Origin of the sequence: Devosia sp. UYZn731 (genome assembly GCF_040546795.1) — a bacterium.
GTDB lineage: Bacteria > Pseudomonadota > Alphaproteobacteria > Rhizobiales > Devosiaceae > Devosia.
Map to the genome: position 1 here is coordinate 1 of NZ_JBEPOL010000010.1, position 218,589 is coordinate 218,589.

The 218,589-nt window shown below is 62.6% G+C and carries 213 protein-coding genes, 1 tRNA gene, 2 pseudogenes, 1 riboswitch and 1 other annotated feature; of the genes and pseudogenes, 89 read left to right on the plus strand and 127 right to left on the minus strand.

Going from position 1 to position 218,589, the window contains the following annotated elements; translation table 11 throughout:
* Positions 1 to 189 precede the first annotated feature (189 nt).
* The 8 genes from ABIB57_RS21940 to coxB all read right to left on the minus strand — a co-directional run bounded on the left by ABIB57_RS21940 (position 190) and on the right by coxB (position 6,673).
* Positions 190 to 963, minus strand: a complete 774-nt coding sequence (locus tag ABIB57_RS21940) for an SURF1 family protein (protein WP_354043381.1) — start codon at positions 961 to 963, stop codon at positions 190 to 192.
* Positions 963 to 1,334 carry a DUF983 domain-containing protein gene (locus tag ABIB57_RS21945; protein WP_354043382.1) on the minus strand — a complete coding sequence of 124 codons (372 nt, stop codon included), beginning with the start codon at positions 1,332 to 1,334 and terminating at the stop codon, positions 963 to 965. The genes ABIB57_RS21940 and ABIB57_RS21945 overlap by 1 nt, the downstream gene beginning before the upstream one ends.
* Before the next feature lie 66 nt (positions 1,335 to 1,400).
* Positions 1,401 to 2,243, minus strand: coding sequence for a cytochrome c oxidase subunit 3 (locus tag ABIB57_RS21950; RefSeq protein WP_354043383.1), 843 nt, complete (start codon positions 2,241 to 2,243; stop codon positions 1,401 to 1,403).
* A 4-nt stretch (positions 2,244 to 2,247) separates the two neighbouring features.
* Positions 2,248 to 2,811 carry a cytochrome c oxidase assembly protein gene (locus tag ABIB57_RS21955; protein WP_354043384.1) on the minus strand — a complete coding sequence of 188 codons (564 nt, stop codon included), beginning with the start codon at positions 2,809 to 2,811 and terminating at the stop codon, positions 2,248 to 2,250.
* On the minus strand, positions 2,811 to 2,993 hold the full coding sequence (locus tag ABIB57_RS21960) for a cytochrome c oxidase system small membrane protein (protein ID WP_299729457.1): 183 nt from the start codon (positions 2,991 to 2,993) through the stop codon (positions 2,811 to 2,813). Before ABIB57_RS21960 ends, ABIB57_RS21955 begins: the two co-directional genes overlap by 1 nt.
* Positions 2,990 to 3,925 (minus strand): heme o synthase, encoded by a 936-nt coding sequence (locus tag ABIB57_RS21965; protein WP_502914453.1) that lies wholly within the window; start codon positions 3,923 to 3,925, stop codon positions 2,990 to 2,992. The genes ABIB57_RS21960 and ABIB57_RS21965 overlap by 4 nt, the downstream gene beginning before the upstream one ends.
* Positions 3,926 to 3,975: 50 nt before the next feature.
* The gene (gene ctaD, locus ABIB57_RS21970) at positions 3,976 to 5,679 is read right to left on the minus strand and encodes a cytochrome c oxidase subunit I (protein ID WP_354043385.1); all 1,704 of its coding nucleotides are present in this window, start codon (positions 5,677 to 5,679) and stop codon (positions 3,976 to 3,978) included.
* Positions 5,680 to 5,704: 25 nt separating this feature from the next.
* The gene (coxB, locus tag ABIB57_RS21975; protein ID WP_354043386.1) at positions 5,705 to 6,673 is read right to left on the minus strand and encodes a cytochrome c oxidase subunit II; all 969 of its coding nucleotides are present in this window, start codon (positions 6,671 to 6,673) and stop codon (positions 5,705 to 5,707) included.
* A 299-nt stretch (positions 6,674 to 6,972) separates the two neighbouring features.
* Between coxB and ABIB57_RS21980 the strand changes: the two genes are divergently transcribed.
* Positions 6,973 to 7,482 carry an invasion associated locus B family protein gene (locus tag ABIB57_RS21980; RefSeq protein WP_354043387.1) on the plus strand — a complete coding sequence of 170 codons (510 nt, stop codon included), beginning with the start codon at positions 6,973 to 6,975 and terminating at the stop codon, positions 7,480 to 7,482.
* A gap of 15 nt (positions 7,483 to 7,497) precedes the next feature.
* Positions 7,498 to 7,743: a PilZ domain-containing protein gene (locus ABIB57_RS21985; protein ID WP_354043388.1), complete on the plus strand. Its 246-nt coding sequence runs from the start codon at positions 7,498 to 7,500 to the stop codon at positions 7,741 to 7,743.
* Here ABIB57_RS21985 and ABIB57_RS21990 read toward each other — a convergent pair.
* The 3 genes from ABIB57_RS21990 to ABIB57_RS22000 all read right to left on the minus strand — a co-directional run bounded on the left by ABIB57_RS21990 (position 7,736) and on the right by ABIB57_RS22000 (position 9,899).
* The gene (locus ABIB57_RS21990) at positions 7,736 to 8,389 is read right to left on the minus strand and encodes a glutathione S-transferase family protein (RefSeq protein WP_354043389.1); all 654 of its coding nucleotides are present in this window, start codon (positions 8,387 to 8,389) and stop codon (positions 7,736 to 7,738) included. The genes ABIB57_RS21985 and ABIB57_RS21990 overlap by 8 nt on opposite strands.
* Before the next feature lie 95 nt (positions 8,390 to 8,484).
* Positions 8,485 to 9,294, minus strand: a complete 810-nt coding sequence (locus ABIB57_RS21995) for a PIG-L deacetylase family protein (RefSeq protein WP_354043390.1) — start codon at positions 9,292 to 9,294, stop codon at positions 8,485 to 8,487.
* A gap of 344 nt (positions 9,295 to 9,638) precedes the next feature.
* Positions 9,639 to 9,899, minus strand: a complete 261-nt coding sequence (locus tag ABIB57_RS22000; protein WP_354043391.1) for a hypothetical protein — start codon at positions 9,897 to 9,899, stop codon at positions 9,639 to 9,641.
* A 151-nt stretch (positions 9,900 to 10,050) separates the two neighbouring features.
* Between ABIB57_RS22000 and ABIB57_RS22005 the strand changes: the two genes are divergently transcribed.
* Complete coding sequence (locus ABIB57_RS22005; RefSeq protein WP_354043392.1) at positions 10,051 to 10,941, plus strand: LysR family transcriptional regulator; 891 nt, start codon at positions 10,051 to 10,053, stop codon at positions 10,939 to 10,941.
* Between the two features lie 4 nt (positions 10,942 to 10,945).
* Here the strand turns inward: ABIB57_RS22005 and ABIB57_RS22010 are convergent, their stop codons facing one another.
* Entirely contained in the window at positions 10,946 to 11,458 is a 513-nt protein-coding gene (locus tag ABIB57_RS22010; RefSeq protein WP_354043580.1) for a MarR family winged helix-turn-helix transcriptional regulator, read from the minus strand.
* 227 nt (positions 11,459 to 11,685) lie between these two features.
* On the opposite strand from ABIB57_RS22010, the gene ABIB57_RS22015 reads away from it, so the two are divergent.
* Both ABIB57_RS22015 and ABIB57_RS22020 read left to right on the plus strand, forming a co-directional pair.
* Positions 11,686 to 12,633 (plus strand): ATP-binding cassette domain-containing protein, encoded by a 948-nt coding sequence (locus ABIB57_RS22015; RefSeq protein WP_354043393.1) that lies wholly within the window; start codon positions 11,686 to 11,688, stop codon positions 12,631 to 12,633.
* Between the two features lie 159 nt (positions 12,634 to 12,792).
* A complete protein-coding gene (locus ABIB57_RS22020) occupies positions 12,793 to 13,554 on the plus strand; it encodes an ABC transporter permease (protein ID WP_354043394.1) in 762 nt (253 codons plus the stop codon).
* A gap of 144 nt (positions 13,555 to 13,698) precedes the next feature.
* Here the strand turns inward: ABIB57_RS22020 and ABIB57_RS22025 are convergent, their stop codons facing one another.
* Positions 13,699 to 15,069 carry a glutamate--cysteine ligase gene (locus ABIB57_RS22025; protein WP_354043395.1) on the minus strand — a complete coding sequence of 457 codons (1,371 nt, stop codon included), beginning with the start codon at positions 15,067 to 15,069 and terminating at the stop codon, positions 13,699 to 13,701.
* A 72-nt stretch (positions 15,070 to 15,141) separates the two neighbouring features.
* Positions 15,142 to 15,891, minus strand: a complete 750-nt coding sequence (locus tag ABIB57_RS22030) for a 16S rRNA (uracil(1498)-N(3))-methyltransferase (RefSeq protein WP_354043396.1) — start codon at positions 15,889 to 15,891, stop codon at positions 15,142 to 15,144.
* Between the two features lie 70 nt (positions 15,892 to 15,961).
* On the opposite strand from ABIB57_RS22030, the gene ubiA reads away from it, so the two are divergent.
* Positions 15,962 to 16,900, plus strand: coding sequence for a 4-hydroxybenzoate octaprenyltransferase (gene ubiA, locus ABIB57_RS22035; RefSeq protein ID WP_354043581.1), 939 nt, complete (start codon positions 15,962 to 15,964; stop codon positions 16,898 to 16,900).
* Positions 16,901 to 17,176: 276 nt separating this feature from the next.
* Here ubiA and ABIB57_RS22040 read toward each other — a convergent pair whose 3' ends face one another.
* Positions 17,177 to 17,689: a DUF6101 family protein gene (locus ABIB57_RS22040; protein WP_354043397.1), complete on the minus strand. Its 513-nt coding sequence runs from the start codon at positions 17,687 to 17,689 to the stop codon at positions 17,177 to 17,179.
* Between the two features lie 321 nt (positions 17,690 to 18,010).
* On the opposite strand from ABIB57_RS22040, the gene ABIB57_RS22045 reads away from it, so the two are divergent.
* Together ABIB57_RS22045 and ABIB57_RS22050 are read left to right on the plus strand one after the other, a co-directional pair.
* Entirely contained in the window at positions 18,011 to 18,847 is an 837-nt protein-coding gene (locus ABIB57_RS22045) for a 3'(2'),5'-bisphosphate nucleotidase CysQ (RefSeq protein ID WP_354043398.1), read from the plus strand.
* A 14-nt stretch (positions 18,848 to 18,861) separates the two neighbouring features.
* Complete coding sequence (locus ABIB57_RS22050) at positions 18,862 to 19,101, plus strand: DUF4170 domain-containing protein (RefSeq protein ID WP_354043399.1); 240 nt, start codon at positions 18,862 to 18,864, stop codon at positions 19,099 to 19,101.
* A 197-nt stretch (positions 19,102 to 19,298) separates the two neighbouring features.
* Here ABIB57_RS22050 and ABIB57_RS22055 read toward each other — a convergent pair whose 3' ends face one another.
* Genes ABIB57_RS22055 through xseA form a run of 3 tightly spaced genes read right to left on the minus strand, consistent with a single transcriptional unit; the run spans position 19,299 to position 22,339 of the window.
* A complete protein-coding gene (locus ABIB57_RS22055) occupies positions 19,299 to 20,447 on the minus strand; it encodes a hypothetical protein (protein WP_354043400.1) in 1,149 nt (382 codons plus the stop codon).
* Positions 20,448 to 20,451: 4 nt separating this feature from the next.
* Entirely contained in the window at positions 20,452 to 20,673 is a 222-nt protein-coding gene (locus tag ABIB57_RS22060; protein WP_299723744.1) for a DUF2093 domain-containing protein, read from the minus strand.
* Positions 20,674 to 20,719: 46 nt separating this feature from the next.
* Complete coding sequence (gene xseA, locus ABIB57_RS22065) at positions 20,720 to 22,339, minus strand: exodeoxyribonuclease VII large subunit (protein WP_354043401.1); 1,620 nt, start codon at positions 22,337 to 22,339, stop codon at positions 20,720 to 20,722.
* Between the two features lie 208 nt (positions 22,340 to 22,547).
* Here xseA and purD point away from each other — a divergent pair, with 208 nt between their 5' ends.
* Together purD and ABIB57_RS22075 are read left to right on the plus strand one after the other, a co-directional pair.
* Positions 22,548 to 23,822, plus strand: a complete 1,275-nt coding sequence (gene purD, locus ABIB57_RS22070) for a phosphoribosylamine--glycine ligase (RefSeq protein ID WP_354043402.1) — start codon at positions 22,548 to 22,550, stop codon at positions 23,820 to 23,822.
* Positions 23,823 to 23,961: 139 nt separating this feature from the next.
* Positions 23,962 to 24,834, plus strand: coding sequence for a patatin-like phospholipase family protein (locus tag ABIB57_RS22075; protein ID WP_354043403.1), 873 nt, complete (start codon positions 23,962 to 23,964; stop codon positions 24,832 to 24,834).
* 63 nt (positions 24,835 to 24,897) lie between these two features.
* Here the strand turns inward: ABIB57_RS22075 and ABIB57_RS22080 are convergent, their stop codons facing one another.
* The 4 genes and pseudogenes from ABIB57_RS22080 to fabV all read right to left on the minus strand — a co-directional run bounded on the left by ABIB57_RS22080 (position 24,898) and on the right by fabV (position 27,786).
* Entirely contained in the window at positions 24,898 to 25,425 is a 528-nt protein-coding gene (locus ABIB57_RS22080; RefSeq protein WP_354043582.1) for a fasciclin domain-containing protein, read from the minus strand.
* Between the two features lie 30 nt (positions 25,426 to 25,455).
* A pseudogene (locus ABIB57_RS22085) lies at positions 25,456 to 25,992 on the minus strand (fasciclin domain-containing protein); the annotation flags it as partial.
* A gap of 146 nt (positions 25,993 to 26,138) precedes the next feature.
* On the minus strand, positions 26,139 to 26,603 hold the full coding sequence (locus ABIB57_RS22090) for a nucleoside deaminase (protein WP_354043404.1): 465 nt from the start codon (positions 26,601 to 26,603) through the stop codon (positions 26,139 to 26,141).
* Positions 26,604 to 26,610: 7 nt separating this feature from the next.
* On the minus strand, positions 26,611 to 27,786 hold the full coding sequence (fabV, locus tag ABIB57_RS22095) for an enoyl-ACP reductase FabV (RefSeq protein ID WP_354043405.1): 1,176 nt from the start codon (positions 27,784 to 27,786) through the stop codon (positions 26,611 to 26,613).
* A 524-nt stretch (positions 27,787 to 28,310) separates the two neighbouring features.
* Here fabV and mutL point away from each other — a divergent pair.
* Together mutL and ABIB57_RS22105 are read left to right on the plus strand one after the other, a co-directional pair.
* A complete protein-coding gene (gene mutL / locus ABIB57_RS22100) occupies positions 28,311 to 30,149 on the plus strand; it encodes a DNA mismatch repair endonuclease MutL (protein ID WP_354043406.1) in 1,839 nt (612 codons plus the stop codon).
* 60 nt (positions 30,150 to 30,209) lie between these two features.
* A complete protein-coding gene (locus ABIB57_RS22105; RefSeq protein WP_354043407.1) occupies positions 30,210 to 31,046 on the plus strand; it encodes a GGDEF domain-containing protein in 837 nt (278 codons plus the stop codon).
* A 45-nt stretch (positions 31,047 to 31,091) separates the two neighbouring features.
* On the opposite strand, the gene edd is transcribed toward ABIB57_RS22105, so the two are convergent.
* Genes edd through ABIB57_RS22125 form a run of 4 tightly spaced genes read right to left on the minus strand, consistent with a single transcriptional unit; the run spans position 31,092 to position 36,043 of the window.
* Positions 31,092 to 32,906, minus strand: a complete 1,815-nt coding sequence (gene edd, locus ABIB57_RS22110) for a phosphogluconate dehydratase (RefSeq protein WP_354043408.1) — start codon at positions 32,904 to 32,906, stop codon at positions 31,092 to 31,094.
* Positions 32,907 to 32,966: 60 nt separating this feature from the next.
* Entirely contained in the window at positions 32,967 to 33,662 is a 696-nt protein-coding gene (pgl, locus tag ABIB57_RS22115) for a 6-phosphogluconolactonase (protein WP_354043409.1), read from the minus strand.
* Entirely contained in the window at positions 33,662 to 35,143 is a 1,482-nt protein-coding gene (zwf, locus tag ABIB57_RS22120) for a glucose-6-phosphate dehydrogenase (RefSeq protein ID WP_354043410.1), read from the minus strand. The genes pgl and zwf overlap by 1 nt, the downstream gene beginning before the upstream one ends.
* Before the next feature lie 27 nt (positions 35,144 to 35,170).
* Positions 35,171 to 36,043 carry a glucosamine kinase nucleotide-binding domain-containing protein gene (locus tag ABIB57_RS22125; protein WP_354043411.1) on the minus strand — a complete coding sequence of 291 codons (873 nt, stop codon included), beginning with the start codon at positions 36,041 to 36,043 and terminating at the stop codon, positions 35,171 to 35,173.
* A 218-nt stretch (positions 36,044 to 36,261) separates the two neighbouring features.
* Here ABIB57_RS22125 and cobU point away from each other — a divergent pair, with 218 nt between their 5' ends.
* Positions 36,262 to 36,816: a bifunctional adenosylcobinamide kinase/adenosylcobinamide-phosphate guanylyltransferase gene (gene cobU / locus ABIB57_RS22130; RefSeq protein ID WP_354043412.1), complete on the plus strand. Its 555-nt coding sequence runs from the start codon at positions 36,262 to 36,264 to the stop codon at positions 36,814 to 36,816.
* A gap of 142 nt (positions 36,817 to 36,958) precedes the next feature.
* On the opposite strand, the gene cbiB is transcribed toward cobU, so the two are convergent.
* Genes cbiB through cobA form a run of 4 tightly spaced genes read right to left on the minus strand, consistent with a single transcriptional unit; the run spans position 36,959 to position 41,502 of the window.
* The gene (gene cbiB / locus ABIB57_RS22135; protein WP_354043413.1) at positions 36,959 to 37,927 is read right to left on the minus strand and encodes an adenosylcobinamide-phosphate synthase CbiB; all 969 of its coding nucleotides are present in this window, start codon (positions 37,925 to 37,927) and stop codon (positions 36,959 to 36,961) included.
* Positions 37,927 to 39,390 carry a cobyric acid synthase gene (locus ABIB57_RS22140; protein ID WP_354043414.1) on the minus strand — a complete coding sequence of 488 codons (1,464 nt, stop codon included), beginning with the start codon at positions 39,388 to 39,390 and terminating at the stop codon, positions 37,927 to 37,929. The genes cbiB and ABIB57_RS22140 overlap by 1 nt, the downstream gene beginning before the upstream one ends.
* Positions 39,387 to 40,676, minus strand: coding sequence for a cobyrinic acid a,c-diamide synthase CobB (locus ABIB57_RS22145; RefSeq protein WP_354043415.1), 1,290 nt, complete (start codon positions 40,674 to 40,676; stop codon positions 39,387 to 39,389). Before ABIB57_RS22145 ends, ABIB57_RS22140 begins: the two co-directional genes overlap by 4 nt.
* Positions 40,663 to 41,502: a uroporphyrinogen-III C-methyltransferase gene (gene cobA, locus ABIB57_RS22150; RefSeq protein ID WP_354043416.1), complete on the minus strand. Its 840-nt coding sequence runs from the start codon at positions 41,500 to 41,502 to the stop codon at positions 40,663 to 40,665. The genes ABIB57_RS22145 and cobA overlap by 14 nt, the downstream gene beginning before the upstream one ends.
* 77 nt (positions 41,503 to 41,579) lie before the next feature.
* Here cobA and ABIB57_RS22155 point away from each other — a divergent pair, with 77 nt between their 5' ends.
* Complete coding sequence (locus tag ABIB57_RS22155; protein WP_354043417.1) at positions 41,580 to 42,323, plus strand: cobalt-precorrin-6A reductase; 744 nt, start codon at positions 41,580 to 41,582, stop codon at positions 42,321 to 42,323.
* Here the strand turns inward: ABIB57_RS22155 and ABIB57_RS22160 are convergent.
* Positions 42,242 to 42,754 (minus strand): cobalamin biosynthesis protein, encoded by a 513-nt coding sequence (locus ABIB57_RS22160; protein WP_354043418.1) that lies wholly within the window; start codon positions 42,752 to 42,754, stop codon positions 42,242 to 42,244. The genes ABIB57_RS22155 and ABIB57_RS22160 overlap by 82 nt on opposite strands.
* 298 nt (positions 42,755 to 43,052) lie before the next feature.
* On the opposite strand from ABIB57_RS22160, the gene ABIB57_RS22165 reads away from it, so the two are divergent.
* Positions 43,053 to 43,955 carry a cation diffusion facilitator family transporter gene (locus ABIB57_RS22165; RefSeq protein ID WP_502914454.1) on the plus strand — a complete coding sequence of 301 codons (903 nt, stop codon included), beginning with the start codon at positions 43,053 to 43,055 and terminating at the stop codon, positions 43,953 to 43,955.
* Between the two features lie 49 nt (positions 43,956 to 44,004).
* A complete protein-coding gene (locus tag ABIB57_RS22170) occupies positions 44,005 to 44,484 on the plus strand; it encodes a hypothetical protein (protein ID WP_354043419.1) in 480 nt (159 codons plus the stop codon).
* On the opposite strand, the gene cobO is transcribed toward ABIB57_RS22170, so the two are convergent.
* The 6 genes from cobO to ABIB57_RS22200 all read right to left on the minus strand — a co-directional run bounded on the left by cobO (position 44,481) and on the right by ABIB57_RS22200 (position 52,183).
* Positions 44,481 to 45,089 (minus strand): cob(I)yrinic acid a,c-diamide adenosyltransferase, encoded by a 609-nt coding sequence (gene cobO / locus ABIB57_RS22175; protein ID WP_502914456.1) that lies wholly within the window; start codon positions 45,087 to 45,089, stop codon positions 44,481 to 44,483. The two genes, ABIB57_RS22170 and cobO, sit on opposite strands and share 4 nt — an antisense overlap.
* Before the next feature lie 29 nt (positions 45,090 to 45,118).
* Complete coding sequence (gene cobN / locus ABIB57_RS22180) at positions 45,119 to 49,033, minus strand: cobaltochelatase subunit CobN (protein WP_354043421.1); 3,915 nt, start codon at positions 49,031 to 49,033, stop codon at positions 45,119 to 45,121.
* 104 nt (positions 49,034 to 49,137) lie between these two features.
* Positions 49,138 to 50,193, minus strand: a complete 1,056-nt coding sequence (gene cobW, locus ABIB57_RS22185; protein ID WP_354043422.1) for a cobalamin biosynthesis protein CobW — start codon at positions 50,191 to 50,193, stop codon at positions 49,138 to 49,140.
* Positions 50,190 to 50,942: a CbtA family protein gene (locus tag ABIB57_RS22190; protein ID WP_354043423.1), complete on the minus strand. Its 753-nt coding sequence runs from the start codon at positions 50,940 to 50,942 to the stop codon at positions 50,190 to 50,192. The genes cobW and ABIB57_RS22190 overlap by 4 nt, the downstream gene beginning before the upstream one ends.
* A 33-nt stretch (positions 50,943 to 50,975) precedes the next feature.
* Positions 50,976 to 51,158, minus strand: a complete 183-nt coding sequence (locus ABIB57_RS22195; RefSeq protein WP_354043424.1) for a CbtB domain-containing protein — start codon at positions 51,156 to 51,158, stop codon at positions 50,976 to 50,978.
* A 40-nt stretch (positions 51,159 to 51,198) separates the two neighbouring features.
* Positions 51,199 to 51,469: riboswitch (cobalamin riboswitch) on the minus strand.
* A 99-nt stretch (positions 51,470 to 51,568) separates the two neighbouring features.
* The gene (locus ABIB57_RS22200) at positions 51,569 to 52,183 is read right to left on the minus strand and encodes a hypothetical protein (protein ID WP_354043425.1); all 615 of its coding nucleotides are present in this window, start codon (positions 52,181 to 52,183) and stop codon (positions 51,569 to 51,571) included.
* Positions 52,184 to 52,366: 183 nt separating this feature from the next.
* Between ABIB57_RS22200 and ABIB57_RS22205 the strand changes: the two genes are divergently transcribed.
* From ABIB57_RS22205 to ABIB57_RS22225, 5 genes are all read left to right on the plus strand, one after another.
* Positions 52,367 to 52,723: a DMT family protein gene (locus ABIB57_RS22205; RefSeq protein ID WP_354043426.1), complete on the plus strand. Its 357-nt coding sequence runs from the start codon at positions 52,367 to 52,369 to the stop codon at positions 52,721 to 52,723.
* 232 nt (positions 52,724 to 52,955) lie between these two features.
* Positions 52,956 to 53,723, plus strand: a complete 768-nt coding sequence (gene aztA / locus ABIB57_RS22210) for a zinc ABC transporter ATP-binding protein AztA (RefSeq protein WP_354043427.1) — start codon at positions 52,956 to 52,958, stop codon at positions 53,721 to 53,723.
* Complete coding sequence (gene aztB / locus ABIB57_RS22215; RefSeq protein ID WP_354043428.1) at positions 53,720 to 54,592, plus strand: zinc ABC transporter permease AztB; 873 nt, start codon at positions 53,720 to 53,722, stop codon at positions 54,590 to 54,592. The genes aztA and aztB overlap by 4 nt, the downstream gene beginning before the upstream one ends.
* Before the next feature lie 177 nt (positions 54,593 to 54,769).
* Entirely contained in the window at positions 54,770 to 55,651 is an 882-nt protein-coding gene (locus ABIB57_RS22220; protein WP_502914457.1) for a metal ABC transporter solute-binding protein, Zn/Mn family, read from the plus strand.
* Between the two features lie 52 nt (positions 55,652 to 55,703).
* A complete protein-coding gene (locus ABIB57_RS22225; protein WP_354043430.1) occupies positions 55,704 to 56,138 on the plus strand; it encodes a Fur family transcriptional regulator in 435 nt (144 codons plus the stop codon).
* 216 nt (positions 56,139 to 56,354) lie between these two features.
* Here ABIB57_RS22225 and rsmD read toward each other — a convergent pair whose 3' ends face one another.
* The 11 genes from rsmD to ABIB57_RS22280 all read right to left on the minus strand — a co-directional run bounded on the left by rsmD (position 56,355) and on the right by ABIB57_RS22280 (position 70,002).
* Complete coding sequence (gene rsmD / locus ABIB57_RS22230; RefSeq protein ID WP_354043431.1) at positions 56,355 to 56,918, minus strand: 16S rRNA (guanine(966)-N(2))-methyltransferase RsmD; 564 nt, start codon at positions 56,916 to 56,918, stop codon at positions 56,355 to 56,357.
* Between the two features lie 103 nt (positions 56,919 to 57,021).
* Positions 57,022 to 59,148 carry a pseudouridine synthase gene (locus tag ABIB57_RS22235; protein ID WP_354043432.1) on the minus strand — a complete coding sequence of 709 codons (2,127 nt, stop codon included), beginning with the start codon at positions 59,146 to 59,148 and terminating at the stop codon, positions 57,022 to 57,024.
* Between the two features lie 99 nt (positions 59,149 to 59,247).
* The gene (locus ABIB57_RS22240; RefSeq protein ID WP_354043433.1) at positions 59,248 to 59,934 is read right to left on the minus strand and encodes a hypothetical protein; all 687 of its coding nucleotides are present in this window, start codon (positions 59,932 to 59,934) and stop codon (positions 59,248 to 59,250) included.
* A 116-nt stretch (positions 59,935 to 60,050) separates the two neighbouring features.
* Positions 60,051 to 60,614, minus strand: coding sequence for a signal peptidase II (lspA, locus tag ABIB57_RS22245; protein ID WP_354043434.1), 564 nt, complete (start codon positions 60,612 to 60,614; stop codon positions 60,051 to 60,053).
* Between the two features lie 141 nt (positions 60,615 to 60,755).
* Complete coding sequence (ileS, locus tag ABIB57_RS22250) at positions 60,756 to 63,722, minus strand: isoleucine--tRNA ligase (protein WP_354043435.1); 2,967 nt, start codon at positions 63,720 to 63,722, stop codon at positions 60,756 to 60,758.
* A gap of 146 nt (positions 63,723 to 63,868) precedes the next feature.
* Positions 63,869 to 64,726: an SDR family oxidoreductase gene (locus ABIB57_RS22255; protein ID WP_354043436.1), complete on the minus strand. Its 858-nt coding sequence runs from the start codon at positions 64,724 to 64,726 to the stop codon at positions 63,869 to 63,871.
* A gap of 11 nt (positions 64,727 to 64,737) precedes the next feature.
* Positions 64,738 to 65,715, minus strand: a complete 978-nt coding sequence (locus ABIB57_RS22260) for a bifunctional riboflavin kinase/FAD synthetase (protein ID WP_354043437.1) — start codon at positions 65,713 to 65,715, stop codon at positions 64,738 to 64,740.
* Positions 65,716 to 65,835: 120 nt separating this feature from the next.
* Positions 65,836 to 66,702, minus strand: coding sequence for a TIGR01459 family HAD-type hydrolase (locus tag ABIB57_RS22265; RefSeq protein ID WP_354043438.1), 867 nt, complete (start codon positions 66,700 to 66,702; stop codon positions 65,836 to 65,838).
* A gap of 101 nt (positions 66,703 to 66,803) precedes the next feature.
* Positions 66,804 to 67,283, minus strand: a complete 480-nt coding sequence (locus tag ABIB57_RS22270; protein WP_354043439.1) for a DEAD/DEAH box helicase family protein — start codon at positions 67,281 to 67,283, stop codon at positions 66,804 to 66,806.
* A gap of 33 nt (positions 67,284 to 67,316) precedes the next feature.
* Complete coding sequence (locus ABIB57_RS22275) at positions 67,317 to 68,591, minus strand: EAL domain-containing protein (RefSeq protein WP_354043440.1); 1,275 nt, start codon at positions 68,589 to 68,591, stop codon at positions 67,317 to 67,319.
* A gap of 202 nt (positions 68,592 to 68,793) precedes the next feature.
* Positions 68,794 to 70,002, minus strand: a complete 1,209-nt coding sequence (locus tag ABIB57_RS22280) for an ROK family transcriptional regulator (protein WP_354043441.1) — start codon at positions 70,000 to 70,002, stop codon at positions 68,794 to 68,796.
* Between the two features lie 199 nt (positions 70,003 to 70,201).
* Here ABIB57_RS22280 and ABIB57_RS22285 point away from each other — a divergent pair, with 199 nt between their 5' ends.
* From ABIB57_RS22285 to ABIB57_RS22295, 3 genes are read left to right on the plus strand one after another with little or no spacing between them, the layout of a single operon-like run.
* Entirely contained in the window at positions 70,202 to 71,626 is a 1,425-nt protein-coding gene (locus ABIB57_RS22285) for a sigma-54-dependent transcriptional regulator (RefSeq protein WP_354043442.1), read from the plus strand.
* 52 nt (positions 71,627 to 71,678) lie between these two features.
* Positions 71,679 to 71,960, plus strand: coding sequence for a type II toxin-antitoxin system RelE/ParE family toxin (locus tag ABIB57_RS22290; protein ID WP_354043443.1), 282 nt, complete (start codon positions 71,679 to 71,681; stop codon positions 71,958 to 71,960).
* Between the two features lie 31 nt (positions 71,961 to 71,991).
* Positions 71,992 to 72,291: a HigA family addiction module antitoxin gene (locus ABIB57_RS22295; protein ID WP_354043444.1), complete on the plus strand. Its 300-nt coding sequence runs from the start codon at positions 71,992 to 71,994 to the stop codon at positions 72,289 to 72,291.
* A 4-nt stretch (positions 72,292 to 72,295) separates the two neighbouring features.
* Here the strand turns inward: ABIB57_RS22295 and ABIB57_RS22300 are convergent, their stop codons facing one another.
* From ABIB57_RS22300 to ABIB57_RS22310, 3 genes are all read right to left on the minus strand, one after another.
* The gene (locus ABIB57_RS22300) at positions 72,296 to 73,216 is read right to left on the minus strand and encodes a DMT family transporter (RefSeq protein WP_354043584.1); all 921 of its coding nucleotides are present in this window, start codon (positions 73,214 to 73,216) and stop codon (positions 72,296 to 72,298) included.
* Positions 73,217 to 73,353: 137 nt separating this feature from the next.
* Positions 73,354 to 73,557, minus strand: a complete 204-nt coding sequence (locus ABIB57_RS22305; RefSeq protein ID WP_354043445.1) for a hypothetical protein — start codon at positions 73,555 to 73,557, stop codon at positions 73,354 to 73,356.
* A 72-nt stretch (positions 73,558 to 73,629) separates the two neighbouring features.
* Positions 73,630 to 73,992, minus strand: coding sequence for a DUF427 domain-containing protein (locus ABIB57_RS22310; protein WP_354043446.1), 363 nt, complete (start codon positions 73,990 to 73,992; stop codon positions 73,630 to 73,632).
* A 183-nt stretch (positions 73,993 to 74,175) separates the two neighbouring features.
* Here ABIB57_RS22310 and ABIB57_RS22315 point away from each other — a divergent pair, with 183 nt between their 5' ends.
* From ABIB57_RS22315 to ABIB57_RS22340, 6 genes are all read left to right on the plus strand, one after another.
* The gene (locus tag ABIB57_RS22315) at positions 74,176 to 74,466 is read left to right on the plus strand and encodes a co-chaperone GroES (protein ID WP_299732411.1); all 291 of its coding nucleotides are present in this window, start codon (positions 74,176 to 74,178) and stop codon (positions 74,464 to 74,466) included.
* A gap of 55 nt (positions 74,467 to 74,521) precedes the next feature.
* Complete coding sequence (gene groL / locus ABIB57_RS22320) at positions 74,522 to 76,165, plus strand: chaperonin GroEL (protein WP_354043447.1); 1,644 nt, start codon at positions 74,522 to 74,524, stop codon at positions 76,163 to 76,165.
* A 145-nt stretch (positions 76,166 to 76,310) separates the two neighbouring features.
* The gene (locus ABIB57_RS22325) at positions 76,311 to 76,793 is read left to right on the plus strand and encodes a hypothetical protein (protein ID WP_354043448.1); all 483 of its coding nucleotides are present in this window, start codon (positions 76,311 to 76,313) and stop codon (positions 76,791 to 76,793) included.
* A gap of 38 nt (positions 76,794 to 76,831) precedes the next feature.
* Positions 76,832 to 77,089, plus strand: a complete 258-nt coding sequence (locus ABIB57_RS22330; RefSeq protein ID WP_354043449.1) for a BrnA antitoxin family protein — start codon at positions 76,832 to 76,834, stop codon at positions 77,087 to 77,089.
* 74 nt (positions 77,090 to 77,163) lie between these two features.
* Entirely contained in the window at positions 77,164 to 78,042 is an 879-nt protein-coding gene (locus ABIB57_RS22335) for a peptidoglycan-binding protein (RefSeq protein ID WP_354043450.1), read from the plus strand.
* Positions 78,043 to 78,168: 126 nt separating this feature from the next.
* A complete protein-coding gene (locus ABIB57_RS22340) occupies positions 78,169 to 78,900 on the plus strand; it encodes an EF-hand domain-containing protein (protein WP_354043451.1) in 732 nt (243 codons plus the stop codon).
* Between the two features lie 28 nt (positions 78,901 to 78,928).
* Here the strand turns inward: ABIB57_RS22340 and ABIB57_RS22345 are convergent, their stop codons facing one another.
* The 8 genes from ABIB57_RS22345 to ABIB57_RS22380 form a co-directional block, all read right to left on the minus strand.
* Positions 78,929 to 79,678: a TSUP family transporter gene (locus ABIB57_RS22345; RefSeq protein WP_354043452.1), complete on the minus strand. Its 750-nt coding sequence runs from the start codon at positions 79,676 to 79,678 to the stop codon at positions 78,929 to 78,931.
* A 4-nt stretch (positions 79,679 to 79,682) separates the two neighbouring features.
* On the minus strand, positions 79,683 to 80,867 hold the full coding sequence (locus ABIB57_RS22350; protein WP_354043453.1) for a glycosyltransferase family 2 protein: 1,185 nt from the start codon (positions 80,865 to 80,867) through the stop codon (positions 79,683 to 79,685).
* A 78-nt stretch (positions 80,868 to 80,945) separates the two neighbouring features.
* The gene (locus ABIB57_RS22355) at positions 80,946 to 81,275 is read right to left on the minus strand and encodes a hypothetical protein (protein ID WP_354043454.1); all 330 of its coding nucleotides are present in this window, start codon (positions 81,273 to 81,275) and stop codon (positions 80,946 to 80,948) included.
* 10 nt (positions 81,276 to 81,285) lie between these two features.
* The gene (gene hisG / locus ABIB57_RS22360) at positions 81,286 to 81,993 is read right to left on the minus strand and encodes an ATP phosphoribosyltransferase (protein ID WP_354043455.1); all 708 of its coding nucleotides are present in this window, start codon (positions 81,991 to 81,993) and stop codon (positions 81,286 to 81,288) included.
* Positions 81,993 to 83,057 carry an ATP phosphoribosyltransferase regulatory subunit gene (locus ABIB57_RS22365; RefSeq protein WP_354043456.1) on the minus strand — a complete coding sequence of 355 codons (1,065 nt, stop codon included), beginning with the start codon at positions 83,055 to 83,057 and terminating at the stop codon, positions 81,993 to 81,995. Before ABIB57_RS22365 ends, hisG begins: the two co-directional genes overlap by 1 nt.
* 172 nt (positions 83,058 to 83,229) lie before the next feature.
* A complete protein-coding gene (gene hisS, locus ABIB57_RS22370; protein WP_354043457.1) occupies positions 83,230 to 84,726 on the minus strand; it encodes a histidine--tRNA ligase in 1,497 nt (498 codons plus the stop codon).
* A gap of 88 nt (positions 84,727 to 84,814) precedes the next feature.
* On the minus strand, positions 84,815 to 85,084 hold the full coding sequence (locus tag ABIB57_RS22375) for a hypothetical protein (protein WP_354043458.1): 270 nt from the start codon (positions 85,082 to 85,084) through the stop codon (positions 84,815 to 84,817).
* A gap of 478 nt (positions 85,085 to 85,562) precedes the next feature.
* Positions 85,563 to 86,189 carry a DNA-3-methyladenine glycosylase I gene (locus ABIB57_RS22380; RefSeq protein ID WP_502914458.1) on the minus strand — a complete coding sequence of 209 codons (627 nt, stop codon included), beginning with the start codon at positions 86,187 to 86,189 and terminating at the stop codon, positions 85,563 to 85,565.
* A gap of 184 nt (positions 86,190 to 86,373) precedes the next feature.
* Here ABIB57_RS22380 and ABIB57_RS22385 point away from each other — a divergent pair, with 184 nt between their 5' ends.
* The 3 genes from ABIB57_RS22385 to ABIB57_RS22395 all read left to right on the plus strand — a co-directional run bounded on the left by ABIB57_RS22385 (position 86,374) and on the right by ABIB57_RS22395 (position 89,233).
* Complete coding sequence (locus ABIB57_RS22385) at positions 86,374 to 86,994, plus strand: L,D-transpeptidase (protein ID WP_354043459.1); 621 nt, start codon at positions 86,374 to 86,376, stop codon at positions 86,992 to 86,994.
* 63 nt (positions 86,995 to 87,057) lie between these two features.
* Positions 87,058 to 88,839, plus strand: coding sequence for a pilus assembly protein TadG-related protein (locus tag ABIB57_RS22390; protein ID WP_354043460.1), 1,782 nt, complete (start codon positions 87,058 to 87,060; stop codon positions 88,837 to 88,839).
* Between the two features lie 76 nt (positions 88,840 to 88,915).
* Positions 88,916 to 89,233: a hypothetical protein gene (locus ABIB57_RS22395; protein WP_354043461.1), complete on the plus strand. Its 318-nt coding sequence runs from the start codon at positions 88,916 to 88,918 to the stop codon at positions 89,231 to 89,233.
* A gap of 11 nt (positions 89,234 to 89,244) precedes the next feature.
* Here ABIB57_RS22395 and ABIB57_RS22400 read toward each other — a convergent pair whose 3' ends face one another.
* Together ABIB57_RS22400 and ABIB57_RS22405 are read right to left on the minus strand one after the other, a co-directional pair.
* On the minus strand, positions 89,245 to 89,442 hold the full coding sequence (locus ABIB57_RS22400) for a hypothetical protein (RefSeq protein WP_354043462.1): 198 nt from the start codon (positions 89,440 to 89,442) through the stop codon (positions 89,245 to 89,247).
* Between the two features lie 202 nt (positions 89,443 to 89,644).
* A tRNA-His gene (locus tag ABIB57_RS22405) sits at positions 89,645 to 89,721 on the minus strand.
* A 310-nt stretch (positions 89,722 to 90,031) separates the two neighbouring features.
* Between ABIB57_RS22405 and ABIB57_RS22410 the strand changes: the two genes are divergently transcribed.
* The 5 genes from ABIB57_RS22410 to ABIB57_RS22430 all read left to right on the plus strand — a co-directional run bounded on the left by ABIB57_RS22410 (position 90,032) and on the right by ABIB57_RS22430 (position 97,876).
* A complete protein-coding gene (locus tag ABIB57_RS22410; RefSeq protein WP_354043463.1) occupies positions 90,032 to 92,701 on the plus strand; it encodes a histidine kinase dimerization/phospho-acceptor domain-containing protein in 2,670 nt (889 codons plus the stop codon).
* 171 nt (positions 92,702 to 92,872) lie between these two features.
* Positions 92,873 to 94,354, plus strand: a complete 1,482-nt coding sequence (locus tag ABIB57_RS22415; RefSeq protein WP_354043464.1) for an ABC transporter substrate-binding protein — start codon at positions 92,873 to 92,875, stop codon at positions 94,352 to 94,354.
* A 174-nt stretch (positions 94,355 to 94,528) separates the two neighbouring features.
* Positions 94,529 to 95,482 (plus strand): ABC transporter permease, encoded by a 954-nt coding sequence (locus ABIB57_RS22420; RefSeq protein WP_354043465.1) that lies wholly within the window; start codon positions 94,529 to 94,531, stop codon positions 95,480 to 95,482.
* A complete protein-coding gene (locus ABIB57_RS22425; protein WP_354043466.1) occupies positions 95,479 to 96,333 on the plus strand; it encodes an ABC transporter permease in 855 nt (284 codons plus the stop codon). Before ABIB57_RS22420 ends, ABIB57_RS22425 begins: the two co-directional genes overlap by 4 nt.
* The gene (locus tag ABIB57_RS22430; RefSeq protein ID WP_354043467.1) at positions 96,323 to 97,876 is read left to right on the plus strand and encodes a dipeptide ABC transporter ATP-binding protein; all 1,554 of its coding nucleotides are present in this window, start codon (positions 96,323 to 96,325) and stop codon (positions 97,874 to 97,876) included. The genes ABIB57_RS22425 and ABIB57_RS22430 overlap by 11 nt, the downstream gene beginning before the upstream one ends.
* 1 nt (position 97,877) lies before the next feature.
* On the opposite strand, the gene bglA is transcribed toward ABIB57_RS22430, so the two are convergent.
* The 6 genes from bglA to ABIB57_RS22460 form a co-directional block, all read right to left on the minus strand.
* Positions 97,878 to 99,539, minus strand: a complete 1,662-nt coding sequence (gene bglA / locus ABIB57_RS22435; RefSeq protein WP_354043586.1) for a beta-galactosidase BglA — start codon at positions 99,537 to 99,539, stop codon at positions 97,878 to 97,880.
* A 94-nt stretch (positions 99,540 to 99,633) separates the two neighbouring features.
* On the minus strand, positions 99,634 to 100,956 hold the full coding sequence (locus ABIB57_RS22440) for a GH1 family beta-glucosidase (protein ID WP_354043468.1): 1,323 nt from the start codon (positions 100,954 to 100,956) through the stop codon (positions 99,634 to 99,636).
* 69 nt (positions 100,957 to 101,025) lie between these two features.
* Positions 101,026 to 101,157: a hypothetical protein gene (locus ABIB57_RS22445; protein WP_354043469.1), complete on the minus strand. Its 132-nt coding sequence runs from the start codon at positions 101,155 to 101,157 to the stop codon at positions 101,026 to 101,028.
* Complete coding sequence (locus tag ABIB57_RS22450; RefSeq protein ID WP_354043470.1) at positions 101,154 to 102,227, minus strand: Mrp/NBP35 family ATP-binding protein; 1,074 nt, start codon at positions 102,225 to 102,227, stop codon at positions 101,154 to 101,156. Before ABIB57_RS22450 ends, ABIB57_RS22445 begins: the two co-directional genes overlap by 4 nt.
* 189 nt (positions 102,228 to 102,416) lie before the next feature.
* The gene (fsa, locus tag ABIB57_RS22455; RefSeq protein ID WP_354043471.1) at positions 102,417 to 103,070 is read right to left on the minus strand and encodes a fructose-6-phosphate aldolase; all 654 of its coding nucleotides are present in this window, start codon (positions 103,068 to 103,070) and stop codon (positions 102,417 to 102,419) included.
* Positions 103,071 to 103,153: 83 nt separating this feature from the next.
* The gene (locus tag ABIB57_RS22460) at positions 103,154 to 104,338 is read right to left on the minus strand and encodes an amino acid aminotransferase (protein ID WP_354043472.1); all 1,185 of its coding nucleotides are present in this window, start codon (positions 104,336 to 104,338) and stop codon (positions 103,154 to 103,156) included.
* A 184-nt stretch (positions 104,339 to 104,522) separates the two neighbouring features.
* On the opposite strand from ABIB57_RS22460, the gene ABIB57_RS22465 reads away from it, so the two are divergent.
* Both ABIB57_RS22465 and ABIB57_RS22470 read left to right on the plus strand, forming a co-directional pair.
* Positions 104,523 to 105,695, plus strand: a complete 1,173-nt coding sequence (locus tag ABIB57_RS22465; RefSeq protein WP_354043473.1) for a M20 aminoacylase family protein — start codon at positions 104,523 to 104,525, stop codon at positions 105,693 to 105,695.
* A 45-nt stretch (positions 105,696 to 105,740) separates the two neighbouring features.
* Complete coding sequence (locus ABIB57_RS22470) at positions 105,741 to 106,049, plus strand: hypothetical protein (RefSeq protein ID WP_354043474.1); 309 nt, start codon at positions 105,741 to 105,743, stop codon at positions 106,047 to 106,049.
* A 203-nt stretch (positions 106,050 to 106,252) separates the two neighbouring features.
* On the opposite strand, the gene ABIB57_RS22475 is transcribed toward ABIB57_RS22470, so the two are convergent.
* A complete protein-coding gene (locus ABIB57_RS22475; RefSeq protein ID WP_354043475.1) occupies positions 106,253 to 107,905 on the minus strand; it encodes an alpha-glucosidase in 1,653 nt (550 codons plus the stop codon).
* 240 nt (positions 107,906 to 108,145) lie between these two features.
* Here ABIB57_RS22475 and ABIB57_RS22480 point away from each other — a divergent pair, with 240 nt between their 5' ends.
* Complete coding sequence (locus ABIB57_RS22480; RefSeq protein ID WP_354043476.1) at positions 108,146 to 108,682, plus strand: cytochrome b; 537 nt, start codon at positions 108,146 to 108,148, stop codon at positions 108,680 to 108,682.
* 38 nt (positions 108,683 to 108,720) lie between these two features.
* Here the strand turns inward: ABIB57_RS22480 and ABIB57_RS22485 are convergent, their stop codons facing one another.
* The gene (locus tag ABIB57_RS22485) at positions 108,721 to 109,650 is read right to left on the minus strand and encodes a 2-hydroxyacid dehydrogenase (RefSeq protein WP_354043477.1); all 930 of its coding nucleotides are present in this window, start codon (positions 109,648 to 109,650) and stop codon (positions 108,721 to 108,723) included.
* Between the two features lie 176 nt (positions 109,651 to 109,826).
* Here ABIB57_RS22485 and ABIB57_RS22490 point away from each other — a divergent pair, with 176 nt between their 5' ends.
* The 3 genes from ABIB57_RS22490 (at position 109,827) to ABIB57_RS22500 (ending at position 113,231) form a co-directional block, all read left to right on the plus strand.
* The gene (locus tag ABIB57_RS22490) at positions 109,827 to 111,248 is read left to right on the plus strand and encodes a circularly permuted type 2 ATP-grasp protein (RefSeq protein WP_354043478.1); all 1,422 of its coding nucleotides are present in this window, start codon (positions 109,827 to 109,829) and stop codon (positions 111,246 to 111,248) included.
* A 184-nt stretch (positions 111,249 to 111,432) separates the two neighbouring features.
* Positions 111,433 to 112,383, plus strand: coding sequence for an alpha-E domain-containing protein (locus ABIB57_RS22495; protein ID WP_354043479.1), 951 nt, complete (start codon positions 111,433 to 111,435; stop codon positions 112,381 to 112,383).
* 5 nt (positions 112,384 to 112,388) lie between these two features.
* The gene (locus ABIB57_RS22500) at positions 112,389 to 113,231 is read left to right on the plus strand and encodes a transglutaminase family protein (protein ID WP_354043480.1); all 843 of its coding nucleotides are present in this window, start codon (positions 112,389 to 112,391) and stop codon (positions 113,229 to 113,231) included.
* Here the strand turns inward: ABIB57_RS22500 and ABIB57_RS22505 are convergent.
* Both ABIB57_RS22505 and ABIB57_RS22510 read right to left on the minus strand, forming a co-directional pair.
* Complete coding sequence (locus ABIB57_RS22505) at positions 113,228 to 113,773, minus strand: shikimate kinase (RefSeq protein WP_354043587.1); 546 nt, start codon at positions 113,771 to 113,773, stop codon at positions 113,228 to 113,230. The genes ABIB57_RS22500 and ABIB57_RS22505 overlap by 4 nt on opposite strands.
* A 35-nt stretch (positions 113,774 to 113,808) precedes the next feature.
* A complete protein-coding gene (locus ABIB57_RS22510) occupies positions 113,809 to 114,744 on the minus strand; it encodes an AEC family transporter (protein ID WP_354043481.1) in 936 nt (311 codons plus the stop codon).
* 190 nt (positions 114,745 to 114,934) lie between these two features.
* On the opposite strand from ABIB57_RS22510, the gene glpD reads away from it, so the two are divergent.
* Together glpD and glpK are read left to right on the plus strand one after the other, a co-directional pair.
* On the plus strand, positions 114,935 to 116,440 hold the full coding sequence (gene glpD, locus ABIB57_RS22515) for a glycerol-3-phosphate dehydrogenase (RefSeq protein ID WP_354043482.1): 1,506 nt from the start codon (positions 114,935 to 114,937) through the stop codon (positions 116,438 to 116,440).
* Positions 116,441 to 116,645: 205 nt separating this feature from the next.
* Complete coding sequence (gene glpK, locus ABIB57_RS22520) at positions 116,646 to 118,133, plus strand: glycerol kinase GlpK (protein ID WP_354043483.1); 1,488 nt, start codon at positions 116,646 to 116,648, stop codon at positions 118,131 to 118,133.
* A 142-nt stretch (positions 118,134 to 118,275) separates the two neighbouring features.
* Here the strand turns inward: glpK and ABIB57_RS22525 are convergent, their stop codons facing one another.
* Both ABIB57_RS22525 and ABIB57_RS22530 read right to left on the minus strand, forming a co-directional pair.
* Positions 118,276 to 118,785: a CAP domain-containing protein gene (locus ABIB57_RS22525; RefSeq protein ID WP_354043484.1), complete on the minus strand. Its 510-nt coding sequence runs from the start codon at positions 118,783 to 118,785 to the stop codon at positions 118,276 to 118,278.
* 18 nt (positions 118,786 to 118,803) lie between these two features.
* Positions 118,804 to 119,655, minus strand: a complete 852-nt coding sequence (locus ABIB57_RS22530) for an aminoglycoside phosphotransferase family protein (RefSeq protein ID WP_354043485.1) — start codon at positions 119,653 to 119,655, stop codon at positions 118,804 to 118,806.
* 216 nt (positions 119,656 to 119,871) lie between these two features.
* Between ABIB57_RS22530 and ABIB57_RS22535 the strand changes: the two genes are divergently transcribed.
* Entirely contained in the window at positions 119,872 to 120,048 is a 177-nt protein-coding gene (locus tag ABIB57_RS22535; protein WP_354043486.1) for a hypothetical protein, read from the plus strand.
* 1 nt (position 120,049) lies between these two features.
* Here the strand turns inward: ABIB57_RS22535 and uxaC are convergent, their stop codons facing one another.
* Positions 120,050 to 121,465: a glucuronate isomerase gene (gene uxaC, locus ABIB57_RS22540; RefSeq protein ID WP_354043588.1), complete on the minus strand. Its 1,416-nt coding sequence runs from the start codon at positions 121,463 to 121,465 to the stop codon at positions 120,050 to 120,052.
* Positions 121,466 to 121,682: 217 nt separating this feature from the next.
* Between uxaC and ABIB57_RS22545 the strand changes: the two genes are divergently transcribed.
* Positions 121,683 to 121,835: a hypothetical protein gene (locus tag ABIB57_RS22545; protein ID WP_354043487.1), complete on the plus strand. Its 153-nt coding sequence runs from the start codon at positions 121,683 to 121,685 to the stop codon at positions 121,833 to 121,835.
* 186 nt (positions 121,836 to 122,021) lie between these two features.
* Here the strand turns inward: ABIB57_RS22545 and ABIB57_RS22550 are convergent, their stop codons facing one another.
* From ABIB57_RS22550 to ABIB57_RS22585, 8 genes are all read right to left on the minus strand, one after another.
* A complete protein-coding gene (locus ABIB57_RS22550) occupies positions 122,022 to 123,389 on the minus strand; it encodes an FAD/NAD(P)-binding protein (RefSeq protein ID WP_354043488.1) in 1,368 nt (455 codons plus the stop codon).
* 19 nt (positions 123,390 to 123,408) lie between these two features.
* Complete coding sequence (locus tag ABIB57_RS22555) at positions 123,409 to 123,636, minus strand: hypothetical protein (protein WP_354043489.1); 228 nt, start codon at positions 123,634 to 123,636, stop codon at positions 123,409 to 123,411.
* Positions 123,637 to 123,946: 310 nt separating this feature from the next.
* Positions 123,947 to 127,072: an efflux RND transporter permease subunit gene (locus ABIB57_RS22560; RefSeq protein WP_354043490.1), complete on the minus strand. Its 3,126-nt coding sequence runs from the start codon at positions 127,070 to 127,072 to the stop codon at positions 123,947 to 123,949.
* A 9-nt stretch (positions 127,073 to 127,081) separates the two neighbouring features.
* Entirely contained in the window at positions 127,082 to 128,338 is a 1,257-nt protein-coding gene (locus ABIB57_RS22565; RefSeq protein ID WP_354043491.1) for an efflux RND transporter periplasmic adaptor subunit, read from the minus strand.
* Positions 128,339 to 128,471: 133 nt separating this feature from the next.
* Positions 128,472 to 129,560: an ABC transporter ATP-binding protein gene (locus tag ABIB57_RS22570; RefSeq protein ID WP_354043492.1), complete on the minus strand. Its 1,089-nt coding sequence runs from the start codon at positions 129,558 to 129,560 to the stop codon at positions 128,472 to 128,474.
* Positions 129,557 to 131,092: an ABC transporter permease gene (locus tag ABIB57_RS22575; RefSeq protein WP_354043493.1), complete on the minus strand. Its 1,536-nt coding sequence runs from the start codon at positions 131,090 to 131,092 to the stop codon at positions 129,557 to 129,559. Before ABIB57_RS22575 ends, ABIB57_RS22570 begins: the two co-directional genes overlap by 4 nt.
* Before the next feature lie 105 nt (positions 131,093 to 131,197).
* Complete coding sequence (locus tag ABIB57_RS22580; protein ID WP_354043494.1) at positions 131,198 to 132,211, minus strand: iron ABC transporter substrate-binding protein; 1,014 nt, start codon at positions 132,209 to 132,211, stop codon at positions 131,198 to 131,200.
* Positions 132,212 to 132,341: 130 nt separating this feature from the next.
* Positions 132,342 to 133,805: a SulP family inorganic anion transporter gene (locus ABIB57_RS22585; RefSeq protein WP_502914455.1), complete on the minus strand. Its 1,464-nt coding sequence runs from the start codon at positions 133,803 to 133,805 to the stop codon at positions 132,342 to 132,344.
* Between the two features lie 51 nt (positions 133,806 to 133,856).
* Positions 133,857 to 133,912, minus strand: a sequence feature (sul1 is cis-regulatory element that is thought to sense ions involved in sulfur or methionine metabolism; They are found in Alphaproteobacteria).
* A 154-nt stretch (positions 133,913 to 134,066) separates the two neighbouring features.
* On the opposite strand from ABIB57_RS22585, the gene ABIB57_RS22590 reads away from it, so the two are divergent.
* From ABIB57_RS22590 to ABIB57_RS22600, 3 genes are all read left to right on the plus strand, one after another.
* Entirely contained in the window at positions 134,067 to 135,518 is a 1,452-nt protein-coding gene (locus ABIB57_RS22590; RefSeq protein ID WP_354043495.1) for a sensor histidine kinase, read from the plus strand.
* The gene (locus ABIB57_RS22595) at positions 135,515 to 136,204 is read left to right on the plus strand and encodes a response regulator transcription factor (protein ID WP_354043496.1); all 690 of its coding nucleotides are present in this window, start codon (positions 135,515 to 135,517) and stop codon (positions 136,202 to 136,204) included. Before ABIB57_RS22590 ends, ABIB57_RS22595 begins: the two co-directional genes overlap by 4 nt.
* 109 nt (positions 136,205 to 136,313) lie before the next feature.
* Positions 136,314 to 136,508 carry a hypothetical protein gene (locus ABIB57_RS22600; RefSeq protein ID WP_354043497.1) on the plus strand — a complete coding sequence of 65 codons (195 nt, stop codon included), beginning with the start codon at positions 136,314 to 136,316 and terminating at the stop codon, positions 136,506 to 136,508.
* On the opposite strand, the gene ABIB57_RS22605 is transcribed toward ABIB57_RS22600, so the two are convergent.
* The 8 genes from ABIB57_RS22605 to ABIB57_RS22640 all read right to left on the minus strand — a co-directional run bounded on the left by ABIB57_RS22605 (position 136,505) and on the right by ABIB57_RS22640 (position 143,699).
* Positions 136,505 to 137,359, minus strand: coding sequence for an ABC transporter ATP-binding protein (locus tag ABIB57_RS22605; RefSeq protein WP_354043498.1), 855 nt, complete (start codon positions 137,357 to 137,359; stop codon positions 136,505 to 136,507). The genes ABIB57_RS22600 and ABIB57_RS22605 overlap by 4 nt on opposite strands.
* Entirely contained in the window at positions 137,356 to 138,378 is a 1,023-nt protein-coding gene (locus ABIB57_RS22610; protein WP_354043499.1) for an ABC transporter substrate-binding protein, read from the minus strand. The genes ABIB57_RS22605 and ABIB57_RS22610 overlap by 4 nt, the downstream gene beginning before the upstream one ends.
* Positions 138,379 to 138,419: 41 nt before the next feature.
* Positions 138,420 to 139,160 (minus strand): ABC transporter permease, encoded by a 741-nt coding sequence (locus ABIB57_RS22615; RefSeq protein WP_354043500.1) that lies wholly within the window; start codon positions 139,158 to 139,160, stop codon positions 138,420 to 138,422.
* 79 nt (positions 139,161 to 139,239) lie between these two features.
* On the minus strand, positions 139,240 to 140,307 hold the full coding sequence (locus ABIB57_RS22620) for a LysR family transcriptional regulator (protein ID WP_354043501.1): 1,068 nt from the start codon (positions 140,305 to 140,307) through the stop codon (positions 139,240 to 139,242).
* Between the two features lie 10 nt (positions 140,308 to 140,317).
* Complete coding sequence (locus tag ABIB57_RS22625; protein WP_354043502.1) at positions 140,318 to 141,130, minus strand: lanthanide ABC transporter permease protein PedC; 813 nt, start codon at positions 141,128 to 141,130, stop codon at positions 140,318 to 140,320.
* Positions 141,121 to 142,290, minus strand: coding sequence for a type 1 periplasmic-binding domain-containing protein (locus ABIB57_RS22630; RefSeq protein WP_354043503.1), 1,170 nt, complete (start codon positions 142,288 to 142,290; stop codon positions 141,121 to 141,123). Before ABIB57_RS22630 ends, ABIB57_RS22625 begins: the two co-directional genes overlap by 10 nt.
* Positions 142,283 to 143,263, minus strand: coding sequence for a PQQ-dependent catabolism-associated beta-propeller protein (locus tag ABIB57_RS22635; protein WP_354043504.1), 981 nt, complete (start codon positions 143,261 to 143,263; stop codon positions 142,283 to 142,285). The genes ABIB57_RS22630 and ABIB57_RS22635 overlap by 8 nt, the downstream gene beginning before the upstream one ends.
* 10 nt (positions 143,264 to 143,273) lie before the next feature.
* Positions 143,274 to 143,699 (minus strand): cupredoxin domain-containing protein, encoded by a 426-nt coding sequence (locus ABIB57_RS22640; RefSeq protein ID WP_354043505.1) that lies wholly within the window; start codon positions 143,697 to 143,699, stop codon positions 143,274 to 143,276.
* A 158-nt stretch (positions 143,700 to 143,857) separates the two neighbouring features.
* Here ABIB57_RS22640 and ABIB57_RS22645 point away from each other — a divergent pair, with 158 nt between their 5' ends.
* Entirely contained in the window at positions 143,858 to 144,649 is a 792-nt protein-coding gene (locus ABIB57_RS22645; protein ID WP_354043506.1) for an ABC transporter ATP-binding protein, read from the plus strand.
* 152 nt (positions 144,650 to 144,801) lie between these two features.
* Here ABIB57_RS22645 and ABIB57_RS22650 read toward each other — a convergent pair whose 3' ends face one another.
* Complete coding sequence (locus tag ABIB57_RS22650; RefSeq protein ID WP_354043507.1) at positions 144,802 to 145,302, minus strand: thermonuclease family protein; 501 nt, start codon at positions 145,300 to 145,302, stop codon at positions 144,802 to 144,804.
* Positions 145,303 to 145,382: 80 nt separating this feature from the next.
* Between ABIB57_RS22650 and ABIB57_RS22655 the strand changes: the two genes are divergently transcribed.
* Complete coding sequence (locus tag ABIB57_RS22655) at positions 145,383 to 146,141, plus strand: pentapeptide repeat-containing protein (protein WP_354043508.1); 759 nt, start codon at positions 145,383 to 145,385, stop codon at positions 146,139 to 146,141.
* Between the two features lies 1 nt (position 146,142).
* On the opposite strand, the gene ABIB57_RS22660 is transcribed toward ABIB57_RS22655, so the two are convergent.
* The 4 genes from ABIB57_RS22660 to ABIB57_RS22675 all read right to left on the minus strand — a co-directional run bounded on the left by ABIB57_RS22660 (position 146,143) and on the right by ABIB57_RS22675 (position 150,457).
* Complete coding sequence (locus ABIB57_RS22660; RefSeq protein ID WP_354043509.1) at positions 146,143 to 146,898, minus strand: hypothetical protein; 756 nt, start codon at positions 146,896 to 146,898, stop codon at positions 146,143 to 146,145.
* Between the two features lie 6 nt (positions 146,899 to 146,904).
* Positions 146,905 to 147,537, minus strand: coding sequence for a c-type cytochrome (locus ABIB57_RS22665; RefSeq protein ID WP_354043510.1), 633 nt, complete (start codon positions 147,535 to 147,537; stop codon positions 146,905 to 146,907).
* 75 nt (positions 147,538 to 147,612) lie between these two features.
* A complete protein-coding gene (locus tag ABIB57_RS22670) occupies positions 147,613 to 149,367 on the minus strand; it encodes a pyrroloquinoline quinone-dependent dehydrogenase (protein ID WP_354043511.1) in 1,755 nt (584 codons plus the stop codon).
* A gap of 109 nt (positions 149,368 to 149,476) precedes the next feature.
* Positions 149,477 to 150,457, minus strand: coding sequence for a LysR family transcriptional regulator (locus ABIB57_RS22675; protein ID WP_354043512.1), 981 nt, complete (start codon positions 150,455 to 150,457; stop codon positions 149,477 to 149,479).
* Between the two features lie 399 nt (positions 150,458 to 150,856).
* Between ABIB57_RS22675 and ABIB57_RS22680 the strand changes: the two genes are divergently transcribed.
* The 3 genes from ABIB57_RS22680 to ABIB57_RS22690 are packed head-to-tail and all read left to right on the plus strand — an operon-like array spanning position 150,857 to position 152,869.
* Entirely contained in the window at positions 150,857 to 151,636 is a 780-nt protein-coding gene (locus ABIB57_RS22680) for a hypothetical protein (RefSeq protein ID WP_354043513.1), read from the plus strand.
* Positions 151,629 to 152,249, plus strand: coding sequence for a hypothetical protein (locus ABIB57_RS22685; protein WP_354043514.1), 621 nt, complete (start codon positions 151,629 to 151,631; stop codon positions 152,247 to 152,249). The genes ABIB57_RS22680 and ABIB57_RS22685 overlap by 8 nt, the downstream gene beginning before the upstream one ends.
* Positions 152,246 to 152,869 (plus strand): hypothetical protein, encoded by a 624-nt coding sequence (locus ABIB57_RS22690; protein ID WP_354043515.1) that lies wholly within the window; start codon positions 152,246 to 152,248, stop codon positions 152,867 to 152,869. Before ABIB57_RS22685 ends, ABIB57_RS22690 begins: the two co-directional genes overlap by 4 nt.
* Positions 152,870 to 152,909: 40 nt before the next feature.
* Here ABIB57_RS22690 and ABIB57_RS22695 read toward each other — a convergent pair whose 3' ends face one another.
* The 6 genes from ABIB57_RS22695 to ABIB57_RS22720 all read right to left on the minus strand — a co-directional run bounded on the left by ABIB57_RS22695 (position 152,910) and on the right by ABIB57_RS22720 (position 159,285).
* Positions 152,910 to 154,133 (minus strand): acyl-CoA dehydrogenase family protein, encoded by a 1,224-nt coding sequence (locus tag ABIB57_RS22695; protein ID WP_354043516.1) that lies wholly within the window; start codon positions 154,131 to 154,133, stop codon positions 152,910 to 152,912.
* 9 nt (positions 154,134 to 154,142) lie between these two features.
* Positions 154,143 to 154,793 carry an NAD(P)-dependent oxidoreductase gene (locus ABIB57_RS22700; RefSeq protein WP_354043517.1) on the minus strand — a complete coding sequence of 217 codons (651 nt, stop codon included), beginning with the start codon at positions 154,791 to 154,793 and terminating at the stop codon, positions 154,143 to 154,145.
* A 37-nt stretch (positions 154,794 to 154,830) separates the two neighbouring features.
* Positions 154,831 to 155,718 carry an SDR family oxidoreductase gene (locus tag ABIB57_RS22705; RefSeq protein WP_354043518.1) on the minus strand — a complete coding sequence of 296 codons (888 nt, stop codon included), beginning with the start codon at positions 155,716 to 155,718 and terminating at the stop codon, positions 154,831 to 154,833.
* Complete coding sequence (locus ABIB57_RS22710) at positions 155,715 to 156,749, minus strand: ABC transporter substrate-binding protein (protein WP_354043519.1); 1,035 nt, start codon at positions 156,747 to 156,749, stop codon at positions 155,715 to 155,717. Before ABIB57_RS22710 ends, ABIB57_RS22705 begins: the two co-directional genes overlap by 4 nt.
* A gap of 169 nt (positions 156,750 to 156,918) precedes the next feature.
* The gene (locus tag ABIB57_RS22715) at positions 156,919 to 158,415 is read right to left on the minus strand and encodes an FGGY family carbohydrate kinase (RefSeq protein WP_354043520.1); all 1,497 of its coding nucleotides are present in this window, start codon (positions 158,413 to 158,415) and stop codon (positions 156,919 to 156,921) included.
* A gap of 126 nt (positions 158,416 to 158,541) precedes the next feature.
* Positions 158,542 to 159,285 carry an SDR family oxidoreductase gene (locus ABIB57_RS22720; protein ID WP_354043521.1) on the minus strand — a complete coding sequence of 248 codons (744 nt, stop codon included), beginning with the start codon at positions 159,283 to 159,285 and terminating at the stop codon, positions 158,542 to 158,544.
* A 172-nt stretch (positions 159,286 to 159,457) separates the two neighbouring features.
* On the opposite strand from ABIB57_RS22720, the gene ABIB57_RS22725 reads away from it, so the two are divergent.
* A complete protein-coding gene (locus tag ABIB57_RS22725; protein WP_354043522.1) occupies positions 159,458 to 160,351 on the plus strand; it encodes an AraC family transcriptional regulator in 894 nt (297 codons plus the stop codon).
* Between the two features lie 105 nt (positions 160,352 to 160,456).
* A complete protein-coding gene (locus tag ABIB57_RS22730; RefSeq protein WP_354043523.1) occupies positions 160,457 to 161,479 on the plus strand; it encodes an LLM class flavin-dependent oxidoreductase in 1,023 nt (340 codons plus the stop codon).
* Between the two features lie 18 nt (positions 161,480 to 161,497).
* Here the strand turns inward: ABIB57_RS22730 and tdh are convergent, their stop codons facing one another.
* Positions 161,498 to 162,520 carry an L-threonine 3-dehydrogenase gene (gene tdh, locus ABIB57_RS22735; RefSeq protein WP_354043524.1) on the minus strand — a complete coding sequence of 341 codons (1,023 nt, stop codon included), beginning with the start codon at positions 162,518 to 162,520 and terminating at the stop codon, positions 161,498 to 161,500.
* A complete protein-coding gene (locus ABIB57_RS22740) occupies positions 162,520 to 163,713 on the minus strand; it encodes a glycine C-acetyltransferase (protein ID WP_354043525.1) in 1,194 nt (397 codons plus the stop codon). Before ABIB57_RS22740 ends, tdh begins: the two co-directional genes overlap by 1 nt.
* A gap of 129 nt (positions 163,714 to 163,842) precedes the next feature.
* Between ABIB57_RS22740 and ABIB57_RS22745 the strand changes: the two genes are divergently transcribed.
* Positions 163,843 to 164,433: a helix-turn-helix domain-containing protein gene (locus ABIB57_RS22745; RefSeq protein ID WP_354043526.1), complete on the plus strand. Its 591-nt coding sequence runs from the start codon at positions 163,843 to 163,845 to the stop codon at positions 164,431 to 164,433.
* 3 nt (positions 164,434 to 164,436) lie between these two features.
* Here the strand turns inward: ABIB57_RS22745 and ABIB57_RS22750 are convergent, their stop codons facing one another.
* The gene (locus tag ABIB57_RS22750) at positions 164,437 to 165,042 is read right to left on the minus strand and encodes a J domain-containing protein (RefSeq protein ID WP_354043527.1); all 606 of its coding nucleotides are present in this window, start codon (positions 165,040 to 165,042) and stop codon (positions 164,437 to 164,439) included.
* A gap of 172 nt (positions 165,043 to 165,214) precedes the next feature.
* On the opposite strand from ABIB57_RS22750, the gene ABIB57_RS22755 reads away from it, so the two are divergent.
* Positions 165,215 to 167,185, plus strand: coding sequence for a GTP-binding protein (locus ABIB57_RS22755; RefSeq protein WP_354043528.1), 1,971 nt, complete (start codon positions 165,215 to 165,217; stop codon positions 167,183 to 167,185).
* A gap of 2 nt (positions 167,186 to 167,187) precedes the next feature.
* Here the strand turns inward: ABIB57_RS22755 and ABIB57_RS22760 are convergent, their stop codons facing one another.
* Both ABIB57_RS22760 and ABIB57_RS22765 read right to left on the minus strand, forming a co-directional pair.
* On the minus strand, positions 167,188 to 167,817 hold the full coding sequence (locus ABIB57_RS22760) for a Vgb family protein (RefSeq protein WP_354043529.1): 630 nt from the start codon (positions 167,815 to 167,817) through the stop codon (positions 167,188 to 167,190).
* 42 nt (positions 167,818 to 167,859) lie between these two features.
* Positions 167,860 to 169,077, minus strand: coding sequence for a helix-turn-helix domain-containing protein (locus tag ABIB57_RS22765; protein WP_354043530.1), 1,218 nt, complete (start codon positions 169,075 to 169,077; stop codon positions 167,860 to 167,862).
* Positions 169,078 to 169,185: 108 nt separating this feature from the next.
* On the opposite strand from ABIB57_RS22765, the gene ABIB57_RS22770 reads away from it, so the two are divergent.
* Positions 169,186 to 169,632, plus strand: a complete 447-nt coding sequence (locus tag ABIB57_RS22770; protein WP_354043531.1) for an SRPBCC family protein — start codon at positions 169,186 to 169,188, stop codon at positions 169,630 to 169,632.
* A 212-nt stretch (positions 169,633 to 169,844) separates the two neighbouring features.
* On the opposite strand, the gene ABIB57_RS22775 is transcribed toward ABIB57_RS22770, so the two are convergent.
* Both ABIB57_RS22775 and ABIB57_RS22780 read right to left on the minus strand, forming a co-directional pair.
* The gene (locus ABIB57_RS22775) at positions 169,845 to 170,600 is read right to left on the minus strand and encodes a HugZ family pyridoxamine 5'-phosphate oxidase (protein WP_354043532.1); all 756 of its coding nucleotides are present in this window, start codon (positions 170,598 to 170,600) and stop codon (positions 169,845 to 169,847) included.
* A gap of 96 nt (positions 170,601 to 170,696) precedes the next feature.
* A complete protein-coding gene (locus tag ABIB57_RS22780) occupies positions 170,697 to 171,620 on the minus strand; it encodes an MYG1 family protein (RefSeq protein ID WP_354043533.1) in 924 nt (307 codons plus the stop codon).
* A 152-nt stretch (positions 171,621 to 171,772) separates the two neighbouring features.
* Between ABIB57_RS22780 and nudC the strand changes: the two genes are divergently transcribed.
* The 19 genes from nudC (at position 171,773) to ABIB57_RS22875 (ending at position 193,641) form a co-directional block, all read left to right on the plus strand.
* Positions 171,773 to 172,732 (plus strand): NAD(+) diphosphatase, encoded by a 960-nt coding sequence (gene nudC, locus ABIB57_RS22785; RefSeq protein WP_354043534.1) that lies wholly within the window; start codon positions 171,773 to 171,775, stop codon positions 172,730 to 172,732.
* A 65-nt stretch (positions 172,733 to 172,797) separates the two neighbouring features.
* The gene (gene fgd / locus ABIB57_RS22790; protein WP_354043535.1) at positions 172,798 to 173,805 is read left to right on the plus strand and encodes a glucose-6-phosphate dehydrogenase (coenzyme-F420); all 1,008 of its coding nucleotides are present in this window, start codon (positions 172,798 to 172,800) and stop codon (positions 173,803 to 173,805) included.
* A 2-nt stretch (positions 173,806 to 173,807) separates the two neighbouring features.
* Positions 173,808 to 174,641, plus strand: a complete 834-nt coding sequence (gene cofE / locus ABIB57_RS22795; protein WP_354043536.1) for a coenzyme F420-0:L-glutamate ligase — start codon at positions 173,808 to 173,810, stop codon at positions 174,639 to 174,641.
* 2 nt (positions 174,642 to 174,643) lie between these two features.
* Positions 174,644 to 175,585 (plus strand): putative F420-0 ABC transporter substrate-binding protein, encoded by a 942-nt coding sequence (locus ABIB57_RS22800; protein ID WP_354043537.1) that lies wholly within the window; start codon positions 174,644 to 174,646, stop codon positions 175,583 to 175,585.
* Positions 175,586 to 175,608: 23 nt separating this feature from the next.
* Entirely contained in the window at positions 175,609 to 176,601 is a 993-nt protein-coding gene (locus tag ABIB57_RS22805; protein WP_354043538.1) for an iron chelate uptake ABC transporter family permease subunit, read from the plus strand.
* Positions 176,598 to 177,389, plus strand: coding sequence for an ABC transporter ATP-binding protein (locus ABIB57_RS22810; RefSeq protein WP_354043539.1), 792 nt, complete (start codon positions 176,598 to 176,600; stop codon positions 177,387 to 177,389). The genes ABIB57_RS22805 and ABIB57_RS22810 overlap by 4 nt, the downstream gene beginning before the upstream one ends.
* Before the next feature lie 65 nt (positions 177,390 to 177,454).
* Positions 177,455 to 178,456 carry a TIGR03842 family LLM class F420-dependent oxidoreductase gene (locus ABIB57_RS22815; protein ID WP_354043540.1) on the plus strand — a complete coding sequence of 334 codons (1,002 nt, stop codon included), beginning with the start codon at positions 177,455 to 177,457 and terminating at the stop codon, positions 178,454 to 178,456.
* A gap of 198 nt (positions 178,457 to 178,654) precedes the next feature.
* Positions 178,655 to 179,599 carry a cellulose biosynthesis protein BcsN gene (bcsN, locus tag ABIB57_RS22820; RefSeq protein WP_354043541.1) on the plus strand — a complete coding sequence of 315 codons (945 nt, stop codon included), beginning with the start codon at positions 178,655 to 178,657 and terminating at the stop codon, positions 179,597 to 179,599.
* A 36-nt stretch (positions 179,600 to 179,635) separates the two neighbouring features.
* Complete coding sequence (gene bcsA, locus ABIB57_RS22825; RefSeq protein ID WP_354043542.1) at positions 179,636 to 181,816, plus strand: UDP-forming cellulose synthase catalytic subunit; 2,181 nt, start codon at positions 179,636 to 179,638, stop codon at positions 181,814 to 181,816.
* Positions 181,813 to 184,104 carry a cellulose biosynthesis cyclic di-GMP-binding regulatory protein BcsB gene (locus ABIB57_RS22830; RefSeq protein WP_354043543.1) on the plus strand — a complete coding sequence of 764 codons (2,292 nt, stop codon included), beginning with the start codon at positions 181,813 to 181,815 and terminating at the stop codon, positions 184,102 to 184,104. The genes bcsA and ABIB57_RS22830 overlap by 4 nt, the downstream gene beginning before the upstream one ends.
* Positions 184,101 to 185,153 (plus strand): family 8 glycosyl hydrolase, encoded by a 1,053-nt coding sequence (locus tag ABIB57_RS22835; protein WP_354043544.1) that lies wholly within the window; start codon positions 184,101 to 184,103, stop codon positions 185,151 to 185,153. Before ABIB57_RS22830 ends, ABIB57_RS22835 begins: the two co-directional genes overlap by 4 nt.
* Complete coding sequence (locus ABIB57_RS22840) at positions 185,150 to 187,195, plus strand: tetratricopeptide repeat protein (RefSeq protein WP_354043545.1); 2,046 nt, start codon at positions 185,150 to 185,152, stop codon at positions 187,193 to 187,195. The genes ABIB57_RS22835 and ABIB57_RS22840 overlap by 4 nt, the downstream gene beginning before the upstream one ends.
* 294 nt (positions 187,196 to 187,489) lie before the next feature.
* Entirely contained in the window at positions 187,490 to 188,752 is a 1,263-nt protein-coding gene (locus ABIB57_RS22845) for a site-specific integrase (protein ID WP_354043546.1), read from the plus strand.
* Positions 188,753 to 189,635: 883 nt separating this feature from the next.
* Positions 189,636 to 189,878 carry a helix-turn-helix transcriptional regulator gene (locus tag ABIB57_RS22850; RefSeq protein WP_354043547.1) on the plus strand — a complete coding sequence of 81 codons (243 nt, stop codon included), beginning with the start codon at positions 189,636 to 189,638 and terminating at the stop codon, positions 189,876 to 189,878.
* Entirely contained in the window at positions 189,868 to 190,707 is an 840-nt protein-coding gene (locus ABIB57_RS22855) for a hypothetical protein (protein WP_354043548.1), read from the plus strand. The genes ABIB57_RS22850 and ABIB57_RS22855 overlap by 11 nt, the downstream gene beginning before the upstream one ends.
* A gap of 251 nt (positions 190,708 to 190,958) precedes the next feature.
* Positions 190,959 to 191,897 carry a hypothetical protein gene (locus ABIB57_RS22860; protein WP_354043549.1) on the plus strand — a complete coding sequence of 313 codons (939 nt, stop codon included), beginning with the start codon at positions 190,959 to 190,961 and terminating at the stop codon, positions 191,895 to 191,897.
* Between the two features lie 212 nt (positions 191,898 to 192,109).
* Complete coding sequence (locus tag ABIB57_RS22865) at positions 192,110 to 192,397, plus strand: hypothetical protein (protein ID WP_354043550.1); 288 nt, start codon at positions 192,110 to 192,112, stop codon at positions 192,395 to 192,397.
* A 247-nt stretch (positions 192,398 to 192,644) separates the two neighbouring features.
* On the plus strand, positions 192,645 to 193,241 hold the full coding sequence (locus tag ABIB57_RS22870; RefSeq protein WP_354043551.1) for a hypothetical protein: 597 nt from the start codon (positions 192,645 to 192,647) through the stop codon (positions 193,239 to 193,241).
* Positions 193,242 to 193,299: 58 nt separating this feature from the next.
* A complete protein-coding gene (locus tag ABIB57_RS22875; protein WP_354043552.1) occupies positions 193,300 to 193,641 on the plus strand; it encodes a DUF3768 domain-containing protein in 342 nt (113 codons plus the stop codon).
* Positions 193,642 to 193,654: 13 nt separating this feature from the next.
* On the opposite strand, the gene ABIB57_RS22880 is transcribed toward ABIB57_RS22875, so the two are convergent.
* Positions 193,655 to 193,924: a helix-turn-helix domain-containing protein gene (locus ABIB57_RS22880; RefSeq protein ID WP_354043553.1), complete on the minus strand. Its 270-nt coding sequence runs from the start codon at positions 193,922 to 193,924 to the stop codon at positions 193,655 to 193,657.
* 100 nt (positions 193,925 to 194,024) lie between these two features.
* On the opposite strand from ABIB57_RS22880, the gene ABIB57_RS22885 reads away from it, so the two are divergent.
* Genes ABIB57_RS22885 through ABIB57_RS22895 form a run of 3 tightly spaced genes read left to right on the plus strand, consistent with a single transcriptional unit; the run spans position 194,025 to position 196,087 of the window.
* Positions 194,025 to 194,549, plus strand: coding sequence for a DUF805 domain-containing protein (locus tag ABIB57_RS22885; RefSeq protein ID WP_354043554.1), 525 nt, complete (start codon positions 194,025 to 194,027; stop codon positions 194,547 to 194,549).
* Positions 194,546 to 195,640, plus strand: coding sequence for a hypothetical protein (locus tag ABIB57_RS22890; protein ID WP_354043555.1), 1,095 nt, complete (start codon positions 194,546 to 194,548; stop codon positions 195,638 to 195,640). The genes ABIB57_RS22885 and ABIB57_RS22890 overlap by 4 nt, the downstream gene beginning before the upstream one ends.
* A 21-nt stretch (positions 195,641 to 195,661) precedes the next feature.
* Positions 195,662 to 196,087 (plus strand): superinfection immunity protein, encoded by a 426-nt coding sequence (locus tag ABIB57_RS22895; RefSeq protein WP_354043556.1) that lies wholly within the window; start codon positions 195,662 to 195,664, stop codon positions 196,085 to 196,087.
* An 85-nt stretch (positions 196,088 to 196,172) separates the two neighbouring features.
* Here ABIB57_RS22895 and ABIB57_RS22900 read toward each other — a convergent pair whose 3' ends face one another.
* Both ABIB57_RS22900 and ABIB57_RS22905 read right to left on the minus strand, forming a co-directional pair.
* Entirely contained in the window at positions 196,173 to 196,547 is a 375-nt protein-coding gene (locus tag ABIB57_RS22900) for a response regulator (protein WP_354043557.1), read from the minus strand.
* A 122-nt stretch (positions 196,548 to 196,669) separates the two neighbouring features.
* Positions 196,670 to 196,876, minus strand: a complete 207-nt coding sequence (locus ABIB57_RS22905) for a response regulator (RefSeq protein ID WP_354043558.1) — start codon at positions 196,874 to 196,876, stop codon at positions 196,670 to 196,672.
* Between the two features lie 213 nt (positions 196,877 to 197,089).
* Between ABIB57_RS22905 and ABIB57_RS22910 the strand changes: the two genes are divergently transcribed.
* Positions 197,090 to 197,425 (plus strand): response regulator transcription factor, encoded by a 336-nt coding sequence (locus ABIB57_RS22910; RefSeq protein ID WP_354043559.1) that lies wholly within the window; start codon positions 197,090 to 197,092, stop codon positions 197,423 to 197,425.
* Positions 197,426 to 197,535: 110 nt separating this feature from the next.
* Here ABIB57_RS22910 and ABIB57_RS22915 read toward each other — a convergent pair whose 3' ends face one another.
* The 3 genes from ABIB57_RS22915 to ABIB57_RS22925 form a co-directional block, all read right to left on the minus strand.
* Complete coding sequence (locus ABIB57_RS22915; protein WP_354043560.1) at positions 197,536 to 197,931, minus strand: hypothetical protein; 396 nt, start codon at positions 197,929 to 197,931, stop codon at positions 197,536 to 197,538.
* Positions 197,932 to 197,934: 3 nt separating this feature from the next.
* Entirely contained in the window at positions 197,935 to 198,204 is a 270-nt protein-coding gene (locus ABIB57_RS22920; protein WP_354043561.1) for a hypothetical protein, read from the minus strand.
* A gap of 937 nt (positions 198,205 to 199,141) precedes the next feature.
* Positions 199,142 to 199,579 (minus strand): hypothetical protein, encoded by a 438-nt coding sequence (locus ABIB57_RS22925; protein WP_354043562.1) that lies wholly within the window; start codon positions 199,577 to 199,579, stop codon positions 199,142 to 199,144.
* A gap of 316 nt (positions 199,580 to 199,895) precedes the next feature.
* Between ABIB57_RS22925 and ABIB57_RS22930 the strand changes: the two genes are divergently transcribed.
* A complete protein-coding gene (locus ABIB57_RS22930) occupies positions 199,896 to 200,444 on the plus strand; it encodes a hypothetical protein (RefSeq protein WP_354043563.1) in 549 nt (182 codons plus the stop codon).
* Positions 200,445 to 200,736: 292 nt separating this feature from the next.
* Positions 200,737 to 201,084 carry a hypothetical protein gene (locus ABIB57_RS22935; protein ID WP_354043564.1) on the plus strand — a complete coding sequence of 116 codons (348 nt, stop codon included), beginning with the start codon at positions 200,737 to 200,739 and terminating at the stop codon, positions 201,082 to 201,084.
* Between the two features lie 332 nt (positions 201,085 to 201,416).
* Here the strand turns inward: ABIB57_RS22935 and ABIB57_RS22940 are convergent, their stop codons facing one another.
* The 4 genes from ABIB57_RS22940 to ABIB57_RS22955 form a co-directional block, all read right to left on the minus strand.
* Entirely contained in the window at positions 201,417 to 201,929 is a 513-nt protein-coding gene (locus ABIB57_RS22940; RefSeq protein ID WP_354043565.1) for a hypothetical protein, read from the minus strand.
* 2,335 nt (positions 201,930 to 204,264) lie between these two features.
* Positions 204,265 to 204,897, minus strand: a complete 633-nt coding sequence (locus ABIB57_RS22945; protein WP_354043566.1) for a hypothetical protein — start codon at positions 204,895 to 204,897, stop codon at positions 204,265 to 204,267.
* 92 nt (positions 204,898 to 204,989) lie between these two features.
* The gene (locus ABIB57_RS22950) at positions 204,990 to 205,562 is read right to left on the minus strand and encodes a hypothetical protein (RefSeq protein ID WP_354043567.1); all 573 of its coding nucleotides are present in this window, start codon (positions 205,560 to 205,562) and stop codon (positions 204,990 to 204,992) included.
* Between the two features lie 264 nt (positions 205,563 to 205,826).
* On the minus strand, positions 205,827 to 206,384 hold the full coding sequence (locus tag ABIB57_RS22955; protein ID WP_354043568.1) for a recombinase family protein: 558 nt from the start codon (positions 206,382 to 206,384) through the stop codon (positions 205,827 to 205,829).
* Between the two features lie 142 nt (positions 206,385 to 206,526).
* Here ABIB57_RS22955 and ABIB57_RS22960 point away from each other — a divergent pair, with 142 nt between their 5' ends.
* A complete protein-coding gene (locus ABIB57_RS22960; protein ID WP_354043569.1) occupies positions 206,527 to 206,994 on the plus strand; it encodes a hypothetical protein in 468 nt (155 codons plus the stop codon).
* 580 nt (positions 206,995 to 207,574) lie between these two features.
* Here ABIB57_RS22960 and ABIB57_RS22965 read toward each other — a convergent pair.
* On the minus strand, positions 207,575 to 208,447 hold the full coding sequence (locus tag ABIB57_RS22965; protein ID WP_354043570.1) for an NmrA family NAD(P)-binding protein: 873 nt from the start codon (positions 208,445 to 208,447) through the stop codon (positions 207,575 to 207,577).
* Between the two features lie 43 nt (positions 208,448 to 208,490).
* Positions 208,491 to 208,874: a DoxX family protein gene (locus tag ABIB57_RS22970; RefSeq protein ID WP_502914459.1), complete on the minus strand. Its 384-nt coding sequence runs from the start codon at positions 208,872 to 208,874 to the stop codon at positions 208,491 to 208,493.
* 147 nt (positions 208,875 to 209,021) lie between these two features.
* On the opposite strand from ABIB57_RS22970, the gene ABIB57_RS22975 reads away from it, so the two are divergent.
* Together ABIB57_RS22975 and ABIB57_RS22980 are read left to right on the plus strand one after the other, a co-directional pair.
* A complete protein-coding gene (locus ABIB57_RS22975; protein WP_354043572.1) occupies positions 209,022 to 209,927 on the plus strand; it encodes a LysR family transcriptional regulator in 906 nt (301 codons plus the stop codon).
* Between the two features lie 166 nt (positions 209,928 to 210,093).
* Complete coding sequence (locus ABIB57_RS22980; RefSeq protein WP_354043573.1) at positions 210,094 to 210,870, plus strand: LysR substrate-binding domain-containing protein; 777 nt, start codon at positions 210,094 to 210,096, stop codon at positions 210,868 to 210,870.
* Positions 210,871 to 211,235: 365 nt separating this feature from the next.
* On the opposite strand, the gene ABIB57_RS22985 is transcribed toward ABIB57_RS22980, so the two are convergent.
* The 7 genes and pseudogenes from ABIB57_RS22985 to ABIB57_RS23015 form a co-directional block, all read right to left on the minus strand.
* Positions 211,236 to 213,494 carry a hypothetical protein gene (locus ABIB57_RS22985; RefSeq protein WP_354043590.1) on the minus strand — a complete coding sequence of 753 codons (2,259 nt, stop codon included), beginning with the start codon at positions 213,492 to 213,494 and terminating at the stop codon, positions 211,236 to 211,238.
* Between the two features lie 99 nt (positions 213,495 to 213,593).
* A pseudogene (locus tag ABIB57_RS22990) lies at positions 213,594 to 213,899 on the minus strand (GAP1-N1 domain-containing protein); the annotation flags it as partial.
* Entirely contained in the window at positions 213,892 to 214,821 is a 930-nt protein-coding gene (locus ABIB57_RS22995; protein ID WP_354043574.1) for a TRAFAC clade GTPase domain-containing protein, read from the minus strand. The gene ABIB57_RS22995 and the pseudogene ABIB57_RS22990, both read right to left, overlap by 8 nt.
* Positions 214,818 to 215,741, minus strand: a complete 924-nt coding sequence (locus ABIB57_RS23000; protein ID WP_354043575.1) for a TRAFAC clade GTPase domain-containing protein — start codon at positions 215,739 to 215,741, stop codon at positions 214,818 to 214,820. The genes ABIB57_RS22995 and ABIB57_RS23000 overlap by 4 nt, the downstream gene beginning before the upstream one ends.
* A 59-nt stretch (positions 215,742 to 215,800) precedes the next feature.
* Positions 215,801 to 216,814 (minus strand): GTPase-associated system all-helical protein GASH, encoded by a 1,014-nt coding sequence (locus tag ABIB57_RS23005; RefSeq protein WP_354043576.1) that lies wholly within the window; start codon positions 216,812 to 216,814, stop codon positions 215,801 to 215,803.
* A 15-nt stretch (positions 216,815 to 216,829) separates the two neighbouring features.
* The gene (locus ABIB57_RS23010) at positions 216,830 to 218,143 is read right to left on the minus strand and encodes a metallophosphoesterase (protein ID WP_354043577.1); all 1,314 of its coding nucleotides are present in this window, start codon (positions 218,141 to 218,143) and stop codon (positions 216,830 to 216,832) included.
* Positions 218,144 to 218,310: 167 nt separating this feature from the next.
* Positions 218,311 to 218,589 (minus strand): hypothetical protein (locus tag ABIB57_RS23015; protein ID WP_354043578.1); only part of this gene is annotated, 279 nt, incomplete at its 5' end.

Here is a 218,589-nt window from a genome sequence, read left to right on the forward strand (position 1 = left end):
GGGGGGGGGGGGGGGGGGGTGGCCGTAGCGGGCCCCCCCCCCCCCGGGGGGGGGGGGGGGGGGGGGCGCCGGGGGGGGGGGGGGGGGGGGCCCCTTTTCTGGATGAGGCGCGTGGGGAAGGCCCCCTCACCCGTCGCTGCGCGCCGACCTCTCCCCCGAAGGGAGAGGTGAGGAAGCGATATCTCCCTCCTACTCCTTCGGCGCTCTCACCCGCCGCTGCCGCCACAACCAAAACCCCAGCATAATGGGCGTGATGATGGCGAAGCCGAACCAGGTGTAGGCGTAGCCGAGGTGGTTGTTGGGGAACTCGACAACAGTCTCGCCGCCCTGCGGCAGCACGCCGGGGGCGGCGGCGGATTGGTCGATGTAGAATGGGGCGAAGGGCGCGAGAGCCGGATCGACCATGGCGGCGAGCCGAACGGGGTCGCGCACCCATTCGACGCGAGAGGAGGTGTTGGCCTCGGGGATGAACCAGCCGGCGGCCTCTGCGGGGCGGAGCAGGCCGGTGATGGTCACGAGGCCCTGTGGCGCGCCGGGATCGTTGAGGGCGGCTTCCTGCAGGTTTTCGGGGACGAAGCCGCGGTTGACGAACACGGTGCCGCCATCCTGCAGCACGAAGGGCGTCACCACCCAATAGCCGGGACCGGAGGCCGGACCCTTGCCGTCGACGAGGCTGGTGAACACGGTGACGGCCTGGTCATTCTTGAAGGTGCCGGTCAGCGACATCGGGGAGAAGTTCAGCTTCTCGAGGTCGAGCGTGGCCCATTGCGCCTGGGGCGGCAGCGGGGCGGGCGGCAGGTTGAGGCGTTCGGCGACGGCGGCGATCAGGGCTTCCTTTTCGGCCAGCCGCTCGATCTGCCAGACGCCGAGCCAGATGAAGACCACGGTCAGGACCGCCATCAGCGCGACGAAGGTCCAGCGCAGCATCGGGCTGAGACGTTTTGCTGAAACTGCTTCGGCCATCATTGATGCCCTTCATGTGCGTCGTGGCGATATTGCAGCGCGACCAAAGTCGCCTTGAACGGCGGCAACAAGGCAACCGAGAGAATGATGGTCGCGGGAATCCACAAGATCAGGTGCATGTAGGGCGGAATGCTGACCAGCGATCCGGTGATAAGCGTCAAGAGGATGATGATCGGGCTGACGAGGAAGATCACAAACACCGCGGGGCCGTCGCCGCTATCGGCGAATTTGAGATCGAGGCCGCAGACCGAGCAGGCCGGGGCGATCTTGAGATAACCGGAAAACAGTTTGCCCTTGCCGCAACGCGGGCAGCGACAGAGCAGACCCACCAGGAACGCCGATGGCTTGGGACTGGTGTCGGGCAATGTCACATTGGTGCCTTCAAAAAATTCGGGGCGCAGCTTGTGCTGCGCCCCGAGAAAATCAATTCCGCTGGATCAGCCGCCGTGGCCGACCGCGACGCCCCAGCTGCCCCAGACATAGATCGAGGCGAACAGGAACAGCCAGACCACGTCGACGAAGTGCCAGTACCAGGCGGCGAACTCGAAGCCGAGATGCTTTTCCGGGGTGAACTGGCCGCGCTCGGCGCGGATCAGGCAGACGATCAGGAATATGGTGCCGATGATGACATGGAAGCCATGGAAGCCGGTCGCCATGAAAAAGGTGGCGCCATACATGTTGCCGGCGAACGAGAACGCCGCCTCGCGATATTCGGTGAACTGCACGAAGGAGAACAGCAGGCCGAGAGCGATGGTGAGCACCAGACCCCAGCGCAGGCCCTTGCGGTCACCGGCGAGCAGGGCGTGGTGCGCCCAGGTGACGGTGGTGCCCGAAGTCAGCAGGATCAGCGTGTTGAACAGCGGCAGGTGGAAGGGGTCGAACAGCTCGATGCCGGTCGGCGGCCACTGCGAGCCGGTGGCGGCAACGCGGGCATATTGCTCGACATCGCTGTGGCGGAAAAAGCCATCGAAATAGGCCCAGAACCAGCCTACGAAGAACATCACTTCCGAGGCGATGAACAGCATCATGCCGTAGCGGTGATGCATCTGCACCACGGGCGTGTGCGCCTTGGTCTGGGTGGATTCCTTGATGACGTCGCTCCACCAGGCGTAGAAGGTGTAGAGCACGCCGGCCAGGCCGATGAAGAACACATAGGGTGTCCAGTGGTGCATCCAGAACACGCCGCCCATCGCCATGATGAGCGTCGCGACCGAGCCGACAAACGGCCACGGGCTCGGCTCTACCATGTGATAGTCGTGATTTACCTCAATCGCGGCCATTTGTTCAGCTTCCCTTTTTGACTGGGTAGAATGTGTAGGAGAGCGTCAGCTCTTTGAGCGTGTCGAGTTCCGCGTTCTTATCCAGATCGGGATCGACGAAAAAGACGATCGGCATCTGCACGGTTTCACCGGGCTGCAGCGTCTGCTCGGTAAAGCAGAAACATTCGATCTTGTTGAAGTAGTAGCCGGCGCGTTCGGGCGAGACGTTGAAAATCGCCTGGCCGGTGACCGCGTGGTCGGAATTGTTGGTGGCCACGAAATTGACGGTATCGACCTTGCCGATATCGTCGGTGATCGGCTTGGAGGGGGTGACCGTCCAGTTCAGCCCGCCATCGACATTGCTGTCGAAGCGCACGGTCATCGGCCGGGCGATGACGCCCTTCGGATTATCCGTGGCGTTCTGGGTCGTGCCGCCATAACCGGTGGCTTCGCAGAACATCTGGTAGAGGGGGACAGCCGCATAGGCGACGCCCACCATCGCGCCAACGACAGCCAGGCAGATGAAGCCGACGCGCTGGTTGCGGCGCATCTGCGGGGTCACCGGCGGAAGGGTCGTCGTTGTGGCCATCAGATTGCCCGGTCGAACACGGCCGGGCCCATCTTGATGATGGTCAGCACGTAAAAGGTGATGGCGAATAGGGCCAAAGCTGCGCCCAGCGCCAGCGACCGGCGACGGCGCACCTTGGCGCGCGCGGCCTCGATCTCGGGCGGATAAATGATGACTTCGCGAATTTCGTTTGGCGCGCTCATCCGATGACACTCCCAAAACGCGTTAGCAGATTGTCGGTCAGCAGCGCGAAAAAGACGATGAAGAGATAGCTCAGCGAGTAGGTGAACAGCGTGCGCGCGGCCTTGCGCATGGGCACGCCATCTTCGGCCCGGAACAGCTTCCAGGCCAGCCACAGGAACATGGCGCCGGTCAGCACAGCGACCACGGTATAGACGAGGCCGGAGAAGCCCAGGATGGTTGGCACCAGAGCCGAGGCGGCCAGCAGCACGGAATAGACCAGGATCTGCAGTTTGGTGGAGGCTTCGCCCTTGACGTTGGGCATCATTGGAATGCCGGCAGCGCCGTAATCGGACTGCTTGTAGAGCGCCAGCGCCCAGAAATGGGGCGGGGTCCACAGGAAGATGATCATGAACAGCGCCACGCTCTCGATGGGAATCGTGCCGGTGACAGCGGCCCATCCAACCATGGGGGGGAAGGCGCCGGCCGCGCCACCGATAACGATGTTCTGCGGCGTCGAGCGCTTGAGCCACATCGTATAGATGACGGCGTAAAAGACGATGGTGAAGGCGAGGAGCCCCCCCGCGACCCAATTGGTGGCAAGGCTGAGCAGGGCGACGGAGAACACCGACAGCACGAGGCCGAACACCAGCGCTTCTTCGCGTGTGATGCGGCCGGCCGGGATGGGGCGATTGGCGGTGCGGCTCATGATGGCGTCGATATCGCTATCGTACCACATGTTGAGCGCGCCAGAGGCCCCTGCCCCGATGGCGATGCAGACAATGGCAATGACGGCGATCACCGGGTTGATGGCGCCGGGCGCTACCAGCAGGCCCACAATTGCGGTGAACACCACGAGCGACATGACACTCGGCTTCAGCAGCGCGAGGTAGTCCTCTACCCGCGCCTCACCCGCCGGGACGGGAATGCTGTTGGAGTTGTCGATATATGCCACGCGCCTTGCCTTTGCTGGATGGGCCGCCAGCGTGGCGGCCCATATTTTCGTCAGTGAACGTTGGTCGAGTCGATCTTGGGCAGGGTCGAGAACTGGTGGAACGGCGGAGGCGAACTCAGCGTCCATTCCAGCGTCGTCGCGCCATCGCCCCACGGGCTATCACCGGCCGGACGCTTGGCCCGGAACGCTTCCCAGGTGGCGTAGAAGAAGATCAGCATGGAGACGAACGTGATGTAGTAGCCGATCGAGGAGACGCGGTTCCACATGCCGAAGGCATCGGGGTAATCGATGTAGCGGCGCGGCATGCCGGCAAGGCCGAGGAAATGCTGCGGGAAGAACACCAGGTTCACGCCGATGAACATGCTCCAGAAGTGAATCTTGCCCAGGGTTTCCTTGTACATGTAGCCGAACATTTTCGGGAACCAGTAGTACCAGCCCGCGAAGATCGAGAACACAGCGCCCAGCGACAGCACGTAGTGGAAGTGCGCCACCACATAATAGGTGTCGTGCAGCACGCGGTCGGCGCCGGCATTGGCGAGCACCACACCCGTCACACCACCGACGGTGAACAGGAAGATGAAGCCGATGGCCCAGAGCATGGGCGTCTTGAAGGTGATGGAGCCGCCCCACATGGTGGCGATCCACGAGAAGATCTTCACGCCCGTCGGCACCGCGATGACCATGGTGGCGGCCACGAAGTAGCGCTGCACGTCGAGGCTGAGGCCAGTGGTGTACATGTGGTGAGCCCACACCACGAAGCCCACGAAGCCGATCGCCACCATGGCATAGGCCATGGCGAGGTAGCCGAACACCGGCTTGCGGCTGAAGGTGGAGATGATGTGGCTGACGATGCCGAAGCCCGGCAAGATCATGATGTACACTTCAGGATGCCCGAAGAACCAGAACAGATGCTGGAACAGCACCGGATCGCCGCCCTGATCGGACTTGAAGAAGGCCGTGCCGAAATTTCGGTCGGTCAGCAGCATGGTGATGCCGCCGGCAAGCACTGGCAGGGCCAGCAGCAGCAGGAAGGCGGTGACCAGGATGGACCACACGAAGAGCGGCATCTTGTGGATGGTCATGCCCGGGGCACGCATGTTGAAGATGGTGGTGATCAGGTTGATCGCCCCCAGAATGGAGGAGATACCCGCCACGTGCAGCGCCAGGATCGCGAAATCCATGGCCGGGCCAGGCTGGCCGGTGGTCGACAGCGGGGGATAGATGGTCCAGCCGCCGCCGGTGCCGTTCATGTTGGCGCCATCGGGGCCAGCAAAGAAGAAGGACATCAACAGCAGGATGAAAGCGGGCGGCAACAGCCAGAAGGCGATGTTGTTGATGCGCGGGAACGCGGTATCGGGCGCACCGATCATCAACGGGGCAAAGTAGTTGCCGAAGCCGCCGACCGTCGCGGGCATGACCATGAAGAAGATCATGATCAGCGCGTGGGCGGTGGTGAACACATTGTACATGTGCTTGCCGGCGTCGATCGCGGCATCGCCGTTGATGCCGTAAACCATGGCTGCGAGGCCGTGGAAAATCTGGATGCCGGGCTCCTGCAGCTCCATGCGCATGAAGCCGGAGAGCAGACCACCGACAATGCCGGCGATCACGGCGAACCACAGATACATCACGCCGATGTCTTTGTGGTTGGTCGAATAAACGTAGCGGCGCCAGCCGGTTGGGGTGTGGTGATCATGCGAAGCCGCGCCATCGTGGCCGGTTGCATGTGCTTCTAGATGAGTGGTGTCGGCCATGGCTGAAGTCCCCTAACCCTTATTCTTATTTCACTGCTGCGAGGGTGGCATTGGCGGTCGCATAGTCGCCACTGCTCTCGAACGACGCCATGAACGCCGTAAATTGTTCCTTGGTCACGACCCGCACCGCGATGGGCATGAAGGCGTGATCCTTGCCGCAAAGCTCCGAGCACTGGCCGTAGAATATGCCGGTTTCGCGAGCATTGAACCAGGTTTCATTGAGGCGGCCCGGAACGGCGTCAATCTTGATGCCGAAGGAGGGCACCGCGAAGGCGTGGATCACGCCGCTCGGATCGGCGGTTACCTGGACACGCACAGTGGTGTCGACCGGCACAACCAGCTCATTGTCCACTGCCAGGAGGCGCGGCTGGCCGGGCTTCAGCGTGGGGCGATCAACGCCGTCCTTGCTGGTCTCGTTGAGGATATTGGACGAAAAGCTCTTGGCCTGATCGACATATTCATAATCCCAGTACCACTGGTTGCCCGTCGCCTTGACGGTCAGGCCGGGCGCGGGGACATCGACATCGCCGAACGAGAAAATGTCATGACCCAGATACTTGCGCTGCCCGTCAGGCGTCGTGAGCTGGTCGGACAAAACGCCGAACGATGGGATGGCAATGACGATCAGCACGATGATCGGCAGGACGGTCCAGAGGATTTCCACCAGAGTATTGTGGGTGGTCTTGGAGGGGATCGGGTTGGCCTTGGCATTGAAGCGGATCACCACGACGATGATGAGGCCCAGAACCAGAGCCACGATCAGGCCGCACATCCACAGCAGAATGCCGTTATGGAAAGCGACGATGGAGTCCATGATCGGCGTCACTGAACGCTGGAGCGCGTACTCGCCGGGCAATGGCTGACTGCCGCTCTCTACGGGGGCGGTTTCCTGCGCCCATGCCACGACTGGCACGAACGACAGCGCGGCGGCTGCCACGGCTCCCAAACGCTTCTTGAACTGTCCGGTCACCGAAAACCCCCTATAGACTGCCATTGGTGCGCGGCGCCAGGATTGAGGGGTAAAGTGCGGCATAGCAAACGCCGCCCCGACTCAACCTCGGAGCGCTAAACTCAACTCCGAGCTAAATCACATCGAAGGAGCCAAGTCCATTCTGCCGATACGCCATTCCCATGCGTCATAATGTGCCCTCCCCTTGAAAATGGCCTCACCCTCGCCGCACTTTGCGACCCATATCGCCCGAAAATCGGGCTTAGTTGACAGGGCATGGCACCTGTCGGAAACAGGCAATAGTCCTCGCGCTTGCGCGATTCGACGGGAGAATTGATCGAGTGATGGCGATTTTGAAGCGCAAGCTGGTCCTCGCAGGGCTGACCGCAACGGTTTTGGCGCTTGCCGGGGGCGCCGCTCTCGGCCAGGGCGTGGTCCGTGCCCAGTTCGGCGACTGGCAGATGAGCTGCGATACGCCGCCCGGCGCCAGCTTTGAGCAATGCGCCATCATCCAGAATGTGATGGCCGAGGACCAGCCCAATGTGGGGCTATCGGTGATCGTGCTGAAGACCGCCGACCAGCAGGCGCGCCTGCTGCGGGTGCTGGCTCCACTGGGCGTATTGTTGCCGAACGGGCTGGGCCTCAATGTCGACGGCAAGGATATGGGCCGCGTCGCCTTCGTGCGCTGCCTGCCCAATGGCTGCGTGGCCGAGGTCGTGCTCGACGACAAGATGATCGACACGCTCTCGACCGGCAAGGACGCTATTTTCGTGGTGTTCAAGACACCCGAGGAAGGCATCGGCATTCCGGTGTCGCTCAACGGCTTCAAGGACGGTTTCGCCCAACTGCCGTGATTGCGAGGCAACTCGATGGAAGAAGACCGCCGCGCCGTCATCCGCCATCGCACGCTCAAGGGCGCGCGGATCGTCGTCAATGACGGCTTTTCCACCTATCAATGCACGGTTCGCAATCTGTCCCCCGCTGGGGCGCAGCTTCGCGTCACCAGCATTATCGGCATTCCCGATACTTTTGAGTTGCTGCTGGACGACAAGCAGACCTTTGCCTGCACCGTGATCTGGCGGCGCGAGACGGAACTCGGCGTCAGCTTTAGCTGACCGGCGATTTGCCGGTAGCGACCGCGAGTTGCGCAGCGAAGGCGCGCTGGTAGGCCGGACGCGCTTCGGCGCGGGCGGTGTAGGCGGCCAGAGTCGGAAATTCCGCCAGCAGACCCGATGGACGCACCCTGAGCAGCACGTGCACCATCATCAAATCCCCCACGGTGAAGGCGCCATCGAGCCAATCGGCATGGCCCAGGCGAGCGGCAAGCTGCTTAAGCCGATCGCGGATACGATCGTTGACGAGCGGCAGGCGCTGCGCGAACCAGGGCTTGTCGCCCTCCCCGAATTTGAGGGTTTGCAGTTCCAGGATTGGCGGCTCCACGGTGCCGACGGCGGCAAACATCCAGGTGATGGCGCGCGCCCTTCCATTGGCATCGTCGGGCAGCAGGCCCGTATGGTGCTCGGCAATATGGAGCAGGATCGAACCCGTCTCGAACAGGGCGAGATCGCCATCCTCGTAGGTGGGGATCTGCCCGAACGGCTGGAGCGCCAGATGCGCCGGCTGCTTCATCGCCGCGAACGACACCAGGCGGACATTGTAGGGCTGGCCCACCTCTTCGAGCGCCCAGCGAACGCGCATGTCGCGCGCAAGTCCCTGGCCGCGATCGGGCGAGCTTTCAAAGGCGGTAATGGTTGGGGTCATCGGAGGCTCCTGGTTGCCGTGCTTTCCCATACGACGAGCGACGCAGACTCCTTCCGACATGCGGCGTGGATTTTTGCCAAGATGCCGCGTCGTGGCTAGGGGACGGCTTTCCAGAGGCGTTCGCCATAGGCGCCGGTCGGGCCGCCGAGGCGCATATAGTCGTCGAGGACCGAGCCAACCTCGATGCCGTTCGGGAAGATGTCCGCGATCTGGGATGCATAGGCGGCTATCGCATTCAATTTGCCCGCTAGGTCGACGGGGACAATTTGCGAGCCGGCCACCTGCCACAAGGTTCTTTTGAGTGCGGCGTCGACCGTGTCGGGCGCTGCGACGGGAAACACGCCCGTCGCATATGGCATGTCTTCATAGAGGGCGACGGTCATCGTCCGGACCTTGGCCAGGCGGCGCAGGGCATTGGTGGTCTGGATGTGATCGGCGTGGCGACCGACGCCAAGCGGGGTCAAGACCAGGTCGGGGGACACCTCGGCAATCCATTGATCGAGCAGGTGGGACAGGGCCTCACCGACATCGTCGTGGTCGGGCGGCTGCGAGAAGATCGACTGCCGCGTGGGATAGAGGAAGTTGCCATCGCGATCGGTCCGGTAGAGGGCGTCGAGCAACGGGCCGTGCAGGGTGCGCCCGCCGAGGGCGCCGACGGCAGCGATATCTTCGTTGCGCCGGTGTTCGAACGGGTTCGAGCCGAGGTTCCATAATTCGTGCAGTTCGATGGCAAGGGGGGAGATGGCCATGCCGGGTGGCGTATCGGCGGTGAAGGCGGTCGCCACGATTACGTCGGCACCGTTGGCGGCGGCCTTTTCGATGAGGCCACCGACGCTCAGCACCCCGTCGTCCAGATGTGGCGAGACCACGAGAATCGTTTTGTAACTGTTCAGATCAATCTGCATTTTGGTGCCCGCCTTGTGCGCGGGCGCAACCATACAGAGGGTGTGGCTTGCCGAATATCCTCGCGGGTGGCGTGCCAAACAAAAAAGCCGGACAAGCGCGAGGCGCCCATCCGGCAAGTCATCAGGATAGGCCGGTGGCAAAACCGGCCCGGGAGATGGCACGAGCAATCCGGATGGACAATTCATGCCAACGAGGTGGCACATGGCGAAAACCATGGGCAATTTCAAGCGCGACTGAAGCGGGGGGGCACTCCAGTCCGGATGTGGTGAGCGCCGGTTTCGTCAGAAACAAGGCGGCCATCACGCTGCGACACCAGATCGCAGCGATAGCTGGTGTTATTCGCTTAGAGGCGGGCTTTGACGGCGCGGGCGGCGGTCAGCTTGCGGCCGGCCGCAGTGCCGTTCAGGCGCATCGCGTCGACCACGTCCTGGCGATCGATGCCAAGATCGCCGAGGCGGGAATGGTCCAATTCCAGCAGGGCCGCCAGCGCAGTCCGACGGGTTCGTGCGGCTTGGGCTTTGGCAACCCAGCGAGCGAACACGGCGAAGGGACTGACGGGCATGGCGGCCACGGAGGGCCGCTCGCCGGGAAGCGAGAGAGCCATGGGAATTCTCCAGAAATGTTGTTTTGCCGAAGGGAGCCGGCGGATTCAGCGCCGTCTTGGCGCCAATGCGGATCAGATAACGCTCTGGACATCCATTCGTCTAACAAATAGATTTCATTCACTCGATCAATTTCAGTGATGAGATAATCCGATGACGGCCCCCCTCGATCTGGACCAGTTGCAGAGCTTTTGCGCGATTGCCGATTGCGGCAGTTTCACCGAGGCGGCGCGGCGCGTGAACAAGACCCAGTCGGCCGTCTCGATGCAGATCAAGCGGCTCGAGGAGCGTTTGGGCCACCCGCTTTTGACGCGCGATGGGCGCAGCGTGTCGCTGACCCAGCATGGCGAGGTGCTCTATGCGCGGGCGCGCAAAATGCTGCGCACCAATGCCGAGATTATGGATCATTTCTCCGAGGGGGATCTGGCAGGGTCGATCCGGTTCGGCGTGCCGGACGACTATGCGGTGCGGCTGCTGCCGGTGATTCTGTCGAGTTTCCAGCGCACCCATCCCAAGATTGCCGTCGATGTGGCCTGCATGGCATCCGAGCAATTGCTGGAGGGCATGAAGGCCGGCAAATACGATCTGGTCGTTTTCACCCAGGGGACCGACCAGAATTTCGGCGAACTGTTCCGCACCGAAAAGATGTTCTGGGTGGCCAGCCATGGCGGACGGGCGCTTTCGAGCGAGCCCATGCCGCTGGCCAGCGGATCGCAGACCTGCATCTGGCGCACCGAGGCCGTCGAGGCGCTCAACCGCGTCGGCAAGGATTACCGCATCGCCTATACGTCATCGAACGCCACGGCGATTTCGAGCGCGGTGCTGTCGGACCTGGCCGTGGGCTTCCTGCCGGAAAGCGCGCTGCAGCCGGGCATGCGAGTCCTGGGCGAAGAACAGGGCCTGCCGCGGCTCAGCGATGCGCAGATCGCGCTGATGCGCGGCAGCCACGCCTATGGGGGGATTTACGACGTGTTGGCGAACCACATCGTGCAGTCGATGGGCAATCTCGATACGCGGGTGCCGCTGGCAGAGGCGGCGGAGTAACGCTTCAGTCCTCCAGCTTTCGGCCATTTTCCATTGCAGCGACAATGGCCTTCATCTTCACGCCCGCATCGCGCTGAAAGGCGCGGGCGTTGATCATGCGCGTTTCGGCCGACAGCGTGCCGCGCTCGACATGCTGTTCGAGCAGGAATGACAGTTCGCGATTGATCTGACCGCCCACTTCGAGGAATTCGATAATGGCGGCGAGCTGATCGGGCGTGAACCGGGCCAGCATGGCCGGGCCGATCAGCTGGAAATGGCTGAACAGCCGATCCGACAAATCCCCGGCCAGTTGGGTGATTTTGATCCAGACCTTGCGGCGATCCGTGGGATCGCGCTCGCGCACGACATAGCCGATGGCTTCGAGCCGATCGATGACAACGGTCACCGCCCCGGTGGTGAGACCACTGTCGCTGGCCAGCTGGCCTGCGGTGACCCGGCCGTGGCGCTCGATAATGTCCATGCAGCGCGCGTCGGTGCGGTTGATGCCCATGAAGCGGGCAAGGCAATCATCGAACATGTCGCTGGCGGTCTGGTTGGCACGAACAGCCTGCTGCAGACGAGCCCCCTGCGGGGTCGCCCAGACGCCGAGATCCAAATTATCGCTTGACGTTTGGTTATCTTGATTCATAAGATAATTATAGATCAAGATAGTTCTCGGCGCAAGGCTGCTGACATGTTCTGCCTTGGGCAGGACCTAGGCAATTTGTCTGAGTGCACCGACGGGGAGTTCAAATGGATACGGCGATGATCAAAGCGCGGGGCCTCACGCGGACCTATAAGGCGAAGGGCAAATCCATCGAGGCGGTGCGCGGGGTCGATCTGTCGGTGCGGGCTGGAGAGATCGTCGGCTTTCTCGGACCCAATGGGGCCGGCAAGACGACGACGCTCAAAATGCTGTGCACGCTTCTGGAGCCAACCGGCGGCACAGCAGTGGTGGCGGGACATGACCTGCGTGGTGATCCGGTCGGGGTGCGGCGGGCGATTGGCTATGTGAGCCAGGCGGGATCGACAGCGCCCGAAGCGCGGGCCGGCGAGGAAATCGTCAGTCATGCTAGGCTCTATGGCATCGACCCCAGGATCGCCGAGGCGCGGGCGCGAAAACTGTTGGCCGATCTGGATCTGGCCGATGTGTGGGATCGCGCCTGCGGCTCGCTGTCGGGCGGGCAGCGGCGGCGGCTGGATATCGTGATGGGCTTGATCCATGAGCCGAAACTGGTGTTCCTCGACGAGCCCTCGACCGGGCTCGACCCGCAAAGCCGGGCGAACCTGTGGACCCACATCCGCAAGCTGCGCGACGAGATGGGGACCACGGTGTTCATCACCACTCACTACATGGACGAGGCCGATTCGCTGAGCGATCGCATCCTCATCATCGACCAGGGCAAAATCGTCGCCGAGGGCACGCCCGCGGAGCTGAAGAAGCGGGTGTCGGGCGATACGATCACACTGACGCTGCGGCGGGCGGAAGACGCGACCGAGGCGGCCGGTGTCGCCGGTATGTTGCCGGGAGCGGACGTGCCGGTGGCCGATGGGCATATCGTACGGTTTCATGTGCCCGATGGCGGATCGGCGCTGCCGGTGGTGTTGGCGGAATTCACCAAGGCGGGGATCGAGGCGATCGGCGTGGAGGTCAATCGGCCGACGCTGGACGATGTGTTTTTGACGCTGACGGGGCGGTCGCTCAGGGAATAGTCACAACCACCGAGCAGCTCCTCCCCCTCGAGGGGGAGGATGGGTGGGGGTGTTCGGAGCCACGATGTTTGGATCGAGGCTAAACGTCCCCCCTCCCTTGATCCCTCCCCGCAAGGGGGAGGTGTCGACTGAAACTTTTCGGTTCAAAAGGACCATGTCATGACGTTCTTCTCCGATACCTGGACTGTGTTTACCCGCGCCATGCGGCTGTCGTTGCGGCAGCCGATGTGGGTAGCGATCGGCGTGCTGCAGCCGATACTGTATCTGACGCTGTTCGGGCCATTGCTGGTGCCGCTGGCCAATGCGCCGGGGTTTCCGCCGGGCGATGCCTGGACGGTGTTTGTGCCGGGGCTGCTGGTGCAACTCGGCATTTTCGGCGGCGCCTTCGTGGGCTTTGGCATTATCGCCGAGTGGCGGTCGGGGGTGATCGACCGGGAACTGGTGTCGCCGGCCAGCCGCACGGCGCTGATCACCGGCCGGGTACTGCGCGATGTGGTGGTGCTGGTGGTCCAGGCGATCATCCTGATCGTCTGCGCGCTGTTTTTCGGCCTGCGCGTCCCGGTGGGTGCGGCGGTGCTGGGCATAATCATGATCGGCCTGCTTGGCGCGGCGTTCTCGTATTTCAGCTATTCGGCGGGGCTGGCGATGAAGAGCGAGGACGCGTTTGCGCCGCTGGTCAACATGGTGTCGCTGCCGATCCTGCTGCTGTCGGGGATTCTGCTGCCGATGAGCCTGGCGCCGCAATGGCTGCAATTGCTGTCGGACGTCAATCCGTTCAAGCACATCGTCAACGCGGTACGGGCGCTGTTCCGGGGGGAAGTCGGGACGTTCGAAGTGGGGCTGGGATTGGTGCTGGCGCTGATCTTGATTGCGCTGGGGGCTTGGGCGGGGAAAAGGGTCTTTGAGTTGCAGACGAAGTGAGGCTTCTTCACCTCTCCCTCTGGGGGAGAGGTCGGCGAGTAGCGACGGGTGAGGGGGCCTTTGGCAGACACCTCACCCAGTAAAGGCCCCCTCACCCGAACCAAGGGGGTCGACCTCTCCCCCGAAGGGAGAGGTGAAGGAAGATCAGATTTCTGCGGCCTTGAAAATCTTCGTCAGATCGCCATTCCATTCGCCGCGATAGAGGTCCAGCCAGCGTTCCGCCGGCGACTTCGCCAGGCGGATGGTTTCTTCGAGCGGCGCGAGGTGGATGGTTTCGTCCTTGCCATCGGCGTTGCGGATGCCGCGGCGGACGAGGCCGGCTTCGGCGATGCCAACGGCCTGGGCAGCGATGTCGTAGAGATTGGAGCGGTCGAACGGGGTGGCGAGCCCATGTTTGGGCACTTCGCGGCGCATTTCGTCGCGCTGCTCTTCGGTCCACGGCTTGATCATCTCATAGGCGGCTTCGAGCGAAATTTCATCGTAGAGCAGGCCGACCCAGAAGGCCGAGAGCGCCGTGACGGACTTTTCGTCGCCCATGTCGGCGCCGCGCATTTCGAGGAAGGTCTTGAGCCGCACTTCGGGGAAGATGGTGCCGAGGTGATAGTTCCAGTCGCGCTTGGTGGGCTTTTCGCCCGGCAATTGCGACAGCTTGCCCTCGAGAAAATCGCGAAAACTCTCGCCGGCGACGTTGATATAGTGGCCATCGCGGAGGACGAAATACATCGGCACATCAAGCGCGTAGTCGGCATATTGCTCGAAACCGAAGCCCTCTTCGAAGGCGAAGGGCAGCATGCCGGTGCGGTCATGGTCGGTATTGAGCCAGATATGGCTGCGGTAGCTCAGATAGCCGCTGTCCTTGCCATCGACAAAGGGCGAATTGGCGAACAGGGCCGTCGCTACGGGTTGAAGCGCGAGGGAAACGCGCAGCTTCTTGACCATGTCGGCTTCACTGGAGAAGTCGAGGTTGGTCTGCACGGTGCAGGAGCGGAACATCATCGATGTGCCGAGCGTGCCGACCTTGTCCATATAGGGCGCCATGATGCCGTAGCGCGATTTGGGCATGCGCTCGATTTCGGCGACCGACCAGAGCGGCGTCACGCCGAGGCCGAGGAAATGGATATCGAGGGGCGCGGCGACTTCCTTGGCGACGCGGATGTGCTCGGCGGTTTCGTGCGCGGTGGCATGCAGGTCGGGCTGGGGCGCGCCGGAGAGTTCGAACTGGCCACCGGGCTCGAGCGAAATGCCCCCCATAGTGTCCATGTCCCAAAGGCCGATGGGATTGCCCTCGTCGAGGAAGGGTTGCCAGCCGGTGGCCGCGGACATGCCATCGAGCAGGGCGCGGATACCGTTAGGCCCCTCATAGGCGACGGGGCGCAGCGGATCGGTGTGGAATACGTGCTTTTCGTGCTCGGTGCCGATGCGCCATTCGGAGGCGGGCTTGCTGCCCTTGGACATCGCCTCGATCAGGTCGGAACGCGATTCGATGGGGGGAGAAAAGCTATCGGCGCCGGCCATAAAGTCCTCTGAGGCTGAGGGATCAGGAGTGGGCGCGAACATAGCGTCCGCCCGGATGAAAGCAATCGCCTTTTATCGCCAATCGCCGATGATTGCCTGAATGACCGCCAGGGCGGCCACCGCGGCGGTATCGGCACGCAGGATTCGTGGGCCTAAACTGACAGGGACCACAAAGGGTTGCGCGCGCAATTGGGCGCGTTCTTCGTCGGAAAAGCCGCCTTCGGGGCCAATCAGCAGGCCGATGGGATGGCCGCGCAGCGCGGCGATGGCATCCACCGGGGAGGCGGAGGTGGCGCTTTCGTCGGCCACGATAAGCTTGCGGGGGCCCTGTGTGGTGGTCCAGCCGGCGAGAAGGGCGGCGAGAGTGATCTCGGCGGCGACGACCGGGACGCTCAGCACTTCGCATTGCTCGGCCGCCTCGATGGCATTGGCGACCAGCTTTTCGTGCTTCAGGCGGCTGACCTGGGTGAATTTGGTGAGTACGGGCGCGATAGTGCCGGCGCCCATTTCGGTGGCCTTCTGGATCACATAATCCAGCCGCTCGGTCTTGAGGGGCGCAAAGCCGTACCAGAGATCGGAGACCGGCGTTTGCGTCGCCACCTGCTCGATGGTTTCGAGGGTGACGGATTTTTTGGAATCGCTAGTGAGCCGGCTGAGCCAGGCGCCGTCGCGGCCATTGAACAGCACCACTTCGTCGCCGACGGTCTTGCGCAGCACCGCCGCCAGATAGAGCGATTGCTCCTTGCCCAGGGCGATCGAGGCCCCCTGCCCCAGATCAGGCTCGATATAGAGGCGCGGGAGGGAGGCGTGGGTGCGGGGCATGGAACTCGTTGTGTTGCGCGGGGTCGACGGCGCAGTTAGGACTGAAGGCCTCAAGGGTTCAAGGCAGACGATGAGCGATACCAATATTCCGCCGCCCGGCAAAGTTGCCGATGCACACAACACCAATTGGGTGGACCGCTACGCCCCCGATTGGCTGAAGCCCTATGCGCGGCTGGCCCGCTGGGACCGGCCGATCCCGCTTTTGCTGTTGTTCTGGCCCTGCGTCTTTGGGCTGTCGCTGGCGGCGATCGCCGATCCGTTACGCGGATTCGACTGGCGCGCGGCGATCCTGATGCTGATCGGCTCGGTGCTGATGCGCGGCGCCGGCTGCACTTTCAACGATGTGGTGGACCGCGATATCGACGAACAGGTCGCCCGCACACGGTCGCGGCCGATCCCCTCCGGCCAGGTGACGAGCCGGGAGGCTTTTGCCTTCCTCGCCGCCCAGGCGATTCTTGGCCTTTTCATCCTGCTGCAGTTCAACCGCTTCACGGTGATTCTGGGCGTTGCCTCGCTCCTGTTGATTGCGATCTATCCGTTCATGAAGCGCGTCACCTGGTGGCCGCAGGCGTTTCTGGGGCTGGCATTTTCGTATGGCGCGCTGGTGGGGTGCAGTTCGCAGACCGGTGGATTGTCGCTGGCGCCGATGTTTTTGTATTTCGGCTGCATTGCCTGGACCATCGGCTACGACACGATCTATGCGCTGCAGGATATCGAGGATGATGCGCTGATCGGCGTTAAATCCACCGCCCGCCTGTTCGGCAGCCAGACAAGGCTGCTGATCGGGGTGTTTTACGGCATCGCTTATGTGCTGTGGCTGGTGGCGGCAGTGCTGGCCGGGGCCGGGCTGGTTTTTGCCGTGCTGTCGCTGGTTGCAGCGGGGCTGCTGGCCTGGCAGGTGCAGACGTTCGACAAGGATGTGCCCGGCAATGTGCTGGCCAAGTTTTTGTCGAACAATCTGGTGGGCATTGCGCTGTCCCTGGCGCTGTTGGCGGAATGGGTTTGGTAGGGCGGGGAGCACTACTCCTCACCAAGCGCGGCTTTTTCCACAACGCACCCCCAACACCGCCCTGCCCGCGGGCTTGACCCGCGGGTCTCGTGTCGTCCGCCCAAAGCATGGGGGCGGGCTGGTAGTGGCCCGCGGGTCAAGCCCGCGGGAAGGACAGAGGTGGGGAAACACCGGAACATCACCCAAACGCCAAAAGCCGGCCCCGAGGGACCGGCTTTGGTGCTTTGGAGGCAAACCCTTTAGGAGCGATGCAGCGCTCGGTCGGGGCGGGGTAAACTAGTTGGCTTCCTGGCCGGGCTTGCGGCGGTTGAGGAAGCGGGGGCGCCGGTTGGCATCGGCGGCCATCTTGCGGCGCGAAGCGGACGCGCCGAGCGCCACGCCGTCGACCTGCTGGCTATAGGGCATGTAGGCACCGTCGCCGGCCTTGATGAACAGCGGCAGGCGCAGCTTGCGGCCCCAGTTCTGCCATTCGGCGACGACGTTGTGATTGCCGATTTCTTCGAACACGCGATAATTCAGTTCGCTATCGCCATGCACCAGTTCGATCGAGGAGGTCAGTACGCCCTCTTCCGAAATGGCGGTGGCCACCGCGACGCCGATGAACTCATCGACCGGGACCTTGATCTTGATGGCAACGCCGCTCTTTTCGAGCTGCTTGCGCACCGTCACGGTCTTGACCGGTTCCTTGGGTCCATTGTCATTGGCCGCCATGAAGCGCTTGTCGATCACTGCGGGCTTGCCAAAAGCCAGGACAACCGATGCGCCTTCCATTCCTACGCCATGAACCATTTTCGTCTGCCTTCCTGTCAACTTCGAGAGCTTGTCGGCGCTCTCTTTCGTGGGGTCACCATAGCGCGTCCCCTTACCTGCCCCCTTAATCGGTTCGGTTAAGTTTATGTTGTTTTCCGAGAGGGTTAGCAGGGTATAACCAGGTGTAGGAAGCAATTAACCGGGTCTTTTGCGGGGGCATTAACCAGCAAATTTTCGCCACGTTGAAGCTATCGTGCGCTATCTGTTTGAAGATACTGGACGCGGGCCAAACAGGGTGTTGATCGCCACGGTGCAGGCCGGCCTTGTCCAAAGCCCGGCCACCGCCTAAAAGCCACGGCGATGACCAAGCCGCCCACATCCGCAAAAGAAGATCTTGAACTGCTCCGCTCCTGCGCGGTGGCGGCCGGGATCATCGCCAGCAGCTATTTTCGGCGCGAACTCAAGACCTGGACCAAGGAAAACGCCTCGCCAGTGAGCGAAGCCGACATCGTGGTGGACCGCTATCTGGCTGCGGCGCTGCTTGCCGCGCGGCCCGATTATGGCTGGCTCAGCGAAGAGACTGCCGACAATCCATCGCGCCTGTCCTGCACCCGTGTGTTCGTGGTCGATCCGATCGACGGCACGCGCGGCTTCATCAATGGCGAGGATAGCTGGACGGTGTGCCTCGCCGTGGTGGAGAACGGCGTGCCGATTGCCGGGGTGGTGTTCGCGCCAGCCCGCAATGAAATGTACGACGCGGTCAAGGGCGGCGGCGCGCGCCTCAACGCCGAGCCGCTGGTGCGGCGGCGGCGGGCCGGATCGGCGCCGCTGATTCCGGCGCCGGGCGCAGTGCATCAGGAAATGCAGGCGGCGGGCCTGGATTATGTGCGCGGGCCCGCCTATCCGTCACTGGCCTATCGGCTGGTGCAGGTGGCGACCGGCAAGATCGATGCGGCGGTCTCGCGGCGCGGCTCGCAGGATTGGGATATCGCGGCGGCAGCGCTGATCCTGGATGAAGCCGGCATCAACTTTTCCGATGTGTGCACCGGGTTCCCCGTTTTTAACAAGCGTGATGTGCGCCACGGTGCGCTTGCGGCGCTCGGCGACATGAGCCTACAACCGCTGGTGCATGCGGCGCTGATCAAGGTCTATGGTTGCCCTTCGGAAACCCCGCTATCGCAGCCTATGGCAACTTAAGGACGGACGGCAGAATGGCCACTGATTCACCCAAACAATTGCTCCATCTCGTGATCGGCGGCGAGCTGTCGAGCATCGAGGGCGTGACCTTTACCGATCTCGCTGCTGTGGACATCGTCGGGCTGTACCCGAACTATGCCACCGCCTATACGGCCTGGAAGCAGAAGGCGCAGATGACCGTAGACAGCGCCCAGACGCGGTATTTTATCGTACACCTGCATCGGCTGCTGGAGCCGGAAACGCATAAGGAATAGGGGCGCATCCCCGCGCCCTTACCCTTTCTGCCCTTCGCGCCGACTTGATCCGCGGGCCTCTCGCCATTCGCGTGAGGTTGAGAGGGCCCACGGATCAAGTCCGCGGGAAGAAAGACAGTAGATGCGGTATGTGGGAAGGCCCCCTCACCCGGCGCTACGCGCCGACCTCTCCCCCGAAGGGAGAGGTGAAGGAGCGCCTAATCCGCCACCAGCGTTTCAATAATCGCGTTCACCGCACCCGGCTCGCCAATCCGCTCGCGGCCGAGGCGGCCGAGGCGCATGCGCTCCGACGGTTCAGACAGCAGCTTGCTCAGGGCATTGCCGACTGCATCGGCCTCGGCGGGCACCACGACGCGCGCATCTCCGAACAGCGTCTGTTCATCGCGAAACCGCGAGCGGCGGTCGCGGGGGTTGAGGAAGGTGATGGCCGGAATGCCCAGCCCGAGGGCTTGCACGGTCGCGGTGCCGGCCTGCGACATGACGAGATCGGACTGCGCCAGCAGGTTGCCCATCGCCCCGCCCCGCGCCATGTGGACGGTCAGCTTGCCATCGGACAGTTCGCCCAGATCGTCGGATTCGGCGCTGAGCGTGGAGGACCGGCGGAGGCCGGCGGCCTTGGCCAGGTCTTCGACCTTGACGCCCCCGGCGACAGCCAGGAATACGTCCGGGCACAGCGACATATCCAGCTTGCGTAGCGCTTCGATTTGCAGGGCGAAGCTTTCGGAGGTCAGCGCACGGCTGCCGGGCAGCAGGGTGACGGCGAAGGAGCGCTTGCGGCGCTGCGCAGCGTCGTAATTGCCATGGGGGATGGTGTCCATCATGACATTGCCGGCGCAGCGCGCGTTGACGCCGATAGCGGTCAGCGATGAGGCAAGATTGTCGGAGCGGCAGAACACGGCCTGGCAGCTCTGCTTGATGGCCCAGCGCTCAAGGCCCGAATAGAGCCGGGCCGCGCCGGTCTTGTAGACATCGAGATAGTAGAGATCGCGGTAGCCGGTGGCCCAACAAGCCAGCACGCCCACCATGTCTCCGATGACCACCACGCGGTCGTAGCTGCCCCGGACACGGCGCAGGAATTGCAGCGCTGGGGGTACGGTGCGCAGGCCGCCGGTCGCGATATCGCGCCGTAGCGAACCCTTGACGTTGCGCCAGCCTTCCGACGCCAGGGTGGCGCGGGGGCCAACCACCGGGCAGGCGCCCGTATAGGCATTGCCCGCGCCGATCATCGGATAGGCCTCGATGGACACGCTCTTGGGCATTTGGCGCACGATGGCGGCGGCGATTGCATCTTCGCCATGGCCGTTGGAAATGAACAAATATCTGAGACGGCTGGACGCTACAGCCACCGTCTCAGTTCCCGCGGCCGAAGCGTTCGAGAGCTTCGTTGGCCACCACCGCGTCGGCATAAGCCTCCTGGCGGTCCACGCTCCAATAGAACAGTTCGTCGAGCGGAATGGTCTTGCCGGTAATGGCGCAGCGCACGAACGTGCCCGGCTTGATCACCACATAGTCGCCATCCAGGTAGCGGATCACCGCTTCGGTGGGGCTAAACCCCTTGTCGAAAATGTTCATGGCACAAATCCTTGCTGCCATTGGATATAGCGCTCAAAGCCGCGCGTCAAAAGAGGCTTTCCTGCGGATCGTTATCAGTTGTCGTCCGGGGCTTTTTCCGGGGCGCGACATGGGCACCGGTGACGAGGACGGGCACGGTTTCGTCATTGGCGAAGCGGATAGTCAGGGGGTCGCCGGCCTCAAGGCCCTGCTTGGTGCGGACCAACTGCCCCTGCCCGTCGGTGACGATGGCAAAGCCGCGTGCCAAGACGCTTTCATAGCCCACCGACGCGAGCAGCTTGCCGGCCTGGTCGAGGGCGGACCGGCGTTGCGCGAGGCTGGCGCCGAAGCCGGCCAGCAGGCGTGCGGCCAAGGGTGCTAACTGGCTCTGGGAGTGGCGGAGTTCCGCCTTGAGGGCATTGGGCGAGAGCTTGGGGCCAATGGCCGCTAGCAGGCCCACCTTGCGCTCGACCAGCCTCCTGGCTGACGGCACCAGACGATCGGCGCGCGGATCGAAGGTCAGGCGCGCCCGATCGACGGTTTTGCGCAGGCCGGTTTCGGAGCGACCGGCGAGGTTTGTCAGCCGTTGCGCGAGATCCTGCCTGCGCTGGCGCAGCACTTGCGGGCCGAGGCGCGGCTCGATGCGGGAGAACTGCACGCGCTGGCGCTGCACCGAATGGCGCAGGCCGCTCAGCAGGTTGGTGGCGGCATGATCGAGCCGTTGGCGTTGGGTCGCGACAAGATCGCCTGGGCGCGGAAGGCCTGCGGCGGCGGCTCGCAACCGGTCGCGGGCGCTGCCGGAAACGCGCCGCGCCGCTTGCCGTTGGCGGGAGCCGAGATCGTCCACATAGGCAATGAGTTCGCTGCGCACCGGCACGGCGGCTTCGGCGGCCGCGGTGGGGGTCGGCGCGCGCATGTCGGCAGCGTAGTCGATCAGCGTGGTATCGGTTTCGTGGCCGACGGCCGAAATGATGGGAATGCCACTGGCGGCCACCGCGCGCACCACGGCTTCCTCGTTGAAGCCCCACAGGTCTTCGATGGAGCCACCCCCACGGGCGACGATCAGCAGGTCCGGGCGCGGAATGGGGCCGTTGGGGAGCAGCGCGTTAAAACCCTCGATGGCGTTGACCACTTCGGGCGCGCAGGTATCGCCTTGCACCCGCACCGGCCAGACCAGCACGTGGCTGGGGAAGCGGTCATCCAGGCGATGCAGGATATCGCGGATCACTGCGCCCGTTGGGGAGGTGATGACGCCGATGACGCGCGGCAGGTAGGGGATGTCGCGCTTGCGTTCGCGGTCGAACAGACCCTCGGCGAGCAGCTTCTTGCGGCGTTCTTCGAGCAGCGCCATCAGAGCGCCGGCGCCGGCAGGCTCGATATTGTCGATGACAATCTGGTATTTTGATGAGCGCGGGAACGTCGTCAGCCGGCCCGTGGCGATGACTTCGAGCCCTTCTTCGGGCTTGAAGGCCAGCCGCGCCCAATTGCCCTTCCACACGACCGCGTCCATCGACGCGTTTTCGTCCTTCAACGTGAAATAGGCGTGGCCGGACGAGTGCTGGCCGCGATATCCCGAGATTTCCCCGCGCACCCGCACATAGCCGAACTCTTCCTCGACCGTGCGTTTGACCGCCTGGGAGATTTCGGAAACGGTGTATTCGGTGGCGTTGGTGAGCGTTTCGGCCATGGTGTTCTGGTGCGCTATCGAGGCGGAGGCGTCAAGACTGGCCGGTTTTCAACGCACAGGGCTCTTGCTCCCCCTCTCCCCTTGTGGGACAGGGTGCCCGAAGGGCTGGTGAGGGTATCTTTTGACCATCGCACCCCCTCATCCGGCGCTGCGCGCCACCTTCTCCCACAAGGGGAGGAGGGTGATGACTGATAAAACGGAGCAATAGATGCGCGTTCTAGTGATTGGCTCCGGCGGCCGCGAACACGCCCTCGCCTGGAAAATCGCGCAGTCGCCGCTGTTGACCAAGCTGTTCATCGCACCCGGCAACGGCGGCACTGGCTCGGTGGCCGAAAACATCGTCATGGACATTACCGACCACAAGGCCGTGACGGATTTCTGCAAGCTGATGGCGATCGACTTCGTCGTCGTTGGACCCGATGCGCAGGTGGTCGCCGGTTTGGGCGATGATGTGCGCGCCGCAGGTTTCACCTGCTTCTGCCCGTCCAAGGCCGCCGGCCAGTTGGAAGGCTCAAAGGGTTTCACCAAGGCTTTGTGCGACGAGATGGGCATTCCCACCGCCGCCTATGGACGCTTCGACAACGAGGCTGCAGCCCTGGCCTACCTCTACGCCCACGGCGCTCCGATCGTGATCAAGGCCGATGGCCTGGCCGCCGGCAAGGGCGTGACGGTGGCGATGAGCGTCGAGGAGGCCGAGGAGGCGATCATCGACTGCTTCTCGGGCACCTTTGGGGCGGCCGGCGCGGAAGTCGTGATCGAGGAGTTCATGGAGGGCGAGGAGGTCAGCCTGTTCGTGCTGTGCGACGGCGAGAACATCCTGCCGCTGACCACCGCACAGGACCACAAGCGCGCCTTCGATGGCGATACCGGGCCCAATACCGGCGGCATGGGGGCGTATTCCCCTGCCCCGGTGATGACGCGCGAGATTTATGAGCAGACGCTGACCCGGGTCATCGAGCCCACCGTGCGGGGCCTCGCCGCGCGCGGCACGCCCTATCAGGGGGTGCTCTATGCCGGACTGATGCTCACCGCCGATGGTCCCAAGCTGGTGGAATACAATGCCCGGTTCGGCGATCCGGAAACCCAGGTCATGGTGATGCGGCTGCAATCGGACTTGCTGCAATTGTTGCTGTGGACGGCGACGGGCGATCTCAAGGGTCGCACGGTGGCATGGAAAGATCAGTTTGCGCTGACCGTTATCCTCGCCACCAGGGGTTATCCGGGGCCTTATGCCAACGGCTCGGAAATCAAAGGCGCCGAGGGCCTCGATAATTCCGAGGTGCAGGTGTTCCATGCCGGAACGCGGCGCGAGGGTGCGCGTTTACTTGGCTATGGCGGACGCGTGTTGAATGTCACCGCGTTAGGCGCCGATGTCCAGGAAGCGCAAAATCGTGCTTACGATGCCGTGGACAAAATCGACTGGCCACAGGGTTTTTGCCGCCGAGACATCGGCTGGCGCGAAATCGCCCGTAACGGCGTCTGAACCCTTCGTAAACCTCGCGGGCATACCCTATCGCGCAGCTGCCTTTGACCAGACATCGGACGAGCGCCTACCGACCCCGCTGCAACAGCGCGGACAGGTGCTGATCGACCGCCTCCGGTCCAAAGGCACGGAGCGGGACATGGCGAACACGGTTTCTGGCCCACGAATTGGCGTGGCTCTCGGCGGTGGCTCAGCGCGCGGGCTGACGCACATTCCCTATATCGAGGCGATGGACGAACTGGGCATCAAACCGAGCGTCATTTCAGGCACCTCGATCGGCGCGCTGATCGGCGCCGGGTGGGCCGCTGGCATGAGCGGGGCCGAGCTGCGCGAGCATTCCTACAATGTGCTGGGCACCATGCGCATCATCGCCGGCAAGCTATGGGCGACGCAATTGCGTGGGATCGGCGGCATCCTCAAGAACGGCATTTCGATGCAGCTCGATGCCACCAGCATTGTGGACGCCTTCACGCCCCCAGGATTTCCCAACGAATTCAAAGACCTGAAAATTCCGCTCTATGTGGTAGCGACCGATTATCAATCCTGGCACCAGGTCGTGTTCAGTTCGGGCCATCTGCGCCCCGCTATCGCCGGCTCGATCGCCATTCCCAGCCTGTTCAAGCCGGTGACCCACGCCAATCACATCCTGGTCGACGGTGGCGTGGTCAATCCGCTGCCGCTGGACCAAGCCGATATCGACACCGATTTCCTGATCGGCATCGACGTCAATGGCGATCCCTCTGAAGGCATTACCAAGACCGACCACAAGGCCATCGACATGTGGTTCGGCTCGGCCCAGATCATGATGCATTCGCTGACGGCGCACATGATGGCGGCCTATCCGCCCGACATGTATATCCGCCCCCATGTCGCCTCGTTCGGCGCCATGGAATTCTGGCGCGTCAAGGAAATCGTCGGTCACGCCGAAAAGGAAAAGGACCGCTTCAAGCGCATCCTCGATGCCAAGATCGAAGCCTGGATGGCCAAGCAGCAGAAGGTCAAGGTGGGCTAGCGAGCGTCCAATAAAAAAAGGCCCCGCCATTGGCGGAGCCCCGTCGCATTCAATTCGAATGGCTTATTTCGGCAGGAGCACGTCGTTGACGACGTGGATGACGCCATTGGACTGGTTGACGTCGGCGATGGTGATCTCGGCGGCGCCACCGGCTTCGTCGTAGATATAGATCTTGCCGCCGCGACGGGTCGCGGTCAGGGCGTCGCCGCTGACGGCGTTGAAGTTGTAGCGACCGCCATGGGCCTTGATCTTGGCCAGAAGGTCAGCCGAGGACAGCTTGCCGGCAACAACGTGGGCGGTCAGGATCTTGACCAACTGGTCCTTGTTTTCGGGCTTGAGCAGCGTGTCGACGGTGCCGGCCGGCAGCTTGGCGAAGGCTTCATTGGTCGGAGCGAACACGGTGAACGGTCCGGCGCCCTTGAGCGTATCGACCAGGCCTGCAGCCTTGACGGCGGCAACCAGCGTGGTGTGATCGGCAGAGTTGACCGCATTGTCGATGATGTCCTTGGTCGGATACATCGCTGCGCCGCCAACCAACGGGAAGTCACCGGCCATTGCGTCGGCAGGAGCCATTGCGTCGGCAGGAGCCATCGGCTTGGTTGCCATGGCCTGATCGGCGGCCTTGGGGGTCAGCACGGCATCGATCACATGGATCACGCCATTGGACTGGATCACATCGGGGATGGTCACGTTGGCAACGGTGCCATTTTCGTCGGTCACGGTGACCTTGCCGTCCTTGGCTTCCAGCGTCAGCTTGCAACCGCCGACGGTATTGACGACATGCTTGCCGCCGTCAGCCTTGACCATGGACATGATGTCGGTCGAGAGCGCCTTGGCGGGGATGACATGGCAGGCCAGGATCGTGGTCAGCATGGCCTTGTTTTCCGGCTTCAGCAGCGTTTCCACTGTGCCGGCCGGCAGGGCGTCAAAGGCTTCGTTGGTCGGAGCCAGCACCGTGAACGGGCCGGGGCCGGAGAGCGTTTCCACGAGGCCCGCAGCCTTGACGGCGGCAACGAGCGTGGTGTGATCCTTGGAGTTGATGGCGTTTTCGATGATGTTCTTGGTGGCGAACATCGCAGCGCCGCCAACCATCGGATTGTCTTGCGCGTAGGTCACAGGCATGGTGGACGACATGATCACAGCGGTCATCGCCGCCATCAAAACTTTACCGAAAGTGATTTTCATTTTGCTCCCCGATGCTGACTGCGGTTTTGCATTCAGTTGAGAGCAATTACGGGCGCAAACGCAGCGCAGTTTCACTTGCGACGTTAATTTTTTATTTGTTCGCCACGAAAGGCAATCCGCTAGCGCGGCTCGCCGCGCCGTAGCGCGCCGAAAAAGTCCTTCAATAGCGTTGCCGACCGCGTGGCGCCGAGGCCGCCGACGACTTCGGGGGCATGGTGGCAAGAGGGCTGCGCGAACAGCCTGATGCCGTTTTCCACCGCGCCGGCCTTGGTGTCCTCGGCGCCGAAATACAGCCGTCGCAGCCGGACATGGGCGATGGCGCCGGCGCACATGGCGCAGGGCTCGAGCGTCACATAAAGATCGCAGCCGTCGAGCCGCCCGCTGCCGCGCGTGGCGAGGGCGGCGCGGATGGCCAGCATTTCGGCATGGGCCGTGGGATCGCCGAGCGCCTTCATCCGGTTGCGCTCGGCGGCGAGTACCACGCCATTTTCCACCACCACCGCGCCCACCGGCGCCTCGCCATCGGCCGCCGCCTGTTCGGCGAGCGACAATGCGAGGTCCATCGGCGTGAGCGGCGTGGTCATGGCTGAATCAGGCGGCAGGGACGACCTGCGGGTCGACATCGGCGGCGTAATCGACCCCGCCCAGGCCAAAGCCAAACAGCTTGAGGAATTCCTCGCGGTATTTGGCCAGGTCAGCCAAAGCCGGCAGGTTTTCCGTGTTCAGCACTGCCCAGCGCTTCTTGAGTTCGGCCTGGACAGTGTCGGACAGTTCCCAATCGTCGACGCGGACGCGGGCGGCCTCGTCGAGCGCGATATCGCCCTGCAATTTGACGCGGAACAGGCGGTCGATCTGCTCGATAGTGCCCTCGCCAATGCCCATTTCATCCATGACCTTGATCAGCAGGGTGCCATAAAGCGGCACGACCGGAATGGCGGAGCTGGCCTGGGTCACCACGGCCTTGAGCGCCACCACATGGGCGGCCTGCTCGCCGAACTGGGCGCGGATGGCGGCAGCGGCGCGATCGAGATCGGCCTTGGCCTTGCCCAGCGTGCCCTTGTGATAGATCGGCCAGGTCAGTTCGCTGCCCAGATAGGTGTAATTGAGCGACTGGAAGCCATCGGCGAGAACGCCGGCTGCGGACAGCGCCGCAATCCAGAGTTCCCAGTCTTCGCCGCCCATGACCTTGACGGTTGCGGCCATCTCCTCTTCCGTCCCCGGCTCAACGGAGATTTCGGAGACTTCACCGGAGCCGGTATTGAGGGTCTTGGAGGTAACGGAGCCGCCATAGGGCTTGATGGCCGAGCGATAGGTGACGCCGTCCTTGGGATCGGTGCGGACCGGGGAGGCAACCGAATAGACGATCAGGTCGACCTGGCCGAGATTGGCCTTGATGGCATCGATGGCCTCGGCCTTGATGGCGTCGGAAAAGGCGTCGCCTTCCACGGTGACGGCCACGCGGGCGGCGGCTTTGGCGCGCTGTTCGAAGGCGCGGTTATTGTACCAGCCGGCGCTTGCCGTCTTGTTTTCGGCCGGCGCGCGCTCGAAGGACACGCCCACGGTATCGGCATCGCTGCCAAAGGTAGTGACGATGCGCGAGGCCAGCCCGTAACCCGTCGAGCAGCCGAGCACCAGCACGCGCTTGCGATCCGAGGGGATCGCGCCTTTGACGACCACATGGTCGATCTGGCGCTGGACATTGGTGGCGCAACCGACCGGGTGGGCGGTGGTGCAGATGAAACCGCGAATTTTGGGCTCGATGATCAAGGCAGGGCTCCCGCAACAGATTTGCGCCCGCACATAGCAGAGAGGAAGCGGCCTGTCACACCTGTCGAGCCCGCACCGCCCAAGCGGCCCCCTTCTCCTCCCCCTCCAGGGGGAGGCCGGGTGGGGGTGCGTTTGGCCCCGATCTGTCCATCTTACCTCTCTTACCCCCGCCCCCAATTCCCGCTCCATAATCCCCCCATTCCCACGCACCACTGCGCGGTCGCCACGAACGGTCGGCGTGGGAACAACCGGTGAGATTGGGGTCGCCCAGTCTCGGCGTGCGGAAAACTCGGCACGTGGGTCTGCCATAGTGGCCCACATGAACCGGACACGCCAAAAATCCCGGTGCATGCGGCGAGATGCTGTCTCGCTTACTAAAACAAACCATGAGGCACGTCTCGCCGCATGCCGCAGTCTATCCCATACCCGCCCGGTACCCCGCGCGGCAATTGGCGTTGGGCAATCGCGGAACCGGGTCGGAAACCGCGCCGGCATGGCCTATATTGGCCCAAGGAGAATCGCCCTTGCCCATCCGCCAATTGCCCGAAGACCTGATCAACCGCATCGCCGCCGGCGAGGTGGTGGAGCGCCCTGCCAGCGTGGTCAAGGAACTGGTCGAGAACGCCATCGATGCGGGGGCGTCCCGGATCGTCGTCACCACGGCCATGGGCGGCAAGGGGTTGATGCGCATCGAGGACGACGGGCATGGCATGGACCGCGCGGATTTGCTGCTGTCGGTGGAGCGGCACGCCACCTCCAAGCTGAGCGCCGACGATCTCGAGGATATCCGCACCCTCGGGTTCCGCGGCGAGGCGCTGGCCTCGATCGGCTCGGTGGCGGAACTGAGCATTGCCTCGCGCACCAGCGATGCCGAAAGCGGGTTGCGGATCGAGGTGCGCAGTGGGGTTCGGCATGGGCCGGTGCCACAGGCGATGAACCGGGGCACCATTGTGGAGGTGAGGAACCTCTTCGCCAATATCCCGGCGCGGCTCAAATTTCTCAAGACTGACCGGGCCGAGGCAGGCGCGATCACCGATGTGGTCAAGCGGCTGGCGATGGCCAATCCAGGCGTGCATTTCGTGCTCAATGGCAGCGATCGCAGCCCCGCCAATTGGCCGGCGGTCAGCGGCGCGGGCGCATTGGAAGCGCGGCTGTCGCAGGTGATCGGCGACGATTTCGCGCAGAATTCCGTGCAGTTGGCGACGGCGCGCCATGGCGTGGTCGTGGCGGGCCTCGCCGGATTGCCGACTTATACGCGGGCCAATTCGCTGTCGCAGTTCTATTTCGTCAATGGCCGCTCGGTGCGCGACAAAGTGCTGGTCGGCGCCGTGCGGGCGGCCTATGCGGATTATACGTTCCGCGACCGGTTTCCGGTGATCGCGCTCTATCTCGCGGTCGATCCGGGTGAGGTGGATGTGAACGTACACCCAGCCAAGGCGGAACTGCGCTTTCGCGATGCCGGGGCGGTGCGCGGCGCCGTGATCCGGGCGGTTGGGGAAGCCTTGGCGGCGGCGGGGTTCAAGGCTTCGACCAGCGTGGCCGACGATGTGCTGGGGGCGTTCACGGCACCCGAATATGCGGCTGCGCCTGCCGCGAGCAATCCGTCCACCGCCTATCGCTGGACCGGCTCGACGCCCTCCTCCGGTGGCTATGAGCGCGTCTCAGGAACCGGCAACGCTAACCCATTCTCCCCCAGCTATGGCGCCCAATCGGACTTGGCAGGCTTATCGGAACCCAGCGCCCGGGTCGAAATGCCCGACACGCGTCCAGAACTGATGGAATTTCCGCTCGGCACGGCACGTGCTCAGATGTTCGACAATTTCATCATCGCCCAGAATGGCGAGGGCCTGCTGCTGGTCGATCAGCACGCGGCCCATGAGCGGCTGGTCTATGAACGGTTCAAGGCACAGCTCGCCTCCGGTCCCGTCGCCAGCCAGGCGCAACTCATTCCGGTGATCATCGAGCTGCCTGAGGAGGACTGCGCCCGGCTCGAAGAGGCCGCGCCAGAGCTGGAGCGCTTCGGGCTTTATCTGGAGCGCTTCGGCCCCCGCGCCGTCGCGGTGCGCGAGACCCCTGCCCTCTTGGGCCAGACCGATATTTCGGGGCTCGTGCGCGACGTTGCCGATGGCCTGGCCGAATGGGAAACCAGCTCGGCGCTGCAAGACCGCATGGACGCCATCATCGGCCGCATGGCCTGCCACGGCTCGGTTCGGTCCGGCCGACGATTGCGGGTGGATGAGATGAATGCCCTGCTGCGCGACATGGAGAATACCCCCCATTCCGGGCAGTGCATCCATGGGCGACCGACTTATGTGGAGCTGAAGAAGCGCGATATCGAGCGGTTGTTCGGGCGGAGCCGGTAGGCGTGGGTTTGAAAGCCCGGGAGTGGTAATAGACGAATGCCGAATATGCCGGAAAGAGCGATGATGTATGTCGACGACGTGATGCTCGTCATCGGGGTGGGGTTGCTGGCCGCGGCGCTGCTCACGGTGCGTTCGATCATCCGCCTGCTCAGCGCGTCCAGCACGTTGCGCCGGCAGTGGATCGGGCTGAGCGCGCTGATCGTGTTCTTCATCGTGGGCTATGTGGGGCTGGTCTTTCTCTGGGAAGAACGGGCGCTGGTGGCCAATGAGCTTGTGGCGCTGATCCTGATGGTGGCGGGGGCCTTTACCCTGGTCGTCACCCGCCTGTCCTTTGTCACCACCAATGACGTGGTGCGGATCGCCAAGCTCGAACGCGACGCCATCGAGGACCCGCTGACCGGCACCTATAACCGCCGCTATCTCGACAGCAAGCTGATCGAGGAAGTAAGCCGGGCCACGAGGTTGAACCTGCCGTTATCGGCAGTCTTGATCGACCTGGACCATTTCAAGCACGTCAACGACACCTATGGGCACGATGTCGGCGACTTGGTGCTGCGGCACGTGTGTTCGCTGATTATTGCTTCGGTTCGGCCCAATGACACCGTCTTTCGCTATGGCGGCGAGGAATTTGTCGTTATCGCGCCCAATTGCGATATTGACGCTGCGGCCACTCTTGGAGAGCGGATGAGACTGCGCATTGCGGAGTCCGTCTTGAGCCTGCCCGGCGGCCAGGACTTGGCGGTCACAGCGAGCCTGGGGATTTCCTCGCTGTCCCTGACCGGCTCATCGGAGGCCATGCTGCGCGCCGCCGATCAAGCGCTGTACACGGCCAAAAGAGGCGGCCGAAACCGCACCTGTGCCGCACCGGCCGACATATCCGAGACACCTGCCGCCTGAGAAAAGACCGCCGGGCGATCCCGGCGGTCCGTTCGGACATCAGCCTTACTGAAACACGCTCGCGCCGCGATCCGCGACGCCCACGAGGCTCCTGAACCCCGCGAACAACTCGCGGCCCATGCCGTAGTGCTGGGGGCGCAAGTCTTCGGTGGCAGGGGTGCGGGAGAGGAGTTCCTTTTCGTCGCCGAGGAAGGTCAGGGTGCCTTCATTGGCGTCGAGGCGGATCATGTCGCCGTCGCGCAGTTTGGAGATGGGGCCGCCATCGACGGCTTCGGGGGTCATGTGAATGGCGGCGGGCACCTTGCCCGAGGCACCGGACATGCGACCGTCAGTCAGCAGCGCGACCTTGAAGCCGCGGTCCTGCAAGACGCCGAGTGCCGGGGTCAGCTTGTGCAGTTCGGGCATGCCGATGGCCCGGGGGCCGGAGAAACGGACCACGGCGATCATGTCGCCATTGAGTTCGCCGGCCTTGAACGCAGCCTGCAGGCCTTCCTGGCCGTGGAATACGCGGGCGGGGGCTTCGATGACGCGGTGTTCCGGCTTGACGGCGGAGACCTTGATCACCGAGCGGCCGAGATTGCCGGAGAGCAGCTTGAGGCCGCCCGAGGTCTGGAACGGCGTGGCCACGCCAGTCAGCACTTTTGGCAGCGCGGATTCCTTGGGCGAGGCTTCGAAGGTCAGCTTCTCCTCGATGAGCTTGGCTTCCACGGCATAGCCAGACAGGCCATTGCCCCAGACGGTCTTGACGTCTTCGTGCAGATGGCCGCTGGCGAGCAGTTCCTGGATCAGGAAGCCCATGCCACCGGCGGCATGGAAATGGTTCACGTCGGCGACGCCATTGGGATAGACGCGGGCCAGCAGCGGCGTCGCGTCGCTGAGGTCACTCATGTCGTCCCAGGTGACATGCAGGCCCGCAGCGGCCGCGATGGCGATCAAGTGCATAGTGTGGTTGGTCGAGCCGCCGGTGGCGTGCAGACCAACCAGGCCGTTGACGATCGACTTCTCATCGATGACGTGGCCGACGGGGGTGTAGTCATTGCCCTGCGCGGTCAGCGAGAGGGCGCGCTTGGTCGCCTCTTTCGTCAATGCATCGCGCAGCGGGGTGCCGGGATTTACGAAGCTGGCACCCGGCAGGTGCAGGCCCATGATTTCCATCAGCATCTGATTGGAATTGGCGGTGCCGTAGAAAGTACAGGTGCCGGCCGAATGATAGGACTTGCTCTCCGCTTCCAGCAGCTCGGCACGGCCGACCTTGCCTTCCATATAAAGCTGGCGGATCTTGCTCTTTTCGTCGTTCGGCATCCCCGAGGGCATGGGGCCGGCGGGCACGAAGACGGCGGGGAGATGACCAAAGGTCAGCGCACCGATCAACAGTCCGGGGACGATCTTGTCGCAGATGCCGAGATAGACGGCAGCGTCGAACATGTTGTGGCTGAGCGAAATCGCCGTTGCCATGGCGATGACGTCGCGGCTGAACAGCGACAGGTCCATGCCCGGCATGCCCTGGGTGACACCATCGCACATGGCGGGCACGCCGCCGGCAACCTGCGCCGTGGCGCCGATGGCGCGGGCGGCTTCCTTGATGATATCGGGATAGAACTGATACGGCTGATGGGCGCTCAGCATGTCGTTATAGGATGTGACAATACCCAGGTTCAGCGTCTTGCTGCCGGCCAACGCTGCCTTTTCGGATGGGGTGCAGGCGGCAAAAGCGTGGGCGAGATTGCCGCAGCTCAGGGTCGAGCGGTAGACGCCGGCTTCCTTGGCGGCGTCGAGGCGATTGAGGTAGTCGCGGCGGGTGTCGCGGCTGCGGGCGGCGATACGGTCGGTGACATCTTTGATCGATTGGCGAACAGACATTTTAGCTCCTTGGTGGAGCCTTAAGTGGCCGAAGCGGTCGATTGGGGACCGCGACGGGGACTACGGGCACCAGTAGACGGTTACAGTCTGGCCGGAGCGCAAGACGGCACGGATGGGCATGGCCTCTGTGGGGCCTTCACTCAATGCCGTGTCGAGAACGACGGCCTTTTCTTCCCCTTCGATGTGAAGGTAGAGCCCATCCGTGTTCAACAGATACGGAAGGGTAAGGGTGATGCGCGACTCGCCGGCGCCGGGGGCGTGGATGGCCAGTGCGGGACCGGGGGCGGACAGCGCTTCGGTAAGCGTATCGCCGCCGGGAAAGAACGAAGCGGTATGGCCGTCGCTGCCCATGCCGAGAATGACCGCCGCAAATGGGCGTGGCAGGTTGGCAAGCGAGGCATTGGTCTGGGCGACCCGTTCGGGGGTCGGCTCGTCGCCGCCCGAATAGAGCGGCAGGAACCGCGCGATTGCCGCCGGGCCCTGTAGCATGCGCTCATTGACCAGCAGGGCATTGGAGCGGTTGCTCATCTCGTCGACCCAGCGCTCATCGACCAGGGTGACGATGACCTTGGACCAGTCGATGTCCTTGGTCTTGCCCAAAGCCTGGAAGAACCGGCCGGGCGTGGAGCCGCCGCTGACGGCGATGGACGCCATGCCGCGCTCTGTGATGGCCGTCCGGATGCGGTCGGCAACCGACTCGGCCAATTCCTTGGCCAGGGTCGGCTTATCGGCAAAGCTGCGGCGTTCGATTGTCATCAGTTTTCGCCTTCATACCAGGTGCGGCCATCGCGCTCGATCAGGGCGATCGAGCCGGTTGGGCCCCAGGTGCCAGCCGTGTAGGACTGGGTCGGCTCGGACGAATTGTCCCAGGCCTCGCGGATCGGGTCGACCCATTTCCAGGCCGCCTCAAGCTCGTCGCGGCGCATGAACAAGGTCTGGTTGCCCCGGATCACGTCGAGCAGTAAGCGCTCATAGGCTTCGGGCGTGCGCTCGCTGAAGGTCTGGGCAAAGCTCAGGTTCAGCGGCACTTCGCGCAGGCGCATGCCGCCCGGACCCGGGTCCTTGATCATCATCATCATCTTGACGCCCTCGTCGGGCTGCAGACGGATGATCAGCTTGTTGGCCTTGGGCGCGCCCTCGGCGTGGTCGAAAATCGAATGCGGAATGGAGCGGAACTGGATGCAGATTTCCGAAACGCGGCTGGCCATGCGCTTGCCGGTGCGCAGGTAGAACGGCACGCCGGCCCAGCGCCAGTTTTCGATTTCGGCTTTGAGGGCAACGAAGGTTTCGGTGCGGCTGCCCTTCTTGGCTTCGGGCAACTCGTCCTGATAGCCGGCCACCGAGGTGGTCTCGGACTTCACGCCGCGATACTGGCCGCGCACGGTCATGCGGGCCACGTCGCCATTGACGATGGGCTTGAGAGATCGCAGCACTTTGAGCTTTTCGTCGCGCAGGGCGTTGGCGTCGTCGGACGCCGGCGGTTCCATGGCCACGAGGCACAGCAACTGCAGCATGTGGTTCTGGATCATGTCGCGCAGGGCGCCACTCTCGTCGTAATAGCCGCGCGTGCCGGCGCCGACCGACTCGGCCACGGTGAGCTGGACATGGTCGATATGGGCCGAATTCCAGATCGGCTCGAACAGCGTATTGGCGAAGCGCAGCGCCAGCAGGTTCTGCACCGTCTCTTTGCCGAGATAGTGGTCGATGCGATAGACCTGATCTTCCTTGAAGATTTTTGAGACGCCATCGTTGATTTCCATCGACGAGGCGAGGTCGTGGCCGAGCGGCTTTTCGATCACCACGCGGGCGTCGCGGCGGTAATATTTCTTCTTGGACAGATATTCGGCGATGGGCTCGAACAGGTCGGGCGCCACGGCCAGATAGAAGGCGCGAACGATCTTGGGATCGTCGCGCAGCGCCTTGCCCAAGTCGGTCCACTTCGCAGGGTCGCTGACATCGTTGGCGACGTAGGAGAATATCGTGACGAAGCGATCGATGATCGCTGAGTCCTGGTATTCCTTTTCCACGAATTCGGTGACCGCATCGCGGGCCAGCTTCTGAAATTCGGCGTCGCTCAGCTTGGAGCGCGAGACACCGATAATATGCGACTGCTCGTCGAACTGCCCATCCTTGAAGCGATGGTACAGCGCCGGGATAAGCTTGCGCTTGGTCAAGTCGCCAGTGGCGCCGAACACCACATAATCGAAAGGCTGGACCGGAATGATGCGACTGGACACGAGGCTAAGTCCTTCTGAAGGCAGTCTTTAAGCGAAATTCTGTTTGGCGAGGATGACCGCGCCATGCAGTGGTTCATAGAGCGGCAGGGCGACGAAATCGCCATAGCGCTGCTGCAATAGTGGGAACAGGCGCTGGCCGAAGCCGCCGACGATGGCCATGACCTTGGCGTCGCGGGCCTTGAACCAGTTGGCGTAGTTGTCGATGTAGCTGAATTGCAAATCCATCAACTGCCGAGCGATCGAGTCGCCCTTTTCGAAATAGTCGATGAACATCGGCATCAGGGCGCCATAGTCGGCGGGATTGCGCTCGTCCTTGAACGACCAATCCATGATGGCGTCATTGTCGCCCATCTGCGCGACAACGGCCTTGGTCAGATCGGAGCCGGGCACCAAGCCGTCTTCGGCCTCTACGGTAATCCGCACCAGTTCGCGGCCCAAAATGGCGCCGGACATCTGGTCGCCCACGGGAAAGCCCCAGCCACCGATCTGGTAGCGCTGGCCGCCCACAATGGCTAGGCCCGCCGAACCGGTGCCGACGATGATGACCGCGCCATCGCCGCCGCCCAAGGCGCCCGCATGGGCGATATCGATGTCGTCGTAGACCTTGACGGCGGCGAACGGCCAAGGCCGCGCCTCGAATTCATCGCGCGCCGAAATCAGGCGGGCACCGGCCATGCCGAAACACGCATAGGTACTGGCCATTTGTCCGGCATCGAGACCGGCTTGGGCGAACACTTCCTTGGTACCCATAGAGATCGCCTGATAGGCCGGATTGCCATCGTCGATCTGCAGGTTCGAGCGGCCGTTCCTGACCTCGGCAAGGGTGTTCAGGTTTTCGTCGGCAAGGCGGATGCGGCAATTTGTGCCGCCACCGTCAACGCCAAGATAGTATCTGGGCACGCGGGCGCCTCCGTCTCTATGCCAAGAGTGTATTGGGTCGGTTCGGCGCGGACCATAATGCGAAAGATGCTAAGACGAAAGTACAATAAGCTGCTGTTCCGCGCGACCGAAGCGACAGTTTCGCATAGCTTGTCTACGGGCAGCGGCGGGCAGACGCAACCGGCTGGCGGCTCACGCTTTTAATCATCGGGACCGTTGCGGGACGGAAGGGGTTGAGCATGACACGACATCTGCTGGTACTGGGCGGGGCAAGATCGGGCAAAACGGCTTTTGCCGAGCGTTTGGCGATGCATGAGGGACAAAAGCCGGCGTATCTGGCCACGGCTACGGCGCTGGACGGCGAAATGCGCGAACGAGTCGAAAGCCACCAGCGCGGCCGAGCCGGGCGATTCGCCACCATCGAAGAGCCGCTTGCGCTATCCGATGCCATCATCAGGGCGTCCAAGCAGCATGATGTGATTCTGGTCGACTGCCTGACGCTGTGGATCACCAATATGCTGATGGCGGGCGAAGAGGTGGCGGGGGCGGTCGAGCAATTGGCCGAGACGCTGGTGCAGGTTCAGCAGACCAAGATCGTGCTGGTCAGCAATGAGGTGGGCCTGGGGATCGTGCCGGACAATGCGATGGCGCGCACGTTCCGTGACCTGGCGGGATCGGCGCACCAGCGATTGGCCGAGATTTGCGACGATGTGTATTTCGTCGTTGCGGGCTTGCCGATGGTGCTCAAAGGCGAGGCGCCGAGCATGGACACTCCACGGATTTACGAGGCCTAGATAGTTTAGAGTGCTGCGGATGCGCTCATGTAGGCACAACCACCGCGGCGTCATTCCCGCGAAAGCGGGGAACCTATTCTTGGTTTGGAGCTAAGTAAGAATGGGTCCCCGCTTTCGCGGGAATGACGTTGTGGATTTTCTGCTAGTTCACACCCAGCCACAGCAATGCTGCAATCACTACGCTGACCACCAAGGTCACATTGAGGGTCGAGCGGTAGAGCTGCAAGGCGCGCAGGATGTCGCTGCCGACGAGGTCGCGCTTGCCGGTGCCGAAGGTGGGCAGATCGACCATTTCGCCGGCATAGCTGCGCGGACCGCCGAGGGTAAAATCCAGGGCGCCGGCAAAGGCTGCTTCCGGCCAGCCGGAATTGGGGGAAGCGTGCTTGCGGGCGTCGCGGCCGGCAGTGTTCCAGGCTTTGCTGGGGCTGGCATAGGGCGTGAAAAAGCAGGCCAGCGTGATCAGCACGGCGGTGAGGCGGGCGGGAATCCAGTTGACCACGTCATCGAGTTTGGCGGCCGCCCAGCCATAGTCCCGGTAGCGGTCGTTGCGGTGGCCGATCATCGAATCGGCGGTGTTGATCGCCTTGTAGAGTGCGATGCCGGGCAGGCCGAGCAGCACCAGCCAGAACAGCGGGGCGATGACGCCGTCCGACGTGCTTTCGGCCAAAGTCTCGATGGCGGCGCGGGAGACGCCGGTTTCGTCGAGTTCCTGTGGATCGCGTCCCACGATGTGGCTGACGGCCTCGCGGCCGGCGGCGAGCGAGGTGCGCATGGCTTCGGCGACGGCGTTGACGGCGCGGCCGAGTTCCTTTTGGGCAAGGAAGGGCGTCGCGAGGAGGATTTCGAAGATGAGGCCGCCTGGGATGGCGCGGAGGGCTTGTCGGATGAGGACCGACGCGGCGAGGGTGACGAGCAGCAGTATGGCGAGACTGATGATCCCCGCCGTGCGGCGTTCGCTTGCGGTCCGATACGTGCGGTTTGAGCGCTGTTCGAGATAATCGATCAGCCAGCCAAACCACATGACCGGGTGGCCGATGACGCCCGTCAATTGGGCCGGATAGCCGAAGATGCGTTCGACCAGCAGAGCGAGCGGGGGAATGAGAAATTGCATCAGGCGGTCCGGACCGGTTGGGCGAGCGCCAGGAGCGCATCGAGATCAAGATGGGATTCGAGGTGGGCGGCAAGGGCATCGAGCGTGGTGTCGATGCCGGCTTCGTAGTTGAGGCTGGCGGTGGCGGCGTTGCCGAGGAAGGCGCGGCGGAAGTCGTCGGCGGCGAAGAGGCCGTGCAGGTAGGTTCCGGCGACGCGGCCATCGGGGCTGACGGCGCCTTCGCGGGTGGCATCGACATAGGCGAAGGGATTGGCGCAGTCGGGGCCTTGGGTGACGCCCATATGCATGTGATAGCCGGCGATGGGCAGGCTCGTTGCGGCGTGGGTGGCGTGTTCGACGCGGAGCTGTTTGACGGGGGTGAGGACGGTGTCGAGATCGAGCAGGCCGAGGCCGGGGCTGGTGCCGGGAGGGCCCTCGATGCCGTCGGGATCGGCGATGGTTTTGCCCAGCATTTGGTAACCGCCGCAGATGCCCAGCACCCTGCCCCCGGCGCGGTGATGGGCGAGGATGTCGATATCCCAGCCATTGTGGCGCAGGGCCGCGAGGTCGGCGCGGGTGGCTTTGGATCCGGGGAGAATGATGAGGTCGGCGTTGCGCGGGAGAGCGTGACCGGGTTCGACCACGATGACCGAGACGCCGGGCTCGGCGCGCAGGGGATCGAGATCGTCGAAATTGGCGATGCGCGGCAGGCGGGGAACGGCGATGACGTATTGGCCCGTGCCGCTGCGCTGGGGGGCGTCGAGGGCCATGACGTCTTCGGCGGGGAGCTTATGGGCGTCGGCGAAATACGGGATCGGGCCGAGGCAGGGCACGCCGGTGCGAGTGGCGATGAAGGTTTTGCCGGCGTCGAACAGGGTTGTGTCACCCTGGAATTTGTTGATCAGGGTGGCGGCGATGAGGGCGGCGTCGGCGGGGTCGATGACGGCGAAGGTGCCGACGAGGGATGCAATGACCCCACCGCGCTGGATGTCGCCGATGACGATCACGGGGACGTTTGCGGCTTGAGCGAAGCCGAAATTGGCGATGTCGTTGGCGCGCAGATTGACCTCGGAGGCACTGCCGGCGCCTTCGACGAGGATCAGATCGGCATTGGTGGCGAGTTCATTGTAGGCGGCGAGGACTTCGGGCAGCAGGACGGCGCGTCGGGCGAAGTAATCGCGGGCCGACATAGAGGTGCGGCGTTGGCCGCGCACCACGAGCTGGGCACCGGTTTCCTGTTCGGGCTTGAGCAGGACGGGGTTCATCGCGGTCAGCGGCGGACGCTTGGCTGCGCGAGCTTGGAGGGCCTGGGCGCGGCCGATTTCGCCGCCATCCTCTGTCACCGCAGCATTATTGGACATGTTCTGCGGCTTGAACGGCGCCACGCGCAGGCCGCGGTTGGTGAAAGCACGGCAGAGCCCGGCGACCAGCAGGGACTTGCCGACATCGGAGCCGGTGCCCATGAACATGAGGGCGCGGGTCATGCCGCGTCTACCACATGTGCGTAGGAGCCCATGACCCGGCCAATGGCCGCGCCCATGGGTGGCAGGGCCGCGCCGGTGGCGTCGGTGGCCTCGAACAGCGGCGGCAGGCGCGATTGCTTGACGGAGGAATAGTGGAATTCGTGGCCGTTGAGACGGCCAGGCCAGGGCAAAGCCGATTGGGTCAGGCGGCGATAGCCGAGCGTGCGCTTGGGGCGGTCGATCTGGGTGATGAGCGGCAGCAGACCGGCCATTTCGTGCGGCATGCCGGATTTGTCGACCAGCACTTCGCCCAGCACCATGAAGCCACCGCACTCGCCGTAAATCAGCGTGTTGCGGTCGCGGGCAGCGAGCAGGCCAGCTTTGAAGGTTGCGGCGGCGGCGAGCGTGGCGCCATGCAATTCGGGATAGCCGCCGGGTAGGAAGATGGCATCGGCATCGGCTGCCGGGGCCTCGTTGGCGAGGGGCGAGAAGAAAGTGAGTTCAGCGCCCTGCCCGCGCCAGCCGTCGAGCACGTGGGGGTAGAGGAAGGCGAAGGCAGCGTCGTGGGCGATGGCGATGCGCTGGCCCAGCGGCGGGAGGGGCGCCGGATTGTCTTGGGTTTCGGCGATTGGCGTGGCGAGAGCCTGCAGACGATCGAGGTCGATATAGTCGCCAATCGCTTCAGCAGCAGCGGCGAGGAAGGGCTCGAAGGTGTCGATATCGCCGGGGAGTACCAGGCCGAGATGGCGTTCAGGAATGACCAGAGCGGGATCACGCGGGATGGCGCCGAGGCAGGGTATGCCGGTGGGCACTAAGGCATCGACCAGCATGCGCTCGTGTTTGGTGGAGGCCACGCGGTTGAGGATGACCCCGGCGACGCGGACGCCAACACGCCAATTGGCAAAGCCGGCCACCAGCGGCGCGACGGACTGGCTCTGCTTGTCCCCGTCGACCACGAGAATGACTGGCAGATCGAGCAATTCGGCGAGGTCGGCGGTGGAGCCGGTGCCATCTGCAGAGGCATCGAACAGCCCCATGACGCCTTCAACGATCAGAAGGGATTCGCCGGCCTGACGGGTGGCAAGATGTTTGAGCCGATGCGGCGACATCGACCAGGGGTCGAGATTGACCGCGTCGCGACCGGCGGCGCGGCCGAGAAAGGCCGGATCGATATAGTCGGGTCCGGTCTTGGCTGGTGCGACGGCGACGCCGCGCCGGCGCAGGGCGGCGAGCAGGCCGAGGGTGATGACGGTTTTGCCCGAGCCCGAGCGCGGCGCGGCGATAACGAGGCCTTTAGCCAAACCCATGCTCCCGCGCCTTGCCCACATACCAATCTAGTGAGGATCGATAGCGGCTCACGGGGCCGACGACAATGATGGCGGGGGTGGGAACGTCATGCAGGAGGTGCGCTTCGGCCAGGGTGGTCTCGATGACCGACTGTTGCGGCGTGGCGGCATTGGAGATGATTGCCAAGCTATCGGCGCCATCGCGGCCGGCGGCCAGCAGCTTGTCGGCGATGGACCCCAGGTGTTTGACCGCCATGAACATGACGACGACCGGCGCCGCCTTGGCAACGGCGGGCCAATCCACCGCCTGGGGAACGGCCCCGCTATCGTCGTGGCCGGTGAGGAACAGCACGGCCTGGTTGGTGTCGCGGTGGGTGATGGGAATGCCCGCATAGGCCAGCCCGCCGAGGCCCGAGGAAATGCCGGGCACGATGCGGAAGGGCACACCGGCGGCGGCCAGCGCACCGGCCTCCTCGCCACCCCGGCCGAACATGAACGGATCGCCGCCCTTGAGGCGGAGTACGCGCTTGCCGGCGCGGGCAAAATCGATGAGTTGCAGCGAGATATCGGCCTGTTTGGGCGAGGGCTTGCCGCCGCGCTTGCCGGCGAAGACGAGGCCCGCGCCGGGACGGGCCATGGTCAGGAGTGCCGGGGGCACCAACGCATCGTGGATGACCACGTCGGCCTGCCCCAAGGCGTAATATCCCAACAGCGTCATCAGCCCAGGGCCACCGGGCCCGGCGCCGACGAGCCATACCGTGCCCGGCGCGAAGGGTGGAAAATCGGCGCTGTCCAGCGCGGCGAAAGGGCCGGGACGGCGGCGGGGACGCTTGATCCAATCGAACATTATCGCACCAGGCAATCTTGCGAGGCGGCCCAAGCGCGGGCACAGTCGTGAGGTGGAGCGAGGAGCGCGGTCGGCCAATGAAAATCCTGATTCTGGGCGGTACGGCGGAAGCGCGCGAATTGGCGAACAGGCTCGTCGCCAAGGGCCACGACGTGATGTCGTCGTTGGCGGGCCGCACCAGCGATCCGAAGCTGCCGGGGGGCGATATTCGCATGGGCAAATTCGGTGGCATTCCGGGACTTTGCGCCTATATGCGCGCAGTGGGCACCGAGCGGCTGGTCGACGCTACCCATCCCTATGCGGGGCTGATTTCGGTCAATGCAGTGTCGGCTGCAAAAGCTACCGGCATTCCGCTGGTGCGGTTCATGCGCCCGGCCTGGGAGCAGCGCGAAGGTGACGATTGGCTGACGCTGCAAACCGTGGCCGAGGCCGCGGCGGCGCTGCCCGCCAATGCCGATGTGCTGCTGACCACCGGGCATATGGGACTGGAGGCGTTTGTCTCGCGCGACGATTGTCAATTCGTGGTGCGGCTGATCGAGCCGCCGGCGTTCGAGCTGCCCCGGCATGCCAGCCTGCTGCTGTCGCGACCGCCCTATGACGTCGTCGGCGAATTGCGGCTGATGGAGCGCGAGGGGATCACTCATCTGGTCACCAAGAATTCAGGCGGCGGGCAGACGGCTGCCAAGCTGGAGGCGGCACGGCGGCTGGGAGTAAAGGTGCTCATGATCGCCCGGCCCGCCTATGGCCCGGCAATGGAGGTCAGCGACCTCGATGCGGCAATGCTGGCAGTCGAAGCAGGCGCGTTGCCCGGCCCGGCCTGACCGAAGCTGGAAAGATCGAAATCCGGGCCAGTGGCGGACAGCGCGCAGGTGGCGCTGGCGGATTTCAGCTTAGAAGAAATGAGCGCGCCAGCGCGGCAGGCAGCGGCCTCGGCAACGCTGGAGGTGCCAACCAAAGCGTGGATTTTGCTGGACGCAACGATGCCCGACGCCGTCAATTGCGCAGCGTTGAAAGTTCTGAGAGGGATGCCGAAATAGGCGGCGGCGGCCAGCAGGCCGGGTTCAGCAGCCTTGCGGTCGAGCGAGGCGATGGCGATCAAGGTAGATGGCGACCGGTTGGCGGTGGCCAGGGCGTGTTCGACCAGAGTGATGATTTCGGCGGCCGTGACGCCCCGCCGGCAGCCGATGCCGGCGACGATGGAGTGGTTTGCTGCGACATCGAAAGGTGATGCCGAGGGGGCAGGCTTGGCCATGATCGCCTCTTTGAGCGCAAGAGGCAGGTTCGCAAAAGACCGGAGCAGCTCCGGACTTGGTCCCCGATTTGGGTCGACCGCACCGGACTCTGTTTCAGTTCCTTGAGGGAACGCTGCAATTGGTTTGGTTCTAAGCTGGGCAAACCGCGTGGTCAATCAAAGGCTTGGCCGGACGCGGCCAGTTCAGAATGCTTCTGAAAATGATTTGCAAATACAATGACTTGCACGAATGGACCGGGAGAGTTATGCCCCAACCGTAGCGGGTCACGTAAACTCGCCGAGGTTCAGGGGCAGTATTTTGGCAATTGCAGCGGCAAACAAGACGGTGACGATTGCCGCACTGAGCCTGTTGGTCGGGCTGGTGGTGCTCGGGCTTAAATTGCTGGCCTGGTGGACGACCGGTTCGGTTGCGCTGTATTCCGACGCGCTGGAATCGATCGTCAACGTGGTGACGGCCGTGGTGGCCTTGATCGCGGTGCGGTTGGCGCAGAAGCCGGCCGATGCCGCCCTGCCCTATGGCTACCACAAGGCCGAGTACTTCTCGGCGGTGATCGTGGGCGTCATGATCATCGTTGCGGCCATCCTGATCATCCGCGAGGCTGTGCTCGGCTTTTTTGCTCCGCATGTGCTGATGGCGCCCGCACAGGGCCTGGCAATCAGCCTGGGTGCGACGGCGATCAACGTGGTCTGGGCCTTCGTTTTAATCCGCTATGGCCGCCAGGTCCGCTCGCCGGCGCTGGAGGCGGACGGCAAGCATCTGCTGACCGACGTGATCTCGACCATCGGCGTGCTGATCGGCCTGGTGCTGGTGTTTCTGACCGGCTGGGCCGTGCTCGATCCTATCCTCGCAGGCCTAGTGGCACTGAACATTTTGTGGTCGGGCTGGGGCGTGATGCGCGACAGCGTTGGCGGGCTGATGGACGCCGCAACGCCGCCGGACCGGCTCAAGCGCATTCGCGAGGTCATTGCCGGCAACGCCGATGGCGCCATCGAGGCGCACGATATCCGCACGCGGCAGGCTGGATCGCTGACCTTCATCGATTTTCATCTGGTGGTGCCCGGCGCGATGAGCGTGGATGCGGCACATGCGATCTGCGACAATATCGAAGCCAAGCTGCATGAAGCAGTTGAGGACATTCAGATCACTATCCATGTCGAGCCCGAGAACAAGGCCAAGCATGCCGGAATCGTCGTGCTTTAGGTCAACATTTTGACTTGCCGGGTTTGGCCGACGCAGGCAAATTTGGCGTATGCGCACACTGATTTTCGCTCTGCTGATTGCCCTGATTGCGGCCCCTGCTTCGGCTCAGGATTGGGGCCATTACGACAACTCTCGCTATGGCTACAGCGTTGAGATACCGCCGGATTATCTGGGCCAGGGCGAAAGCGACAATGGCGATGGGCAGGAATTCCAGCGGGTTCGCGGCGCACAACGGCTGACGATCTGGGGCGGTCTGCTCGGCACCGTCAATGAAACCTTCGAGGCCGAGGTCAAATGGCGCATGGAGCAGGAAGAGGCAGGCACCTGGAACGTGACCTATCAAGCGGTGACGCCGGAATGGGCCAGCTTTTCCGCCATCAAGGGTTCTCGCATCCTCTACCAGCGCATGGTCTTGCTGTGTGACCGGCAGAGCTACGCGGCGTTCCGACTGGAATATTCAGTGCGGGATCTGGCCGCCATGAACGGCGTGGTGGACAAGCTGGCGGGCTCGCTGCGAGGCGTTTGCTAGAACTCGATACCGGCCTGGGCTTTCACGCCAGCACGGAAATGGTGTTTGATCTCGGTCATTTCGGTGACGAGGTCGGCGATTTCGATCAGTTCATCCTTGGCGTTGCGGCCGGTGACGATGACGTGGGTGTCGTGCGGCTTTTGGCTGAGGAAGGCGACGACTTCCTCGATCGGGAGATAATCGTAGCGCAGGCAGATATTGAGCTCATCGAGCAGGACGAGCTTGTAGCTGGGGTCCATGATCAGCGCCTTGGCCTGTTCCCAGGCGGCGCGGGCGGCGGTCAGGTCGCGCTGGCGATCCTGGGTTTCCCAGGTGAAGCCTTCGCCCATGGCGTTGATGGTGACCAGCTCGGGGAATTTCAGCAGCACGTCGCGCTCGCCGGTGTCCCAGGCGCCCTTGACGAACTGGACCACGCCGACCTTGAAGCCGTGGCCGATGGCGCGGAACACCATGCCGAAAGCAGCGGTCGATTTGCCCTTGCCCTTGCCAGTGTGGACAATCAGCAGGCCTTTTTCGTCGGTCTTGGTCGACAGGATTCTGTCCCGGGCGTCCTTCTTTTTGCGCATCTTCTCAGCGTGATAGGCGTCGCGCTCGGCTTCGCTCATCAGGTCGGTTTTCTTGGGTGCGCGGTCGATCATGGGGTCTCCTCCAGGTAAGCGTAGGCGGAATTAGAACGCGGGGTCCAGAGGCCGCGATTGCGGGCCTCGTTGAACTTGGCGATCAACTCATCATAGCCGAAGCGGTTGTTTTGTTTGATGAAATCACGGGTGGCACCGTCTTCGACGAAGGCTTCGAAGGCCAGGTCGAAATGGTGCGTCTTGACCGCACCGGTGGTGGCCGCGAAGGCGAACATGAAATCGAGCGTGGCGATGATTTCGAAGGCGCCCTTGTAGCCGTGCCGTTTGACGCCGTTGAGCCATTTCGGATTGACGACGCGGGAGCGCATGACGAAGGAGATCTCTTCCTCCAGCGTCTTGATGAGCGGGCGTTCGGGGCGGGAGTGGTCGTTGTGGTAGACCAAAGGCGTGTTTCCGCTCAGCATTTCGGAGGCGGCCGAAAGGCCACCTTCGAACTGGTAGTAGTTGTCACTGTCGAGCAGGTCGTGTTCGCGGTTGTCCTGATTGTGGATGACCGCGTCGATATCGCTGAGGCGCGCGGCGAAGCGGGCGCGTTCGGGCATGCCGGCGGCCTGGGCGCCATAGGCATATTGGCCCCAATCGAGGGACTGGTTGGCCAGGTCGGCTTTTGTTGTCCACGTGCCCGAGTCGATCAAGACGGAGAGGCCCGCGCCGTAAGTGCCTGGCTTTGAACCGAAAATTCGGTGGCCGGCGGCGAGGGCGGCATCGCGCTCGGAGTTACCCTCGGCCATCAGGCCCAGAGCGTCGGTGCGCATGCGGGCGGCGATGGGGTTGTCTTCGGTGGGTTCGTCCAAGGCGCCGACTGCGCGGATGGCGCGGTCGAACAGGGCGATCTGGGCGGGGAAGGCGTCGCGGAAAAAGCCGGAAATGCGGAGGGTAACGTCGACGCGGGGGCGGTCGAGTTTTGGCAGCGGGATGATTTCGTAGCCGGAGACGCGCAGGGACGATGGGTCCCAGGTGGGGCGAGCGCCAATCAGGGCCAGGGCCTGGGCGATATCGTCGCCGCCGGTGCGCATATTGGCGGTGCCCCAGACCGAGAGAGCGACGGATTTAAGGTACACGCCATGGTCCTGGAAGTGGCGGAGAACCAGGCTTTCGGCGGATTTTTTACCGAGTTCCCAAGCGGTTGGCGTCGGAATGGCGCGGTTGTCGACGGAGTAGAAATTGCGACCGGTGGGGAGGACATCGAGACGGCCGCGGGAGGGCGCGCCGGAGGGGCCGGGGGCGATGAACTTGCCATCGAGGCCATCAAGGAGCGCCTGCATTTCGGCCGGGCCCGAGGCGACGAGGCGGGGCCGGATGATGTCGGTGACGGTGGTGAGGACGGACTGGGTGGCGGTCCAGGATGGGTCCGGGGGCAGTCCCGAAACCAGGTCGGTGGCGATGGTTTCGAGGGCCTCGACGACGTCGCCAATGGTGCGCGGATGAACCAGCATGCTGGATTTCTTGCTGCTCAGGAGTGGGATTTGCGGACCGGTCCAAGGCTCGCCGAGTTTTGCGGTCAGGGGATCGAAGCCGAGCTTGAGGTCGTCGGCCAGCGCGCGGATCAGGGAGGCTTCCTTACCCCCGTTATCCCCGCGGGGGACGCGGGCGAGTGCGACGGTGAGGTCGCGTTCGAGATCGCCGGTCGGTGACTGTCCGAAGATGTGGAGGCCGTCGCGGATTTGGGCCTCCTTCAGATCGCAGAGAAAGTTGTCGATCTTGATCAGGGCGGCGGTTTCGTCCTCGGGCAGGCCGATATCGCGATCGAGGCGAGCGTCGCGGGTAAAATCGAGAATGCGGCGGCGCAGGTCGGCGAGGCGGCGGCGGTCCATGCCGGAGGCGGCATAATATTCGTCGAGCAGGGCTTCGAGGTCCTTGAGGGGACCATAGGTTTCGGCACGGGTCAGCGGGGGGACCAGGTGATCGATGATGACGGCGCCGGTGCGCCGCTTGGCCTGGGTGCCCTCGCCGGGGTCGTTGACGATGAACGGATAGAGGTGGGGGAGCTGGCCCCATAGTGCGTCGGAATAGCTGGCGTCGTCCAGCGCGGTCGCCTTGCCGGGGAGCCATTCGAGCGTGCCGTGCTTGCCGTTGTGGATCAGCGCATGGGCGCCGAAGTCGTGCCGCAGCCAGAGATAGGCGGCGAGGTAGGCGTGGGGCGGAACGAGGGCCGGGTCGTGATAGCTGGTGGTTTCGTCAAGCTGATAGCCGCGGGCAGGCTGGAGCAGGATGGCGACGTTGCCGAAGATCAGGGCGGGGAGGTGGAACACCTGCTTCGGGAGCAGGGGGGCGAGTGTCGAATCAGATCGAACGAAGGGATCGGTTGAGGGATCGCCCCAACGCCCCGTCACCTCTGTCTGGATTTTGAGCGGCAAGGTGGCGAAGAGCTCGGCGTAGCGGGCGAGGGTTAGGGTGGCGGGAGATGAGCCGCGGGCGGGGTTGGCGTTGGTGGGGCCGGATTGGAGGGCGGTGATGAGGGCGGCGGAGGATTGGGGGTATGCGGGACCCGCGACACCCCCACCCCTAACCCCTCCCCTCAAGGGGGAGGGGGATAGCAAGTAGCCGGCGGCATCCAACGCCTTCAGCATCTCGACCGTGGACTGCGGGGCGTCGTAGCCGACGCCGTTGGCGAGGCGGCCGTCGCGGAGGGGGTAGTTGGCTAGGACGAGGGCGATCCTGCGCTCGAGGCGCGGGGTGGCGCGGAGGCGGGACCAGTTGGCGGCGAGGGCAACGGCGCGAGTGATGCCGGAATGGTCGGGGGTGTAGGCGGTCAGGGGAACCTGGCAGCGCTCGTGCCAGACGGCGTCGGCCTTGTGGCCGACGATGAGGCCGCCCAGGCGACCATCGAGTTCGGGCATGACGAGGAACATAGCCATGTCCTTGGAGGACAGGCCTTGCGGGTCGGATGCCCATTGCGCGTGGGAGCGGCCGGATTGGATCAGCTGGATGATGGGGGCGTCGGTGGTGGAAAAGGGGTTGGACTTGGCGTCGAGGGTATCGAGGCCGAGGGCGAAGCCGGTGAGGTTGAAAATGGCGGAGGGGGGGAAGGCGGTCAGCACGTTCTGGACGAAGCGGACGCAGGGGGCTTCCTTGAGCGAGGAGACGAGGATGGGGACTGGGGCGAGGTGCTGGCGCTCCAGTTCGACGATGAGGGCGGTGATGGTGGCGGTGCCGGCTCCTTCGAGGGCGGCACGGTAGAAGAGGATGGGGATGAAGTTCGCTGGCGCTTGAGTGCTTGGCTCACCCCCACCCTTGATCCCTCCCCACAAGGGGGAGGGAGACGATGAAGCCGAGAGATGCGCGCGCAGGGAGGGCTCGTTGGTCATGCCGAGGGCGGGGTGCCAGAGACCGAAGCGGGCGAAGGGGGTGAGCGTTAAGGAAGCAAGCGAGGCCCCCTCACCCGACGGCTGCGCCGTCGACCTCGCCCCGGAGGGGCGAGGTGAGGAAGAGGCGGCGACGGTTCGAAACGCTCGCAGTAGGGTATCGGCGTTGTCGGGGCCGCCGGCGATGAGGAGGGCGTGCAGGCGCTGCCAGTCGTCGGGGTGGATGGTGGAGCGAGCTTGCAGGATGGGGTCGGGATTGGCGTCGCCGGGGAGGAGGACGAGGGGAATTCTGGCGTTGGCGCAGAGGGCGGTGAGTTCGTCGACGCCGTATTGGAAATAGGCGATGCCGCCGATGAGGCGGAGGACGACGAGGCGGGCGTGGGCGACAGTCTGGTCGAGCCAGAGATCGACGGAGAGATTGTGGCTGAGGCGCAGGGTATTGGCGAGGCGCAACTCGGTTTCGCCAGCACGGTCGGCGGCGGCGGCGAGCATGGCCAGTTCGCTATCGGCGGCGGAGGCAAAAATCAGCGCCCCGGGCGATTGAGCGAGATCGATGGCTTCGCCGTCTTGCTGGATGGCGCCGGCCTGGGCGGAGAGGAGGTGCATTTAGAAATCTCCGCCGTAAATCGCGTCGGCGGGTCCCCCCACCCCTGTCCCCTCCCCACGAGGGGGAGGGAGACGGCTCGTCTCGGCATTGTCGCGCAAGCTAATCAGGCGGCGACCTTGGTGGCCGCTTGCAGGCTGGCGGTGATGGCGGCGTGGTCGAGGGGGCTTTCGCCGATGACGACCAGGGCGGTTTCGCGCAGTTCGCCGTTGCGCCAAGGGCGGTCGAAATAGGTGGTGAGGCGGGGGCCGACGGCCTGGATGGCGAGGCGGGCGGAGGCGCCGGGGATGGCGGCGAAGCCTTTGAGGCGCAGGACGTCGTGGGAGCGGATGGTGGTTTCGATGGCGGCGAGGAGTTCGTCCTTGCCCAGGATCGAGGGGAAACGGAGCGAGAAGCTGTCGAAATCGTCGTGCTCATGGGCCTCGCCACCATGCTCTAGCTCATGGTGACTGGGGCGGTTGGCGATGTCGGACTCGGAGCCGAGCCCGAGGCCCAGGAGAGCGCCGATGTCGACATGGCCGTTATGGGCGTGGATCAGGCCGGTGCCGGGACGCATTTCGGCGCGGAGGCTAGCTTCGACCTTGGCAAGGGTTTCGGCATCGACGAGGTCGGTCTTGTTGAGGATGACCAGGTCGGCCGCCGAGAGCTGGTCCTCGAACAGTTCGCCGAGGGGCGTTTCGTGATCGAGCATGTCATCGGATTTGCGCAGGGCATCGATGGCGGCTTCGTCGGAGGCGAAACGGCCTTCGGCGAGCGCCGCCGCATCGGCGACGGTGACGATGGCATCCACGGTTACCTGCGCCTTGATCTCGGGCCAGTTGAAGGCGCGGATCAGCGGCTGGGGTAAAGCGAGGCCCGAGGTTTCGATGACGATGTGGTCGAACTTGTCGGGGCGGGCCAATAAAGCCTGCATGGTGGGGATGAAATCCTCGGCCACGGTGCAGCAGATGCAGCCATTGGACAGCTCGATCATATCCTCCTCGCGGCAGGTATCGTCGCCGCAGCCGGCGAGGATGTCCTTGTCGACCCCGATATCGCCGAACTCGTTGATGATCAGGGCGATGCGCTTGCCCTTGGGGGCGTGCGCCAGCAGGTGGCGCACGAGGGTGGTTTTCCCGGCACCGAGAAAGCCGGTGATGACGGTGGTGGGGATCTTGCTCATGCGGGAACACTCCGGGCGGCGGGCGCTTCGGCCCGCGACAGCAGTTCATTGAAGAAGCCGATCAAGGGGCCGACCAGCAGCCAGAACACGGCCGAGACGGTGAGCGCCGAGGCGGCAAACGATGTGGCCAGATGGGCGGGGACACTGCTGGCTTCCTCGGGCTGGGCGGGTGCGCCGATGATGTGGGGGACGAGAATTAATGCAGCCGCGATGGCGATGGCGGCTGAATTGCGCCATTTGGCCAGCAGCAGGAACGCCGCGGCGGTGGCAATGACAGTGCCCCACCACCAGGTTTGGCGGGCGACCAGATCGGCCGCCGGCATGCCGGGCAGTTCGGGCGGCAGGCCGAAAGCGGGGGCGAGATGGAAGGCGATCCAGCCGCAGAGGCCCCAGACGACGCCATTGGCGAGCGTGATTTCGATCTTGAAGATGACCGAGGCCGCAACAAGAACGAGGGCGAAGCCGAGGCAACCAAGGACATCGGCGAGGACCGTATAGGCAGTGCGCTCGAAACCATCCTGGGGCGCCCAGGCGTTTTCGTCGTGCTCGTGCGCTTCGGCGGCGACGGGCGCTGTTGCGGCGTCGGTGGTGGCGGCGTGCTCGTGCGCAGAAGCGGGCTCGGCGTTTTCGTAGACTTCGGCGGCCAGGATCAGGGGGGCGACTTTCCATTGCTGGAGCGCGGACATGACGAGGCCTGCTGCGAGCCCGGCTAGGACCGCAGCGAAAAAGATTCGCTGGAAGAGTTTCATTTGGTGTCTCTCAAGCCGCTGGGCGGCAAACGGTTAGTGGCAGGGGAAGCCCATGGAATGGCGGGTATCATGCGCGCCATTGTGCAGCCGCATGTCACTGGCGAAACCGACGCCGAACAGCAGCGTCATGCCAATGAGAAAGGCGAGGCCCCCGGCGATCAGCCGTTGAGAGATGGTCAGACCGGCAATGCCGGCAGTCTGGGTAGTAGTGGTCAAGGCAACACCCTCCGTGTGCATATGAAAGCGTGGGCGTTTTCCGCCCGGATATGTGTTGGCAGGTCTCCTGACTCGCGGTGGATACAGCTCCCCTCGCCTTCCCGGTGACTTTGAGCATCGGCCGGTCCGAAAACCGCGTGGCACTTTTCGGGCCGATGCTTGCCGCCAGTGGCATATGAGAGGAGCGCACCGCTTACAGTTGCGGGGGCAGTTCCGGTTTTGGCCCCTGATGGGTAATCCGCACCGTATTCCCTTTTAATCTTGATCCCGACAGCGCCTGGCCTGGTTCGGCCAACCATCGTCACGGTTCAAAATTTGAATCCCCTTGCCGCAGCGGGCGCGGGGAACCAACACAGGTTTGGTGTACGCCGCGGCGGCGGAGCGGTCAATCCGCCCCGCTGCCGATCGGCTCAATCGGCGGGGCCGGCATAGCTGACCGTGACTTCGCTGACGCGCACATCCAGCTTTTCGAGCAGGGGTTCGTCCGACGGAATGCTGACTTCGCCCGAGACCGCATCCACGTTGAGATCCTGGGGATATTCTTCGGACGGGGTAAAGCGCAGCGAGAGGAAGCAGCTCGCATCGTCGGCATTGGCGAGCGTGCCTTGATCGATCTGGCCATAGCCGCCGTAATCCCACCAGAAGCCCCCAATGGTGAAAGGCTTGCCATTGAGGGCGAGGACTTCTGCGACCGTCATGCCGACATGGACGCCGCCGGGGCCGTCCATCGTGGGTGGCAAGTCCACGAAGCCAAGGCCTTCGCGGGTGTCGTCGTTCATCCAGCCGAATTGCAGGGTCTTGTCCGGATCGTTGGGGAATACGGTGGTGGCGAGCATGTCCTGCCCCTCGGCGCCGGGCACCTGGCCGGTGACGACGTTTTCGGCACCGTAGGTCTGCTTCAGCAGGGCCTCGGAACTGTCAGGGCCGAAAACGCCGGTGCAGGAAAAGGCGGTTTTGTCCTTGGCCAAAGCCGGGGTGGCGACAAGGCAGGCGCAGAGCAAGGCGAGGGACAAGCGGGCGAGCATGAGGGGGTTTCCTTTGGGACAGAATTGCCTTGGCGGGGTCGTCTCATTATAGCCTAGTCGGCATATGAACGAGGGCTGAAAGTAACGTCGCCGATCAACTCATCGCGGCGAAAGAACTGGTGCTGGAACAGCCTGCCGATCGTTGGCGTTGTCGCGTCATCCCCCTACCCTGCTGGAGCCAAAATGGGCCTTAACTTCGCCACCCTCGCGCCGATCGGGCTGCTGATCGCGAGCAATGTATTCATGACCTTTGCCTGGTATGGGCATTTGAAGTTTCCAGCCATGGCGATGTGGGTGGCGGTGATGACCAGTTGGGGCATTGCGCTATTCGAATATTGGCTGGCAGTGCCGGCCAACCGGATCGGCTACGGCGCCTATACCGGGGCGGAGCTCAAGACCATCCAAGAGGTGATTTCGCTGAGCGTATTCGTGATTTTCGCGGTGACCATCCTGGGCGAACGGCTGACCTGGAACCATGCGGTGGGGTTTGCGCTGATTTTTGGTGGGGCGTTTTTTATTTTCAAGGGGCCGTTAAAGTAGGCTCCACTCGTGGGGATGGCTCCCCCCGACCTGGCCCTGCCCCAAGGGGGAGGGGATCAGATCGAGGGTGCGGTTGACTCTGGCGACGTTACTAAGTTACACGTAACTGTATTACATTACGTGGGTGACGCATGCGGAATTTTAGCCTGGCGCAGATGAGTGCGACGGCGCGGGTCGGCTTGGTGTTGGTGCCGGTTGCGCTGATCTGGGTGGCGATCTGGGCGCTGCTGGCATGAGTGCGGTCATTCGGCTGAACGATCTGACGCTGGGCTATGACGGTCATCCGGCGGTGCATCACCTCGATGGCGCGTTCGAGACGGGGTCGCTGACGGCGATCATGGGGCCGAACGGATCGGGGAAATCCACCTTGCTCAAGGGCATTACCGGGGCGCTGAAGCCGCTGGGCGGGCGGATCGAGCATGCCGGAATTTCCGTGCGCGAGATCGCCTATCTGCCGCAGATTGCCGAGATCGACCGCACGTTTCCGGCGGTGGTGGGCGATCTGGTATCGCTGGGGTTTTGGAAGAGCCGGGGACTGTTCGGCGCCATTCGCGGCGTAGATCGCGGGGCGCTGGACGAGGCGTTGCAGGCGGTAGGGCTGCGGGGATTTGAGCAAAGGCCGATCGATACGCTGTCGGGCGGGCAATTGCAGCGGGCGCTGTTTGCGCGGGTGCTGTTGCAGGATGCGCGGGTGATCCTGCTGGATGAGCCGTTTACGGCGATCGACGAGAGGACGGTGGGCGACCTGATCGCGCTGGTGCAGCACTGGCACAACGAAAAGCGGACGGTCATTGCGGTGTTGCATGACGTAGAGATGGTACGGCGGGTGTTTCCGCAGACGCTGTTGCTGGCGCGCGAGCCGATTGCGTGGGGGGCGACGGGCGAGACGCTCAAGGCCGAGAACCTGCTGGAAGCGCGGCGGATGACGGAGGCCTGGGACGAGCATGCGCCCTGGCATGACCACGCGGCAAAGCACCTTCATCATGGGGATGCGGCATGAACGCGTTCCAGGTTTTCATCGAGCCGTTCGCGCAATTCGGGTTCATGAACCGAGCGCTGGTGGGGGCCATCATCCTGTCGGTGAGCGCGGGGCCGGTGGGGGTGTTTTTGATGCTGCGGCGGATGAGCCTCACAGGCGACGCGATGGCGCATGCTATTTTGCCGGGCGCGGCGGCGGGGTTTCTGGTGTCGGGGCTGGCGATTTTGCCGATGACGCTAGGCGGGTTCGCGGCGGGGCTGGTGGTCGCGCTGCTGGCGGGGCTGGTGTCGCGGTTCACTATCCAGCGGGAAGATACGTCACTGGCAGCATTTTACCTGATTTCGCTGGCACTGGGGGTGATGCTGGTCAGCCTCAAGGGTTCCAATGTGGACCTGATGCATGTGCTGTTCGGCACGGTGCTGGCGCTCAATGACGATGCGCTGGTGATGATCGGGGCCATTGCGACGATCTCGCTGGTGGGGCTGGCGGTGATCTGGCGGCCGCTGTTTGCGGAGTGTCTCGACCCGACGTTTTTGCGCAGCGTGAGCAAGGCGGGGCATCCGGTGCACCTGATATTCCTCGCGTTGGTGGTGCTGAACCTGGTGGGCGGGTTCCAGGCTCTGGGGACGCTTTTGGCGGTGGGGCTGATGATGCTGCCGGCGGCGGCATCGCGGTTTTGGGTGCGGGGGCTCGAGGGGATGTGCGCGCTGGCGGTGGGGTTCGGGGTGGTGTCGAGCTATTTCGGGCTGCTGATCTCCTACTATCTAGGGGTGGCGTCGGGGCCGTCGATCATTCTCGTAGCGGGGGGGATTTATGTGGTTTCGCTGTTTTTCGGGCGGCGGGGGGTGATTTTTACGCGGGTTCAGGCGCCGCGGCATCGCGTGGCATAGGCGGCCTGCGCTCGGAAAATTCGTTGCTCCGCTTCGGTTTCGAGGCGGAGGCTGAGGCAGTGGGGATGCCAGCCACATCGTGGCTCTCGACACCCCCACCCTGCCTCCCCCTCAAGGGGGGAGGAGTTGGCCTGGTGGACCGGGCGGCTTCAGAGATTGAAGGAATGCGAGATGAAGATTTTGAAATCGACAGCGCTGGCTTTGCTGGTTTCGGCCCTGGCCGGGCCGGCGTTTGCGGCGGAGGTCAAGGCGGTGGCGACGTTCTCGATCCTGGGCGACATCGTTGCGCGGGTCGGTGGCGAGCGGGTGGCGGTGACGACGATTGTCGGGGCGAATGCCGATACCCACGTCTATGAGCCCAAGCCGAGCGATGCGGTGGCAGTGAGCCAGGCGGATGTGTTGTTCGTCAACGGGCTGGGGTTCGAAGGGTGGCTGGACCGGTTTGTTCAATCGACCAGTTTTGCCGGGCCGGTGATCGTGGCCAGCGCGGGCGTAAAAACCCACACCATGGATGAGGACGGCGAGGTCGTGACCGATCCGCATGCCTGGCAGAGCCTGAAGAACGGGCTGCTCTATGTGAAGAATGTGGCGGCGGGACTGTGCGCCGTGGATGCCGACGGTTGTGTAACCTATGAGGCCAACGCGGCGGCTTATTCGGCAGAGATTGCGGCGCTGGATGGGCAGCTTATCGCCGATATCGCGGCAGTGCCGGCTGCAAAGCGGCAGGTGATTACCACCCATGATGCCTTCGGGTATTTTGGCGATGAATATGGGGTGAAGTTCCTCGCGCCGGAGGGGATTTCGACCGATAGCGAGGCTTCGGCGGCGGACGTGGCCAAGTTGATCACACAGATAAAAAGCGATGGCGTCACGGCGCTGTTCATCGAGAATATGAGCGATGGGCGGCTGGTGCAGCAGATCGCTGACGAGACCGGCGTGACGGTGGGCGGCCAGCTTTATGCCGATGCGCTATCGGAACCCGATCAGGGCGCGGCCACCTATATTGATATGTTCAAGCACAATATCGGCCTGCTGGTGCCGGCGATGTTGGGCAAGTAGGATTGCAACGCCGCCGCGCCCCACGGGCGCGGCGGCCGGAAAGGCGGACGACATGGCGCATTCGGATGACAGTCACGCGGGCCACGACCATGTGTGGGCCAATGATTTGACCAGGAACCAGGGGCTGGTGCTGGGCGCGCTGGCGCATTCGGCCGGGCCGCTGAGCGCCTACGATATCCTGGACCGGCTGCGCGAGGATGGGCTCAAGGCGCCGTTGCAGGTGTATCGGGCGCTGGACAAGCTGGTGGAACGCGGGCTGGCGCATCGGCTGGAAAGCCTCAATGCGTTTGTGGCCTGTGCGGATGAGCATTGCCACCGCTCAGGGCTGATCGCGTTCGCGATCTGCGATGGCTGCGGCAAGGTGGACGAGTTCGCCGATGGGGTGATCGAGGAGCGGCTGGCGGAATGGGCGGAGGGGTCCGGATTTGTGGTGGAGCGGACGACCATGGAAATCAGGGGAAAATGCGGGGCGTGTGCGGGGGCGTGACTATCAGCGAGTGCGCGGAGATTGGTGCGATAAGCTCCAGCCTGTCGGCCCCAGTCACCCGAACGCGATCTTCCAGCGGGCTTGACCCGCGGGCCACGCCTGACAGGCACTGAATATGATGGGGTGGTGAGAGGCCCGCGGGTCAAGCCCGCGGGAAGGACAGTGGGTGGGGAAGCGTCACTCGCTGCGGAAGGGCCCAAGCTTCCGCGCGATATTCTACCCCTCTTTCCCAAACGTGAGGAAATGCACCGCTGCCGCCCCGTAGACCCGGCGATCGTCGAGGGTGAAGCCCGAAGGGAGTTCGATGGTGGCGTCGGCGCTTTCCTCGAATACCACGGTGGCGCCGGAGGCAAGCCAGCCTTGGGGCGCGAGGTTGGTGAGGGCGCGTTCACCCAGGCCGTGGCCATAGGGCGGGTCGAGGAAGAGCAGATCGAAGGGCTTGAGCGAGCCGGGGGTGCCAAGATCGGTGGCGTCGCGGCGCAGCAGCTTGGTGATGCCCCCTGCCCCGAAGGCTTCGATGTGATCGCGGATCAGGCCACGCGCTTCGGCACCCATTTCGACGAAGGTGACGTGGGCGGCGCCGCGCGAAAGGGCTTCAAGACCCAGCGCGCCGGTGCCGGCGAACAGATCCAACACGCGGACGCCATCGAAGATCGGGCCGAGGCGCGAGGCGAGGATGTTGAACATGCTCTCGCGGACGCGGTCGGCGGTGGGGCGGATGGAGTCGTCCGACGGGGACGTCAGGGTTTTACCGCGGAATTTGCCGGCGACGATGCGCATGGGTGGGGCCTTGGAGGGTTCCGAGTTTGCGGAGGCTTACCCCCACCCTGGATCCCTCCCCTCAAGGGGGAGGGAGATGACTGAGGGATCAGCGCAAACGTGATTAGGACTTGGGGCGACGGCCGGCGCCGCCGGCGGGACGACCACCGCCACCAGCGGGACGGCCACCGCCCGAAGGACGACCGGCACCACCCGCAGGACGACCGCCGCCAAAGGCGGGACGACCAGCACCGCCCGCAGGGCGGCCGGCACCACCGGCGGGGCGACCGCCGCCGAAGGCGGGCTTGCCGAAGCCGCCGGGCTTGGGGCCGCGGGCGGGGGCAGCGCCGTCGCGCTTGGGATAGGGCTTGCCATCAGGACGCGATTTGGGCTTGCCGTAGGTCTTGGATTCAAGGCCTAGGGCGTCACGACCGGGGCGGCTTGCTTTGTCGGAATAGCTGCGCGCCGGACGATCACCATCGGGACGCTCGGCGCGCTGCGGACGGCCACCATCGGGGCGGAACGACTTTGGCTTCTCCGAGAAATTGCGGCCGGGACGATTGGGGTTAGCGCGAGCGCCCTCGCCACGTTCGCTATCGGGACGGGTGCGCGGTGCGTAGTCACGGGCCGGGCGGTCATTGCCGCCGCGTTCGGCGTCTGCGCGGGTCCGGGGTGCATAGGCGCGCTTGGGGCCCTCGGCGCCGGGGCGTTCGTTATCCGGACGCGTGCGGGGCGCGTAATCGCGCGACGGGCGCTGGGCCTCGGCATCGCCGCGACGCGGACCGCGCGGCGTGCCGGTGAAGGCACGATCGGGACGGCCGGCAGCGCCGGTGGGACGAGCGCCGCGTGGCGCGTCAAAATCGCGCTTGGGACGATCGGCGAAGTCACCTTCGGGACGGGCGGCGCGGGGACGTTCACCGTAGGACTTGGAGGCAGCGACGCGGCCGGAGACGGCTTTGCTGGTCGGGCGCGCGGGACGATCGCCAAACTCGCGCTTGGGACCCTTGAAATCGCCGCGTGGCTTGCCGGCAGCATCGCGGCTCGGGCGCGCCGGACCATCGGAGCGGGCCGGACGCGACGCGCCTTCGGCGCGCGGAGCACGGGCGGGCTTGGCCGGGCGATCCGGGCGCTGGCCAAAAGTGCGCGCGGGCTGATCGTCGGGATCGCGCCAGGTTGTGCCTTTGCCGGAACGTTTCTGCACGAAGTCCTCCTCACGCCCATCATCGAAAATGATGCGGCGGGGCGGCGCCATTTCTTCCTCGGCACGATCGTCAAATTTCTTGGGCGCGGGGCGCTTGCTGTCGAAACGGCCGGGGCGATCCTGGCGCGGGCGCTCGGCCCGCGTCTCTTCCTCGGTCTTTTCGGCGTGGTCGGTAAAGCGGAAGCGCTGGCGGGCGATTTCCACGGTATTGGTGCCGCGGCCGGTCAGGCGGTCGCGCGTCGGCTTGCCGACCAGGGCATTGGCTTCGGGCATTTCGCTGTCGAAATCGACATCGGCGGCGTCGGCGAGCTTCTTGCCGAGCTGGTCGCGCAGGGTGGAGGCCTTGACGGTTTCGATGCCGCCCACGGGAATATCGCCCAATTGGAACGGGCCATAGGAGACGCGGATCAGGCGGTTCACTTCAAGGCCGAGGGCGCCAAGGACATTCTTGACCTCGCGGTTCTTGCCTTCGCGTAGGGCCATGATCAGCCAGACATTGGAGCCTTGGTCGCGCTCCAGCGTGGCTTCGATGGAGCCGTATTTGATGCCGTCGATCTCGATGCCGTCCTTGAGACGGTCGAGCGCGGCCTGGGTGACGCTGCCATGGGCGCGCACGCGGTAGCGGCGCAGCCAGCCGGTGGCGGGCAATTCGAGCACGCGCTTGAGACCGCCGTCATTGGTGAGCAGGATCAGGCCTTCGGTATTGATATCGAGGCGCCCGACGGTGACGACGCGCGGCAGGCCGTGGGTTTCGAGGGCCTCGAAAATGGTCTCGCGGCCTTCGGGGTCCTTCTCGGTAACCACGAGGCCGGCGGGCTTATGGTAGAGCCAGACGCGGGTGCCCTGGCGGGCGGCCAGCGGGGCGCCATCGACCATGATCTTGTCACGCGCGGTGACGTTGAAGGCGGGGGTGATGACCTTTTTGCCGTTGACCACGACGCGGCCCTCGGTGATCCAGGTTTCGGCATCGCGGCGGGAGCAGAGCCCGGAGCGGGCGATGACCTTGGCGAGGCGATCGCCGGTGTCTGGTACGGCGGACTGGTCAGTCATGGGGCAGCTTTCATGTCATGCGGGACCCGGATGGGCGGCGCGGAAAAGGAAATCGCCCCGCATGAGGCGGGGCGACTTAGTCGTGAATTATACAGGCAGCTAGTTGTTCGAGCTGCTCTTGTTATCGTCGAATTCGCCCAGCATGCCACCGCCGTCGGTCGTCGTGACGCCAGCGGCGGGACGCGACATGGCGGCCTTGATGGCCTTGCGCACGTCCTCGGGGCAAGCCGCATCGTTGAGCGCAACGATGGCACCATTGGGGGCGCGGCACACCAGATCGGCATTGCCGACGCGGGTGAAGTAATCGGCCGGAGGCATGTAGATCGGGCGCTTGGCGTTGCCGGTAATACCGACATTGGCGGCGCGCATGCGGGCGGTGAGCTGCTTGGCTTCGGTCTCGGTCAGCGGGCGGCCCGCAATGGTCTGCATATCGACGACGCGGGCATTGCGCAGGCGGGTCAGATCGGCCTGGCTCAGATTGGAGGCGTCGATCTGCACGGCGTTGCTATCGACCGGCAATTGATCGGCCATGGCGACCGTGGGGGTCGGCAACTGGCTCTCATCGCGTGGCAACACCAGCGGCGCGCGCGCCTGGGTCAGGTCGGCCTTGGGTGCTTCGCCGGGGACGAGGCCGACGCCGCGGGCGGTGGAGGTCATGACCTCACGCTCGAAAGTGCCGAAATCGGTCATCGCATTGGTGCCTTCGGCCGTCGTGCAGCCGGCAAGGCCTGCCATCAGCAAAAGGCCAAGGGAGAAAAGGCCCGCCCGGGTCAATCCAATATGCATGAAACGTCCTTCAAGAGCGGCGAGCCGCGGCGACTTCGGTTATTGGCGCGCTTATAGCGCATCACAGCAGCTAAGGCCAGATTCTGGCAGCAATGCGTTCACACTGGGTTAGCGGCTCAGGTTTTGGCGGCGCGAACCCGGCCAATGCCGAGCAAATCGAGGATCAGCAGGATGACGCCAAGGGTGATGGCCATGTCGGCGACGTTGAAAATATAGAAGGAATTTGCGCCGAGATGAAAGTGGAAGAAATCGGCGACGGCACCGTAGATCAGCCGATCGAGGCCGTTGGATAAAGCCCCGCCAATGCAGAAGGCCAGGCCTAGCCGGATCAGGGACGAGTCGGCGCGCACCCACCAGATGGCGAGCGCGACGACGGCGACCAGCATGATGGCGCCGAGGCCCCAACTGGGTAGGTCGGTCAGTAGGCCGTAGGAAATGCCGGTATTCCAGACCAGGACGTAATCGAAGAAGTCGGTGACGCGCACGACCTCGCCGCCGCGCCAATTGGACAGGGTGGCGGGTACGTAGGAGGTGAAGATATCGACGCAGGGAGCGGCGCCGATGGCGATGCAGTCGGCGGAGACCGCAAAGGCTTTCTGGGCGCGGTCGAGGCCAAAGGCGAGGATGGCCATGGTCAGCGACAAATACACCGCAGGGACAGAAGAACGCTGAATCGCCATAGTAGAGACCCCCACCTAACCTCCCCCTAGGAGGGGGAGGAACAGGATTGTGGCTGTGAAGAGATCGACGCACAACCACCGCGCCGCTCCTCCCCCTCATAGGGGGAGGCCGGGTGGGGGTTATGCAGCGGGCAGAACAAGCTAGAGCCCCGCCGCGGCGCGTTCGCGCAGCGCCTGGGCGTCGCGGGGGGTGACATCGGGGTATTGCGGGTCGGAGCCGACATCGGGCTGGATGCGCCAGGAGCGGGCGCAGCGGGTGCCTTCAGCGAGAGCCGAGACCACGGCGACGCCGGGGACGTCATCGAGGCGGAAGGCGGTGTCGGGGGCGTCGGCATTGCCGATTTCGATGGCCGAGGTGATGGCGATTTCGGCCAGATCCTCTCCCGCCAAAGCGGTCAGCAGGGCCTCGTCGGTGATGAAGACGCGTGGGGCGGCTTCAAGCGAAGAACCGATGCGCTTTTCGCGGCGCTCAACTTCCAGCGCGCCGGTGACGACACGGCGGACGGTGCGGATTTTCGCCCATTTGTCGGCCAGGCCCTCGTTCAGCCATTCGGCGGGAACCTCGGGAAACAGGCGCAAATGCACCGAGCTATCGGCGCCGGGGTGCCGTTCGAGCCAGACCTCCTCCATGGTGAAAACCAGGATGGGGGCGAGCCAGGCGGTGAGGCAATCGAACAGGTGATTGAGCACCGTCAGCGAGGCGCGGCGCTTTACCGAGGAGATCGGGTCGCAATAGAGAGCATCCTTGCGGATGTCGAAGTAGAAGGCCGAGAGCTCGATATTCATGAAATTGGTGAGCAGCGAGACGACGCGGCGGTAGTCGTATTCCTTATAGGCGCCACGGACCTGCTCATCGAGCTGGGCGAGACGGTGCAGCATCAACTGTTCAAGCTCGGGCATGGCGTCGAAGGTGACGACATCGGCGGGCTGATAATGGGCGAGATTGCCCAGCAGCCAGCGCAGGGTGTTGCGCAGCTTGCGATAGCTGTCGACCGTGGTCTGGATGATTTCCTTGCCGAGGCGCAGGTCCTCGGAATAATCCGACGAGGCCACCCAGAGGCGCAGGATATCGGCGCCGTATTGCTTGATGATGTCCTGCGGGGCGACGGTATTGCCCAGCGACTTGCTCATCTTCTTGCCCTCGCCATCCATGGTGAAGCCATGGGTGAGCACGCTCGAATAGGGCGCGAAACCATTGGTGGCGCAGGATTCGAGTAAGGAGGAATGGAACCAGCCCCGGTGCTGATCGGAGCCTTCGAGATACATCGAGGCCGGGAACTTCAGGTGCGGCCACTTCTGCTTGTTGCGCAGCACCCAGGAATGGGTGGTGCCGCTATCGAACCAGACGTCCAGGATGTCGGTGACCATCTCGTAGTCGGCCACGGCGTGCGAGGTGCCGAGGAAGCGTTCGGCGGCGCCAGCGGCGTACCAGGCATCGGCGCCCTCTTCCTCGAAGGCGTCGGCGATACGGTGGTTGACCGTCTCGTCCTTGAGGATTTCGCCCGTGGTCTTGTTGACGAAGACGGTGATCGGCACGCCCCAGGCGCGCTGGCGGCTCAGCACCCAATCGGGGCGATCGGCGATCATCGCGCGTAGGCGGTTCTGGCCGGCGGCGGGGTAGAATTTGGTGGCGTCGATGGCGTTGAGCGCGCGGGTACGCAGGGTATCGCCGGCAGCGCCCGCGATATCGCGGTCCATATAGACGAACCATTGCGGCGTGTTGCGGTAGATCACCGGCTTCTTGGAGCGCCAGGAATGGGGATAGGAATGCTTGACGCGGCCACGGGCGAGCATCGCGTGACGGTCGGCCAGAGCGGCGATGACGCGGTTGTTGGCGTCACCCTTTTTACCCGAGTCGTCGATGACGCGAGCGCCGTCGAAGCCGGGGGCGTCCTTGGTGTAGAAGCCGTCATCGCCCACCACGTAAGGGATGGTGGTGTCGATGCCGCGTTCGGCCAGCAGGCGGCCCGAATTCATCCAGATCTCGAAGTCGTCGAGGCCGTGGCCGGGGGCGGTGTGCACGAACCCGGTGCCGGCGTCATCGGTGACGTGTTCGCCATCCAGCAGCGGCACGTTGAACTCGTAGCCGCCATCGAGTCCGCGCAGCGGATGGGCGCAGGCAGTGATATCGGCAGGGTTCACGTCGCGCAGGCGAGCGAAGGCTTCAACCTTGCCCTTGGCGAGTACTTCGGCGGCGAGCTTGTCGGCCAAAACGTATTTTTCGCCGGTCGCAGCCCAATTGCCCTCTAGCGCTTGGGTGACCTCATAGAGGCCATAGGCGATTTTTGACGAGAAACTGATGGCGCGGTTGGCCGGGATGGTCCACGGCGTCGTGGTCCAGATGACGACGGAGGCATCGGCCAGGTCGCGGGTGAGCTGGGCGCTGCGGGCGAAGTCGCCGCCCTGCACTTCCGAGGAGGCGCCGAGGATGGGAAACTTCACCCAGATGGTGTCGCTCTCGTAATCGGCATATTCGATTTCCGCTTCGGCGAGAGCGGTGCGTTCAACCACGGACCACATCACGGGCTTACTGCCGCGATAGAGCTGGCCGGAGGTGGAGACCTTCATCAGCTCGCGCGCGATCTGGGCTTCGGCGTCGAAGCTCATGGTCAAATAGGGATTATCCCATTCGCCCAAGATGCCGAGGCGCTTGAATTCCTCGCGCTGCACATTGACCCACTGGGTGGCGAAGGCGCGGCATTCGGCGCGGAATTCGTTGATCGGGACTTCGTTCTTGTCGCGGCCCTTGGCGCGATACTGTTCCTCGATCTTCCATTCGATGGGCAGGCCGTGGCAATCCCAGCCCGGCACGTAGGCCGCGTTGAAGCCGAGCATCTGCATCGAGCGGGAGACGATGTCTTTCAGCGTCTTGTTGAGCGCGTGGCCGATATGGATGTTGCCGTTGGCGTATGGAGGGCCATCGTGGAGCGTGAACAGGGGACGATCCTGCGCCTGCTCGCGCTGGAGTTTGTAGATATCCATGTCTTCCCAGCGCTTAAGCCAGCCCGGCTCGCGATCCGGCAGCCCGGCGCGCATGGGAAATTGCGTCTCGGGCAGGAAGAGCGTCGACGAATAATCGGTTTCGGTCGCGGCAGTGGTTTCGGTCATTGCGGGCAATCAATAGATTGAATGGGATTTGCGCGCCTTGTAGCAAGGCCAGGGAGTTGGGGGAAGGCATTTGGCCATGGCGGGCCCCAGGCGGGGCTAGAGCCCTGCCCCCGGCGCCGTCAACGAGCTGGTCGGCACCAACCGGCTCAGCTCAGGAAGCGCTCGATAACGGCCGCCTGCTGCTTTTTACCGTCAGGGTCGGCGGCAGTCTTGAGCCGGGTGAAGTCTTCGGCCCAGGCGGAGGTGCGAATGCGCACTGGCGGCTCGGACGTTTGCACCACGTCAACGACGACGGCAGCGCACTCGTCGGCAGTTTGATAGGCGTTGGAAGCACCAGCCCGGCTGGCGGCGCCGCCCAAATATTTGTCGAGAATGGGCTTATATTCATCCTCGATCATGCCGCCGGTGCTGGAAACATGGGCCATGACATTGGCGATGAATTCGGTTCGAATCCCACCTGGCTCGACCACCGTGAAATTGATGCCGAAGCCGGGCGTGACGTAGCTGGCCAGGGACTCAGTATAGCCTTCGACGGCAAATTTGGCAGCGCAGTAGATTTCGTTGAACGGCTGGCCCACCAGGCCACCGACCGATGAGATGTTGACCACATGGCCGGCGCGGGCTGCGCGCATGAGGGGCAGCACGGCCTTGGTACAACGGATGACGCCCATCAGATTGAGATCGATCACATGGGCGATTTCGACTTCGCTGGCCTGCTCGGTGGACCGCACAAAGCCGGCGCCAGCATTGTTGATGAGCACGTCAATGCGCCCTTCGGCAGCGATCACCGCGGCGATGGCAGCTTCGACGCTGGCACTGTCCTGCACGTCGAGTGGCAGGACGTTGAGCACCACGCCGGCAGCCGTCGCGGCGGCATCGAGCGCGGCACGCTTGGCCAGATTGCGCATGGTGGCGTAGACCGTGTGGCCCTGGGCAGCCAACTGGACCGCAATGGCAATGCCGAGTCCGGTGGACGTGCCGGTGACGATGACAATCTTGCGCATAGACGTGACCTTCAGGATGGGAAGAAGCCGAGACGGGTATCGAGTTCGCTGAGGGGCTTTGCGGCAGCGAGGGCGGCGCGGGCCTTGTCGCTGTCGCGGTTCATGGCGGTGATGAGTTCGTCGAGGCCGGAGAAGACTTCCTGGCCGCGGATGTGGTCGACAAGGCAGACCACGATGGTCTGGCCGTAAATGTCCTCGGAAAAATCGAACAGGTGCGTCTCGAAGGGCGGGCGTTGGTTGTTGAACATGGGCTTGCCATAGGCGGCGACGCCATCGAACACCCGGTCGCCGAGGCGGGCGCGGACAGCGTAGACGCCCTGGGCGAGCTGGAAATTGTCATGGGTGACGGTGTTGGCGGTGGGATAGCCGAGTTCGCGGCCGCGCTGGTCGCCTTTGACGACGCAGCCTTCCATGAACCAATGATAGCCCAGCAAGCGATTGGCGGCGGCGATGTCGCCTTCTGAGAGCGCGGCGCGGATACGAGAGGAGGAAATGACTTCCGAACCCTCGTCGAGCAGGTCGATGACTTCGACGGCAAAGCCGTGGGCTTCTCCAGCGGCGGTGAGGAAGGTGGGGGTACCGCGGCGCTGGCGGCCGAAATGGAAATCAGCGCCGACGATGACGCCGGTGACGGCCAGCGCATCAACGAGAAAGCGGGAGACGAAATCCTCGGCTTCGATCTGGGAGAAAGCGCGGTCGAAATTGAGGATGACGATGCCGTCGAGGTCGAGCGCTTCGGCCAGGCGCGCCTTGGCGTTGCCGTCGGTGAGCCGGTACATGAAGGGGCTGGGTGCAAAGACATCGCGCGGATGCGGCTCGAAGGTGAGCAGGATCGCCGGCACCCCGGCCTCGGCGGCGCGGCGACGCAGCAGATCGAACACCGACTGGTGGCCGCGATGGAAGCCATCGAAATTGCCGATGGCCACATAGGCGCCGCGCAGGGATGCGGGGACAGTGTCTAGATTGGAGAGGCGGAGAAAGTCGGTCACGGTGTCATTGGATCCGTTTTTGAGTCGCGCGGGCAACTTCACTCTGGCGGACACTTACCCCCACCCTAGCCCTCCCCTCAAGGGGGAGGGGACCAGATCGCGCGCGTGGCAGGGCTGCAGCTACCAGCTCAGGCGCGGCAGGAAGCCGGCCATGTTGGCGCGGCTGGGGGCGACGAGATCGGCAATGGCCTGCGGGCTGGGTTTGCCGAAGGCGTCGAGTTCGGCGGCGTGGATGGAGCCGGTGACGAAGAGCAGGTCGATGCCGAACTGGGCGGCGCCGGTTGCATCGGTGCGCACGCTGTCGCCGATGGCGAGGGTGCGGGATTTGTCGAGCGGACGGCCGACGGCGATTTCTGCGAGGCGGAAGGCCTCCTCGTAGATCGGCTGATAGGGCTTGCCGGCCATCAGCACCATGCCGCCCATAGCCGCGTAGAGATCGCCCAAAGCGCCGCCGCAATAGATGATCTTGTCGCCGTGTTCGACCACCCGGTCGGGATTGGCGCAGATCATCGGCAGCTTGCGCGATAACCAGAACTTGGCGCGTTCGCGGTACATTTCGGGGGTGTCGTCATCGGTATCGAGATCGGTGACGACGACAACATCGGCTTCCTCGGCGGTGGTGCGGCGCACGTTGAGGCCTTCGTAGAGCGCGTCGTCCTCGGTGGGCGGGCCGACATGATGGATCGGGCGGCCGGAGTATTTGGCAATCATGACGCGGGTGGCGTCGCCCGACGAAACGATGGCGTCGTAGGCGTCGTGCACGACACCGAGGCGATCGAGCATGTCGATCAGCGGGGCGGAAGGGCGCGGCGCATTGGTGATGAAGACCACCTTGCCGCCGGCCTTGCGGTACTCGACGAGCGCGTCGACGGCGGAGGGGAAAGCGGCGACGCCGTTGTGGACGACGCCCCACACATCGCTCAGAACCGCATCATAGCGGCCGGCGAGATCGGCTAGGCCAGAAATGGGAGGTAGGGGCGCGGTCATCGGGAGGCTCCGGAAGCGGGATTGCCTTGGCGTTCTATGGTGCAGGTGGCCGCCCGGATCAAGGGCGGAAGCAGCAATAGCGACGGCCGCTATTGCATGGCTCATAGTCGAGCAATGCGACGGGCGAGCATGGTGGCGGTTTGCTGGGGCGTGGCCGGGTTGGTGACGATGATGTCGCTGAAGGCCCGCGCGGGATAGCCTTCTACGTACATTTCGTGGATGCGGGCACGTTCGCCGTCGTCGAGTTCGCGGGTGCCGCGGTTGGTGAGCGCGACGGCGAGCGGTGGGGCCAGGGTGGCGACGAAAAGGCGAGCGTGGCGGGCGGCGCAGGCGGCTTGAAGCATGGCGAAATCGCTATCGCGCATGGGATAGGCGATGACAAGGAAAGGTTCGGTCGCGGCGGTGATCTGGCCGGCGACCCAGAGCACGGCGCGGTCGATCATCTGCTGGAACGGCACGGATTTTGGAATACCGTGGTCGTCACCATCGATGAAGCGGGCGCCGGGCAAAATCGCCGCCAGCGCGCGGCCGGTTGTGGTCTTGCCGGAATTGATGGAGCCGTTGAGGACGATGACGATCATGGCATCCGTGGTCAGCCTCAGCGCGATTGGCGATCAGGCTATGCCTTCGGCCCGACGCAGAACCGGCGCGGCGGTCTTGGGACGCTCCAGCATCAGGTCGGGACGGACCGGGCCGGGCGCGGCAATGTGCGGACCCTGGATCTGGGCGATGCCGATATCGAGCAGTTCGAGAATCTGGCGCTCGCTGGCGACGCCGGTAGCCATCATGCTGACGCCAAAACGGTTGAGGTAGTTGGCGATATCGGAGGCGTGGAAATCGGTGAAGGCTTCGGGCGCATCGATGAAGCGGGTGGCATCGACGCGCAGCGAACGAACCCCCTGCCCGGCCAGTTCGGCGACATCGACGCGCAACGACTTGACCTCGGACAGCGAGAAACCGGCGCCCTTCTTGACCAGACCGTCGACAATGGCGCGTTCGCCGGCCGCCAGCATCTGCCATTCGGCTTCGGTAACGACGAAAACCATGCTGGACGCAATGGCGCGGTTGGCTTCGAGCGAGACGATGAGCTGTTCAGAGGCGACCCATTCGCCCAGGGTGGCGCGCGAGAGCGGAATGAACAGATTGATCGGCTGATCGGCGCTGCGCGAGCGGCGGCCGATGGCGATGGCCTCGATCAGGCCCAGGCCCTCGATGTGACGCAGCAGGTCCTCATTGCCCTGGCGGGGCATGAAGGCGGCGCGGTCGGCCAGCTCGCCATTATCCAGCATCAGGCGCGGCACCAGGTCGTAGCCATGCGGGCGGCGCTGCGGCAGCGTGATGATGGGCTGCACATGATAGATGAGGCGGTTGTCGGCGAGCGCCTGACGCAGGGTTTCGATCGGGATCAGGGGCGGCTCGGGCTCGCGTTGTACCGGGACCACGACGGGTTGGGGCGTTTGTGTGACGATGGCGGGAACGGCAGCCAGGGACGTCGGCCCTGCGCCAGGCTGCGGCCTGCTGGCGCGCTCCTCGATATCGGAGACGGCCTCGGCGATCTGGCGGATTACGGTGCCCAGCACGGACACGTCGGCTTCGACGCCTTCCAGGCGCCGGCCGGCATTGAGATCGGCCAGGGCGTTGACGCGTTGACCCAGCGTGGTGCCGACCTGGCCCTCGGCGGCCAGCAACTGCGCGAGATCCTCGATCGCCTTTTCCAGGCGATTCTCGGCGCGCTGGCGCAAACTGCGCTCCATCAAGACCACCGCGACGGCAGAAAAGCTCAGGGCAGCCATGATGGCCTCGGCAGGCGTGAACGTCAGCCCGAAATAGGCCGTGCAGCCGACGCCAAGCGCCGCCAACGCTATGAATGTGTAAACCAATACCTGCACGAGCGGTCCGCAATCGCTTGAGTGGGCCGGGATTCGGCACAGCTCTCATAGCATTGACAGCGAGCGCACAAAAGCTGTGACCCGCCAGTATTCCGTGGGTAATTTTTTGAGGGAGATCAGGCAGCTAGTGAAGCCGACGACGCTCGGGGTCGGCGCGGCGGCGCAGTGTCGCAGGGGTGAACCCCTGCAGGGCAAGTCCATGTCAGGCCCCGAAGTGACTCCAGGCGCTCGAAAAATAGCGTTTGTACACAGGCAGGAGCGCTGCGCCCTTGGCGGCAGCGAACGCGCCGAGATGGCCGATGGCCACCACCGGGCGACCGCTGCGCAGCACCGGCAGCAGCGCCAGATGGTGCTGCACGCGCTGCAGCAGGCGCTCGACGACAGGACGCGGCATGGAGCCATCAATGCTGGCCTTATCGAGTTCGACCATGGCCTGCGTGGTCATGGCAGCCTGCGCCAGCGCGCGCCCGGCATCGTCGAGCCAGGCGGTGGCATGGGGCTCAAGCGTGTCCCAATCCCAATCCTGGGGGCTGCAAGGCGGCGGGGTTGCACCCACTTCGCGCAGCCAGCGCTCGAAAGCGGTGATCGAGGCGACCCGGTGCACGAAGCTGGGCGCGCCGTGGCGATCGGACACCATGATGGCGCCCAGATTGGCCGCATTGCCGGTGGGACCTTCCCACAGGCGGCCATCGGCGATGATCCCCGCCCCGATATAAGCGCCGACATGGAAATAGGCGAAACCGGTGGGGCGCGGGTCAGGCAGCGCGATAATTTCGGCCCAGCAGGCGGCGCTGCCATCGTTGAACCATTCGGTGGGCAGGCCGGTATCGGCGGCAATGCGGGCGGCGATATCGATCGCCTCCCAAAGCTGCTGCTGCTCGGGATGGGTCAAGAACATTTCGACGTTCCGCCCCATCGCGGTGGGAGAGGCGACGCCGACGCCAACGAGACGGGCCCGCTGTTGCGGCGTCAGCCCAGCGACGAGGTCGGCGATCCTCGTGGCGATTTCGGCAAACAGCGTCGTTGCATCGGGATAGGCATAAGCGCGGCGCTCATGGGACAGCACCTTGCCGGTCAGGTTGACCAGCGTCACCTGAACGTGGCGCCAGCCGATCTCGACACCGATGGAATAAGCACCGTCAGGATTGAGGAACAAGGGCGTCGCCGGCTGGCCGCGACGGCCACGCAGCACCTGGCCGCGCACGATAAGGCCACGATCCTCCAGATCGGAAATGATTCGCGAGGTCGTTTGGGGCCCCAGGCCCGAGCGACGCGCCAGATCGGCGTTGGAGGATCCCGGCATAATCGCAATCAGGCTCAATACCGCCCGTTCATTGGCAATACGCACGCCAGCTTGGGGCACGCCGCGCCCCACTGGACTCAACTCATCAGGATCATCCGTCTTGCTCATGGCGGCAGACTTAATCGGGAGTTCGGGCTGTGATCAAGAGCCATGGAAATGCGTATTTGGCCTAATTGCTGCCAAACCGGAACGGAAAATTTACCCTGTTCGCGAACAATCGACTGCAACACCGCCTGTTCGCGTGGCTGCAGAGAGCGTTTTGCTGCCCGCGCCGAAAAGGTGAAAAGAAACAACGAGGACGCGCTGCATGCATAGTGGACGCCAGTGCGACGCCAATGGACGCCTGCTGCTGATCGACCGGGATGTGGCCTCATCACGCCTCGTGGTCGAGGGGCTGGGCGCGGCCCTGGCGGGCGCACCGGAAATCGCGGCGGCGGAAACCGGGCGGCAGGCTGTCGAGGCCTTGCGGCAGGCGCGATTCGACATCGTGCTGATGGACCTGTCGAGCCTGGGCGATTTGAGCGAGCGCAGCGAAGACGCGGTGACGCGGCTGGTCAAGCTGGCCGAAGGCGCGCTGGTGATCGCCATTTCGGATGGCAGCTCGGTATCGGCGGCGGTCGCCGCAATGCGGGCGGGCGCGCACGACTATGTGGTCAAGCCGCTGAACGGCCCGGCCATCGCTGCGCGCATCGATGAACTGGCGCAGCGACATGGCAAGACGCGTACACTGGGCATCGAGGCTCGGCCGAGCGCCGGCGTCGCCGATTTCGGCGGCTTTATCGGCGCGTCCAGCGCCATGCAATTCGTCTATGAGCAGATCGCGCGGATCGCGCCATCGGCCGCCCCGGTGTTCATCACCGGCGAGAGCGGCACCGGCAAGGACGTTTGCGCCGAGGCATTGCATGCCAAGGGTCCGCGTGTCGGCAAGCCATTGGTGGCGATCAACTGCGCGGCGATCCCACGCGACCTGATGGAAAGCGAATTGTTCGGAGTGGCGCGCGGCGCCTTCACGGGTGCACACGAAGACCGCAAGGGCGCCGCCGAACTGGCCGATGGCGGCACGTTGTTTCTCGACGAAATCGGCGAGATGGACCTGTCACTGCAATCCAAGCTGCTGCGGTTTTTGCAGACGGGCACGTTGAGCCGGGTCGGCGAAGCCGGAGTGCGCAAGGTGGATGTGCGGGTGATCTGCGCCACCAACCGCAATCCGATGACGCTGATTTCAGAAAAGAAATTCCGCGAAGACCTGTTCTACCGCCTGCATGTGCTGCCCATCCACCTGCCGCCGTTGCGGCAGCGGCCGAGCGATATCATGGTGCTGGCACGCCATTTCCTCGCGCGATATGCCAGTGAAGAACACAAGGCGTTCAGCGGCTTTTCGGGCGAATGCGCGCAGGCGCTGATGGCCGCCGAATGGAAGGGCAATGTGCGCCAGTTGCAGAACCTGGTGCGGCGTTTGGTGGTGATGTTCGATGGCGGGGAAATCAGCGGCGCGATGATCGCTGCCGCCGATATCGAATCGCGTGGTACCGCCGAAATGATCGGCACCAGTGTGCCGCAGCAGCGGGCGCAGGCGATCTTGCCGATGTGGCAGCAGGAACAGCGCATTATCGAGGACGCGATCGCCAGCTTCGGCGGCAATGTTTCGCTGGCCGCGGCAGCGTTGGAAATCAGCCCATCGACGATTTACCGCAAGCGGCAGAGCTGGGCCGATGGGGTGGCTGTCGCTTAGGGCGATTTATTTGCCTTATGTATCGTGACGTGATACATCTTTTGGATCGCCGATGATTGCGTCGTTCAAAGGGAAGTTCGCCGAAAAAGTTGCCGCTGGGGTCGCTCCGAAAGGCTTTCCCGCAGACTTGTTGCGGTCGGCGCAGCGGAAGCTGTTCATGGTGGAGCATGCTGTCGAATTGAAGGACCTTATGTCGCCTCCCGGCAACCGCCTTGAAGCTCTGAAAGGCAACCGGACTGGGCAACATTCGATCCGCATCAATGAGCAGTGGCGCATTTGCCTGCGGTGGGAAGGCGGCGGCGCCCATGAGGTTGAAATCGTCGACTATCACTGACGCGCAGCTGTGGGCCAGCCAGGAGAATTGAATGCACGCGCCAATTATCGCAGCGATCCATCCGGGCGAAATCCTGCACGAGGAATATCTGGCTCCGCTGGGATTGTCGGCCTATGCGTTGGCAAAAAAACTACGCGTTCCACGAACCCGTATCGAGCGCCTTGTGGCCGAAAACGCACCCGTCACCACCAATACCGCGTTGCGTCTTGCCAAGTTCTTCGACACGACGCCGCAATTCTGGATGAACATGCAGACCGCGTTCGACCTGAGCCAGGAGGCGATGGCAATCGCGGAAGACCTGGAGAAAATTCAGGCGATGCAAGCGGCCTAGCGTCCTACGGCGTGTTGGCCTCGCGGGATTTGACGCGGTCGAGGCCGAGGCGGTGTTCGCGCAGGATGACGACGATGCCCGAGGCGATGACGATGGCGGCGCCGATCAGCATGGGTATGGTGGGGACTTCGGCGAAGGCGAAATAGCCGACCAAGAGGCCCAGCAGGAGCGACGTGTATTCGAACGGTGCGATGACCGACATGTCGGCGTGGCGATAGCTCGCCGTCATCATGATCTGGGCGATGCCGCCGGCAAAGCCGGCGAGAATCAGGAACACGACATGTTCGGGCGAGGGCCAGACCCAGCCGAATGGAATGGTGACCAGCGAGATGGTGCTGGCGCTGATGAAGAAATAGAGCACGATGGTTTCGGTGCGTTCGGTCTGGACCAGGCGGCGCACCTGCATCATGGCGAAGGCGGCGCAGACGGCGCCACCAAGGGCCGCGATGGCGCCGACGGTTTCGCCCCAACCCATGGCACTTTGGCCGGAAAATACCGTCAAGCGGGGCCACAGCATGATGCCGACGCCAACGAGGCCGATCAGCACCGCCGACCAGCGGATGAAATGGACTTGCTCCTTCAGCATGATGGCGCTGAACACGACGATCAGGAGCGGCGAGGCGTAGCCGATGGCAATGGCCTCGGGCAGCGGCAACTTAGTGAGCGCGTAAAAGCTCAGGCCCATCGAGATAACGCCGATCAGGCCGCGCAGGAAATGGCCCCACGGATTGGCGGTCTTGAAGCCGACCCGTAACTGGCGCTGCCAGGCGAGGTAGACCAGCACCGGCACGATCGCGAACAGGCAGCGGTAGAATACCAATTGGCCGGCCGGTACGTTGCCGGTGGCCTTGAGCAGCGCCGACATGACGACGAAGATGCAGACCGAGCCGACCTTGAGCATGATGCCGCGCATCGGCCCGTCCATGATCCCCGTTGGGGTGGCGGGAACAGGTGGTGCGGGCGGGATGGTCACGGGACGCTCAAGGTTGGTGAGAAGGCAAGGAGGCAGACTGTGCTTGACGGCCACGGCGCGCGCCATGGTCCGCCAAGAACTAAGGCAATCTAGCGGGGTTTGGCCTCGGCCTTGACCAGCTTGGCCTTGGCCTGGGTAGCGGTAGCGAAGGCCTTGTGCTCAGGACCGCTGATGGTGCCGGATTTCACCACGCTGCCCTGGGCATCGACAAGCTCCCACAGCCAGTTGGAATTGGGGCCGCTGCCGCCCTTGAGGCGGAGACGGATCGTCAGGTTTTCGATTTTTTCGGTCATGTTCCCTTATGCAACAGCAATCGTTATGGCGAAAGGGCGAAAGGGGCAGTTTCCGGAAGCCGCCCGTCGCGCTTAAACCTCGCTGGTACGGTATTCGATCTTGTCGCCCCAGAAAGCCAGGTGATCGCGGATCGGTTCGACCAGGGGGCACGGGTCGGGGTAGTACCAGACGCCGTCCTCGCCGGTCGCGGTCAGGGTCTTGATGGTGTAGTAGGACGCGTCGCCCTTATAGGGACAATGCGTGTGGGTTTCGGATGCTTCCAGGATATCGGGGCGCACGTCCTCGCGTGGAATATAGATCCGCAACGGGGCGCCGGGTTCATCGAGTTGAAGGGCGTTAAGGGACGAGGCGATTTCGGCGTCATCGAAGATCACATGCACGCGCCCCTTGGCCGGAGTGATCTTGATATCCTTGTCTAGACACTGTCCCGTCATGATTGGCTGCCATCTGTTGGTTGTCGGTAAGCTGTTAACGCATGAGCGACGAAGTCGGTTCAAGCGTTCTTGACTCGGTTCACCCTCCTCCCTATATCCCCGACAGCCTGTTAGCACTCTAAGATTGTGAGTGCTAATTTCGGCGCGCAAATTGCATTCCAGTTCGATGCCATAGGAGCAAACATGAGCTTCCGTCCCCTGCACGACCGCGTGGTCGTCCGCCGTCTCGACAGCGAAGAAAAGACCAAAGGCGGGATCATCATCCCCGACACCGCTAAGGAAAAGCCCTCCGAGGGCGTCGTCGTGGCCGTCGGCCCCGGCGCTCGTGACGAGCAGGGCGTGCGCGTCCTCCCCGACGTTTCGGCCGGCGACCGCATCCTGTTCGGCAAGTGGAGCGGCACCGAAGTCAAGGTCGACGGCGAAGACCTGCTGATCATGAAAGAATCCGACATCATGGGCATCATCGAAGGCTAAGGCTCACGCCCTGCCCTTTCGGTCTGCCCTTTTCCGTTTTTAAGGAGCGCCTCACATGGCTGCTAAAGAAGTCAAATTCTCCACCGAAGCCCGCGACAAGATGCTGCGCGGCGTCAACATCCTGGCCAATGCCGTCAAGGTAACTCTCGGCCCCAAGGGTCGTAACGTCGTTATCGAAAAGTCGTTCGGCGCGCCGCGCATCACCAAGGACGGCGTCACCGTCGCCAAGGAAATCGAACTGGAAGACAAGTTCGAGAACCTGGGCGCACAGCTGCTGCGTTCGGTTGCGTCCAAGACCAACGACATTGCCGGTGACGGCACCACCACCGCGACCGTGCTCGGTCAGGCCATCGTGGTCGAAGGCGTCAAGGCCGTCGCCGCTGGCTTCAATCCGATGGATCTGAAGCGCGGTATCGACCTGGCCGTCGAAGAAGTTGTTGCCTCGCTGCAGGCTGCTTCCAAGAAGATCACCTCGACCGCCGAGATCGCCCAGGTTGGCACCATCTCCGCCAATGGCGAAAGCTTCATCGGCGAAGAAATCGCCAAGGCCATGGAAAAGGTCGGCAATTCGGGCGTCATCACGGTCGAAGAATCCAAGACGGCTGAAACCACCGTCGACATCGTCGAAGGCATGCAGTTCGATCGCGGCTACCTGTCGCCTTACTTCGTGACCAATGCCGAGAAGATGACGGCCGTGCTCGACGAGCCCCTGATCCTGCTGCACGAGAAGAAGCTCTCCAACCTGCAGGCTATCCTGCCGATCCTGGAAGCCGTCGTTCAGAGCCAGCGCCCGCTGCTCATCATCGCCGAAGACATCGAAGGTGAGGCTCTCGCGACCCTGGTCGTCAACCGTCTGCGTGGCGGCCTCAAGGTTGCGGCCGTCAAGGCTCCCGGCTTCGGCGATCGCCGCAAGGCAATGCTCGAAGACATCGCCATCCTGACCGGTGGCCAGGTGATTTCCGAAGATCTCGGCATCAAGCTCGAGAACGTGACCCTCGACATGCTCGGCACTGCCAAGCGCGTTGAAATCACCAAGGAAAACACCACGATCGTCGACGGTGCCGGCACCAAGGACGACATCGAAGGCCGCGTTGGCCAGATCAAGGCGCAGATCGAAGAAACCACTTCGGACTACGACAAGGAAAAGCTGCAGGAACGCCTGGCAAAGCTCGCCGGTGGCGTTGCGGTCATCAAGGTTGGCGGCTCGACGGAAGTTGAAGTCAAGGAACGCAAGGACCGCGTTGATGACGCGCTCAACGCGACCCGCGCTGCCGTTGAAGAAGGCATCGTTGCCGGCGGTGGCGTCGCGCTGCTGCGTGCTTCGAATGCCATCACCGTCAAGGGCGCCAACGCCGATCAGGCCGCTGGTATCAATATCGTTCGCCGCGCTCTGCAGGAGCCAGTGCGCACGATCGCCAACAATGCTGGTGCCGAAGGCTCCGTCGTCGTCGGCAAGATCCTCGAGAACAGCTCGATCACCTTCGGCTACAATGCCGCAACCGGTGAATATGGCGATCTGATCACCATGGGCGTCATCGACCCGGTCAAGGTGGTTCGCACCGCCCTGCAGGATGCGGCTTCGGTCGCTTCGCTGCTGATCACCACCGAAGCCCTTATCGTCGATGCTCCCAAGGACTCCGCGCCCCAGATGGGCGGCGGTGGCGGCGGCATGGGCGGCATGGGTGGCATGGACTTCTAGTCCACGCTTCCCCCAAAGAGCTACAAGGTCTCGTAACTTCCCAGTCACGGACTTTGCAGAAGGCGCGGTGGAAACACCGCGCCTTTTTCGTTGCCGCAAATCCGCCGTGACGGCACCGCAGGGTGGATGCGTTCGGGAGGATTGGATGCGTAAAATAGCGATCGCGGTTCTGCTGCTGGGTAGCTTCGCAATGCCGGCGATGGCGGATGACTCGTCTTACGTGGATGACCGGTCGACAGCCAAGACGGTGATCGAGTCGTTCTACAATGCGATCAACCGTAGCGAATATGCGCGGGCTTATTCGTATTTTGGTGAGAGCGCCGACAATCAGCCGTTCGCGGAGTTTCAGGCGGGCTATGCGGATACGGCGAGCGTGACGCTGAAAACCGGGGACGAGACGTCCGAAGGGGCGGCGGGGAGTACGTATTATACGCTGCCCGTGGCGATCGACGCCGAGGCAACGGACGGCACGCATAAGGTGTTCGCGGGATGCTACCAGTTGCGGCTGGTGCAGCCGGCCTTGCAGGAACAGCCGCCGTTCGCCCCGCTGCATATCGAAAAAGGCACGTTGAAACCGGTCAATGAGCCGTTTGAAAAAGTCACCATGACCACCTGCCCGGAATCATAGACAATCCCCCTACCCTTCCCTATTGCGTGACCTCACCCATGAAAACACCGACGACGCGCCGCCCCACCAGTGCCATCGATCGCGCGGAGGCAGTTTTCAAGGCTGTCACCGCCAAGCCCGAAGTCGCCGCAAAGCCGGCGACGCCTCCGGCCGGCAAGGAGATGGTGTCGCTGCGGCTGGACCGGGATGTGCTGGAGCATTTCCAGGACGACGGCCCGGGCTGGCAGGAGCGGATCAACGCCGCACTGCGGGCAGCGGCGGGATTGGAGCCTTATGGCGATCAAGGTTTAGTCTAGCCCCCTTGGCTATTTGACAGCTCCGCGCTGACGTTTCATTTTGCCCCACGCGCTGACGTTGGGGGATGAATGCGATGCTGATGCGGGGACTGATGATGGTTGCGGCGGTGCTGGCGCTGAGCGCGGGCGGTGCCGATAGTGCCTGGGCGCAAAAAACCAAGACCAAGGGTTCGGCGCCGATACAGCAGACCATTACCGAGCCGGTGAGCACGCTCGATCCCAATGCCCCCGACGAGCTGAAGCAGATCATCGACGCGGCGGATGCGGCCTATTTCGTGGATGAGGGCAAGACGCCCGACTACGAATATGCCTTCAAGATGTATAGCCTCGCCTCCGAGGCCAGTGACGCCTATTCGATCAACCGCATGGGGCTGATGTACGATCGGGGTGAGTTCGTCGCGCAGGATTTCGACAAGGCGTTCGCGGCCTACAAGCAGGCGGCGGATCTGGGGCTGGCGGCGGCGATGAACAATGTCGCCAATATGTACCAAGCCGGCGATAGCGTAGAGCAGGATTATCGCGAGGCGCTGCGCTGGTACCAGAAGGCCGCAGACGGGGGCTACGGTTATTCGATGTATGTGCTGGGCGATATGTACCTGGCTGGCGACGGCGTGGCCGAGAACCACAAGGAGGCCGTCGCCTGGTACCAGAAGGCGGTCGATGCCGATGAGCCCAACGCCTTCTGGGCGCTGTCGCTGCGCTATCTTTATGGCGATGGCGTCGGCAAGGATGAACTGCAGGCGGCGCAACTGGCCTACAAGGCACTGACGCATGGCGTGCAGGTGGCGCTGGACGAATTCAAGGCAATCGAGAATGCCGACACCACGCCAAGCTATCGGCGCGAAGTGCAGCAATTGCTCAAGCGCGACGGGTTTTACAGCGGCGGGATCGACGGAGATTTTGGCGCATCTACGACTGCGGCTTTGGACGCCGCGTTCGGCTCAGCGCTGTAGCCAACATTACCGAATGATTAAATCTGCTGTTCCGACTGTCCCAAAGCCGGACTTTAACGTGCGGTTAACCATGTCGGCTCTTGCTGCTCGGGCGCGGAACTCCCGCGCGGGTCAATAGAGAGCACGATGTCGACAAGCACTATCGGAGGGTCGAACGCCGCGCAGATTATGCGCCCAGCGACGAAGCCACCGTCGTTCAACACGCTAGACCAGAATGCGGACGGCAAGGTAACGCTGGACGAACTTATCGCCGGCGCGCCCGGGGGCGCAACGGATGCCAAAGCCAGCAAACGCGCAGAAGCGTTGTTCAAGGCCATGGACCAGGATGGTGACGGTAGCGTCACCAGCACGGAAAAAGACAGTTTCGACGGCAAGATGGCCGCCCAGCGGCAATCGATGCAATTCATGACGCAGATGATGGCCGGTGGCCAGCAACCGATCGACAATAGCAGCCTGTTCGACCAGACCGACAGCGATGGCAATGGCTCGGTGAGCCTGGCCGAACTGGGCGATGACGCGGGCGCCAAGGCCATCGGCAGCGATGGATTGCAGAAGCTGTTCGCCATGATCGATGCCGATGGGGATGGCGCGATCAGCAAGACCGAAAGCTCAGACTTTCTCAATACGGTGAAGTCGGCAGTGCTGGATATCGCCAGCGGCGGCGGGAAGACGGACGATGCCGCAGGCGGAATACCCAATGGTATGTCGTTGGCTCAGGCGCTTAGCGATGACGGCGAAGACGACGACCAAGACAAGCCGTTCGACCTGATGAGCCTGGCGCAGAATGCCTATTCGGGCCAAGGCAAGGGCACCGACCTGCTGAGCCAGTTGAAGGCGATCTTCGACAGCGCGGCATAACACTAGGCGGCGGGGCGACCCGCCGCCTTCACGGGAAGAACAGCAGCTTCAGCGCCAGGGCGATGGAGACGACGACGACGAGGGGCCGGATCAGCCTGGCGCCGTAACGAATGCCGGTGCGAGCGCCGATATAGCCGCCGGCGAGCTGGCCAATGGCCATGGCGATGGCGGCGGGCCAAAGCACATCACCGGACGGGATGAACACCAAGAGCGCCGCGATATTGGACGTCAGGTTGAGCAACTTGGTGTGGCCGGTGGCGCGGGTGAGGCCGAGCCCGAACAGGGTGACGAAGCCGATGGTCATGAACGAGCCGGTGCCGGGGCCGAAAATGCCGTCGTAAAAGCCGAGGCAGAATCCCAGCAGCGGCACGAAGCGCGCGAATGGCAGGCGGGCGTGCTTGTCGGTGTCGGACAGGTTCGGCGCGACCAGGAAATAAAGCGCGATGGCAATCAGAGCGATCGGCACCAGCGTGGTAAGGATCGACACATCCAGCCGCTTGACAACCAGGGCGCCAATGACGCTGCCACAGAGGGTGAACAGGGCCGAGAGCGCCAGCGCGCGGATATCGACGAAGCCGCGGTGCCAATAGGTGACGACGGCCATGGCCGTGCCGCAGGCGCCCTGCACCTTGTTGGTGGCAAGCGCCGCGACGGGCGGCAGGCCCACGAACAGCAGGGCCGGAATGCCGATCAGGCCGCCGCCGCCGGCCACCGCATCGACGAAGCCCGCGAGCAGTCCGACGCCGGTCAGGGATAGAAGGATCAGTGGATCGAGCATGGGATCACGAGTTTGACTGGCCGCCGACGCGGCCTTCGGAGAACGGAATATTGATCATCGACGACATGAAGCCGCTCATCATCAGTTGAAAGCCGCAGACCAGGGTGGTCAAGGCGAGAATGGCGGCACGCATGGTGGTGCGCGGATCAAGATCGCCAAAGCCGCGTTGGGCCCATTCGCTCAATCCCCAGCCAAGCGCGACGACGCCAGTCAGCATGAGAGTGGCCGAGAGCAGCAGGATGCGTTCGAGTGTGATCGCTTCTAGAATACGATCATAGGTATCGGATGGTGGGATGAAGCCATAGCGCGAGGCGAAGCGGCGGCCGATAATGGCGAAGGCAATCGACTGCACGCCGACGATGACGCAGAGCGCGGCGACAAGGAAGGTGTGGATGCCCAGCACCACCCCGCCAATACGCATGGGGCCCGGCAGCAGAGCCGCGCCGCCGACAAGGCCGATCAACAGCAACACCATGCCGGGATAAAGAAACAGCCAGCGCGGCGAGAACAGCAGCAGGAAGCGCAGGTGGCGCCAGCCATCGCGGAAAGACCGCAGATGGGGCGCTCGGGAGCGGCCATCCTTGGACAGCGTGGTTGGCACCTCGCGCACGTCGAGATTGGCCAGCGTTGCCTTGACCACCATTTCGGAGGCGAATTCCATGCCGGTGGTGCGCAAATTGAGCGCCAGAATCGCAGCGCGGGAAAAGCCGCGCAAGCCGCAGTGGAAATCATTGACCGGCGTGTGAAAAAACAGGCGGCCGACAAAGGACAAGGCCGGATTGCCGATCTGCCGGTGATGCCAAGGCATGGCTCCGGGAGCAATGCCCCCGGCGAAGCGATTGCCCATCACCAGATCGGCCCCGTCGCGCAAGGCGGCGACGAACAGGTCCAGATTAGCGAAATCATAGCTGTCATCGGCGTCGGCCATGATGACGAACCGGCCCTTGGCGGCATCGATGCCGCCCGCGAGGGCCGCGCCATAGCCTTTTTCGGGAACGGCGACGAGGCGCGCGCCATTGGCAGTGGCGATGGCCTGGGAGCCATCGGTGGAGCCGTTGTCGGCGACGACGATTTCACCGGCGATGCCGGCACGGGTGAGAAAGGACCGGGCCTTGGCGATGCAGGTGGCCAGGGTTTCGGCCTCGTTGAGGCACGGCATCAGGATAGTCAGTTCGAGCGCTTCGCTCATGGGCGCCCTCCCCGGTTTCGTGCGCTGGGAAGGGCTTGTGCCGTGAAACGGGCTGACTGGCAATGGCGCCAGCGGCGATCAGTCGCCGCCACCGCCACCGCCGCCATCGCCCCCGCCGGACGAGCCACTGTCGCTGCCGGACGAGCTGCCGCTATCGCTGGCGCCAGAACCGCTGTCGCTGGAACTCGAATGGGGGCTGCTATCGTATCCGGGGTGGGTGCTGGTGTCGGTGTTGGAGGCAGAAAAACTGCTGTCGGTACTGTCGCTGGAGCCGGCAGGAGCCCGATGGATTGGGCGGCGGTGGGTGGTCACCTTGATGTTGAAGATCGAATTGAGAATGAGGAACACTATGAACGCCACGAGAGTGGCGGGGATCAGCAGAAACCAGAGGTCCCAAAGGTCTCCCATCGTGCGCCGCTCAGAGTTCGATCGGCGCGTCGAGCCGGCCCAGAACGGCATCGAGTAGCGCGCGGCGCTCGGGGGTCCAAGTGGCGGTGCGCGAGACCAGCAGGCACGCTTCGCTTTGCAGCAGCGTGCCGTCTTCGAGGACGCGCAGGGCATTGGCGGTCAGCGTCGAGCCGGTGGTGGTAATATCGACGATGATGTCGGCCACGCCGGAGGCCGGGGCGGCTTCGGTGGCGCCGAGACTTTCCACGATGCGGTATTCGGCAATGCCGGCCTTGGCGAAATGCTGGCGGGTGATGGTGATGTACTTCGTGGCGATGCGCAGCCAGCGGCCATGGCGCGAGCGGAAATCGGAGGCGACATCGGCCAGGTCGTGCATGTGGGTGACATCGATCCATGCATCGGGCACGGCGACGACGACATCGGCCGAGCCGAAGCCGAGTGGCTTGGCGAAGACGACCGAGGCGGGGCCGGTCTCGCTGGTCTCGTGGATCAGGTCGCGCCCGGTGACGCCGAAATCGATGGTGCCGCGGATGAGTTCGCGGGCGATTTCGGAGGCAGGGAAGAAGCGCACGGTGACGTCCGGCAGGCCTTCGATGGCGCCGAGATAGGAACGCGCGCCGCCGGGGCGCGTGATGGTGAGGCCATTATCGGCGAACCATTCGCGGGTGAGTTCTTCGAGGCGGCCCTTGCTGGGGACGGCGAGAGTGATACCGGCCATTATGCGGCCTCCGCTTCGAGACGATCGACCCAGACGGAACAGCCCGAGGCGGCGATGGGGGCCACCGCGCCGAGGCGTTCGAGCAGGCGATCGTATTGGCCACCAGAGGCGAGGATTTCGCCACGCGGGCCGGTCATTTCGAAGACGATGCCGGTGTAATAATCGAGGCGCGGCGAGAAGCTAGCGTTGAAGCTGACGCTGGCCTCACCAAGGTTATCGAGGTGATGGCGGATGGATTTGAGGGCCGGCGCCAGATCGATGCGGGCGGCGCGGGCGAGGGTTTCGATGCGAGTCAAGGACTGCAAAGCTGGGCCGGAAATGGCGAGGTAGTCGCGCAGCAGCTTGAGCGTCGCCGGCGGAATTTGCGCGGCGTCGAGGGCTTGCTGTTCGAGGTAACGGTCGGCGATTTCGGTGGGTGTGCGGCCTTCCGAGAGGCTGAGGCCGGCGGCGACCATTTGCTCGGTGATGTCCTCGACCATGGCGTCGCGGCTGGGCTGCTCGGCGCGAGGCGATTCCGGCGCGGATTCGAGTCGGGTCAGCAGGCGGTCGAGCGCTTCGGTATGGCCGAAGCGCTGGCGAATGCGCGAGCGCCAGGGGGCGGGCATGTCTGCTTGCGCGAGGAGAGACTCGAAGAGGCCGACGCCGCCGAGGTGAATGGTGGGAGATACGCCGAACAGGTCGAGCGCGGCGCGGGCGAAGGTCAGCACCTGATCGAGCGCGACATCGCCATTTGGCTGGGCGAGGAGTTCGATGCCGGCCTGATCGAATTCGGCAGGCCCGGTTTCGCGCTGACGGAAGATGGGGCCCAGATAGGAGAAGGCGGCGGGCTTGCCGACACCGTCCTCGATATAGGCCTTGACGATCGGCAGGGTGAAATCGGGGCGCAGGCAGTATTCGGCGCCGGTGGTGGCGGTGGTCAGCAGCAGGCGGCGGCCGAATTCCTCCCCGGCGAGATCGAAGTATGGATCGGCCGGGAGCAGCAAGGGCGGCGTGGCGCGGGTGGCGCCTTGGGCTTCCACCAGGTCTTCGAGCGCCGTGCGGCGCTGGGCGGCGGCGGCGGTCATTGCTCCTCACCTCTCCCTTTGGGGGAGAGGTCGGCGCGCAGCGCCGGGTGAGGGGGCCTTCCCCAAACATTGCACCCGGTAAAGGCCCCCTCACCCGACCCAAGTGGGTCGACCTCTCCCCCAGAGGGAGAGGTGAAGGAGGCGCGCGGCAAGGTTGATGCTTTCAGCGAGATCATTGCTCGGCCAACAGCTTCAGAATGGCACTCACCAACTCGTCGCGTTTCACCTCGAACTGGCCCGGCCTTGCGGCTTTCCATTCGGCGTTGTCGGTGATGGCGGCGGCGGCTTGCTTGCCGGCGATCAGGTCCTTGATCTGCACGATCCCCTGCTCGCGCTCCTGGCTGCCTTCGATGATGACGGCGGGGGCGTTGCGCTTGTCGGCATAGGCGACCTGCTTGCCGAAATTCTTGGAATTGCCGAGGAACATTTCGGCGCGGATGCCGGCCTTGCGCAGGTCCGACACCATGGCCTGGTAGCCGGCGGTCTGGTCCTTGTCCATGACGAGGACGACGACGGGGCCGGTGGGCTCGGCGGTGGTGACATTGCCGGTCAGCTTGAGCGCATTGAACAGGCGCGACACGCCGATGGAGAAGCCGGTGGCGGGCACCGGCTCGCGGCGGAAGCGCGAGACGAGGCCGTCGTAACGACCACCGCCGCCGACGGAGCCGAAGACGACCGGCTGGCCTTTTTCATTGGTGACCTGGAAGGTCAATTCGATTTCGAAAACCGGGCCGGTATAGTATTCGAGGCCTCGGACGACAGAGGGGTCGAGAATGACGCGACCACCGAAGCCGGCGGCGCTGACTAGGCCGAAAATGCTGGCCAGTTCCTGCACGCCCGCAAGGCCGGTTTCCGAGCCGCCGACGAGGCCGGCGAGCGTATTGATGACGGCGATGACGTGGGTATTGCTGCCCTTTTCGACACCCTCGGCCGGGGTGCCGCTTTCGATATAGGCAACGATGGTCTCGATCTGGTCGGCGGTGAGGCCTGCGCCCTTGGTGAAGTCGCCGCTCTCGTCCTTGCGGCCGGCGCCGAGCAGGAGCTTGACGCCGGTGGTGCCGAACTTGTCGAGCTTGTCGATGGCGCGGAGAACAATGAGCTTCTGTTCGTCGGTGGCGACGCCGGCCGTGGCGAGGACGCCGTCGAGGACTTTGCGGTTGTTGACGCGCACGACGTATTTGCCGCCGAGGCCGAGTTCGTCCATGACGTCGGCCATCATCATGCACATTTCGGCGTCAGCCTCGGGGCTGCCTGCCCCGACCGTATCGGCATCGAACTGCATGAACTGGCGGAAGCGGCCCGGGCCCGGGCGCTCATTGCGGAACACATAGCCTTGGCGGTAGGAGCGGTAGGGTTTTGGGAGGGTTTCGAAATTTTCGGCGAAGTGGCGGGCGAGCGGCGCGGTGAGGTCGTAGCGCAGGCTCATCCACTGCTCGTCATCGTCCTGCAAGGAGAAGACGCCGGCATTGGGCCGGTCGGTATCGGGCAGGAACTTGCCGAGGGTCTCGGTATATTCGAACAGCGGGGTTTCGACCGGATCGAAGCCATAGCGTTCGTAGACGCCTTTGATCTTGTCGATCATCGCGCCGACAGCGGCGATTTCGCCGGGGGTGCGATCCTCGAATCCGCGCGGCAGGCGCGGCGTGATCAGCTTGGTTTTCTCGGTCATATCAGGAGTCCTGCTCGGTCGGCGTGTTCGTAGCGGATCGGGGATGGGGTGACAACAGGGGCCGATGCAGTGCACCGGCCCCCTGCCCTCACATACCGGGCCTGCGGAGCGGGTCCGGGGAGGCGACACTGTGGGGGTTGATGGGAATATCCATCCAGTAAACGGCATGTTCTTCCGCCGGCAGGCCGACATCGACCCGCAAATAAGCGGGCAGATTGGGCGGCAGGCGGGGGCGGCTCCACCAGGCGCGGATAGCCGTAATCAGGACGGGCAGCAGCCCGCGCTGCGCGACGGCATCAGCGATGGAGAATTCAAGGCGCAGCGTAACGCTGCGCGGATCGAGCGCTTCATAGGTCATGGGATTTCCGGACGCGAATGAACGCGGGCCGGCCTCTGTTGAGTGTGATGGATGGGCGGGAATCGGAGTCGAAAAGACCCTGTTTCAGCGCATCACGGTTTTAGACGTTGGGGTGTCCACGGGTCGAGACGACCGGTGGCATTGGCGGGAGGACTAGCCTCGTACGCAATGCAGCTGATGTGGCCCCTGGCGGAGATTGGTCATGGCATTCATGCGGCGCTCCCTCAGGTTGGCGTTTGTGGACGGTCTGCTGGTAACTCACGGCGGCGTGAGTTGGCAAGAGGGGGTGTGGCGGGGTGACGCAGGCGGAGGTGTTGTGTTGCGGGAAAGGCACAGCGGTGATGTTGGCCCGATACATCGCGTCATTCCCGCGAACGCGGGAAACCACGCCTGGTGTAGCGGGGGACGGAAGAATGGGTTCCCGCGTTCGCGGGAATGACGCCGTGTTGATGTAACGGCGCGCCGCAAACGAATGCAGCTATTGCGGCCGCTTCAAGGCGTCGCGTTCGGCTTCGACTTCACTGCGACAGAAGCAGGTTTCGAGGTGGTCGTTGACCAGACCCATCGCTTGCATGAAGGCGTAGCAGGTGGTGGGACCGACGAAGTTGAAACCGCGTTTGCGCAGGTCCTTGGAGAGCGCGCGGGAGGCATCGGTCTGAGCGAGGAGGCGCAGGGCGTCGAGGGTCATCTCGGTGGGACGATGCTCGGGCTTAGTCTCAAAACGCCAGAAATAGGCGGCGAGCGAGCCGAACTCTTTTTGCACTTCGAGCGCGCGCTTGGCGTTGTTGATGGTGGCGGTGATCTTGCCACGATGGCGGATGATGCCGGCATCCTGCAGCAGGACTTCGATATCGGCGTCGGTCATCGCTGCAACCTTGGCGATGTTGAAGCCGTGGAAGACTTCGCGGAAGCGGTCGCGCTTGCGCAGGATGGTGATCCAGGCGAGGCCGGACTGGAAGCCTTCGAGGCAGATCTTTTCGAACAGGCGCTCGTCGGAGGTGACGGGGCGACCCCATTCCCGGTCATGGTAGCGACGATACAGCAGATCGTCGCCGGCGCCCCAGGGGCAGCGCGGCAGCGTGGGGTCGAGTTCTGGGGAATCGATCAAGGCAGGCTCCGCCGTAGTGCACGAGACTGTCTAAACCCTGGGCCTGCTGACAGTCCATGGCAGGAGGCCCGTTGACGCTTCGCTAACCAAGCCGATCCGCACGCGCTTAACCATGCGGCTTCACGGCAAATTGGCCAATTTGGGCGACAGTGCAGGCAATCGTCGAACCGGATAAAATGCCATGTCGCTGCTGCGTGTCGCTGCCAAGAGCCTGCTGGTGTTGCTGCTATCGGCACCACTGATTGCGCCGAGCTTTGCCGAGCAGCGGGCGTGGCTCTATCCGCCACCGCCGGGCATCACCATCGGCAATGGCGCGCCGCGTCACGCGCTGATGATGCAGGCCAATACGCAGGTCAATCCGATCTATCTGCGGCAGGTGGTGCGGTACGACACCCAAGAGCGCAGCGGCACGCTGGTGGTCGATACGCGCAGCCATTTCCTTTATTTCGTACTCGGGGGCGGGCGAGCCCTGCGCTACGGCATCGGGGTCGCCAAATCGGGCTTCGAATGGCGCGGCACGCACCAGATCACCAATAAGCGCGAATGGCCGGACTGGACGCCGCCGGCCGAAATGCTGCAGCGCCGTCCGGAATTGCCGCGCCACATGGCGGGTGGCGTCGATAATCCGCTGGGCGCGCGGGCCATGTATATCGGATCGACGCTCTATCGCATTCACGGCACGACCGAGCCGTGGAGCATTGGCCAGGATGTATCGTCGGGCTGCATCCGCATGACGAACGCGGATGTGATAGACCTTTACGATCGGGTAAAACTTTATACGAAGGTGGTTGTGCTTTCCTAAGGATTTTCCAGCACATTGAAGGCTGCCCTGATCCGGGGCGAAATGCCTTTGGATGCCAGCGTCATGGGTCGCCTCGTTAATCTGCTCAAGCAATTCCGCAGCGATGAACGCGGCGTGTTCGGCGTGATCTTTGCGCTCACGGCCATCGTTCTGATCGCACTGAGCGGTGCAGTCGTCGATTTCGTCAGTGTGGAACAGGCGCGCAATCGGGCCCAGGTGGCGCTCGATGCAGCCGCGCTGGCGCTGCAGAAGGACATTTTCCTGACGCCGCTGAATGCGGCCGCGATCCAGAGCAAGGCGCAGGCGCTGGTCACCGATCAGATCGGCGACGCTCGAATCACGGCGACGCTGAATGCACCGGTCATCAGCGTGAACAATGGCTCGCTCTATCTATCGGCCCATCTGAGCGTCCCCACGATATTCGTGGCGCTGGTTGGGGTGAACCAGATGGAGGCCAATATCATCTCCGAGGCGCGGCGCAAGAAGACCGCGCTCGAAGTGGTGATGGTGCTGGACAATTCGGGTTCGATGGGCACCGTAGGCAGTGGCGGCGTAACGCGCATGGCCGCTTTGAAATCGGCCGCGAACTGCGCCACCTATATCCTGTTTTACGGCGCGGTCAGCGATTCAAACTGCACTCCCGTGAGCACGGCGAAAGTCACTGAAAACGTGTCGATCGGCATCGTGCCGTTTACGGTCATGGTCAATATCGGCACACAATATAAGGATGCCGCCTGGCTGGACTGGAGCGGCAAGTCATCGGTGTCGCGGATCAATTTCGACATTGATGACGATGAAACGACGCCATTTCTCGGGCCGGTCGATCGCAAGGCGCTATTCACCCAGACCAAGACAACCTGGGCTGGCTGTGTTGAGGCGCGCAAGGCCCCTTATGACACCACCGACGAAGCGGCAACGGCGGCCAATCCCGATACGCTGTTCGTGCCGATGTTCACACCCGACGCAAGCGACGCGTATGGCGACAAATCGCATCTCCCGATCCTCGCCGCAGGGATGTACAATAATTATGCCTCGGACACCGGCGGCACCTGCCCGATCAGGACTTGCGAAGTCACCACAGTCAGCGGCAAGACGACGTATAAGAAGACTGACGGCAGCGACGTGACCACGCCCGGCACATCCTGCGTGCGCAGCGACAGCGTCTATATGAGCAAGAGCGGTAATACCGAGAAATATAGCCTGCTCAGCCGGATCGAATTGCAGAACCGCCTGTGCAAGTACTCGGGCTTTACAGCGACCAATGCCCAGACCAATTACGGCTGCCCGAGCGTGCCGGTGCTACCGATGACGCAAACGCCTCTATCCGTTACGAACCGGATCAAGGATATGGTGGCCGCCGGATCGACCAATATCCAGCAGGGCGCAGTCTGGGGCATGCATGCTTTGACGGCTGCAGAACCGATGACGGAAGGCAGCGCCAAGAGCGAAATCGACGTCCGCAAGGCGCTCATCATCATGACCGACGGCGAAAATGACCCCCCATTCGAGCCGGGCGATGTCAATGGCGGCGCCTATTTCTCGTGGGGGTTCCCCTTCGATGGGCGACTGGCGCAATACGTTAACCAAGTGGACACGGAAACCAAGGTCCGTGCCATTCAGGACGCCAAGACCCTTGCGGTCTGCGACTATGCCAAGGATCCAAAGCGGGGTGGAGGCATAGAGATTTACACGATCGGCCTGTCGTCGCCGGCCGGGGTCAAGGCCATGCTGACGACCTGCTCGTCGGGAACGGGATATAACTTCTTCCCCAACGATCCGAAGGACCTGATCGCCACGTTCCGCGCCATCGCCAACCAATTGGCACCTTTGACCATCGCACAGTGATCGGACGCAGGCGGGCTTTCGCTCGCCGGAAATAAGTCGCTAGGCAGCGCAGCGGCCCACGGGGTATGTATCGGCCATGGCTGATACATATCGAGCATGGCTGCGCGGCGACGCGAAGTGGCAGGACATTTCCGTCATCGACCTGCGGACGCTGGACGGCACCGGCAAGCGGCTGCAAACGGCTGGCCTCAAGACGCTGGGCGAGATCGATCCGATGACCGGCCCGGAGCTGCTCAAGCTGCCCGGGCTCGGCGTCGGCGTCATCAAGAGCGTCCGCGCCATCATCAAGACCTGCAAGAGCACCGACCGGCGCCGCAAGCGGACCGGTTATGCAACACGCGCGGAGCCGGTATCGCCCAGCCCGCTGCCGTCCGAACTGATCAAGGACAGCTAAGCGGCTGCGGTTTACTCCCCTTCAGGCTCGCCTTCGTCCTCGTCATCGTCTTCAAAACATTGCCAGAAGAAGCTGTTGAGCTTCGTATCGACCTCGGCCTGGCCGATATTGGCGGCCAGCAGTTCAGCTTTCAGGCGCGCATAGGCCTGGCGATCGGCCGGCGAAATATTCTGCGCGGTGCTGTCATGGCGGCGGAAGCTGGCGGGCATGGGCTAAGTCCTTGAGAGCGCGCAATTGGGGGATGATGTTGCCAAGCGCGGCCGATGCAACGGCGGGACCGCGCATAAGCGGTAACACTTTGTACCAGGATGGCTGCGCTAGATAGACCATCGAGGTGTCCACTCATGCCGGCCCATCGCGCACAGCGTTGCCGAGCGAGACAAAGACGCCATCAATTTCAACGGGGTGGAATGGTACCACCTCTCGGGATCGAACCGAGGACCTCTAGATCCACAATCTAGCGCTCTAACCAACTGAGCTAAGGCGGCACGTCTATTCGGCGGCGGCCTTGGCAAGCCCCCGAAATCGCGCGGAACATAGGTCGAGTTTCCCGAGATGACAAGCACCGATTTCAGCACGTCCACAGGCTGGTCTGAAACGCGTCGGCAATGACGATTGGTAAGGTTTGTCGTTTAACCATCCCAATGTTTGGCGGCCCGGAAGGCCCCGGCACCTATGGACCGGCCAGTGGGCACACTATATTGAGAAAACGTGAAGTTTTGTGAGGAGTTGTGCCACGCTGGCACACAATTGCGCTGCCAATGGTAACGCGATGCGCCGAATCGGGTTTTTGACTTTATGAATGCTGACTGGACCACATCGCCAAGCGCCCGCCGCGTGCTGCAGCACGACGCGGACTCGCGCCCGGCATGGCTGTGGTCGCAGGATGGGCAGACGCTGATCTGGCAGAATGCTGCCGCAGAGCTGTTCCTGGCCAAGATGAAAAAGCACGGCCTGAAGTTGGCGCTGCCGGCCATCCCTATAAAAGGGCAGATCGCGCGCAATATTCGCCTGGGTTCGAACGGCCGAACGAGCCTGGCGCGCATCCAGTTCCTCGCCGGCGAGAAGCCGACATCGAGCACCTGCGCGACGACCCCGCTGCTGTGGGAAGACGATCAGCCGGTCTTGCTGATCGTTGGCGTCGATCCGATCGATGCCGAAATCCTGGCCGCCGCGGAGGTTGCGCGCGATAGTGGCGACGGCGGGGCGCCGAGCGCAGCGCCTGTCCAGGCAGTTGCAGACGAACCGCAGGCGGCGGCAACGGACCCGATAGCGACGATCATCGTTTCGGACGATCATGCCTATGAGCGCGAGTTGGAAAGCTGGCGTGCGGTCGATCAGGACCGGGCCTATGAGCCGGTTGTGCTCGAAGAGCAGGCCGCCCAGGAAATCACCGCCATCGAGGCGGTCGACGCGACGGCGGCGCAAGATGGTGGTGCAGCTGACGAGTGGAACGACGAAGAAGCGCAGTATGAGGCTCCGCTCGCCGCCCAGACGGCCCCGGAACTGGAATTGCCGTCAGAAACTCTTGATGATGAGGCTGAACCACCGACGGCGCGGGGCCCCAGCCGGCTGTCGAACCTTGTCGACCGGTTGGCGGTGGATGAGCATTTGTATACGCCCCTGACCGACGCGGACGATGTCATGCTGGCCAACTCAGAGCCCGAGCCCGACCTTGTGCCGGACGAGGCAGCGCCGCAATTGTTCACGATAACGGGGCGCGGTTTTACCCCGCTTGCGCCGGTAGAGCCGCAAGCAGAGCAGACTGACGCCGACGCTGACCTGGGGGATCTGGAACGGCTGGACGATGCGTTCACGCCCGAGGAGACGGTTCCCGAGGAACTCAAGCCGAGTGACGGGGCGCCCAATGCGGTCGAACTGGCGGCGGTGCAGGAAGCATTGTCCGCGCTTGGTCCCGCGACGGCGCCCGACACCGAAACCGTCGAGCGGGTATCGCGCTATAATTTCGATGAGCTCTCGCGCATCCTCAACGACCGCGTCGGGGAGACCGCGCCGCAGCCGAGCAGCCTGACGCCGATCGAGGCGCCAGCAACCACTGGGGCGCTGGTCAATCTGGGCGGGGAAACGCTGGTGCTGAACCGGCTGCCCCTGGGCATTCTGGTGTTCCGCGACCAGCAAATCCTGTTCGCCAACCGGGCCATCACCGAAATGGTGGGCTATGGCTCGGTCGAGACCCTGCGCAATGCCGGGCTGGCCTCGGTGTTTCCGGCCGCCGGCACCGAGGGGCAGCAGGCGGGTCCGGTGAACCACCTGGTGCAGCGCGATGGCACGCTGGTGCCGGTGACGGCACGGCTGCAGTCGATTTCCTGGCAGGGGCGCCCTGCCCTGATGCTATCGGCCAGCGCCACCGAAGTGCGCACCGGCCACGAGGCGGCGGTGCGGGCCTTTGCCGAAAGCTTTGCCGATACGCGGGGCGACGGGTTTTTCGAGACCAACCGCGCCGGCGTGATCGCGGCCATCAATGGCAAGGCGGCGATGCTGCTGGGTCAGGATGCCCCGACGCTGATGGGCAAGGCGCTGAGCGCGGTGATCGCGCCGCAGGACCTGTCGATGCTGCAGGAATTCCTGGAACGCCCGGCGCGGTTTGCCGAGACGGCGCGGCCTTGCGTCAGCCTGCGCGGCGCGAGCAACGGCGCCGAAATCCTGGTGTTCGCGCAGGGACAGGCGGGGACAGTCACCGGCTATTTCGGCTTCGTTCATCCAAGCGAGCGGCAGGCGCCAGTGCAAATTTCCGGCCCCGCCGAGGTCGATCCGGCGCTGCTGGCGCGCATCAGCCGCGGGGTACGGCGGCCGCTCAATACGATCATCGGATTTTCCGACCTGATCCGGTCGGAGGCGTTCGGCGCCCTGGCCAATGAGCGCTACGAGGGCTATGCCGACGACATTGCCAAGGCGGGGCACGAGATCGCGGCGCTGGTGGATGAGCTGGATGATTTCACCCGGTTGCGCGACGGGCGCTATCTGCCGCAGCGGGCGAGTATCGATCTGACCGGGCTGCTGGAAAGCTGCGTCGTGCGCATCCGCAGCCAGGCGAGCAATTCGCGCGTCATCGTGCGCAATGCGATATCCGAAACGCTGCCCAAGGTGACGGCGGACCGCGCATCCCTGGCGCAGGCGGTGTTGAACCTGTTGGCCAGCGCCATCGATCAGACGCCGACCGGCGGCGCGGTGGTGATTTCAGCCCAGCACGAGGATGATGGCGGCATCTCCATCCATGTGCGCGACAGCTCGACCAATGCGGTGGACCTGGCCGAGCGCTTCGTGGTGTTCCGCGATGGCACCGGGCGCGATGGACAGGTGCTAGCGCCAGTACGATCGAGCGTGGGGCTGGCGCTGACGCGTTCGCTGTTGGCGGTCAATGCGTTCTCATTGTCGGTCGATCCGGCGGGCTCGCAAGGACTGCTGTTTTCACTGCTGATCCCGGCCGATCTGGTTGCACAATCCTGATCCGATCGCGCTGGCGCAGATTCTTGCTCCCCCGGGCGCGGTTGGTAGGAAAGTATAACGTCTGGGCCTGCTGCCATGTTAGTGGCGATCTCCTATACCATCTGCCGATGAACGGCATCACACGCCGGCCAGTTAGCAGCGCACAGCGCTGCAACGTTTGGGAGCGACCTAATGGGCAAATTGATTCGCGGCTTGGGCTTGGCCCTGGCGCTGGTGACAGCGCTGGCGGGAACGGCAAGCGCCGCGCCGACCGAAATCCGCATCGGCGTGGCTCTGGAGCCACCGACCCTGGATCCGACGGCGGGGGCCGCCGAGGCCATCGATATCGTGGTCTACCAGAACGTGTTCGAAGGCCTGACGCGCATCGACGAGAACGGTGCGGTGCAGCCAGGTCTTGCGACGTCGTGGACGATTTCGGACGACAACCTGACCTATACGTTCAAGCTGGCCGATGGCGTTACCTTCCATGACGGCACCAGCTTTGACGCCAATGACGTCAAGTTCAGCTTCGACCGCATCGGTGCGCCCGACAGCCTTAATGCCCACAAGGAATTCTATTCGGTCATCCAGAGCGTTACGGTAATCGATCCGCTGACGGTGCAGTTCAAGTTGAGCAAGGCCGTGGGCCGCTTCCTGTTCGATATCGGCCGCGGCGACGCGGTAATCGTGGCGCCGGAAAGCGCCGCCACCAATGCCACCAACCCGATCGGCACCGGGCCATTCAGCTTCGTGCAGTGGGACAAGGGCAGTCGCGTAGTGCTGGAGCGGTATGACCCCTATTGGGGCAAGCCGGTGGCGCTGACCAAGGCCAGTTTCGTGTTCATCAGCGACACCGCGACCGTGACCAATGCGCTGCTGGCCGAGGATATCGACGGCACCAACAATTTCGCCGCCGAAGCGCTGGCGGTGTTTGAGAACGACCCGCGCTTTCATGTGCTGATCGGCACCACCGAGGGCGAGACGATCCTGGGCACCAACAACAAAAAGGCGCCCTTTGACAATCTCAAGGTGCGCCAGGCCATGGCCTATGCGCTGGATCGCAAGGCGATCATCGACGGGGCGACCTATGGCACCGGCACTCCGATCGGCAGCGCCTTCGCGCCCCACAATCCCTACTATGTCGACCTGACCGGCACCTATCCGTACGATCCGGAAAAAGCCAAGGCCCTGCTGGCCGAGGCCGGCTATCCCGATGGCTTCAGCGCCACGCTGAAACTGCCGCCGGTAGCCTACGCGCGGCTCAGCGGGCAGATCATCGCTAGCCAGTTCGCCAAGGTCGGCATCAAGCTCGAACTGATCAATATCGAGTTCGCGCAGTGGCTGGAGGATGTCTATACCAACCACGATTTCGACCTGACCATCATCAGTCATGTCGAGCCGTTCGATATTGGTAATTACGCCAATCCCAACTACTACTGGGGCTACGACAATCCCAAGTTCCAGGCCCTGAACGAGACGCTGAATGGTACGACCGACGAGGCCAAGCGCAAGGAACTCGCCATCGAGCTGCAGAAGATCATCGCCGATGACGCGGTCAATGGCTACCTGTTCGAGCTGGCGCAGACCGGGGTTTGGAACGCCAAGCTCACCGGCATGTGGAAGAACTCGCCAATCGAGGGACTGGTGTTGCGCGATATTCATTGGGTGGATTGAGGGCCGTAGCTCCGAACTCGTGAAGACCCCCACCCTTAATCCCTCCCCACAAGGGGGAGGGAGACGATGGGCTCACCTTCGGTCGCACAGTCGGGCCGTTGCACTGAACAGGCCTCCCTCCCCCTTGTGGGGAGGGAATGAGGGTGGGGGTTCCGCGCCCTCGACTCAGCCTGCATGACCTTCTTCATCCTCAAACGCCTGCTCGGCTTTGCCGTGACCCTGCTAGTCGCGGCGGCGGTGATTTTTTATCTGCTCGATCTGCTGCCCGGCGATTCGGCGCAGTTCATCCTCGGCATCAATGCCAGCCCTGAGGCCGTGGCGAAGTTGCGGGTGCAACTCGGGCTGGATGCGCCGGCCTTCGAGCGGTTGCTCGGCTGGATTTGGGGCATGCTGCATGGGGATTTCGGGATTTCCTATACGCAGAGCGCGCCGGTGGCGCAGTTGATCGCCGAGCGGCTCTGGGTCACGCTGCCGCTGGCCGTGTTTGCCATGATCATTTCGATGGCAATCGGTCTGCCGTTGGGGATACTCGCGGCACGGATGCGTGGGCGGGCGCCCGATACTGGCATCATGGTGCTGGCGCAGATGGGCATCGCCATCCCCAATTTCTGGTTCGGCATGCTGCTGGTGCTGGTGTTTGCCGTGAGCCTGCGCTGGCTGCCGCCGGGTGGGTTTACCCCCTGGAACGAAGATGGCTGGAAGGCGCTGCGCGGGCTGATCCTGCCCAGCCTGGCGCTGGCGCTGCCGCAGGCATCGATCCTGGCGCGGGTGATGCGAACGGCGCTGGTGGACGTGCAGGGGCAGGATTTCATTCGTACGGCACGAGCCAAGGGCATGACCATGGGCGAGGCGGTGTGGCGGCATGGCGTGCGCAATGCACTGCTGCCGGTGCTGACGGTGCTGGGGTTGCAGTTTGCGTTTCTGGTGGCGGGCACGATCATCGTCGAGAACGTGTTTTACTTGCCGGGCCTGGGGAAGCTGATTGCCACCGCGATCTCGGAACGTGACCTGATCCTGGTGCGGGGCGCTGTAATCGTCTTGATCGTGGCGGTGACGGCGGTGATGCTGGCGGTAGACCTGCTCTATGCAGTGGTCGATCCACGGCTGCGGCAGGGGGGCGGGCGATGAGCGCGGCAACGGCACGCCGGTTCGTGTTCACCCATCCCAGCCTGTGGCTGGGGCTGGCGGCGACACTGGCGTTTACCCTGCTGGCCTTGGTCTCGCTGGTGTGGACGCCCTACCCGATTGCCAATATCGAAATCGGCGACCGGTTCCTGGGGCCGAGCGCGGCCCATTGGCTTGGCACCGACAATCTGGGGCGCGACATGGCCTCGCTGGTAATGTCGGGGACGCTGACCAGTTTTGTGGTGGCGTCGCTGTCGGTGCTGATCGGCGCCGGCATCGGCGTGCCGCTGGGCTTGGCGGCGGCGGCCTGGGGCGGTGCGCTGGAATGGCTGGTGTTGCGGCTGAGCGACTTCATCTTCGCCTTTCCCGCGATCATCGTGGCGATCCTCATCACCTCGCTCTACGGGCCGGGCGCGACCAACGCCATCATCGCCATTGGGATTTTCAACATTCCGATCTTTGCGCGGGTGGCGCGTGGCGGCGCTATGAGCCTCAAAACATTGGACTATGTAGCGGCGGCGCGGCTTGCCGGGCTGGGCAATGGCGCCATCGCCTACCGGCACCTGCTGCCCAATATCTTGAGCCTCATCATCGTGCAGGGGACGATCCAACTGTCGCTGGGCATCCTGTCGGAGGCAGGGTTGAGCTATATCGGGCTGGGCACGCAGCCGCCGTCTACGAGCCTGGGGCTGATGCTGAAGGACGCGCAGGGGCTGTTCCTGATCCATCCCTGGCTGACGCTGGTGCCGGGGCTGTGCATCGTATTGATCGTGCTTGCGCTGAACCTGGCTGGAGACGGTTTGCGCGACGCCATCGATCCGCGGCTCAAGGGAGTGCAGCAGAATGCTGCTTGAGGTTGCGGGATTGACGGTGAAGTTCGGTGCCGTCGAGGCATTGAGCGACATGAGCCTGACGCTTGAGCGCGGCGAGCGCTTCGGCATTGTCGGCGAGAGCGGATCGGGCAAGACGCTGACGGCTTTGGCGATCACCGGACTGTTGCCGGAGGGCGCGCGGGTCAGCGGGTCGATCAAGATCGATGGGGAGCCCCTGCCCCGCTCGGAACGCGAGATGGCGCGGCTGCGGGGCAAGCGCATCGGCATGGTGTTTCAGGAGCCAATGACTGCGCTGAACCCGCTGATGCGGGTCAGCGACCAGATTGAGGAGGCCATCCGGATCAACACGGTCGCCAGCGCGCCGCGGATCGAAGTGCCCAACCTGCTCAAGGAGGTGGGGCTGGAGTTGCGGCACGGCGACCGGTTTGCGCACCAGCTTTCGGGTGGGCAGCGGCAGCGGGTGATGATCGCCATGGCGCTGGCGGGCCAGCCGGACATTCTGATTGCCGACGAGCCGACCTCGGCGCTGGACCTGATCACGCAGCGGCTTGTGCTGGACCTGATCGCCGAAATCTGCACGCGGCGGCATATGGCGTTGCTGTTCATCAGCCATGATTTGAAGGCTGTCGCCTGGCTATGCAGCCGGGTGGCGGTGCTGCATCGCGGCAAGCTGGTGGAGACGGGGTCTGTGCAGGATGTGTTGGGTGCGCCCACACAAGCCTATACGCAAAAGCTGGTGGCGGCATCGCGGTTTGATGTGCGGCCATTGGCGCGGCCGCCGATCGGCAAGACGCTGCTGGAGGTGCGCGGCGTCAGCCGGGACTACAAGCAAGGCGGGCCGTGGCCATTTGGTGGCAAGCCGTTGCGGGCGGTAGACGATGTGAGCCTGACTGTCGACGCGGCTGAATGCGTGGCGATCGTTGGGCCTTCGGGTTGTGGCAAGACCACTCTGGCCAGGATCATCGTGGGGCTGGATCGGGCGACGCGTGGCGAGATCAGTTTTGCCGGCGAGCTGTATCATGGCAGCGACCTGCCAAAGGCGCGGCGGCGCGATATCTCGCTGGTGTTCCAGGACCCGTTCGGCAGTTTCGATCCGCGGCTGACCATCGAGCAATCGCTGGGCGAGCCGTTGCGGCTGGAGAAGCTGGATGCGAGCACGCATGTGGACCGGTTGATCGAGGCGGTGGAGGCCGTGGGGCTGGGCCAGGAGATGCTGCGGCGCTATCCGCACGAATTTTCCGGCGGGCAGCGGCAGCGGCTGGCGATCGCGCGAGCGCTGGTGACAAGGCCGAAGCTGCTGGTGCTGGACGAGCCGGTTTCGGCGCTCGACGTCTCGGTGCGGGGGGAAGTGCTGGCGCTGCTGGCCCGGTTGCAGGCGGATTTCGGGCTGACCTATCTCGTCATCAGCCATGACCTAGGCATGGTGCGCGCCATTGCCGACCGGGTGATGGTGATGGAGGCCGGACGGATTGTCGAGGAGGGCAAGCCGCACGAGATTTTCGCGCGGCCGCAGCATAAGTTGACACAGGACCTGATGGCGGCCCGTCTGCCGGAAGTCGGCTAAACTATTCCAGCCGGCCGATGTAGCTCCCAAACGGCTCCAGGTCGATCTCGCCATCCATCGGCGCGGCGGTGACGCCGGGGCAGTCGAGGCCATGGGGCGTCATGTCGGCGGGGATGACGAACTCTTCGGACTCGGCACTCATGTTGAACACGCACAGCACGCGCTCATTGCCAAAATTGCGGGTGAAGGCGAGGACGTTGTCGGCCGACTCAAGAATGGTGATTTCGCCCTTGGCCAAGGCCGTGTTCGCCTGGCGGAACTTGAGCATGGCGCGGTAGAATTCGAGCACCGAGCCTTCGACGCCGTCCTGGGTATCGACGGCATGGGTCAGGTGTTCGGCGGGTACGGGCAACCAGGTGCGTTCGGCGGTAGAAAAGGCGCCGTTGCGGACGTGAGTTTGCCAGACCATGGGCGTGCGGCAACCGTCGCGGCCTTTGAATTCGGGCCAGAATTCGATGCCATAGGGATCGACCAGATCGGCGAAGGACAGCTCGGCCTCCTTCAACCCAAGCTCCTCGCCCTGATAAAGGCAGACCGACCCGCGCATGGACAGGATCAGTGTCACCGCAAGGCGGGTGAAGGCGGCTTCCTGCCCGTGGGCGGCCCAGCGGCTGACATGGCGCACCACGTCATGGTTGGAGAAGGCCAGGCAAATCCAGCCATCGGGGGCCTTGGATTCGGTGGCGAGAATGGCGTCGCGAAAATGCTTGGCGGAGAATTCGCCGCCGAGATAATCGAAGGTATAGGCCATGTGCAGGTGATCATCGCCCGAGGTGTATTGGGCCATGATTTCAAGCTGGTGCTGACTGTCGCCGATTTCCCCGACCGTGGTTTTGCCGGGATATTCGTCCATCAGGGCGCGCAGGCGCTTAAGGAAACCCAGGTTTTCCGGGCGTGACTTGTCGTAGACGTGCTCCTGGAAATTGTAGGGATTCACCGCCGGGGCGGTTGAGGCGTTAAAGTCCTCGGCGCGCACGACCGGGTTGTTCTCGAAGCCAAGCGAGCAGAAGTAGAAATTGACGGTATCGAGGCGGAAGCCATCGACGCCGCGTTCCAGCCAGAAGCGCATTTCGCCGAGCAAGGCATCCTGCACGTCGAGGTTATGGAAGTTCAGGTCGGGCTGGCTGACCAGGAAATTGTGCTGGTAATATTGCATGCGCCGGCTGTCCCAGGCCCAGGCCGAGCCGCCGAAAATGGAAAGCCAGTTATTGGGCGGGGTGCCATCGGGCTTGGGATCGGCCCAGACATACCAGTCGGACCGCGCATTGGTGCGCGAGGAGCGGCTTTCCGAAAACCAGGCGTGCTTGTCGGACGAGTGGGAAATCACCTGATCGATGATGACCTTGAGGCCCAGCGAATGCGCCTTTTGCACCAAGCGGTCGAAGTCTTCGAGGGTGCCGAAGCTGGGGTCGATGTCGCGATAGTTGGAGACGTCGTAGCCAAAATCCTTCATCGGCGAGGTGAAGACCGGCGACAGCCAGATGGCATCGACGCCCAAATCCTTGACGTAGTCGAGCCGGCTGGTAATGCCGACCAGATCGCCGACACCGTCGCCATTTTGATCCTGGAAGGAGCGCGGATAGATCTGATAGATCACCGCGCCGCGCCACCAATCGGCATCGACCTCGGGCTCAAGTTCGCTCTTGGGCTCGGTCATGGTCATCGACATCGGCGCGCTCCGGAAATTGTTTGTGCCTGAATAGCATCAGGCTCAAACGCCGCCAAAGCCAATTCGATGCCGGATCGCGCGAACGGGCCTACTTGGTGTTGTGCAGCAGTCCCTGGAAGGCGCGGAAGCTAGCCTTGGGGGTGCGGGCTTGCGTGGCGTAATCGACATGGACCAGGCCGAAGCGCTTGTTGTAACCCTCGGCCCATTCGTAATTGTCGAGCAGCGACCAGGCGAAATAGCCGCGCACATCGGCGCCGGCTGCGCGGGCGTTGAGCACGGCCTTGAGGTGGGCCTCGTAATAGTCGACGCGGCGCGGATCGCTGTCGCCCTCGACTTCGGCCATGCCGTTCTCGGTGACGTAGAGCGGAATCTTGGTGTAGTCGTTGGAGACGCGGACCAGCAGATCAGTGAGGCCCTGCGGATAGATTTCCCAGCCCATTTCGGTGGTTTCGAGATCACCCTTGGCCTGGGCAATCGGGAAGCCGAGCTGCTCGGGGGCCGATTTGTAGAGGCCGCGGGTATAATAGTTGATGCCCAGCCAATCGAGCGGACGGGACACTACGTCCATGTCCTTTTCGTAGCCGGCGGGCAGGTGCTGGGCGAAGAAATCATTGCCGGTCAGCGCCTCGGGATATTCGCCCTTGAGCACGCCGTCGAGATACCAGCGGTTGAACAGCGCGTCGCCGATATCGGTGGCGGCGACGTCCTCGGGGCTTTGAGTGGCCGGCTCGGATTTTTCCAGATTGAGGACGATGCCGAGATTTTTGACGCCTTCGGCACGCAGCGCGTCGATGGCGGTGCCGTGGGCGAGCAGGACATGGTGCATGGCGCGGGCGGCGGCGCGGATATCGCGGTAGCCGGGGGCGTGAATGCCGAGGAAATGGCTGAGGAAGGCCACGCACCACGGCTCGTTGATGGTGGCGGTGGCGTGTAGGCGATCGCCGAACTTTTGGCCGATGAGCGAGGCGTAATCACCGAGCCAGAAGGCGATATCGCGGTTCATCCAGCCGCCCTTGTCCTGCAGGGCCGAGGGGAGGTCCCAGTGGTAGAGGGTGGCATAAGGCTTGATGCCGCGGGCCAGCATGCCGTCGATCAGGCGATCGTAGAAATCGAGGCCGGCCTGGTTGATGGCGCCGGTGCCTTCGGGAATCAGGCGCGGCCAGGCGAAGGAAAAGCGATAGGCATCAAAGCCCCCGTCGCGGATCAGGTCGAGGTCGGCGGGCCAGCGGTTGTAGTGGTCGCAGGCATCGCGGCCGGTATCGCCATTCTGAACATTGCCCGGGGTGGCCGAAAAGCTGTCCCAGATCGAGGGGCCGCGACCATCGGTCTGGCCGCCCTCGATCTGATAGGCCGCTGTGGCGGCGCCGAAGGTGAAATCGGGACCGAAATCCGAACGGGAAATGGAAAACATGGACGCTCCTCCTCGAGTTGCGGAGAGGAGGTAGCGCAGGATTGCGGGTTATGCAATCGATTGCAGGACCTAAAGGTCGCGGTAAGCGTGATGATCAGCGTCGCTGTCCCACTCGGCAAACGTGCTGAAGACGTCGGCCTTCGCCGCCGTATCGCGTTCACGTCGCAACCACGAGATAAAGACCATCAAGACCTGGATCATGGTCGCAATCCCGGCGTGTCCGCCAGAATCTTCCGCGCAATCGTCCGGAACGCGGCAGCCTCCGCCCCGTTAGCGTCGCACGCCACGACCGGTCGGCCGGCGTCGGAGGTTTGCCGGATGGACATGACCAGGGGCACGGCGCCGAGGAAAGGCATGTCGAGTTTTTTTGCCGCGGCTTCGGCGCCGCCGGTGCCGAAAATGTCGTAGCGGGCGCCAGTGTCGGGGGCGATGAAATAGCTCATGTTTTCGACGAGGCCGAGCAGTGGCACGTTGAGGCGGCGCAGCATGTCGATGGCTTTTTTGGCATCGATCAGCGCCAGTTCCTGGGGGGTGGAGACGATGACGACGCCATCGACTTCGGCCTGCTGGAACAGTGAAATGTGGATATCGCCGGTGCCGGGCGGCAGGTCGACGACGAGGATATCGAGGCCGCCCCAATCGGTTTCACGGAGCAGTTGGCGGAGGGCCGAGGTAGCCATCGGGCCGCGCCAGACGACGGCCTGGTCGGGATTGAGCATGGAGCCGATCGACATAGCCTTGATGCCAAAGGCCTCGTGCGGGGTGAAGATACCGTCTTCGCGGATGGCGGGCCGGCCTTCGAGGCCAAGGAGTTTGGGCAGCGAGGGGCCGTAGAGATCGGCGTCGAGCATGCCAACGCGGAGACCCTCGGCGTGGAGCGCAAGGGCGAGGTTGACGGCAACCGTGGATTTGCCGACGCCGCCCTTGCCGGAGCCGACGGCGATGATGCGCTTGATGCCGGGGACTTGTGTCTTGCCGGCCGGGACGGGCTTGCCGTGGGAGAAGGTGGGGCCGGCGGGGGGCTTGCCGCCGGTCAGCGACACCAGAACCTTGCGGGCGCCGGCGACTCTTTGTGTGGCGGCAACGGCTTCTTCGCGGGCGGGGCCGAAGGCGGCTTCCATGCCGGGTGCGACGGCGATGGCGAAGGCGACAGCGCCGGGGGTGACGATGATTTCCGAGAGGCCGCCATAGCCAGCTAGATCGCCACCACCGGGGATTTCAACGGCGGCAAGCGCGGCTTTGATGGCGGCGGAAAGGTCGGGATCGGCCATGGGCGGCTTTCGGTTGGCGCCGTTGGCACGGTCTTCCCTCTCCCCTTGCGGGAGAGGGTGGATCGGCCGAAGGCCGAGACGGGTGAGGGGTTTGTCAGGCCGAGTATCGACTCAAGATCGCTACCCCTCATCCGCCCTTCGGGCACCTTCTCCCGCAAGGGGAGAAGGGGAGCCAGTGAGTGGCGTAACTTACAGAATCGACTGACCGGTTGCCTTCCAGTCCTTCAAGAAGCCTTCGATGCCCGCATTGGTCAGCGGGTGTTCGGCAAGCTTGCGAATGACGGCAGGCGGGATGGTGGCGACGTCGGACCCGGCCAGTGCGACCTGGGTAATATGGTTGGCAGTGCGGATCGAGGCCGAAAGGATCTGGGTGTCGAAAGCGTAGTTGTCGTAGATCTGGCGGATGTTCTCGATCAGCTCGACACCGTCGAGATTGATATCATCGAGGCGGCCGAGGAAGGGCGAGATATAGGTCGCGCCGACCTTGGCGGCGAGCAGCGCCTGATTGGCCGAAAAGCATAAGGTGACGTTGGTCTTGATGCCCTTATCCGAGAAATACTTCGTCGCCTTGAGCCCGTTCATGGTCAGCGGCAGCTTGATGACGACGTTGTCGGCGATCTTGGCGAGGCGTTCGCCTTCAGCGACCATGCCGTCATATTCGAGCGAGGCGACTTCGGCGGACACCGGGCCGGGCACGAGCGCGCAAATCTCGGCGATGACTTCCTTGAAATCACGGCCCGACTTGGCGATCAGCGACGGATTGGTGGTCACGCCATCGAGGAGACCCGTCTCGTAAAGTTCCTTGATGTCCTTGATTTCTGCGGTATCGACGAAGAACTTCATGGTTTCCTCCTAGAATGCGTGTTCTGCTCGTTGGACCAAAGATGTAGCACGAGGTGCTCGCGCCGCAACCCGTCGGACGAACGTTATTTGATGGCTGCAAGCAAGGCGTCGGCCAGATCGCCAACGCGGTCTTCGGGGATGCCGGCGACATTGATGCGGCTGTCACCAATCATATAGACACCATTGGTGGCTTTTAAATGCTCGACCACGCTATTGGGCAGTCCCAGCAGCGAAAACATGCCGCGATGGGCGGCGATGAAGTCGAAATCCTTGGAGTTCGACCGCTGGCGGATGGCATCGCTGAGCTTGGCACGCAGGCCAATCATGCGGGCGCGCATGGCGTTCAACTCGGTTTCCCACTCGGCACGCAGCTCCTTGTCCTCAAGGATGACGCGGATGATTTCGGCGCCATGATCGGGCGGCTGCGAATAGGACGAGCGGATGACGTTGAGCATCTGCGAATTGACGATATCGGCCTGGGCCTCGTCACGAGCGATGACGATGGCGGCGCCGATACGCTCGCGATAAAGGCCGAAATTCTTCGAGCCGGAGAAGGCGATCAGCGCTTCGGGGACCGATGCGATAACCTTGCGGGTGCCGTAGGAATCTTCGAGCAGGCCATCGCCGAAGCCGAGATAGGCCAGGTCGATCAGCGGCAAGGCGCCAGTGCGGGCGAGGCTGGTGGCGACCTGGTCCCATTGTGCATTGGTGAGGTTGGCGCCGGTGGGGTTGTGGCAGCAGCCGTGCAGCAGCACCACATCGTCCTTGCCGAGCTTGTCGAGCGCAGCCAGCATTTCGGCGAATTTGACGCCGCGGGTTTCGGTATCGAAATAAGGATAGACCGCAACCTTGAGGCCGGCGTTTTCAGCGATCGGGTTGTGGTTCGGCCAGGTCGGGTCGGACAGCCAGATCGTCGCGCCGGGGCGGGCGCGATTGACCAGTTGCATCAGCACCCAAAGCGAGCCGGTGCCCCCGGGGGCCTGGGCAATGCGCACTCTGCTGCGATCCACCGCATCGGCAATGGCCAGGTCGAGCACGGCGGCGCCGTAGCCCTTGTTGCCGGCGATACCCAGATAGGTCTTGGTCTTGCCGGCTGCCAGAATACGCTGCTCGGCTTTTTTGACCGAGGACATGATCGGGGTCGTGCCCTGCTCGTCCTTATAGACGCCGACACCGAGGTCGATCTTGTCGGAGCGGGAATCGGCGGCGTATTCGCCCATGAGGGCCAGGATCTTGTCGCCGGGAGCCTTGGTCAGGGTATCGAACATGGATGGACTTACGCGGTTGGGAGCGGGACGGAAATCGCCGCCTTTATAGGCGGGCCGGGCGGAAAGTCCATCGGCCTTTCGCCGCATTCCGATCGTCACCGCAATGGTCAGCGCGCTGTGCTATAGTTGACGGAAGCGATTGGGACAGCGACACTGACCCAGCCCAAGCCAGTTCGAGTGATTTATGCCTGTTTTGAACCGTATTGCCGAATTCCAAGCCGAAATCGCCGGGTGGCGACACGACTTTCATACGCATCCCGAAATCCTGTTCGACGTGCAACGCACTGCCGGAAAAGTGGAAGCGCTGCTGGCAGAATTCGGCTGCGACGAGATCGTCACCGGCATGGGGCGCACCGGCGTCGTGGGAATCATCAAGGGCCGCACCAACAAGAGCGGCCGCACGATCGGCTTGCGGGCGGATATGGACGCGCTTCCGATCACTGAGAAGACCGGCGCTCCCTATGCCAGCGAGACACCGGGCAAGATGCACGCCTGCGGGCATGACGGGCACACCGCCATGCTGCTGGGCGCGGCGAAATATCTGGCGGAAACGCGCAATTTCGACGGTCAGATCGCGGTCATCTTCCAGCCGGCCGAAGAGGGCGGTGGCGGCGGACGCGAAATGGTGGCCGACGGGCTGATGGACCGGTTCGGCATCGACGAAGTTTATGGCATGCACAATTGGCCGGGCATGCCGGTGGGGCAATTTGGTATCCGCGAGGGCGGCATCATGGCCGCGACGGACCGGTTCAGCATCGATATCGAGGGCCTCGGCGGTCATGCGGCGCGCCCACATACGACGGTGGATCCGGTGATCATCGCCGCGCAATTGATCGGCGCGCTGCAGACCATCGTGTCGCGCAATGTCGATCCGCTCAAAAGCGCGGTCGTTTCGGTAACGGTGATGGAGGCCGGCGAGGCGGACAATGTGATTGCCCGAACCGCGCGGCTCAAGGGCACGGTGCGCACGCTGGACAGCGACGTGCAGGACTTTATCGAGAACAAGCTGAACACCTTCGTGCCCCAGTTTGCCGAGACATTTGGCGCCAAGGCGAGCGTCAATTATCTGCGCGGCTATCCGGTGACTGTGAACACCCCGCGCGAGACCCAATTTGCCGCTACAATTGCCGGCGAAATCGCGGGCGTCGACCGGGTGGATACCGATGTTGCCCCATCAATGGGCGGCGAGGATTTTTCCTTCATGCTGGAGCAGAGACCGGGGGCCTATATTTTCCTCGGCAATGGCGACAGTTCGGAACTGCATACGGACAATTACGATTTCAATGACGACGCCATACCACTCGGAACAAGCTATTGGGTAAGACTGGCGGAACGGGCCCTCCCGTTGAGCGCTTAAGTTGCCACAATCGAGCGCGAGGGTGGCGCAAAAGGAGATTCTGCCATGAAACTGCTACCGATTTTGGGGACGCTGGTCGTCGTCGGGATGACCAGCACACCGGCGTTTGCGCTGTTCTGCACCGACGAGGGCCCGAGCGCCGGCATCGACTATGAATTTAACTCAGGCGGCGGCTTCCGGATCGATGATTCTGATTTCCAGAAAGATTTCGACATCTCGCGGCTGCGCGACATCGGCGTTTATGCCAAATCGGTCGAGCGCTGGAACGGTTGCATCCGCGCCTTCGTCGATAATGGCAATGGCGGGCAGACCATGGAATTCTACGATCCCGCGACCCTGCGCCGCTTGCAGTAGGCTGGTTTAGGATAAGCCGCAGCCTCATTCGGCTCGCCCCGTACCCTTCCTTGCTCCTCTCCCTTCCTTCCCTCGGACTTGATCCGAGGGCCACTGGCCGCTTGTGCAATGCTGGTAGGGGACCCCCGGATCAAGTCCGGGGGAAGAAAGAGGTAGTTATGCGGATAGGGCTCCGAGCTGGACCAACCCGAACCGCCCCCTCCCTAGCGCCCGCCATTCTTGACCCGAATAACCGGAGCATCGGCCGGTAATGCCAGGAAGGCGAAGCCGTTGGCGCCCAGGTTCAGGGTTTTGCGCGTGAGCGTGGCGTTGTGCGACATTGGATCGAGCGGCGCGTTATCCGGCAGGCCGGTGAGCGCCACGGTCCGAGATTCAGCGGATAAGTTGAACACGCAGGTCATGGTGCCGGCGCTGCTGAAGCGACGGAAGGCGAGGACCGGTTCGGCGACACGGAAGAATTCGATGTCGCCATCATAGAGCACGTCGTGGGTGCGGCGCCAGGCGAGGATGCGGCGGTAGAAGGCCAGCGTCGAATCGGGATCGGCGTTCTGGGACGCGACATTGAGCGCCGATTGGGCAGGCTTGACCGGGAGCCAGGGCCTGCCGCTGGTGAAGCCGTTCGGCGCCTCGCCCTGCTCCCACGGAATCGGCGTGCGGCAACCGTCGCGGCCCTTGTCTTCGGGCCAGAAGCGAATGCCGCGCGGGTCGGTCAGTTCCTCGAACAGCAGGTCCGTTTCGGGCAGGCCCAATTCCTCGCCCTGATAGAGGCAGACCGAGCCCTTAAGGGAAAGCACCAGTGCGGCGGCCTGGCGGCCGAGATCGGCCGCATTGAGGCTGTGCGGCGCCCAGCGGGTGATGTGGCGCGGCACGTCGTGGTTGGAAAAGCTCCAGCACGGCCAGCCATCGGGGCCAGCCTTGAAGAATTGTTCGATACGACTGCGAAAGTGGGCGGCGGTGAATTCGTGGCCGAGGAAATCGAACGAATAGCACATGTGGAGCTTATCGCCGCCCGAAGTGTATTCGGCCATCAGCGGCACTGATTTGTGGCTATCACCGACCTCGCCGACCGTGGTGGTGCCGGGGAAAGTGTCCAGTAGCGCGCGGACGCGCTTGAGGAAATCGACGTTCTCCGGCTGGCTCTTGGAGTATTTGTGCTCCTGCATGTCATAGGGATTGACCGCATAGGGCAGATGTTCGTCGCGCTTCCGATTGGGGGGATTGGAGCGCAGCTTCTTGTCGTGGAAGTAGTAATTGACGGTGTCGAGGCGGAAGCCGTCGATGCCGCGCTCCAGCCAGAAGCGCATGATGTCGAGCATCTGGTCCTGCACTTCGACATTGTGGAAGTTCATGTCCGGCTGGCTGGCGAGGAAATTGTGCAGGTAATATTGCCCGCGCGTGGGGTTCCACTCCCAGGCGCGGCCGCCGAATACGGCAGGCCAGTTATTGGGCGGGGAGCCGTCGGGCAGCGGATCGGCCCAGACATACCAATCGGCGCGGCGATTGGTGCGGCTGAGGCGCGATTCCTGGAACCAGGGGTGCTGGTCGGAGGAATGGCTGATCACCTGGTCCATGATGACCTTGATGCCGCGTGCATGGGCCCGCGCGATCAGGCTGTCGAAATCGTTGAGCGAGCCGAAGATGCGGTCGACCTCGGTATAGTCGGACACGTCATAGCCCATGTCGGCCTGTGGGCTCTGGGTGATGGGCGACAGCCAGATGCAATCGACGCCGAGGCTGGCAATGTGATCGAGCCGGTTCATGATGCCCGCCAGATCGCCGATGCCGTCGCCCGTGCTGTCCTGAAACGAGCGCGGATAGACCTGATAAATTACCGCGCCACGCCACCATTCCCGCATCAACTGCTCCTGCATCCCACTGATTTGCTTGACGATAGAGTGGCGGGCGGGTGGGAATAAGGCAAATGCCAAGTTTGGATGTGACGAGGCGCCGCGCGGAGTACCAAGGCGGTCGAAGGATAGAGCATGGAGTCTAGGCATGGCGGGTCGAGCGAAACGCCTCTTGGTCCAGACAATTCGGCATATTTTACAAATGTGTAATGATCACGATCCGAACTTATTGCCGGACTTAATCATCCAATGCGCAGGAAAAAGGCGCGGCAAGAGGGCAATAGGATGGGTCAGAAATCAGCTTCCGGTTATAACATCGCGCAAATCGTGCTGCACTGGATCATCGCAGCGCTGGTCGTGTTCCAGTTGGTGTTTGCAGGCAGCATGACGGCGACCGTCGATGCTGCCGAGGAAGGCAGCACGCCATCCCCGGCCGATCAGGCGCTTGGCGCCTCGCACTACTGGATCGGCATTGCCATCCTTGCCCTGGTACTGGCACGGTTGGGCGTTCGGTTGAGATCTGGTGCACGCGCGCCTGCCGGCAGCGCGCCCAATATCATGCAGATTGCGGCGAGAATCTCCCATTTCGCATTCTACGTTGTGTTGGTTGCAACACCAATCCTGGGGTTGCTCGCCTTTTATTTCGGCGATCCCTATGGCCCAATCCATATGCTGAACAGGCCAATCTTCATCGTTCTAATCGCCGTGCACGCCGCTGCCGCGCTGTTTCATCAGTTTTGGCTAAAAGACGGAACACTGACGAAAATGGTCCGCCCAGTGCAGTAAAATAGCGCTGATAACAGGTCAGCCCGAACTCACTACCCTCACACCACGGGGCTGATCAGCGGATTGCCGGCGAAATGCGCGTCTAGGTTGGCAACCAGAGTTGCGCCCATGGCGTCGCGGGTTTGATGCGTGGCGCTGCCCTGGTGGGGGGCGAGGACGACGTTGTCGAGGGTGAACAGGGCTTCGGGGACCTGGGGCTCCTTTTCGAAGACGTCGAGCGCCGCGCCGCCGAGGCCGCCATTGACGAGGAGATCGACTAGAGCGGGCTCATCCACCAGCGTGCCGCGCGCCATATTGACCAGCATGCCCTGGGGGCCGAGCGCTTCAAGCACTTCGCGCGAAACGATGCGATCGGTACTCTTGCCGCCGGGGGCGATCAGCACCAGCCAATCGACGTCGCGAGCCATTTCGACCAGTTTGTCGTAGTAGATGTAGGGCTGGTTTTCCTGGCGATTGCGGCCGTGATAGACGACGCGCATCTTCATGGCCTGGGCGCGGGTAGCAATCTCCTTGCCGATGCGGCCGAGGCCCAGAATGCCCACCGTCTTGCCGGTGAGTTCGGAAAACAGGCCCATATTGCCCTTGAGCCATTTGCCGTCACGCACGAAGCGATCGCCCTGGGGAATGCGGCGCGCGAGCGAAATCATCATGCCGATCGTGAGTTCGGCCACCGCGTCGTTGAGCACGTCGGGGGTATTGGTCACGCGCACGCCGGCGGCCTTGGCGGCGGCGAGATCGATGCTATCGGTGCCGACGCCGAAACCGGCGATGATTTCGAGCCTGGGCAGTTTGGCGATGAGATCGGCCCCTACGCCGCTGCCCGCATGGGCGCGAATGCGGGGGGCGACTTCGGCCAAAAACGCGTCCCTGTCGGTCGCCTCATGCAGCTTGTGGACGGTATAGCGTTCGGCGAGGGCTGCCTCGCAACTGGCGTGGAGTTTTCCGGTCTGCAGGATGTCGATGGGCATGGGGACTCGCGGGCATTGGAAGGCGGCGGGGCCAAAGAAATAGCCTGCGCTACCATTCAAGTCGACCCGTTTGCGGAAAAAGCCGGGCTTTTGCGTGCGGGAGGCGCTGGACGCCGCTCTACAAATGTGTAGCAATGTGAAGGCGATGGGATGAGCCGTATTACCTTCGGAGCATAATGGGCGATACAACGCCGTTTGACGAAATGCACAATGCGGACGGTTCGGTCCGTGAACCTTATCGGGCCCTGGCCCAATGGCTCGACGAGCAGCCCGACAAGGCGCTGACGCTGATGCAATCGGACGCGGAAGCGATTTTCCGCAAGCTGGGCATCACTTTCGCAGTCTATGGATCGGAGGAAGGCACCGAGAAAGTCATCCCCTTCGACGTGATCCCGAGGATCATTTCGGCCATGGAATGGCGCAAGCTCTCCAAGGGGATCGAGCAGCGGGTACGGGCACTCAACGCCTTCCTCTATGACATCTATCACCGCCAGGAAATTCTCAAGGCCGGGCGGATTCCGGAAAAGCTGATCCTGCAGAATTCGGCGTTCTGCCCCGAAATGATGGGGCTGGAGCCGGCGCGCGGGGTTTATGCCCACATTATTGGCACCGATATCGTGCGGGTGGGGCCGGACGAATTCTATGTGCTGGAAGACAATCTGCGCACGCCGTCGGGGGTCAGCTATATGCTGGAGGACCGCGAGGCGATGATGCAGCTGGCGCCCGACCTGTTCTCGCGCATCAAGGTGGCACCGGTCGAGAATTATCCGGAAAACCTGCGACGGACGCTGGAAAGCGTCGCGCCTGCCAGTGTGAGCGGCACGCCCAATATCGCGGTGCTGACGCCGGGAATTTATAACTCGGCCTATTTCGAGCATTCGTTCCTGGCGGACCAGATGGGCGCCCAACTGTGCGAAGGCCCCGACCTGTTTGTCGATGGCGGCAAGGTTTACATGCGCACGACGACCGGGCCGGAGCGGGTCGACGTGATCTATCGCCGGATCGACGACGATTATATCGATCCGCTGACGTTCAGGCCCGATTCGATGCTGGGCGTGCCGGGGCTGTTCGATGCCTATCGGGCGGGGAACGTGACGCTGGTCAATGCGCCGGGCACCGGGATTGCCGACGACAAGGCAGTTTACACCTACGTTCCCGAGATCATCGAATTCTATCTCGGCGAGAAGGCGCTACTCAACAATGTGCCGACCTACAATTGCGTCGACGAGGAAGAGCGCAATTGGGTTTTGGCCAATATCGCCGACCTCGTGGTCAAGGAAGTGCACGGCTCGGGCGGCTACGGCATGATGGTGGGGCCGACCTCGACCAAGGCACAGCACGCCGAATTCAAGCGCAAGATCGAGGCGCGGCCGGATAATTATATCGTCCAGCCGACCTTAGCTCTCTCCACCTGCCCCACCTACGTGAATGCCGGGATCGCGCCACGACACGTGGATTTGCGGCCCTATGTGCTGATGGGCGAGGAAGTGCGGATCACCCCCGGCGGGTTGACCCGCGTGGCGCTGAAGAAAGGCTCGCTGGTGGTCAATTCAAGCCAGGGCGGCGGCACGAAAGATACGTGGGTGCTGGAAGATTGATGGCCATGCATTTCCAGCTTCGAACTGAGATCACCTCACACTCGATCCGTCCCCTCCCCCTTGAGGGGAGGGCTAGGGTGGGGGTGTCGCGGTCACCACATCATCGGACGCAGGGGTGGTTCGACACCCCCACCCCCAACCCCTCCCCTCCAGGGGGAGGGGAGCCAACGCTCCGGGTTCAGCCATGAGCATGCTCGGACGGACAGCACAAAATCTGTTCTGGCTCAGCCGCTATGTGGAGCGGGCCGAGAACATGGCGCGGCTGCTCGAAGTCGGCTATCGGATGAGCCTAACCTCGCGCCGTGAAGGCGGGGCAAGCGAGCATCTGGTCTCCATGATGCGCGCGGCGGAGGTCGACGAGGCCTTCGAAGCCACCGGGCGGCAGGCCGATCTCGACACGGTCGCCCATTACATGATGTTCGATCCCGGCAATGCCTCATCGGTCTATTCGTGCCTCCTGGCCGCTCGGACCAATGCGCGCTCCGTGCGCACGGCGATCACCATCGACATGTGGGAAAGCCTCAATGCCGGGTGGCTGGAGTTTTCGCAGATCAAACCGCGCGATGTGCGGGGGGCGAAGCTCTTGGGGCTATTGAGCTGGGTCAAGCAACTCAGCCACGAATTCCGCGGCGCGCTGCTCGGGACCATCCTGCGCGATGATGGCTTTGCGTTCTCGCAGGCCGGCAATTTTGTCGAGCGGGCAGACAACACGGCGCGCATTCTCGACGTGAAATATTACGTGCTGCTGCCGCGTGCCAAGATGGTGGGCGGGGATCTGGACATCCAGCAATGGACGCTGATCCTGCGGGCGGCGTCGGCGCATCGGTCCTATCGGCATGTCTACCACGACCGCTACAAGGCCCATAACATCGCCGATTTCCTGATGTTGCGGCCCGAAATGCCGCGCTCGCTGATCTTTTGCGCGCGCTATATCGAGGAAACGCTGGATAGCCTGGCGGACATCTATGGCAAGCGCGAAAGCTGTCATGAGGCGGCGGCAAAATTGCGCACCATGGTGGAGGGGACCAATATGGAGACCATCTTCGCGCATGGCCTGCATGAATTCCTCACCGAATTCATCGCGCGCAACAATGCGGTCTCCGAAAGCCTCTCGGCCAGCTACAACTTTTATTGAGACCCATGCGCATTTCAATCCGCCACCAATTGAGCACCACGCCCCCTGCGGGCAGCCCCAATGCGGTACTGCACCTGCTGCTGACCCCGCAAAGCGGGCCGACGCAGACGGTGGAAAGCTGGAGCGTGCAGATGGACGGGATCGACAAGGCCGGCCGCTTCACCGATGCCTACGGCAATGGCGTGCACCTGGTAAACCAGCGGCCGCCAGAGGGCCAGTTGGTGGTTACGGTGGAGGGTGTGGTCAGCACGGTCGACCGACATGGGGTGTTTGGCAAGATGGGACCGGGTCCGGTGCCGGCATTGTTCAAGCGGGTGACGCCACTGACCAAGGCGCCAGTATCGCTGTACGGCAGATTTCGCGGGTCCAAGGACAGCCGGCTCGATGTGTTGCATGCGCTGATGGCGCGGGTGGGCGAGGTGCTGGGTAGCCCGGCGGCAGTGCAAAGTCAGACCCAGTCGCAAGGCGGGCAATCGCAGAGCCAGTCCCAGGGCGGGCCAACCGCCGCCGAAGGCGACGAAATAGTCCCAGAACTGCCACGGCCACCGGCGACCGACTACGCCCACGCCTTTATCGGGGCGGCGCGAGCGCTGGACATCCCGGCGCGTTATGTCACCGGCTACATCACCGGCGACGAGGATGATGCGGCGGCGTTCCACGCCTGGGCCGAGGCCTATGACGAAGCGCTGGGCTGGGTCGGGTTCGATGCCATGCTCGGCCTGTGCCCGACCGATCGGCATGTGCGGCTGGCCGTGGGGCTGGATGGGCTATCGGCGCAACCGCTGCGCGCGGTTCCGGCGGGGGATGGACCGCAGGAGATCAGCGTCAGCGTCGAGGTGGTTGGCTAGTCTAGCCCCGGGATGGCAAGCTGGTGGGCCAGCACTGCGGCCATCTCTGACGCAGGCGCAGTGCCGATCAGCAGCGCATCCCCCTCGTTTTGATAAATCGCAAAGCGAGCGCGAAATTTTGGCTCTTCGCTGGCACGGACAAAGCCAAATCCGCGTGTGAGCTGCCGGGCAACGACAATGTCGGTCGCCTCCTCCAGGTCAAGCGACGGCAGCACGGTGACAGCGTAGCCGGTGGCGATGAGCGCCTTGGCGCTCTGGTAATCGCTCGACTGCCGTTCGGCGGCAAGAAATCCGGATGAGGTGACGAAAATGACGGGCCGGGATGCAGAGGCGAGCAAACGTTCGGCCAGTCGCAGGTTTTGCGCGCGGTAGCGTTCATAGCCATGGCGAGCGATGAGGGGGCCGGTGATGTCGATCTGCTCGCAAAACACCAGGTCCAGGTCTATCAGCGGCCAGTGCAGATGTGCTGCGAGTGCCGTGCCGAGCGTTGATTTTCCGACACCGCCGGGGCCGAGCGGAACAGCACCGACGCGTCCGGCCAGTCACGATTTCAGTGAAGCTGCATGCCAGTTCCTCCTCAAAGACTGAGGATATAGAGCCATCCCGTAATAGTGACCGCCGATGCTATCGTGGCAATGAGGATGGTGTTGGCGGCGACGCTTTCTCCGCGTTGGTAGTAGGTGGCGAACACATAGACGTTGACGCCGGCCGGCATGGCCGACAGCAGGATGCCGTAGCGGGCGATCTCCATGGGGACGTGCAGCACCCAGATCATCAGGATGTAGGCCAAAGCCGGGTGCAGGATCAACTTGATCACCGAGGCGACCAGCGCCTGCTTCCAGTTTTCCGACAGGCGGTAGGCATTGAGCGCGCCACCGATACCGAACAGGGCGGCGGGGACCACGGCCTGACTCATCATGGTGAGGAAGGCTTCGGCCGGCTCGATCAGTTGCAGGTTGATCGCCGAAGCCAGAAAGCCGGCGGCAATGCCCCAGATCAGCGGATTGGACAGCACCCGGCGGGCGGCGACGATCAGCGTCTTGCCCAATGACTGGCCATCGCGGCGCACCAGTTCCATGGTCACCATACCGACGGTGAGCAGGATGGCGCCATGGAGGCCAATGATGGAGAGCGTCACCGGCAGGGCATCGACGCCATAGGCGCGCTGGATGATCGGCAGGCCGACCAGCACCGTATTGGTGAAGGTGCCGGAAAAACCCACCGAAACGCCCTCGCCCGGCCGATTGCCGAATAGTTTGATGGCGATGACGATGCCGACGGCAAAGCAGGTCAGCGCGCCGAGATAGAACGGGCCGATGATGGACGGATTGAACGCCGAGCGGAAATCGCTGGTGAGGATGGAGTGGAACAGCAGGCAAGGCGTCGCAAAGTTGTTCACGAAAGCGATTAGGCTTTTGATGCCTTCGGCGGGGAACAGATTGAAGCGCACTGCGCCAAAGCCAAATGCCATCAGCGCAAAAATTGGTGCAATAACGCTGAGAATGGTGAGCATGGCCGGGACCCGGGGCCGAAAGACGCCCTGCCCTAACCCCCTCGGACAATTGGGTCAATGGCTCTAGTATGGAAGATGCCTCGTTGCCGGTGCAGAGATCGGGCGAGGTTGAATAGCGAAACTAAAATCTTTCGGATTTGGCGCAATTCGCGTATAAAACGAAACCTTGATAACGCGGAGACGAATGACAATGGCCGGTGAGAAAACCTTCGATATTTTCGTCATCGGCGGGGGCATCAACGGCACGAGCGTGGCGCGCGACGCGGTGGGCCGAGGCTATTCGGTGATGCTGGCGGAGATGAACGATCTCGCCTCGGGCACCTCGTCGGCGGCGACCAAGCTGGTGCATGGCGGGCTGCGCTATCTGGAGCATTACGAATTCCGCCTGGTGCATGAAGCCTTGGCGGAGCGCGAAGTGCTGTGGGCCAATGCACCGCACATCATTCGCGCGCTACGGTTCGTGCTGCCGCACCACAAGGGGCTGCGGCCGGCGGTGGTGCTGCGGGCCGGGCTGGCGATGTATGACTATATGGGCGGGCGCCGTCTATTGCCGCCGACCAAGACGCTGGATTTGCGCACGCACGAGACCGGCAAGCCGCTCAAGGGCGACTATCGCACCGGGTTCGAATATTCCGATTGCTGGGTGGACGATGCACGCTTCGTGGCTTTGAACGCACGCGACGCGGCGGACCGGGGGGCAGAGGTGCGGGTGCGCACCAAGGTGACCAGCGTGCGCCGGGATGGCGGACAATGGGAAATCGAGATGCGCGCCGCGGACGGCGCAGTGAGCAAGGTGCGCGCCAGCCTGATCGTCAACGCGGCCGGGCCGTGGGTGGATGGCGTCATCAATGGCGTGATGGGCAAGAATGGCGGGCACAATGTGCGGCTGGTCAAGGGCAGCCACATAGTCGTCAACAAGCTTTATGATCACGACCGCTGCTATATTTTCCAGAATGCCGATGGCCGGATCATTTTCGCCATCCCCTACGAGCAGGATTTCACCCTGATCGGCACCACCGACCTCGACTACAAGGACGATCCGAAGGACGTCAAAATCAGCGATGCCGAGATCGATTACCTGTGCTCGGCAGCCAGCGAATATTTCACCAAGCCGGTGACGCGCGAAGAGATCGTGTGGACCTATTCGGGCGTTCGCCCACTATTCGACGACGGCGCCAGCGCGGCCCAGGAAGCGACGCGCGATTATGTGCTCAAGGTGGATGGGACAAAGGCCGAGGGCGCGGCGATCAACGTGTTCGGCGGCAAGCTGACGACGTCGCGGCGGCTGGCGGAGTCGGTGCTGGAAAAGATCGAGGACGTGCTGGGCAAGAAGGGTCCGGCATGGACAAAGGTGGCGAAGTTCCCCGGCGGCGATTTCGAGCCGCTGGCCTTCGACGCCGAAGTTCGACGGTTGGCCAAGGATTATGGCTGCCTTCCGCCGAAGCTGGCGTGGCGATTGACGCGGCTCTATGGGACGCGGGCGCGGATGATTTTGGGGGATGCCGGGTCGCTGGAGGAATTGGGCCCGCATTTTGGGGCGGACCTTTATGGGCGTGAGGTGGATTACCTGGTGGCCAATGAATGGGCGCGGACGGCGCAGGACGTGCTGTGGCGGCGCACCAAGGTCGGGCTGCGGGTGGGGCCGGAGGATGTGGAGCGGCTGGAATTGTATTTGGCGAAGGGTTTGAGCCACTAAGGGATTGCCGAATATCTCCAGTCGACACCCTCCCCCTTGTGGGGAGGGATCAAGGGTGGGGGTTCTCCGAACACCAAACATGCGGCGAGATACCCCCCACCCTGCTCGATTGAACGGACTTAGCTGAAGCTAAGTCCTATCTCGCTTCCCTCCCCACAAGGGGGAGGGTGAAGAAAGAGGGCCCGGAACAGGGTCGGGAGGAACAATGACCAAATATATTCTGGCGATCGATCAGGGCACGACCTCAAGCCGGGCCATCGTGTTTTCTCCCGACCGGACCATTGCCGGGAGCGGGCAGAAGGAATTTACCCAGTATTTTCCGCAGGATGGCTGGGTGGAGCATGATCCGGAGGAAATCTGGGACTCGGTGGTCTGGGCGGTGAAAACCGCGCTCAAGAACGCCAAGCTCGAGGCCAAGGATATCGCGGCGATCGGCATCACCAACCAGCGCGAAACGACGCTGATCTGGGACCGGGCGACGGGCAAGGCCATTCATAATGCCATCGTGTGGCAGGATCGGCGGACGGCGGGGCTATGCGCGAAACTGCGCAAGGCCGGGCACGAGAAGATCGTGAGCAAGAAGACGGGGCTGCTGCTTGACCCGTATTTTTCGGGCACCAAGGTCAAGTGGCTGCTGGACAATGTGAAGGGCGCGCGCAGGCGGGCGGAACAGGGCGAGCTTGCCTTCGGCACCGTCGACAGCTTTCTCATCTGGCGGCTCACCGGCGGCAAGGTGCATGCGACGGACGCCACCAATGCGAGCCGGACGCTGCTGTTCAACATCGAGAGCAATGCGTGGGACAAGGCATTGCTCAAGCTACTGGACGTGCCGGCGGTGCTGCTGCCCGAGGTCAAGGATTGCGCCGATGACTTTGGGGTGACGGAGGCGGGGTTGTTCGGCGCGGCGATCCCGATTTTGGGCGTGGCGGGCGACCAGCACGCAGCGACCATCGGACAGGCATGCTTTGCGCCGGGGATGATGAAATCGACTTACGGCACGGGGTGCTTTGCGGTCCTTAATACCGGGGCCGACCTCGTGCGGGGCAAGAACCGGCTGCTGACGACCATCGCCTATCGGCTGGATGGCGAGACGACTTACGCGTTGGAAGGCTCGATCTTCATCGCCGGGGCGGCGGTGCAGTGGATTCGCGATGGGCTGAAACTGGTGAAGGAAGCCAAGGAAACCGGGCCGCTGGCGCTGACCGCCGACCCGAGCCAGAACGTCTATATGGTGCCGGCCTTTGTGGGTCTCGGCGCGCCGTGGTGGGACGCCGAGGCGCGCGGGGCGATTTATGGGCTGACGCGCAATTCGGGGCCGGCGGAAATCGCCAAGGCAGCGCTGGAGGCGGTTTGCTACCAGACGCGCGACCTGCTGGAGGCCATGCGCAAGGACTGGAAGGCCGGTGGCGAGACGGTATTGCGGGTGGATGGCGGCATGGTGGCGTCGGACTGGACCATGCAGTTTTTGGCCGACATTCTGGATGCGCCGGTGGATCGGCCGGTGATTTTGGAGACGACGGCGCTGGGGGCGGCGTGGTTGGCGGGGTACCGCGCCGGGGTGTGGCCGGATGCGAAGGCGTTTGCGGCGAGCTGGGCAAAAGATGAGCGGTTCGAGCCAAAAATGGATGTGGCGGAGCGCAAGCGGAAGGTGAAGGGCTGGGATCTGGCGGTGCGGCGGACGTTGTTGCAATAGCGCATCCGGGCACCCAATCCACGCGGCCTCCCCTGGAAGGGGAGGAGCTCGCTCCGCCCTGGGGGCACGATCCAGTTTTAATCACTGATCTGCTCCTCCCCTTGAGGGGGAGGCCGGGTGGGGGTGCCGGCTCAGCCGCCCCCTACTGATACACCCGCCACGCATCAAAACTGCCACCGGCGATCATGGCCCAGTAGCGTTTGCCGCTCGACGAGGTCGTGGTGGCGAGGCCGAATTCTACGAACTTCGATGACAGCAACGTCTTGCGGTGGCCGGGGGAATTCATCCAGCCTTCGATGACGTCCTGCAGGCTGGCATAACCCTTGCCGACATTTTCGCCCACGGCGCCCATATAGCCGGCGGTGGTGACGCGCTCGCGCAGGGTGACACCGAGATTGTGGCTCATGGTGTTTTTCGAGGCCATCAGGCGCGCCTGCGAGCGGGCGGCGTCTTCCAGCTGCGAATTGTAACTCCAGGCGGGAGCGCCATTGGCGGCACGCACCGCATTGATGGCCGCAATGATCTGCTCGCGCGTGAGTTCAGCGGGGTGCGCACTGGCGGACGCTGGCAGCGAGGGCATGGTGGAGGCGCAGGCGCTGAGTGCGGTGGCTGCACCGAGGACGAGGAAACTGCGGCGGGTCAAATCGAGCATGGGGGCATCCGGTTGGGACTAGGCTTGATCGTAGGCACTAAGCAGTAGCGGCAAGACGGCGAGTTCGTGAGTGATCGGCAGACTATCCGCCAGGTTCCAGCAGGCACTAAGGCCCGAATGCGCGGCGGCGAAGCCCAGAACGCGCTTGCGGTCAAAGCCAAGGCGGGCGCTGAATATATCGGCCAGCGCATTGATGCGGCGCGGGTTGGCCGACAGTTCGGTGGCCCCGAAAGGGTTGAGGAAGACGTTGGCGACGTCGTAGGTCGGATCGCCTAGCAGCCCTTCGGGATCGATCGCCAGCCAGCCCCGGTCCGAGCTCAGGATGTTGTCGTGATGCAGGTCGCCATGCAGGGGGATTGCCGCCGTCGGCTTGTCGAACAGCTTGTAGGCGATGCCGCTGGCGCGGGCGTAGAGGTCGCGCGCCGTGTGGGGCCAGATGCGGATATCGGTGGTGAACAGCGCGTCGAAGCGTTCGCGCAGCGGCAAAAGACCATCCGGAGCAGCGTCGGTCCTGGGGCGATGCAGGTTGGCGACAACGGTGCAGATGGCGATGCTCGCCTCGTCGTCATGGCCGTTTCGCGCGGCGTCACCTAGGGTGCCGCCATCGAGCCATTCCATGAAGATGGTATCGCCATGCATATCGAAAATGGTGGCCGCGCCATCGCCACCATACCAGCTCATCAGTTTGGCGCCGCGCCCCTCCTCGACCGCAACCCTGGGCTTGAGGATTTTCAGCACGGCGAAATTGCGCCCGTTCTGCTCGACACGAAAAATCCAGCTGCGTGGGGTTTCGGCAATCGGGGTCGACTTGGTCAGCGACCAGCGGATCATGGCGCGGTTCAGGGCGGTTTCGATGGGCGACTGATTCATCATGCCGCCATTAAAGCAAAATGCCGCCTCCCGTCGACCTTTGCCGGCAATATCACGCAAAACTTGATCGGGCTGCGGCTTGTTTGCACTTGGGTAAGGATAGCTTTTCGCAAGATGGCAACCTTAACGGCAGGAAGCTGGAAACGGCAAAATGCCGGTTAACCTGACGGGTCTAGCCTGTACTGACGCAAGACAGAGCCCAGGGAGGGACTGATCATGATGCAGCAGACAGCAAACGAGCAAGGCGCCAAACGCGGCTACCAGGATATCCTCGCGGCAGACGAAGTGCACCGCTCGTTCGGGCGGCAAGTGGCCACCAGCGCCGGCGGATTGCTAGCGTTGCTGGGGATTGGCATTGTGGTGCTGATCGTCGTGCTGTGGAAGGCGCGCTGAATTACTTGATCCGATAGGCGTCCTTGGCGGCCTGATAGCTCAGGTGCTTGGCGATGTCTTCGGCCGATGACCGCGTCAGGCGATGATCGGCGACCCAATTGGCCAGAAAGCCGCAGATTTCGCGGCGCCAGACATCGTGGCGGGCGGGGATCGACAGCAGGGCGCGCGTGTCATCGTTGAAGCCGGCGAGATTGTAGAAGCCGGCGGTTTCCACCACCTGATCCAGATAGCGGCGAATGCCCTGCGGGCTATCGTGGAACCACCAGGGTGGGCCGATCATCAGTGACGGCCAGTAACCAGCCATCGGCGCCAGTTCGCGCGCGTAGGTGGTTTCGTCGAGCACGAACATGATCAAGCGCAGGTTGGGTTCATTGCCGGCGCGGCCGAGCAGCGCGCGCAGGCCATTGACGTAGTCGGTGGTGCCAGGGATATCGGCACCCAGATCGGTGCCGCGTTCACTCATCAGCAGCGGATCGGTATTGCGGCGCGAGCCGGCATGCATCTGCATGACCATGCCGTCCTCGACCGATAGCAGCGCCATTTCAGTCATCATCTGGGCGCGGAACAGTTCGGCATCGGCGGCGTCGTGGCGACCGGACAGAACCTTATCGAGCAGCGCCTGCTTTTCCACCAGCGGCAGGTCGGCAGTCATGGCGGTGGGTACGCCGTGGTCGGTAGCGACGGCGCCGAAGCGGCGGAAATATTCGCGGCGATTGCGGTGGGCGTTGATCAGGCCGGCCCAGGTGGCGATGTTCTCGCCGGTGATTTCGCCAAAACGCTGCAGGTTTTCCACGATGGCGGCGCGGCCGGGATCGGTCACGTCATCGGGGCGATAGGTGGTGCGAACGCGCCCGATATAGCCATCGGCCAGCATGGACTGGTGATGCTTGAGCGGATCGAGCGCGAATTCGGTAGTGGCGATGACCTCGACGTTGGCACGCTCGAGAATCGCGCGCGGCAACAGGTCCGGATCGGCCAGGCGAGCGCCGATGGTGTCGAAAATGGCGTCTGCGGTGGCGGGGGTCAGTTCGGTATCGACGCCGAAGGCGAATTGAAGCGAATGATCGATCCACAGCTTGGACGGGGTCGCGGCGAACAGGTGATAATTGGCGGCGAACAGGCGCCAGGCGGCGCGACCATCGGCAACGGCTTTGCCGTCCTTGCGGGGTACGCCGAGATCGTCATAGCTCAGTCCGCGACTACGCAGCAGGCGCAGCACGTAGTGATCTGGTGTGAGGAACATGCTGGCGGCATCGGAAAATCGCTGGTTGTTGGCGAACCAGGCCGGATCGGTATGGCCATGCGGGCTGATCAGCGGCAGGTCCTTGACCGCGGGATAAAGCTCGCGGGCGATGGAGCGGGCGGGCTCGGCGGCGGGGAACAGGCGATCGGGATGCAGATGGGCTGGGAAGGTCATGGCAAAGGTGTGGCACGAACGGGCAAGCAGATCAACATCTACCATACAAGATTTGGATGGGTGGCATTTTATGTAAATTAACTGCGTTGCCGGGAAGTTATCCTCACCTCCCCAGGGCCGGACTACCTTGCCCTGGTAGGGTGAGAAACAGCCTTTCAAGGCGGCTACCCCATTCGATTGACGGGCGCATTTCGCGGCGGCACGAGGGGACAATCCGATGGCAGATATTGACGATGGTATTGCTGTGGTGCGCAGCAAGGCGCGCGTGGCCAGCCATGTGCAGCGGGCGCAGATGATGGTCATCGTCGCCGGGCTTGCGGCGTTCGGCATCGTTGCGGTGGCCGGCGCAATGATGATGACGGTGTTATAGGGGAGACTAAACGCGGACGCAGCGCCCCCTCACCCTGACATTTCTGCTGAACGCAGAAATGTTTGTCCCTCTCCCACAAGGGGAGAGGGTTGAAGACTGCGAAACTCCCGGCTCCTTCCCTTCTCCCTCGTGGGAGAAGGTGCCCGAAGAGCCTGCCCCCGCGAAGGCGGGGGGCGGATGAGGGGCCTACCCCAAGTCCTGCACTTTCGCCTCCAGCAGCCGCTTGGCAATCCGCGCGCATTGCAGGCGGATGTCGGGGATGGCTTCGATTTCAAAGAATTTGCCGCGCGTCAATGGGCCAGCGACCAGCAGGCGCGGCGAGGTTTTGCCGTCGGCATCGATGACGGCACAGTCGTCGGAGACGTCGAGCCCGATATGGAGCGTATCGGGGCGGGCATGGCCGGTGGCGACGAGGTCGCGGATGACCGGATTGGAGCTGGCGGCGACATCGACACTGACCCCGCCGCAGTCATAGACGCGGGCGACGTCGAGGGTTTGCAGTTCGGTGGTGCCCCGTCGGCGGATAGTGGCGCGGACGCCGGGGCCATGGCGCTCGATGCCGGTGAAATTGCCGGCGATCAATTGCACCTGGCCGGTGGCGACAGCGCGGGTCATGCGCTGGTGCAGATCGGGCGGCAGGCGATGGCGGTGAATATTCCACCAGGGGCGCAGATGGCGCAGGAACTGGCGCTTTGAGTGCAGCGACCAGCTTTGCCACAGCCGCTGGTTATAGGGGCGCAGACCATCGACGACCTGGCGCCAGTCACCGCCCTGCGCAATGGTGGTGGCGACGAGGTCGCGGAACCAGGCCAGCAGATAATTGATATTGGTGCCGAAGGGCACGTCGGCGGCGTCGATGCTGAGCGGGGGCACGTTCTTGTGGCCCTTGGGCAGGAAGCCGTTGCGCGAGACCACCAAAATGGGTCCGCGGTGCTCTGCCTGGGCCAGGGTCAGCCAGGCGTCGACCATGGACAGGCCCGAGCCCAGGATCATCACCTCGGCGTCGCGATCGAGCGGGGTATCGCGATCCGAGCCGACGGTGACAGCCAGACCACGGCCGCGCGCCGGCTGGGTTTCATGGCCGACGGCGAGGATAGCGTGGTGGCTGATGACGCTGGTGCCATTGGCGAGAACGGTTTCGACGCCGGATTTGGTTTGCTGAACCGACAGGACCTCCTCGGTGAGGACGATCAGGCGGCCGGCGTGGGACTGGCCGGCGGCGGCGAGGACATCGCCCAGATAGGCGCCATAGAGCCGACGTGGCGCGAAGACCCAGGGGCCTTGGGCTTGCGGAAAACCCTTGGTTTGCAGCCAGCGCCAGAAATGGTCGGGATCATCGGCAAAGGCGCTCATGCCGCTGGCGGGGACGTTGACCAGATGATCGCGCGAGCGGGCCGAATAGGCGACCCCCTGCCCGAACTGGCCGCGCCGCTCGATCAGCGTGACGCGGATATCGGTATCCGGGTCTCGCAGCAGATGGGCGGCCAGCAGCACGCCGCTGGCGCCGCCGCCGATAATGGTGACCGATGGACGGCCGTGTGGTGAGGCGCTCATGGTGCCCCAATAAGTGGTTTCAATGCGCGTGGAAAGCCAGCGAATAGGTGAAGCGGCGCTCTTCAGCCGAGTCTTCGGGCTGCTTGCCGGTCAGGATCAGGGCATCCTGCTCGGCGGGCGACAGCAGCTCGTGGCGCGTGCGCAGTTCATCCTCGCCGAAGCTGAAAAGGCTGGTCTTGTTGGGGGCTTCGGCATCGGTCACGCGACGGCGGTTACCAAGCTCAAGAATTCCGAGAAAGTGAATCACTGCGAGTTCCTCCACATTGATCGTTCCAGAGCGACGGGGACCGCCCTACATTTATTAAGTTTCCATTACTCTATCGATCCAGTCGAGTTACATTTGTGCGTAATACGGGCCGTTGTTGGAAGGACGTTCTAAAGGGAGGGCTTGGCTCCACTCTTGGGGAAAGTCCCCCCACCCTAGCCCTCCCCTCGAGGGGGAGGGATCAGACCGAGCCTTTGAGTAGTCCGGCGTTTCAACAAGCGCGATCGTATCCCCTCCCCCTTGAGGGGAGGCTAGGGTGGGGGGAACGTCGGCTAAACCGGGACCAGTCCGACTATTCCGCCGCCGCTGGCGCTTCCAACTGGCTCGCCGCATCGAGTTCGTTGGTGATCCGCTGCTGTTCCTCGATATGAGCCTTGGTGAACCGGGCCATCATCAAATACGCGACCGGCGTCAGATAGAGCGTCGAGATGGCGGCGATGGAGAGGCCGCCGACGATGACCCAGCCCAGGGCCTGGCGGGCTTCGGCCCCTGCCCCGCTCGCCAGCACCAGCGGCAGGCCGCCCAGGATGGTGGCGATCATGGTCATCAGCACCGGGCGCAGGCGGATATTGGCGGCTTCCTCGATCGCCTCGCGCACGCTGAAGCCGCGATCGCGCAGCTGGTTGGCGAATTCGACGATCAGGATGCCGTTCTTGGCCATGATGCCGACCACCAGCACCAGGCCGATCTCGCTATAGATATTGAGACTGCCGGCCGTGAGGAACAGCGCATAGATCGAGGCCGCGACGCCGAACGGCACGGTGACCATGACGATGATGCCGCTCCAGACGCTTTCGAACTGCGCCGCCAGAACCAGGAAGATGATGACGATGGCGAAGCCGAAGGTGATCAGAAGGCCATTATTGGCTTCGCCGATGGTCTTGGCCTCGGCCAGCGGGATGATGGCGGTGCCTTCGGGCAGCAACGGTTTGGCGAGTTCCACGGCCTGGGTATAGGCATCGCCAAGCGCCAGCCCATCGAGGCTGGCCGTGACCGTGACGGCGCGACGCTGGCCTTCGCGGCCCAAGTTGGGGGAAATCGGAGCCTCGACGAGGGAGGCAATGGTCGACATCGGCACGTAGCGGCCGTCGGCGGTCTTGACGAAAATGCTTTCGAGATCGTGCGGGTCGTTGATCGGGCTTTTGGTCGACACCATGCGTACGTCATAGCTGGTGTCGTTGATGAAGACATTGCCGACATCGGCGCCGTCGATCATCGCCTGCAGCGTGGTGGCCAGGCCATTGATGTCGATGCCCAAAGCCCCGGCGCGCTCACGGTCCACGGTCAGGGTGAGTTGGGGCTGGGTGGTGTCGTAGTTAACGGTCACATCGCCAAAGGCCGGATTTTCCTCCAGCTTGTCGGCCACGGTTTGGGCCGTGGTGGCCAGATCGGCGTAATTGTCGCCGACCACGGCGAATTGCAGGCCGTTGCCGCCGCCGCGAATGCCCAGGCTATTGCCCTGCTGCACCGAGGCGCGAATGCCCGGCACGAGGGGCAGGATCTTGTTTATGTCGGTGACGATCTCGGCCTGGCTGCGCGCACGCTGATCCCAGGGCGCCAGCCGCAGGCTGATGAAGCCGCCATTGCCGAAGCCGGAGAGCACGAAGATGGAGTTGATCTCGCCACTTTTGACGAAAGGCTGCAGCAGTCCCTCGAGCCGCTGCATCTGCGAGCGGACGAAGTCGAGGCTGACCGTGGACGGCGCGGAAATCCGCAGGTTGATCTGGGCGCGATCCTCGTTGGGCGTGATCTCCTGGCGCAACTGGGTGAAAATGCCATAGGAAGCAGCAGCGAAGATCGCGGCGATCAGCAGGATCACCATGGGATTGTTGAGCGCCAGGTGTAGCGTGCGGCGATAAAATCCGCCCAGCTTGCGGCCGATCGAGCCGAGCGGGCCGCCGGTGTGGTGCTTGGTATCTTCCCCCGATTTGAGCAGGCGCGAGGCCAGCATCGGCCCCAGCGTAAGGGCCACAACGGACGAGGCCAGCACCGCGATGGCCAGGGTAAAGCCGAATTCGCGGAATAGCCGACCGGTCTGGCCTTGCAGGAACGACAGCGGCACGAAGACGGCCACGAGTGTCAGCGTGGTGGCGATGACCGCGAAGAACACTTCCTGGGTGCCGAGCACAGCGGCGGCGCGGTTGCCTACGCCCATGGAACGTCGTCGGACGATGTTTTCGAGCACGACGATGGCGTCGTCGACCACGAGGCCTGTGGCGAGCACCAAGGCGAGCAGGGTCAGGATGTTGAGCGAGAAGCCCGCGAGATAGATGCCGGCGACGGCGCCCAAGAGGGCGATCGGCATGGAGAGCGCCGGGATCAGCGTGGCGCGCCAATCGAGCAGGAACAGGTAGATGATGCCGGTCACCACAATCAGCGCGACGCCGAGCGCCACTTCGACCTCGTGCAGCGCGCCTTCGATGAACACGGATTCGTCGCTGGAAATCTTGATATCGACGCCCGGGGGCAGGATTTCGTTCAGCGTGGCGACGGCAGCCTTGATGCCGTTGGAAATCTCGATCGAATTGGACTGGGCCTGCCGCACGATTCCCAGGCCAATGCCGGGCTTGCCATCCGAGCGCAGGCCCGAAGTGCTGGCCGCCGCGTCGAACACCACGGTGGCGACATCGCCCAGCCGCGTCTTGCCCTTGATGATGAGGTTTTCGAATTCGGCGGGCGTGTTGACGTCGGCGACGGCGCGCACGGAGATGTTCTGGTTGGCGCCATTGATCGAGCCGGCGGGGGAATCGAAGGCGATGGTGGACAGGGCGGTGTGGATATCGGCGACCGTCAGCCCGAGGCTGGCCAATTTATCCTGGTCGACATCGACTTCAAAGACAGTATCGCGGGTGCCGTTGACCTGCACGTCGGCAACGCCGGGGACAGCCGCGAGGCGCTCGGAGATGTCGTTTTCGACCAGCTTGCTGAGGTCGGCGATGCTCATCGTGTCGGAGGTCACCGCAAGCTGGATGGAAGCCTGGGCATTGCTGTCGGCCTTGACGATGGTGGGATCGTCCACGCTATCGGGCAGGTCGCGGGAGATGCGGCTGAGGGCATCGCGCACGTCCGAGGTCGCGGCATCCAGATTGGTGCCATCGTTGAATGCCAGCGTAACGCGGCTTTGGCCGGTCGACGAGGTCGAGGAAATCCCCGCCACGCCCTGAACGCGGGCGACCGCGCCCTCGACCACGGCGGTGATTTCGCGGTCGACGGTTTCGGCGGCGGCGCCGGTGAAGGTGGTGTTGATCGAGAGCACCGGCTGCTCGACGCTGGGCAGTTCGCGGATTTCGACGCCCAGAATAGCCGCGAGGCCGCCCACCATGATCAGTGCATTGATAACCAAAGCCAGGACCGGACGGCGCACGAACAGCGCCGCCAGCATGCCGCCGCGTTGGTTCTGCTGCTGCTGGATGGACATGAGCGCGGCCTAACTGTTGGGCTTGGCGGGAGCGGCGGCGGCTTCAACCGGCGCCTCGCGCCCCGGCCCGTCGAGCAGGGTGACGGCGGTGCCCTCGCTCAATTGCAGCACGCCCTCGGAAATGATGGCATCGCCGGGCTTGATGTCGCCGCGCACCAGCACGCCATCGCTATTGCGCTGCACGATCTCGGCCATGACTTTGTGGGCCTTGCCGTCCACATAGGCCCACACATAGGAGCCGTCGGCCGACCACTGGATCGACAGCGGATTGACGGCTGGGAACTGCTCCCCGGCAAATTGCAGCGCGATGGTGAAGGACATGCCGGGGCGCACCGCATTGTCCTCGTTGGGAATGCGGGCCTGGATCTGCAGGGTGCGGCTTTCCGGATCGATGCGGTTATCGACCGCGCTGACCACGCCAGCGAACGAGCGGCCAGGCAGGGCGATAGCCGAGGCGGTCACCGGCATGCCGACAACGACGGTCGTCGCATAGCGCTCGGGCACCCAGAAGGTGATGAGGATGGAGGAAGAATCCTCGATGGTGGTGACGGCGGTTTGCGCCGAAAGGTAATTGCCCGGCGTGACCTGCATCAGGCCGGCGGTGCCAGCGATGGGGCTGGTGATGGTGCGTTTCTGCAGCGCGACTTGCGCATTGCGCAGCTCGAGCCGCGCATTGTCGGCGGCGAGCTGGATGGTGGCGAGGGCCGAGTTGGCGACCACGTTGGATTGGGCGAGGCCCAGGTTCCGGGTCAGCGTGGCCTGGGCATCCGTATCGGCCAGGGTGGCCTTGTCGAAGGCGATCTGTTCGCTTTCGGCGTCGAGCCGACCGATGATCTGGCCGGCGGTGACGTGATCGCCCGGCTCGACCAGCAGCTCTTCCAACGTGCCGCCGGCGGGCGCCGCGACCGTGACCGAGCGCACGGCATTGCCCTGGCCGATGGCCGAGAGGCTATCGTTGATGGTGGCCATCACGACGGGGCTGGTGACGACAGAGGACGTGCGGGCACGGCCGCCAAATCCGCCACGGGCACCCTGCCCGCCTGGACGGGCGCCAGGCTGCGCGCCCGGTTGCTGGCCTGGAGCGCCCGGCGTCGCCCCTTGTGGCGCAACACTGGCGACCTGCGTATCGGCGCCTTGTGCCGGCGCCGAAATCGGCAGGGTGATGCCCATGCTGGCGAGCGTCTGCTCGGCGCCGGGGACAAACAGCACCCAGCCGGCAACGGCCAGCACCAGGATAACCAGACAGATCAGCAATTGACGGATCAACGCGGGGAAATCCTTATACCAATGGACATTGCGGCGCGCCGGGAGGGGGCCGCGACGCAATCATGCCTCAAGCGCCGGGCGCTGAACATTTAATTTGCGGTAACGTTAGGTCTCGCGGCGAACTTCGGCGTGATCAGGCCAGAATATGAGCCGTGCCAACGATTTGAATACCCACGGTCGCGCCGATCTCCAGCGGGGCCAGGCTGGGCGTTTCGATGGTGAAAATGCTCGAGGTCTCGAGCGCCAGGCTCGGAAAGCGCAGGCCAGCGCTGCTGGCGGGGAGATGCTCGATCAGCAGCCGCCACGTCGAGCCCCGGAAGGTACGCCCGACAATGCGGCCCAGGCTGGTGGTGGATGAGGGATCGGTCTGGCTGGCGGAGGTCAGCTCCAACTGCTCGGGGCGCAGCATGATGGTCGCGCTACCGCGACTGCTGAGCGTATCGGTGGGGACGCTGCCCAGAATGGTGTGAGCGAAGCCATCCTCGAGGCGGGCCTGCAGGATGATGGCATCCCCCAGGAAGCGCGCGGTCTGTGCGTCCTTGGGCCGCAGGTAGAGATCCTGGGGCGGGCCGGCCTGAACCACGACGCCGTCGCGCAGCACCGCCAGATGATCGGCGAAGGACAGCGCCTCGGCCTGGTCGTGGGTGACGAGGATTGTGGTGATGCCGGCGGTGCTGAGCACGTCGCCGACCATGTCGCGCATGGCTTCGCGGAGGCCCGCGTCTAGCGCCGAAAAGGGCTCATCCAGCAGCATCAGCTTGGGCTGGCGCGCCATGGCGCGAGCGAGGGCGACACGCTGCTGCTGACCGCCGGACAGCTGATGCGGACGGCGATCATGCATCGAGGGGGCAAGGCCCACCTGCTGCATCAGTTCGGCAATGCGGGCGTGGCGGTCGGGACTGTTGCGGGCAATGCCGAAGCCGATATTGGCGGCCAGGGTCAGATGCGGAAACAGCGCGCCTTCCTGGGCCACATAGCCGATGCCCCGGCGATGGGCGGGAACCGACATGGTGCCTTGGGCGAGCAGCGTATCGCCAAGCGCGATGCTGCCCTGGTCGGGGGATTCAAAGCCGGCGATCAGCCGCAACAGCGTGGTCTTGCCGGAGCCCGACGGACCTACGATGGCGGTGCGGCTGCCGGCGGGCACGGTGAGATTGAGGCCAATCACCGCCGCGGACTTGCCGTAGCGCTTGGTGACATTGTCCAGTTTGAGGAAACTCATGGCTTGGATTCTCGATCGGATTCCAGCCGGAGCAGCAGGACTAGCGGCAGGGACAGCACCACCATCAGCACCGCATAGGGCGCGGCGGCGGCAAAGTTGAGTTCGCTGGTATAGGACCAGAAGCGCATCGCCAAGGTTCTTGTGCCATTGGGCGCCAGCATCAGCGTGCCGGTCAGCTCATTGGCAATGCCGAGGGCCACGAGCGCCGCGCTGGCGGCAGCGCCGGGGGCCGCCAGGCGCAGGGTGGTTTTCCAGATGGCCACCAGCGGCGGCTTGCCGAGGCTGACGGCCGCTCGTTCCAGCTCGATAGGCGCCTGGGCGATGCTGGCGCGGAGGCCGACAAGCGCACGCGGCAGGAACATCAGGAGATAAGCGAGCAGCAGCGTCGCCATGGTCTGGTACAGCGGCAGGGCGACGCGGACGGTGATGGTGACGAGCGCCAGCGCGACGATGACGCCGGGCAGCGCGCCGACATAATAGTGGCAGGCTTCCAGCAACCTCTGCACGCGGCTGGGCGCGCGGATGGATAGCCAGGCGATGGGGAGCGCCGCGAGCGTAGTGATCAGTGCGCCGCCTAATGAAAGGCACGCGGTCTGCCACAATGCGGGTCCGATGCCATCGAGCCGCCAGACATCGGCGCCGCCGCTGATCAGCCAGCGCGCCAGGGTGAAAATGGGCACGCCGACGGCCAGCAGGGTCAGCGCGGCTGGCAGCAAGGCGGCAAGCCATGTGAGCGCGCCGAGACGCCATTTTGGCGCATGGCGCGCGGCACCGGAGCCAACGCGTGCATAGCGTTCGTCGCCGCGCGCAAAGACCTCGAGCCGCAACAGGACGAGGCACAGCAGCACCAGCACGCCACCGAGCAGATTGGCGGCCGGGCCGTTATAGACCGCCTGGAACTGGTCGACGATGGCGGTGGCGAAGGTATCGAAGCGCATCAGCACGAACAGGCCATATTCGGCCAGCAGATGTAGCCCGATCAGCAGCGCGCCGCCGCAAATGGCGAGGCGCAGTTGCGGCAGGATGACGGTGATGAAGATGGCAATGGGCGTATGGCCGAGCGAAGCGGCTGTCTCTTCCAGGGTCGGATCGAGCCGGCGCAATTGCGCGGCGATTGGCAGGTAGAGAAATGGAAAATAGGCCAGGGTGGACACCATCACCGCGCCGGGCAGCCCGTGCAACGTCGGCACGACGCTGGCCCACGCATAGCTGTGCACGAAGGCGGGGATGGCAAGCGGGGCCACCATCAGCCACGACCAGAGGCGCGCGAAGGGCAGATTGGTACGCTCGATCAACCAGGCGAGACTCACCGTCAGAGCGATGGAGATCGGCAGGGTCAGGGCGACCAGGATCAGCGTGTTGAATAGCAGTTCGGCGACCTTGGGCCGCAGCACCAGATCACGGACCGTATCCCAGCCGCTGGCAATGGCGATCCACACGATGAAGCCGAGCGGGATCAGGCTCAGCAGCGAGATGATGATGGCGGGGATGATCATCGGCAGATGGAGCGGCGCGTGCCGCTTCGTCTCCATCGTCTGCGCCGGTGATACTGCCAGGCTCAATGCCCCGCCTTTCAAAGACAGTGCCGCCGGGGGCCAAAACCACCGGCGGCGTAGAAACGTAAATTTCAGCCCGGCTTACAGCAAACCGGCCGCCGTCATCAACTCGGAGGCCTTGATATTGTCAAGCTGGGTGGGGTCGACATGGGGTGCGTCGAGATCGGCGAGCGGGGTCAGCGCGGCGTTGGACGCGGCATCGACACCGACGGCGTATTCGAACGAAGTGCCATCGCGCAGCACGGCCTGCCCGGCAGCACCGGTGACGAACTTGAGGAACTTCAGCGCATCTTCCTTATGCTTGCTGGAGGCCAACACGCCGCCGCCCGAGATCGAGACGAACGCGCCCGGGTCCTGGTGCTTGAAGTAGTGCAGCGCGACATTGGCGCTGCTTTCCTTGGTGCCGGCCTGATCGCCGAACCAGTAGTAATGATAGATCAGCGCGCCTTCGACTTCGCCATTATTGGCGGCCGCCATGGCGGCGCGGTTACCGCGCACGACGACAGTATTTTCCTTCATGCCCTTGAGCCAGGCGACGGTGGCTTCTTCGCCCTTGAGCGCATAATAGGCCGCGACGATGGCCTGGAAGTCAGCGCCCGACGGGGAGGAAGCCCAACGGCCCTTCCAGGCGGGATCGGCTAGCTCATCCATGGTCTTGGGCAGGGTGTCTTCGGTCAGCTTGCGCGTGTCATAGGCGAACACGGTGGAGCGGGCGGCGATGCCGGTCCAATGGCCGTTTTGCGGGCGATACTGGGCCGGGACCTGGTCGGTGATATCGGCCGGCAGCGGCTCGAACAGGCCGGCATTGTCGACCAGCACCATGGCGGGCGAATTTTCGGTGAGGAACACGTCAGCAGGCGAATTGGCGCCTTCCTGAATCAGCTGGTTGCCGACCTCGAGGTCGCTGCCCTGGCGGATAGTGACCGCAATGCCGGTTTGCTTGGTGAACGCATCGGCCCATTCCTGCGCCAGCGATTCATGCTGGGCATTGTAGACGGTGATGCCGGCATCCTGCGCGAAAGCCGAAACGGAGAGGGCGGCGAACGCCACGCCAACGGCCAGACGCTTGGCCAGTGCTGAGAATGTTGTTTTCAAAATTGCCTCCTGAGGCGCCCCGACGCAGGACGTTTGGGCAGGTATAAAATCATGATCCATCAAGTCAACTTATATCATCAGAACGTGAACCGGAAAATCATGTTTGACGTCGCAGAGTTTGGGCGACAAATCAGGGGGCGATCTTGTCGTGGGTGGCGAAGCGTTCGACCATGGTGGCGCTGGCGGCGTTGAGGCCGGTCACTTCCATGGTCTTGCCGCGGGCGCGACCCTTGAGCACGACGCGATCCAGTGCGCCGACTGCGGAAATATCCCAGAAATGGGCGGCGCCGACATCGATGACGATGCGCTCGACCGGCTCGATCAGGTCCACGGCTTCGGCGAAGGTGGCAGCCGAGGCGAAGAAGACCTGGCCCTCTACCGCATAAGTTCGCGTCAGGCCATCGGGAGACAGGGTGGATGTGACCCGGCTCAGCCGCGACACTTTGCCCGCAAAGAAAACCCCGGATAGCAACACACCGACCAGCACGCCCTTGGCGAGATCGGAGGTGACCACGACGGTGGCGACAGTCGCCAGCATGACGATGGAGGACTGCCACGGATTGACGCGCAGCTTGATCACCGACTGCCAGGAGAAGGTGTTGATCGACACCATGATCATCACCGCAGTCAGCGCGGCGACCGGCACGATGGCCAGCAGGCCTTGCAGCGATACAAGCAGGATCAGCAGGAACACCCCAGCCACCAGACTCGACAGTCGACCACGGCCGCCCGAGGTGACGTTGATGATCGACTGGCCGATCATGGCGCAGCCACCCATGCCGCCGAACACGGCCGAAGCCATATTGGCCACCCCCTGCCCCATGCTCTCGCGGTTCTTGTTGCTGGGCGTATCGGTCAGATCGTCCACGATCTGAGCCGTCAGCAGCGATTCGAGCAGGCCGACCGCCGCCAGGGTCAGCGATACGGGCAGAAGAATTTGTAGCGTTTCCAGGGTCCACGGCACATCCGGCAGGCCGAGACTGGGCAAGGTCGAGGGCAATTCGCCAAGATCGGCGACGGTGCGCACGTCGAAATGGAAGGCGAACGCAACCACGGTCAACACGGCGATGGCAACCAGTGGCGACGGGACGACCTTGGTAAAGCGCGGCAAAATGTAGATGATGGCCAGCCCAGCAGCGATCAGCCCGTAAGTCGCGGGTGGCACATTGAGCAATTGCGGTAACTGCGCGAGGAAAATCAGGATCGCCAGTGCATTGACGAAGCCCGTCATCACCGATTGCGACACGAACCGCATCAACCGGCCCAGCTTGAGCAGGCCGGCGATGATCTGGATGACCCCCATCAGGATGGTGGCGGCAAACAGATACTGAATGCCGTGGTCGCGCACGAGGCCCGTCATCAGCACGGCGGTCGATGCCGTTGCGGCCGAAATCATCGCCGGACGGCCGCCGGTAAAGGCGATGACGCAGGCAATGACCACGGAGGCATAGAGGCCGACCTTGGGATCGACACCGGCGATCACCGAAAAACCGATGGCTTCGGGAATGAGAGCCAGCGCAACGACGATGCCGGACAGCACATCGGCACGAATATTGCCGAACCAGTCGCGCCGGATGGAGGACATGTTGATCATGATGGAGAGAATTCCGCAGAGACCCGTCGCGCATTGGCAGTTCGGGCGATGCGTTGTCCGGCGGATTGGCGGCCGGAAGAGCCACCCGGAATTGCACCGGGTCCGAGGCGAATAAGTGTGTCTACCGTTCAACCCATTCGGGTGCAAGCTATCCAGCATGCTGGATGACAAGCGCCCATCCGCGGACTAGGTTGGCGCCAGCTAAACGGCTTCAAGCATTCAAGGAATGGGCATGTCAGAGCGAGCGACCGCGCAGTGGGCATGACGCTTCGCCAGCGCTCGCTGGTCCTGATGACTTTGCTGCTGCTCTGGCTGGTCTATTTCATCGGACTGGGGGTGATCGCCTTTGGGCAGGCGGGCCAAACGGTGCAGCGCATCGATAGCGTGCATCAGCGGCTGGAAAGCCTGATCGAGGTCGAAGGGCTGGCCGACGGTTATGCGGGCAAGGTGGCCGAGGTCCTGCTGTTCGGGCGCGCGGCAATGCCCGCCCTTCAGACGGCGCGGCTGGGGCTGGAGCGGGCTTTCGCGAAACTGGCCCAGATCACCCGCGACCAGGTGTCCTCGCTGGCTGGAATGGAGGCGATGGAGGACCAACTTTCGGAGGTCGAAGACACCAGGCGCATGCTGGAGCTTTATCACGCCATCGACCTGTCCGCCGCACGGGCCCTGGTGTCGCAGCGCGACGGCGGGGGTGCCGAGGCGTTAGCCTTGTTTCAACGCGACGTGCAGTTTCGCATCGACAATGAATTCGCGGCGCTGGTGCAAGGGGGCATGCAGGGTGAGCGCAATGAACTCGCCGCACTACTGGCGAATGCGGAACGAACACGCAGCATTTTGCTGTGGGTGGCATTGGTCAGCGCAGCGCTGGCGGTGGGCTCGGTGGGGTTTGGCGTAGCGTGGCTGCAAGGGGCCAGAGCGCGGCAATTGCGTTCCGCCCAGGCCTACGAGCAGCTCCAGACTGAGATGGAGGGACGCACGCGGCAGCTCCAGCAGGCCAATGAGCGGCTGCGCGACCTCGATCGGCGGCGCGCGCAATTTTTGGCCGACGTCAGCCATGAATTGCGCACGCCCCTGACAATCCTGCGCGGCGAGGCCGATGTGGCGCTGCGGGTAAAAGCCGATCCGGCGGATCAGCGCCAATCGCTCGAGCGCATCCAGGGACAGGCGGCCGAGCTGGGGCAATTGCTCGATGACCTGATCAGCTTCGCCCGCTCGGACGCCGAACCGCAGGAACTGGTGCTCGCCGAAACCCGGCTGGAGGACGTGATCGCCGCCGCCGCGCAGGAAGGGGAAACTCTGGCCGAGCCGCGCGAGGTTGCGATCCAACTCAAGCTTGCCGACACTGCCGCCCATATCGCGGCGGATTTCCGCCGGCTCAAGCAGGCGTTCATCATCGGCATCGACAACGCGATCAAGCATTCGCCGCCAGGGGAGAGCGTCTCTATCGTCTCCGGCCTCGATGGCGATCAGGTCCTGGTCCGCATCGTCGATCACGGCCCCGGCCTTGCGGAGGGGGATGCAGAGCAGGTGTTCGACCGATTTTACCGCGGCCGCAATGGCGGCGATCCGATCAGCGGGGGGCTGGGGATTGGCCTCTCCATCGCCAAGGATATTGTCGAGCGGCATGGCGGAAGCATCACCATCGGCAATGGAGCGGAGATCGGCGCGGTGCTGACCATCAGCCTGCCGCTGCTCGGGGCCACCAAACCATGAAAATCCTCGTCATCGAAGACGACCGCCGGATTGGTGGGTTTCTGGAGCGTGGGCTGGTGGCCGAGGGCTATCAGGTCACGCTGGAGCCGGACGGGCGCGATGGGCTCGACCGGCTGCGCAATGACGCCTTCGACCTGGTGATTCTCGACCGCATGCTGCCCTATATCGACGGGCTGGAAATCTGCCGGCTGATCCGCGAGGAGCGGTTTCCGGTGCTGATCCTGATGCTGACCGCCAAGGATAGCCTGCAGGACAAGATCGATGGCCTCAAGGGCGGCGCCGACGATTACCTGACCAAGCCGTTCGCCTTCGATGAACTGCTGGCGCGCATCATCGCCATGCGTCGCCGCGGGCCGGGCCAGGACGAGCGCAGCCTGTTGCGCGTTGGTACGCTAACGCTGGATTCGGAGTCGCGGCGGGTCACGCGCAATGGCGATCCGATCAGCCTGACGGTGCGCGAATTCGAGCTGCTGCGCTATCTGATGATCAATGCCGACCGCGTGGTCAGCCGCGAACGGCTGCTCAACGGGGTGTGGGAATATGGCTTCGATCCCGGTACCAAAATCGTCGATGTCTATGTGCGCTACCTGCGCCAGAAGATCGACAGTGCCGAAGGACCGTCGCTGATCCAGACCGTGCGCGGCATCGGCTACATGATCTCGGCGACGCCCGCCGCCGCAACCTAAATTTTCTATCCAAATTCTAACCAAGCGCTCAACGCCATCTAATGCGACGAGCCTAATCTGCCTGCTAACGCGGCCTCTCTGGGCGGCGCTTCCACGCAGGAGACGTGCAGTGACGGACGAATGGGCACCGATCAAAACCAAGCGCTTCGAAGGCGAGAGCTTGGATGCCTATCGGCGCCGTGCCGACAAGGTTGCCGAGATCATGAATGGGTTCCGCATGGGCCGCTATGACCGCGATCTGGGCGAAGTCATGGAGCGCAAGCTGACCGAGTTGCTGACCCCGGCGCTGGAACACAGCTATTAGGCGCCAGGCTGTGTCGGCGCATAGAAGTCCGACGACGGGTCGTTGAGCACGAGATCTTTGATTGCCGCCCATAAATAGCTGCGCAACTCGATAAAGCGCGGCGTGGCCCGGATGTCGTATTGCCAGCGCGGATGAGGCAGATCGACCTCGATTTCCTCGATCACCCGGCCCGGCCGGGGGCTCATCAGCACTACGCGATCGGCCAGCATGATGGCCTCGTCGACGCTATGCGTGACGAACAAGACAGTGGCGCGATGCTGCGCCCACAGCTTCATCAGCTCCACCTGCATCAGCTCGCGCGTCTGCGCGTCGATGCTGGCGAAGGGTTCGTCCATCAACAGTATTTCCGGCTCGCTGGCGAACGCGCGCGCCAAGGCCACGCGCTGCTTCATGCCGCCCGAAAGTTCGCCCGGATAGGACTGGGCGAAGCGTTGCAGCCCCACCAGCGCGATATAGCGCGAGGCCCGTTCGGCACGCTCATGCTTGTTGAGCCCGGTTGCGGTCAGGGCGAATTCGACATTGGCCTGCACGGTGGCCCAGGGAATGAGCCGGAAGGCCTGGAACACGAAGCCCATTTCGGGGCCAGGTCGTGGGGCTTGGCCAGAGACCCGCACGCTGCCGCTATCGGGCGGCACGAGGCCATCGACCAGCCGCAGGACCGTCGTCTTGCCACAGCCCGATGGCCCCAGAATCGAGACAAAATGGCCCTCGGGAACGCTCAGATCGAGATGCTGCAGCGCCATGGTGGGCGTGCCCGAATTGCGTCGCTCAAAGGCCTTGGACACGCCCGACAGAACGATCTTGGCGGAGGCGGCAGCCGCCGCCTCGCCGGAGGAATTCCCAGCTGTCATGGAGCATCCATGCTGGCATCGGTGCCCAGGGTCTTGAGGACATCGCCGACGAGGGTCAGATCGGCCCAGCTCGAGATTTCGACGGGCTTAAGGTCCTTGAAATCCTCGGTCTGGTAGAGCCAGTCGGTGGAATATTGCAGTTCCTTGGCACTCATGCCGCCATTGACGCTCCAGCTTTTGGCGAAGGAGGCGGCCAGCGTTTCGAGATCGGCGCGGCTGACATTGGGCTGGAACGGGGCGATGGCATCGACCCACTTGCTGGGGTCCTTGGCGAAATCGCGCGAGATCTTGACCAAAGCCGTGATCACCTTGACCACGTCGTCATGGCGCTCCTCGAGCGCTCTCTGGCTGACGATGTTGACCTTGTTGATCACCGGGGCGGCCGCGTAATAATCATCCTGCGAGACCAGGATATGCAGGCCCGTCTTGTCGGGCAAGGACTGCCAGACGCCAATCGACACCGTGGTCGCGTCAATCTGGCCGGCGGCCAGCGCCTGAATGCGGATATCGGGCTGGCCGATGGCGACGAAGTCGACCTTGGCGAGGTCAACGCCATCGGCGGTCAGCACACGGCTCGACAGCGAATGATCCAGGCTCCCCGGACGGCCGATGCCGAAGCTTTTGCCGGCCAGGTCGGCGGTGCTGGTGATGCTGTCCTTGGCGGCGATCAGGTAGGGCAGCGATTTGTTGGGCGACACCACCGCCTTGAGATCGGTGGTACCGGTGGCGACGAGCTGGATCAGCGCATCGAGCCCGATATTGGCCATCTCGCCTTCACCCGACTGGATGGCGGCGATGGCCGATGGAGTCTGCTGCACGCGCACCAGTTCCACATCGACGCCTTCGCGCTTGAAATAGCCAAGCTCGACGGCCAGGTCCATCACCGAATTGGGCACCAGCGGCGGCTCCAGATGGGTGACGATCAGGCGAAACGGATCGGCGTGAGCGGCAAGGCTCATCCCGGCTAGCAGCAGCGCGGCGGCCGCGGTGCGGAACAGGGCCTTGGTTGGGTTGTGCATGTTCGTTTCCTCCATTGCCCATTGGGGCTTATGCGTAAAATTCAGTCGCTGGTCTTCCAGCGCACCAGGCGTTTTTCGAGATGGCGCAGGCCTTCGGAGACCACGACGCCGATAATGGCGAGCACGATCACGATGACGAAATACTCGGCCATGCGGAACGTGTTGCCGTAGATGGCGAGGAGCCCGCCGAGGCCGCGCACGGCGGTATAAAGTTCGGCCACCACGGTATTGATCAACGCGATTGTGGCGCCTAGCCGCAGGCCGACAATGATGAACGGCACGGCGCTGGGCAGCACGATGCGAGCGAAAATCTGCATCCTGCCGGCGCGCACCGAGCGGGCCATTTCGATCAATTCCTGATCGACCGCCAGCACCCCGGCGTAGGTATTGATGAGGACCGGCATCACCGCGCCGAGGAAGACGATGAAAATCTTGGCGGGAAAACCGAGGCCCAGGAACACGATAATCAGCGGAATGAAGGCAACGCGCGGCATGGCGGCCAGCGCATAGACATAGATTTCGAGCGTTTTGCCGACCGGCAGGAACACGCCCATCACGAGGCCCACCGGGATGGCCACCAGAATGCCCAGCGCATAGCCGCCGGAAAAGGTGATCAGGCTATCGCCCAGCGCGACGATCAGCTTGCCATCGGCCAGCAGTTTTTGCGCTGCAAGCAGCGTTGCCCAGGGGCTGGGAATGAAATTGGCCCTGACGTTGAGCGAAATCACCCACCACAGGACAATCAGGAAAATGAGAAAAAGAAACCGGTAAAGCGCAATCATGTCAGGGCGAGTTGAACCGCGAAAAAGCCATCGCGTCCATCAATACCTTGCCAAGGATTTGTCTATCGGTGTCAGGCGTTTAGAGTTCGGCGAACGGCTCACGGTCGAGAAACGGTGGTGTCGGCAGAATGGTCGGCGGCGTCAGCGCGGCGCCGGTGGCCTGTAGCGCATCCAAAAGGCTCGCATAGGGTTGGACGTGGCGATATTGCGAGGGGACCAGAGCCACGATATCGCGCCGTCCGGCATTGACGCGATAAAGCCGCACGCCCTCGGGCGCGTTTATCCCAGCCACAGTGGACAGAGCCGGCGCGAGGCATACGCCCAGCCCTGCGCGCACCAGTCCCACCGCCACCTCGAAACTGCGGCATTGGGCGACGGTACGCGGTTGGGGCAGCGCCTTGGCGTACCAATCCTCGACCCGCTTGGCATGCTGCGTGCCGAAGGTGAACTGGATCGAGCGGTTGAGCAGTTCGAATTGGGCAGGCGCCAGATCGCGTTCTGGATTTTTGACCGCGCCGAGATCGAGCGCTTCGGGCACCACCAGCACGTAGGGGTCCTCGAAGAGTGGCACCTGCACGAAGCCGACGCCGGCCTGCGCCACGGAATTGGCTGCCAAGAGGCCAATGGTGATGCGCCGGGCATAGAGTAATTCGAGGATATCGGCAGGGGCGCTTTCCTGGATGTCGAAATCGGTCTGCGGATATTGCTGGTGCATGTGCCCAACGGCGTCGGGCAGCACGGTGCGCAGCACGGAATTGATCCCGGCGAGACGCAAGGTGACGCGCTTGCCTTCGCTGAAATGGACCAGCCCGTCGTCGAGTTCGCGCATGCTGCGCAAGATGTTTTCGGCCTTGGGCAGCAGGTAATTTCCGGCCTCGGTCAGCACCAGTTCGTTGGAGCGGCGATGGAACAGGCGGGCACCGACCGTGGCCTCCAATTTGGATAATTGCTGGGACAGCGAAGGCTGGGCCAGGCCCAATTGCTTGGCCGCCTTGGTCAAGGTGTCGGAACGGGCGATGGCCCAGAAGATGCGCAACTGATGCAGCGTGATTTCAGCCTTGGTCTGGCCTGGCCGATCCCAGAGCAAGGTTTCCACGCTGCGTTCCGCGTGGGGATCGATAGCAATCAGGCCGTTGTCGTCGTCCATGGCCGTCCGATCAGTTGCGCTTGAGCGTCTTGATGGCGCCTGCCTGCGGATCATAGCCATGCGCGGCCAATCCGAAAGCCACGAGGCCACATCCCGCTACTGCGGCCAGCGAAATCCAGTTCATCTCGCCATAGGCGGCGTAGCGGATCAACTCCACTGCGTGGGTAAACGGATTGGCCAGCGACAGGTAATACACCACATCGGCGCCCGCCTCGCGCAGCTTCCACAGAGGATAGAGCGCCGAGGACAGGAAGAACATGGGGAACACGACGAAGTTCATCATGCCGGCAAAGTTCTCGATCTGCGGGGTATAGACCGAAACCAGCAGCCCAATGGAGCCGAGCATGAGCCCGGCGCAGACCACCGCGGGGACAGCGTAAAGCGTGCCCCAGCCGGGGAATTGATAGCCGAAAATGCGGGCCAGCAGGAGAAAGGCAAAGACTTGCAGCAGCGACAGGATGGTAGCCCCGGCGATCTTGGCGAACAGCAGGTAGCTGCGCGGCAAGGGCGAAACCAGCATCACCCGCATCACGCCCGCCTCGCGGTCATAGACCATAGAGAGCGCCGACTGCATGCACTGGAACAGGATCACAATGCCCATCAGCCCCGGCAGGATATATTCCTGATAGGGCGTATAGGTCTTGTAGGGCTGCACGATGGAGACGCCCAGCAGGTCATGCAGGCCGGTGGCGAACACCAGCAGCCACAGCGATGGCCGCACGATCGCGGAGAGCAGCCGCTCGGTCTGGCGCAGGAATTTGGCGATCTCGCGCCAGGTTACGGCGTAAAGCCCCAACCACAGATGACCCAGGGTCAAAGGCATTTCTGCTCCGGCTCGTCGGTGCCCAGGGTATCCAGAGTATTGGTCTCGTGCAGGAACCCGTCGAGCGGGGCTTCGGCGATGACGGCATTATGGGTCGCAAGCACGATGGGCATCCGCATCTGGCCGTCCCAAGGCCGGAAATTGAGCTGCACGCCCTTGGAGCCATCCATGCGCAGCCGCGGGCCGCGGATATATTCGGCGATCTTCGCGTAGTCGTCCGAGCGGGCCTTGGCATAGGCGGTGACGATGGACTTGGCGGCAATCCAGGTCGCCCAATCCTGCCCCGTCATGCGGCGGCCCTTGGTCAATTCCTCGAACCGCACGGTGACCTGGGTCGAGCCGTCGCGATCCCATGACCATTGCCACTCGCTCGCCGCCAGCCCGGTCGAGCCGATGACCAGACGCGGCAATTGCGTGTCGTAAGGAAGATAGCGCGAAAACTCGCCCTGATTGTCGGCGACATAGACCACGTCATAGTCGGCATTGCCGGTGATCAGTTGCGAATTGTTGGATTCGCGATTGGCTGGGTCGGTGGCGAGGGTGAAAGTGCGGGTGTCGACGACGTTCAGGCGCAGCCGATCGGCGGAAGCACGGAAGGCGTCGGCCATGGCCGTGTCGCGTTCGAGCGGGCCGACCAGCATCAGCACCTTGGTCCAGTTGCGGGTGCGCAAATATTGCACCATCGCATCGGCGTTCATCCGGTCCGACGCCGCAGTGTGGAGCAGGTTGGGAAGGCAGAGGCTGCGCAGGCGATCTTCGGGCGCCGTGGCGTTGATCAGCGTGACGGGCAGGTCCTTAGTGGCCGTCGCGACTTGCTCGACCAGCTCAGCCGGCAGGTCGAGGATAATGAAATGCTCGCCCGCCGTGAGCATGGCCTGCACCTTGGCGGTGAGGCTCGCCGCATCGGCTGCTTCCTGATGGTCGAGTGCCACGGTCTGGCCAACTGCATCGGAAACCACCTTGAGGTCCTCGACACCCATGGTGGCCCCATCGATCGGATTGCCGCCGGGAGCGATTTCGATGCGGGTATAAACGATGTCCGGATGGTAGCGCGGATCGTCCTGCAGGCCGAGATAGCCGATTGTGACCGGCCCTTCGGCAAGCGCGACGCCGCCGAGCATGCAGAAAACCAGCATGCTGGTAGCCAATGGCCTAATCATCGATCATCACCGAGTGCGGAACGCGGCCGACGGGGATCGAAATCTCCGGCTTCATCGAGGCCATGTCGATGATGGTGATGTCGTCGGAGAGGCCATTGGCCACATAGGCCTTGGTCTCGTCTCTCGACAGATCAACCGACCAGGCCCGCTTGCCCACCAGAACATATTGCAGCACGTCATGGCTCTTGGCATCGATGATGGCGACATGGTTGGCGCGGCCGAGGCTGAGGAGAACCTTGGAGCCATCCTTGGTGATGGCCATGCCCACCGGCGTCACGTCTTCCTCGCGAAAGCCCGGCGGCACGAAGATCAGGCTGTCGCCCTTGATCTCGTTGGTCGCCGTATCGATGATGTAAATTTCGCTGGATAGCTCGCAACTCACCCAGAGTTCGGAGCCATCGGGGGTCAGGATGAAGCGGCGCGGCCGTGTGCCGACGAGGATGTTCTTGGTCACGGCGCCGGTAGCGGTATCGACCACATGCACCATGTCGGCGACCTCGGAGGTCACGTAGGCGGTCTTGCCATCGGCGCTGACGATCACGCCTTCGGGCTCGGCGCCAGTCGGAATGTCCTGCACCGACAGGCGGCTTTCCATGTCGATGACTTCGAGGCGGGAATCCTCTTCGTTGGACACCAGGATCTGCTTTTCGTCGGGCGAGAAGGCGAACACTTCGGGGCTCGGGCCCGTCGGAATATGATCGACCACTTCGAGCGTCGCCACGTCGATGACATCGATCACGTCATCGTCGCCGCAGGCAACGTAAAGCAGGCTCTTGTCGGCGTTGAAGTGCATGTCGCGCGGACGACGCGAGGTTTCGATCCGCTTGACGATGTTGTGGTCCTGGTCAAGCACCACGACCTCGTTGCCCTTTTCGGTCGACACGAAAATCATGCCGGTGCCTGCGGCCCAGGCCGGGAGCGCAGAAATGGCGGTGGCAAAAGCCGCGGCCGCCAGTATTGCCAGACGCTTCATCTCAGTCCCCTCACTTGACGATGAACGTGCCGGTCAGGCCACGGGTTTCGTAGCCGGGGACATAGATCTTGTATTCGCCCGGCCGTACCGGAACGAAGGAGATGTTGAAGGTGCCAGCGTCATCGAACTCGACGCTGTAGAGATCGGCCGCCTTCACTTCGAGATCGTTGACCACGATCTGGTTTATCCAGGAATTGCGCCACAGCTCGGGCGCCACCACGGCGATTTCCTCGCCGCCATCGCTGGTGATGTCGATCCGGTAATACTTGCCGGTTTCGAGTTGCCATTCGTTCTGCGAGAAGGTCAGGTTTTCGGTATCGATGCTGAGCGTCAGGTCGGTGCCATTGGCGGCCAGGTTGCCTTCGGCGACGGCCGGCTGGGCGAAAATGCCCATGGCGACGAAAAGAACGGACGCAGTCTTAAACAATGATTTCACGATTAAATCCCCCAGGTGCCTATGGCAATTATTGATTATGCCTATCGGCACCTTCTGCATGAGCACCATTTCAAGCAACCTTGCGCAGGCAATATTGAGTATAGGGATCGCCTATGTCCGCCGATGGTAGCCAAAGGCTAGTGAACTGGAATGGACATATGCGCAGCGCAACAGGCATGACGGCTCCAGTGTCCGAACCGGTTATCGCCTTCGTCGACGTCACCAAGTCGTATGGGGACATCAAGGCCCTCAACGCCATCGACTTTGCCATCGGGCCGGGCGAGATCGTCGGGCTGCTGGGGCCCAACGGGGCCGGCAAGTCCACCCTGTTCCAGATTGCCGCCGGCCTGTTCGCGCCTGATGCTGGCACGGTCTCGGTATTCGGGCTCGACTACAAGGCCAACGCGTCGCGCATCCTGGCCGATCTGGGCGTGGTGTTTCAGGCGCGCTCGGTCGATCTCGATATGTCGGTGAAGGCCAATCTGGTGTTTCACGGCCGCCTGTTCGGATTTTCCGGCAAGGACCTGGCCGAGCGTATTGCCCATGTCACCGAACTGCTGGAAATCGCCGACCTGCTGAAGCGGCAGGTCCGCACCCTGTCGGGTGGCAACCAGCGTCGCGTCGAGATCGCCCGCGCTTTGCTCAACCGGCCCAAATTGCTGTTGCTCGATGAGCCCTCGGTGGGGCTCGATGCGGTGACGCGGCGCAACATGATCGCGCATATGCAGAAGGTACGCGACCAGAGCGGCACCTCGATCCTGTGGGCAACCCATCTGGTGGAGGAGGTCGAGCAGGCTGATCGGATCATCCTGATCAACAAGGGCGATGTGCTGGAGAACGCCACACCCGCCGAGCTGATGGCACGGGCGGGCGTGAACAGTTTGACCGACGCCTATATCGCGCTGTCGCGCCTGGCGCCGGGGGCTGTGGTGCCTGGAATGCAGGGCTGAGCTTGGGCCTTCTTCACCTCTCCTTTGGGAGAGAGGTCGACCCTCTTGGGTCGGGTGTGGGGGGGCCTTTACTGGGTGAGGTGCCTGAGGAAGGCCCCCTCACCCGGCGCTGCGCGCCGACCTCTCCCCCAAGGGAGAGGTGAAGAACGCCCCTACCGAAACCCACCGGGATTGCGCTTGCGCCAGGCCCAGGGCGTATCGAACTTGGCGCCCGGCTGCCACAGGCCGACGGCGGCGGTGCGGGCCTCCTCTTCGACTGCGGAGTAATCGTCGGCCTGTTCGACAAAGGCCATGGCCATGCCGCTGCGGATCAATTCGGCGCCGACATCCTTGTCGCCGATCTTGCAGACGCCGTAGCGGCGGTGGAACGGATCGGGTTCACCAGACAGAGTGCAGCTCGCCTCGCCAGTCGACAGGATGCCGGTCAGCGTGTTCCTCGCCTCGTCCCAGCAGCCCCACTTCTTGGTGCCGACAGTGCAGAACTGGCTGCGTTCGGGCGCGTCGACGCCATAGAGGATGACCCGTTGCGTGCCCACCATGATGATATCGGCATCGATGGCGCGAGCCGGGCCGGTCACCACATCGGCGTCCTGCGCCATCGCCGGCGCTGCCAGCAGCATCAGGCATAAGAGCCAGGCAGATTTGCGAACCATCACTTCCTCCAATGTTGTTGTTTACGACACCGCGCGCTGCTCCGGCCTATAATGGGATCGCAAAAGCCAGGAGAACGACGGTGAAACGTGTTGCCGCGATATTGATTGCTGCCCTTGCGGTGCTGCCGGGCGCGGCTCTTGCCGACCCCGTCGAAGACCTGCTCAGCGGCGCCCGCAAGGAATGCAAGGGGTGCGATCTGACCAATGCGCGGTTCAAAAAGGCCAACCTGTCCGGCGTCGATTTCACCGGCGCCACCCTGACCGGGGCGACGTTTCACCGAGCGATCCTCAAAGGGGCGATCTTCGACGGCGCCAAGGCAGATAGCGCCAATTTCAACCTGGCCGACCTGAGCGGGGCCAGCTTTATCGGCGCCGATGTGCATTTTGGGCTGTTCTACGAGGCGCAGTTGTCGGGCGCCAAATTCGACAATGCCAACTTGAGCGGCACCAGAATGCAGCATGCGCGCATGACCGGCGCCAGCCTCATGGGCGCGACGCTCGACGATGCGGTGCTCAAGGAAGCGCGGGTCAACAATGCCGACCTGACCGGGGCGTCGCTGCTGCGCACCAATTTCGAGCAAGCCAGCATCGGCCGCTCCAAATTCGTCGATACGCGGATCGACAACGCGCGTTTCATCAAGGTCAACGGCGCGGGCGTCAGCTTTGCGGGCTCCACCATAACGCTGACCGACTATTTCGACGCCGATATCCGCAATGCCGATTTTGCTGGCGCAACGGTTGCGGGCTCCCGCTTCACGCAGGCCAAGGTTGGCAACGAGGCGTTTGCCGGCGCCACCATGATGCACAATTTCATGCAGGACGGGCAGCAGCAGCAATAGCTCAGGCTGGCGGCTGGACGGGCTCATAGGGCGCCTCCACCACTTCCAGGCGCGTCTGGCTCTGGAAATAACCCTCATTGACCTTCTGGGTCTCGGTATTGATGGTTTCCTGGCCCTTCTTGCGCAGATAGCTGGATTCCAGCCGCATGCGCTGGCCGATATCGGTATTGTCGGCCGTGCACAATTCATGTTCGAACTGGTTGCCGACGCGGTTTTCGCCCGGCTGCAGGGGGATATTCTCGCAGGTCTGTTTCCAGCTGCCGTAGCGCCCCTTGAGGTTGCGCGCCAACGTCACCGCGACGCGCCGTTCGCGCAGGCTGGCCCGCTCGTCGGTCACCACGCGAATGCCGCGCACGATGCCGCCCTCGTCCACCAGCACCGAGACGATCACCGGATGCGCGTAGATCGAGGTGCCGCCTTGCAGCACCTTGTATTCGCTCTCCATGGCCTTGGCGATGTAGTCGATCTCGTCGTCATTGGCGAAATAGATTTCATGCAGTCCCGATGGCTCGGGGGCGCATTTGGCGAAATTGGCGAAGCTGCCGATCATCTGTGCCGGCGGGCCGCCATTGGTGCCGCAAGCGATGTCGACCACTTCCATATCGGGGATCTGGCTCACCGGTTGGCCAAGCTTGACGTCCCAGATGGAAAAAATGGGCACCAGCGCCGGATCGAACTGCGCCAGCACCGGCCCTGCACCCAGCAAAGCCAGCATGCATCCCGCGGCAAGCCAGTCCAAACCCGAACGCTGAACCATGCTCATCTACTCGAGGTTGGTGCAGGTCTTGCTGGCGCTGGCGCCGAAATAGTCCTGGCACTGCGCCAAGGTCGTCGCACCCTTCCCCTGGATATGGGTCTGGATATAGGCAACCAGATTGATGAGGTCGGCCGGGCGAATGCTCTTGCCCTTGCGTGGTGCGTCGGCGGGTTCAAAATCGGCCATCACTTGGCCAAAGCAGACGTCGGGCTTCTTGTACGCCTGGCTGTTATGGTAGGGCATCGGCGTGCCCGGAATGCCGCAACTGATGATATCGAGGAAGCTCTGGGTATCGAGCTGGCTCTCGCGCAGTTTGGCGGCCTCGCCTTCCGAGCGTGGGTTCTTGCCCATGCCGTCGCCGTTCCAGCCATGGCAGGACAGGCAAATCCCGACCCTGTTGAAGACCTCGTGCCCGCGCGTAACGTCAGCGCCCTGCAGCAGGGACACGTCCATGAATTCGGTCACCGGATAGCTGTCGAGCGCCGCCGGATCGCCGGTTGCCGTCCTGTCCGTGGCTGCGGCGGGTGCGGCCTTGGTGGTGGTCCCGGCTGGCGGCTGGAACGAAAATGCCGCGACGGGCGCTGCGACCACCAGAACGGCCGCGAGCAGAAATTTGGTGCGGGATGCGAAAGAGAGCATGACGAGCGGTCCTGGAGTTGAAATGGGTTTGCCGGGCGTTGCAACGCCCGGCATTTTTGAATGATACGGCTTCGCTTAGAGCGCGAAGACGTAGAGCATGTTCGAGGACGACTTGTTTTCCAGCTCGGGATGACCGAACGAGGCGCTACCCATGCCGCCGCCCGCAATGGCGATATACTGCTTGCCATTGATGGAGAAAGAGATCGGCGGGGCTTCGAAGGCGTTGCCGACATTGATGGACCATTTCTGCTCCAGCGTCTTGGCGTCATAGGCGCCGAACGTGCCGTCCAGTTCGCCCGTCCAGACCAGGCCCGGAGTGGCCAGCACACCGGCATAGTTCGGGTAAGGGCGATCGACCTTGATGGTCTGCTCGCCGGTGGCAACGTTGAAGCCGAAGATCGAGCCAGCCTGCACACCAGCACCAGCCGCCGCGCCGCCGGTGAAGATCGCGCCGCCCGAAACATCGGCCGGTGCAACCGGATCGTTGGTCACCTTGCTGCAACCTTCGATACCGGCGCCATAAGCGATGCCGGTGGTGCTGTCATAGGCGGTGGGCCAGAAGTTGATGCCGCCCTGGATGTTCGGGCAGGTTTCCATGCCCTCTCCGCCACGCCGGTTGGCGCCCGCCGCATATTCCTGCAGGGACTTGGTGCTGTCGTACTCCACCGGCTTGCCGGTCTTGGGATCGATACCCTTGGTCCAATTCAGCTTGGTGACATAATTGGTGGCATTGATGAACGAGCCATTGGTACGATCAAGCGTGTAGAAGATGCCGTTGCGGCCGAAATGGGCCAGAACCTTGCGGTCTTCGCCATCGACCTTGGTGTCGATCAGCAGTTGAACGCCGACTTCGTCATAGTCCATGTAGTCGCCGGGCGTGTACTGGAAGTGCCACTTGAGCGCGCCGGTATCGGCATCGAGCGCCAGCGACGAGTTCGAGTAGAGGTTGTCGCCCGGACGGTATTCGGGATCATACATCGGCACCGGGTTGCCCGTGCCCCAATAGATGGTGTTGGAGGCTTCGTCATAGGAGCCGGTGACCCAAGCGGCGGCGCCACCGGTCTTCCAGCAATCGGGGTTGCCGGTCTGGTCGCAGAGCCAGGTTTCGCTGCCGGGCTGGCCCGGCTCCGGAATGGTATAGAAGCGCCAGACTTCTTCGCCGGTTTTGGCGTCGAGCGAGGCGATCCAGCCGCGCGTGGCCCAGTCGCCATAGCTCTGGCCGACAAGGATCTTGTCCTTGACCACCAGCGGCGCATTGGTGAAGCCTTCACCCTGCTCGGTGGCGATCTGCTGATCCCACACCACGTCGCCGGTCTCGTCGTCAAAGGCCATGACGCGGCCGTCATTGAGCGCCACGATGACCAGGTTGTTCCATAGCGCCAGGCCACGGCTGGCCAGCAAGATGCCCCGGTTGGGGTCCTTGTCGATGCCGGTATCGCCGACCCAGACCACTTTACCCTGCGTGCCGGACGTTGCATCGATCTTGTAGGGCGTGCCCCAGGGATCGGTGATGTAGAGGAAGCCGTCCTTGGCCAGTGGCGTGGATTCAACCGCACCAATACCGAAACCGGCTGGCTCAAGCCCGCCCAGCGGCACGGCGAAGGCCAGTTTCAGCCCGGAGACGTTGTCGGTGGTGATATCGGTGAGCGGCGAGAAGCGGTTGGCATCGTAGGTGCGATGCACCATCAGCCAGTTACCGGCCTCTGCCTCAGAGCCGGCCGCGGCCAGGCGCGCGGGTGTGGCGTCTTCGGCGTAGCTCGATACCGCAGGCACAGCCGATAGCAGTGCTGCAACGGCCAAGCCGCGCAACAGATTTTTGCCTCTTAACATTGGTCTCCCCCCTTAGGAGCGTTTTTTGTAGAGACCTGCATGTGACACTGTGGCTGCTCAAATTTCGCCTATCTTCGTCATAGGAGAAATCGAGGACGCCCGGTCGGCGTTACCCGACCATGGAGAATGCGTGCGCTTCCTGGGGCACCATTTCCTTGAGGTATTCGGTCTTGCAGAAATGCTCGATGCCGCGGAAAATCTCGGCGTAAGGGCGCAGGCTCATCAGGTGCTTGGGCATGGCCAGCACGATGCTGCGGCTGAAATTGGGAATCGGCAATATCTGCAGGGCTTCGAGCACATCGGTCGGCAGGTTTGGCAGCAGCGACAGCGGGCAATGCGTGGTCGCCAGTCCCTCGGCGACAATGTCGACGGCCGCCGTATAGGTCATGGCGGAAAAGGTCGGCGTTGCGCCGGGCAGGTTATGGCGGAACCAATCGTCCGATTTGGTGCGCAGCGACACATTGCCATCAATATTGACGAAGTAGTTGAGCGGCCCGTTCAACTGCTGCGGGCGCTGGCGACTCATGGCGTTCTTGATATCCGCGAGCGGCACCGAGGCTGGAACCAGCCAGGCCACCGGATCGTCAAACAGCTTGGCGATGGCGAAGGAGCTGCGGTCGTCGGTGATGGCATCTTCGCTGACGATGGCACAATTGAGCTGATGCAGCCGGAGTTGCTGCACCAGTTCGGTGCTGGTCACGGCGTATTTGATTTCGAATTTGACGAAGCCCGGCTGCTTGGCGGCGATGCGGGCTGCTGCGGCCACGAAGCGGCCGCGCAGTGTCGGGGTGACGCCCATTTGCCAGGTGACGGTGTTCAGGAGGAAGCGCCGGCGGTGCTCTTCCATCATCCCCTCGATACGACCGAGCAGATCGGTGCTGGCCTTGAACCAGTATTCGCCCGATGGCGTCAGGGTGATGGTGCCGGTCCGATTGCGCAGGATCAGTTGCGCATCGAGCTTTTCTTCAAGCTTTGCAAGCTGTTGGGAGATCGAGGGTTGCGACAGGCCGATGCGCCGGGAGGCCTTGGTGATGGAACCGGCAACGACAACCGCCTGAAAAATCTGCAACTGCTTTAGGGTGACATCCATGTTCAATAGTTCCACTGACATGTCAGTAGAACACATTGATGGACATAACCAAATCACACAAATGTATAATAGCGCCGCGACAAATTTGCCCACGGCGCTCCGACGGCAAGCGAAGGGCGCAATCGCTGATTCTGGCAACCGTGGCTGTCTGGGCGCCACGTTGTCCGCCCAAAAGGTCATCAGCGTCGGCTTTCGGATCGACGTCAGCCAGCGCTGACGCGACGCACGCGACACCCTAACCGTAGCCAGCCAATACCCTTTTGGAGGCGATAAAAAGCAATAGGAAGCATTGGAAGAGGCTATGAGCGCCCGGCAAGCTGGTCGTGCTAGGCAATTGGGACAAAACGGGCGGCCCGGCAAGCAACGGGAACCGCGGCCCCAATTGGCTAGGGAGAAAGCATGGCGAATGTGACCAGGGCCTTTATCGGCTCGGCCTCGGAGATTGAAGATTTCGGGCCTCTTCTTCGCTTCCTGCTGCTCAACGTGCTTATCGCGCTTGGCTTGTTTGTGCTGTGGTATTTCGGCCTGCTGCAACTGGTGCTGGCGACCGACCACACCCGCGTGTCGATCCTGATCTTCGCGATCTTCTGCCTGACAGGCCTGCATTGCCTCTATCAGACCGTGGTGATTTCGCGCGAACTGGTGCGCGCCCGCAAGGTGCGCGACATTGTCGTGGCCGAGAGCGGAAGCGGCCTGCGTATCGAGGGCGACCGCGTGATGACCGGCAATGGCATGGTGCTTGAACCGGGCATCATGACCAATCACATCATCAACATTATCCGCAAGCGGCGCCTGCAGTCGGAACGCCATGTCGACCAGACGCTGCTGCTGCGCTCTCTGGCCGACAAGCTGCGCGACCGCGAAAAGCTGGGGCTGTTCGTGTCCGAGGCGCTGTTGCGCCTGGCTTTGCTCGGCACCGCCATCGGCTTCATCCTGATGCTCATTCCGATCTCGGCGCTGACATCGTTCGAAAGCGACACCTTGCGGTCCGCGCTTGGTGGCATGACCGGCGGCATGGCGGTGGCGCTGAACGTCACGGTGGCGGGCATTGCCAGCGCACTGCTGCTCAAGCTCGAATATTACCTGCTCGACAATTCCATCGGCGAGCTGTTCGAGATGATCACCGAGACGACCGAAATCCACGTCGTGTCGGCGCTGGAGCAGCCCGCTCATGCATGAGACGAGCCTGTTCTCGGGGGGCAGCGAGGACGGCACTTTCGTGCCGTTCACCGATATCCTGTTCAACGCCCTGCTCGGCTTCGCGGTCATGCTGTTCATCGCCTTTGCGCTGATCCGCCCCGATGCCAAGGCAGGCGACGTCGAGGTCAAGGCTGAGATCCTGGTGACGGTCACCTGGCCGGACAACAATCCGGACGACATCGACACCTATGTGCAGGAGCCTGGCGGCGACGTCGTCTGGTATCACTCGATGCAGAAGGGCTTCGTGACGCTCGACCGTGACGATCGCGGCAATTATCTCGACAAGATCGAGGTCAATGGCGAGACGCTGGCTTTCCCGCTCAACCAGGAAACCGTGACGGTCCGCCGTATCGTGCCGGGCGAGTACATCATCAATGTCTACAAATATACCGACGAAACCGGCGCCCCCGTGCCGGTGACGGTCAAGGTGGAGAAGATCAATCCCAAGCTGTCGGTGGTCTATTACGACACGCTGACGCTGACGCGCAAAGGCGACGAACAGACCGCCGTGCGGTTTACCCTCGATGCCGACGGCGAGGTTTCGGATATCAATACCCGCCCCGCCTCGTTGATCCAGGCGGTCCGCAAATGATGATGACCGCGATCGCGGGCACGGTGGGTGCCTATGTGCTGCTGGCGGTGCTGCTGCTGAGCCTGAATATTGCCTCGCTGTGGCGCTGGTGGATCAAGGCGGGCGCGATCGTGCTGACGGCGCTGGTGTTCGTCGGCTCCTATATCGCCATTACTGGCGTGGTGGGTTGGGCCTCGACCAGCACCATGCCCACACGGTTCAGCCTGTTGGCGACGCGCATCGTCGAGCCGGACAAGTTGCGTGATACGCCCGGCCATATCTATCTGTGGGTCGAGGAGATCGACGACAACCAGATCGTCATCAGCCCGCCGCGGGCCTATGAGGTGCCGTACGATGTCGACATGGCCACCGAAGTGGCCTCCGCACAAAGCCAGCTCGAAGGCGGCAGCGACATCATGGGGCAATTTGAGGCCAGTGGCACGCAGACGGGCGAGAAGCAGTCCAATCCGAATGAAGACGGCTCGGAAGTCACCATGTCGGCGGGCAACGAGCAGGCCAACACCGCCGGCGGTCCCACTGGCGTCGTCGACAATGTCCCCGCCGGCGCCACGCTGAGCTTTTCGGACATGCCGGCTGTCGGCCTGCCCGACAAGGGGCCGGTGGTGATGGTCGGCAACTAGTCAAGGGGGCTTGGCGCCCTGCCCGACGCGCATGAAAGCCTCAGGAACTGCCCACGGCGACGAGCCGTGGCGGATGGGTGGCGCGCACCGGGACCGGCTCGATGGTCTCGGTGGGTGTGGCGGCGTAACGGGCCAGGACGGACTTGGCGAGGATAGTGCGGACCAGGTTGTTCTGCGGCGCGTGAGCCTTGCCGGAGAGCGCGTCGCGGTGGTGGCGCTCCAGCGGATTGTCGCGGCTGATGCCGGGATTGCCGCCTAGGTCGAGGGCCAGTGTCGTGGCGAGGATGGCGTTTTCGATCACCACATGCTTGACGGCGGCCGCATCGGGGCCGAAGGGGCGGCCGTTGTCGAAATCTTCGGCGATCGAGCGCAGCAGGCGGCGATTGGTGGTGAGGTAGACCTCAATCTGGCCGAGGCCATCCTGAATGCGTGGCACGGTCGAAAGCGGCGCGCCGAGGCTGGCTGGGGCACGGGTGGTGGTGAACTCGATCAGCCAATCCTTGGCGCCGCGGGCCGCGCCGTCATAGATCGAGGGCACGAGGGCAAAATACCAGGCACCGAGCCGCTCATCGCGCTGCAGGCCCTTGGTGGCCGGGGCGAGTTCGAGCGTGTCTTCGAGCGGAATTGCCACGTCGTCGAGGATCAGGTCGTCGCTATTGGTGGCGCGCATGCCGGTGGCATTCCAGGTCTTTTCCACCCGCAGGCCGGCGCTGTCTGCCGGCACAAGGAACGAGCCCAGGCGCGGTTCGGCCTCGTCGGTCACCGCCAGCACGGCAATCCATTTCAGCAGCGGAATGCCGGTCGCATAGGTCTTGTGGCCGGTGATACGCCACTCGTTGCCAACACGACGTGCAATGGTTTCGGGCAGCGAGCCGTGCGAGGGCGAACCGACGCGCGGCTCCACCTGGGCGGCATTGAGAAGGGCAACACCTTCGCGATTGGCCTTGGTAACCCGCGCCACGAGATGGGCGGGCCAGGTGTCCGAAACGCGGATCGAATAATGTTGGCTATAGTGCATGGCGAGGACCAGAGCGGTGGACGGTTCGCCCCGCGCAATGGCCGAAATGACCGCGAGGGCTTCGGTCAAGCCGCCGCCTAGCCCGCCATGTTCCGGCGCCGTGACCAGTCCCAAAAGACCCGCTTCGAACAGGGCATCGAAATTGGCGAAGGGGAAATCGCCGGTCTGGTCATAATGCCTGGCGGTCAGCGCGAAGCGGCGGCCCAGCGCCTCGGCGCGTTCGATATAGGGCGCAAAATCGGTCATCGGTGAACCTCAGTAGGCGGCGGTAAAGCGCTGGCGTTTGAACGTGCCCTGATCGAGGGCGTCGAGGATGGCGATGGCGAAATCGGCCTCGGAAATACGGCTGTCGCCGTTCTGGTCGCGCAGGAGTTGATCCTGCCCGAGGCGGAATTGTCCGGTGCGCTCGCCGGCCTTGATCTCCAATGGCGGGGAGACATAGGTCCAGTCCAGATCATGCTCGCCGCGCTTGAGGCTGCGCAGAATTTCGCGGTTGCGCAGCGTATGGGCGCGGTGGCCGGCGGGGTAGAAATCGCTGTCGACCACGTCGACGCCGGGGCTGGCCTCAAGGCTACCGACGCCGCCAACGATGATGAGGCGCTTGACGTCGGCCTGCTTGACGGCCGCAAACAGGGATTGGTGGGCCTTTTCGATCAGTGCAGCGGCGTCCTCGGCCGAGTAATTGCGCAGGCCGGGGCTATAGGCCGAGATCACCGCATCATGGCCGGCGACGATCTTGGCGACGTCATCGGCATTGGCGATATCGGCGTTGAGCGGCGTCAGGTTCTCGGTTGGATCGAGTCTGGTGTTCTTGGTGACGGCGGTGACGCGATGGCCGCGGCTGAGCGCTTCCTTGCGGATGTTGCTGCCGATATTGCCTGAGGCGCCGAAGATGACGATGGACATGGATGACCTTCTAATCGGAAATTATTTGGGGGCTTGCTCAGTTACGAGCGCCGGTGCGCGGCTCGGCGAAGCAGGCGGCGGTGAGGTGCTCAGTGAGGAATTGCTCCACCGAGCGCGGGGCCCGGCCGAGGATGCTGCTGACCGCCTCGGTGGAATAGGCGGCGCGCCCAGCGGCAATCAGCCCCTTGAACTGCGCCACCGCGCGATGTTCGAAGCTGGCATCGGTGGCGATGATGGCGGGCACCGCAGCATCGGCGACGGCAACCGGGCGATGCAGCAAACGGGCGAGGATGCCGGCAATCGCCCGCAGGTCCACAATCGCCGGGCCGGTCAGGATTGCGGGCTTGCTGACGATATCGCGGGCCAATAATTGGTGCACCGCCACATCGGCGATGTCGCGCTCATCGATGAAGGCGATCCCGGCGCCGCAATAGCCGGCCGACAGCATCTGCCCGGCCTCGGCCTGGCGGATCAAATTGGGCAGCGATACCTGCATCCAGGCATTGGGGCGCAGCGACACATGCTCGATCGGCAGGCCGCGCAGCCGCCATTCGACGGCAGCATGGGCGTCCCCCGAGATGGACAGGCCCGGCGGATCGATGGTCCAGTCCGAGCCCGAAATCTTGACGATGCGGGTGGCGCCGGCCGCTGTTGCAGCTTCCGCCACGCCGATCTGGTCGATGCTCAAAGTGCCGCTGAGCGGCGACAACAGCAGCAAGCGACCAACCCCGCGAACGGCCGCGCGGACGCTGACGGGATCGGCAAAGTCACCGGCAGCGACCTCGACGCTGGTGCCGAACAGGGCCCGCGCGTGACCGGGGCGGCGGGTGAGTACGCGCACGTGCTGGTTCTTGCTGACGAGGCGGGCGACGATCAACTGGCCGAGCCGCCCGGTCGCTCCAGTGACGAGGACGGGCGCGCTCATGCCGCGTGTCGGCGCAGGGCCGCCTCCAGCGGGCGGGCATCGACCCAGCCAGCCACGTCGAAATCGGCGGATAGGAAGCCCCATTCCAGGAGGAAATCCTTGAAATGGGCAATGGCGGCGATCTGCTCGTCATCTAGGGTCAGCGCCAGGTGCTTGTGAACATCAGGTCCATTGGCGGCCCAGATGGCATCTTCGGCAACCCCCAGTTCACGGGCGATATAGCGCACCGCGTCATTCGGATTGGCGCGCGCCCAGCCATCGATGCGCTGCACGGCCCCGATCAGTTCGGCCACCAGGTCCGGCCGCTCATCGGCGAATTTGGCATCGACCGTGAGCGGGCGTGGAGTGCCGTTGTTGATGCGGATCTTGGCGTCGGGATGGAAGCCGAATTCGGCGACGATGACGGCGCCGATCTGGTTGGCCAGCACCAAGCCTTCGGCGCCTTTGACGAAGAACGCATCGATCTGCCCCCGCGCCAGCGTCAGCACTTCATCGCCATAGGGGTAACGGCGCGCGAGGCCTTGGAAGGCTGCATTGCCGATCTCCAGCAGCAGTGGCTCGGCACTGTCGAGATAGACCAGTTCGACGTCTTTGGCGGTCAGCCCCTCCAGCGTCAGCGCTGAAACAATGCCCTTGAGCGCGGTGGCGCGCTGCACGTCGATAATGCCCTCGGCCTGGCGCGGCACGCCGAGTTTGCGATCCTTGAGATCGCGCGCCGTGGTGATGCCGGTGCCCGGCAAGGTGATGACGGCCTGGAATTCATCGGTGGTGGTCAGGCCCACCAACCGGGTCTGCCGGCCCGTCGAGCGAGCCCAGATCGGCGGGATATTGCCGCCCTGGCGGAACGACCAATCGAGGCTGTGGTCGAAATGGCTCTGCCGGATTGCCTTGTCCTTGCTATCGCGGATCGAGGCTACGGCGACGCCGCGCGTCTTGAAGGTTTCCTCAACCCAACCGAGTTGAGCGGCAATGGACAACGGCGTTGGCGCCGGGCAGCGGGTATACCAGACTGAAGTGGGCGCAGCGGTCATCTCGGTCTCCTGCATGGCGCGGTTCGGCGCGGGTCATGCAGTTTAGTCTATAAAACCAGTAGACATTGTCGATTGCGAACTTTTGCCGCTTTCCAGATCGGCTTTGCGGATTTGGCTGGATGAACGCGGTGTTTTTTGCGCGGCCTCAAAAGCCGACCGCGGTTACAGGTCAATCGGCGGTTTCCGGCAGCGTGCGCTGGACGGCGTCGCGCCAGCCGTCGAGCTTGTTGCGCCGCAGTTCGGGCTCCATGCGGGGATGGAATTCCCGGTCGCTGGCGCGTCGCGCCGCAAAACCCGCCGCGTCCGGCCAGACCCCGGCCTTCCAGCCCGCGAGCCAAGCGACGCCCAAGGGCGTCATGTCGGCCAAAGGCGCGCGATCCACGGTGGCCTCGGTGATGTCAGCGAGAAATTGCAGCGTCCAGTCGGAGGCAATCATATTGCCATCGGCACGAATGACGATGTCGCCGCCATGCCCCCAATCCTTGCGCATGGTCTCGATCAGGTCATGCGACTGGTAGCCGACGGCTTCGAGCGCTGCCCGCACCAGATCGTGGGGCCTGGCGCCACGGCTGAGGCCGAACAACGCGCCCCGTGCGTCGGTCTCGCGCCAGTCGGACCCGGCCCCCACAAAGGCGGGAACCAGATAGATCGGCAAAGACAGATCGGAGGCTGCCGCCAGTTTCTCCACCTGATCCCAGTGGTCGAAGATTTCCAGATCGTCATGCAGCCATTGCAGCGATCCGCCCACCGAAACGATCGCGCCTTCCAGCGCATAGGTCGATTTTCCGTCCAGCCGATAGGCGATGGTGGACAGCAGGCGATGGGTGGAGCGGACGATGTCGTCGCCCGTATTGAGCAGCACAAAGCAGTGCTCGTCATAGGTCGATTTGAGCATGCCAGGCAAGAAGCAGGCCTGGCCGATCAGCGCGGCTTGCTGGTTGCCCACGACGCCCAGGATGGGTACGGCCGCGCCCAGCACGCCCGGATCGGTCAGGCCAAAATCGTCGGCGCTGTCGAGCACGCGCGGCAGGATATTGGCCGGCACGTCGAACAGATCCAGCAGTTCGGGGTCCCAAATATTGGTCTCGATATCGAACAATATGGTCTGGCTGGCATTGGTGGCGTCGGTGGCGTGCACCCTGCCCCCGGTCAGCCGATAAATCAGAAAGCTGTCGACTGTGCCAAAAGCCAGCTCGCCTTTGGCCGCCCGGGCGCGGGCACCCTCGACATTATCCAGCAGCCATTTGACCTTGGAAGCGGAGAAATAGGGATGGATCAACAGCCCGGTGCGGTGCGCGACCATGGGCTCATGGCCAGCGTCCTTGAGCGCGGTGCAGTGCGGCGCGGTCCGCTGGTCGCGCCAGACCACCGCATTGTGGATTGCCCGTCCCGTGGCGCGGTCCCAAATCAGCGTGGTGGCGCGCTGGTTGGTGATACCGATGCCCGCGAGATCGCGGGCGGTGATCCCGGCCTTGCGCAAAGCCGTCTTGCAGGCCCAGAGGCAGGTCGCCCAAATCTCCTCGCCGACCTGCTCGACCCAGCCGGGATGGGGATAATGCTGGGTGAGCTCCATCTTGCCCATACCGACAATGTTCTGCTCGGCATCGAAAACGAAGGCAAAGCTTGCCAGCGTGCTCTGATCGATGACCAGAATGTAGGGCTTCATGGACCGGTCCCCGGTGGATCGAACGCTATATGCCACACTTTCTCAAAGAGGCAGCAGCAATGCTGGGGACACGCCCGCGCGATCTGAAATCTGCGCGAGCGCCTGATTGTCGGCGATCCGTCAGCCTCAGTTGCCTGCAGCCAGCGCGACTGCATCGGGGCCAGCGGGGAAGCGGAGTTGACCGGATGTGTCATTGGCCGCCCGCCACACTCCCTGGGCGACATCGATCTCCCGTGTCACCAGGGCCGGCTGTGCGAAGCCCTCAAAGATCGGGCGCGCAAAATCGGCATATGCCTCGGGGATGAGGTCTTCGATCCGCAGTTCGGTATTCTGCGAAAAGCGTGTCGTCGGCGCGTAACCCGGCTCGACCAGCTTGGCGCGGATGTTGAAGGCCGCCAGTTCATGAGCCAGCGACCCGGTGAACCCTTCGATGGCCATCTTGCTAGCGGTGTAGGCGGCGGCTAGTGGCATCGGCGCCAGCGTCACGCTGGAGGTGACATTGACCACCACGCCGGATTTCTGCGCGCGGAACTGCGGCAGGATGGCCTGGATCATCGCCATCACGCCGAACGTATTGGTGTCGAACACCTTGCGGATATAGTCCAGCGGGGTTGCCTCGAAAGCGCCGACCACACTGATGCCGGCATTGTTCACCAGCACGTCGATGGGACCACTTGCGGCCAGCGCCGCAGCGATGCTCTGCGGGTTGGTAACGTCCAGTGCGACCAGATGGATACGGTCGGACTGCGGCAGCAGGCTGGGCTTGGGCGTACGCATGGTGGCGATCACGTTCCAACCCTGTTCGTGAAAATAGCGCGCGGTTTCAAGGCCATAACCGGAGGAGCAGCCGGTGATCATAACGGTTTTCATAGTTGTTTCCCTTTTGCATTTGAAGACATGCAGCGAGCGGGAAGCTCGTGCCGGCTTCATTTCGATGGGGACACTTAACCACCGGGCAGCAGCGCACCGTTAGAACCAGACTCCATTTTACTTGCCTAATTCTACTATTATCGAGAATATATGCCGAACTAGGAGCCACTCGATGCTCGATGAATTGCGAACGCTGATTGCCCGGCATGTGCGGCCCGACATGACCACGCCGATCGATGGGGTGCTGATTGCCAGCGAGGACGACACGGAGCTGGCGCCAGCCATGTCCGGCTCCGTGATGGCGCTGATTGCGCAAGGCGGCAAACGCATTGCGCTGGGCGATCGTGTCTACGACTATCGCGCGGGGCAATATCTGATTGCCTCCCTCGACCTGCCGATCATGGGTCAATATATCGAGGTCAGTCCGCAGCACCCTGCGCTGGGCTTCGCACTCGTGCTGCAGCCTGCGAACATCGCCGAACTGCTGTTGCAGGCGGCGTCGGTGAGTGTCGCGACAGGCGGCGTGCCATCCAGCATGGTGGTCAGCGACGCGTCACGCGAACTGCTTGATGCGGTGGTGCGGTTGCTGCGACTACTGGACCAGCCGCGCGACATCGCCGTGCTGGCCCCGATGATCAAGCGCGAAATCCTGTGGTGGCTGATTGTGGGGGAACAGGGTGCGGCCATTCGCCAACTCGGCCTTGCCGATAGCAATTTGAGCCACATCGGCCGCGCGGTACGCTGGATTCGCGAACACTACAGCCAGGCATTCCGCGTCGAAGACGTCGCCCAGTTCGCCGGCATGAGCGTGTCTGCCTTCTACCGCAATTTTCAGGCCGTCACCGCCATGAGCCCGGTACAATTTCAAAAGCAGATCAGGCTGCAGGAAGCTCGGCTCCTGCTCGCTGTTCACCCCAATGACGTTACCGGCATTGGCTTTCGCGTGGGCTATGAGAGTGCCTCCCAATTCAGCCGCGAGTATCGCCGGCAGTTCGGGGCGCCTCCGAGCCAGGACGCCGCGCTGTTGCGCGGCAAAGCATTGAGCGTCGCCTCGGGCCTGGCCTAGCATTGGCCATGATATTGCGAACGGTGCGGATACCGGGGACGCCGATTGATCGGCCCGCTATTGCGTGACACAAACGCGCAAAGCCCCACAGCCCGGTTGCACGTCATGAAAAACATCGCCTTCCTGTCGTTCGGACACTGGACGCCATCGCCGCAATCGCAGACCCGTTCGGCCGGCGATGCACTGCTGCAGTCCATCGACCTGGCCGTTGCCGCCGAGGAATTGGGGGCCGATGGCGCTTATTTCCGCGTGCATCATTTCGCGCGCCAGCTGGCATCGCCGTTTCCACTGCTGGCGGCGGTCGGTGCCAAGACCAAGCGCATCGAAATCGGCACCGCCGTCATCGACATGCGCTACGAAAACCCGATGTACATGGCCGAGGATGCCGGCGCCGCCGACCTCATCGCCGGTGGCCGCCTACAATTGGGCATCAGCCGCGGCTCGCCCGAGCAGGTGATCGATGGCTGGAAGTATTTCGGCTTCGCCCCGCCCGAAGGCCAGACCGAGGCCGACATGGCACGAGGCCATGCCGAAGTGTTTCTCGACATGCTCAAGGGCGAGGGCTTTGCCCAGCCCAATCCGCGCCCGATGTTTCCCAATCCGCCGGGCCTGCTGCGGTTGGAGCCACACTCACCGGGCCTTGACGAGCGCATCTGGTGGGGCGCCGCGACCGATGCCACCGCCGTATGGGCGGCCAAGCTGGGGATGAACCTGCAGAGCTCGACGCTCAAGTTCGACGAAAGCGGCAAGCCGTTCCACATCCAGCAGGCTGAGCAGATCCGCGCCTATCGCGCAGCGTGGAAGGAAGCCGGACACACCCGGGAGCCCCGCGTCTCGGTCAGCCGCTCGATCTTCGCGCTGGTCAACGATATGGACCGGGCCTATTTCGGCAATGGCCGCAATGAAGAGGATCAGTTCGGCTATATCGAGCCGGAAAAGCGCGCCGTCTTCGGCCGCGGCTATACGGGCGAGCCGGATATGCTGATCAAGGAACTGGCCAAGGACGAAGCCATTGCCGAGGCGGATACGCTGCTGCTGACGGTGCCCAACCAGCTTGGGGTCGACTATAACGCCCACGTCATCGAGGCTATCCTGACCCATGTCGCGCCGGGGCTTGGATGGCGCTGAGGCTCCACTAGGGGCGCCTCACCATTCCAGCACGATCTTGCCTTTTTCACCATTGGCAGCGAGTTCGAAGGCCTCGGCATAGTCGGCGGCCGGCATGCGGCGGGTGATAACCTTGCGAACGTCGAGGCGAGACTCCAGCATCGCCAGCATCTTGTGCCAGGTCTCGAACATTTCGCGGCCATAGATGCCGCGCAGCGTAATCATGCGGAACACGATCTTGCCGAGATCGAAGATGAAGGGCCGCGACGGCACGCCGAGCAGCGCGATGCGCCCGCCCATCACCATGTGGTCGATCATCTGGTCCAGCGCCGCCGGCGCGCCACTCATTTCCAGCCCGACATCAAAGCCTTCTTTCATGCCGAGCCGGTCCATGACCGAGCGCAGGTCCTGGTTGGCGACATTGACCGGGACCACATCGGCGACTTCGGCGGCCAACGTCAGGCGCTCCGGGTTCACGTCGGTGATGACGACATGACGGGCGCCGACATGCCGCGCGACGGCCGCGCCCATAATGCCGATCGGGCCGGCGCCGGTCACCAGCACGTCCTCGCCGACAATGTTGAAGGCGAGCGCGGTATGCACCGCATTGCCAAGCGGATCGAGGATGGCGCCCATTTCGTCATCGATGCTGTCGGGCAGCGGGATGATGTTGAAGGCCGGGATTTTGACGAATTCGGCAAAGGCGCCCGGCAGATTGACGCCGATGCCCTTGGTGTCCGGATCGAGATGAAACTTGCCGGCGCGACTGGCGCGGCTGTTCATGCCGACGACATGGCCCTCGCCGGAGACGCGTTGGCCGATATGTAGGTTTCTGACCTCGCTGCCCACCGCTGCGATCTCGCCGGCATATTCGTGGCCGGTTATCATCGGCACCGGCACGGTCTTCTGTGCCCATTCGTCCCAGTTGTAGATGTGGATATCGGTGCCGCAAATACCGGTCTTGTGTACCTTGACCAGCACGTCCTCGGGGCCGATCTCGGGGACCGGACGGTCTTCCATCCAGATGCCGCGTTCGGCTTTGGCCTTGACCAGCGCGCGCATCAAATGATCCCCAATTGCTTGCCGGCTTCGGTGAAGGCGCCGATGGCGAAATCGATATCTGCATCCTCCAGCGCCGCCGACATCTGGGTGCGGATGCGCGCCTTACCCTTGGGCACGACGGGAAAGAAGAAGCCCGCGACATAGAGGCCGCGCTTATCCAATTCGGCCGCAAGGTCCTGCGCCAGCTTCGCCTCGCCCAGCATGACGGGAATGATCGGGGTTTCGCCCGCCAGCAGTTCGAAGCCCGCATCGATGAGGCCAGCGCGGAACTTTCGCGTGTGCCGCATCAGTTTTTCGCGCCGGTCATCGGCCGCTTCGGCGATGGCGATTGCCTTAAGCGAGCCGGCGGCCACCGATGGCGCCAGGGCGTTGGAGAACAGATAGGGCCGGGCGCGCTGGCGCAACAGGTCGATGATCGGCTGGCTCGCGGCGATGAAACCGCCCATGGCGCCGCCGAGGGTCTTGCCCAGGGTGCCGGTGACGATATCGACCCGGTTGCCGACGCCAGTCAGGGCGGGCGTACCACGGCCCTGCGGGCCGAGATGGCCCGTGGCGTGGCAATCGTCGACGGCGACCATGGCGCCGTAACGCTCCGCCAGCGCGCAGATTTCGGGGAGATTGGCGATGTGGCCATCCATGGAAAACACGCCATCGGTGACGATGAGCTTGAAGCGCACGCCGTCGCTGACGGCCTGTTTGAGCTGGGTTTCCAGATCGTCCATATCGCTTGTGACAAACCGGTAACGCTTGGCCTTGCTCAGCCGGACGCCATCGATAATGGAGGCATGGTTGAGGCTATCGGAGATGATGGCATCTTCGGCGTCGAGCAGGGTCTCGAACAGGCCGCCATTGGCATCGAAGCAGGCGGCAAAGAGGATGGCGTCATCCTTGCCGAGATACCGGGCGACCGCCTGTTCCAGTTCGCGATGCAGATCGAGCGTACCGCAGATGAACCGCACCGATGCCATGCCGAAACCGTAGCGCTGCAGCGCGTCCGAAGCCGCCTCGATGATTTCGGGATGGTCGGCGAGACCGAGGTAATTGTTGGCGCAGAGGTTGACCAATTGGCGCCCGCCCGCCAGTGCAATGCGGCCGCCCTGGGGACCGGTGATCTGGCGTTCGCGCTTGGTCAGGCCCGCCGCTTCGATATCGGCAAGGATGGTCTGGATATGCGTGGTGAAATCTGGCTGCATGGGACAACACTCCGATATCTAGGAAATTCCATTATAACGGAAAATATGTCAAGCCGTAACGGAATGAGGTTTGCAGGCTCATGCTGCGCTTGGCAGGCCGGCGGCGCCAGACCATAAGTGAAACCCAGAATGGCGAATGTGGAAGTGGTAATGGTGGCGTCCGAGGCACCCGATATCGGGCCGGTAATCCAGCGCGAGCGCAAGGCGCGGCACCTGACGCTGGAGCGGCTTGCGTCCTTGTCGGGCGTCTCCAAATCCATGCTGTCGCAAATCGAGCGCGGCCAATCCAACCCGACTTTCGCGGTGCTGTGGGGACTGACCCAGGCACTCAAGATCGACATGGCCGACCTGATCGCTGGCGGCGTGGCGCATCGGCAAAGCAATCCGGTCGACCTGGTGTCGGTGCCGCTGACGCCCGAGATCAAGAGCCCGGACGGGCAATGGCGATTGCGCATCCTGAGCCCGCCAGCCATGGCCGGGCGGGTGGAATGGTATGAGCTGGACATGGCGTCCAAGGGAAGGCTGCAGAGCGCGCCACACGCCGCGGGCACCTATGAGCACCTGACCGCCCAGACGGAGGGCCTGACGGTGCGGACGGCGCTGGGCGAGCAAACCCTGCGCCTGGGCGAGACAGCGCGCTATCGCGCCGATGTCGAGCACGAGATCTGCAATGGCGGACCGGCCGAAGCGCGGGCGCTGATGGTCGTGGTCTACGAATAGTCGCTATTCCAGCTCCAGCGCCGAGAACAGCTCCACGTCCGAATCGTAGTTGGCGAGCTCGGCCGCCGCGGTTTCGAACAGCGCCAGCCGGCGACGGGCGGCGGTGTGGTCTTTGACCTTGGCGGTCACCTGCTCGTTCAGCCGCTGCACGAATAGATTGGGGTGCTCGTCCTGCCGCTTGATGCGGCCGCGCAGGCTGGTCAGCGCGGTAATTTCCGCATCGAGCTTCTGGCAGCGCTCCGTCGCCTGCGCCGACTGGCCGGTTAGGGCCACGGCCATTTGCTTGATGAAATCGACCCGATCGAGCGGCAGGCCAAGCTCAAGCGCGGTGCCGACGGCGGTGTCGAACATATCGGCGAGGATGATCACCACCTCCTGCCGATAAGAGCGCGCGCCCTCCTCATCGACCATACCGGTTTCATCGAACAAACGCCGCGCCTCGGGATCGGCGAGAACGCCAAAAGCCTTGACCACAACGATGAACGCACTGGGCGCGCCACCGCGATCCGGATGCGTCAGCCGGGCGTTTTGCCGATAGGCCGATTTGATGGCGTCAGGGGTGGCCGATCGCGGCACGCCCAGGATGGTATAGGGGTCGAATGCTTGCATGGCGGCAATTTACGGTGGCGCCAGCGTGACGGCAACAGCGGTTTTGCCTCGACTTGCCATCGCCGCAGCCGGTGATGTAGTTTGGCCGCGCGTCCGTTCCCGGAAGGAATAGCAATGTCCCGATTCAGTTCATCAAGAAACCCGATCCGAAATCTTGAGAAACTGATGGTCCATGCGAACCTTGAATCTGGGCATTCTGGCCCATGTCGATGCGGGTAAAACCAGCCTGACGGAACGGCTGCTCTTTGCGGCTGGCGTCATCGACAAAATCGGCAGCGTCGATGACGGCAATACTCAAACCGATACCATGGCACTCGAACGCCAGCGCGGCATCACCATCAAGGCGGCCGTGGTGTCGTTCGCTGTCGGCGACGTCACCGTCAACCTGATCGATACGCCCGGACACCCCGATTTCATCGCCGAGGTCGAACGGGTGCTGAACGTGCTCGATGGCGCGATCCTCGTGGTCTCGGCCGTCGAGGGCGTGCAGGCGCAGACCCGCGTGCTGATGCGGGCGCTGCAGCGACTGGGCATTCCGACACTGATCTTCGTCAATAAGATCGACCGCCGCGGCGCGCAATGCGATGGGGTGTTGGAGGCGATAAAGGCACGGCTGACGCCGGCGGTGCTGGCCATGGGCACGGTTGTCGACGAGGGCGAGCGGGACGCGGAGTTTAGCCAGTTCGGCACGGACGAGGCCGCGTTCCACTCCGCGCTGATCGAGCGCTTGAGCGAAGGTGACGACGCGCTGCTGGCCGACTATGTCACCAACCCGGCCGGTCTGGACGCCACCCGGCTGCGCGAGACATTGGGCGCGCAAAGCCGCAGGTCCATGGTGCATCCGGTGTTCTTCGGTTCGGCTGTGACTGGCGCCGGCATCGCGCCCTTAATAGCGGCGATCCCCGAGCTGTTGCCCGCCGAAACCGGCGATGACGGCGAACCGCTCTCCGCCTCGGTGTTCAAGATCGAGCGCGGTTGGGCGGGCGACAAGATCGCGTATGCGCGGGTGTTTTCCGGCACCATGCAGGTGCGCGACAGGGTGACGGTGAACGGTGGGGAGGTCCGCGCCACAGCGATCCAGGTGTTTGAGCGCGGCAAGAGCAATACCGCAACGACCGTGAGCGCCGGACGTATCGCCAAACTGTCGGGACTGGGCGATATCCGCATCGGCGACGTCATCGGCGTGCCGCCGCCGCGGCAGGTGGCACATCACTTCGCGCCGCCAACGCTAGAGACGAGCGTGCTGCCCGCGCATGCCGCCGATAGGGCAGCGCTGTGGCTGGCCTTGAGCCAGTTGGCCGAACAGGACCCGCTGATCAACCTGCGCAAGAATGACGAGGCGCAGCAGGTTTTCGTCTCGCTCTATGGCGAGGTGCAGAAGCAGGTGATCCAGCAGACGCTGCTGGGCGAATTCGGCATCGATATTGCGTTCCAGGAATCCACCGTCATCTGCGTCGAACGGCTGGCCGGAACGGGCGCGGCGGTGGAATATCTGTTCAAGGACAGCAATCCGTTTCTGGCCACGGTCGGCCTGCGGGTCGATCCGATGCCCTCCGGCGCCGGCGTCAGCTTTGCGCTGGAGGTCGATCCGGGGCAGATGCCGGCAGGCTTCTACCGGGCGGTGGAAGAGGCGGTGCGCGAGACGCTGCAACAGGGGATGCATGGCTGGCGCGTGGTGGATTGCCATGTCGCCATGACCGACGTGCGGCACGCCTCCCCGATGACCACCGCCGGCGACTTCCGGAACCTGACACCGCTGGTTTTGGCGGATGCGCTGCGTCAGGCCGGAACGCTGGTCTGCGAGCCGATCCAGCGCTTTCAGTTGGAAGTACCGGTTGCAACGTTGAGTGCGATCTTGCGAGTGCTCGGACGCGCCGGGGCGGTTACGGAAAGCACCGAAATTGGCGGCCCCACGGCGCGCCTCGAAGGTGAAATCCAGGCGGCGCAGGTGCACGGCGTGCAGCAGCAATTGCCGGGCTTGACCAGTGGCGAGGGCATTTTCGACGCCAGTTTCGACCATTGCCGGCCAGTGAGCGGCGACATCCCTGCCCGGCCGCGCTCCGGCCCCAACCCCTTCGATCGGCAAGTCTATCTGCACCGCGTGCAGCGTAAGCTGGCCGTATCCTCCGACGAGGGCGAGTGAGGTCAGGGCCGGCGGACGACCCTGATAGTGCCGGCATCGCCGCTGCCGCAGAAGAAGCGGTCGACGCCATTGGATTCAAGGCCGGACATGCCGGTGCCGGCAGGCATGGCTAGGCGCTCCATGACCGTGCCGTCGGCCGGATCGATGCGCCGCAACTCGCTTTGGTCGTCCTCCCAGGTGCCGTGCCAAAGCTCGTCACCGAGCCAGGAGACGCCGGTGACGAAGCGGTTGGACGCGATGGTGCGCAGGATTTCGCCGGTCTGCGGATCGATCTGGTGGATTTTGCGGTCGCGATATTCACCCACCCAGAGCGTGCCTTCGGCCCAGGCAAGGCCGGAATCGCCGCCCTTGCCGGGGGCGGGGATGGTGGTCAGGACCTTTCCGGTCTTGGGATTGATTTTCTGGATGCGGTCTTCGGCGAGCTGGAACAGGTGTTCGCCGTCGAAGGCGGTGCCGGCATGGGCGGGGACATCGAGCGACCGTGTGATCGTGCCGCTCGTGGGATCGAGCGCGTTGAGCCTGTCGCCCGAGGCGAACCAGACCTGTTGGCCGTCAAAGGTGAGGCCATGCACATTGTCGATGCCCGGAAAGGGTCCGTATTCATGCAGGATTTCGGCCGGTTGGGTTTTCATAGAGGTCCTCGCAGGCTTAATGGTGTTCAACTGCGAACCAGCCTAGCTGCTGGGCAGCGGACCCGGGAGTAACAAGGTTGTCGGGAAGCCGAGCACTGGCGGCGTCATCCAGCGGCGGGCGCGGCCCTGCCCGAACGACTGCACCTTGGCGGCGCCGGCAAGCTGCTCCAGTGCGCGCTGCACGGTGCGCGGGCTGGCATCGAGCGCGATAGCGAGGGCCGAACTCGACCAGGATTCGCCATCGGCGAGGAATGCCAGCACCGTGGCATGAGGTTCTTCCACGGGCGGTGCCAGCACGACGAGGTCGCCCGAATGTGGGGTTAGGGCGAAGCCCTGACTGGTGGCGGTGATGTCCGCCAGCCCCTGCAATTCGGCACGCAACCGGCCGATCTCGACCCGCAGCCGGGCGCGGTGGGACTCATCGGCATGCCTGGCGCCGAACGCCCGGGCGAGCAGCGTGGCGCGCGACACATCGGCGGGCCAGGCCTCCCCGAGAGCTCTGGCCAGCGCAAAGAGGACCGGACGGGTGGCGAGGGGGACGATGCTGTCGCCCTGGCGCACAACGTTGCGACAGGCATCGATGACGAGGGCGCCGGAGGCGAAAATCGTCTCGACCTCATCAAGCAGGATTGGGCGTTCCGCGTGGCGGGCGATGAGCCGCGCCGCTGGCGTGTCGAGGGCTGCCACCGCGCTGTCGACTTCGGCGGTCAAGGCGGGAATATCGGCGGCGCGGGCGGCCTGCCCGGCCCGTGTGAGCGCGGCACGCGCAGCCTTGATCCTGACGCGGCGGATGGCAATTCCGGCAGAGGCCAGTTCATGGGCGACGCGCGCGGCGGGTGGCAACGGCGTGGGATCAAGCCCGCCAAGCAGGCGCTCGGCCTCGTCGAGCCGTCCGATCAGCAGCAGGCGCCGGGTTTCGAGATAGCCGGCATGAGTGGCGTTGACCCGGTCGCCATGCTCGTCGAGCGTGATGCGGGCGCGTTCGAGCGCCTTTTGGGGCCAGGTCAGGTCGCGCGAGACCAGCGCGATCTCGGCTTCAGCGACGACGCAGCGGGCGCGGGCCATGGCCTGCTTGGGACCGAAAGCGCGCGCGGCGCTTTTGAGCAGCGCCTTGGCCCGCGGCAGATCGCCAAGCTGCGCCATGGCGATGCCGCGCAGGGCCAAAGCCGGCGCATCGTCGCGCAGCGCTACCCGGTTAAGGGCGCCGAGCGGATCACCCGAAGCAAGCGCTCGTGCTGCGGCCGTGATCAGGGAGTCCATGCAAATCCCGCCACACTTGTCACTCCCACCCCTTGGCTTTGCGAGCTTAGCCTAACTCATGGCCACACCAAGTGGTCGCGATAAATGCAAACCAGATGGAGCAATACAATGCCCGATATCCTGCACCGCGTCGGCATCAAGTCGTCGTCCCCCACCATCGTCTATAACGCACTGGCCACTATCGAGGGCCTGTCCGCCTGGTGGACCAACGACACCACAGGGGACAGCAAGAGCGACGGCGTGATCGCGTTTCGCTTTGGGCCAGCCGGCGGTTTCGACATGAAGGTCCTCGAACTCGTGCCCGGCCGGCGGGTGTCGTGGCTGGTGGTCTATGGGCCGGCCGAATGGATCGGCACCAAGGTCCATTTCGATCTCAAGCAGGAAGATGACTACGCCATCGTCCTGTTCAAGCACGAAGGCTGGAAGGAGCCGGTCGAGTTCATGCACCACTGCAGCACCAAGTGGGCAACCTTCCTGTTGAGCCTCAAGGCGCTGCTCGAAACCGGCAAGGGTGCGCCCCATCCCGATGACGTGATGATCGACAATTGGAAATAGCGCCCGGGCGGGCGCCTCACCCACCCTGGCTAATGGAGATAGAACGATGATACCCACCAGCACTCTGTTCAAGGATATCTACCGCACCACATGGCTGGACCCTGACCCTCCCGCGGTCATAGTGCGTCGGGCCAGAAACCGGGCCATGCTGAGGGCAGTCGCGGCCACGCTGCAGCGTGTTGCCCATGTCCTCGTGGCACAGCGGACGGGCGCTAGTCGCCCAATGCCAGACGCGCTGCGCGGGCCATCTTGACGAGCGTGATGTGCATATCCTCAGGCACGGCAAGCGGCGCATCAAAGAAGATGCGCCGTACGTCGTCCCCCAAAATGATGTCGATGCCCTCGGCGTCGATGCCGGCCAGCACCCAGTTTCCGGCCGGGGCTTTGCAGTAGTGCCGGGCGTAGCGATCGACCGCGTCGAAATGATCTTCGTTCATGTGCTCGATGGCATGCGCCTCGGCAGCGGCCAGAGCCGGGTCGGCGCTGGAGAGCAGATCGCCGGCGCCGAGCGCATAGGCGCGGCCGAACCCGCCATTGAGGCTGGCCGATTGCGGATCGAGCCGCACGAAGCGGAAATCACCCAGCTCGGCATAGAGCTTGGCCTTGGGCTGGTGGCTGAGATAGCGCGCCGCGATGCGGGCATGGTCGGCGTGGTCGCGACCGATCGTCGTGGCCCGCGCCGAAATGCTGATACGCGGATGCGCAAGCGGATCGCCCTTGCCCGGATCGCCCAGCAGCAGCGCACAGCGCGGATCGGCCACGAGGGCGGCAGTATGCGCGGCAAGCCCCGAAATCAGCAGCACCGGGGCACCGTCAAAATCCGTCGACACCCCCACCCGGCTGACCAGCGGCGCGCCGCTTGCCGGATCGAGACAGGACAAAGCCCCATGCCGCGCAGTGCGCAGCAGGGTCTTGGCCAGGCGGATCGCATCGGCATCGGTTGGCTGCAGGACAGAGGTTTCGGGCATGTCGGGCTTTCGATAGGGGCGGCCGGCAATAGAGCGCAGGAAAACATGAATTACAAGATCATGTTATTCCGCGATGGTATCCGCCCGGCCTGCCGCCTAAGCCCCGTTGGCGACGGCCTCATTGACTGCCAGGTCGGCCATGGCGAGCGCAGCCTCGCGGGTTTTAGCGGCGGCAATAAAGCGGCCATTGTGGCAGAAGCTCGCGCCCGCGACGCCGCAGGCCGCCTCCAGCTCGCCATTGGTCAGGCCGGCCCAGGCGGCGGGGAGATCGGCGCGCACCTCGAAGCCTTCGTCGCCGCGGCGGATCGTGGTTAGGCACCAGTCCTTGTCGCGCGGGTGAACGACGAACAGGAGCTGATCGGCGCCCGCCTTGACGATGGCGGGGCGGAAGGGCATGCCCATCGGCAGCTCCAGAATACGCCCCTGCCCTGCCGCAACGATAGCGCGTTGCACTAGGCCCTCAGCCCGCAATTTCGCAGCGCTACGCGAGATCGCCGCCTCGACGAAACTGCGGGCAATCGCCAGGGCAGCATGGAAGGTGCGGTCGTCGGCCTCGGGGTCGGTGTCGTCGAATGCAGGCTTGAGAGTTTCCAGCAGCGTGGGCAGCGTCAATCCGGCCAGTGGTCCGGTGGGGCTGAGCGCGCCATTGTCGGTCAGGTCGATCGGAACCACGAAGCTGGCGTCAAACGCAGCGTAGACAGTCTCGATATGGGCTTCGGGAAGACTGGAGGCGGCAAGATAATAGCGACCATAATGGTTCCAGATCAGCCCGAACGAACTATAGGGCTGGCCATCCGCGCGCAGCGGTGCGCCACGCTGGTGGTGGTCGAAAATCTGCGCCGCGGCGTCATAGCGGCCGCCCACATCGTAGATGATGCGATCGGGGCCGGGCGTGATCCATTCGGGCGCCCGGCTGCGCACGAGACGCGCCTGCGGAAACAGCCGGGTCAGGATGACGCTGGAGAGCAATTCATCGGCATGGAAGCCACCCGAATGGGTGACGAGGAAATCTGGGCTCATGCCGAATACGCCTTGTTGATCGCGGAATGTCCGCTTGCGGTGGCATCAGATAGCCATTGCGCGCGTCGCGGTCCAGCTTTGACGCGAAACCTCGACTTCCGGCGGGCTGGCGGGTAGCACTGGAGCCGACGCGTGACAGGCAGGTGGATACCGTGGACTATAATTACGCATTTCGGCCGGGCGCCCTGGATCGGGCAGCGCAACTGCGGTCAACCGACGCGGCGCGACTGGATAGGCGAGCCCGCAGCTACGTGTTCTGGCATGGCAAGCTGCTGGTCGATGCGGACAATCATCCCCGGCTGGTGCCGCTCGATCATCCGGCGCTGACCGACTGCCGCGAGAGCCCGGTATTTCTGGGCCTCGCCCCGGACGGCCCGCGCTTTGCCGCCGATCTCGCCCTTTGGCAGCCTATCGAGGACGCCGAGACGATCGGCCAGTTCACCGATGCCAGCCAGCAATTTCATCCTGGCTTTGCCGATGCGCGCCTGGTGGAAATCCGCGGGGTGATGGCCGACCTGTCACTGCTCGATGGCGAATGCGTTGCCGTCGGCCGGGCGCTGCACAGCTGGCACACCAGCCACCGCTTCTGCGCCAATTGCGGGGCCGCGAGCGTGCCGGAACTGTCGGGGTGGCAGCGCGGTTGTCCGGCTTGCGCGACCCATCATTTTCCGCGCACTGACCCCGTCGTCATCATGGCGATCACGCGCGGTGACAAGTTGCTGCTCGGTCGCGGCGCGAGCTGGCCGGAGCGGATGTATTCGCTGCTGGCGGGCTTTGTCGAACCGGGCGAGAGCATCGAGGCCGCGGTGCGGCGCGAGACCTTCGAGGAGGCCAGCATCAGGGTTGGCAAGGTCGACTATGTCACCGCCCAGCCGTGGCCGTTTCCGATGTCGCTGATGTTCGGCTGCTGGGGCGAGGCGCTGGACGAGGATATCGCGGTCGATCGCGCCGAGCTCTCCGATGCACGCTGGGTCAGCCGGGACGAGGTCAAAACCATCCTGCAGGGACTGCACGCCGACATTTCCGCGCCACGCCACGGCGCCATCGCCGCCTCTCTGATCGCGGCTTGGGCCGATGACAAACTGCAGGACGCCTCGGCGTGGGACCGTTGAGGCGCTTGACTAACGACAAATTTTGACCAAACGATCAAATCTGTGGATCGTCGGGGAGGTTGACCATGCGCTTCGGGTACAAGGCATCAGCGGAACAGTTCGCTCCCAATGAATTGCTCGGCTTTGCCGTGGAGGCAGAGCAAGCGGGCTTTGACTCCGTTTTCGTCAGCGATCATTTCCAGCCGTGGAAGCACACCGATGGCCATGCGCCCTTCGCGCCGGCCTGGATGGCAGCCGTACTGGCGCGCACCGAACGCGTGGTGCTGGGCACATCGGTGCTGACGCCGACATTCCGGCTCCATCCGTCCGTGGTAGCGCACGCCTTCGGCACGCTCGGCGCCATGTTTCCGGGCCGGGTGATCCTGGGCGTCGGCACCGGGGAATCGCTCAATGAAGTGCCGGCGACCGGCATGGAATGGCCCGAACTCAAGGAGCGCTCGGCGCGCCTGCGCGAGGCGGTCAAGTTGATCCGCCTGCTGTGGACAGAGGATCGCGTCACCTTCGAGGGCGAGTATTACAAGACCGTCAGCGCCACGATCTACGACAAGCCGGCCGAGCCGGTCCCGATCTACATCGCCGCCGGTGGGCCGCTGAATGCCAAATATGCCGGGCGGGCGGGGGATGGTTTCATCTGTACCTCCGGCAAAGGCGCCGAGCTTTACCTCGAGCAATTGCTGCCCAATGTCGAAATCGGCCGCGCGGAGTCCGAGCTAGCCGGCAAGCCATTCGAGCGCATGATCGAGGTCAAGGTGTCCTTTGATACCGATGCCGAGCGCGCCCTCAACGACACGCGCCACTGGGCGGCTTTGTCGCTGTCAGCGGAGGAAAAGCACTCGGTGCAGGACCCTGCCGAAATGGAGCGGCTGGCCGAGCAATTGCCGATCGAGCGGGTGGCCAAGCGCTGGATCGTCTCCAGCGATCCCGACGAGCACGTTGCGGCCATCAAGACCTATATCGACTACGGCTTCGACCATCTGGTGTTCCACGCACCCGGTCTCGACCAGAGCCGGTTCCTGGCGCTTTACGCCAAGGAAATCCTGCCGCGATTGCGCAAGCTGACAGCGAGTTCTTAGCCATGACACTGCCGCGATTTTCCGCCTGGGTGGTGCCCGGCATCCCCGAAGTGCATGACGGCGACGACTTGGTCGCGCTGATCTGCGATGCGGTGGATGCCCAGACCGCCCAAGACACGGAGCTTGCTCTGGCCGATGGCGATATTCTTGTCGTTGCCAGCAAAATCGTGGCGAAGGCCGAAGGCCGGCTGGTGCCGGCCACGGACCGCGAAAAGGCCATCACCGAAGACACCGTCCGCGTCGTTGCCGAGCGCGTTCACGCCGGCGGGGTGACGCGCATCGTCGAAACCCGGCAGGGCCTCATCATGGCGGCGGCGGGCATCGACATGTCCAACGTGCCGGACGGATTTGCGCTGCGCCTGCCCGAGGACCCGGACAAGTCCGCCCTGGCCCTGTGCGCCGCGCTGCGCGAGCGCCTGGGCATTTCGCTGGGCGTCATCGTCACCGACACCTTTGGCCGCCCCTGGCGCGTAGGCCAGACCGACGTCGCCATCGGCGCTGCGGGTGTGCAATTGACCGAAGACATGCGCGGCGGCAATGACGCCAATGGGCGACCGCTGCACGCCACCATCGCGGTGGTTGCCGATGAAATCGCCGGGGCCGCCGATCTGGTCAAGGGCAAGGCCGGTGGCCTGCCTGTCGCCGTGGTGCGCGGGCTGGGCCGGCTGGTCTGCGGCCTTGAAGCGCCCGGCGCGCGATCGCTGGTGCGCTCGCTAGAGGAAGACATGTTCCGCTTCGGCTCGGCGGAAGCCTATCAGTTAGGTTATGACACGGCGCGGGCGGAACTCGAGGGCGGCGATGCCGTCACGCCGCAATCGGCCAGACAGGAAAATTGATCATGCGTCTGCTCGCGTTCGCACTCATCGGCGCCTTGAGCGCCAGTCCGGTCTTCGGCGCCACCGCCTATCCACTGACCGTGCAGAACTGCGGCATGGCGGTCACGTTCGAGAACGCGCCGACGCGCGTGGTCACCATCAAATCGACCGCGACCGAACTGCTGTTGTCGCTCGGCCTGGGTGATCGCATCGTCGGGGTGGGTTTTCAGGATGGGCCATTGCCCCCCGAATTTGCCGCCGCAGGTGCCAACCTCACCGTGCTCTCCGACAAGTTGCCATCGCAAGAAGTCGTACTCGGGGCCGAGCCGGACCTGATCTACGGCGGCTGGGAAAGCAATTTCGCTGCCGATGGCGCTGGTGAGCGGACGACCTTGGCCGGCCTCGGCGTGGAGAGCTATGTGGCGCCTGCCGCCTGCCGCTCTGTCAAGCCGCCGAAGCTGAGCTTCGACGCAATCTTCAGCGAATTTGACGAGATGGGCGCCATTTTCGACGCCGAAGATGCCGCGACCGGGCTGGTTGCCAGCCAGAAGGCCAGCCTTGCCGCGCTGACGCCCGATGCGCGGGGTCTGACGGCGGTGTGGTATTCTTCGGGCACCAAGGCGCCCTATGTGGGCGCGGGCGACAACGCCCCCGCCATGATGATGGAAGCGCTGGGCCTCAAGAACATTTTCGCCGATGTGGACGACGGCTGGATTTCGGCCAGCTGGGAAGCGGTTGTCGATGCCAATCCCGACGTGATCGTGCTGGTCGACGCGGCCTGGAATTCGGCCGCGCAGAAGAAGAAGCTGCTCGCCGAAAACCCAATTACCAGCCAGCTCGATGCGGTCATCAACCAGCGCTATCTGGTCATTCCTTTCCCCGCGTCCGAGGCCGGGGTGCGCAATGTGCCGGCCACCATCGACATGGCAGCCCAACTGACGGCGCTGCAATTCCCCACCCCCTGATGACGCCAAGACCGGCTTACGTGATGGCCTATGCCGGTCTTTGGGCCCTGCTGCTGGCCAGCGCCGCCGTGGCCATGACGCTGGGGCCCGCGCATATTTCGGTCGGCGAGGTCTGGGGCACGGTGTTGCATCATCTCGGCCTCTTGCCCGATATCCCGGTATCGCGGCTACGCGACGCCATCGTCTGGGAATTGCGCCTGCCGCGCGTGCTAGCGGCCCTGGGTGTGGGCGCAGGGCTGGCGCTGGCGGGCACGGTGATGCAGGTGCTCACCCGCAATCCCCTGGCCGATCCCTACCTGCTGGGCCTGTCTTCGGGTGCCGCCTTTGGCGCGGTGGTATTCCTCTTGGCCGGCGCGGCGCTGCTGATGCCGCTGGGCGCTTTTCTCGGCAGCCTCACCGCGCTGGGACTGGCGCTGCTGATCGCACGGCTGCTGGGCGGCGCGACCCCATCCCGGGCGATCCTCGCCGGTATCTGCATCGCCGCACTCGCCTCGGCCAGCACTTCCCTGCTGATCTTCTGGTCGGCTACTGGCGACTCCTATCGCGAAATCCTGAGCTGGCTGATCGGCTCGCTCAGCGGCTCAAACTGGAGCGATGTCCTACTGGTCGGCCTGGGCCTGGTGCTTTGCGCACCGATCATCCTGTTTTCCGGGCGCGGGCTTGATGCCTTCGCCTTTGGCGATGCGGCGGCGGCGAGCCTGGGCATCGATATCGTCCGCCTGCGCTGGACGCTGCTCGCCGCCACAGCCTTGCTGACCGGCGTCATGGTGGCCGTCGGCGGCGCCATCGGCTTTGTCGGCCTCGTCGTGCCTCACGCGGTGCGTCTCGCCGTGGGTTCACGCCACCGGGTGCTGCTGCCCATGTCCATGCTGGTGGGCGCGGTTTTCATGCTGTGGACGGACACGGCAGCGCGCAGCCTGTTCGATCCGCGTGAACTGCCGGTCGGCATTGTCACTGCGCTGGTCGGCGCGCCGGTATTCCTGCTCATCCTGCTGCGCTATCGGCGGGTCACATGAGCGGGCTTGTGGCCCGGGGCGTCACCGTTAGGGCCGGAGAGCGGACCATCCTTGATGGCTCGGGGTTCACGGCGCCCGCTGGTGCCGTGACTGCACTGATCGGCCCCAATGGCGCGGGCAAGTCCACGCTGATCGGGGCCGTCATGGGCCTGCGCCGGCTCGCTGGCGGGACAATCGCGTTCGACGACACCAATCTGCTCGCCATGCCCGCTGCCGAACGAGCTAAGCTCTGCGCCCATGTCGAACAGTTCGCCACCACAACCGAACGGCTGACCGTCGGCGATGTCGTGGGGCTGGGGCGCGTGCCGTTCCAATCCGCGTGGCAAGCCGCACCGTCGGCGCACGACGAGGCTGTGGTCAAGGCGGCACTCGCCGCCATGGGCATGGCCGCCTTTGCCGGCCGGCTCTATCACTTGCTGTCAGGTGGCGAGCAGCAGCGGGTGCAGATCGCGCGAGCGCTGGCGCAGGAGCCGCGCCTGCTCTTGCTGGACGAGCCCACCAGCCATCTCGATATCAGGGCGCAATTGCTGGTGCTGGATGTGCTGCGCCATCAGGCCCGGGCCGGATGCACCGTTGTGCTGGCGATGCATGACCTCAACCTCGCCGCCCGCTATTGCGACCACCTCGTGGTGCTCGATACCGGCAAGGTGGTTGCCGAAGGCACGCCAGCCGATGTGCTAGATCCCGATCTGTTGTTGCGCGTCTACGGTGTCGCGGCCACGATCGTGCAGGTGCCGGGCAAACCCTATCCTTTGGTGATCTACGATTCAGCGCCGAATACCGATTGACAACGGCGCGCCGTCAGCCAAAATTTGATCGTCTGGTCAAATTTGGCTGCTGGGAGCGCGCAACCATGGAATTCGGAATCACCTTCAAGGGTTTCGTCGACGCGGAGCGGGCGCGCTATCTGGTGCGCGCCGCCGAATATGCCGGGTTCACCTATTGCTGGTTCTATGACTCCCACATTCTCTGGCGCGATTGCTACGCCGCCATCGCCATGTGCATGGAGCACACCGAAAATATGCGCTTTGGTCCGCTGGTGACCAACCCCGATGTCCGCGACTGGTCCGTCGCCGCCTCCATTTTCGGCTCGCTCTCCAAGCAGAGCGGCGGCCGGTTCGATCTGGCTGTCGGGCGTGGCGATAGCTCGATGCGCGTCATGGGCAAAAAGCCCGCGACCCTGGCCCGCGTGGCCGATTTCATCGCCAAGACCAAGGCCATGGTCCGCGGCGAGGAGGTCAGTTACGGCGAAATTCCCGCCGCCGTGAAATTTCCCTGGGCTGTCGGCCACGAAATCCCCAGCTGGATCGCCGCCTATGGCCCGCTGGCACTCAAGACCGCGGGCGAGCATGCCGATGGCGTGGTGCTGCAGCTCGCCGATCCGGGGCTGTGCAAGTGGTTCACCGACCAGTGCGTCGATGCAGGCAAGGCCGTCGGCAAGGACATGTCGGGCTTCCGCTCGATGGCGGCCGCCCCGGCCTATTTCGGCGACAAGAAGAAGGCCATCGAGGCGGTCAAGTGGTTCCCGGCCATGGTGGGCAACCACGTCGCCGACATCGTCGAGAAATACGGCGCCGATTCAGACCAGGTCCCCAAGAGCCTGACCGCCTACGTCGAAAAGCGCCGCGGCTATGACTATTCCAAGCATGGCCAGGCGGACAATCCGTTCCTCGATTTCATCACCGATGACATCGTGGAAAGCTTCTGCGTGCTGGGCGAGCCGGAGGACCACATCGCCAAGGTGCGCGAGCTGGAGGCCGCCGGCGTCACCCAGTTCAACATCTATCTCGACAGCGGCGAAGAAGAAGACATCATCGCCAGGTATGGCCGCGAAGTCATCCCGGCTTTCCGCTAAAACGAAGCTCGATCCATCGATCGCTGCCCAGGAACCGCGTCCGAATGGGCGCGGCTAGGTGCGTTGCGGCGTTGAACAGACCGGCCGTTAAGGTTCTGTTAGGCACGTCTTAACTATCCTGACCGTTGCTCAGCCCGATCCATTGCAAACTCAATGCATTAGAAACTCCTGATCGGGCACGGAAAAGGATTGGTATCCGTGGCTAAGGCTTCAGACCGCGAGGAGAGGCTTTACACCTCGCCCCATTGGTTAAAATCCCTTGCTGGCTGCCGGCTGGTGCTGACAGGCGCGCTGATGGCAGCGCTCGTTTCTGGCTGCGCCCACCAGCCTGAACTGACGCCGCAGGTAGCCACCAGCGTCGCGGCGAATCAGGCGCTGATTTTCCCGCCGATCGGTGGGCCCGGCATTCTGGGCATTGTGGAAACCACCCATTCCAATGCCGTCACCCAGGAAATTTCGCTGGCCACCGAGGCGCGCACGCCGGGCCAGAACAAGATTACCGTGACGCTGTTCCAGGGCAAGGGCGGCGATGGCTCCGACGCCGGGCTGGTCGATATTCCGTTCACCCAGGTCAACCTGACCCAGGAGGCGCTGGCCGCCTGGCCCAATAGCGGCATGTCGGTATCGCCCTATTACGTACAAAACGCCTATGGCCCCTTCGGCTATGCCGTGGGTCGGCCGAGTACCGGCGACACCTGCCTTTACGCCTGGCAACGCATCGAGCCGGCGCTGAAGCCCTCCGGCGCAATTGCGCGCGGCGCCGTGGTGGTACGCTTGCAGCTCTGCGACTCCCGGCGCAGCGAAGAATCGCTGCTCGGCGTCATGTATCAACTGCGTCTCAACACCCCGGTCTACGAGCCGTTGCGCGCCTCTCCGCAGATCGGGCGGATCGCGATGCCGATCCGGCCCGAGGGCGCCGCAGGATTTATCCCGGTGGTCAAGCCCGTGGTGCGTCCGGCGCCATCGCGGCCGCGTCAGCCGGCCGCCCCCGCCGTGGTCCCGGCCGCCACCATCCCCGCCGGCGCGCCGATCGTGCCGCTGCCCGCCGGCGCTACGCCATCGAGTTCACCTATCGTGCCACCCCCAACAGCGGCGTCGACGAGCGTCATCGTCCCGCCGCCACCCACCGGATCAGGCCCATGACGCCAGTCCGCAACCTCCGAAAAAGAGAGCTGCGCCATGCAAAAACCGCTGATCGTCCTGGGCTGGTTATTGGTAACCCTGCTGCTGGTTGTGGTCATCACCCTGCCCATCAGCCTGCAGGTGCACCTCGTCACCGCCGTGCTGCTGATCGCCGCGATGATGGTCATCAAAATCCTGCGGCTCGAGGGCTTCTGGCGCCTGCTGCTGCTGGCGTTCGGCACCGCGATCGTGCTGCGCTATGCCTTCTGGCGCACCACGAGCACCCTGCCGCCGCTTGAGCATTGGGGCGATTTCATCCCCGGCTTCCTGCTGTACCTGGCGGAAATGTACTGCATCTTCATGCTGGGCCTGAGCCTGTTCGTGGTGTCGAGCCCCCTGCCGCCGCGCAAATCCACCCGCCTGCGCCCGGACGATCCGGTGCCCAGCGTCGACGTCTTCGTGCCCAGCTATAACGAGGATTACGCACTGCTGGCGGCGACCTTGGCTGCGGCGAAGTCCATGGATTACCCGGCCGAACGTCTCACCGTCTGGCTGCTCGATGATGGCGGCACGCTCGAAAAGCGCAATTCCACCAATCCCGAAGCCGCCGCCGCGGCGCGCGAGCGCTACGAGCAGCTTAACGTGCTCTGCACCGATCTGGGCGTGACCTACCTGACGCGCGACCGCAACGAGCATGCCAAGGCCGGCAATCTCAACAACGGGCTCTCGCAATCCAAGGGCGATCTGGTCGCCGTGTTCGATGCCGACCACGCCCCGGCGCGCGATTTCCTGCAGGAAACGGTGCCGTATTTCGGGCGCGACGCGCAATTGTTCCTGGTGCAGACGCCGCATTTCTTTCTCAATCCCGATCCGCTGGAGCGCAACCTGCGCACCTTCGAGACCATGCCATCCGAGAACGAGATGTTCTATGGCGTGATCCAGCGCGGGCTCGACAAGTGGAATGCCGCGTTCTTCTGCGGCTCGGCAGCGCTGCTGCGGCGCGAGGCGCTGATGCAGGGGGATGGCTTTTCGGGCCGCAGCATCACCGAGGATTGCGAAACCGCCATCGAGCTGCACGCCACGGGCTGGAACAGCATCTATGTCGACAAGCCCCTGATCGCGGGCCTGCAACCAGCGACCTTTGCCAGCTTCATCGGCCAGCGTACGCGCTGGGCCCAGGGCATGATGCAGATCCTGCTGTTCAGCTTCCCGCCGTTCAAGCGCGGGCTCACCATCCCGCAGCGCATCTGCTACCTGTCGAGCACGATGTTCTGGCTATTTCCGTTCACGCGGATGATCTTCCTGTTCGCGCCCTTCTGCTACCTGTTCTTCAATCTCGAAATCTTCACCGCCTCCGGTGGCGAATTCGCCGCCTACACCATGACCTATATGCTGGTGAACCTGGTGATGCAGAACTCGCTGTTCGGCCGCTGGCGCTGGCCTTGGATTTCCGAGCTCTACGAATATATCCAGTCGGTGCATTTGCTGACGGCGCTGCTGTCGGTGCTGCGCAATCCAAGCAGGCCGACCTTCAAGGTGACCGCCAAGGACGAGTCGGTGGATCAATCGCGGTTGTCCGAACTGGCGCGGCCGTTCTACCTGATCTTCCTGCTGCTGCTGATCGCAGTGGCGATGACGGTCTACAAGGTCATCACCGAGCCGTACCGCGCCGAGATCACCATCGTGGTGGGCGGCTGGAACGTGTTCAACCTGATCATGGCCGGCTGCGCGCTCGGGGTGGTGTCGGAGCGGCGCGAAACGCGCGCCAGCCGCCGCGTCGATATCGATCGCCGCTGCGAAATACGGGGCGGAGACGGCGCCTGGACTGCCGCGGTCATCAGCGACGTCTCCAGTGGCGGTCTCGCCATCCGCCTGCCCGAAGGCGCGGCCGGGCTTGGCCGTGGCGCGCCGACGGCGGTGCGGTTTACCCCATTGTCGTCGAGCGAGCCGAGCGAATTGGCGGTGTTCATCCGCTCGGTCAGCAATAGCGGCAAGGGCGTGATGCTGGGGTGCCGCTTCATGCCCGAGCGCGCGACCGATTACCGGATGATCGCCGACCTGCTCTACGCCAACTCGGCCATCTGGCAGGAGCGGCAGCGCAGCCGCCAGATCAATATCGGCCTTATCCGTGGCACGCTGCAGTTCCTCGCCACCTCGGTCTACCAGACCGGGCGAGGCCTCGGTTACCTGCTGCGCTCCTCCGTGGATCGCCGCAAGGACGCGGAGGATCACTCATGACCATCGCCCCAAAACTGCTCGTCGCCATGGCCGTTGCCGGCGTTCTCGTCCTGCCCGCAACGGCGCAACAATCGGTGCCGCCGACCCCCTTCGACATGTCGCCGGAAAGCGGACTGCGCACCGCGCCGGTCGCGCCAGCGCCAGCGGTGGAACCGGCGCCCGCCGTCGAGGCGGCACCTGCCACCGCAGCCTCGTTCGAGCGCCACATCGTGCCATTCTCGCAGTTACAACTGGTGGGTGAGGACGCGCGGCAGGCCGTGGAAGTCTATCTGACCCAGGCCCAGGCCGAAGCACCGGCGAGCGTGGAAGTGGGTTACCTCAACGCCATCGTGGCCGCCCCGGAAGCGTCCACGCTTGAGGTGACGATCAACGGCACCAAGATCGTCAGCGGCCCCATCGCCGCATCCGCGACGACCGGAAAATTGCAGGCTGCGATCCCGGCGGGCCTGCTGCGCGCCGGCGGCAATGGCATCGAATTCGAGGCCGTACAGCGCCACCGCACCGACTGCTCGGTGGCCTCGACCTATGAATTGTGGACCCAGATCGATCCGGCGACCACGCTGTTGCGCTTCGAAGGCACAGGGCTCGACCGGGTCACGGCACTGAGCGAGGTCGCGGCAATCGGCTTCGATGCGTCGGCGGTAACGACCGTCCGCTTCATCGTGCCCGAGCTGGCGACGCCAGCAGTGACCGCGGCAGCAATCGAATTGGTGCAGCAAGTCGCATTGGCGCTGCACGTGCCCGAAATCGTCGTCGAGCTTGACGACAGCCTGCCGGCCGACACGCCGGTGGGCACGCTCAATGTCGTGCTGGCCACGGCTGCCACCCTGCCCTCGGGCGTTAGCATCATGCAGCCACAGGCCAGTGCGGGGCCGCTGGCGGCATTCGTTCCGGCCTCGGTGGCTGGCAATACGCTGGTGGTGTCCGGCCCCGATTGGGGCAGCATCACTACGGCGATGCGCGCCATCAGCGCAGCCTCGGTGCCCGCCGATCCGGACCTGCTGTTGCAGCGGGTCGATCTGGCCAATCCGATCCCGCGGGTGACCGGGGCCACCTCGCTGACGCTGAGCGATCTGGGCGTGCCCACAATCGAGTTTAACGGGCGGCGTTACCGGACGTCGTTCGAGTTCGCCTTGCCGGCCGATTTTTATGCCAACATGTATGGCCAGGCCCAATTGCTGCTCGACGCGGGCTATGCCAAGGCCGTGCTGCCCGGCAGCGTGCTCGATATCTATGCCAATGGCCAGATCGCCTCGGCCACGCCGGTGTTGCGCACCGATGGCGGCCTGTCGCGCGCCACGCCGATCAAGGTGCCGATGACCAATTTCCGGCCAGGCCGCAACGAAATCGAGATCGAACTGCTGTTGCAGACCGAAGCCGACCTGGAATGCGCCCCCGGCCTGACCGGCAGCGCTCCGCCCAGGTTCCTGTTTTCCAACACGACGCAATTCAATATTCCGGACTTCGCGCGGGCCGCTGCGCTGCCAGACCTGCAAGCCTTTGCCGGAACCGGTGCGCCTTATGATGGCACACAGCCGGTGCCGCTGGTGCTCGGCCAGGGCGCACAGGTCACGCCCGCCGCCATGACGTGGTTGGCGCGACTGGCGATTGCCTCGGGCGCAGTCGTGCCGGTGACGCTGGTCGGCGAGGGTCAACTCGATCCGGCCGACAATGCCCTGGTGGTTTCGCCGCTGACGGCGCTATCCGATGCACTGCTCAATCGCAGCGGGGTGGCCCGGACAATTTCAGCCGGACCGGGAGCCACCGGCGACCGGGCCATTGTCGACCGCTTCAACCAGACGGTAGGCGCACCGTCGGCGAGTACGCTGGACACCATTCGCAATTGGGTCGCCGACAAGGTGGGGTTGTCACCGCAGAATTTCTGGCTGACGCGCCCGGAGGACGGCGCCTATCTGCCGCAATCGGCCGATGCAGTCGTGCTCGCCCAGGCTGTGCAGCCCGAGGGCGGGGTCTGGACTTTCCTGACCATACCCGATGACAAGACCTTCCTCAGGGGGGTGCAGCGCCTGACCCAGACCGCCAACTGGCGCGCTATCACCGGCCGGGTGAGCGCGCTTGGGGCCAATGATCCCGCTGTCATCGCCATCCAGCCCGGAGGGCGGACCCTGGTCCAAACTCAGCCATTTTCAGTGTTCAACCTGCGGCTGGTCGCGGCCAATTGGCTATCGACCAATGTGCTGGAATTCACCGCATTGCTGGCGGGCGTGACGCTGTTGCTGACGCTGGTGACTGCGGCATTGTTGAAATCTTTGGGACGGCGCCAATGAAGTTGTTTTTGCTCGGCGCAATGGCATTGGTCCTGCTCCCGCATGCCGTCGAGGCCCAGGCCATGAAGCCAAGTTTCATCGCCGCGACCGAATGGGCGGACTACCAGAGCCACTTTCTGGCCGAGGACGGCCGCATCATCGATACCGGCAACGACAATATCAGCCATAGCGAAGGACAGGGCTATGGCATGCTGCTGGCCGTGCTGGCGCAGGATCGCGCGGCGTTCGAGCGGATCTGGAGCTTTACCCAGACCGAGCTGATGGTGCGCGACGATGGCCTGGCGGCATGGCGATGGGAGGGCGACAAGACGCCCCATGTCACCGACCCCAACAATGCCAGCGACGGCGACACGCTGATTGCCTATGCGCTGGCGCTGGCCGGGCAGGACTGGGACGAGCCGGAAAAGACGCAGGCCGCGACCCGCATGGTGACGGCATTGGGCACCATGCTGATCCAGCAATCGGGGCTGACGCTGTTGCTGCCGGGCGGCGCCGGCTTTTCCGCTGCCGACCGGGCCGACGGCCCCGTGGTCAATCCATCATACTGGATTTTCGAGGCCTATCCGGTGTTTGCCAAACTGACGCCCGAGATCGATTGGATGGGCCTGTCTGCCGGCGGCCTCACGCTGCTCGACCGCACGCAGTTCGCACCCTCCGGCCTGCCCGCCGACTGGATATCGCTGGCTGGTGACAAGCCCAAGCCGGCGGCCGATTTTCCGGCGGAGTTCGGCTACAACAATATCCGCATTCCGATCTACCTGATGCGCGCCAAGACCGGCGACCAGCAGCTCAAGGCATTCGCGCATATCGGCAATGAGCTTGGCCTGGCGCGGGTAAATGTCGAGACCGGCGCCATCGAGGAACGGCTGGACGAGCCCGGATACCGACTGATCCAGGCTGCCATCGCCTGCACTCAGAACGGCACGCCCATCCCCCCCGAGTTGCGCGCATTCTCTCCCAGCAGCTATTATGCGGCGACATTGCAGTTGCTGCTGCTCGACCATCTGCGCCGCGACGCGGCCAGGTGTCTCGCGGAGGACAAGCCATGAAACTGATCGGGCTCCCGCTAGCACTGGCCCTGGGCGGTTGTGTGCTGGCCTATACGATGGTGAATGGCCAGTCGTTCGATGCGGCCTTCGCCGCCAAGGACACGCCGGGCGAGCCGGCGGTGCAGATCGTTGCCCAAGCACCCACCCCGGCCGCTCCCGCGCCGACGACCAAGGTCGATGAAACCGCCCTGCGCTATTTTGCCAAGCTCGGCGACACGCAGCGCGTCGAAGCCGAAATGGCTCGCCTCAAGGCGCTCTATCCCGATTGGGTGCCACCGACGAACCTGCTGTCGAACGACTATGTTCCCGACGCTGCGGTCGAGCACATCTGGGACCTGTTCAACCAGGGTGATTTCGCCGGCGCACGCGCCGCAATTGCTGAAAAGCAAAAGGCCGATCCAAGTTTCACGCCGTCCCCCGATCTGTTGCACAGCCTGGATCTGGGCGAGGCCAGCGCGCGGCTGCGCAATGCCTCCGATGCCGGGCAGTATCAGACCGTCATTACCATCGCAGCCAACGCGCCCGAACTGCTCACCTGCGCCAATGTCGACGCCATGTGGCGACTGGCCGAGGCCTTCATCAAGACCGACGCCAAGCAGCGCGGCCTCGACGCCTATACCTATATCCTGACCAGTTGCACCGACCCTGCCGAGCGCTTGGCAACGTTGCAGAAGGCGATGGTGCTGCTGGACCGCGTCGACATTGAACCGCTGCTGGCGCTGGAGAAACCCGGCGCCGACGGCGCGGGCGAGTTCACCGCCATCCGCCTCGACTTGGCGCGCAATGCCATCGCCGCCGTCCTCAGTGGCAAAATGCCCAAGGCCCAACCGACCGACGTCACGCTGCTGCAAACCAGCGCCAAGCAGACTAAGGCCGCCGACGACCTGCGCCTGCTCGGCTGGTACGCCCTCAACCAGAAACAGCCCAGCGAAGGCCGCGACTGGTTCGAAATGGCGATGACTGCCGATCCCTCGATGCTTTCCGCCCACGGCATGGCCGTCGCCCTGCTCGACCTCAAACGCCCCGGGGAAGCCGAGGCGGTGCTCGCGGACTATCGCGATGACTCCGAAGCCCTGACCACGCTCTACCTGACCGCCGCCGCGTCCTTATTGGCGGTTCAGCCAGTGGTGGACCTGACGCCCGATGTGCTGAGCCGGATCGTCGAAGAGACCATGTCGGCCAAGAGCGCGGCGACCGCTCAGGAGCTCGGTTGGTACGCCTACGGGTTCGGCCAGCCGCAGACCGCAATCGCCTGGTTCAAGCTGGCAACAACATGGGATCCGAGCAGCGAACCCTCCGCCTATGGACTTCTGGTCGCCAGCGACTCGATCAAGGACACCGCGACGGTTCAAGAAATCCAGCATGCTTGGAGTTCCCGGTCCGCCCGGATCGCCAATTTCGGCAAAACCACCTCGACGCGCAGCCCGGCGACGCCCCCAGCCAGCACCGGTCCCCCACTGGTCCAGCAGATCGCCACGGAGGCGCCGGCCCGCCAAACTTCGAGCGATACCGGGGGTAACGCCAGCAGTTGCAGCCGCTTCGTGCCGCCGGAAAGTCTGTCGCCTGCTCAAGCACTTAAGCGCGCCTGGTGCCTGATGGACCTGGCCCGCCCGACCGACGCCGCGGCCAATTTCGCCCGCGCCTTGCAATCAGGCTCCGAAACCGTGCGCAGCGACGCGGCCTATGGCCAGTCGTTGGCCTTTGTCCGGCTGGGCCTGGCCACTGACGCCGCAGTGGCTGCTGCCTCGGCACCGCAATCGGAGGCGCGGGTCATCCAATTGCAGGTCGATATCAATACCCAGACGGCGCTCCAGGCCTACCAGATCGGCGATTATCGGCGCGCCCTGGTCGCGCTGGACGAACGCGCCCGTTATGCACCCGAGCAAAACGACCTGCTGACGCTGCGCGCCTGGTCCTATTTCCACATCAAGCGCTACAAAGAGTCCGAGCAAATCTTCGCGGCCGTGGCCGCAACCGGCTATGCCCCCGCAGTTGAAGGCCTGAACACGGTTCGCGCAGTACGCGCGGCCCAGCCACGATAGACACCAAAAGCCTTCTGCGCCCACCGGGTGCAAGGCGCCATATCTCTTTGACTATGAAGGGAAAATGGTGCCCGGGACCGGAATCGAACCAGTGACACGCGGATTTTCAATCCGCGGCGCCCTCGCGCGCGTGAGTACCGTGCAGCACCGTACTTTACCATTAAGGCGTTGAAATTTTGTACTTATTTTACGGGTACTCGCACGTAGCTACCGTCAAATACCAGGACAAACGACCCAGTTCGCGCTAAACTGCTACCTAGTTGCTACCTAGGTTTGGTAATCGGCACCCACTGCATGCGCGTTAAACTTACCAAGAAGATCGTCGAAAGCATCATTGCCGAACCGGCAACGGCCGTCACCAAAGGCAGAGACGTCATTGCCTGGGATTCTGAAGTGCCGGGGTTCGGGGTAAAGGTGACGCCAGCGGGAAAGCGGAGTTACTTCGTCTACTACCGCACCACTTCGGGACAACAGCGTCGGCCCAAAATCGGCGAGCATGGGGCGCTAACCGTTGATGAGGCGCGACAGATCGCCCGCCAATGGATGGCGCAGTCGGCGGCGGGTGGGGACGTCAGTCAGGAGCGTCAAAGCAAACGTGCCGCCGGCACTGTTGAAGACCTCGCCAAACGCTATCTCGCCGACTACGCTGAGCCTCACAAGAAACCTCGAAGCGTGCAGACGGACCGAGCCAACATTGAAAATCATGTCGTGCCGCTGATCGGCAGCAAAGCCGTCAAGGACGTGACTAGGCAAGATATCGACCGGTTGAAGGTCGCCATTCGTGAAGGCAAGTCAGCGCGCACTTTGGAGGCCAGGAAGCGAGGACGACGGGTAATTCGGGGTGGTGAAGGCATCGCCAACCGCGTCGTTGCGCTCGTGTCCAAAATGTTTGCCTGCGCTCAGGAGTGGGGCTTGCGGGAAGACAATCCGGCCACCGGCATACGCAAATACCGCGAGAAGCGGAAAGACCGCTTCCTGGATGCCAGCGAAGTTGGCCGGCTGCTTGAACAATTAGAGCTGGCCGAAGCTACCGAGACCACACCCATCAAGGCCATCGTCGCCATCCGCGTCTTGCTGTTCACCGGCATGCGCTATGGCGAGGTGATGAACCTCACCTGGGGCATGGTCGATGGTAACCAGATGTGTTTCCGGCTAGCCGACAGCAAAACTGGGTCACGGATCATTCCCTTTGGCGAGCACGTCAACACGGCGTTGCGGCTGCTACAGCGGACCGAAGCCAGCGATCTGGTATTCGAGGGTACGAACGCCGGATCCCCCCTGTCACTTCGTCGGCCCTGGTACAAGATCCGCGCAGCCGCGGGAATTGATGCCGCAGCAACGCTACACACCCTACGGCATACCTTCGCCTCGTGGTCGGTGATGGGCGGTTTGTCGCTTGCTCAAGTTGGTGCGATGCTGGGCCACAAATCGACCCAGACGACGCTGCGATACGCTGACCATGCTGTTGATGCACTCCGTTCCTACAACGAACAGACTGGCAGTAGGCTCGCCAGCATGTCACGGCCTGCTGGTCCGATAGAAGAGGTCAAGCCCTAGTCGTCAGCTGGGCCTTTTACGCAACCTTACAGACTTGATTGACTTCAGGGCGGCTTCAACCTTGTTCAGGGTAGTGCCGTCCGGGACGGTCCACCGTCGTACGCTATTTCCGATCCGAATGGTGACGATGGCCCGTTCACCGAGCTCCCCGACAGCTGGACTCGGCGGTGGGCCGATCTGATTTTTTGACCATCGGTCCAAGCCCTCCCCATTGCGGGCACGAGTTTCCAATTCGGACGGCAAGACCCCACTAGACCGCAAGTTATCGATAGCTATCGTCCAACGACTATACGACTTCGTCGTGTGCGGGCCGGGGGTGAGCTTGAACAGCGCCTCAACAAATACTCGAATTTTTTGCCGAGGCGTCCGTGAGCTTTTTGTTTGGCCAGCGACCTGGTTGACCAACCGCGGACTGCCGCCGTGTACCAAGAAGAGAGCGTAGGCGACGGCAAGACGCGTTACCTTTCCATGTCTGCCAGTCGGAAGCGTAATTGCGGCAATAGCCTTGGCAGCATCCGCTGCCGAGTTGTTGAGCGTCTCCGAATAGCGAGATCGCAACAAGCGTCTGGCATCAACAGTAACTGCAGCAACTGATGGTGGCATTGGTCAGCACCGATCCTCAAATCAAGCCGAAACGACGCTTTAAGCAATTCCGTTAACAGAAAAAAGCAAAATTCAGCTGGATCTGTTTAACGGACTTTTCTGGTCAGCGATAGCAGTGTGCGTGTCCACCTCTTTCATTAAACGGAAAGTCCGTTCAACGGAGGTTCACAGGTGATTTTTTGGTCTTTCTGGGCCCAGTGCGCCTGGGCCGGCCGCTTTGTTTATCCCCGGTAAAGGCTCCGGCTGAGCGAAATAGGTTCGCGAGGCATGGAGAAAAACCATGACTGAAAATGCCCGGTCGGAAATGCCGACCTTCATCACCGAGCATGAATTGGCGACACGCCAACGCCGCTCGGTCAAGACGCTCCAGGCCGACCGCTTGAAGGGTGGCGGCGTGCCCTTCGTCAAATTCGGTCGCGCGGTGCGTTACCGTATGTCCGACGTACTGGCGTGGGAGGCGGCAAGCGTGCGCCGCAGCACCAGCGATGTTGGCGGCAACGTGGAGGTCGACAATGTCGCGTAGGCCGCCCCTTCAGCTTCCGCCACTATCGACTTTGATTGGCGCAAAGCGTTTCGATCCGCGTGCGCGCGTCGGACCGGCTCCGCAAATCTGCTTGCCGACTCGCAAAAGTACGGCAAGTTCCATTTTTGCGAACAATCAACCCTCGGCTCGCGCGGTGAAGTCTCCTACCGAAACCGTCGAGAAGATGCTCGGTAACCTTCGCGCCTTGGGTAAGCGGCACCAGCAGCTTCGTGTGGCGTCGCGCGCGACCCTTCACTCGACTCTGGCCGCAGTATGCGCGTGCGCCAGCCGGTTGAGCGCCGATGAAAAGCTTTTCGAAGCTTTTGCGCGGGCGCAGTTTTGGATCGATAACCCGAAGCAGTCGCCCAAACACAAGGATCGCGCGAACTGCTTGAAGTTCTTGCTCCGGTGGCACTGCGGCGTGGGCACGGCGGCAAGCAAGCGCGCAAGTCGGCATTTTCTGCAGCTGCGTGAGCTGGGCGACTTGGGTCCGTATGCCAAGGTCTGGCGGCGCGCTATTGAGCGTGCTGGCGGGATTTCGCGTATGAAGCCCACACGCCGCTTGAAGTCCGAACCTCGTTCTCAATCGAAGAAGCCGGTTTTGGAAGCATCGCTGCCTTGGGATGACGACGACGAGCAGGAAGCGGTTCTCATGCAGCCCGAGGCATATAATTCGCCGCCGAACGGCGACGTCTATATCCCAACGTGCTGCCCTGAGGAAGTCCGCGCTGAACTGGCGCGCACACCGCAGAAACGGATTCGCGGTGGGCGTTTCGAGATGATCTCTCTCGGCAACCGGATCGTGACCCGGATTATCTGCCTCGATTGATAAATGCCAATTATTGCCCGCCGGGCTTTCTCGGCGGGCATCGCTGCTCTGGGCTGAAGAAGCCTCTCAGGCATGCGCAGCGCGGCACACCTGTACACATACCCACAACAACGAAACGCCTGACAACGCCCGACAACCGGCCATTGGAGCCCTCAACCATGCCCAAAGCGATACCAACGCCACCAACCGCCATAGGGGTGTACCCCCCAAGGCATTCACAACCCCTGGTAAGCAAGACAAAGAAGCCTGATGTGGCTGAAGAGGTGCACAGGCACGCCTCCAAGAAGCTGAGCGGCACCGCGGACAATACCAAGAAGAAGCGTTCAACCCGTCGCCCGATTTTGAGCGAGAAAGTATTCATCGAGGCGCATCTCGAACTCGACAACCGCCTAGAGCTATACCCGTCCCGAGGGGGCAGGAATAAGATCGATATTCCGAACACGGTGGCGGATCAGCTACGGCCAGGAGTGATCGGCGAGCTATACGCGAACAACCTTGGCAGCCGGATCAGCTTCGTGCAGGCAATGAAGGATATCACCCGCCCTATCCTTGTGAATGAGACCCGTCCCATACACTGGATTACGATGGCCAGCGAAGCGCACACGCTCGACTTCGAAGAAGCCTGCGCATTCAATCCGGTGCGGTTACAGAGCTGGGTTCGCTCTCTGCTGCCGGGTGTGAACTTCATCGGGATGGTGGACATCGGCATCTATCCAGTGCCGCATGCCACGCAAAGCCAGATCAAGGCGTCGTTTCATTGGCACGGGTTGGGCTGGGGGCCGAGCCCAGAGGAGGTATCGGCACTCGGGGACCACATCAACGCGAGATACCGGCCGTACCTCATTCGCCGCCCCGCCTTCCACGCCCGACACGTCGCCCCCGACTGGGCCAATAAGCTGGTCTACTATATGGGCAAGCATCCGCTCAAGTCGTCGCGCTTCGTTCAGAAGTTGGAATGGGTTGACTTCGATACCGGGGAAATCCGCGAGCGGGGCGACGACCGGCACTATGAAGAGCGCATCACGTCTGGGCGTGCGGTGCGCGTCGCAACGATCCTCCAGCCGCATAGGCTCAACAACCTGATTTTTGCGGCCGGAGAAGGCGTACCCCTGCGCAAGCAGATCATCGCGCGTGCCATTGCGCGGGCGGAGATCGAATGGCGGCGATTGCCGGTGCAGATGCGCCACTAGGCCTTTTTTGAACCGACAGCGATTGAATGCCGCTGGAGAAAGACGCTCTGCCTTGGTCGCCCTGCGTTGGCCTATGCCCGGAGCGTCATGAGTAAACCTCGCTGTGCCGGTGCAGGCGGCGTGGGAGCCGGTAAAGGGTTAGGTCAGGGCGATGGTTCTGACCTGCAACGGCGGCAGCACAGCGCCAGTGGCGTTCGGCCAAAGGAGATCACATGCGACGATTAATGTCTGCCGATGACATTGGAGAATGGGCGATCAGCCTTGTCGATATTTATGTGGGGGAGGTGATTTATGCCTTGTCTCCCAGTTGTGACGACGACCTGCTGGCACTGGGATTTCTGCATCTAATCTGCAGGAGTGAGCACCTTGAAGTCACGCATGGTTCCAGGAGGGTGCTGATCAAATCGACTTGCGCTTTCGAGAAAAGGTTTCGTTGCCAGCTGGCCATATCCGTATCGTCCGAGGCATATGAGCATTTTCCAACATTTTCTGCCGGATGAGGCGGCAAGTTGGCCTTGAATAGACTGGCTTCGTTTCCTCCGATTTCGGCTCTATTCGAACGCTAAGATACTGATTTAAAAGAATAAAATTGACTTTTACTACGAACTGCTGTATGGTGTGCCTGCTGACGACCATACCAGCGCCAACGCGCCCCTTACTCGGGCGCTACCGGAGGGTGCGGTCGCTGCACCATCGCTGACATATCGAGGGGCCTTCGCGGCCCCTCTTTTTATTGGAGTGTACCAAATGACGACACCTGCATCGCTGTTCGAGCATGCCGCTGCCACCGCCCCAGCGACGATCCTGCTGGGGCTTGATGGCAAGGACCGCCGCCATGCATCGTGGTTCAACGCTAACGAGACAGAACGAGCCCTTGGCGCCGCGGGCCTGATGGGCATGGCGACCCTAACGGTGACGTCACCCGAACTGGTTGCCCTTGCTGGTGACCTGCCCCACGGGAAGATTTTCGGCAGCGGCAAGGCCTTCGTACCGTTCGTCAAGCAGACCCTTTTCGACAAGCTCGCAGCCCACCTGCCGGACCGTTCGGTACTCACCGACCTGCGGGCCATCGCCAGTTCGACGGAAGTCGCCGTGGCGCCGGCTGGTAAGTCGAAGAACTACCGCCTGCCAAAAGACTGGTCGAAATTCGAAGTCAACGACCTGGTTTTGGCCACCGAGGGAGGGGAGCAGGACGGCTGGTACGAATGCGTCGTTGTCGATGCCAAGGACCAGAAGGCGCTGACGCTACAATGGCGCGATTGGCAGCAGGAGCCCACGTTCGTGCGCCCTGCCGAGGAGGTCGCCCTGATGTGGACGTCAGGCAATACCGCAGCACCGAACTAGGCGTCACCCCGAGGCCGGTCATCGCGACCGGCCCTTTCCTTGCCATTGGAGCCCCACCATGTCCATGACCGCTGCCCGCCCCCTGTCACCGACCACAGCCCGCATTCGCGCCCTCAACGATACCCTGCGCCGCCATGGCATGGGTGGCCGCACGCTACTCACCCGAGGCCTATCATCTCTGCCTGCCGACGACCTTGCCGCTGTGCTGTGGGCCGTGACCAAGTTCGACGCCTTCACTGCCGACATGGACCCCTACGGCGAACACGATTTTGGCCGCTTTGAAATTCATGGCTATCGTGTGTTTTTCAAGATCGACGGTGGTGACAGCTCGCTTGTCGGTGACGACAACATTGTCGGAGCAGGTCGCATCATGACGATCATGCTCGCAGAAGAATACTAGGACCGGGCTGGTACTAACGGTCAGACGACGCCTTGCGACCCGGACGGAGCGGCTCGGGGAACTTCTCACCCTCGGGCACGACCGCAAAGAAGTCCCGAACATGGGTGTCCAGCACGCTGGCGAAGGCGTCGAGCACCGCGGTGGTAACGTTCTCCTCACCCCGCTCAACCCGACCGACGTAGGCCCGGTCAATGCCTGCCTCAAGCGCCAGTCGCTCTTGGGATAGCCCACGCCCAACCCTGAGCTTTCGAAGATTCCAACCGATCAGTGCGCGGGTATCCATGCCCGCAACAAACAAAATCGCGGCCTACCAATCGACGGACTGTTAGTCCTGGATTAAGTTTAACTCACTTCGCCTGCGCCCTTTTTGGAAACATAGCCCCATGAATGCCTATGCCGATGCCATGCGCCGATATTTCGATCTTCGCAGTCGATCAACGCGCAGCCAATTTTGGCTATTCTATCTTGTCTACCTAGTGATCTTCATGCTCGCTGCGGGCATTGATGGCGCAATGGGTCACCTCAAAGGCAATGGTCCCGCGTTTGTCATCGCCATCGTCCACCTATTTCACATCATCCCCAGCATCGCGGTGAGTGTCCGCCGCCTGCACGACATCGACCGCACCGGCTGGTGGCTATTGCTCGCCTTCATCCCGATCATTGGCACGATTGTCCTGCTGGTGTGGTCAACCACGCCCTCGACGCCGGGAGCGAACCGGTTTGGACCCAAAGCCAGCGGCTCCACAAAAGAAGCCGTTGCTGAGCCCCCGCTGGCCCGGCAATCGTCGGTTGTCCCTGACCTCGACCGCCTCGAAAAGCTGGCAGCGTTGAAGGCGTCGGGCGCCATCGACGACACCGAATACCAGATGATGAAGTCAAATATCATCAGCGGGGGAAGTGCAAAATGAACGAGGTCATCAAGCTCGGGTTTGGATCAATCCCCCGGCGTGCCGGCCTGTCGAACAAGCTCCGCACCGGTTTGATCTGTTTTTTTGCAACGGGAAGTTTGGGTTGGGCACAAACTGCCAGCGGAGCTCCATTTTCGACCGATCCGCCTAAAGCCGCCGGGCTTTGGAGGTTCCATTTGGTTGAAGAAGACGGCGGAGAAATGTGCGAAGCGTCAGTGAAACTGGGCGCGATTTCGACGGGAATTACCGGATTTCCCGGAGGCACGATGTTCGCATTCGTCGATGGTCCAGGTCTTCCGGATACACTGACCATGTCGTGGACAGTGGATGGTTCGCAACTCTCAGCACTGACGGGGGAAATTGATGAGTACTTCGGCTGGCACGAGTTCAGGGACGTAAACGCTGCGCTGTTAGGCGGACTAGCGGAAGGTTCACAGCTCGAACTTCGCAGCGGTGATGCGAGTTTTGGATTTTCACTCATGGGCGCTGGCACCGCGCTCGATCAATTCCAGAAGTGCATGACGGACGTGTCCGCCCCCGGAAAAAGCGTGATAGCCCAAACGCCGGGTAACCAACAGTCGCCCGTGCAGCTGGCACCCGGGGGAAATGATCCATCCACCGCATTAGGCCGAGCTTTGCAAGGCAGCCAACAACCGATGTTGGCGACCTACGTATGCGACATAACCGCTACGGCTTTGACCGGTTTGCTGGACATCTCAGGTGAAAATAAATCGACGAGGATGACATTGTCGGTCGATTCTATCGGTCAGCTGCACGTCAACGGCGCGACCATCGCGCCGAAATACGCTGAACCGCAGCCAAACGATGGCTCTCCAATCGCCCTTGTCGCGTACTCCGCTCAATCGGTTGCCGCGACTAGTTCAGGTGTACCTGCGGTCATGCCGGGCATTAGCGAAGAAAGCATGCAGGGTCTTCAAAGCGCAATGAACATGATGCTTGGACAAGCGTTTGAAGGGCGCGACCGCTACATGGTCATCTCCCTCGACAATGACACCGTGCAATTCTTCGACCTGTCACCCGAGGGTCAGATGGTCAACACCAGCGCGTCCAATTGCGCTCGGGTGCAGTGACGGCGTGTGGGGGCGAGGATCATGCCGAGCGACAATAGCGGTTACCTGTTTATCTTCTGCGTGGCAGCGATTGCGGGCGCGATCTACCTGATACCCACCTTTGTTGCATTCGCGCGCCGTCATCCGAACCGATGGTTGATCATGGTGATCAACGTGGCGTTCGGCGGCACCGGCATTGGCTGGTTGGGCTCGTTGGTATGGGCGTTTCAGGCCGCGCACCTCAGCGAGCACGGCAGCGACGGCGGTGAGAGCGGCATCAACCTGTTCGCCAACGACGTGGTACCGGTCGCAGTGGTTGGGCAGTTGCCAGTCCCTGACGGTCGAGACAGCCATGATGCGCTGGCCAATCGCCTGATTCAACTCAAGCGATTGCTGGATGCCGGGGCGTTAACTGACGCGGAATATGCAGCCATTCGGCAGCCAGTTCTCGATCAACTATCCAAATAGCGCCGTTCTAAACGCGCACCAGTGGACCTCATTGGCACCGTCAAGCCGCCGATAATAGTGTTGGACTGCGTCTGTTGTCGCAGAGCTACCTCAGCGCCATCGTCACGGCCTCGGCGAAGTCCTTGGACTGCATGGGCTTGCCGACGAACGGGCGACCAACATGGCGGTCGGGCAGCTCCGCGGCCAGATGACCGCTGGAGAAGATGAAGGGGATGCCACGCTCTGCCAGCCGGTCGGCGATGTCGTAGTCTTCGCCGTTGTCGGTCAGGCTAAGGTCTAGGATCGCGAATCCCGGCTTGTAGGAGTCGATTTCGACTAGCGCCTGCTCTTTGTTGTAGGCGACGAAGATGTCCGTGCAGCCCAGCTGCCGCACCTCGTCCTCGACAGCCATGACGATTAGCGCCTCGTCCTCCACGATCAATACGCGTCGGCCCGCAAGGGTGCGGATGGAGTCAGTCATACGGCGTCTCGCGATTTGGGCCCGCTGCGCCCGAATGATACGTGTAGCATGGAAACTACGCGAAATCGGAAATACCGGGCAATCCCTCTTGTCATACGTCTATCGCCTGAGCGGGCAAATTTCTAGGAAGCGCCCGTGGCCATCAGACCGACCGCGGCCATGATCATGTCCAACGGCTTGCGATGCAGCGGCACATGATTAAACCGGTCGGGGATGGTTTCGCGTGTCTCGCTGCTTGCGAAGAAGAACGGGACATGCTGCTCGATCAGCAGGTCGGCGAGTTCATAGACCTTGTCGGGCCCATGCGGTGGCCGTCTACGACAAACCACCACTCCCTACTTCGTTAAATGACGAGGTACTGGTCATCAACACGGGCTATGTACTCCTGCGTCAATCTTGAACGAGGCAGAAATCTGTCAGTTGCACCAGCGCCCCACACGATTCAGCACTGGTCGATTTAGTGCTAAAACATAGCATCAGTACCGGCCTATTCACGTCCATCAAAGGCCGCAGTAGAACCAAGAACTTTGGCGGAGGCAGGGTTGGCAGACAGTTCTGAGCTGATGGGTTTGTTGAGCAGGCGAGAAGCCGAAATCGTAACGCTCGCATTACTAGGCACGCCAAATACCCAGATCTCTATTGAGCTGCAGATATCTCCCCGAACGGTGGAAGCCCACAAGCAGGCGGCCTACAAAAAACTGGGAATACACAGTGTTAATGGACTTTTACGCCTATTCAAAGAGCCCGAAGTTTTGGAAACACATCCTTCCCCTGAAAGCCTTGCCCTCACTCAACTTGAGGCCCGAATTCGAAAGCTAGAATTGAAGGTCGCCAAGCTCACGCGACAATTGCTTCAGTCAAATAACGTCGAGCCGTGAGCAACCTAATTTGCTGTGTAATACGAGCCGCCAGCAACCTCTTAACGATTCTGATCTGCGAGTACCGCGGTCGGCCCAAAGCCAGATTGGGCATTGGAGGTCGCGTTAACTCATGCCCTTCCGAACTTCCTTCCGCCCTTCCTGACGCCGACCCACGGTAACTCATCCTTAGCCGCCACCTGCCGGGCCAGTTGCAGCCGTGCGGACTCCTCGGGCGACAACCTCGTAAACCCGGCACCTTGTGTCCCGGCATACCCCGAGGGCTTGCCAGCGTGCCCCAGCGAAAACGTAGGATGGTAGGTACCGCAGAGCGAGCAATACAGGCGGTTGGCAAGATAAAGCCGCCCCTCGAAGAAATCGAACTGCCAGCCAAGGCGCAGCGCCAGCACCTCCAACCGCAGCTCCCCGTCGTGCGAGCACAGGTAGTAGTTGGTGCAGAACGCCGTAATGGTGCGCCCGCTGCTGCGGAACTCGTCGAGCGTGGTCGCGCTGGCTGGGAGGATCATGGCTCAATGGAAGTTTCGACCAGCAGGAAGGGCGAGATGATCTTTTCGGGCCTGTAGCTCGGCATATTGATCGCGCTCGCGGGTGCGGCTGCCATGGGGGCCGGTCTTGCCTTCGTCCGCGCGGGCAATCACCGCCTCGCCAATGTCGTGCCCGTTGGCAATCTTGAGGAGTTGCGGCGTCAGGTCGATGAACTCTTTGGCGACATGGTGGATGCCTCCTGATCGGGATCGAACAAGAGAACATAAAGGGAACATCACGAGGTCGAGAGTCAATGCGCAAAACGGTAGCGAGTCAAATTTGACGGCTTGACCACATTCCGCGACAGAGTCCTTGTTGAGCTAGTCAGGAAACCGGTGGTGCGTTGGGAATCGCAGCAGTCGGTGGGCCCACTCCCAGCACTCCACCGACCGGCGATGGGGCCAACTAGTACCGAACGATTGGCACGTACAAATCACTTTCGGCTAAGCCCTTGGCGGCAGCGTCAGCACCGGGCCGATCGGCTCCGTACTTGGCGATAATACAGCGGGCACGGTCGAGTTTTATTCTGTGCCTGCGGGCGAAGACGAACAGCTCATAGGGCTGCCCGCCTGATTGCTCATCAGGTTTGGTCATACCCATAGTTACGCAGGAAACGTGTCGAAGTTGCGCCGGGCTGCCATGCCTATCCGGGTGGAACCATCTGCGCGAGTGCGGTCGAGCGAATTGCTGGATCGCTATGAGATCCGCACGTCGCCAAGCACATGGTTAGCAAACCGCTCTAGCTGGATGAGTTTGCCAGAAAGAAATTTGCGGACGATCTTACGAAGTGTTGTGGGGTCAGTGGCCAGTTCGGCGTTTTGACTGTGACCAGTCCGCTGCAGGACTAAGATCGTATTTCCGATATGGACCAGATCAGCGGCCTTGCACAAAGCATACTTGTCGGGTTTTTTCCGAGTGCTAAGCTATTCGCCTTCTCGGCATATCCCTGCCCGGCCTTGAGACGCATGGCAAATTACCCACCCAGATGATGCTTACCCTGTAAGCCGCGTAACATGCATTATGGAACGACCGCCGCAGAGCGCGTAATTTTCGATTATGGAACAAAGGGCGGCGCGGCAGTGGATTACCGCTGGCAACAAACTTGTTTCCGACCTCGACAAATTCTCGACCATTAAAACGAACTTGTACCCATGCGAAATATGGTCCGGTCAGCCGTAGAGTCAACCACAGCTATTGGGGCGGGCCGTTCTGATATGAAGAGAACGTGAGGTATATCTCCCCCTTATAGTACCCATTACAATCAAGTTTGAGGGACTGCCTTGCGAAGACCACAGCATCGCAAGTTGAATAGCTAGGGTTTGATGGGTGGTCACCAATTTCGGGTGATAGAATGAGATGCCCGTCTTTGAGTTCATACTTTAGAGTATCACCCCAGCCTTCATTTTGGCTGGTATATTCGGCTGACAATTCTCCTTGTAGGCCGCCGGAGAAGCAATAATGCCGGGACACCATTTGGATCTCGTCGGCAGGGATTTTTTCGTCCCAACAGCCTTGAAACCCGTGGGCGAACTCCTGCTCGCTGACCGGTTTGCCAAAACTTTCTCTGGCAAAAGTTGCACTGGACAGGATGATCAAGGGCACTAACAGACTAAGCAAAAATGAACGCATCGCATCCAAAATCCTGTGGTTACTAGAGCCGCGCTGCGGCATAAGTTGGCTACCCTTGGCTTACTAATGGCAGATTTCAGGGTCCTGTTGTCTACGCGCGAACGACTTAAATGGGGTCGGTAGCTACCGGTGCAAAAATCAAGATTTATGCACCGTGCTTAAAGGCCATTTTGGGGTGGTTTCCCGCCCGTCGGCTTTCGGGCATGTTCATGGACGAAGCCGACATCAGGTTTGCATCGTTGGGGACATTTCCGATACGGCCGCAAGCCCCGTTGTGCGGTAGATGGGGCGTCATCGATCCGAGGAGAGATCTGGCATGCGCATGGCGATTGTGGTTTTTATTGCCTTGGCTGCCGCTGAACCATCCATCGGTGCAGGGACCGTGGGGGCGTACCAACTCACCGCACTCGGTTTAGATAGTCGGCGGCCGATTGAGTGGAACTTGACTGCGATTTCGTCGCGCGGCGAACTCGTAGAAGGAATATGGTTCGGAAATGCAGGCGAATTCGAGGTGCTGTTGTCTGGCGCACTTGCGGCCCCTCCTAACAGCATCAATGTTTCAACCCAGTCGCCGCATTCGCGTTCGGACATCGAAAATATTTTCAATTTGGATGCCGCGCAGGGGCTCGTCGCGCCCTGCCCTAAGGACCTTCTGGCGGATGACGGCATCGGTTGTGAGGCAGTTTTTTACGACTGCCAAAGCTCGACAAAACGGTGCACCGTGATGGTCTTAACCTATTCGCGCAAAGAAACGCCGGAGTATTCCGCAATCCATTGGGTGGACCTGAAATGGTCTCTGCTAGGCTTTATGGCACCCGCGCCTAACTCTGATGTTAAGCGCGGTTCCCGTAGATCGCTGCCATAGCGAAAGGCCCCAGCGCCCCTCACAGTCACCTTCATGAATGCAGCCGATTAAAGCGTCTGCTCCCTGCAACTAGCTTGCGCCCAAGTACGGCACGCACGTCGGCTTTCGATGAACACGATGGCCATCTTGCACGACAGAAATGGGGTCGCTCGCCGACAGGCAACATCGGGGTGGGTTTCCGACAGTCCGCTTTGGATCATCATTCCACGAGAAGCAGACACCGCGGAGACGTCTTGACCATCTGCCCTGATGCCTTGCCGTAGTAGGCGGCCGCTACCGGATGAAACCGCTCATGCCCTTGCGCACGCCCCAGCCCATCAATAAGACGGATGATGAATTGGTACATATGAAGAAAAAGATAAACGGAAAATCCTATGATACTGCCTTCTGGGTGTGGATTATCAGCTGTGTATCCGGGATATTCGGTGGGTATCGGATTTATTTGGCTCGAGATTTGTCCGGGGTTATTTTGACTGTTTCCTATATTATCGGAAATATTCTGGTATTTTACCCCAGAATGAACTCCACGAAGTCTGACTGGATTGCGATCAGTGTAGGTATAGCTGTGATATTCACATGCTTTTTTTACTGGCTGATTGACGGCATAAAATTGTTTGGCATGAAAAAGGGCTCGCTGTAGTTCTCAACTAAAATCATGGAATACGTGGCCAATCAGCGTCCGTTTATACGCAATGGCAACGTCTGCCCAAACGACCGCAATCAGTCGGAAGCCGCCGGTGCAAATACCAAGATTTATGCACCAAAAATTCTACCCTGCAATTCCAATAGCTTGCACGGTGCAAAAGTCAGGTGCGGATCTGAACGCTGATCAGGTTGATTGAAATCGCCGGGTTGAGGGCGTCCGCTTTCGACTACCGGCGTCCGAAACCTGCCAGTCCGTTACCCACCCCCACTATCGCCAGTCGGCTACGAACCCCGTGCCCGTCGTTCGCTTGAGACAGCCATTCGTGTTTAGGGCGTGGGGGACTCGAAGCCTGCTGAAGACCAGTCCAGAAAAACCCAACCGGCAATTGCTGAGTATTCCGGCGTTTCTACGCGGGAGTAGGTTATGACCCGGAAACTGCACCGACTAATGGCAGGACTGCACCCGTAAAAGACGGCATCGCAGCCAATGCCATCGTCCATTAAAAGGTCGGACGGGCAGAATGCCTTCAGCGCACCTTCACTTTGCAGATGAAAGGTTTCTTGGATGTCGAGATGCGAATGCAGGCTATCCGTGGAGACGTGAATCTCAGAAGGCGGCGATACGATTTGGCCAGACAAGTGCACGACAAACTGGCCTATGTTCCCGGACCATATTTCCTCTGAAGATTGGGCGGGAGACGAAAGGACCTTCAAGTTCCACTGAATCGACTTGCCGCTATCCAAACCAAGCGCGGTCATTTCATGTGCAACCGAAGGCTGAGGGGCTATCGGCAACATGGCACCGGCTAGGGAGACGAAGACAAAAACTTGCAGGCGCATGTAACCTCCTGGCGTCCACTCCGAAACACAAGTGATGTGAGGAAGGCAGCTATAGCGCTCGCTCATGAGCGGAAACATAGCGGGTCGAAATAGCGATCTGGCACGGCGGAGTCCTCACAAACCCATGGAAATTAACACACTGTGTCGATGGCAGCATGGCCGCTTTTGACAAGCAGCGCCTCAAACCCGCCTGTCCGCAACCACCCCATAGACGCCGGTCAGCAATCGACCCCAATTCAGACGTTCGTGTTCTTAGTCCGGCTTTCTCAAAGCGGACATAGCCGTGCGCATGACGAGATGGTCTCCTCGGCCCACCTTAAAACTTTGGCCACATCGCGATCATGATTATGAACGTTGCGGGATAGGGCACGCCAAGGGGAAAGGTCAACCAGAGCCGACGCGCGTTCCTGCTGCCGGGACCGTTCGCAACGATCACGGCTACTAGCCAGCACAGGCTCGCGACAAGAGATATGGGAGGGGTACTTTCTGGCGGAATGGGGAGCAGAGTGTACCCAGCCCTCGTGTTGAAGAACGGTATCCAGACCAGCATTATCTGAAAGGCACAGATTGCCAGAACCATGAATTTCGCTGAATTCAGAACTCGCTCGCTCATCATCGAAAACACCTAAGGATTATCGCGGGGTAACCCATCCATGGCCCCGGACCGGAGAGTGTCCGGTTTGTCCACGTATCGCATAAAAGCGGACCGGCCGAAAACCACCCAAGGCCGCCGGTCAGCATGCGGCCCATCCCAGACAGTGCTAGGTCAATCGCGGCGATAGAAGAAGTGCCCTGATGTGCAATACCCAAAATCCAAGACCTAGATCCAATATTGGGTAAAATTGTAAAGTTGGACCACGCATGGTTAATTCCACTAAATCTGCTCGTCCCCCGCAGTCCGACGAAATAGTCTGGGGAACTACTGCATGCCACAGGTATCTACACACGTCCAACCCAAGGGCAACCAATACTACCGCCGCAACCAGTGTAAACATCCAATTCCAGGGGTTATTTCCTAAGCGAACCTCAAAAACGTCGGCCCCCGGCTTTCGCCTTCGAACCACAAGCATAACCGCCCCAGAAATCAGCATCGCTACCAATGCCCATGGTGCTAGGGCCAACTTTGTCTGCATTATGGGAATGCCAAGGCTATCGCATTGCCAATTGGGTGCATTCCAAGTCGGCGCGAGTTGTAGGTCGATGAGCCCGACGGGCAGCATTAGCCAAACAAACACTGAGCCTGCAATCCAGTAACCGTAGGGGTTGTCGTAGGTGGATCGCATCGCCTTGGCACCTAAATCAATAGAATGGTTTGGTTGGCATACCGCTGAGCGGTTTCACAATGCAAACCTGATGTCGGCTTGATCCATGAACATGCCCGAAAGCCGACTGTCGGGAAACCACCCCGATCATGCCGTTACTGGCTTCGCCCTTGCGACGGCAGCAGCCGACCCCATTCAAGACGTTTTGCGGTTCAAGCCGCGATACCGAAAGCTGTCACTCGCTGGCTGGACCACATAGCTCCGGGTTCGCAGGTTGAAGCGTGGCGGCGACCGGTTGCTAGGGGATGGTGAAGCGTCCACACATTCAGTCCACCCTTAAAAACCACATTACGCTGACGGCGATGACTAGGAGGGCTGCCAGCATCATCAAACACCCGATAAGCCTCGCACCCTGCTCATCATTCATTGCATACTGACTCCGCGCGCTTGGGCCACTAACAGTTGCGATAAACGATCAAGGGCCAAACGGACGAACCATCCAATTTAAGGTCAATCGTCACCGTCCAACCGCGTTGGAAGAGCGTGCGCCAACCCGGTGTGGCACAGATGGCCGGCCGCATTGCATCCTCAGCTTTCGGCAGGTACCCGGTCTCAACTACCGCAGGGCGTACATCCGCCGTAATCGCATATACCCGTTTCGCACAATCCACATGCGCTACCGCGCGCCTGTAAAAGGCATTGCTTGCTGGGGCCTCCGGTTCTGCGTGAGCTGCGAAGTCTGAAAGCCATTCGCACGCCCGCTGATTGGGTTCGGCAACCTCCTGCCCTAGAGCGATTGAATGTGAATGAACCAGCAAGGTAACTAATCCAACGGATACAATAACCAGCTTCAATTCAGCTCACCCTTCACACGACTGCCGCACCTCATGGCGCAACTTGGAAATGGGGGCCGTCTTCGCCTTCGACGATGCGAAGCCCCTCGACCGCGACATGTGTCAGCATGGTTGGCGCGTCATTTGGGCATTGGGGGATTAAGGTCCTCCAATACGCAAGTTCGGCCCTAAGCGCCGACACCTCCCGTTTGTGGTCAGGCGGAGGGGTAATAGTGATGGTCATGTAGGCTTCCCCCGCGACATAATGTGCAAGGAACCTTCGCGGTGAAAACCAAGCCTTGAGTTCCAGCGAAACGGGCAGTTCTCGGTCAAGCAAAAATTCAAGCTGCCACCATTGCAAAGCTGGCCTGAATTTATGAGCGACGCTGTCGCTTGCGCGGCTGCCGTGAATGGCCACAGGCACATCAGTAACACGGCGGTGACAACACTTCTCGGCAAGCTCATTTTATAAACGGTCACGAACTTTAGTCCCTTTTTTGCGTGTGCCTGCTCGGCGTCCGGCACTCTGGGTTGTCCGACGACGAACGCTCCCACCACTCCTCCGGCGATATGAACTAGCAATCCCGTCAAATCACTGCCACCGCCCAAGATTGTTCCTGCAGGTAAGCCACAACCGGCGAAAAAGCTGCGACTTTTTGAACTGTACCGTGGCAATCCAACGTTTTGAGTGACTGAAAAAGACTTCAAAGTAACGGCCCTTGCTACGCCGGGTATCAATACCGCACAATGGAATAACTTGTATCGGCTTTCGCGTACTTGAAGCGGACCGTCGCCTACCCACCCGATCATGCCGTTACCAGCTTCGCCCTTGCGATGGCAGCAGCCGACCCCATTGCGGTCATTGGCGGCCAAAGGGGACTTTCTCGATAGCCGCCGTTCACCGCCTAGGCGAACAGGCGCGTTCAATGCGCTGTGGATCAACTTCATGCAGAAGACGTGAGCGTTTACAAGGGTGGGTGGAGCGGATGCCCTTCATGAAATTGAAAACCTCGACGAAGAGCGATTTGCCCTAACACCCCAACGAATGCTTCGATCTCATCTGGCGCAAGCTGTGGCACGCGCAGAATGCGCTGACGCCCGTCATGAAAATTAAGCTCCAAGTTTAGGTTGTTCAGTGCAATAATCCATGGCTTTGGGCGCAGGACTACGTGCTCAATTTCGGCCCAATCGAACGTCACCGCCCGTTCGGCGACGACGTTTTGCCAAATGGGCGGCCAATTCACATAGCCCATAACGCTACTTATGTTCCCAAGCAGATAGTTTTCGACAGCCAGTTGCCCTGTTCTCCAAAGGAAGAGAAGCGGGATCGCGCCTAGCGAAGCTATGGCAACCCCGACAGCGATACAGGCACTCACCCAAAGCTCAAGTCCGATTTCCCAGCCGCCTGCCAATGTCAGGATGCCAAGCGCCAAGGCAACAATGACGACGTGCATGACTTGTGGATAGAACTTGCGAGTCGCGAGGACGAATTCACAGTCGTGTGGAGAAAAGCGGTGCTCACGGTAGGGTATCGTCATGCCATTTGACCATAGTCGCTCTGATCGGACGGAAACACGAAAGTACCGACACTGCCTGCCGAATATCAGATTTCTGCGGGGTTAGCAGCAACTGACCCCATTACGGTTTGCTGGTTCAGATGGCTGCTTTCGCACGGTCATGCTTAAGAGCGGACAGTCAAAAAGCCCCCCATCCGGGCCATAGCCCAAGCTCAAAATTACTGGCCACTTTTGGGGACGTAGAGCTGTCAGCCTGATAGACGAGATGGGGACGCGAAGCGGCGTCTAAAGCTGCTCACTCGACTCCGATAAGACTCGGTACACCTGCATACGCGAACATCCCACTTGAAGCGCAATCTCAGATGGACCTAGGCCGCTCGCGCGTAAGGCACGAACTTGATTACGGTCCAACTTCCGCTTTCCTCCCTTATATACGCCGTGGGCCTTTGCCTGTTGAATGCCCTCCCGCTGCCGTTCCTTGATGAAGCGGCGCTCCATCTGCGCCACCATGCCCAGCACCGTCAGCACAACGTGGCCCATTTCGCCCCGCGTTGACACGTGTGGATCAAGCACAGTGACAAACGCCTGCCGCTGCTCGCACTCATGGATCAAATTCAACACGTCGCGCGTGTCACGGCCAAGTCGGTCGAGGCGCGCAACCATGAGTTCGTCACCGGGTCTCAGAAACTGGATGACTGTTTCAAGCTCGACTCGTCCCTCGCGACTGCCGCCCGATATTTTTTCTGACCGCACAATCTCGCAGCCCTCAGCCTTGAGCTTGGCGATTTGAATGTCGAGGTCCTGGTCGATGCTACTGACGCGGGCGTACCCAATGCGGGCCATTTGTCACCTCATGCTTTAAGCCTGAGGGTCGCACGGCATAAATAGTCGCTGTCAACGGGGAATTATGGTGAGGCTCATTTGACGAAGGTGACGCGCTACCGCCGACGGTGCCGTGCTATATGCGCACACGACAGAGGTGTAAATGGCAGCCGATCCATCAACAATGACCGACCCGAAGCGTATCCGAGTGCTCATGCAGAACGCGCTGGACAGAAACGAGGAAGGTCTCGCCCGCTTGTGTCTACGCCGCATCTTCGAATTGGGCGGAGCGGAACACCCTGACCCTTTGGTTAGGCGGCTCTGGCAAGTGGTGACGGCATACGAGGAAACACTCAAGATCAAGCTTGGTCGCGCACAGCGCGAAACTCGGGTGCGAAAGAAGATCGAGACCAAAGGTCCTCTCGTCGCGCTGGCGGACTGGGCGACGGCCAAGGACGTCACGCCGGGATTCTTAGCCGTGATGAACGCTGGCATGGCCGAGTTCACAGGCGAGTATATTGTACTGGAATACGCCGACAGTTTTGATGACAGCGTGGTGCAGGCCGCCCGGACTCGCCTTGAGGGATTTGGCGTGAGCCTGCCCAAGGGTTGGCGCTCCAGACTAACCTAGCGGTTTGATGGTGTGGTTCGACCAGCGCAGCGGCACCCAGACAGCGCGTCGTCGCCCTAATTTTGGCCGGGGCAGTAACTTCAGGCTTTAGGCCCATCGAGAAGTTGTCACATCGCGCGGCCAATAGGCGTGAAGTTACATGATACTGGCCGCACCTGTTACGTCACGCGAGGGTATGCCCTGACGTGACAGGGCAACCTAGCCCTGGCTGAAACTGCGTTTGGATGTCGGCTTCACAGCCAATTCAGCTATAGCGCCTGGTGCAGGACTCCGCCGCGCCGTAGTTACATCCAGCCTCCGGCGATAACGGAAAGGGGTCGTTTGGAGACCGTCGCCTGTGGGGTGGGTTGCGCAGCTTTCGGAGCTGGCATCCTGGGAAGCAGCCATCGCTCGTTTGACGGGGGACGAGCCGAGAACGGTTCGTCCGCTATGAAATGAAAAGACGCGGATAGAGGACATTTGGCTTACCGGAGATTCAAGGGCAGGCGGGAGCGGAGGCGCTTCGCGTTGCTTTGAACTTGAGCGCTGCCCGCGACGCAGAAGCGGGCAGCCTCCGTCTCATGCCTGACCCGTCGCGGACTTACACCTTGGCGGCGTTCTGCACAGCCTCGAATACAGCACGTGCGGACGTCGTGCCCGCTACGTGCTCCGTACCCTCGGCTCCCAGATCCATCCATCCTGCATTCACGGCGTCGTACATTTCTTCGGCAGCTCCGGTGTGGCCCTTCGGGATGCCGAGCTGCTCGAGCGCTTCTACCCACCCTGCACGCGGGACCGCGAAGGCTTTCACGTCGAGCTTCATGACTTTACCCAAATGCTCGGCGACGTCATCCGCGCTGACCATCGAACCAAGTTCGATAACGCGATGCCCTGGCCAGGCTGGCCCGGTTAAAAGGGTTGCAACCTCCGCGCCGATGTCGTTGGTCGCGACCATGGTCGTTTTCCGGCTTGTCGGACTATTGTAGACTGGCAGCATTCCGCCCTGGGCGACATGCAAGCCGTAAAGGAAATTTTCCAGGAATCCGCCTGCGCGCACAAAGGCGACTGGCGACTTCAGGTCGCGAAAACCTTTCTCCAGAAGCGACAGCGCGGTGATCATCCCGAGCCCGCTGGTTCTGTTGGCACCCATCGACGAGAGCGCGACCACTCGCGCCGGCGCCGCCTTGGTGAGCGCTGCGACATAGTTCGCAATCACCCCCTTGGCCTCTTTGTAATTGGGCGAAGGAGCCCAGACAGAGGGCACCATGACAAATGCGCCTGCAACGCCTTTGAGCGCTTGCTCGATGGCTGCAGAATCGTCCCAATCGCCATCTACCAGCTCCACGCCCTGGTTCGCCCAATGGGCCGCCTTTTCGCGATTGCGGACGAGCGCGCGTACCTTCTTGCCTTGTGCCAACAGATGCTGTGCCGTTGCACCACCGACTTTTCCGGTAATTCCCATGACTAAGAACATGCGTATTCTCCTAATTTTCAGGGCAGACAATGGCCCTGTTGGTTCAATGAATAAGTGGCAGAAGGGCCCGAATACGGGGATCGCGCAGATAGAGGCCGCCCCATGTCATGGCGCCCAGAAGCAGGGAAATAAGTTCCGGCGGCGATCCCAACTCGCCAATGCGGACATGGGCGCAGATCGCGCCTCCCAGAAAGCCAGTCACGAGGATCGCGCCGAGGACGGCGGTGGCTGGAATGGCGTAAAGCACGGCGCAGACGAGTATGATCGGGCCGATGATACGGGTCAGGTCCAGCGCGAGCCCGGTTTCCTGCAACATGCTTGCCATCTGTGCCGGCGCGAAAAGCTGAATGGTGCCGTCGACCACCAGAGCGATAACGACAAGCGCGCTCATTATCCGGCTGGCCCACAGAGCGCGATGCAAGGTCATGGTTTCAGGCGCTGATGTAGTTTCGGACACTTCTTGTTCCCCGATTGGAGCTTCAATTTCGGAGCTTACTGTGTCTCTCAAGTGTGATAAATACCGACAAAACCAACGCACTGTTCCCTTTTAAGGGAACAGTAACGAGGGGCCAAAATGCAGAATCTCGACCCCATCCTGATATTCATAACCGTTGCAGAAATGGGGAGCTTCACCCACGCGGCCGAAAGTCTGGGCATCCAGAAGGGGAGGGCCTCAACGGCGGTCCGAAAGCTGGAAGAAGATGTCGGCGTCAGGCTCCTGCACCGGACGACGCGTAGCGTGCAGTTGACGGAGGACGGACGCGCATTTCATGCCCGCGCCCGAAATCTGCTTGCTGAAGTCGATGACCTGCACTCAATGTTCGCAGGCGATCGCGTGGCACTTCGCGGGCGTTTGCGGGTCGATCTTCCGACCGAGGTGGCGCGCACGACGATCGTGCCGGCCCTGCCGGAATTCATGGCGGCTCACCCCGAATTGGAGCTGGAGGTGTCGAGTACGGATCGGCAGGTCGATCTGGTTCAAGAGGGGTTCGACTGTGTATTGCGGCTTGGACCCATAAAGGATGAGACGTTGATTGCCCGCCAACTCGGCCTGTTGCGCATGGTCAACGCCGCCAGTCCCGCCTATCTGGCGCGCTATGGGGTCCCTCGATCGTTGGAAGACCTCATCCGTCAGCAACATCGGACAGTTCATTTTTCGACAATGCTGGGCGCAAGACCCCATGGATGGGAATATCCGCACGGCGACAGCTACGCGACGCTTCAGTTGCCAGGTGCGCTACACGTCAACAGCGCCCAGACCTACGAAGCCGCTGCCCTCGCTGGCCTTGGCCTGATTCAGGCGCCACTCTTGGGAATTGGCCCTTACTTTGAGAGTGGAGCCCTTGTGGAGATCATACCCGATTTTCGTCGTCGGGCGATCGCCGTGTCCCTCGTCGTAGCACATCGGAGCAATCTGTCGCGCCGCGTCCGCGCATTCATGAAATGGATCGAAGATGTGCTGACGCCGTATCTGGAATAGCGCGACGAGCATCTTCGTCCGGCCCTCGAAATCAACATTCTGAAGTTATGTCTGCGGTCGGCGGCCCGCCAGTCCAACTGAATGCGACACTGAAACCGACGATCTTTGAAGTTCGGCATGAGATATCCTCAAGCCTTCACTGCTGTCCCGTACTCCATCGGGCCTGGTGCTGACCGATGCGGGCCGGACATTTCTGCAGCACGCTCAGGCAGTCGACCAGGCCTGTAGCCGTGCCCATGATGCCATGGCAAGTCAGAGGCCCGCCCACTCCGTGCGCCTGCGTGTAGGCGCAACTGACGAGCTTGGAACCAATCTGCTGGCGCCCCTGGGCCTGCATTTCACGCAGAACCGTCCGGAGATCGCGCTCGATCTGCAGATCATGCCGAAGTCGAGGCTGTTTCTGCCGGATAGCGATCTCGACTGTATGATCTGCGCCGGGCTGCCGGCGGCGGAAGAAGGCGCCGATCTCATTGCCCGCGGCTTCGCTCGCTATGTCAGTCGCCTCTATGCCTCGCCTCACTACATTGCTCGGCGGGGCATGCTGACCAGCGTCGATGATTTGCCATTGCATGATCTCGTGGCCAATGCGGCGCCGGTCGGCACGGTGAACTGGCACCTCACCGATGATGCGACGCAGCGCCTCATCGAGCCGTCCGGGCCTTTGCATACCAATGACAACTGGGTCGCCAAGGTGTGCGTCATCCAAGGGCAGGGCATTGGATTGTTTCCGGAGTTCTTTGCCCGGGAGCACGTGCTGGCCGGCGATTTGGTTGAGGTCTTGCCGAACTGGCATACCGTACCCACGGCCATCAACGTGTTGCATCATGGCCATCGTTTTGCGAATCTGCACATCCAGGAATTCATTGCCTTCCTGGTGGCCGATTTCGAGGGGTTCTACCACTTTCCCTATCGCAGCGGCGACATCCTGCGCCGCGCTGGCTGAGATCAGATAACAATGGACACCTCGCGCTGTAGACGCGGGCTCTTGGTCGCTGGAGGCGCAGTTCAACACCTAAAGCGGATTGCGTTTGGCGCGCTCAACTCTAGGCGAGACTGCGCACGTCCGCAGTGCGCCCCATTTCGGTCGCTCACGCGTCGGAAGTCAGTTCCTAAAAGCGGACATCGCCTCCACTTGGCGGAGCGTCCAGTTCGGGACGACGGGAAGCGGAACGTCTGTGTTTATCAGTCAGAGTGCGAAAGCTGACATAAGGGCTCACAAAGCCTTGGGTCGGCAACCGCATGAGCGGCGAAAAATTGACAGGTTACGACATTGAACGGCCGCAGGATCAGCTTTTGGCAGCCGGAAGTTCAATCCCATTCATTGCTCATGTCCTTGCGCTTGAACTGCGCGACCTGCTCCCGAATGTCTCCAAGCTCCTGCTTGTTCAGCCTGTCGACGTCGCTGATGGCCTTATCGAGGTATTTTTTCCCTCCCTTAAGTCGCGTCAGCCGAAGGCAGACACGCTCAAGAATCTCTGCGCGGGCCGCTGCAAGAAGAAGGTGCGCAGGTTGCCAACCTGAACTCATGAAGGCTTCCACTAGGCCATGACGTGCGGGCTTAGCGTGGTCCCAGTCACCTACCACCATTCTTGGCAAGGACATGATCATGCCGATGAGGCCATCCCTTTCCTGCTGGTTTGCCTGGAGGAGTTCACTGTAGACACCCGGGAAAGCCGCAGCGATAACTTCGCTCACCGGGGAGCGCTGCATCTCCATCGTCGTCGACAAACAGATCGCTGCGGCCCTTATATATGCCGAATAGGCGGTACTACGCGCTTCCCAGAGCAACGCCGCCCACGATCCAAATGCCTGCTGGTCGAATTCTGCGACTTTGCGTCTGCTCAACCGATCCGAAAGTTCATCAATATGAGCTTCGACCGCTTGGCGCTGGTTTGCAGGCAGCCTGTGCAACACTATCAAATTCCTGCCAACGCGGTGTGTGGCGGCGGTTGGGCTGGTGGACCACCACAAAACTTGCCGGGCACCGACCTCAGCAAACAAGGTGGAAACGGTTTTTTCCACCTCGGGGACTCCTTGATCGGATTGGCTGAGAGCCTTCTCCAGTACCGATGCGACCAGGTGGGCGCGCCGCTCTCCTTGAGGAAGATAGAGCAAGGCAATCTGGCCGTAGTGCATTACCTCGCCGGCAGTGGCGGCTCCTAGCAACAAGACCCGCGCCAACTGGTCGGCGCCAGTGCGGGCATCGCGACTAAGAATCTTTAGGAGCTTTTCGCGGACATGCTCATCGCGTTGCGCTTCGATTATCTTGAGATCATCATGTGACGTCATCACAGCGGCAAGTAGCTCGGTTGATCGTCTGGCCGCGATGTCTGCGGTGAACAGCCAATCGACGTCATGCGGCATGAGGCGCAAACTGCGGATCAAGACACGGTCTGCGTTCTCGCCTTCAAACTCCTTCGCTACAGAATTTCGTACGATGTCCATGGTGGCATCATCCTTGACGGCCCCAATTATCGGCCCGTCGATCTCCGGCACTGCTAGTTTCGTATTTCGGAGGATTTTCGAAATCCAAGCAGGCAATTCCTCCGAGCTGGCGTAGGCAAGCAACGCTGGAACAAGCGGCGCGAAAGCTTCGCTATCGACTTCGGGCAGCACATTTGCAGCTCCCCTATTCCGCCATGAATCCTCGCCCGCGTGTAGAAATCCTGCCAACACAGACTGCGGCAGAAGGCGCTCTCGAATTTGTCGGGCCAGCCCAGATGCAAACGAAGGCAAGGTCGCTATCAAGAACGCGCCCACCCGTGGTGGAAGGTCTGCGGACACGTGAATTGATCCACTATCCCGAAGACCTTCTCCAATTGCGGTTACGAGATGTTCAGGCAATTCGCCAGGAGCCTTCGCCAATTGGGACACGAACGCGACAGCTTCGGCGGGATTGCCTCGAGTAAGAGAGGCAGCATGCCGCCGAACCACGATGTCCAACCCTGACAGTTCGGGCCGGTTAGTAAGCTTGCCTTGCATGGTCTCCAGGAAACGCCAGGCCTCATGAGCCGGAAGTTCCCTCATCGCCGTCGCGACTCCACTCGCGATCAAAGAACCAGCTGTAGGCAGGGCGCGCTGCGCTGCTCCTGGCTGGGTGTTTAGGATATCAAGCATGCCCAAGGCGGCACTGGGCGTGTTCTCCACTTTTTCGGCAAGTTCGCTCCACAACAGCGACTTTCGAAAAAGCGCCTCGTCTCCGCGAGTATCTTGAGCAAGCAGGTGCAACGGGTCCGCGTTCGTAAGCGAAGGCGTCGGCGCTGCAAAAATGGCCTGCGCCAATTGCAACGACCACCTGTGTCGAGCAGGTTTCGGCGGGTTGAGGTCGATTTTTCGCCCGTTCCATTCCGAGAACCGCGAGCGAGCGGTCTTAGGTGAAAAGAGCAGATCGAAGTCCCGGCCGCCTATTTTGCGTGTGCCTAGCGCATAGGTGCAAAGAGAAAATGCGCCGCGGAACGACGGCCAGAAGGCAGTCAGAAGCCTTGTAGCGACCAAGTCCGCATCGGCACTTTCAAAAGCAACTATCGGCTTGCGCGCCTCCAGGAAAAGCGCCTCCACAAGTTCCATCCCCCAATGTCCACCGATTGATGGCATAGGCCGATGTCCCGTCGGTATCGGGAGAGCCTCAAGTGGCTTTTCGTCATCGAAGGGCGTCAACAAAGCTATGAGCGAACTCGGGTCTGAAGCGTACTCCCAGATTTGCCGTGATAGAATGAGGCTTCTCGTCAGCACGCAACCGGCACGAGGTGCGTCCAGGTCAGGCCATGTTCGGGCAACGACTACGTTTGTGCCAGTAGGCAGCGGATAGACGGTCAGGTAGGGTGGTATGGTTTCACCCGGCCTCACCTGCCCCGACAAATCCGATAGTCGGTCAATTACGTCCTGGTCACTACGATCGAGACGCAGCGTGCTACCAAGCAACTGGTGGCCCGCGCGATACCCATGCTTCTGCTGGTGGATAACATCATTCATCGTCGAACAGTGGATCGACGACCCACGCGACCGGGAGCGTCAGATCTGCTTCCTCTTGCATTCCGCCCAGGTCAAAAGCCACAAAACCCATTTCGTCTACGTCCGCTTCAAAGAATTCGGCTTTGAAGTGATCATCCTTGAAATCGCCGCCCACGACACTGACGCCGTAACAGCGCACGTCCAACGACAAGCAATCTATCAACCTCCCGGCGAAAAGCGGGTACTCGGCCTCCAGATACGCCTCGGGTCCTTTGACGCGCGTTTCCTCGTCCAACAAATCCCAGGCCGTAATCATGATCGCTACACGCGGCAAGCCGTCATCCCCTCTGAGGAGAGTTTCGTCCAGGAAGCGAAGCAGTTCGCAAAGTGCCACCTGAGTGGGCACCTTCAGGTCCTCGTTCACTGCATCGTCGTCGGAATTGAAGGCGCCAGCTACCGCTGGATCGGCATCCGCTTTCACAGCAGGCGCGAGGTGCATCAACCAATCAGGCGTGTTTACCCAGTCGAGAGAGGAAACATTCGCTTCCGACTGGACCCGAACAAATAGCAATGCGCCCGCAGAAGCTTTCAGTGCATCCATCCATGGCTTTGCCACGTCCCCCCGTTCGATCGCCCCTTTCCAAAGCTCGCCTGACACATCCGGCACTGAGATGGTTACCTCATCGTCACTCGATGCGCCGGCACGAACCATAGGGATCTGAAGTTGCTGATCAGACGGATGGTCGCTGACGTCCGTGTGTGGGGCAAACTCACCCTGAAGGATGAATTCCATCAGGCTCTCAACGTACTTGATGTTTGTAGGACTGCGTGGCGCGACGAGAGCACACTTGCGTGACTTTAATGCTCGCCAAAGCCTGACCAGATAGTTGGTCTTGCCTGAATCCGGGCCACCGAGCAGCACAATGGAGTGACCAGCAGTCATAGGTCCGTCCCCCGAACCGACAAATTTATGGCCCTGACATCCCCAGATGGCGGTTCTGCTTCCGGCCACAACCGATAGGCAGTTTTCTCGGACCCAATCGACATACTAACCAATTCAGCAATGCCAGTGCCGGGCGATACCGGATTACCGACGCTGGCGAACGACGCTATACTTTGGATCGCTACATTCAGGCCCAGGTCCGCCGCATCTTTGAGCAGAATATTCGTGGTTTTTTGACTGATCGATCCCTTGTCAGCGCGCGTGATGACAAGAATGATGCGAGGAAGGTTCGGGAAAAACTCCTTCAAACGCTGGAGATAAAGCTGCGTTCGATGCAGGTACAATTGTCGCGTTGCCGGCGTGGTCAATTGTTCGCCGTCGACCATCAGCCAGATGACATCTGCACGTTCCAGAAACGCCAAACGTTCGTGTCGGCTTTCATCGACCATGGCCTCCGACCATTCGCCTGGGAGGTCGGGCAATAAGAAATCGACAGGCCAACCATCATCTTTGCTTCTAATGCGCAGGTGTAAAAAGCCTGCCGCTCGGTCGTCCTTGAGTTCAGTGTGAGCAGTCATCTGCTCGGGCGGGGCGGCCGCCCAGCGGCGTGCTCCGCGACTGATTTCATCCAGCGCCATCAGGCTCCGGCTATCAGCGTAGCGGAACCCCTCCAGCTTGCCATGGGAGAGCTTGAGATAAAGGCTTACCAAGGCGGCTGTCTTGCCCGAGTCAGGGGCGCCAACGATACCGACCATGGTGCAGTACCGATCCCCCATGATGAAGCTGAGATTATCCTCGGCAAGGGTCGTGCTCGATCGGAACGAAGGATTACCCTCAGGCTCAGCAAGCAGCTCCTCACCTTCTGAGGCGTCAGCCTCTTGGCCAGAGTGGTACGGACACTGAGAAACCTCATTGTTCAATAGGCAAACGCCCGTTGTGCTAACTGTGCACCCCTCTTGGGAGCAGTCGTTCAGCATGATCAAACCTCATGCTGATTGATGAGGCCGAGAGCCGTTGCTTCAAGCAATGCCCGCACGGTCCAAGCCTCGACGGATTGCAGGTCCTTGGATGCAGACTTAGGCGCCGATCCCGAGAGCAGCGAGCTCATCACAGGAAATATCTCCGGATTGGTCCTGGCCGTGGAGGCGTCCGGAATTTTGGTCAAGATGCGCAGACGATCATCGCCGACAGCAGCGATAAGACCAGCCAGAGAAACAGGCTCCGCCGCTCTGATCCTACGCAGTACAAGGTGCTTGTGAACGTCAAGCGGCATGCGGCGAAGGCGTGCCCCACCGTCCAGCCCGAAGGCAATGGCGGCCGAGTACGCGCTGGCTTCGTCATAGAGGCCATCTAGAGCGCTGCTCCACTTAGTCACCGACCACCACAAAAAATCGATTTCCTCCCGATCGACGACGGCGTTCCGATTGAGCCGTTCGACCGACGCCCTCAGGTTACTCACGACTTCGCCCAAGTTGGTATTTTCGGGCTTTAGCGGCGCACCTAGCGCCGGTGCCTTTCGCTCGCGAGCATTTTCGGCGCCACGAGCGACATAATCACGAGCTGCGTGCAGAACTTCGACGCGAAGGGCCTCTATACGGCTCTCCTTGTTCGGCTGCTGAAAGGAGAGGCCAAGCCACACGCCTGCGGAAAGAAAATTTAGCCGCTCAATTATGCCTTGTTTTGTTCCGCCATCGATGGCCCCCAACATCGCCAGAAGTGCGATTGTCGACAGTTCTAGATCCCGTCCCTCTCGGACAAACGCCGGAGATTGCTTCTTGATTGATGCGGTGGCTTCTTGCGCCAGCTCCTCAGGCAGCTTCTTGTCGAATTTTGCCGCGGCAACGAGATTGCTGGCCATCTTCATCAGGCCATCGACATCTTTGGGTCCGGTTAGTTTGCTCGCCAGGTCCTTGATCGCGGCGGTCCGCTTAGGCACCAACTCGTCTGCAGGCTTCTGATCAAAAATCCGAATGTGTTGAGCGACGTCTACCATGTTCCCCCCAAAGTCTTAGTTGTCTACGGCGCGCCCAGTCGAACGCCCAATCTCGTCTTCCAACTGCGCAATCCGGCCATCACGAACCAGCTTATCGACGATCATGCGCTCCATTGCCTGGTTCATCCCGCCGGTCCAGTTCGGAGGTAAAGCCTCCAACCTCACGAATATCTCCAGACGCTTTGCGGGCGTGAGGTCTCTGAAGAACCGCAGCAATACCAAGGCAAATCGTTCTGGCACCGTCGACTCCTCGACAATCACGATATCATCCGGCGCAGTGGCTTCGTCCGCTTCCCGAGGAATTGAACCAACTTCGGCAGGGCCTAGGCGCTCATTTTCGCTAGCAGCCCGGTAGTTTGGAGACCCCAGTTTGAATGTGGGGCCATTACCACCAAGGAGTTGAGTATCGTCGACAAAATCTACATCGCCCTCTGACCAGGTCCGTGGATGGATGGTGACAGTGAGCGCATCATCGTGTTCGTCCCAGTCGAAGGTCAGGATATTATACGTATACCGGTACTTTTCACTGGCTTCAGGTGGCACGGCTGCACCAGACGCTAAGTACATTATATCACGACCCTCCTTCACATTATCAATGCTCATGGAAGGCTCATGTTCATGACCGGTCATCAACACCCTTGCGCGATTTCGGATGTAGTTACGGGCAGTTTTGGAGTCCTGAAACCAGTTTAAGGGGTGGTGGCAAAGCACCACGAGCTCTTCACCTTCGTTGTTGGATAAGACGCGCTGCCTAGCGCCCAGCACAAGGTGACCCTCTTTTTCCTTTGCGTAGCAAAGCAGCGCTGAGTTCAACCCAACGAATCGGAGGGTCCGGCCCGGGGCCAACGTAAAAATCTTGTTGCTGGCAATTCCACCAGCCTTATCCAGAAAGCAATTGTAACCTTCAGCAAAGCTCCAATAAGCCGAAAGCTTCCGATACAGCGCTTTGCAGTCGTCTTCGTTCTGGAGAAACCCGTCGAGTTTATCTTCACCCTCAACAAGGATTTTGTAGATCATCAACATGGTGCCATCTGAAATATGGTCCCGGTCAATGTCGTGATTTCCTGGAACCACTTGCACTTCGGTCTTTGAGCAGCGCACCGCTGATGCAAGATCGTCAAGCCAAACACCTGCCTGCTGAAATTCCTCCGGCTTGCCGGCATAAGCGACGTCCCCGGTGACAATGATACCCGTGATGTCCATCGCCTTCGTCTGGCGCTTTGCATCAGCGATCAAGCAGGCTTTGGCATCGTCATGGGTCTTCCGCACCCCGTCGGTCTTTTCCTGTCCGAAATGAATGTCGGAGAGATGCACGAATGAAAGCGACATTGGGAACTACCTAGATCCAGTTAGGCTGTTTTAAAGAAAGCCGATTCTCCAATTACATCCAATGTTCCATTATTTTCTGGCGTGTATATTTACCGTATTCGAACTGGCGCTCGTCAGCATAATTGATCCAGGCAGACCTTGTGCGTGCGGCCGTCGGGCGGAGATTGTCAACCGTTCGGCTCGCCGTCGTCCTGCTGGCCGTTCGAGCTTCCCAGTCCGACAGACCGAAGCGCACATGGCTTGAACGGAACGTGCTGACCATCGGCCACTTCAATGGTCCAATGTTGCGGCCGTGATGCAGCCAGCATCCTGAAAGATTTGAGTTTGTCTGCTTCGGTACAATGACCGCCAAAAGATGGTGTATCGCGGCGGCTGCGGCGGGATCTGGGATCGGGAAGCTGCAGCCCCTTCATGTACGATGCTTGCGAGGTCACCCCTGACCTCGG

What these genes read in the sequence shown, in the direction of transcription:
- ABIB57_RS22030 (WP_354043396.1), bottom strand. Translation starts at nt 15,891, where the DNA reads ATGCCCCGCACCCACGCCTCCCTCCCGCGCCTCTATATCGAGCCTGAT.
- ABIB57_RS22595 (WP_354043496.1), top strand. Translation starts at nt 135,515, where the DNA reads ATGAAAATCCTCGTCATCGAAGACGACCGCCGGATTGGTGGGTTTCTG.
- ABIB57_RS22705 (WP_354043518.1), bottom strand. Translation starts at nt 155,718, where the DNA reads ATGAGCGCGCCCGTCCTCGTCACTGGAGCGACCGGGCGGCTCGGCCAG.
- ABIB57_RS22525 (WP_354043484.1), bottom strand. Translation starts at nt 118,785, where the DNA reads ATGCTCGATTTGACCCGCCGCAGTTTCCTCGTCCTCGGTGCAGCCACC.
- ABIB57_RS22105 (WP_354043407.1), top strand. Translation starts at nt 30,210, where the DNA reads ATGATGTATGTCGACGACGTGATGCTCGTCATCGGGGTGGGGTTGCTG.
- ABIB57_RS22780 (WP_354043533.1), bottom strand. Translation starts at nt 171,620, where the DNA reads ATGAGCCCAGATTTCCTCGTCACCCATTCGGGTGGCTTCCATGCCGAT.
- ABIB57_RS22880 (WP_354043553.1), bottom strand. Translation starts at nt 193,924, where the DNA reads ATGGATACCCGCGCACTGATCGGTTGGAATCTTCGAAAGCTCAGGGTT.
- bglA (WP_354043586.1), bottom strand. Translation starts at nt 99,539, where the DNA reads ATGACCATGACCGAGCCCAAGAGCGAACTTGAGCCCGAGGTCGATGCC.
- ABIB57_RS22605 (WP_354043498.1), bottom strand. Translation starts at nt 137,359, where the DNA reads ATGACAGCTGGGAATTCCTCCGGCGAGGCGGCGGCTGCCGCCTCCGCC.
- ABIB57_RS22730 (WP_354043523.1), top strand. Translation starts at nt 160,457, where the DNA reads ATGAAAAACATCGCCTTCCTGTCGTTCGGACACTGGACGCCATCGCCG.
- ABIB57_RS22430 (WP_354043467.1), top strand. Translation starts at nt 96,323, where the DNA reads ATGCTGCTTGAGGTTGCGGGATTGACGGTGAAGTTCGGTGCCGTCGAG.
- ABIB57_RS22620 (WP_354043501.1), bottom strand. Translation starts at nt 140,307, where the DNA reads ATGGACGACGACAACGGCCTGATTGCTATCGATCCCCACGCGGAACGC.
- ABIB57_RS22200 (WP_354043425.1), bottom strand. Translation starts at nt 52,183, where the DNA reads ATGCTCGCCCGCTTGTCCCTCGCCTTGCTCTGCGCCTGCCTTGTCGCC.
- ABIB57_RS22915 (WP_354043560.1), bottom strand. Translation starts at nt 197,931, where the DNA reads ATGATCCTCCCAGCCAGCGCGACCACGCTCGACGAGTTCCGCAGCAGC.
- ABIB57_RS22975 (WP_354043572.1), top strand. Translation starts at nt 209,022, where the DNA reads ATGCAGAATCTCGACCCCATCCTGATATTCATAACCGTTGCAGAAATG.
- ABIB57_RS22585 (WP_502914455.1), bottom strand. Translation starts at nt 133,805, where the DNA reads ATGATCAACATGTCCTCCATCCGGCGCGACTGGTTCGGCAATATTCGT.
- ABIB57_RS21985 (WP_354043388.1), top strand. Translation starts at nt 7,498, where the DNA reads ATGGAAGAAGACCGCCGCGCCGTCATCCGCCATCGCACGCTCAAGGGC.
- hisS (WP_354043457.1), bottom strand. Translation starts at nt 84,726, where the DNA reads ATGACCGAGAAAACCAAGCTGATCACGCCGCGCCTGCCGCGCGGATTC.
- ABIB57_RS22255 (WP_354043436.1), bottom strand. Translation starts at nt 64,726, where the DNA reads ATGCGCAAGATTGTCATCGTCACCGGCACGTCCACCGGACTCGGCATT.
- ABIB57_RS21940 (WP_354043381.1), bottom strand. Translation starts at nt 963, where the DNA reads ATGGCCGAAGCAGTTTCAGCAAAACGTCTCAGCCCGATGCTGCGCTGG.
- ABIB57_RS22190 (WP_354043423.1), bottom strand. Translation starts at nt 50,942, where the DNA reads ATGAAACTCTTCCAGCGAATCTTTTTCGCTGCGGTCCTAGCCGGGCTC.
- ABIB57_RS21955 (WP_354043384.1), bottom strand. Translation starts at nt 2,811, where the DNA reads ATGGCCACAACGACGACCCTTCCGCCGGTGACCCCGCAGATGCGCCGC.
- ABIB57_RS22635 (WP_354043504.1), bottom strand. Translation starts at nt 143,263, where the DNA reads ATGAAGCGTCTGGCAATACTGGCGGCCGCGGCTTTTGCCACCGCCATT.
- ABIB57_RS22310 (WP_354043446.1), bottom strand. Translation starts at nt 73,992, where the DNA reads ATGACGGGACAGTGTCTAGACAAGGATATCAAGATCACTCCGGCCAAG.
- ABIB57_RS22225 (WP_354043430.1), top strand. Translation starts at nt 55,704, where the DNA reads ATGGCGCATTCGGATGACAGTCACGCGGGCCACGACCATGTGTGGGCC.
- ABIB57_RS22170 (WP_354043419.1), top strand. Translation starts at nt 44,005, where the DNA reads ATGCGCACACTGATTTTCGCTCTGCTGATTGCCCTGATTGCGGCCCCT.
- ABIB57_RS22355 (WP_354043454.1), bottom strand. Translation starts at nt 81,275, where the DNA reads ATGGGAGACCTTTGGGACCTCTGGTTTCTGCTGATCCCCGCCACTCTC.
- ABIB57_RS22930 (WP_354043563.1), top strand. Translation starts at nt 199,896, where the DNA reads ATGCGCATGGCGATTGTGGTTTTTATTGCCTTGGCTGCCGCTGAACCA.
- ABIB57_RS22615 (WP_354043500.1), bottom strand. Translation starts at nt 139,160, where the DNA reads ATGATTGCGCTTTACCGGTTTCTTTTTCTCATTTTCCTGATTGTCCTG.
- ABIB57_RS22925 (WP_354043562.1), bottom strand. Translation starts at nt 199,579, where the DNA reads ATGCGTTCATTTTTGCTTAGTCTGTTAGTGCCCTTGATCATCCTGTCC.
- ABIB57_RS22850 (WP_354043547.1), top strand. Translation starts at nt 189,636, where the DNA reads ATGACTGAAAATGCCCGGTCGGAAATGCCGACCTTCATCACCGAGCAT.
- ABIB57_RS22845 (WP_354043546.1), top strand. Translation starts at nt 187,490, where the DNA reads ATGCGCGTTAAACTTACCAAGAAGATCGTCGAAAGCATCATTGCCGAA.
- ABIB57_RS22770 (WP_354043531.1), top strand. Translation starts at nt 169,186, where the DNA reads ATGCCCGATATCCTGCACCGCGTCGGCATCAAGTCGTCGTCCCCCACC.
- ABIB57_RS22970 (WP_502914459.1), bottom strand. Translation starts at nt 208,874, where the DNA reads ATGACCTTGCATCGCGCTCTGTGGGCCAGCCGGATAATGAGCGCGCTT.
- aztA (WP_354043427.1), top strand. Translation starts at nt 52,956, where the DNA reads ATGAGTGCGGTCATTCGGCTGAACGATCTGACGCTGGGCTATGACGGT.
- ABIB57_RS22060 (WP_299723744.1), bottom strand. Translation starts at nt 20,673, where the DNA reads ATGAACATTTTCGACAAGGGGTTTAGCCCCACCGAAGCGGTGATCCGC.
- ABIB57_RS22290 (WP_354043443.1), top strand. Translation starts at nt 71,679, where the DNA reads ATGATTGCGTCGTTCAAAGGGAAGTTCGCCGAAAAAGTTGCCGCTGGG.
- xseA (WP_354043401.1), bottom strand. Translation starts at nt 22,339, where the DNA reads ATGGCCGAAACGCTCACCAACGCCACCGAATACACCGTTTCCGAAATC.
- bcsA (WP_354043542.1), top strand. Translation starts at nt 179,636, where the DNA reads ATGCAAAAACCGCTGATCGTCCTGGGCTGGTTATTGGTAACCCTGCTG.
- ABIB57_RS22875 (WP_354043552.1), top strand. Translation starts at nt 193,300, where the DNA reads ATGTCCATGACCGCTGCCCGCCCCCTGTCACCGACCACAGCCCGCATT.
- ABIB57_RS22700 (WP_354043517.1), bottom strand. Translation starts at nt 154,793, where the DNA reads ATGTCCATCGTCATCTTCGGCGCCTCAGGCAATATCGGCAGCAACATC.
- ABIB57_RS22240 (WP_354043433.1), bottom strand. Translation starts at nt 59,934, where the DNA reads ATGCATATTGGATTGACCCGGGCGGGCCTTTTCTCCCTTGGCCTTTTG.
- cobN (WP_354043421.1), bottom strand. Translation starts at nt 49,033, where the DNA reads ATGCACCTCCTCTCCGCCCAGGCCGGCGCCATCCAGCAAGACGGCGAA.
- ABIB57_RS22025 (WP_354043395.1), bottom strand. Translation starts at nt 15,069, where the DNA reads ATGGCCGGCGCCGATAGCTTTTCTCCCCCCATCGAATCGCGTTCCGAC.
- ABIB57_RS22645 (WP_354043506.1), top strand. Translation starts at nt 143,858, where the DNA reads ATGCGCAGCGCAACAGGCATGACGGCTCCAGTGTCCGAACCGGTTATC.
- ABIB57_RS21990 (WP_354043389.1), bottom strand. Translation starts at nt 8,389, where the DNA reads ATGACCCCAACCATTACCGCCTTTGAAAGCTCGCCCGATCGCGGCCAG.
- ABIB57_RS22715 (WP_354043520.1), bottom strand. Translation starts at nt 158,415, where the DNA reads ATGAAGCCCTACATTCTGGTCATCGATCAGAGCACGCTGGCAAGCTTT.
- ABIB57_RS22675 (WP_354043512.1), bottom strand. Translation starts at nt 150,457, where the DNA reads ATGGATGTCACCCTAAAGCAGTTGCAGATTTTTCAGGCGGTTGTCGTT.
- ABIB57_RS22805 (WP_354043538.1), top strand. Translation starts at nt 175,609, where the DNA reads ATGGCCTATGCCGGTCTTTGGGCCCTGCTGCTGGCCAGCGCCGCCGTG.
- ABIB57_RS22840 (WP_354043545.1), top strand. Translation starts at nt 185,150, where the DNA reads ATGAAACTGATCGGGCTCCCGCTAGCACTGGCCCTGGGCGGTTGTGTG.
- ABIB57_RS22265 (WP_354043438.1), bottom strand. Translation starts at nt 66,702, where the DNA reads ATGACCGCGCCCCTACCTCCCATTTCTGGCCTAGCCGATCTCGCCGGC.
- ABIB57_RS22460 (WP_354043472.1), bottom strand. Translation starts at nt 104,338, where the DNA reads ATGTTCGATACCCTGACCAAGGCTCCCGGCGACAAGATCCTGGCCCTC.
- pgl (WP_354043409.1), bottom strand. Translation starts at nt 33,662, where the DNA reads ATGACAATCGAACGCCGCAGCTTTGCCGATAAGCCGACCCTGGCCAAG.
- ABIB57_RS22075 (WP_354043403.1), top strand. Translation starts at nt 23,962, where the DNA reads ATGGCGAACACGGTTTCTGGCCCACGAATTGGCGTGGCTCTCGGCGGT.
- ABIB57_RS22550 (WP_354043488.1), bottom strand. Translation starts at nt 123,389, where the DNA reads ATGAGCGCCTCACCACACGGCCGTCCATCGGTCACCATTATCGGCGGC.
- fsa (WP_354043471.1), bottom strand. Translation starts at nt 103,070, where the DNA reads ATGAAGTTCTTCGTCGATACCGCAGAAATCAAGGACATCAAGGAACTT.
- ABIB57_RS22650 (WP_354043507.1), bottom strand. Translation starts at nt 145,302, where the DNA reads ATGGTTCGCAAATCTGCCTGGCTCTTATGCCTGATGCTGCTGGCAGCG.
- glpD (WP_354043482.1), top strand. Translation starts at nt 114,935, where the DNA reads ATGGCCGGTGAGAAAACCTTCGATATTTTCGTCATCGGCGGGGGCATC.
- ABIB57_RS22575 (WP_354043493.1), bottom strand. Translation starts at nt 131,092, where the DNA reads ATGGAGACGAAGCGGCACGCGCCGCTCCATCTGCCGATGATCATCCCC.
- ABIB57_RS22590 (WP_354043495.1), top strand. Translation starts at nt 134,067, where the DNA reads ATGACGCTTCGCCAGCGCTCGCTGGTCCTGATGACTTTGCTGCTGCTC.
- ABIB57_RS22670 (WP_354043511.1), bottom strand. Translation starts at nt 149,367, where the DNA reads ATGTTAAGAGGCAAAAATCTGTTGCGCGGCTTGGCCGTTGCAGCACTG.
- ABIB57_RS22690 (WP_354043515.1), top strand. Translation starts at nt 152,246, where the DNA reads ATGATGATGACCGCGATCGCGGGCACGGTGGGTGCCTATGTGCTGCTG.
- coxB (WP_354043386.1), bottom strand. Translation starts at nt 6,673, where the DNA reads ATGGCAGTCTATAGGGGGTTTTCGGTGACCGGACAGTTCAAGAAGCGT.
- ABIB57_RS22390 (WP_354043460.1), top strand. Translation starts at nt 87,058, where the DNA reads ATGGGTCGCCTCGTTAATCTGCTCAAGCAATTCCGCAGCGATGAACGC.
- ABIB57_RS22045 (WP_354043398.1), top strand. Translation starts at nt 18,011, where the DNA reads ATGACCAAGCCGCCCACATCCGCAAAAGAAGATCTTGAACTGCTCCGC.
- uxaC (WP_354043588.1), bottom strand. Translation starts at nt 121,465, where the DNA reads ATGACCTTCCCAGCCCATCTGCATCCCGATCGCCTGTTCCCCGCCGCC.
- ABIB57_RS22750 (WP_354043527.1), bottom strand. Translation starts at nt 165,042, where the DNA reads ATGCAAGCATTCGACCCCTATACCATCCTGGGCGTGCCGCGATCGGCC.
- ABIB57_RS22570 (WP_354043492.1), bottom strand. Translation starts at nt 129,560, where the DNA reads ATGAGTTTCCTCAAACTGGACAATGTCACCAAGCGCTACGGCAAGTCC.
- ABIB57_RS22900 (WP_354043557.1), bottom strand. Translation starts at nt 196,547, where the DNA reads ATGACTGACTCCATCCGCACCCTTGCGGGCCGACGCGTATTGATCGTG.
- tdh (WP_354043524.1), bottom strand. Translation starts at nt 162,520, where the DNA reads ATGCGCGCGCTGGTCAAGGCCAAAGCCGAACGCGGCATCTGGATGGAA.
- ABIB57_RS22630 (WP_354043503.1), bottom strand. Translation starts at nt 142,290, where the DNA reads ATGATTAGGCCATTGGCTACCAGCATGCTGGTTTTCTGCATGCTCGGC.
- ABIB57_RS22440 (WP_354043468.1), bottom strand. Translation starts at nt 100,956, where the DNA reads ATGTTTTCCATTTCCCGTTCGGATTTCGGTCCCGATTTCACCTTCGGC.
- ABIB57_RS22015 (WP_354043393.1), top strand. Translation starts at nt 11,686, where the DNA reads ATGATCAAAGCGCGGGGCCTCACGCGGACCTATAAGGCGAAGGGCAAA.
- ABIB57_RS22960 (WP_354043569.1), top strand. Translation starts at nt 206,527, where the DNA reads ATGGCAGCCGATCCATCAACAATGACCGACCCGAAGCGTATCCGAGTG.
- ABIB57_RS22300 (WP_354043584.1), bottom strand. Translation starts at nt 73,216, where the DNA reads ATGGACGGGCCGATGCGCGGCATCATGCTCAAGGTCGGCTCGGTCTGC.
- fgd (WP_354043535.1), top strand. Translation starts at nt 172,798, where the DNA reads ATGCGCTTCGGGTACAAGGCATCAGCGGAACAGTTCGCTCCCAATGAA.
- cofE (WP_354043536.1), top strand. Translation starts at nt 173,808, where the DNA reads ATGACACTGCCGCGATTTTCCGCCTGGGTGGTGCCCGGCATCCCCGAA.
- ABIB57_RS22490 (WP_354043478.1), top strand. Translation starts at nt 109,827, where the DNA reads ATGGGCGATACAACGCCGTTTGACGAAATGCACAATGCGGACGGTTCG.
- ABIB57_RS22695 (WP_354043516.1), bottom strand. Translation starts at nt 154,133, where the DNA reads ATGACCGATTTTGCGCCCTATATCGAACGCGCCGAGGCGCTGGGCCGC.
- ABIB57_RS22775 (WP_354043532.1), bottom strand. Translation starts at nt 170,600, where the DNA reads ATGCCCGAAACCTCTGTCCTGCAGCCAACCGATGCCGATGCGATCCGC.
- ABIB57_RS22465 (WP_354043473.1), top strand. Translation starts at nt 104,523, where the DNA reads ATGCCTGTTTTGAACCGTATTGCCGAATTCCAAGCCGAAATCGCCGGG.
- ctaD (WP_354043385.1), bottom strand. Translation starts at nt 5,679, where the DNA reads ATGGCCGACACCACTCATCTAGAAGCACATGCAACCGGCCACGATGGC.
- ABIB57_RS22485 (WP_354043477.1), bottom strand. Translation starts at nt 109,650, where the DNA reads ATGCCCATCGACATCCTGCAGACCGGAAAACTCCACGCCAGTTGCGAG.
- ABIB57_RS22965 (WP_354043570.1), bottom strand. Translation starts at nt 208,447, where the DNA reads ATGTTCTTAGTCATGGGAATTACCGGAAAAGTCGGTGGTGCAACGGCA.
- ABIB57_RS22000 (WP_354043391.1), bottom strand. Translation starts at nt 9,899, where the DNA reads ATGGCTCTCTCGCTTCCCGGCGAGCGGCCCTCCGTGGCCGCCATGCCC.
- ABIB57_RS22305 (WP_354043445.1), bottom strand. Translation starts at nt 73,557, where the DNA reads ATGACCGAAAAAATCGAAAACCTGACGATCCGTCTCCGCCTCAAGGGC.
- ABIB57_RS22530 (WP_354043485.1), bottom strand. Translation starts at nt 119,655, where the DNA reads ATGAATCAGTCGCCCATCGAAACCGCCCTGAACCGCGCCATGATCCGC.
- ABIB57_RS22010 (WP_354043580.1), bottom strand. Translation starts at nt 11,458, where the DNA reads ATGTTCGATGATTGCCTTGCCCGCTTCATGGGCATCAACCGCACCGAC.
- ABIB57_RS22560 (WP_354043490.1), bottom strand. Translation starts at nt 127,072, where the DNA reads ATGTCCATCCAGCAGCAGCAGAACCAACGCGGCGGCATGCTGGCGGCG.
- ABIB57_RS22950 (WP_354043567.1), bottom strand. Translation starts at nt 205,562, where the DNA reads ATGACGATACCCTACCGTGAGCACCGCTTTTCTCCACACGACTGTGAA.
- glpK (WP_354043483.1), top strand. Translation starts at nt 116,646, where the DNA reads ATGACCAAATATATTCTGGCGATCGATCAGGGCACGACCTCAAGCCGG.
- ABIB57_RS22160 (WP_354043418.1), bottom strand. Translation starts at nt 42,754, where the DNA reads ATGGCCAAGCCTGCCCCCTCGGCATCACCTTTCGATGTCGCAGCAAAC.
- ABIB57_RS22420 (WP_354043465.1), top strand. Translation starts at nt 94,529, where the DNA reads ATGACCTTCTTCATCCTCAAACGCCTGCTCGGCTTTGCCGTGACCCTG.
- ABIB57_RS22315 (WP_299732411.1), top strand. Translation starts at nt 74,176, where the DNA reads ATGAGCTTCCGTCCCCTGCACGACCGCGTGGTCGTCCGCCGTCTCGAC.
- ileS (WP_354043435.1), bottom strand. Translation starts at nt 63,722, where the DNA reads ATGACCGAAACCACTGCCGCGACCGAAACCGATTATTCGTCGACGCTC.
- ABIB57_RS22330 (WP_354043449.1), top strand. Translation starts at nt 76,832, where the DNA reads ATGAAAACACCGACGACGCGCCGCCCCACCAGTGCCATCGATCGCGCG.
- ABIB57_RS22610 (WP_354043499.1), bottom strand. Translation starts at nt 138,378, where the DNA reads ATGCACAACCCAACCAAGGCCCTGTTCCGCACCGCGGCCGCCGCGCTG.
- ABIB57_RS23005 (WP_354043576.1), bottom strand. Translation starts at nt 216,814, where the DNA reads ATGGTAGACGTCGCTCAACACATTCGGATTTTTGATCAGAAGCCTGCA.
- cobA (WP_354043416.1), bottom strand. Translation starts at nt 41,502, where the DNA reads ATGTTCGATTGGATCAAGCGTCCCCGCCGCCGTCCCGGCCCTTTCGCC.
- ABIB57_RS22145 (WP_354043415.1), bottom strand. Translation starts at nt 40,676, where the DNA reads ATGGGTTTGGCTAAAGGCCTCGTTATCGCCGCGCCGCGCTCGGGCTCG.
- ABIB57_RS22090 (WP_354043404.1), bottom strand. Translation starts at nt 26,603, where the DNA reads ATGACCACGCCGCTCACGCCGATGGACCTCGCATTGTCGCTCGCCGAA.
- ABIB57_RS22410 (WP_354043463.1), top strand. Translation starts at nt 90,032, where the DNA reads ATGAATGCTGACTGGACCACATCGCCAAGCGCCCGCCGCGTGCTGCAG.
- ABIB57_RS22020 (WP_354043394.1), top strand. Translation starts at nt 12,793, where the DNA reads ATGACGTTCTTCTCCGATACCTGGACTGTGTTTACCCGCGCCATGCGG.
- ABIB57_RS22685 (WP_354043514.1), top strand. Translation starts at nt 151,629, where the DNA reads ATGCATGAGACGAGCCTGTTCTCGGGGGGCAGCGAGGACGGCACTTTC.
- ABIB57_RS22720 (WP_354043521.1), bottom strand. Translation starts at nt 159,285, where the DNA reads ATGAAAACCGTTATGATCACCGGCTGCTCCTCCGGTTATGGCCTTGAA.
- ABIB57_RS22940 (WP_354043565.1), bottom strand. Translation starts at nt 201,929, where the DNA reads ATGCGCCTGCAAGTTTTTGTCTTCGTCTCCCTAGCCGGTGCCATGTTG.
- ABIB57_RS22395 (WP_354043461.1), top strand. Translation starts at nt 88,916, where the DNA reads ATGGCTGATACATATCGAGCATGGCTGCGCGGCGACGCGAAGTGGCAG.
- lspA (WP_354043434.1), bottom strand. Translation starts at nt 60,614, where the DNA reads ATGGCGATTCAGCGTTCTTCTGTCCCTGCGGTGTATTTGTCGCTGACC.
- ABIB57_RS22810 (WP_354043539.1), top strand. Translation starts at nt 176,598, where the DNA reads ATGAGCGGGCTTGTGGCCCGGGGCGTCACCGTTAGGGCCGGAGAGCGG.
- ABIB57_RS22745 (WP_354043526.1), top strand. Translation starts at nt 163,843, where the DNA reads ATGGCGAATGTGGAAGTGGTAATGGTGGCGTCCGAGGCACCCGATATC.
- ABIB57_RS22350 (WP_354043453.1), bottom strand. Translation starts at nt 80,867, where the DNA reads ATGAGCGAAGCGCTCGAACTGACTATCCTGATGCCGTGCCTCAACGAG.
- ABIB57_RS22340 (WP_354043451.1), top strand. Translation starts at nt 78,169, where the DNA reads ATGTCGACAAGCACTATCGGAGGGTCGAACGCCGCGCAGATTATGCGC.
- ubiA (WP_354043581.1), top strand. Translation starts at nt 15,962, where the DNA reads ATGAGCGATACCAATATTCCGCCGCCCGGCAAAGTTGCCGATGCACAC.
- ABIB57_RS21950 (WP_354043383.1), bottom strand. Translation starts at nt 2,243, where the DNA reads ATGGCCGCGATTGAGGTAAATCACGACTATCACATGGTAGAGCCGAGC.
- ABIB57_RS22835 (WP_354043544.1), top strand. Translation starts at nt 184,101, where the DNA reads ATGAAGTTGTTTTTGCTCGGCGCAATGGCATTGGTCCTGCTCCCGCAT.
- ABIB57_RS22140 (WP_354043414.1), bottom strand. Translation starts at nt 39,390, where the DNA reads ATGACCCGCGCCCTCATGTTCATGGGCACCGGCTCCGATGTCGGCAAG.
- ABIB57_RS22325 (WP_354043448.1), top strand. Translation starts at nt 76,311, where the DNA reads ATGCGTAAAATAGCGATCGCGGTTCTGCTGCTGGGTAGCTTCGCAATG.
- ABIB57_RS22740 (WP_354043525.1), bottom strand. Translation starts at nt 163,713, where the DNA reads ATGCAGCCAGATTTCACCACGCATATCCAGACCATCCTTGCCGATATC.
- groL (WP_354043447.1), top strand. Translation starts at nt 74,522, where the DNA reads ATGGCTGCTAAAGAAGTCAAATTCTCCACCGAAGCCCGCGACAAGATG.
- ABIB57_RS22425 (WP_354043466.1), top strand. Translation starts at nt 95,479, where the DNA reads ATGAGCGCGGCAACGGCACGCCGGTTCGTGTTCACCCATCCCAGCCTG.
- ABIB57_RS22955 (WP_354043568.1), bottom strand. Translation starts at nt 206,384, where the DNA reads ATGGCCCGCATTGGGTACGCCCGCGTCAGTAGCATCGACCAGGACCTC.
- ABIB57_RS22870 (WP_354043551.1), top strand. Translation starts at nt 192,645, where the DNA reads ATGACGACACCTGCATCGCTGTTCGAGCATGCCGCTGCCACCGCCCCA.
- ABIB57_RS22680 (WP_354043513.1), top strand. Translation starts at nt 150,857, where the DNA reads ATGGCGAATGTGACCAGGGCCTTTATCGGCTCGGCCTCGGAGATTGAA.
- ABIB57_RS22890 (WP_354043555.1), top strand. Translation starts at nt 194,546, where the DNA reads ATGAACGAGGTCATCAAGCTCGGGTTTGGATCAATCCCCCGGCGTGCC.
- ABIB57_RS22205 (WP_354043426.1), top strand. Translation starts at nt 52,367, where the DNA reads ATGGGCCTTAACTTCGCCACCCTCGCGCCGATCGGGCTGCTGATCGCG.
- ABIB57_RS22050 (WP_354043399.1), top strand. Translation starts at nt 18,862, where the DNA reads ATGGCCACTGATTCACCCAAACAATTGCTCCATCTCGTGATCGGCGGC.
- ABIB57_RS21960 (WP_299729457.1), bottom strand. Translation starts at nt 2,993, where the DNA reads ATGAGCGCGCCAAACGAAATTCGCGAAGTCATCATTTATCCGCCCGAG.
- ABIB57_RS22815 (WP_354043540.1), top strand. Translation starts at nt 177,455, where the DNA reads ATGGAATTCGGAATCACCTTCAAGGGTTTCGTCGACGCGGAGCGGGCG.
- ABIB57_RS22385 (WP_354043459.1), top strand. Translation starts at nt 86,374, where the DNA reads ATGTCGCTGCTGCGTGTCGCTGCCAAGAGCCTGCTGGTGTTGCTGCTA.
- ABIB57_RS22995 (WP_354043574.1), bottom strand. Translation starts at nt 214,821, where the DNA reads ATGACTGCTGGTCACTCCATTGTGCTGCTCGGTGGCCCGGATTCAGGC.
- ABIB57_RS22470 (WP_354043474.1), top strand. Translation starts at nt 105,741, where the DNA reads ATGAAACTGCTACCGATTTTGGGGACGCTGGTCGTCGTCGGGATGACC.
- ABIB57_RS23010 (WP_354043577.1), bottom strand. Translation starts at nt 218,143, where the DNA reads ATGTCGCTTTCATTCGTGCATCTCTCCGACATTCATTTCGGACAGGAA.
- ABIB57_RS22535 (WP_354043486.1), top strand. Translation starts at nt 119,872, where the DNA reads ATGATGCAGCAGACAGCAAACGAGCAAGGCGCCAAACGCGGCTACCAG.
- ABIB57_RS22235 (WP_354043432.1), bottom strand. Translation starts at nt 59,148, where the DNA reads ATGACTGACCAGTCCGCCGTACCAGACACCGGCGATCGCCTCGCCAAG.
- cobW (WP_354043422.1), bottom strand. Translation starts at nt 50,193, where the DNA reads ATGAGCAAGATCCCCACCACCGTCATCACCGGCTTTCTCGGTGCCGGG.
- ABIB57_RS22755 (WP_354043528.1), top strand. Translation starts at nt 165,215, where the DNA reads ATGCGAACCTTGAATCTGGGCATTCTGGCCCATGTCGATGCGGGTAAA.
- ABIB57_RS21995 (WP_354043390.1), bottom strand. Translation starts at nt 9,294, where the DNA reads ATGCAGATTGATCTGAACAGTTACAAAACGATTCTCGTGGTCTCGCCA.
- ABIB57_RS22510 (WP_354043481.1), bottom strand. Translation starts at nt 114,744, where the DNA reads ATGCTCACCATTCTCAGCGTTATTGCACCAATTTTTGCGCTGATGGCA.
- ABIB57_RS22475 (WP_354043475.1), bottom strand. Translation starts at nt 107,905, where the DNA reads ATGCGGGAATGGTGGCGTGGCGCGGTAATTTATCAGGTCTATCCGCGC.
- ABIB57_RS22760 (WP_354043529.1), bottom strand. Translation starts at nt 167,817, where the DNA reads ATGAAAACCCAACCGGCCGAAATCCTGCATGAATACGGACCCTTTCCG.
- ABIB57_RS22445 (WP_354043469.1), bottom strand. Translation starts at nt 101,157, where the DNA reads ATGATCCAGGTCTTGATGGTCTTTATCTCGTGGTTGCGACGTGAACGC.
- rsmD (WP_354043431.1), bottom strand. Translation starts at nt 56,918, where the DNA reads ATGCGCATCGTCGCCGGCAAATTCCGCGGTAAAACCCTGACGTCCCCG.
- ABIB57_RS22480 (WP_354043476.1), top strand. Translation starts at nt 108,146, where the DNA reads ATGCGCAGGAAAAAGGCGCGGCAAGAGGGCAATAGGATGGGTCAGAAA.
- ABIB57_RS22545 (WP_354043487.1), top strand. Translation starts at nt 121,683, where the DNA reads ATGGCAGATATTGACGATGGTATTGCTGTGGTGCGCAGCAAGGCGCGC.
- ABIB57_RS22270 (WP_354043439.1), bottom strand. Translation starts at nt 67,283, where the DNA reads ATGATCGTCATCGTCCTCAACGGCTCCATCAATTCCGGCAAGACCACA.
- ABIB57_RS22155 (WP_354043417.1), top strand. Translation starts at nt 41,580, where the DNA reads ATGAAAATCCTGATTCTGGGCGGTACGGCGGAAGCGCGCGAATTGGCG.
- cobO (WP_502914456.1), bottom strand. Translation starts at nt 45,089, where the DNA reads ATGAGCGAAGCCGAGCGCGACGCCTATCACGCTGAGAAGATGCGCAAA.
- cbiB (WP_354043413.1), bottom strand. Translation starts at nt 37,927, where the DNA reads ATGCAATTTCTCATTCCCCCGCTCGCTCTGCTGGTCGAACGCATCTTC.
- ABIB57_RS22865 (WP_354043550.1), top strand. Translation starts at nt 192,110, where the DNA reads ATGCGACGATTAATGTCTGCCGATGACATTGGAGAATGGGCGATCAGC.
- ABIB57_RS22800 (WP_354043537.1), top strand. Translation starts at nt 174,644, where the DNA reads ATGCGTCTGCTCGCGTTCGCACTCATCGGCGCCTTGAGCGCCAGTCCG.
- ABIB57_RS22400 (WP_354043462.1), bottom strand. Translation starts at nt 89,442, where the DNA reads ATGCCCGCCAGCTTCCGCCGCCATGACAGCACCGCGCAGAATATTTCG.
- ABIB57_RS22625 (WP_354043502.1), bottom strand. Translation starts at nt 141,130, where the DNA reads ATGCCTTTGACCCTGGGTCATCTGTGGTTGGGGCTTTACGCCGTAACC.
- ABIB57_RS22855 (WP_354043548.1), top strand. Translation starts at nt 189,868, where the DNA reads ATGTCGCGTAGGCCGCCCCTTCAGCTTCCGCCACTATCGACTTTGATT.
- ABIB57_RS22725 (WP_354043522.1), top strand. Translation starts at nt 159,458, where the DNA reads ATGCTCGATGAATTGCGAACGCTGATTGCCCGGCATGTGCGGCCCGAC.
- ABIB57_RS22665 (WP_354043510.1), bottom strand. Translation starts at nt 147,537, where the DNA reads ATGCTCTCTTTCGCATCCCGCACCAAATTTCTGCTCGCGGCCGTTCTG.
- ABIB57_RS22895 (WP_354043556.1), top strand. Translation starts at nt 195,662, where the DNA reads ATGCCGAGCGACAATAGCGGTTACCTGTTTATCTTCTGCGTGGCAGCG.
- ABIB57_RS22415 (WP_354043464.1), top strand. Translation starts at nt 92,873, where the DNA reads ATGGGCAAATTGATTCGCGGCTTGGGCTTGGCCCTGGCGCTGGTGACA.
- ABIB57_RS22495 (WP_354043479.1), top strand. Translation starts at nt 111,433, where the DNA reads ATGAGCATGCTCGGACGGACAGCACAAAATCTGTTCTGGCTCAGCCGC.
- ABIB57_RS22765 (WP_354043530.1), bottom strand. Translation starts at nt 169,077, where the DNA reads ATGGACTCCCTGATCACGGCCGCAGCACGAGCGCTTGCTTCGGGTGAT.
- ABIB57_RS22280 (WP_354043441.1), bottom strand. Translation starts at nt 70,002, where the DNA reads ATGAGCAAGACGGATGATCCTGATGAGTTGAGTCCAGTGGGGCGCGGC.
- cobU (WP_354043412.1), top strand. Translation starts at nt 36,262, where the DNA reads ATGACACGACATCTGCTGGTACTGGGCGGGGCAAGATCGGGCAAAACG.
- ABIB57_RS22365 (WP_354043456.1), bottom strand. Translation starts at nt 83,057, where the DNA reads ATGACCGCCGCCGCCGCCCAGCGCCGCACGGCGCTCGAAGACCTGGTG.
- ABIB57_RS22885 (WP_354043554.1), top strand. Translation starts at nt 194,025, where the DNA reads ATGAATGCCTATGCCGATGCCATGCGCCGATATTTCGATCTTCGCAGT.
- ABIB57_RS22285 (WP_354043442.1), top strand. Translation starts at nt 70,202, where the DNA reads ATGCATAGTGGACGCCAGTGCGACGCCAATGGACGCCTGCTGCTGATC.
- ABIB57_RS22830 (WP_354043543.1), top strand. Translation starts at nt 181,813, where the DNA reads ATGACCATCGCCCCAAAACTGCTCGTCGCCATGGCCGTTGCCGGCGTT.
- edd (WP_354043408.1), bottom strand. Translation starts at nt 32,906, where the DNA reads ATGTCTGTTCGCCAATCGATCAAAGATGTCACCGACCGTATCGCCGCC.
- ABIB57_RS22005 (WP_354043392.1), top strand. Translation starts at nt 10,051, where the DNA reads ATGACGGCCCCCCTCGATCTGGACCAGTTGCAGAGCTTTTGCGCGATT.
- ABIB57_RS22295 (WP_354043444.1), top strand. Translation starts at nt 71,992, where the DNA reads ATGCACGCGCCAATTATCGCAGCGATCCATCCGGGCGAAATCCTGCAC.
- aztB (WP_354043428.1), top strand. Translation starts at nt 53,720, where the DNA reads ATGAACGCGTTCCAGGTTTTCATCGAGCCGTTCGCGCAATTCGGGTTC.
- ABIB57_RS22375 (WP_354043458.1), bottom strand. Translation starts at nt 85,084, where the DNA reads ATGACCTATGAAGCGCTCGATCCGCGCAGCGTTACGCTGCGCCTTGAA.
- ABIB57_RS22040 (WP_354043397.1), bottom strand. Translation starts at nt 17,689, where the DNA reads ATGGTTCATGGCGTAGGAATGGAAGGCGCATCGGTTGTCCTGGCTTTT.
- ABIB57_RS22660 (WP_354043509.1), bottom strand. Translation starts at nt 146,898, where the DNA reads ATGGTTCAGCGTTCGGGTTTGGACTGGCTTGCCGCGGGATGCATGCTG.
- ABIB57_RS22080 (WP_354043582.1), bottom strand. Translation starts at nt 25,425, where the DNA reads ATGGCTCCTGCCGACGCAATGGCTCCTGCCGACGCAATGGCCGGTGAC.
- purD (WP_354043402.1), top strand. Translation starts at nt 22,548, where the DNA reads ATGCGCGTTCTAGTGATTGGCTCCGGCGGCCGCGAACACGCCCTCGCC.
- hisG (WP_354043455.1), bottom strand. Translation starts at nt 81,993, where the DNA reads ATGGCCGGTATCACTCTCGCCGTCCCCAGCAAGGGCCGCCTCGAAGAA.
- ABIB57_RS21980 (WP_354043387.1), top strand. Translation starts at nt 6,973, where the DNA reads ATGGCGATTTTGAAGCGCAAGCTGGTCCTCGCAGGGCTGACCGCAACG.
- ABIB57_RS22335 (WP_354043450.1), top strand. Translation starts at nt 77,164, where the DNA reads ATGCTGATGCGGGGACTGATGATGGTTGCGGCGGTGCTGGCGCTGAGC.
- ABIB57_RS22345 (WP_354043452.1), bottom strand. Translation starts at nt 79,678, where the DNA reads ATGCTCGATCCACTGATCCTTCTATCCCTGACCGGCGTCGGACTGCTC.
- ABIB57_RS22935 (WP_354043564.1), top strand. Translation starts at nt 200,737, where the DNA reads ATGCCCTTGCGCACGCCCCAGCCCATCAATAAGACGGATGATGAATTG.
- ABIB57_RS22450 (WP_354043470.1), bottom strand. Translation starts at nt 102,227, where the DNA reads ATGGCCGATCCCGACCTTTCCGCCGCCATCAAAGCCGCGCTTGCCGCC.
- ABIB57_RS22500 (WP_354043480.1), top strand. Translation starts at nt 112,389, where the DNA reads ATGCGCATTTCAATCCGCCACCAATTGAGCACCACGCCCCCTGCGGGC.
- ABIB57_RS22985 (WP_354043590.1), bottom strand. Translation starts at nt 213,494, where the DNA reads ATGGAACTTGTGGAGGCGCTTTTCCTGGAGGCGCGCAAGCCGATAGTT.
- ABIB57_RS22710 (WP_354043519.1), bottom strand. Translation starts at nt 156,749, where the DNA reads ATGACCGCTGCGCCCACTTCAGTCTGGTATACCCGCTGCCCGGCGCCA.